The organism is Pantoea ananatis PA13 (assembly GCF_000233595.1).
Classification (GTDB): domain Bacteria; phylum Pseudomonadota; class Gammaproteobacteria; order Enterobacterales; family Enterobacteriaceae; genus Pantoea; species Pantoea ananatis.
Genome location: NC_017554.1, coordinates 1,030,846 through 1,261,531 on the forward strand (window position 1 = coordinate 1,030,846; position 230,686 = coordinate 1,261,531).

Annotated in this window: 203 protein-coding genes, 7 tRNA genes, 3 rRNA genes, 1 other RNA gene, 4 pseudogenes and 1 other annotated feature (2 of these 219 running past the window's edge); of the genes and pseudogenes, 132 read left to right on the plus strand and 86 right to left on the minus strand. The window is 52.8% G+C overall.

Annotated elements, in window-relative coordinates; all coding sequences use genetic code 11:
- The 3 genes in view from cysJ to PAGR_RS04980 are tightly spaced (each overlapping or abutting the next) and all read left to right on the plus strand, a layout consistent with a single transcriptional unit that may run on beyond the window.
- Positions 1–575, plus strand: the end of a protein-coding gene (gene cysJ / locus PAGR_RS04970; protein WP_044042292.1) for an NADPH-dependent assimilatory sulfite reductase flavoprotein subunit. It extends 1,228 nt beyond the left edge of the window; only the last 575 of its 1,803 coding nucleotides appear in the window; its start codon lies off the left edge, out of view; the stop codon is at positions 573–575.
- The gene (gene cysI / locus PAGR_RS04975; RefSeq protein ID WP_014594442.1) at positions 575–2,296 is read left to right on the plus strand and encodes an assimilatory sulfite reductase (NADPH) hemoprotein subunit; all 1,722 of its coding nucleotides are present in this window, start codon (positions 575–577) and stop codon (positions 2,294–2,296) included. Before cysJ ends, cysI begins: the two co-directional genes overlap by 1 nt.
- Complete coding sequence (locus tag PAGR_RS04980) at positions 2,293–3,024, plus strand: phosphoadenylyl-sulfate reductase (RefSeq protein WP_014594441.1); 732 nt, start codon at positions 2,293–2,295, stop codon at positions 3,022–3,024. Before cysI ends, PAGR_RS04980 begins: the two co-directional genes overlap by 4 nt.
- 95 nt (positions 3,025–3,119) lie before the next feature.
- On the opposite strand, the gene PAGR_RS04985 is transcribed toward PAGR_RS04980, so the two are convergent.
- From PAGR_RS04985 to PAGR_RS05010, 6 genes are all read right to left on the minus strand, one after another.
- Positions 3,120–4,391 carry an alanine racemase gene (locus PAGR_RS04985; RefSeq protein ID WP_014605167.1) on the minus strand — a complete coding sequence of 424 codons (1,272 nt, stop codon included), beginning with the start codon at positions 4,389–4,391 and terminating at the stop codon, positions 3,120–3,122.
- A gap of 9 nt (positions 4,392–4,400) precedes the next feature.
- On the minus strand, positions 4,401–5,138 hold the full coding sequence (locus tag PAGR_RS04990) for an amino acid ABC transporter ATP-binding protein (protein WP_013026933.1): 738 nt from the start codon (positions 5,136–5,138) through the stop codon (positions 4,401–4,403).
- Positions 5,135–5,779 (minus strand): amino acid ABC transporter permease, encoded by a 645-nt coding sequence (locus tag PAGR_RS04995; protein WP_013026932.1) that lies wholly within the window; start codon positions 5,777–5,779, stop codon positions 5,135–5,137. Before PAGR_RS04995 ends, PAGR_RS04990 begins: the two co-directional genes overlap by 4 nt.
- On the minus strand, positions 5,776–6,513 hold the full coding sequence (locus tag PAGR_RS05000; RefSeq protein ID WP_014605168.1) for an amino acid ABC transporter permease: 738 nt from the start codon (positions 6,511–6,513) through the stop codon (positions 5,776–5,778). The genes PAGR_RS04995 and PAGR_RS05000 overlap by 4 nt, the downstream gene beginning before the upstream one ends.
- Before the next feature lie 47 nt (positions 6,514–6,560).
- Positions 6,561–7,403, minus strand: coding sequence for an ABC transporter substrate-binding protein (locus PAGR_RS05005; RefSeq protein ID WP_013026930.1), 843 nt, complete (start codon positions 7,401–7,403; stop codon positions 6,561–6,563).
- A 124-nt stretch (positions 7,404–7,527) separates the two neighbouring features.
- Entirely contained in the window at positions 7,528–7,920 is a 393-nt protein-coding gene (locus PAGR_RS05010) for a RidA family protein (protein WP_013026929.1), read from the minus strand.
- A 362-nt stretch (positions 7,921–8,282) separates the two neighbouring features.
- Here PAGR_RS05010 and PAGR_RS05015 point away from each other — a divergent pair, with 362 nt between their 5' ends.
- Positions 8,283–9,035 carry an IclR family transcriptional regulator gene (locus tag PAGR_RS05015; protein ID WP_013026928.1) on the plus strand — a complete coding sequence of 251 codons (753 nt, stop codon included), beginning with the start codon at positions 8,283–8,285 and terminating at the stop codon, positions 9,033–9,035.
- Between the two features lie 67 nt (positions 9,036–9,102).
- On the opposite strand, the gene PAGR_RS05020 is transcribed toward PAGR_RS05015, so the two are convergent.
- Positions 9,103–9,387, minus strand: a complete 285-nt coding sequence (locus PAGR_RS05020; protein ID WP_013026927.1) for a YciI family protein — start codon at positions 9,385–9,387, stop codon at positions 9,103–9,105.
- A 9-nt stretch (positions 9,388–9,396) separates the two neighbouring features.
- Positions 9,397–10,407 carry an aminopeptidase gene (locus PAGR_RS05025; protein ID WP_014605170.1) on the minus strand — a complete coding sequence of 337 codons (1,011 nt, stop codon included), beginning with the start codon at positions 10,405–10,407 and terminating at the stop codon, positions 9,397–9,399.
- Positions 10,408–10,659: 252 nt separating this feature from the next.
- Between PAGR_RS05025 and cysG the strand changes: the two genes are divergently transcribed.
- The 13 genes from cysG (at position 10,660) to rpoS (ending at position 22,129) form a co-directional block, all read left to right on the plus strand.
- Positions 10,660–12,075 (plus strand): siroheme synthase CysG, encoded by a 1,416-nt coding sequence (gene cysG / locus PAGR_RS05030; protein ID WP_013026925.1) that lies wholly within the window; start codon positions 10,660–10,662, stop codon positions 12,073–12,075.
- An 11-nt stretch (positions 12,076–12,086) separates the two neighbouring features.
- Complete coding sequence (gene cysD, locus PAGR_RS05035) at positions 12,087–12,995, plus strand: sulfate adenylyltransferase subunit CysD (RefSeq protein ID WP_006120739.1); 909 nt, start codon at positions 12,087–12,089, stop codon at positions 12,993–12,995.
- 11 nt (positions 12,996–13,006) lie between these two features.
- Positions 13,007–14,434 carry a sulfate adenylyltransferase subunit CysN gene (cysN, locus tag PAGR_RS05040; RefSeq protein ID WP_013026923.1) on the plus strand — a complete coding sequence of 476 codons (1,428 nt, stop codon included), beginning with the start codon at positions 13,007–13,009 and terminating at the stop codon, positions 14,432–14,434.
- Entirely contained in the window at positions 14,434–15,039 is a 606-nt protein-coding gene (cysC, locus tag PAGR_RS05045) for an adenylyl-sulfate kinase (protein WP_014594432.1), read from the plus strand. Before cysN ends, cysC begins: the two co-directional genes overlap by 1 nt.
- 55 nt (positions 15,040–15,094) lie before the next feature.
- Positions 15,095–15,415, plus strand: coding sequence for a DUF3561 family protein (locus PAGR_RS05050; protein ID WP_013026921.1), 321 nt, complete (start codon positions 15,095–15,097; stop codon positions 15,413–15,415).
- Between the two features lie 168 nt (positions 15,416–15,583).
- Complete coding sequence (gene ftsB, locus PAGR_RS05055; protein WP_024471451.1) at positions 15,584–15,901, plus strand: cell division protein FtsB; 318 nt, start codon at positions 15,584–15,586, stop codon at positions 15,899–15,901.
- 3 nt (positions 15,902–15,904) lie between these two features.
- Complete coding sequence (ispD, locus tag PAGR_RS05060; RefSeq protein WP_014605171.1) at positions 15,905–16,621, plus strand: 2-C-methyl-D-erythritol 4-phosphate cytidylyltransferase; 717 nt, start codon at positions 15,905–15,907, stop codon at positions 16,619–16,621.
- A complete protein-coding gene (gene ispF / locus PAGR_RS05065) occupies positions 16,621–17,103 on the plus strand; it encodes a 2-C-methyl-D-erythritol 2,4-cyclodiphosphate synthase (protein ID WP_013026918.1) in 483 nt (160 codons plus the stop codon). Before ispD ends, ispF begins: the two co-directional genes overlap by 1 nt.
- Positions 17,100–18,140, plus strand: a complete 1,041-nt coding sequence (truD, locus tag PAGR_RS05070) for a tRNA pseudouridine(13) synthase TruD (protein ID WP_013026917.1) — start codon at positions 17,100–17,102, stop codon at positions 18,138–18,140. The genes ispF and truD overlap by 4 nt, the downstream gene beginning before the upstream one ends.
- A gap of 282 nt (positions 18,141–18,422) precedes the next feature.
- Positions 18,423–19,184: a 5'/3'-nucleotidase SurE gene (gene surE / locus PAGR_RS05075; protein WP_014594429.1), complete on the plus strand. Its 762-nt coding sequence runs from the start codon at positions 18,423–18,425 to the stop codon at positions 19,182–19,184.
- Positions 19,178–19,804 carry a protein-L-isoaspartate(D-aspartate) O-methyltransferase gene (locus PAGR_RS05080; protein WP_014605172.1) on the plus strand — a complete coding sequence of 209 codons (627 nt, stop codon included), beginning with the start codon at positions 19,178–19,180 and terminating at the stop codon, positions 19,802–19,804. Before surE ends, PAGR_RS05080 begins: the two co-directional genes overlap by 7 nt.
- Positions 19,805–19,969: 165 nt before the next feature.
- The gene (nlpD, locus tag PAGR_RS05085) at positions 19,970–21,085 is read left to right on the plus strand and encodes a murein hydrolase activator NlpD (protein WP_013026914.1); all 1,116 of its coding nucleotides are present in this window, start codon (positions 19,970–19,972) and stop codon (positions 21,083–21,085) included.
- Positions 21,086–21,136: 51 nt separating this feature from the next.
- Positions 21,137–22,129 carry an RNA polymerase sigma factor RpoS gene (rpoS, locus tag PAGR_RS05090; protein WP_013026913.1) on the plus strand — a complete coding sequence of 331 codons (993 nt, stop codon included), beginning with the start codon at positions 21,137–21,139 and terminating at the stop codon, positions 22,127–22,129.
- Between the two features lie 63 nt (positions 22,130–22,192).
- On the opposite strand, the gene PAGR_RS05095 is transcribed toward rpoS, so the two are convergent.
- From PAGR_RS05095 to mutS, 3 genes are all read right to left on the minus strand, one after another.
- Positions 22,193–22,930: a 2-phosphosulfolactate phosphatase gene (locus tag PAGR_RS05095; RefSeq protein WP_014594428.1), complete on the minus strand. Its 738-nt coding sequence runs from the start codon at positions 22,928–22,930 to the stop codon at positions 22,193–22,195.
- 48 nt (positions 22,931–22,978) lie between these two features.
- A complete protein-coding gene (locus PAGR_RS05100) occupies positions 22,979–23,455 on the minus strand; it encodes a helix-turn-helix domain-containing protein (protein WP_014605173.1) in 477 nt (158 codons plus the stop codon).
- A 225-nt stretch (positions 23,456–23,680) separates the two neighbouring features.
- Entirely contained in the window at positions 23,681–26,242 is a 2,562-nt protein-coding gene (gene mutS, locus PAGR_RS05105; RefSeq protein WP_014605174.1) for a DNA mismatch repair protein MutS, read from the minus strand.
- Between the two features lie 341 nt (positions 26,243–26,583).
- Here mutS and mltB point away from each other — a divergent pair, with 341 nt between their 5' ends.
- The 17 genes from mltB (at position 26,584) to luxS (ending at position 39,732) form a co-directional block, all read left to right on the plus strand.
- Positions 26,584–27,666: a lytic murein transglycosylase B gene (gene mltB / locus PAGR_RS05110; protein ID WP_013026909.1), complete on the plus strand. Its 1,083-nt coding sequence runs from the start codon at positions 26,584–26,586 to the stop codon at positions 27,664–27,666.
- Between the two features lie 75 nt (positions 27,667–27,741).
- Positions 27,742–28,077 (plus strand): zinc ribbon domain-containing protein YjdM, encoded by a 336-nt coding sequence (locus PAGR_RS05115; protein WP_014605175.1) that lies wholly within the window; start codon positions 27,742–27,744, stop codon positions 28,075–28,077.
- A 183-nt stretch (positions 28,078–28,260) separates the two neighbouring features.
- Positions 28,261–29,037, plus strand: a complete 777-nt coding sequence (tam, locus tag PAGR_RS05120) for a trans-aconitate 2-methyltransferase (protein ID WP_014594424.1) — start codon at positions 28,261–28,263, stop codon at positions 29,035–29,037.
- 100 nt (positions 29,038–29,137) lie between these two features.
- On the plus strand, positions 29,138–29,632 hold the full coding sequence (gene pncC, locus PAGR_RS05125) for a nicotinamide-nucleotide amidase (RefSeq protein WP_013026906.1): 495 nt from the start codon (positions 29,138–29,140) through the stop codon (positions 29,630–29,632).
- A 95-nt stretch (positions 29,633–29,727) separates the two neighbouring features.
- Positions 29,728–30,798 carry a recombinase RecA gene (recA, locus tag PAGR_RS05130; protein ID WP_014594423.1) on the plus strand — a complete coding sequence of 357 codons (1,071 nt, stop codon included), beginning with the start codon at positions 29,728–29,730 and terminating at the stop codon, positions 30,796–30,798.
- A 113-nt stretch (positions 30,799–30,911) separates the two neighbouring features.
- A complete protein-coding gene (locus PAGR_RS05135) occupies positions 30,912–31,424 on the plus strand; it encodes a regulatory protein RecX (RefSeq protein ID WP_014594422.1) in 513 nt (170 codons plus the stop codon).
- 131 nt (positions 31,425–31,555) lie between these two features.
- Entirely contained in the window at positions 31,556–34,183 is a 2,628-nt protein-coding gene (gene alaS, locus PAGR_RS05140) for an alanine--tRNA ligase (protein ID WP_014605176.1), read from the plus strand.
- Between the two features lie 250 nt (positions 34,184–34,433).
- Complete coding sequence (gene csrA, locus PAGR_RS05145; RefSeq protein ID WP_006120718.1) at positions 34,434–34,619, plus strand: carbon storage regulator CsrA; 186 nt, start codon at positions 34,434–34,436, stop codon at positions 34,617–34,619.
- A 283-nt stretch (positions 34,620–34,902) separates the two neighbouring features.
- Positions 34,903–34,995, plus strand: a tRNA-Ser gene (locus PAGR_RS05150).
- Positions 34,996–35,003: 8 nt separating this feature from the next.
- Positions 35,004–35,080 (plus strand) — tRNA-Arg (locus tag PAGR_RS05155).
- A 134-nt stretch (positions 35,081–35,214) separates the two neighbouring features.
- A tRNA-Arg gene (locus tag PAGR_RS05160) sits at positions 35,215–35,291 on the plus strand.
- A 189-nt stretch (positions 35,292–35,480) separates the two neighbouring features.
- Positions 35,481–35,557: transfer RNA gene (locus PAGR_RS05165), tRNA-Arg, on the plus strand.
- Between the two features lie 187 nt (positions 35,558–35,744).
- A tRNA-Arg gene (locus PAGR_RS05170) sits at positions 35,745–35,821 on the plus strand.
- A gap of 616 nt (positions 35,822–36,437) precedes the next feature.
- Positions 36,438–37,004, plus strand: a complete 567-nt coding sequence (gene yqaB, locus PAGR_RS05175) for a fructose-1-phosphate/6-phosphogluconate phosphatase (protein ID WP_024471530.1) — start codon at positions 36,438–36,440, stop codon at positions 37,002–37,004.
- Positions 37,001–37,429, plus strand: coding sequence for a YqaA family protein (locus PAGR_RS05180; protein ID WP_014605177.1), 429 nt, complete (start codon positions 37,001–37,003; stop codon positions 37,427–37,429). The genes yqaB and PAGR_RS05180 overlap by 4 nt, the downstream gene beginning before the upstream one ends.
- A gap of 31 nt (positions 37,430–37,460) precedes the next feature.
- Complete coding sequence (gene gshA / locus PAGR_RS05185) at positions 37,461–39,065, plus strand: glutamate--cysteine ligase (RefSeq protein ID WP_014605178.1); 1,605 nt, start codon at positions 37,461–37,463, stop codon at positions 39,063–39,065.
- A 151-nt stretch (positions 39,066–39,216) separates the two neighbouring features.
- Complete coding sequence (gene luxS / locus PAGR_RS05190; protein WP_013026899.1) at positions 39,217–39,732, plus strand: S-ribosylhomocysteine lyase; 516 nt, start codon at positions 39,217–39,219, stop codon at positions 39,730–39,732.
- Between the two features lie 181 nt (positions 39,733–39,913).
- On the opposite strand, the gene PAGR_RS05195 is transcribed toward luxS, so the two are convergent.
- Together PAGR_RS05195 and PAGR_RS05200 are read right to left on the minus strand one after the other, a co-directional pair.
- A complete protein-coding gene (locus tag PAGR_RS05195) occupies positions 39,914–41,200 on the minus strand; it encodes an HlyC/CorC family transporter (protein ID WP_013026898.1) in 1,287 nt (428 codons plus the stop codon).
- Positions 41,201–41,217: 17 nt separating this feature from the next.
- Entirely contained in the window at positions 41,218–42,015 is a 798-nt protein-coding gene (locus tag PAGR_RS05200; protein WP_013026897.1) for a cytochrome C assembly family protein, read from the minus strand.
- A 189-nt stretch (positions 42,016–42,204) separates the two neighbouring features.
- Here PAGR_RS05200 and ffh point away from each other — a divergent pair, with 189 nt between their 5' ends.
- The 6 genes from ffh to PAGR_RS05230 all read left to right on the plus strand — a co-directional run bounded on the left by ffh (position 42,205) and on the right by PAGR_RS05230 (position 46,561).
- A complete protein-coding gene (ffh, locus tag PAGR_RS05205) occupies positions 42,205–43,566 on the plus strand; it encodes a signal recognition particle protein (protein WP_013026896.1) in 1,362 nt (453 codons plus the stop codon).
- A 142-nt stretch (positions 43,567–43,708) separates the two neighbouring features.
- A complete protein-coding gene (rpsP, locus tag PAGR_RS05210) occupies positions 43,709–43,957 on the plus strand; it encodes a 30S ribosomal protein S16 (RefSeq protein ID WP_007893313.1) in 249 nt (82 codons plus the stop codon).
- 18 nt (positions 43,958–43,975) lie between these two features.
- Complete coding sequence (gene rimM, locus PAGR_RS05215) at positions 43,976–44,524, plus strand: ribosome maturation factor RimM (RefSeq protein ID WP_014594416.1); 549 nt, start codon at positions 43,976–43,978, stop codon at positions 44,522–44,524.
- 35 nt (positions 44,525–44,559) lie between these two features.
- Positions 44,560–45,321 (plus strand): tRNA (guanosine(37)-N1)-methyltransferase TrmD, encoded by a 762-nt coding sequence (gene trmD / locus PAGR_RS05220; protein WP_014594415.1) that lies wholly within the window; start codon positions 44,560–44,562, stop codon positions 45,319–45,321.
- A gap of 42 nt (positions 45,322–45,363) precedes the next feature.
- Positions 45,364–45,711 carry a 50S ribosomal protein L19 gene (rplS, locus tag PAGR_RS05225; protein WP_013026892.1) on the plus strand — a complete coding sequence of 116 codons (348 nt, stop codon included), beginning with the start codon at positions 45,364–45,366 and terminating at the stop codon, positions 45,709–45,711.
- Positions 45,712–46,006: 295 nt separating this feature from the next.
- Positions 46,007–46,561 carry a hypothetical protein gene (locus PAGR_RS05230; RefSeq protein WP_014605179.1) on the plus strand — a complete coding sequence of 185 codons (555 nt, stop codon included), beginning with the start codon at positions 46,007–46,009 and terminating at the stop codon, positions 46,559–46,561.
- 18 nt (positions 46,562–46,579) lie between these two features.
- Here the strand turns inward: PAGR_RS05230 and PAGR_RS05235 are convergent, their stop codons facing one another.
- Complete coding sequence (locus PAGR_RS05235) at positions 46,580–47,110, minus strand: GNAT family N-acetyltransferase (RefSeq protein WP_014605180.1); 531 nt, start codon at positions 47,108–47,110, stop codon at positions 46,580–46,582.
- Between the two features lie 285 nt (positions 47,111–47,395).
- Between PAGR_RS05235 and PAGR_RS05240 the strand changes: the two genes are divergently transcribed.
- Complete coding sequence (locus tag PAGR_RS05240) at positions 47,396–48,475, plus strand: 3-deoxy-7-phosphoheptulonate synthase (RefSeq protein WP_014605181.1); 1,080 nt, start codon at positions 47,396–47,398, stop codon at positions 48,473–48,475.
- Between the two features lie 6 nt (positions 48,476–48,481).
- The gene (gene tyrA / locus PAGR_RS05245) at positions 48,482–49,603 is read left to right on the plus strand and encodes a bifunctional chorismate mutase/prephenate dehydrogenase (protein ID WP_013026888.1); all 1,122 of its coding nucleotides are present in this window, start codon (positions 48,482–48,484) and stop codon (positions 49,601–49,603) included.
- A 36-nt stretch (positions 49,604–49,639) separates the two neighbouring features.
- Here tyrA and pheA read toward each other — a convergent pair whose 3' ends face one another.
- The 4 genes from pheA to bamD all read right to left on the minus strand — a co-directional run bounded on the left by pheA (position 49,640) and on the right by bamD (position 52,391).
- The gene (pheA, locus tag PAGR_RS05250; protein WP_014605182.1) at positions 49,640–50,803 is read right to left on the minus strand and encodes a bifunctional chorismate mutase/prephenate dehydratase; all 1,164 of its coding nucleotides are present in this window, start codon (positions 50,801–50,803) and stop codon (positions 49,640–49,642) included.
- A gap of 22 nt (positions 50,804–50,825) precedes the next feature.
- Positions 50,826–50,949, minus strand: a sequence feature (Phe leader region).
- Positions 50,901–50,948 carry a hypothetical protein gene (locus PAGR_RS23950; RefSeq protein WP_193372328.1) on the minus strand — a complete coding sequence of 16 codons (48 nt, stop codon included), beginning with the start codon at positions 50,946–50,948 and terminating at the stop codon, positions 50,901–50,903. Its footprint overlaps the feature before it by 48 nt.
- A 100-nt stretch (positions 50,950–51,049) precedes the next feature.
- On the minus strand, positions 51,050–51,382 hold the full coding sequence (gene raiA / locus PAGR_RS05255; protein WP_013026886.1) for a ribosome-associated translation inhibitor RaiA: 333 nt from the start codon (positions 51,380–51,382) through the stop codon (positions 51,050–51,052).
- A gap of 277 nt (positions 51,383–51,659) precedes the next feature.
- Complete coding sequence (gene bamD, locus PAGR_RS05260) at positions 51,660–52,391, minus strand: outer membrane protein assembly factor BamD (protein WP_013026885.1); 732 nt, start codon at positions 52,389–52,391, stop codon at positions 51,660–51,662.
- Positions 52,392–52,520: 129 nt separating this feature from the next.
- On the opposite strand from bamD, the gene rluD reads away from it, so the two are divergent.
- From rluD to rrf, 8 genes are all read left to right on the plus strand, one after another.
- Positions 52,521–53,501, plus strand: a complete 981-nt coding sequence (rluD, locus tag PAGR_RS05265) for a 23S rRNA pseudouridine(1911/1915/1917) synthase RluD (protein WP_013026884.1) — start codon at positions 52,521–52,523, stop codon at positions 53,499–53,501.
- Positions 53,498–54,226, plus strand: coding sequence for a purine nucleoside phosphorylase YfiH (gene yfiH / locus PAGR_RS05270; protein ID WP_014605183.1), 729 nt, complete (start codon positions 53,498–53,500; stop codon positions 54,224–54,226). The genes rluD and yfiH overlap by 4 nt, the downstream gene beginning before the upstream one ends.
- A gap of 125 nt (positions 54,227–54,351) precedes the next feature.
- The gene (gene clpB / locus PAGR_RS05275; RefSeq protein ID WP_014605184.1) at positions 54,352–56,925 is read left to right on the plus strand and encodes an ATP-dependent chaperone ClpB; all 2,574 of its coding nucleotides are present in this window, start codon (positions 54,352–54,354) and stop codon (positions 56,923–56,925) included.
- Positions 56,926–57,404: 479 nt separating this feature from the next.
- Positions 57,405–58,946: ribosomal RNA gene (locus PAGR_RS05280) — 16S ribosomal RNA — on the plus strand.
- A gap of 73 nt (positions 58,947–59,019) precedes the next feature.
- Positions 59,020–59,096, plus strand: a tRNA-Ile gene (locus PAGR_RS05285).
- 148 nt (positions 59,097–59,244) lie between these two features.
- A tRNA-Ala gene (locus PAGR_RS05290) sits at positions 59,245–59,320 on the plus strand.
- A gap of 235 nt (positions 59,321–59,555) precedes the next feature.
- A 23S ribosomal RNA gene (locus PAGR_RS05295) occupies positions 59,556–62,462 on the plus strand.
- Between the two features lie 228 nt (positions 62,463–62,690).
- Positions 62,691–62,806, plus strand: a 5S ribosomal RNA gene (rrf, locus tag PAGR_RS05300).
- The 16S, 23S and 5S rRNA genes sit together here with 2 tRNA genes alongside, the layout of an rRNA operon.
- A 583-nt stretch (positions 62,807–63,389) precedes the next feature.
- On the opposite strand, the gene PAGR_RS05305 is transcribed toward rrf, so the two are convergent.
- A complete protein-coding gene (locus PAGR_RS05305) occupies positions 63,390–63,851 on the minus strand; it encodes an Lrp/AsnC family transcriptional regulator (protein WP_014605185.1) in 462 nt (153 codons plus the stop codon).
- 106 nt (positions 63,852–63,957) lie between these two features.
- Between PAGR_RS05305 and PAGR_RS05310 the strand changes: the two genes are divergently transcribed.
- The gene (locus tag PAGR_RS05310; protein WP_202799413.1) at positions 63,958–65,025 is read left to right on the plus strand and encodes a zinc-dependent alcohol dehydrogenase family protein; all 1,068 of its coding nucleotides are present in this window, start codon (positions 63,958–63,960) and stop codon (positions 65,023–65,025) included.
- Positions 65,026–65,261: 236 nt separating this feature from the next.
- A complete protein-coding gene (locus PAGR_RS05315; RefSeq protein ID WP_049792145.1) occupies positions 65,262–66,557 on the plus strand; it encodes an MFS family transporter in 1,296 nt (431 codons plus the stop codon).
- A gap of 44 nt (positions 66,558–66,601) precedes the next feature.
- Here the strand turns inward: PAGR_RS05315 and pssA are convergent, their stop codons facing one another.
- The 4 genes from pssA to trxC form a co-directional block, all read right to left on the minus strand.
- Positions 66,602–67,957, minus strand: a complete 1,356-nt coding sequence (gene pssA / locus PAGR_RS05320) for a CDP-diacylglycerol--serine O-phosphatidyltransferase (RefSeq protein ID WP_014605188.1) — start codon at positions 67,955–67,957, stop codon at positions 66,602–66,604.
- A gap of 99 nt (positions 67,958–68,056) precedes the next feature.
- A complete protein-coding gene (locus PAGR_RS05325; RefSeq protein ID WP_044042294.1) occupies positions 68,057–70,732 on the minus strand; it encodes a bifunctional acetate--CoA ligase family protein/GNAT family N-acetyltransferase in 2,676 nt (891 codons plus the stop codon).
- A gap of 108 nt (positions 70,733–70,840) precedes the next feature.
- On the minus strand, positions 70,841–71,521 hold the full coding sequence (locus PAGR_RS05330) for a tRNA-uridine aminocarboxypropyltransferase (RefSeq protein WP_014605190.1): 681 nt from the start codon (positions 71,519–71,521) through the stop codon (positions 70,841–70,843).
- Positions 71,522–71,603: 82 nt separating this feature from the next.
- Entirely contained in the window at positions 71,604–72,023 is a 420-nt protein-coding gene (gene trxC / locus PAGR_RS05335) for a thioredoxin TrxC (protein WP_013026875.1), read from the minus strand.
- Between the two features lie 159 nt (positions 72,024–72,182).
- On the opposite strand from trxC, the gene PAGR_RS05340 reads away from it, so the two are divergent.
- A complete protein-coding gene (locus tag PAGR_RS05340; RefSeq protein ID WP_014605191.1) occupies positions 72,183–73,301 on the plus strand; it encodes a tRNA/rRNA methyltransferase in 1,119 nt (372 codons plus the stop codon).
- Positions 73,302–73,384: 83 nt separating this feature from the next.
- Here PAGR_RS05340 and PAGR_RS05345 read toward each other — a convergent pair whose 3' ends face one another.
- Positions 73,385–73,792: a winged helix-turn-helix transcriptional regulator gene (locus PAGR_RS05345; protein ID WP_014605192.1), complete on the minus strand. Its 408-nt coding sequence runs from the start codon at positions 73,790–73,792 to the stop codon at positions 73,385–73,387.
- Between the two features lie 112 nt (positions 73,793–73,904).
- Between PAGR_RS05345 and PAGR_RS05350 the strand changes: the two genes are divergently transcribed.
- The gene (locus PAGR_RS05350; RefSeq protein WP_014605193.1) at positions 73,905–74,957 is read left to right on the plus strand and encodes an NAD(P)-dependent alcohol dehydrogenase; all 1,053 of its coding nucleotides are present in this window, start codon (positions 73,905–73,907) and stop codon (positions 74,955–74,957) included.
- A 51-nt stretch (positions 74,958–75,008) separates the two neighbouring features.
- Here PAGR_RS05350 and emrB read toward each other — a convergent pair whose 3' ends face one another.
- The 12 genes from emrB to PAGR_RS05410 all read right to left on the minus strand — a co-directional run bounded on the left by emrB (position 75,009) and on the right by PAGR_RS05410 (position 88,146).
- A complete protein-coding gene (gene emrB / locus PAGR_RS05355) occupies positions 75,009–76,544 on the minus strand; it encodes a multidrug efflux MFS transporter permease subunit EmrB (protein WP_013026871.1) in 1,536 nt (511 codons plus the stop codon).
- 16 nt (positions 76,545–76,560) lie between these two features.
- A complete protein-coding gene (gene emrA, locus PAGR_RS05360) occupies positions 76,561–77,733 on the minus strand; it encodes a multidrug efflux MFS transporter periplasmic adaptor subunit EmrA (protein WP_013026870.1) in 1,173 nt (390 codons plus the stop codon).
- Positions 77,734–77,881: 148 nt separating this feature from the next.
- A complete protein-coding gene (gene mprA / locus PAGR_RS05365) occupies positions 77,882–78,412 on the minus strand; it encodes a transcriptional repressor MprA (RefSeq protein WP_014594402.1) in 531 nt (176 codons plus the stop codon).
- A 270-nt stretch (positions 78,413–78,682) separates the two neighbouring features.
- Positions 78,683–79,882, minus strand: coding sequence for an MFS transporter (locus PAGR_RS05370; RefSeq protein WP_014605194.1), 1,200 nt, complete (start codon positions 79,880–79,882; stop codon positions 78,683–78,685).
- 146 nt (positions 79,883–80,028) lie between these two features.
- Positions 80,029–81,027: a glycine betaine/L-proline ABC transporter substrate-binding protein ProX gene (proX, locus tag PAGR_RS05375; protein ID WP_014605195.1), complete on the minus strand. Its 999-nt coding sequence runs from the start codon at positions 81,025–81,027 to the stop codon at positions 80,029–80,031.
- Between the two features lie 59 nt (positions 81,028–81,086).
- Positions 81,087–82,238 (minus strand): glycine betaine/L-proline ABC transporter permease ProW, encoded by a 1,152-nt coding sequence (proW, locus tag PAGR_RS05380; protein ID WP_014605196.1) that lies wholly within the window; start codon positions 82,236–82,238, stop codon positions 81,087–81,089.
- Complete coding sequence (proV, locus tag PAGR_RS05385) at positions 82,231–83,430, minus strand: glycine betaine/L-proline ABC transporter ATP-binding protein ProV (protein ID WP_014605197.1); 1,200 nt, start codon at positions 83,428–83,430, stop codon at positions 82,231–82,233. The genes proW and proV overlap by 8 nt, the downstream gene beginning before the upstream one ends.
- Before the next feature lie 368 nt (positions 83,431–83,798).
- Positions 83,799–84,758 carry a class 1b ribonucleoside-diphosphate reductase subunit beta gene (gene nrdF / locus PAGR_RS05390; protein WP_014605198.1) on the minus strand — a complete coding sequence of 320 codons (960 nt, stop codon included), beginning with the start codon at positions 84,756–84,758 and terminating at the stop codon, positions 83,799–83,801.
- Positions 84,759–84,767: 9 nt separating this feature from the next.
- Positions 84,768–86,906: a class 1b ribonucleoside-diphosphate reductase subunit alpha gene (nrdE, locus tag PAGR_RS05395; protein ID WP_014605199.1), complete on the minus strand. Its 2,139-nt coding sequence runs from the start codon at positions 86,904–86,906 to the stop codon at positions 84,768–84,770.
- Positions 86,876–87,289 (minus strand): class Ib ribonucleoside-diphosphate reductase assembly flavoprotein NrdI, encoded by a 414-nt coding sequence (gene nrdI, locus PAGR_RS05400; RefSeq protein ID WP_013026862.1) that lies wholly within the window; start codon positions 87,287–87,289, stop codon positions 86,876–86,878. The genes nrdE and nrdI overlap by 31 nt, the downstream gene beginning before the upstream one ends.
- A gap of 4 nt (positions 87,290–87,293) precedes the next feature.
- Positions 87,294–87,536 (minus strand): redoxin NrdH, encoded by a 243-nt coding sequence (locus tag PAGR_RS05405; RefSeq protein WP_014605200.1) that lies wholly within the window; start codon positions 87,534–87,536, stop codon positions 87,294–87,296.
- A 292-nt stretch (positions 87,537–87,828) separates the two neighbouring features.
- Positions 87,829–88,146 (minus strand): DUF883 family protein, encoded by a 318-nt coding sequence (locus PAGR_RS05410; protein WP_014605201.1) that lies wholly within the window; start codon positions 88,144–88,146, stop codon positions 87,829–87,831.
- 151 nt (positions 88,147–88,297) lie between these two features.
- Between PAGR_RS05410 and PAGR_RS05415 the strand changes: the two genes are divergently transcribed.
- The 4 genes from PAGR_RS05415 to PAGR_RS05430 all read left to right on the plus strand — a co-directional run bounded on the left by PAGR_RS05415 (position 88,298) and on the right by PAGR_RS05430 (position 91,617).
- Entirely contained in the window at positions 88,298–88,633 is a 336-nt protein-coding gene (locus tag PAGR_RS05415) for a DUF2002 family protein (protein ID WP_014605202.1), read from the plus strand.
- A 136-nt stretch (positions 88,634–88,769) separates the two neighbouring features.
- A complete protein-coding gene (mmuP, locus tag PAGR_RS05420) occupies positions 88,770–90,176 on the plus strand; it encodes an S-methylmethionine permease (protein WP_014605203.1) in 1,407 nt (468 codons plus the stop codon).
- The gene (gene mmuM, locus PAGR_RS05425; protein ID WP_014605204.1) at positions 90,166–91,101 is read left to right on the plus strand and encodes a homocysteine S-methyltransferase; all 936 of its coding nucleotides are present in this window, start codon (positions 90,166–90,168) and stop codon (positions 91,099–91,101) included. Before mmuP ends, mmuM begins: the two co-directional genes overlap by 11 nt.
- Before the next feature lie 96 nt (positions 91,102–91,197).
- Positions 91,198–91,617 carry a hypothetical protein gene (locus PAGR_RS05430; RefSeq protein ID WP_014605205.1) on the plus strand — a complete coding sequence of 140 codons (420 nt, stop codon included), beginning with the start codon at positions 91,198–91,200 and terminating at the stop codon, positions 91,615–91,617.
- On the opposite strand, the gene speG is transcribed toward PAGR_RS05430, so the two are convergent.
- The 6 genes from speG to PAGR_RS05460 are packed head-to-tail and all read right to left on the minus strand — an operon-like array spanning position 91,618 to position 97,153.
- Positions 91,618–92,163 (minus strand): spermidine N1-acetyltransferase, encoded by a 546-nt coding sequence (gene speG / locus PAGR_RS05435; protein WP_013026855.1) that lies wholly within the window; start codon positions 92,161–92,163, stop codon positions 91,618–91,620. It lies immediately after the preceding gene.
- 13 nt (positions 92,164–92,176) lie between these two features.
- Positions 92,177–92,860: an ABC transporter ATP-binding protein gene (locus tag PAGR_RS05440; RefSeq protein ID WP_014605206.1), complete on the minus strand. Its 684-nt coding sequence runs from the start codon at positions 92,858–92,860 to the stop codon at positions 92,177–92,179.
- The gene (locus tag PAGR_RS05445; RefSeq protein ID WP_014605207.1) at positions 92,853–93,683 is read right to left on the minus strand and encodes an ABC transporter ATP-binding protein; all 831 of its coding nucleotides are present in this window, start codon (positions 93,681–93,683) and stop codon (positions 92,853–92,855) included. The genes PAGR_RS05440 and PAGR_RS05445 overlap by 8 nt, the downstream gene beginning before the upstream one ends.
- Complete coding sequence (locus tag PAGR_RS05450) at positions 93,673–94,530, minus strand: ABC transporter permease (RefSeq protein WP_013026852.1); 858 nt, start codon at positions 94,528–94,530, stop codon at positions 93,673–93,675. The genes PAGR_RS05445 and PAGR_RS05450 overlap by 11 nt, the downstream gene beginning before the upstream one ends.
- On the minus strand, positions 94,527–95,579 hold the full coding sequence (locus PAGR_RS05455) for an ABC transporter permease (RefSeq protein ID WP_013026851.1): 1,053 nt from the start codon (positions 95,577–95,579) through the stop codon (positions 94,527–94,529). The genes PAGR_RS05450 and PAGR_RS05455 overlap by 4 nt, the downstream gene beginning before the upstream one ends.
- Positions 95,579–97,153 carry an ABC transporter substrate-binding protein gene (locus tag PAGR_RS05460; RefSeq protein WP_014605208.1) on the minus strand — a complete coding sequence of 525 codons (1,575 nt, stop codon included), beginning with the start codon at positions 97,151–97,153 and terminating at the stop codon, positions 95,579–95,581. Before PAGR_RS05460 ends, PAGR_RS05455 begins: the two co-directional genes overlap by 1 nt.
- Positions 97,154–97,801: 648 nt before the next feature.
- Between PAGR_RS05460 and mgtA the strand changes: the two genes are divergently transcribed.
- From mgtA to PAGR_RS05480, 4 genes are all read left to right on the plus strand, one after another.
- Positions 97,802–100,504 carry a magnesium-translocating P-type ATPase gene (gene mgtA / locus PAGR_RS05465; protein ID WP_014605209.1) on the plus strand — a complete coding sequence of 901 codons (2,703 nt, stop codon included), beginning with the start codon at positions 97,802–97,804 and terminating at the stop codon, positions 100,502–100,504.
- Between the two features lie 473 nt (positions 100,505–100,977).
- Positions 100,978–101,763, plus strand: coding sequence for a winged helix-turn-helix domain-containing protein (locus PAGR_RS05470; protein ID WP_014605210.1), 786 nt, complete (start codon positions 100,978–100,980; stop codon positions 101,761–101,763).
- Entirely contained in the window at positions 101,750–102,223 is a 474-nt protein-coding gene (locus tag PAGR_RS05475; RefSeq protein WP_014605211.1) for a hypothetical protein, read from the plus strand. The genes PAGR_RS05470 and PAGR_RS05475 overlap by 14 nt, the downstream gene beginning before the upstream one ends.
- A 292-nt stretch (positions 102,224–102,515) precedes the next feature.
- Entirely contained in the window at positions 102,516–102,770 is a 255-nt protein-coding gene (locus PAGR_RS05480; RefSeq protein ID WP_019106315.1) for a FaeA/PapI family transcriptional regulator, read from the plus strand.
- Between the two features lie 406 nt (positions 102,771–103,176).
- Here PAGR_RS05480 and eitC read toward each other — a convergent pair whose 3' ends face one another.
- From eitC to eitA, 3 genes are read right to left on the minus strand one after another with little or no spacing between them, the layout of a single operon-like run.
- Positions 103,177–103,938, minus strand: coding sequence for a siderophore ABC transporter ATP-binding protein EitC (gene eitC / locus PAGR_RS05485; RefSeq protein WP_014605212.1), 762 nt, complete (start codon positions 103,936–103,938; stop codon positions 103,177–103,179).
- Positions 103,938–104,975 (minus strand): FecCD family ABC transporter permease, encoded by a 1,038-nt coding sequence (locus PAGR_RS05490; RefSeq protein ID WP_013026844.1) that lies wholly within the window; start codon positions 104,973–104,975, stop codon positions 103,938–103,940. Before PAGR_RS05490 ends, eitC begins: the two co-directional genes overlap by 1 nt.
- A complete protein-coding gene (eitA, locus tag PAGR_RS05495) occupies positions 104,975–105,973 on the minus strand; it encodes a siderophore ABC transporter substrate-binding protein EitA (RefSeq protein ID WP_013026843.1) in 999 nt (332 codons plus the stop codon). The genes PAGR_RS05490 and eitA overlap by 1 nt, the downstream gene beginning before the upstream one ends.
- A 561-nt stretch (positions 105,974–106,534) precedes the next feature.
- Between eitA and PAGR_RS05500 the strand changes: the two genes are divergently transcribed.
- Positions 106,535–107,479, plus strand: coding sequence for an ATP-grasp fold amidoligase family protein (locus tag PAGR_RS05500; protein WP_014605213.1), 945 nt, complete (start codon positions 106,535–106,537; stop codon positions 107,477–107,479).
- Here PAGR_RS05500 and PAGR_RS05505 read toward each other — a convergent pair.
- The 3 genes from PAGR_RS05505 to PAGR_RS05515 all read right to left on the minus strand — a co-directional run bounded on the left by PAGR_RS05505 (position 107,476) and on the right by PAGR_RS05515 (position 109,973).
- On the minus strand, positions 107,476–108,543 hold the full coding sequence (locus PAGR_RS05505) for an ATP-binding protein (protein WP_014605214.1): 1,068 nt from the start codon (positions 108,541–108,543) through the stop codon (positions 107,476–107,478). The two genes, PAGR_RS05500 and PAGR_RS05505, sit on opposite strands and share 4 nt — an antisense overlap.
- Positions 108,540–109,238, minus strand: coding sequence for a response regulator (locus PAGR_RS05510; RefSeq protein ID WP_014594389.1), 699 nt, complete (start codon positions 109,236–109,238; stop codon positions 108,540–108,542). The genes PAGR_RS05505 and PAGR_RS05510 overlap by 4 nt, the downstream gene beginning before the upstream one ends.
- 195 nt (positions 109,239–109,433) lie before the next feature.
- A complete protein-coding gene (locus PAGR_RS05515; RefSeq protein ID WP_014605215.1) occupies positions 109,434–109,973 on the minus strand; it encodes a GNAT family N-acetyltransferase in 540 nt (179 codons plus the stop codon).
- 248 nt (positions 109,974–110,221) lie between these two features.
- On the opposite strand from PAGR_RS05515, the gene PAGR_RS05520 reads away from it, so the two are divergent.
- Entirely contained in the window at positions 110,222–110,509 is a 288-nt protein-coding gene (locus tag PAGR_RS05520; RefSeq protein ID WP_041930876.1) for a hypothetical protein, read from the plus strand.
- Between the two features lie 146 nt (positions 110,510–110,655).
- Positions 110,656–113,757, plus strand: a complete 3,102-nt coding sequence (locus PAGR_RS05525; RefSeq protein ID WP_014605216.1) for a multidrug efflux RND transporter permease subunit — start codon at positions 110,656–110,658, stop codon at positions 113,755–113,757.
- A 167-nt stretch (positions 113,758–113,924) separates the two neighbouring features.
- On the opposite strand, the gene PAGR_RS05530 is transcribed toward PAGR_RS05525, so the two are convergent.
- Positions 113,925–114,353, minus strand: coding sequence for a GFA family protein (locus tag PAGR_RS05530; RefSeq protein ID WP_026021031.1), 429 nt, complete (start codon positions 114,351–114,353; stop codon positions 113,925–113,927).
- An 85-nt stretch (positions 114,354–114,438) separates the two neighbouring features.
- Positions 114,439–115,542 carry a porin OmpC gene (ompC, locus tag PAGR_RS05535; RefSeq protein WP_014605218.1) on the minus strand — a complete coding sequence of 368 codons (1,104 nt, stop codon included), beginning with the start codon at positions 115,540–115,542 and terminating at the stop codon, positions 114,439–114,441.
- An 821-nt stretch (positions 115,543–116,363) separates the two neighbouring features.
- Here ompC and PAGR_RS05540 point away from each other — a divergent pair.
- From PAGR_RS05540 to PAGR_RS05560, 5 genes are all read left to right on the plus strand, one after another.
- Complete coding sequence (locus tag PAGR_RS05540) at positions 116,364–117,323, plus strand: hydroxyacid dehydrogenase (RefSeq protein WP_014594384.1); 960 nt, start codon at positions 116,364–116,366, stop codon at positions 117,321–117,323.
- A 1-nt stretch (position 117,324) separates the two neighbouring features.
- Positions 117,325–118,023: an RraA family protein gene (locus PAGR_RS05545; RefSeq protein ID WP_014605219.1), complete on the plus strand. Its 699-nt coding sequence runs from the start codon at positions 117,325–117,327 to the stop codon at positions 118,021–118,023.
- A gap of 75 nt (positions 118,024–118,098) precedes the next feature.
- Positions 118,099–119,493 carry a DASS family sodium-coupled anion symporter gene (locus tag PAGR_RS05550; protein WP_014605220.1) on the plus strand — a complete coding sequence of 465 codons (1,395 nt, stop codon included), beginning with the start codon at positions 118,099–118,101 and terminating at the stop codon, positions 119,491–119,493.
- 13 nt (positions 119,494–119,506) lie between these two features.
- Positions 119,507–120,670: a metallo-dependent hydrolase gene (locus tag PAGR_RS05555; protein ID WP_014605221.1), complete on the plus strand. Its 1,164-nt coding sequence runs from the start codon at positions 119,507–119,509 to the stop codon at positions 120,668–120,670.
- Between the two features lie 143 nt (positions 120,671–120,813).
- A complete protein-coding gene (locus tag PAGR_RS05560) occupies positions 120,814–122,697 on the plus strand; it encodes a sigma-54-dependent Fis family transcriptional regulator (protein WP_044042523.1) in 1,884 nt (627 codons plus the stop codon).
- Here PAGR_RS05560 and PAGR_RS05565 read toward each other — a convergent pair.
- Positions 122,687–123,592 carry a LysR family transcriptional regulator gene (locus PAGR_RS05565; RefSeq protein ID WP_014605223.1) on the minus strand — a complete coding sequence of 302 codons (906 nt, stop codon included), beginning with the start codon at positions 123,590–123,592 and terminating at the stop codon, positions 122,687–122,689. The two genes, PAGR_RS05560 and PAGR_RS05565, sit on opposite strands and share 11 nt — an antisense overlap.
- 97 nt (positions 123,593–123,689) lie before the next feature.
- Between PAGR_RS05565 and PAGR_RS05570 the strand changes: the two genes are divergently transcribed.
- Both PAGR_RS05570 and PAGR_RS05575 read left to right on the plus strand, forming a co-directional pair.
- The gene (locus PAGR_RS05570; protein WP_014605224.1) at positions 123,690–124,289 is read left to right on the plus strand and encodes an NAD(P)H oxidoreductase; all 600 of its coding nucleotides are present in this window, start codon (positions 123,690–123,692) and stop codon (positions 124,287–124,289) included.
- Positions 124,290–124,372: 83 nt separating this feature from the next.
- Complete coding sequence (locus tag PAGR_RS05575; RefSeq protein ID WP_227008697.1) at positions 124,373–125,479, plus strand: right-handed parallel beta-helix repeat-containing protein; 1,107 nt, start codon at positions 124,373–124,375, stop codon at positions 125,477–125,479.
- Between the two features lie 187 nt (positions 125,480–125,666).
- On the opposite strand, the gene PAGR_RS05580 is transcribed toward PAGR_RS05575, so the two are convergent.
- A complete protein-coding gene (locus PAGR_RS05580) occupies positions 125,667–126,065 on the minus strand; it encodes a winged helix-turn-helix transcriptional regulator (RefSeq protein WP_013026830.1) in 399 nt (132 codons plus the stop codon).
- A gap of 102 nt (positions 126,066–126,167) precedes the next feature.
- Here PAGR_RS05580 and PAGR_RS05585 point away from each other — a divergent pair, with 102 nt between their 5' ends.
- Complete coding sequence (locus PAGR_RS05585) at positions 126,168–127,181, plus strand: zinc-dependent alcohol dehydrogenase family protein (RefSeq protein WP_014605226.1); 1,014 nt, start codon at positions 126,168–126,170, stop codon at positions 127,179–127,181.
- A gap of 193 nt (positions 127,182–127,374) precedes the next feature.
- Here PAGR_RS05585 and PAGR_RS05590 read toward each other — a convergent pair whose 3' ends face one another.
- Complete coding sequence (locus PAGR_RS05590) at positions 127,375–128,043, minus strand: ATP-dependent Clp protease proteolytic subunit (RefSeq protein WP_014605227.1); 669 nt, start codon at positions 128,041–128,043, stop codon at positions 127,375–127,377.
- 910 nt (positions 128,044–128,953) lie between these two features.
- Between PAGR_RS05590 and PAGR_RS05595 the strand changes: the two genes are divergently transcribed.
- Positions 128,954–130,294, plus strand: a complete 1,341-nt coding sequence (locus tag PAGR_RS05595; protein ID WP_013026827.1) for an MFS transporter — start codon at positions 128,954–128,956, stop codon at positions 130,292–130,294.
- Positions 130,295–130,416: 122 nt separating this feature from the next.
- Here the strand turns inward: PAGR_RS05595 and PAGR_RS05600 are convergent, their stop codons facing one another.
- From PAGR_RS05600 to PAGR_RS05615, 4 genes are read right to left on the minus strand one after another with little or no spacing between them, the layout of a single operon-like run.
- Positions 130,417–131,769, minus strand: a complete 1,353-nt coding sequence (locus PAGR_RS05600; protein ID WP_014605228.1) for an MFS transporter — start codon at positions 131,767–131,769, stop codon at positions 130,417–130,419.
- A 38-nt stretch (positions 131,770–131,807) separates the two neighbouring features.
- Entirely contained in the window at positions 131,808–132,740 is a 933-nt protein-coding gene (locus tag PAGR_RS05605; protein WP_014605229.1) for an SMP-30/gluconolactonase/LRE family protein, read from the minus strand.
- On the minus strand, positions 132,737–133,675 hold the full coding sequence (locus tag PAGR_RS05610) for a hydroxyacid dehydrogenase (RefSeq protein WP_014605230.1): 939 nt from the start codon (positions 133,673–133,675) through the stop codon (positions 132,737–132,739). The genes PAGR_RS05605 and PAGR_RS05610 overlap by 4 nt, the downstream gene beginning before the upstream one ends.
- Positions 133,675–134,367, minus strand: a complete 693-nt coding sequence (locus tag PAGR_RS05615; protein ID WP_014605231.1) for an RraA family protein — start codon at positions 134,365–134,367, stop codon at positions 133,675–133,677. The genes PAGR_RS05610 and PAGR_RS05615 overlap by 1 nt, the downstream gene beginning before the upstream one ends.
- A 175-nt stretch (positions 134,368–134,542) precedes the next feature.
- Between PAGR_RS05615 and PAGR_RS05620 the strand changes: the two genes are divergently transcribed.
- Positions 134,543–135,259, plus strand: a complete 717-nt coding sequence (locus PAGR_RS05620) for an IclR family transcriptional regulator (protein ID WP_014605232.1) — start codon at positions 134,543–134,545, stop codon at positions 135,257–135,259.
- Positions 135,260–135,379: 120 nt separating this feature from the next.
- On the opposite strand, the gene PAGR_RS05625 is transcribed toward PAGR_RS05620, so the two are convergent.
- From PAGR_RS05625 to PAGR_RS05655, 7 genes are all read right to left on the minus strand, one after another.
- Positions 135,380–136,138 carry an iron ABC transporter ATP-binding protein gene (locus PAGR_RS05625; protein WP_014605233.1) on the minus strand — a complete coding sequence of 253 codons (759 nt, stop codon included), beginning with the start codon at positions 136,136–136,138 and terminating at the stop codon, positions 135,380–135,382.
- Positions 136,135–137,127, minus strand: coding sequence for an iron chelate uptake ABC transporter family permease subunit (locus PAGR_RS05630; protein WP_014605234.1), 993 nt, complete (start codon positions 137,125–137,127; stop codon positions 136,135–136,137). Before PAGR_RS05630 ends, PAGR_RS05625 begins: the two co-directional genes overlap by 4 nt.
- Positions 137,117–138,076 (minus strand): ABC transporter permease, encoded by a 960-nt coding sequence (locus PAGR_RS05635; RefSeq protein ID WP_014605235.1) that lies wholly within the window; start codon positions 138,074–138,076, stop codon positions 137,117–137,119. Before PAGR_RS05635 ends, PAGR_RS05630 begins: the two co-directional genes overlap by 11 nt.
- Positions 138,073–139,017: a siderophore ABC transporter substrate-binding protein gene (locus PAGR_RS05640; RefSeq protein ID WP_013026818.1), complete on the minus strand. Its 945-nt coding sequence runs from the start codon at positions 139,015–139,017 to the stop codon at positions 138,073–138,075. The genes PAGR_RS05635 and PAGR_RS05640 overlap by 4 nt, the downstream gene beginning before the upstream one ends.
- 230 nt (positions 139,018–139,247) lie before the next feature.
- Entirely contained in the window at positions 139,248–141,395 is a 2,148-nt protein-coding gene (locus PAGR_RS05645) for a TonB-dependent receptor domain-containing protein (protein ID WP_227008698.1), read from the minus strand.
- 733 nt (positions 141,396–142,128) lie between these two features.
- A complete protein-coding gene (locus PAGR_RS05650) occupies positions 142,129–143,025 on the minus strand; it encodes an alpha/beta fold hydrolase (protein ID WP_014605236.1) in 897 nt (298 codons plus the stop codon).
- 164 nt (positions 143,026–143,189) lie between these two features.
- Positions 143,190–143,807, minus strand: coding sequence for a TetR/AcrR family transcriptional regulator (locus PAGR_RS05655; RefSeq protein WP_013026815.1), 618 nt, complete (start codon positions 143,805–143,807; stop codon positions 143,190–143,192).
- Positions 143,808–144,307: 500 nt separating this feature from the next.
- Between PAGR_RS05655 and PAGR_RS05660 the strand changes: the two genes are divergently transcribed.
- From PAGR_RS05660 to PAGR_RS05680, 5 genes are all read left to right on the plus strand, one after another.
- A complete protein-coding gene (locus PAGR_RS05660) occupies positions 144,308–144,877 on the plus strand; it encodes an HD domain-containing protein (protein WP_014605237.1) in 570 nt (189 codons plus the stop codon).
- Between the two features lie 34 nt (positions 144,878–144,911).
- Positions 144,912–145,610: an RraA family protein gene (locus PAGR_RS05665; protein WP_014605238.1), complete on the plus strand. Its 699-nt coding sequence runs from the start codon at positions 144,912–144,914 to the stop codon at positions 145,608–145,610.
- Positions 145,611–145,636: 26 nt separating this feature from the next.
- Positions 145,637–147,055 (plus strand): DASS family sodium-coupled anion symporter, encoded by a 1,419-nt coding sequence (locus tag PAGR_RS05670; RefSeq protein ID WP_014605239.1) that lies wholly within the window; start codon positions 145,637–145,639, stop codon positions 147,053–147,055.
- A 23-nt stretch (positions 147,056–147,078) separates the two neighbouring features.
- Positions 147,079–148,110: a hydroxyacid dehydrogenase gene (locus tag PAGR_RS05675; protein WP_014605240.1), complete on the plus strand. Its 1,032-nt coding sequence runs from the start codon at positions 147,079–147,081 to the stop codon at positions 148,108–148,110.
- A 328-nt stretch (positions 148,111–148,438) separates the two neighbouring features.
- Positions 148,439–149,386, plus strand: coding sequence for a LysR family transcriptional regulator (locus PAGR_RS05680; protein ID WP_014605241.1), 948 nt, complete (start codon positions 148,439–148,441; stop codon positions 149,384–149,386).
- A 223-nt stretch (positions 149,387–149,609) separates the two neighbouring features.
- On the opposite strand, the pseudogene PAGR_RS05685 reads toward PAGR_RS05680, so the two are convergent.
- Positions 149,610–150,095: pseudogene (locus tag PAGR_RS05685) on the minus strand (integrase core domain-containing protein); the annotation flags it as partial.
- 27 nt (positions 150,096–150,122) lie between these two features.
- Positions 150,123–150,386 (minus strand): annotated as a pseudogene (locus PAGR_RS05690) (integrase arm-type DNA-binding domain-containing protein); the annotation flags it as partial.
- Between the two features lie 868 nt (positions 150,387–151,254).
- On the opposite strand from PAGR_RS05690, the gene PAGR_RS05695 reads away from it, so the two are divergent.
- From PAGR_RS05695 to PAGR_RS05705, 3 genes are all read left to right on the plus strand, one after another.
- Entirely contained in the window at positions 151,255–152,055 is an 801-nt protein-coding gene (locus PAGR_RS05695) for a DUF3800 domain-containing protein (RefSeq protein WP_014605242.1), read from the plus strand.
- 753 nt (positions 152,056–152,808) lie between these two features.
- The gene (locus PAGR_RS05700; protein ID WP_014605243.1) at positions 152,809–154,446 is read left to right on the plus strand and encodes an RNA-directed DNA polymerase; all 1,638 of its coding nucleotides are present in this window, start codon (positions 152,809–152,811) and stop codon (positions 154,444–154,446) included.
- Positions 154,443–155,198 carry a hypothetical protein gene (locus tag PAGR_RS05705; protein ID WP_014605244.1) on the plus strand — a complete coding sequence of 252 codons (756 nt, stop codon included), beginning with the start codon at positions 154,443–154,445 and terminating at the stop codon, positions 155,196–155,198. The genes PAGR_RS05700 and PAGR_RS05705 overlap by 4 nt, the downstream gene beginning before the upstream one ends.
- A gap of 146 nt (positions 155,199–155,344) precedes the next feature.
- On the opposite strand, the pseudogene PAGR_RS05710 reads toward PAGR_RS05705, so the two are convergent.
- Positions 155,345–156,772 (minus strand): annotated as a pseudogene (locus PAGR_RS05710) (DNA primase family protein); the annotation flags it as partial.
- Between the two features lie 296 nt (positions 156,773–157,068).
- Between PAGR_RS05710 and PAGR_RS24085 the strand changes: the two are divergent.
- Both PAGR_RS24085 and PAGR_RS05720 read left to right on the plus strand, forming a co-directional pair.
- Entirely contained in the window at positions 157,069–157,284 is a 216-nt protein-coding gene (locus PAGR_RS24085) for a hypothetical protein (protein ID WP_237711077.1), read from the plus strand.
- Positions 157,281–157,583 carry an ogr/Delta-like zinc finger family protein gene (locus tag PAGR_RS05720; RefSeq protein WP_014605245.1) on the plus strand — a complete coding sequence of 101 codons (303 nt, stop codon included), beginning with the start codon at positions 157,281–157,283 and terminating at the stop codon, positions 157,581–157,583. Before PAGR_RS24085 ends, PAGR_RS05720 begins: the two co-directional genes overlap by 4 nt.
- Before the next feature lie 196 nt (positions 157,584–157,779).
- On the opposite strand, the gene PAGR_RS05725 is transcribed toward PAGR_RS05720, so the two are convergent.
- The 6 genes and pseudogenes from PAGR_RS05725 to smpB form a co-directional block, all read right to left on the minus strand.
- Entirely contained in the window at positions 157,780–158,676 is an 897-nt protein-coding gene (locus PAGR_RS05725) for a hypothetical protein (RefSeq protein WP_014605246.1), read from the minus strand.
- Positions 158,673–159,755 carry an AAA family ATPase gene (locus tag PAGR_RS05730; RefSeq protein WP_014605247.1) on the minus strand — a complete coding sequence of 361 codons (1,083 nt, stop codon included), beginning with the start codon at positions 159,753–159,755 and terminating at the stop codon, positions 158,673–158,675. Before PAGR_RS05730 ends, PAGR_RS05725 begins: the two co-directional genes overlap by 4 nt.
- Positions 159,748–160,953 carry a DUF262 domain-containing protein gene (locus tag PAGR_RS05735; RefSeq protein WP_237711078.1) on the minus strand — a complete coding sequence of 402 codons (1,206 nt, stop codon included), beginning with the start codon at positions 160,951–160,953 and terminating at the stop codon, positions 159,748–159,750. The genes PAGR_RS05730 and PAGR_RS05735 overlap by 8 nt, the downstream gene beginning before the upstream one ends.
- Positions 160,922–162,158: pseudogene (locus PAGR_RS05740) on the minus strand (integrase domain-containing protein). The gene PAGR_RS05735 and the pseudogene PAGR_RS05740 overlap by 32 nt, the downstream one beginning before the upstream one ends.
- A 201-nt stretch (positions 162,159–162,359) precedes the next feature.
- Positions 162,360–162,722: a transfer-messenger RNA gene (ssrA, locus tag PAGR_RS22980) on the minus strand.
- Between the two features lie 43 nt (positions 162,723–162,765).
- Positions 162,766–163,248, minus strand: a complete 483-nt coding sequence (gene smpB / locus PAGR_RS05745) for an SsrA-binding protein SmpB (RefSeq protein WP_013026784.1) — start codon at positions 163,246–163,248, stop codon at positions 162,766–162,768.
- Between the two features lie 158 nt (positions 163,249–163,406).
- Here smpB and PAGR_RS05750 point away from each other — a divergent pair, with 158 nt between their 5' ends.
- Positions 163,407–163,841, plus strand: a complete 435-nt coding sequence (locus PAGR_RS05750) for a type II toxin-antitoxin system RatA family toxin (protein ID WP_013026783.1) — start codon at positions 163,407–163,409, stop codon at positions 163,839–163,841.
- The gene (locus PAGR_RS05755) at positions 163,834–164,127 is read left to right on the plus strand and encodes an RnfH family protein (RefSeq protein ID WP_013026782.1); all 294 of its coding nucleotides are present in this window, start codon (positions 163,834–163,836) and stop codon (positions 164,125–164,127) included. The genes PAGR_RS05750 and PAGR_RS05755 overlap by 8 nt, the downstream gene beginning before the upstream one ends.
- Before the next feature lie 130 nt (positions 164,128–164,257).
- Here the strand turns inward: PAGR_RS05755 and bamE are convergent, their stop codons facing one another.
- The 3 genes from bamE to nadK all read right to left on the minus strand — a co-directional run bounded on the left by bamE (position 164,258) and on the right by nadK (position 167,419).
- On the minus strand, positions 164,258–164,608 hold the full coding sequence (gene bamE, locus PAGR_RS05760) for an outer membrane protein assembly factor BamE (protein WP_014605250.1): 351 nt from the start codon (positions 164,606–164,608) through the stop codon (positions 164,258–164,260).
- Positions 164,609–164,794: 186 nt separating this feature from the next.
- On the minus strand, positions 164,795–166,456 hold the full coding sequence (gene recN, locus PAGR_RS23620) for a DNA repair protein RecN (RefSeq protein WP_014605251.1): 1,662 nt from the start codon (positions 166,454–166,456) through the stop codon (positions 164,795–164,797).
- A gap of 84 nt (positions 166,457–166,540) precedes the next feature.
- Positions 166,541–167,419 carry an NAD(+) kinase gene (gene nadK / locus PAGR_RS23625; protein WP_014605252.1) on the minus strand — a complete coding sequence of 293 codons (879 nt, stop codon included), beginning with the start codon at positions 167,417–167,419 and terminating at the stop codon, positions 166,541–166,543.
- A gap of 122 nt (positions 167,420–167,541) precedes the next feature.
- On the opposite strand from nadK, the gene grpE reads away from it, so the two are divergent.
- Positions 167,542–168,123: a nucleotide exchange factor GrpE gene (gene grpE / locus PAGR_RS05775; protein WP_014594345.1), complete on the plus strand. Its 582-nt coding sequence runs from the start codon at positions 167,542–167,544 to the stop codon at positions 168,121–168,123.
- Between the two features lie 58 nt (positions 168,124–168,181).
- Here grpE and ung read toward each other — a convergent pair whose 3' ends face one another.
- Positions 168,182–168,862, minus strand: coding sequence for a uracil-DNA glycosylase (gene ung, locus PAGR_RS05780; protein ID WP_014594344.1), 681 nt, complete (start codon positions 168,860–168,862; stop codon positions 168,182–168,184).
- Between the two features lie 256 nt (positions 168,863–169,118).
- Here ung and grcA point away from each other — a divergent pair, with 256 nt between their 5' ends.
- Positions 169,119–169,502, plus strand: coding sequence for an autonomous glycyl radical cofactor GrcA (gene grcA / locus PAGR_RS05785; RefSeq protein ID WP_014605253.1), 384 nt, complete (start codon positions 169,119–169,121; stop codon positions 169,500–169,502).
- Between the two features lie 208 nt (positions 169,503–169,710).
- On the opposite strand, the gene srmB is transcribed toward grcA, so the two are convergent.
- Positions 169,711–171,039: an ATP-dependent RNA helicase SrmB gene (gene srmB, locus PAGR_RS05790; protein WP_014594342.1), complete on the minus strand. Its 1,329-nt coding sequence runs from the start codon at positions 171,037–171,039 to the stop codon at positions 169,711–169,713.
- A 167-nt stretch (positions 171,040–171,206) separates the two neighbouring features.
- Here srmB and trmN point away from each other — a divergent pair, with 167 nt between their 5' ends.
- Positions 171,207–171,959: a tRNA(1)(Val) (adenine(37)-N(6))-methyltransferase TrmN gene (gene trmN / locus PAGR_RS05795; protein ID WP_014605254.1), complete on the plus strand. Its 753-nt coding sequence runs from the start codon at positions 171,207–171,209 to the stop codon at positions 171,957–171,959.
- Here the strand turns inward: trmN and nadB are convergent.
- Positions 171,941–173,602 (minus strand): L-aspartate oxidase, encoded by a 1,662-nt coding sequence (nadB, locus tag PAGR_RS05800; protein WP_014605255.1) that lies wholly within the window; start codon positions 173,600–173,602, stop codon positions 171,941–171,943. The two genes, trmN and nadB, sit on opposite strands and share 19 nt — an antisense overlap.
- 370 nt (positions 173,603–173,972) lie before the next feature.
- Between nadB and rpoE the strand changes: the two genes are divergently transcribed.
- The 11 genes from rpoE to acpS all read left to right on the plus strand — a co-directional run bounded on the left by rpoE (position 173,973) and on the right by acpS (position 183,333).
- Entirely contained in the window at positions 173,973–174,551 is a 579-nt protein-coding gene (gene rpoE / locus PAGR_RS05805) for an RNA polymerase sigma factor RpoE (RefSeq protein ID WP_006120509.1), read from the plus strand.
- Positions 174,552–174,577: 26 nt separating this feature from the next.
- A complete protein-coding gene (gene rseA / locus PAGR_RS05810) occupies positions 174,578–175,231 on the plus strand; it encodes an anti-sigma-E factor RseA (RefSeq protein ID WP_014594339.1) in 654 nt (217 codons plus the stop codon).
- Positions 175,231–176,187 carry a sigma-E factor regulatory protein RseB gene (gene rseB, locus PAGR_RS05815; protein WP_014605256.1) on the plus strand — a complete coding sequence of 319 codons (957 nt, stop codon included), beginning with the start codon at positions 175,231–175,233 and terminating at the stop codon, positions 176,185–176,187. Before rseA ends, rseB begins: the two co-directional genes overlap by 1 nt.
- Positions 176,184–176,648, plus strand: coding sequence for a SoxR-reducing system protein RseC (rseC, locus tag PAGR_RS05820; protein WP_013026770.1), 465 nt, complete (start codon positions 176,184–176,186; stop codon positions 176,646–176,648). The genes rseB and rseC overlap by 4 nt, the downstream gene beginning before the upstream one ends.
- A gap of 219 nt (positions 176,649–176,867) precedes the next feature.
- Positions 176,868–178,667 (plus strand): translation elongation factor 4, encoded by a 1,800-nt coding sequence (gene lepA, locus PAGR_RS05825; RefSeq protein ID WP_013026769.1) that lies wholly within the window; start codon positions 176,868–176,870, stop codon positions 178,665–178,667.
- A gap of 9 nt (positions 178,668–178,676) precedes the next feature.
- Entirely contained in the window at positions 178,677–179,651 is a 975-nt protein-coding gene (lepB, locus tag PAGR_RS05830; RefSeq protein WP_014594337.1) for a signal peptidase I, read from the plus strand.
- 131 nt (positions 179,652–179,782) lie between these two features.
- Positions 179,783–180,463 (plus strand): ribonuclease III, encoded by a 681-nt coding sequence (gene rnc / locus PAGR_RS05835; RefSeq protein ID WP_014594336.1) that lies wholly within the window; start codon positions 179,783–179,785, stop codon positions 180,461–180,463.
- 44 nt (positions 180,464–180,507) lie between these two features.
- The gene (gene era, locus PAGR_RS05840; protein WP_013026766.1) at positions 180,508–181,413 is read left to right on the plus strand and encodes a GTPase Era; all 906 of its coding nucleotides are present in this window, start codon (positions 180,508–180,510) and stop codon (positions 181,411–181,413) included.
- A 4-nt stretch (positions 181,414–181,417) separates the two neighbouring features.
- Positions 181,418–182,155, plus strand: a complete 738-nt coding sequence (gene recO / locus PAGR_RS05845; protein ID WP_013026765.1) for a DNA repair protein RecO — start codon at positions 181,418–181,420, stop codon at positions 182,153–182,155.
- A gap of 66 nt (positions 182,156–182,221) precedes the next feature.
- Complete coding sequence (gene pdxJ, locus PAGR_RS05850; RefSeq protein ID WP_014605257.1) at positions 182,222–182,953, plus strand: pyridoxine 5'-phosphate synthase; 732 nt, start codon at positions 182,222–182,224, stop codon at positions 182,951–182,953.
- Entirely contained in the window at positions 182,953–183,333 is a 381-nt protein-coding gene (gene acpS, locus PAGR_RS05855; RefSeq protein WP_006120525.1) for a holo-ACP synthase, read from the plus strand. Before pdxJ ends, acpS begins: the two co-directional genes overlap by 1 nt.
- Here acpS and PAGR_RS05860 read toward each other — a convergent pair.
- Positions 183,330–183,578 (minus strand): YfhL family 4Fe-4S dicluster ferredoxin, encoded by a 249-nt coding sequence (locus tag PAGR_RS05860; protein WP_014605258.1) that lies wholly within the window; start codon positions 183,576–183,578, stop codon positions 183,330–183,332. The two genes, acpS and PAGR_RS05860, sit on opposite strands and share 4 nt — an antisense overlap.
- Positions 183,579–184,102: 524 nt before the next feature.
- On the opposite strand from PAGR_RS05860, the gene PAGR_RS23630 reads away from it, so the two are divergent.
- Positions 184,103–184,480 (plus strand): hypothetical protein, encoded by a 378-nt coding sequence (locus PAGR_RS23630; RefSeq protein ID WP_014605259.1) that lies wholly within the window; start codon positions 184,103–184,105, stop codon positions 184,478–184,480.
- A gap of 102 nt (positions 184,481–184,582) precedes the next feature.
- Here PAGR_RS23630 and PAGR_RS05870 read toward each other — a convergent pair whose 3' ends face one another.
- On the minus strand, positions 184,583–185,422 hold the full coding sequence (locus PAGR_RS05870) for a MurR/RpiR family transcriptional regulator (RefSeq protein WP_014594334.1): 840 nt from the start codon (positions 185,420–185,422) through the stop codon (positions 184,583–184,585).
- A gap of 155 nt (positions 185,423–185,577) precedes the next feature.
- On the opposite strand from PAGR_RS05870, the gene yfhb reads away from it, so the two are divergent.
- Entirely contained in the window at positions 185,578–186,216 is a 639-nt protein-coding gene (yfhb, locus tag PAGR_RS05875; protein WP_013026761.1) for a phosphatidylglycerophosphatase C, read from the plus strand.
- A gap of 73 nt (positions 186,217–186,289) precedes the next feature.
- Positions 186,290–186,784: a tRNA adenosine(34) deaminase TadA gene (gene tadA / locus PAGR_RS05880; protein WP_014605260.1), complete on the plus strand. Its 495-nt coding sequence runs from the start codon at positions 186,290–186,292 to the stop codon at positions 186,782–186,784.
- Here the strand turns inward: tadA and mltF are convergent.
- Positions 186,781–188,238, minus strand: coding sequence for a membrane-bound lytic murein transglycosylase MltF (gene mltF, locus PAGR_RS05885; protein WP_014605261.1), 1,458 nt, complete (start codon positions 188,236–188,238; stop codon positions 186,781–186,783). The two genes, tadA and mltF, sit on opposite strands and share 4 nt — an antisense overlap.
- A 267-nt stretch (positions 188,239–188,505) precedes the next feature.
- Between mltF and purL the strand changes: the two genes are divergently transcribed.
- The 5 genes from purL to glnB all read left to right on the plus strand — a co-directional run bounded on the left by purL (position 188,506) and on the right by glnB (position 196,828).
- On the plus strand, positions 188,506–192,396 hold the full coding sequence (gene purL / locus PAGR_RS05890; protein ID WP_014605262.1) for a phosphoribosylformylglycinamidine synthase: 3,891 nt from the start codon (positions 188,506–188,508) through the stop codon (positions 192,394–192,396).
- 567 nt (positions 192,397–192,963) lie between these two features.
- Positions 192,964–194,391, plus strand: a complete 1,428-nt coding sequence (locus PAGR_RS05895) for a sensor histidine kinase (RefSeq protein ID WP_014605263.1) — start codon at positions 192,964–192,966, stop codon at positions 194,389–194,391.
- Positions 194,392–194,394: 3 nt separating this feature from the next.
- Positions 194,395–195,066, plus strand: coding sequence for a two-component system QseEF-associated lipoprotein QseG (qseG, locus tag PAGR_RS05900; protein WP_014605264.1), 672 nt, complete (start codon positions 194,395–194,397; stop codon positions 195,064–195,066).
- A complete protein-coding gene (gene glrR, locus PAGR_RS05905) occupies positions 195,066–196,400 on the plus strand; it encodes a two-component system response regulator GlrR (RefSeq protein WP_014594327.1) in 1,335 nt (444 codons plus the stop codon). Before qseG ends, glrR begins: the two co-directional genes overlap by 1 nt.
- 89 nt (positions 196,401–196,489) lie before the next feature.
- Positions 196,490–196,828, plus strand: coding sequence for a nitrogen regulatory protein P-II (gene glnB, locus PAGR_RS05910; RefSeq protein WP_003848647.1), 339 nt, complete (start codon positions 196,490–196,492; stop codon positions 196,826–196,828).
- Positions 196,829–197,033: 205 nt separating this feature from the next.
- Here the strand turns inward: glnB and hmpA are convergent, their stop codons facing one another.
- The gene (gene hmpA / locus PAGR_RS05915; RefSeq protein ID WP_014605265.1) at positions 197,034–198,218 is read right to left on the minus strand and encodes an NO-inducible flavohemoprotein; all 1,185 of its coding nucleotides are present in this window, start codon (positions 198,216–198,218) and stop codon (positions 197,034–197,036) included.
- A gap of 325 nt (positions 198,219–198,543) precedes the next feature.
- On the opposite strand from hmpA, the gene glyA reads away from it, so the two are divergent.
- Together glyA and PAGR_RS05925 are read left to right on the plus strand one after the other, a co-directional pair.
- Positions 198,544–199,797, plus strand: coding sequence for a serine hydroxymethyltransferase (gene glyA, locus PAGR_RS05920; RefSeq protein WP_014605266.1), 1,254 nt, complete (start codon positions 198,544–198,546; stop codon positions 199,795–199,797).
- A 130-nt stretch (positions 199,798–199,927) separates the two neighbouring features.
- Positions 199,928–201,076, plus strand: a complete 1,149-nt coding sequence (locus tag PAGR_RS05925; RefSeq protein WP_014594325.1) for a 3-phenylpropionate MFS transporter — start codon at positions 199,928–199,930, stop codon at positions 201,074–201,076.
- Here PAGR_RS05925 and csiE read toward each other — a convergent pair.
- The gene (gene csiE, locus PAGR_RS05930) at positions 201,058–202,326 is read right to left on the minus strand and encodes a stationary phase inducible protein CsiE (RefSeq protein WP_014605267.1); all 1,269 of its coding nucleotides are present in this window, start codon (positions 202,324–202,326) and stop codon (positions 201,058–201,060) included. The genes PAGR_RS05925 and csiE overlap by 19 nt on opposite strands.
- 155 nt (positions 202,327–202,481) lie before the next feature.
- Between csiE and PAGR_RS05935 the strand changes: the two genes are divergently transcribed.
- The 3 genes from PAGR_RS05935 to PAGR_RS05945 all read left to right on the plus strand — a co-directional run bounded on the left by PAGR_RS05935 (position 202,482) and on the right by PAGR_RS05945 (position 205,288).
- Positions 202,482–203,108 (plus strand): DUF1007 family protein, encoded by a 627-nt coding sequence (locus PAGR_RS05935; RefSeq protein WP_013026749.1) that lies wholly within the window; start codon positions 202,482–202,484, stop codon positions 203,106–203,108.
- Positions 203,099–204,079, plus strand: coding sequence for a nickel/cobalt transporter (locus tag PAGR_RS05940; RefSeq protein WP_013026748.1), 981 nt, complete (start codon positions 203,099–203,101; stop codon positions 204,077–204,079). Before PAGR_RS05935 ends, PAGR_RS05940 begins: the two co-directional genes overlap by 10 nt.
- Positions 204,080–204,274: 195 nt before the next feature.
- The gene (locus tag PAGR_RS05945) at positions 204,275–205,288 is read left to right on the plus strand and encodes a YrzE family protein (protein WP_014605268.1); all 1,014 of its coding nucleotides are present in this window, start codon (positions 204,275–204,277) and stop codon (positions 205,286–205,288) included.
- Positions 205,289–205,335: 47 nt separating this feature from the next.
- Here PAGR_RS05945 and suhB read toward each other — a convergent pair whose 3' ends face one another.
- Entirely contained in the window at positions 205,336–206,139 is an 804-nt protein-coding gene (gene suhB, locus PAGR_RS05950; RefSeq protein ID WP_013026746.1) for an inositol-1-monophosphatase, read from the minus strand.
- Between the two features lie 122 nt (positions 206,140–206,261).
- On the opposite strand from suhB, the gene trmJ reads away from it, so the two are divergent.
- The 5 genes from trmJ to sseB all read left to right on the plus strand — a co-directional run bounded on the left by trmJ (position 206,262) and on the right by sseB (position 211,122).
- Positions 206,262–207,008: a tRNA (cytosine(32)/uridine(32)-2'-O)-methyltransferase TrmJ gene (gene trmJ / locus PAGR_RS05955; protein ID WP_013026745.1), complete on the plus strand. Its 747-nt coding sequence runs from the start codon at positions 206,262–206,264 to the stop codon at positions 207,006–207,008.
- Between the two features lie 136 nt (positions 207,009–207,144).
- Positions 207,145–207,642 carry a Fe-S cluster assembly transcriptional regulator IscR gene (gene iscR / locus PAGR_RS05960; protein ID WP_014594322.1) on the plus strand — a complete coding sequence of 166 codons (498 nt, stop codon included), beginning with the start codon at positions 207,145–207,147 and terminating at the stop codon, positions 207,640–207,642.
- Between the two features lie 89 nt (positions 207,643–207,731).
- The gene (locus PAGR_RS05965; protein ID WP_014605269.1) at positions 207,732–208,892 is read left to right on the plus strand and encodes an IscS subfamily cysteine desulfurase; all 1,161 of its coding nucleotides are present in this window, start codon (positions 207,732–207,734) and stop codon (positions 208,890–208,892) included.
- A 127-nt stretch (positions 208,893–209,019) separates the two neighbouring features.
- Entirely contained in the window at positions 209,020–210,306 is a 1,287-nt protein-coding gene (gene pepB / locus PAGR_RS05970) for an aminopeptidase PepB (protein ID WP_013026742.1), read from the plus strand.
- 51 nt (positions 210,307–210,357) lie between these two features.
- On the plus strand, positions 210,358–211,122 hold the full coding sequence (gene sseB, locus PAGR_RS05975; protein ID WP_013026741.1) for an enhanced serine sensitivity protein SseB: 765 nt from the start codon (positions 210,358–210,360) through the stop codon (positions 211,120–211,122).
- A 33-nt stretch (positions 211,123–211,155) separates the two neighbouring features.
- On the opposite strand, the gene sseA is transcribed toward sseB, so the two are convergent.
- On the minus strand, positions 211,156–211,998 hold the full coding sequence (sseA, locus tag PAGR_RS05980) for a 3-mercaptopyruvate sulfurtransferase (protein ID WP_014605270.1): 843 nt from the start codon (positions 211,996–211,998) through the stop codon (positions 211,156–211,158).
- A gap of 145 nt (positions 211,999–212,143) precedes the next feature.
- Here sseA and PAGR_RS05985 point away from each other — a divergent pair, with 145 nt between their 5' ends.
- The 13 genes from PAGR_RS05985 to PAGR_RS06045 form a co-directional block, all read left to right on the plus strand.
- On the plus strand, positions 212,144–217,042 hold the full coding sequence (locus tag PAGR_RS05985) for an alpha-2-macroglobulin family protein (protein WP_014605271.1): 4,899 nt from the start codon (positions 212,144–212,146) through the stop codon (positions 217,040–217,042).
- 12 nt (positions 217,043–217,054) lie between these two features.
- Complete coding sequence (gene pbpC / locus PAGR_RS05990; RefSeq protein ID WP_014605272.1) at positions 217,055–219,382, plus strand: peptidoglycan glycosyltransferase PbpC; 2,328 nt, start codon at positions 217,055–217,057, stop codon at positions 219,380–219,382.
- A 176-nt stretch (positions 219,383–219,558) separates the two neighbouring features.
- Positions 219,559–219,990, plus strand: a complete 432-nt coding sequence (ndk, locus tag PAGR_RS05995; protein WP_003848684.1) for a nucleoside-diphosphate kinase — start codon at positions 219,559–219,561, stop codon at positions 219,988–219,990.
- 183 nt (positions 219,991–220,173) lie between these two features.
- Entirely contained in the window at positions 220,174–221,343 is a 1,170-nt protein-coding gene (rlmN, locus tag PAGR_RS06000; RefSeq protein ID WP_013026737.1) for a dual-specificity RNA methyltransferase RlmN, read from the plus strand.
- A gap of 81 nt (positions 221,344–221,424) precedes the next feature.
- The gene (gene pilW, locus PAGR_RS06005) at positions 221,425–222,156 is read left to right on the plus strand and encodes a type IV pilus biogenesis/stability protein PilW (protein WP_014605273.1); all 732 of its coding nucleotides are present in this window, start codon (positions 221,425–221,427) and stop codon (positions 222,154–222,156) included.
- Positions 222,146–223,156: a cytoskeleton protein RodZ gene (gene rodZ, locus PAGR_RS06010; protein WP_014605274.1), complete on the plus strand. Its 1,011-nt coding sequence runs from the start codon at positions 222,146–222,148 to the stop codon at positions 223,154–223,156. The genes pilW and rodZ overlap by 11 nt, the downstream gene beginning before the upstream one ends.
- Positions 223,157–223,195: 39 nt before the next feature.
- Complete coding sequence (gene ispG / locus PAGR_RS06015) at positions 223,196–224,317, plus strand: flavodoxin-dependent (E)-4-hydroxy-3-methylbut-2-enyl-diphosphate synthase (RefSeq protein WP_014594315.1); 1,122 nt, start codon at positions 223,196–223,198, stop codon at positions 224,315–224,317.
- Between the two features lie 105 nt (positions 224,318–224,422).
- Positions 224,423–225,697, plus strand: a complete 1,275-nt coding sequence (gene hisS / locus PAGR_RS06020; RefSeq protein ID WP_013026733.1) for a histidine--tRNA ligase — start codon at positions 224,423–224,425, stop codon at positions 225,695–225,697.
- 38 nt (positions 225,698–225,735) lie between these two features.
- Positions 225,736–226,353 (plus strand): YfgM family protein, encoded by a 618-nt coding sequence (locus tag PAGR_RS06025; protein ID WP_014594313.1) that lies wholly within the window; start codon positions 225,736–225,738, stop codon positions 226,351–226,353.
- 19 nt (positions 226,354–226,372) lie between these two features.
- Positions 226,373–227,554, plus strand: coding sequence for an outer membrane protein assembly factor BamB (gene bamB, locus PAGR_RS06030; protein ID WP_013026731.1), 1,182 nt, complete (start codon positions 226,373–226,375; stop codon positions 227,552–227,554).
- A 173-nt stretch (positions 227,555–227,727) separates the two neighbouring features.
- Entirely contained in the window at positions 227,728–229,212 is a 1,485-nt protein-coding gene (gene der / locus PAGR_RS06035; protein WP_013026730.1) for a ribosome biogenesis GTPase Der, read from the plus strand.
- A gap of 71 nt (positions 229,213–229,283) precedes the next feature.
- A complete protein-coding gene (locus PAGR_RS22985) occupies positions 229,284–229,505 on the plus strand; it encodes a zinc ribbon domain-containing protein (RefSeq protein ID WP_014605275.1) in 222 nt (73 codons plus the stop codon).
- Positions 229,506–229,830: 325 nt separating this feature from the next.
- A protein-coding gene (locus PAGR_RS06045; protein ID WP_014605276.1) for a glucose/quinate/shikimate family membrane-bound PQQ-dependent dehydrogenase crosses the window boundary here: on the plus strand, positions 229,831–230,686 show its 5' end (the start). The gene runs 1,586 nt beyond the window's last position; 856 of the gene's 2,442 nt are visible here — the first part of the coding sequence; its start codon is at positions 229,831–229,833; its stop codon lies beyond the right edge, outside the window.

Consider the following 230,686-nt stretch of genomic DNA (forward strand, 5'->3'; position numbering starts at 1 on the left):
GCTTTGATATTGAAGGGCGCCCGCGCGGCGGCGGCGCTTCCACCTGGCTGGCGGATCGCATTGAAGAAGACGGTGAGGTGCGCGTGTTTATCGAACACAACGATAATTTTCGCCTGCCCGCCAACCCGGATGCACCGGTCATTATGATTGGGCCTGGCACCGGTATTGCGCCGTTCCGCGCCTTTATGCAGCAGCGCGAGAACGACGGCGCCAGCGGTAAAAACTGGCTATTCTTTGGCAATCCCCACTTTACTGACGATTTCCTGTATCAAGTGGAATGGCAGAAATACGTGAAAGATGGCCTGTTAACGAATATCGATCTGGCCTGGTCGCGCGATCAGGCCGAGAAAATTTACGTACAAGATAAAATCCGCGCCAAGGGTGCGGAGGTGTGGAGCTGGTTACAGGAAGGCGCGCACCTTTACGTCTGCGGCGACGCCAATCGGATGGCAAAAGACGTTGAGCAGGCATTACTGGATGTGGTGGTCGAACACGGCGCTATGGATCGTGAAACGGCTGACGAATTTTTAAGTGAGCTGCGCATTGAGCGCCGTTATCAGCGAGACGTTTACTAATGACTGAAAAATACCCTGGACCGCTGGTGGTTGAAGGCAAACTCACCGACGCTGAGCGTTTAAAAAAAGAGAGCAACTACCTGCGCGGTACCATCCTTGAGGACCTCGACGAGGGCCTGACCGGTGGTTTCAGCGGCGATAACTTCCTGCTGATCCGTTTTCACGGCATGTACCAGCAGGATGACCGCGATATTCGTGCTGAACGTGCGGAGCAAAAACTTGAGCCTCGCCATGCGATGATGCTGCGCTGTCGTCTGCCGGGCGGGATCATTACGCCCACACAGTGGCTGGCGATTGATAAATTTGCTACCGATAAAACCCTTTACGGCAGCATCCGTTTGACCAACCGTCAGACTTTCCAGTTTCACGGCATTCTGAAGAAGAACGTGAAGCCGACGCACCAGATGCTGCACGAAGTGGGGCTGGATGCGCTGGCGACAGCGAATGACGTTAACCGTAACGTCCTCTGCACCTCAAACCCAGTGGAGTCTGAGTTGCATCAGGAAGCCTATGAGTGGGCCAAAAAGCTGTCGGAGCATCTGCTACCGCAAACCCGCGCTTATGCCGAGATCTGGTGGGATCAGGAAAAAGTGGCGACCACCGACGAAGAGCCGATCCTGGGCCAGACCTACCTGCCGCGTAAGTTTAAAACCACGGTGGTGATTCCGCCGCATAACGATGTTGATCTGCACGCTAACGATCTGAACTTTATCGCGATTGCGGAAAACGGCAAGCTGGTGGGCTTTAACCTGCTGGTGGGCGGCGGCTTGTCTATCGAGCACGGTAATAAAGCCACCTACGCGCGTACCGCCAGCGAATTTGGCTACTTCCCGGTCGATAAGATCCTGGATGTGGCAGCGGCGGTAGTGACGACCCAGCGCGACTGGGGCAACCGTACCGATCGTAAAAACGCCAAAACCAAATACACGCTGGAACGCGTAGGCGTAGAGACGTTCAAGGCGGAAGTCGAGAAGCGCGCCGGTGTCACGTTTGCGCCGACACGTCCTTACGAATTCACCACCCGTGGCGATCGCATTGGCTGGATCAAGGGCATTGATAACAAGTGGCATCTGACGCTGTTCATCGAAAACGGTCGTCTGCTGGATTATCCGGGACGTCCGCTGAAAAGCGGCGTGGCGGAAATCGCCAAAATCCATCAGGGCGATTTCCGTCTGACCGCCAATCAGAACCTGATTGTGGCAGGCGTGCCGGAAAGCCAAAAAGCGCAGATTGAAGCGATTGCCCGCGAACACGGCCTGATGGAAAACGTGACGGCCCAGCGGGAAAACTCGATGGCCTGCGTGGCGTTTCCAACCTGTCCGCTGGCGATGGCGGAGGCTGAACGTTTTCTGCCGTCTTTCGTGACGAAAGTCGAAGAGATCATGCACAGCCATGGCGTAGGCGAAGAGCACATAGTGTTACGCGTTACCGGTTGTCCGAACGGCTGTGGCCGTGCCATGCTGGCAGAAGTGGGCCTGGTGGGGAAAGCGCCGGGCCGTTACAACCTGCATATCGGGGGTAACCGCATCGGAACGCGCATTCCACGTATGTATCGCGAAAATATTACTGAAAGTGAAATTCTCGCCACACTTGATGAGCTGGTAGGTCGCTGGGCGAAAGAGCGCGAGGCCGCAGAAGGCTTTGGTGACTTCGTGATTCGGGCTGGCATTGTTACGCCGGTGTTGGATCCTGCGCGCGACTTCTGGCAGGAGGCAAAATGAGTATCGATCTTGCAGCACTGAATGAGATGTCGAAGGTCCAGCGCGCGATGGCGTTGGCGGCAACCAACGCCCAACTGGAAAAAGCCACGGCTGAAGAGCGTGTAAGCTGGGCACTGGAAAATCTGCCGGGGGCTTACGTGCTCTCGTCCAGCTTTGGCATTCAGGCTGCGGTATCGCTGCATCTGGTGACGCGCGTACAACCGGATATTCCGGTCATCCTCACCGATACCGGTTATCTGTTTCCGGAAACCTACCGCTTTATTGATGAACTGGCTGACCAGCTTAACCTTAACCTGCAGGTGTTCCGGGCGGAAACCTCGCCAGCGTGGCAGGAAGCCCGCTACGGCAAGCTGTGGGAGCAAGGGGTAGAGGGCATTGAACAGTACAACCAGATCAACAAAGTTGAGCCGATGAATCGGGCGCTGGAAACCCTGGGCGCCCAAACCTGGTTTGCGGGCCTGCGACGCGATCAGTCAGGCAGCCGCGCCACATTGCCGGTACTGGGCGTGCAGCGCGGCGTGTTTAAAGTGCTGCCAATTATTGACTGGGATAACCGCCAGATTCATCAGTATCTGCAAACCCACAACCTGAAATACCATCCGCTGTGGGAGGAAGGCTATCTGTCTGTCGGAGATACGCACACCACGCGCAAGTGGGAGCCGGGGATGGCAGAAGAAGAAACGCGTTTCTTTGGCCTGAAACGTGAGTGCGGCCTGCACGAAGGCTAACTGACGCGCTGAGTTCTGGTAACGGGCGATCCTCTGGGGTCGCCCGTTTTGCTATGGCCTCCGTCATCGCCTCAGGGGAAGGATGTCGGCTGCGATCAAAACGCCGTCTCGACGCTGTCCACCACCCGGTATTCATCATCCACTAAGGGTAGATAACGCCATTTATCAAATGCCGTGCACGGATGAGAAATACCGCATCCGACCCAGTCTCCCGGCATCAGCGATTCATCGTCAGGCACGCGTAAATAGGCGTGCTGATCGTTAACCTCACTGATGTGCAGATGCGTGCCGATTCGTGGCGCGGTGCCATCCGGCTGGCGAATCCATAAAGGCACGGGCAAATCCTGATCGAAAGGCACGTCCCGTCTGCCGAAATCCAGCAGGGCCAGACCAGATTCAGGGCGGGAAAGCACGCGCCCCCAGATTTCCAGGGCCGCTTCAAAATGGTGGTCAGCGCCGGGCTGGGAAAAAGGCGCAATACGCGAATAGAGCCCGCTGTCGTGTGCCATATAGGCACCCGAGCGAATCAAAGGCTGAACCGGCAGCGGCAAAACGGCCTGGGTAAAACAGTCTGTCACCACATCAAACCACGCCCCCCCGCCTGCGCTGAGCAGAATCGTCTTGCTGTGGAACAGCTGGCGTTCAGCCAGCATTCTGGCGCAGTCCAGCATAACGTTGCAGTAGTGCTGAATTAACGCCATGCCAGCCGCATCCCGCCCGGCACCCAGCGCGCCTTCATAGCCTGCGACACCCACAAGATGAAGATGGCGACTTTGGGCGATGCGCTCAGCAATCGCCAGTACCTCCTCTTCGGTTCTGCATCCTGTCCTGCCGCCGGGAATCGACACTTCAATCAAGACCGCAATGGCCGTGTCGCCCAGGTTTTGCTCCAGCAGCGTGACGCCCGCCAGGGAGTCAACGTAACAGAGAAAGCCGTGGTCAGGATGCCGACGCTGCCATTCACCAATCCAGCGAATTCCGCCAGGATCGACACATTCGTTTGCCAGAAACACGTTTCGGATACCGAAATGGCGCAGGGCGCGCACCTGAGCAGGTGTTGCTGCGCTGATCCCCCACGCGCCGCCCTGGGTCACGGCCCGGCGTAAGACTGCCGGTGCCATTGAGGTTTTGCCATGTGCTGCCAGCATGACGCCTTTCTCCTGGCAAAACGCTGCTAACTGCCGCAGGTTGTTTTCCAGAGCGGACTGTTTCATTACCATGACGGGCGAAAAGACATCTTTACTACTCAGCACGGCGGTGCCGATCTTAAGGGGAGCATCGCCCTCACCGGCAACCGATTTAAAGCGGGGCGACGGCTGCGCAGTGTCCAGCTTCGCGTCTGCGATCAGCGGAAAATGTAAAGACATGGCGGCTCCTTAGTGCTCAAGCACGCGTGACAGAAACTGTTGCGTGCGCGGATTCTGCGGATGAACAAAAATGTCGTCCGGCTTACCCTGCTCAGCAATCACGCCCTGATCCATAAAAACAACGCGATCGGCTGTTTTCCGGGCAAACCCCATTTCGTGGGTCACCACCACCATTGTCATGCCCTCGCGCGCCAGCCCGCGCATCACTTCCATCACTTCACCCACTAATTCAGGATCGAGAGCGGACGTGGCTTCATCAAAGAACATGATTTTTGGCTGCACCGCCAGGGCGCGCGCAATGGCCACACGTTGTTGCTGTCCCCCGGAGAGCTGAGAAGGGTAGTGATCGGCGCGGTCAGCCAGTCCAACGCGCTCCAGCGCTGCCATCCCGCGCGAATTCGCCTCGGCCACTGACAGCTTCTGCGCTTTTATCAGTGCCAGGGTGACATTGCCGAGGGCGGTTTTATGAGGAAACAGGTTGAACTGCTGAAACACCATGCCCACCTGACCACAAATATCACGATTGCGTTTTGGGTCGTGCAGCGGAACGTCGTTAACCCAAATTTCGCCGCCGTCGGCCTTTTCCAGACCACTCATGATCCGTAGTACGGTACTTTTACCGGAACCGGATGCGCCGATCAGCACCAGCACCTCTCCGGGCGAGACATCAAGGCTGATCTCTTTCAGAACTTGCGTAGCGCCAAATGACTTCGTAATCCGGCTCAGAGTAATGGCTGCATTTTTCATGATAACGAGTTCCTGGTTTGCTGATGCTGGACCCAGCGGGAAAGCGGAAAACAGATAACGAAATAGAGCAGGGCAACCAGACCATAAACCACTACGGGCTGTCCGATGCGATCGACGATGGCCTGGCCCTGATGCATCAGTTCCGACATGCCTATCATGCTGACGATAGAGGTATCTTTAATCAGCGACAGATACTGACCCACCAGCGGCGGCAATACGATGCCGCGAGTTTGCGGCAGAATCACGCTGGTGAAAGTTTGCCGCCTGGAGAGCCCAAGGATCCACGAAACTTCCCACTGTCCTTTCGGCACGGCTTCAATCCCGCCACGAAAAATCTCGGCAATGTAAGCGCCCTGATAAATGCTCAGGCCCAAAATGCCTGCGGCAAACAGGTTGATGTCATACCCGAAATAAGCCACGCCAAAGTAAATAAACATCAGCGTGATAAGCACGGGCGTGCCGCGAAACAGCTCGGTATAGATCACGGCAATTTGCCGGGCGACAGGGATGCGGCTGGTACGCAAAATCGCGGCCAGTAAACCCAGCAACGTGCTGCCCGCAATGGCAGCGACCGACAGCAATAACGTAATCACCAGACCGCGCCACAGGAGCGGCAGACTGCTGAGGATCAATTCGCTCATTGGGCTGGCTCCCGTTTAATCGTATGGGAAAACATTCTTTTCGCCTGCGTCCAGATGGGCCGTTTGACCGAGACAACCAGCGGCGGCATAAACAGTCGGCGTCCCGCGACATTGCCCAGCCAGGAAAACAGGTTACTGAGAAACAGATAGACCAGCGCGACGACGCTGAATGTCTGAATGTAGAGCAGCGTACGCGCATTGATGACCGTTGCGGTTCCCGTCAACTCCGGTAGCGCAATGGCTGACAGCAGTGAGGTGCCCAACAGTAGCTGAATCAGGTTGTTAATAATCGCGGGCCAGACGGCGCGCGCGGCCTGTGGCATGACCACGTTTAAAAATCGCTGGCGACGACTAATGCCAAGAATCCAGGCGGCTTCCAACTGACCTTTGGGGACGGACTGAATACCGGCGCGAAAAACCTCAGCCAGATAGGCACCGACGTTAATCCCCAGCGCCAGTACGCCCGCGGTAAAGGCGCTCATGGTAATGCCCAGCGAGGGAAGCCCGAAAAAGACGATAAAAATCTGCAGCAACACGGGCGTGTTACGAATAAATTCAACGTAGCCGTGGCTCAACCAGCGCAAAGGCGCAAAAGTCGCAGATTTCGCCAGCGCGGCCAGCAGTCCCAGCGCCAGCGCCAGCATAAAAGCCAGCAACGTCACCTGAAGCGTTAACCAGGTCGCGGCGAGAAAGGTATCGGCATATTGCCAGAGTGTCAGCCATTGGTAGCGCATAGAAAGCCTCCTCAGGAGGACACAGGCGTGACCTGTGTCCTCTTCTGTCAGAACTGCGGATTCAGCGGATAGCGAGGCTTACTGCCAAACCATTTTTGGTAGAGCTGAGCGTTCTCACCTGATGCGTTAATTTCAAACAGGAATTCGTTGAGATAGTTCGTCCACACCTGATCGCCTTGCTTGACGCCGAACGCGTTGTATTCCAGCGGAACCAGGGCTTCATTAGTGACTTCCAGTGTTGGGTCGAGTTTGGCCTGATAGGCGAGGAAGTTATTATCTTCAATCATGGCATCTGCCTGACCCTGCTTCACGGCCAGAATTGCTGCCTGAGAGGAATCATATTCCTGGATTTTTACATCGATCCCCATGCTGCGAACTTCGTCGCCGTTGGTCGAGCCTTTGACCGTCGCGATGGTTTTTCCTGCCATGTCGTGGGCCGATTTGATTCCGCTTACTTTGCGAACCAGCATCGCTTCACTGGCCACCACGTAAGGCTGAGTAAAACCAATCTCTTTGGCGCGCTCCAGGTTGCGGGTGAAATTACAGAACACGACATCCACTTTATTGGTTTGCAGATTAGGAATGCGGTTAGCGCTGGTGGTATTCACCATTTCGAGCTTTACCCCCATCGCTTTTGCCAGGGCTTTGGCCAGATCCACATCGTAACCGTCGGGATTACCGGCTTTATCGTAAAAACCGAAGGGCGCAAAGCTCAGGCAGTCACCCACCCGCAACGTGCCACGCTGAAGCACGGTTTGCAGCGTGGATGCCGGTGCGGCACCTGCGGTTTCATTTTTATTGTCCGTTGGCGTACAACCGGCCAGTGCCACCACGGTGAACAGGGCAGGCAGGAACCGGGTGAATACATTTTGCTGGAAAGTGGTATTCATATTTCTGCTCTCAAATAAAAGAGGGATATCACCAACATTATTAAATAATGTGGAGAGACGTTTTTTAATTATCACTTTTATACCGAATGCGTTTATTTCTGGCCGGGGAGATAAGAATCAGCTTTTATTTCCGTTCGGCATTAAAACACGTCATATCGACTTCGACTTTGCAATCCACAACCAGGTCCTGCACGCTGCAAATACGGGCGGGCGGGTTATCATGAAAAAGCTCACTAAACACTTTATTAAATGAGCTGAAGTAACGTGCATCCGTCAGGACAGCCGTCACATGCACCACATCCTGAATCCGATAGCCTGCTTCCTGCATAATGGTCAGACAGTTGTCGAAGGCCAGGCGCGTCTGCTCAATGATGCCGCCTTCAACGACCTCGCCGCCTTTCATTGGCGTCTGCCCTGAGATATACAGCCAGCCGTCGGCTTCTACCGCACGGGCAAAAGGCAGCTTTTGTCCTCCGGTACCGACACCGCCCTCTGTGCCATAGCGCTTGATTGTCATGCTTGTGCCCTTAGAATCATTCCTGTAGCTTGTCTGATATACCGGAATCAAATCTGCAATACCGGATAGGTCGAGATTTGCACAATGTTATTTCTTTTGCAATAGCCTGATCAGGGATTATTTTGATGCTTTACAACTGGCTTCACGAATATTTGCCATTAATGATAAGTTTTTTAAATAAATGGTGATGAAGATCTCTTTTTATCATTATTGAGTGCGCTCTTTTGGTGCCCTGATAAATAGCATGTCGCGAAAAAAAGAAAAGGCGGGATAGCGTGCGCGACCGTAGGTAAAACAAAGTGGGCTGTGTATGATGTATTACATCAACCTTAACGTGACGATCCCGGCAGGAGAATAAGGGTATGCAGGAAGATAAACCCGCCAGAGCACGTGGCGTGGACCGTGTGATCGCGATTTTTCGTCAGTTACACGTTGCCCGCCAGCCCATGGCGATGCGTGAACTGATCGAGGCGACGGGCGCGCCCCGCTCAAGCGTGTATGAACTGGTTAATCTGTTGAGTGAGGCGGGGCTGGTCGAAATTGATTCGGAAGGCAGTATCTATTTTGGCCGTGAAATGCACTATTACGGTGCAGATTATATGGCGCACAATCCCCTGATCCGTCGTGCCCATCAGTTAATGATCGAGATGGTTGCTGAGCATGGTGAAACCGTGCAGCTGTGTATGCTGGAAGGCAATAAATACACGGTGGTGCTGTCAGAGAGCAATGCCCATCCGTTCAAGATAACCTCCGATATCGGCGTTAAAATCCCGATTCCCTGGACAGCCACCGGCCGCTTGCTGCTGAGTAACTGGAGCGATGAGGCGATTTTGGCCCTGATCCCAGAAGAGGATTACCAGCTGGCGAACGGGAAGGTGCTGGATAAGCAGGACTTTCTGGCTGACATTCACCGGGCCGGGCATCTTGGCTACTCGATGACGGAAGGGCTGTCAGAGAGCTTTACCTGCTGTATGGCTGCGCCTATTCGCGCCCGCAACGATCTGGCGGTGGCGGCCATCTGTTTTATGGTAAGCCGGGATACACCAGAAGCGCGGCGTCAGATGCTGCTGAAAACCTTAATTAACGCGGGTCAGAAGCTGTCTGACTTTACCTGAGCCGACGGGCAAGTTGAAAGCAGCGCCGCGTGGGGAAACGAGGCGCCCGGCGCTGTTGGCTCAGGGGCTACAGGTCTTTCAGCCCCGCAAACGCATCGGCTGTGCGCGTCACGTTGACCTTTGTGACCTCATAATGGGCCACGGCGACAAAGGGATCTTCCGCCAGAATCGTATCCAGCCGGGCGCGATCCATGTCTCTTACCATGATCATGCCGCCCGTGCGGGGATCTTTGCGGCCGGCAGCAATAAACTCACCGTTGTCAAAATAGCGATCCAGCCACGTTATATGGGGTGCCAGCAGGGCTTCCACTTCCTCGATGGGTCGAAAATAACTCAGGTAAATGACATACATCGTCTGTCCTCACACTTTGGGGTTGGTTAACTCGCTCAGCAATGGCAGCAGCACTTTAACGCTGTCATGGGTACGAAGACCAATCCGGCCGGGTAGCCAGTGATCTAAAAAATCCAGATTATCGCGATCGGTCTGATGCCAGGTCGTGCCATCCGGGAAATGCCGGGAACGGGTGCGTTGCTGTTCACCATCCTTGCTGCCCAGGTTCCAGTTTCGCGCAGTGACATCAAGCAAAGGGAATCCTGCCGCGTCGAAAGGATTGATGCCCTGAAAATCAGTGCTCTTCATCTGACGACTGACGGCAGAAATGCCATAGCGGCGAGCCAGCAGTAAGGCGCGTTCGCTGGTCTGTTTACGCACGGCGCGCGGCGTGTTGATGCCGCTGTTGAAATAAAGGTGGTCGCCCGTAATCAGGCTGTTGAGATCGATCACCAGCAGCGTATTTTTTTTCTCTTTCTCACTCATGCGTGCCACATAGTCTTCCATGCCGTGCAACTGTGATTCGCTGGCGCTGAGCGCGACAAAGCGCACGCCATAATGGAGCGGTTTATGACTCATCTGCCGGGCCAGTTCCAGCATCACGCCAAGCCCGGATGCATTGTCATCAACGCCTTGCAAACGCAATCCGCCTACGCTGCGCGCGGTTTCACTGCGGGTAAGCGGAATCCAGGTATCCAGGCTGGCGACAACCAGGATTTCCTGGGGCGCACTGCCTTCACGCGCGGCAATAACCGATGTAGCAGTAAGCTTATGCCAGCGCGAGGTGCCGTCATTTTCATGCCAGCTGTAGCCGGTATTAAACTGCCGGGTATTAGTTTCAAAACCGAGTTGGGTAAACTGCTGCTGCAGATAGTCGGCCGCCATCAGTTCAGCCGGGCTTCCGCTCATGCGGCCGGGAAAATAGGTGGCAATATGACGAACCTGTTGCTCAGCAAAGTGCCCGGTCAGGTCGGTCACGGCCTGAGCGCTGAAAATAATGCAGCCGCCAAGCAGTACGGCCAGGCGGAGAAAGGCAGACATGTCGGGTTCCTTGTGGATCATTCCGTAAAAAAGGGCCATATTTTTTTGTGCCTAGTATGAAACTGTGACGGTGATTACACAATTTGAATCGTCCGGAAAGCCTCATAAGATCATTCGCTAAGCACATTTTGTTCTGAGCTTTTGCCGGGCGTTATTCCATTCGGTAACATCTCATTCCAATTCGTAATTTCATCTCAATAAACCTGTGAACGTATAGTCGCGATAACGCTTCGTAACAACACTAGGGTTAACGTGGATTATTTGCCTCTTTTTGCCGATCTCGCAGGTCGACCCGTACTGGTCGTCGGCGGCGGAGATATCGCGGCGCGCAAGATTGAGCTGCTGCGTCGGGCCGGGGCGCGCATTCAAATCGCCTCACGCGAACTCTGCCCCGAGTTACAGGCTTTGCTGGATGAACAGCAGCTTGAATGGCTGGCCACGTCCTTTGAACCCGCTCAGCTCGACAAGGTCTTTCTGGTCATTGCCGCTACCGATGACAATGCGCTGAATGCGCAGGTCTATGACGAAGCGAATGCCCGCCACAAGCTGGTAAACGTGGTAGACGATCAGCCTAAATGCAGCTTTATTTTCCCCTCTATTGTTGATCGCTCGCCACTGGTCGTGGCGATCTCCTCCAGTGGCACCGCGCCGGTGCTGGCCCGCATGCTGCGCGAGAAACTCGAAACGCTGCTGCCATCCCATCTGGGCCAAATGGCCGAGCTGGCGGGTCAGTGGCGTGACAAAGTCAAAGCTCGCTTCAGCCGTATGTCCGATCGCCGTCGTTACTGGGAAAGAATATTTAATGGCCGTTTTGCCAGTCAGATGGCGACGGGCGACGTTACGGCCGCTAAACAGACGCTGGATAGCGAACTGGGCGATCAGCCGCCCCGACAGGGCGAAATTATTCTGGTTGGCGCGGGGCCCGGCGACAGCGGCCTGTTAACCCTGCGCGGACTGCAGGTGATGCAGTTGGCGGACGTGGTGCTCTACGATCATCTCGTCAGCGATGAGGTGCTCGATCTGGTCCGGCGCGATGCCGATCGTATCTGCGTAGGCAAGCGTGCCAGCGCCCATCTCCTGCCGCAGGACGAAATTAACCAGTTGATGGTGCAGCTGGCGCAGAAAGGCAAACGTGTGGTGCGCCTTAAAGGCGGCGATCCCTTTATTTTTGGCCGCGGCGGCGAAGAGTTGCAGGCGGCGCAGCAAGCGGGCATTCCATTCCAGGTCGTGCCTGGCGTAACGGCCGCCGCAGGGGCTACCGCCTATGCCGGCATTCCGCTGACGCACCGTGATTACGCACAAAGCGTGCTGTTTATCACCGGACACTGCCGTCCGGATGGCGATGATATTGACTGGCCATCCCTCGCGCGTGCCCGTCAGACGCTGGCGATCTACATGGGCGCTGTCAAGGCGGCTCACATCAGCCAGCAGCTTATTCTTCATGGGCGCGCCGCCTCAACACCGGTTGCGGTGATTGGGCGCGGTACCCGACCGGATCAACAGGTATTGACCGGCACACTCGAACATCTGGAGACGCTGGCAGCGTCAGCGCCTTCCCCGGCCCTGCTGGTGATTGGGGAAGTGGTTAATTTACACGGGCAACTGGCCTGGTTTCAGCATTCGGCACAGCAGGGGGCTCGCGAGTCCGCCGTTGTCAATCTGGCTTGAGAGGAAAAACGATGGACCAAAAACGACTCACTCATCTGCGCCAACTGGAGGCGGAGAGCATCCATATTATCCGCGAAGTGGCAGCCGAATTCGGCAATCCGGTCATGATGTATTCCATCGGCAAGGATTCCTCAGTCATGCTGCATCTGGCGCGTAAGGCCTTCTACCCAGGCACGTTGCCGTTCCCGTTGCTGCACGTGGACACCGGCTGGAAATTTCGCGAGATGTATGAATTCCGCGACCGCACCGTCAAAGCGATGGGCGCGGAGCTGTTGGTACATCGCAATCCCGAAGGGGTGGCGATGGGGATCAACCCCTTTGTGCACGGCAGCGCCAAGCACACCGACATTATGAAAACCGAAGGCCTGAAGCAGGCGCTGAACAAGTACGGCTTTGATGCGGCCTTCGGCGGCGCCCGTCGGGATGAAGAGAAGTCACGTGCCAAAGAGCGTATTTACTCGTTCCGTGACCGTTTTCACCGCTGGGACCCAAAAAATCAGCGCCCGGAACTGTGGCACAACTACAACGGCCAGATTAACAAAGGTGAGAGCATCCGTGTTTTCCCGCTGTCTAACTGGACCGAGCTGGATATCTGGCAATACATCTTCCTGGAAAACATTGAGATCGTGCCGCTTTATCTGGCCGCGCCGCGTCCCGTACTGGAACGTGATGGCATGTTGATGATGATCGATGACGATCGAATTAACCTCCAGCCAGGTGAAGTGATCAAACAGCGCATGGTTCGTTTCCGTACCCTTGGGTGCTGGCCGTTGACCGGTGCGGTGGAATCTGAAGCGCAAACCTTGCCTGAGATTATTGAAGAGATGCTGGTTTCCACCACCAGCGAGCGTCAGGGCCGTGTGATTGACCGCGATCAGTCCGGTTCGATGGAACTGAAAAAACGTCAGGGTTATTTCTAAGGAGACGCCAGATGAATACCGTAATTGCACAACAGATTGCCGAACAGGGCGGCGTTGAAGCCTGGCTGACCGCACAACAACATAAAAGCCTGCTGCGTTTTCTGACCTGCGGCAGCGTCGATGACGGCAAAAGTACGCTGATTGGCCGCTTGCTGCATGACACGCGTCAGATCTATGAAGATCAGCTGTCTTCATTACAAAGCGACAGCAAACGTCACGGCACCCAGGGCGAGAAACTGGATCTGGCGCTGCTGGTCGATGGTTTACAGGCCGAGCGCGAGCAGGGGATCACCATTGATGTCGCCTATCGCTATTTCTCCACCGAAAAGCGTAAGTTCATCATCGCTGACACGCCAGGCCATGAGCAGTACACCCGCAATATGGCAACGGGCGCATCAACCTGTGACCTGGCGATCCTGCTGATCGACGCCCGCAAAGGCGTACTGGATCAGACGCGTCGCCACAGCTTTATTTCGACGCTGCTGGGCATCAAGCATCTGGTTGTGGCGATAAACAAAATGGATCTGGTGGATTACCAGCAGTCTGTGTTTGAGCAGATCAAGCAGGATTACCTCGATTTTGCCGGCCAGTTGCCTGAAGATCTGGATATTCGCTTTGTGCCGATGTCGGCGCTGGAAGGCGAAAACGTCGCCTCACAGAGCCAGAGCATGCCGTGGTACAGCGGCCCGACGTTACTCGACGTTCTGGAAACCGTGGAGTTAAACGCGGTGGTGGATCACCAGCCGATGCGTTTCCCGGTGCAGTATGTTAATCGTCCCAATCTCGACTTCCGCGGTTATGCCGGTACGCTGGCCTCTGGCGTGGTGAAAGTGGGACAGCGCGTTAAAGTCCTGCCTTCAGGCGTGGAGTCCACCATTGCCCGCATTGTGACCTTTGACGGCGATCTGCAGGAAGCGGGAGCGGGCGAGGCCATTACGCTGGTCCTGAACGACGAAATCGATATCAGCCGTGGCGATCTGTTAGTGGACGCCAGCGCCGAGCTGCGCGCCGTTCAGTCCGCCACCGTCGATGTGGTGTGGATGGCAGAGCAGCCGCTTCAGGCCGGGCAGAGCTACGATGTAAAAATCGCCGGTAAGAAAGCCCGTGGACGAGTGGAAAAGGTCATTCACCAGGTTGAGATTAATTCACTGGAGAAACGGCAGGTGGACAATCTGCCGCTGAACGGGATTGGCCTTGCTGAGTTTACGTTTGATGAGCCGCTGGTGCTTGACAGCTATCAGCAAAATCCCGTAACCGGCGGCATGATCATTATTGACCGTCTGAGTAACGTCACCGTAGGCGCGGGGCTGATTCATGAGCCACTGAACGATCGGCCGCAGCACAACGGCGAGTTCAGCGCGTTCGAACTCGAGCTTAATGCACTGGTCCGTCGCCACTTCCCGCACTGGAATGCGCGCGATCTGCTGGGCGGTCAGTAATGGCCCAACACGATGAAAACGTAGTATGGCATGACCATCCGGTTACGCAGCAGGCACGCGAACAGCAACATGGCCATCAGGGCGTGGTACTGTGGTTTACCGGCCTTTCGGGGTCCGGTAAATCCACCGTTGCGGGGGCGCTGGAGCAGGCGCTACACCGCATCGGTGTCAGCACCTATCTGCTGGACGGCGATAATGTCCGTCACGGGTTGTGTCGCGATCTGGGCTTTAGCGATGAACATCGTAAAGAGAATATCCGCCGTGTAGGCGAGGTAGCCAAACTGATGGTGGATGCCGGTTTGGTCGTCCTTACCGCCTTTATCTCACCGCACCGTGCCGAGCGCCAGATGGTGCGCGATCTGCTGGACAGCGACCGGTTTATCGAGGTTTTTGTCGACACGCCGCTGGCAGTGTGTGAAGCGCGCGATCCTAAAGGGTTGTACAAAAAAGCCCGTGCAGGCGAGTTACAGAATTTCACCGGAATAGACAGCGTTTATGAAGCGCCGGACCAGCCAGAAATCTGGCTTAACGGGGAACAATTGGTTACAAAACTGACGGCCCAATTGTTAGATCTGCTGCGTCAGCGCGATATTATCAGTTCCTGAACAGACAGCGGCAAAGCGCCTTTCGTTTTGCCGCCTTCGCGTTGACAGGATATTTATGCAGAACATTACTCCCATGCTGGCACGCAAAGACCACCGTACACCGGATGAGCCTCGTTCCGTCCTTCCTGGAGGCGTCATTGGCTTTATCTGTTACTGGTGCGCGCTTGCCATACCTTTCCTGTTGTACGGCTCCAGCACGCTGTTTTTCTTCCTCTACACGTGGCCCTTTTTCCTGGCCCTGTTTCCCGTTTCCGTTCTCACAGGGATGGTATTGAATACCTGGCTCCGTGGGCAACTGCTCTGGACCGTTCTGATCTGCGTTGCTGCGGTGGCCTGTCAGTTCTGGTTACTGTTCCTGTTTCTGTCCCGCTGGTAAGGACACTGATGTCCAAACGCAGCAGCAGGTTACAAAAGTTTTCCTGCTTTGCGTCCGATCTTTTCCTCCCTTTTTTGTCTGCATAAACGGCATTGCACGCCATTTTTACTGCCAGTGTGGAGTCCTGGGTAAAGTTATGGGATGATTGGGCCGTTTTTAGGGGGCGGGATGGGAAAACTGACGTTACTGCTGTTGGTGCTGTTGGGTTGGCTGCAATATTCATTGTGGCTGGGTAAGAACGGCATCCATGACTTTACGCGCGTCAACGATGACGTTGCGGTACAAAAGGCGAATAACGCCAAATTGAAAATGCGCAACGATCAACTCTTTGCTGAAATTGACGATCTCAATGGCGGCTCTGAAGCGATTGAGGAACGCGCACGCAGCGAATTAGGCATGATTAAGCCTGGTGAAACCTTCTATCGTCTGGTCCCTGACCAGAACAAACGCAACGCGCAACAAGCCGCGCAAAACCAACAACGATAAAACATGAACAATCGGTCCCACTCTGCGGATGTGATTGCCGTTGTGCCCGCTGCCGGTATCGGCAGCCGCATGCAGGCAACCTGCCCTAAACAGTATCTGACGATTGGTCAGCACACCCTTCTGGAACACAGCATTGCCCGTCTGTTTTCCCATCCAGCCGTCTCGCAGGTTATCGTCGCGTTAAGCCCAGACGATCGGCACTTTGCTGCTTTGCCCCTGGCAGACGATCCGCGCGTGATTTGCGTCATCGGGGGCGATACGCGCGCGGAGTCGGTTCTGGCCGGCCTGCAGGCAGCTCAGGGTGCCAGCTGGGTGCTGGTTCACGATGCGGCACGGCCTTGCCTGCATCCTGACGACCTGGATCGTCTGCTGCAGTTGCGGGAAACCAGCAAAACGGGCGGCATTCTGGCGGCACCCGTGTGTGACACCATGAAACGCGGCGAGCCTGGTCAGGCGGCGATTGCGCACACTGTCGATCGCGACAACCTGTGGCACGCTTTAACCCCGCAATTTTTCCCCCGTGCCTTACTGACGGCCAGCCTGATGCGAGCCTTGAAAGAAGGGGCGACCATTACCGACGAAGCCTCGGCGCTGGAGTACTGCGGTTATCATCCTGAGCTGGTAACAGGCCGTAGCGACAACATCAAAGTTACCCGCCCGGAAGACTTAGCCCTGGCGGCTTTTTATCTCAGTCAGATTCAGTCAAAGGAGAGCACATAATGCGTATCGGTCACGGTTTTGACGTTCACGCCTTCGGTGGAGAAGGTCCGCTGGTGATTGGCGGTGTGCGAATCCCATTTGAGTATGGCTTTATTGCCCATTCCGATGGTGATGTGGCGCTGCATGCGCTCACCGATGCGCTGTTGGGCGCGGTGGCCATGGGCGATATTGGCAAGCTGTTCCCGGACACCGATCCGGCGTTCAAAGGCGCGGACAGCCGCGGGCTGTTGCGTGAAGCATGGCGTCGCATTGAGGCTAAAGGCTACTGCATTGGCAACGTCGATGTCACGCTGATTGCCCAGGCACCTAAAATGCTGCCGCACGTGCCGCAAATGCGCATTAACATTGCCGAAGATCTGGGCTGCCACATGGACCAGGTTAACGTTAAAGCCACCACCACCGAGAAACTCGGTTTTACCGGTCGGGGTGAAGGTATTGCCTGTGAAGCGGTGGCCTTACTGTTGAAAGTAGAACCGGCATGACGCTGCACTACCTGCAGGGTACGCCAAAGGCGACAGGCGTGATTAAAGCGACACCGGAAGATTTCGTGGTCGTGGAAGATTTGGGTTATCAGCCGGATGGCGAGGGTGAGCACGTGCTGGTGCGCATTCGCAAAAGCGGCGCCAATACCCGTTTTGTTGCCGAAGCACTGGCGAAGTTTATGAAGGTCAGCGTACGCGACCTGAGCTATGCGGGCATGAAAGATCGCCACGCGGTCACTGAACAGACGCTTTGCTTTCGCGTCCCCGGCAATTCCATGCCCGTTCTGGCGGGGTTTGCGCTGGACGGCGTTGACATACTTGAGGTGGTGCGCCATAAGCGCAAGCTGCGCATCGGTGCCCTGGCGGGAAATGCATTCCGGCTGGTGATCCGGCAGGTCAGCCATCGTGAGGAAACAGAGGCGCGGCTGGTTAGCATCCGTGATAACGGCGTGCCCAACTATTTTGGCGAACAACGCTTTGGCCGCAACGGCAATAACCTGGTGACGGCAGCAAAGTTAGCGCGGAACGAGATTCAGATACGCGATCGCAGCAAGCGCGGACTGATGCTCTCGGCGGCGCGCAGTGCGCTGTTTAATCAGGTGACCAGCATGCGTTTAGCGCAGCAGGGCGGATTAACCCAGGTTATGAACGGGGATGCACTGCAGCTTACCGGTCGCGGCAGCTGGTTCGTTGCCCAGCCGGAAGAGCTGGCCGAGCTGCAGACGCGTGTTAATCAGCATGCGCTTCGCATTACGGCACCGTTACCGGGGCAGGGCGAGCCCGGCCCTCAGGCGGATGCGCTGGCTTTTGAACAGCAGTGCCTGGCCGATGCCGGTGAGCTGCGCGGTCTGCTTGAGCGTGAGCGCGTGGATGCCGGGCGCCGGGCGATGCTGGTGGTTCCGCGCGACCTGCGCTGGCGCTGGCAGGATGAGGCCACGCTGGAGATGCAATTCTGGCTGCCCGCAGGCAGCTTTGCCACCAGCGTTGTCCGGGAGTTGCTCAACAGCACCGAGTTACTTGATATGCCTGACGAATAAGCCGCGACGTCGCCTGTGTATCAGAACCGGCCTCGTCGCCAAGCTGCCAACGAGCCGCCTAGGCGGCCCGTTGGCATGGCAGTGTGCGTATTTCATTGTTCCAGATGCTTCCACATCGTGGCAACCTTGCTCTTTTCCTGCCCGCTCGTTTGATTTTCGCCTACCACTTCCTCTCGCTCACCGCTAGAATGCAAAAGTCGCTGTCCACTCTTAACTTGTTGCCATGCCTCAAAACAGGTCCATATAACGGCGGCCCGGTTGAACAGAAAAGGTCAGAATTAAATGCGGATATTGCTCAGCAACGATGATGGCATCCACGCGCCTGGTATTCAGACGCTGGCAAAGGCTTTGCGTCAATTTGCCGAGGTGCAGGTTGTGGCACCGGATCGTAATCGCAGTGGTGCCTCTAACTCATTGACGCTGGAAACCCCGTTGCGCACCTTTACCCATGACAATGGGGATATTGCCGTGCAAATGGGGACGCCCACCGATTGCGTTTATTTGGGCGTGAATGCGCTTATGCAGCCCCGGCCAGACATCGTGGTGTCAGGCATTAATGCCGGCCCCAATTTGGGGGATGATGTGATCTATTCCGGTACGGTAGCGGCCGCAATGGAGGGCCGCCATCTGGGATTGCCCGCCGTGGCGGTATCGTTAAATGGCCAGCTGCACTATGACACTGCCGCGGCAGTGACCTGTGCCATTCTTAAAGCGCTGACGCAACAACCGCTGCGCACCGGACGCATCTTAAATATCAACGTGCCCGATTTGCCTCTGGCTGAAATAAAGGGCATTCGCGTCACGCGCTGCGGCAGCCGTCATCCGGCCGATCGGGTGATTGCGCAAACCGACCCTCGTGGTAATCCGCTGTACTGGATTGGCCCGCCCGGTGAAAAACTGGATGCGGGCCCTGAGACTGACTTTGCCGCCGTGGATGAGGGCTATGTGTCAGTGACTGCATTGCACGTCGATCTGACTGCGCATAATGCGCAGGCTGTTCTCAGCACCTGGCTGGCCAACGCTGAGGTACACCTGGCATGGTAAGTCGGCGTATTGAGACATTGCTGTCACAGCTGCGTCAACAGGGCATTAAAGATGAGCACCTGTTAAAAGCCATTGCCGATGTCCCGCGCGAACGCTTTATTGATGAAGCCTTCGAGCACAAAGCCTGGGACAACATGGCGCTGCCCATCGGGTCCGGTCAAACCATCTCGCAGCCCTATATGGTGGCACGCATGACCGCGTTGCTGGCGCTGACAGAGCACGCGCGCGTGCTGGAGATTGGCACCGGTTCCGGCTACCAGACCGCCATCCTCGCCCACCTGGTTGAACACGTTTACTCGGTCGAGCGCATTAAAGGCCTGCAGTGGCAGGCCAAACGGCGCCTGAAACAGCTTGATTTACACAATGTTTCAACCCGACACGGCGATGGCTGGCAGGGTTGGCCGTCTCGTGGCCCTTTTGATGCCATTATCGTTACCGCGGCACCGCCTGAAATTCCGATTGCGCTGATAGCGCAACTGGCGGAAGGCGGCATTATGGTGCTGCCCGTAGGTGAGGAGCAGCAGGTGTTAAAGCGTCTGCGCCGCCGCGGCAATGAGATTACAGAAGAAACCATTGAGCCGGTCCGTTTCGTTCCCTTAGTTCAGGGCGATCTGGCCTGACTGCCTTGTTAGCATTTCTTCATAACTGTTTCATGGAATCAGGTAGTTGATATTGCTACTATCCAGTTCATTCAACGAAAATCCAGCGTTTAACGTGCCGCACAGTGTATTGTGCTGGTGAGACGAGTAAGTCAGTTTTTTAAAGGTTGCCACCACGGGGGATTAATGAGCACGGGAAGCACAATTTTTCAGTTACGCCGTCTGGCGGCGCTTTCACTGGTGAGTTTTTGGCTGGCAGGCTGTAGTTCAGGCGATAATACTCAGGCGCCTATAAGCAATATCGGCGACAGCAACAGCGTTAATGACAACAGTAATATGGCTGGCTCTGGTACTGCGCCAGCCACCGGCGGCGTGCCCTCTGTGCCACCGCAGGGCGGAATGTTAAGCCGTAGTACACCTTTACCGCAGAACAATTCGGGAATCATTAGTGCCAATAATAATAATGTGCAAACTGAAAATGGCCGGATTGTGTACAACAGAAGTTATCAGAATATTCCTAAAGGTAGCTATTCTGGCCAGACCTACACCGTAAAACGTGGGGATACCTTGTTCTATATCGCCTGGATTACGGGCAATGACTTCCGCGATTTAGCGCAGCGCAACAATGTTCAGGCCCCTTACAGCCTGAATGTGGGACAGACGCTACAGGTTGACAACGGCTCGGGTCAGCCCATTACCGGTGGCAACGCCATCACCGCTGCAGATGCAACGCAAAGCGGCGTTGTGAGTGCACCACAAATAAAACAGGCCCCTGTTGCACAGCAGCCTGTTATTACGTATTCTGATGATTCGGGTGAATCGAGTGGCAGCAAATTGTTGCCTTCGAAGGGAGCAAATGTTGCAACGACAACAGCTCCAGCCGTTACCGCACCGCCTACGGTTAGCAGTACAACTAACAGTTCAACCCCTGTGGGAAGCTGGCGTTGGCCAACTGAAGGTAAGATCATCGATAACTTCTCTGCCGCCGAGGGTGGCAACAAAGGCATCGATATCGCAGGTTCGCGCGGACAGCCAATTGTAGCCACTGCTTCAGGAAGGGTGGTTTACGCAGGCAATGCGCTTCGTGGTTACGGTAATTTAATCATCATCAAACACAATGATGATTACCTGAGTGCCTACGCCCATAACGATACAATGCTGGTCCGGGAACAACAGGAAGTTAAGGCTGGGCAAAAGATCGCTACCATGGGTAGCACCGGAACCAGTTCAGTTAGATTACACTTTGAAATTCGTTACAAGGGGAAATCCGTAAACCCGTTGCGTTATTTGCCGCAGCGATAATCCGGCAGAGTCCTCAGGAATCTGCCCTGGAATCACGGGTAGGAGCCACTTATGAGCCAGAATACGCTGAAAGTAAACGAGTTACATGAGAACGCGGAATTCGAAGAGAATGGAGCAGAGATTTTTGATGAGAAGGCACTCGTTGAAAATGAATCTGGCGACAATGATGTAGCAGAAGAGGAGTTGCTGGCGCAGGGTGCGACGCAACGTGTACTTGATGCTACTCAACTCTATCTTGGGGAGATTGGCTATTCTCCATTGCTGACGGCAGAGGAAGAAGTTCTCTTTGCTCGCCGCGCATTACGAGGTGATATTCCTTCTCGTCGCCGCATGATCGAAAGTAACTTACGCCTGGTGGTTAAGATTGCCCGACGTTACAGCAATCGCGGTCTGGCTCTGCTGGACCTGATTGAAGAAGGTAACCTCGGCCTGATCCGCGCCGTTGAAAAGTTTGATCCAGAACGTGGATTCCGCTTCTCAACGTATGCCACCTGGTGGATTCGTCAGACCATTGAACGGGCAATCATGAACCAGACCCGTACAATTCGTTTGCCAATCCATATTGTTAAAGAACTGAACGTTTATCTGCGTACTGCGCGTGAACTTTCTCACAAGCTTGACCATGAGCCGAGTGCGGAAGAAATTGCAGAACAACTGGATAAACCGGTTGATGACGTTAGTCGTATGTTGCGTCTCAACGAACGCATTACCTCAGTTGATACTCCACTGGGAGGGGATTCTGAGAAAGCGCTGCTGGATATTCTGGCCGATGAAAAAGACAACGGCCCAGAAGACACTACGCAAGATGACGATATGAAACAAAGTATCGTTAAATGGTTGTTCGAACTGAACGCTAAGCAGCGCGAAGTGTTGGCTCGTCGTTTCGGCCTGTTGGGCTATGAAGCGGCAACGCTCGAAGATGTTGGCCGTGAAATCGGTTTAACCCGCGAGCGTGTGCGCCAGATTCAGGTTGAAGGTTTGCGCCGTCTGCGTGAAATCCTGCAGGGGCAGGGCCTCAGCATTGAAGCACTGTTCCGCGAATAAGCCGTCACAGAGCACATCAACAGAAAGCGATGGTTAACCCCATCGCTTTTTTTTATCTGCGTTTTATGCCTCTGCCCGCAGGGCAAAATACTCGCCTGACAAAAAACAGGGCCGACGGGCCGCATCTTTTGTCAGGCACAGTGTTACATCCTCCGGAAAACCGCGCTGTATCAGTTCTGTTGCTGACGAACAGTGAAACAGCGCCGTGAAATCCTGCAACTGATGAGCGTGCCAGGCTGCGACAGCGGTCTGTGCTTCCGGTGACAGCGAGTTTCGCTCAAGTGCGGCAATGATCCCCCCGGCAACCACATAGTCCTCAATACAGGGGCGAAGGCTCCCGTCCGGCCAACGCTCGCCGCAAGGGACAATCAAAAGACGTTTAAAGGGGCGGCAGGCCTCGGCGGTGGCAGTGAGGTTTCTCAGACAGCCTGTCAGCACGGGCACGCCCCACTCTCGTGCCCGGAAGCAGGTTGCGGAGCCATTAGGGGAAGGCAGTACCAACCTTTCACCAGGGCGAACGCTGAGCAACGTTCGGGGCGACAGGCTGTAGCCTTCGCCACCGAATCGCCTGTCGCTGTTCGCCGCGACAGCACCGACGGACTGCGCATAATGGACGACAGTCTGATCTTTCCAGGGATAGGGATACACGCGTGCCCCGTTCTCCACGGCAAGACTGACGCAGGTGGAAAAGGACATCACATCCACTATCACAATGGCATCCACATTGCCGGCAAGATGATCCAGTGCGGCGATGCCCCATTCGAGACGAATTGCAAACGCGTCCTGACTGTACCAGTGCATAAGCTGTTCCTGAAGTGTGAGGATAACAGGAAGGCGCAACCCGCTAAGTTACCCCTGCCTGCGCAATAACTTTTGCAGCCGTCTTTGCTGCCAACGGCGGATCGCTTCCTTGAAAATAAACAGGCGTAATGCTCTGACCACGAGTAAGGCTCCCCAAATAGCAGCGACCCAAAGTGACCAGCGCTCATTCGGCGAGGTAAAGTGGTTGAGGACGAACAGCAGTGTGCACACTACCACGGCGCTAAACAGAGAACGGTAAAACCGACTCTCGGCAGCAAGCTGCAGTCGGGCATCTGAAATGTAGCTGTCCAACGCTTCGCCGTTCTCCGCTGATGCCTCGCTGGTCAGGTCGGTGATTTTACACGCAAAGACGGCCGCCAGCGCACTCAACGTTTCCAGACTGGGTGGATCACCGTTTTCAATGCGTTGTACGGTTCGGGTGCTGAGTCCGGCCATTTCGGCCAGTTGCTCCTGTGACCAGGCGCGGGCAAGACGATATTCTCTGAATTTATTCAGGTTACGCATAGTGCAGTCTCCGAAAGAGTAAACAATCGGTAAGCAGCATCCCCGGTTAGCGTCGTCAGGAACACGATCGCAGCACGACAGGCACACGACAGCAGTATGACACCGCTTTAACGGCTGGTCATAGCATAAAGCAGTAACAGAAAAATGCGCCAGCAGAATGGGAAACGCGGGCGCAAGAGAAGGTTGACGCGCAGTCAGTTGCCGCCCAGTCAAGGGCGGCAGTGATCAGACCAGCGATTTAAGGCGATAGATCCAGTCCAGCGCCTGTCGCGGTGTCAGCGTATCGGGATCCAGTGCCTCAAGTGCTTCCACGGCAGGGGAGGTTTCTTCCACCAACAGCGGCAACTGCGAGCCGTCAATGTTTGACGTCGCGGACTGGCTGGAAACCGTTTCGAGCTCTTTCAGCTTATTGCGCGCCCGTTTAATGACCTCTTTGGGCACGCCCGCGAGCGCAGCTACGGCCAGTCCGTAGCTTTTACTGGCAGCCCCGTCTTGCACGCTATGCATGAACGCAATCGTATCGCCGTGTTCAACTGCATCCAGGTGAACGTTAACCACGCCTTCCAGTTTTTCAGGCAGGGTCGTCAGTTCAAAGTAGTGCGTTGCAAACAGGGTCATCGCTTTAATACGGTTAGCCAGATTTTCCGCACAGGCCCAGGCCAGCGATAAACCGTCATACGTCGAGGTGCCGCGGCCGATTTCATCCATCAGGACCAGGCTGTTTTCTGTCGCGTTGTGCAGAATATTGGCCGTCTCGGTCATTTCAACCATAAAGGTCGAACGCCCGGAGGCCAGATCATCTGCCGCGCCCACACGGGTGAAGATACGATCCAGTGGACCAATGACCACCTCTTCGGCAGGAACGAAGCTGCCAATCCAGGCCATCAGGGCGATTAATGCCGCCTGGCGCATGTAGGTACTTTTACCGCCCATATTCGGACCGGTGATGATCAACATGCGGCGTTGTGGGGCCAGAGAGAGCGGGTTCGCGATAAAAGGTTCTTTCAGGACCTGCTCCACTACCGGATGGCGGCCGGCGGTAATTTTAATCCCGGGCTTGTCGTGCAGCGTGGGACGGCAGTAGTTAAGTGTCCAGGCACGTTCTGCGAGGTTACTCAGGACATCCAGTTCGGCCAGCGCCGCCGCACTGAGCTGCAGCGCTTCAAGATGCGGCAACAGCTGGTCAAACAGGCCTTCATACAGGCTTTTCTCCAGCGCCAGCGCTTTGCCCTTAGAGGTAAGGACTTTATCTTCGTACTCTTTCAGCTCTGGAATGATGTAGCGCTCTGCGTTCTTCAACGTCTGACGGCGAACATAGTGGATAGGCACCTGATGGCTCTGGCCACGGCTGACCTGAATGTAGTAGCCGTGAACGCCGTTAAAGCCCACTTTCAGGCTGTCCAGACCGAGCTTTTCGCGTTCGCGAACTTCCAGTCGATCCAGATAATCTGTTGCGCCATCGGCGAGTGCTCGCCACTCATCAAGCTCGGCGTTATAACCGGGCGCAATAACGCCACCATCCCTGATTAATACCGGGGGGGATTCGACAACGGCCTGCTCAAGCAGAGTGCGCAGTTCGCTAAACTCGCCCATCTGTGCACGCAGCGTTTTCAATTGGGCGGATTCGGCGTTTGCCAGCAGATCGTTGAGTTCCGGCAACTGCTGAAAGGCATGGCGCATGCGCGCCAGATCACGCGGGCGCGCCGTTCGCAGCGCCAGTCGGGCCAGAATACGCTCTAAATCACCGACCTGGCGCAGAAAGGGTTGCAGCACATCGCTGAGCGGTTGCAGCTCTGCAATTGATGCCTGTCGTTTCGCGATGATACTACTGTCACGCAGCGGCATATGCAGCCAGCGCTTTAGCATCCGGCTTCCCATTGGCGTGACGGTTTTATCCAGCACGGCGGCCAGCGTGTTCTCTGTTCCGCCCGCAAGATTTTGCGTAATTTCAAGGTTACGGCGCGTGGCCGCATCCATAATGATGCTGTCCTGCTGACGCTCCATGCTAAGAGAGCGGATATGGGGAAGGCTGGTTCGTTGGGTATCTTTCACATACTGCAGCAGACAGCCGGCGGCGCGCAGACCCAGGTGCGCCTGCTCAACACCAAAACCGTTTAAGTCTCGTGTGCCAAACTGCATGTTGAGCTGCTGACGCGCCGTGTCGATTTCAAACTCCCAAAGCGGACGGCGACGTAAACCGCGACGCTGATCGATAAGCGCCATCGCAGCAAAATCTTCCGGATAAAGTAGCTCGGCAGGATTCGTTCGCTGCAGTTCTGCCGCCATCGTTTCCTGATCGGCAGGTTCACTCAGGCGAAAACGGCCTGAGCTGATATCCAGCGTGGCATAACCATAGCCGCGCGCCCCCTGAACAATTGCCGCCAGCAGGTTATCCTGGCGTTCCTGTAACAGGGCTTCATCGCTGATGGTGCCCGGGGTAACAATACGCACGACTTTGCGTTCCACCGGGCCTTTACTCAGCGCAGGGTCGCCAATTTGCTCACAGATGGCGACTGATTCACCGAGTTGTACCAGCCGGGCTAAATAGTTTTCGACGGCGTGATGGGGCACACCGGCCATGGGGATCGGCTCGCCTGCCGAGGCGCCGCGTTTGGTTAAGGAAATGTCTAACAGCTGAGAGGCACGTTTGGCATCGTCATAAAACAGCTCGTAGAAATCGCCCATGCGATAAAACAGCAGGATATCCGGATGCTCAGCCTTGAGGCGTAAATATTGCTGCATCATTGGCGTGTGCGTACTCAAGTCCATGTGCGCTGTTTTGTTCATCTCATTCTTACTCAAGGTTGACTCTTCCTTTTCCCGTCACGGTTTTCGCTGGGTTAAACAAGGGTGATAAGCAGCGACCATCATGCTGCATATGCCGCGCGGAAATAGTACCATTTTACGGCTCCTGCATCATCCGGCTTACCGCAGCGGGTAACGAAGTTAGCAAAGCCGGGTCGCCAACTGAATGATTTTTTTGATGAGAAAGAAAGCAGTAGAGGCATTTCACAAAACAGCCGGTTTGATTGTTAAAAAAAGTGTTTTTTTTACGATCTCGTTTGTATGTATCCGCGTTGAACGATTAACATTAAAATCCCTGGTCTGGCCTGTTATATGGATATCTGATGCGTTTTAAGCTTGCTTACCTTCCGCTTTTTGCCCTGCTTGCCGCCTGTAGCAGTAAGCCACACTCTTCGCAGCCGCCCGCCGAACTGGTTGCGCCTAAAGGCGGCTTTTTGCTGGAGCCGTCTCATGCTGTTCAGCCGATGTTTGGTGACTTCGCCAGCAATCCTGTTGCGGAACAGTTCATCGACAAAATGGTGGCGAAACACGGCTTCGACCGTGAGCAACTGCACGCCATTATTGGCCAGGCTAAGCGGCTGGACTACGTCCTGCGTTTAATGGATCGTCAGGCACCGTCCTATACACCGCCGAGTGGGCCTAACGGTGCCTGGATTCGCTATCGCAATAAATTTATCACACCGGATAACGTGCAAAATGGCGTCGCGTTCTGGAATCAATATCAGGATGCACTGCAGCGTGCGCAGCAGGTCTACGGCGTTCCGCCTGAGATTATTGTTGGCATTATCGGCGTGGAAACGCGCTGGGGCCGCATCATGGGGAAAACCCGCATTCTGGACGCGCTGGCAACGCTCTCATTTGATTACCCGCGCCGTGCTGCTTACTTTAGCGGTGAGCTGGAGACCTTCCTGCTCATGGCGCGTGATGAGAAGGACGATCCACTCGATCTTAAAGGCTCCTTTGCGGGCGCGATGGGCTACGGTCAGTTCATGCCATCGTCCTACAAAGCTTATGCGGTAGATTTTAACGGTGACGGCCATATCAATTTGTGGGATCCCGTCGATGCGATAGGCAGTGTCGCGCACTATTTCCAGCAGAACGGCTGGCGTCCGGGTGAAAATGTTGCCGTGCCAGCCAGTGGTCAGGCACCCATGCTCGAAAACGGTTTCAAAACCCGTTACAACGTCAGCACGCTGGCAGCATCGGGGCTTTCTCCACAAGGTTCGCTGGATGGCCATGACGAGGTCAGCCTGCTCCGTCTGGATCTCGGCACCAGCTACCAGTACTGGTACGGCTTGCCTAACTTCTATGCCATTACCCGCTACAACAACAGCACGCATTACGCGATGACCGTGTGGCAACTGGGAGAGGCGGTCAGCAAGGCGCGTCAGGGATCGCTGTTTTAAAACTACCCTTAGCAACTGTAAGGATATATGATGACGGCCCTTTATTCTGTGCCGTCCTCATTTTCTGGAGCCGTTATGTCTTTACCTGCTTGCCCTGTTTGCCATGCCGATTACACCTGGCAAGATGCTGAAAATCTTAACTGTCCGTCCTGTGGTCATATCTGGACTCAGGCTGAAGGGGATGACAGCGGTCAGGATTTGATCGTTCGTGATGCAAACGGCAATTTACTCGCCGATGGCGACAGCGTCACGGTCGTTAAAGATCTGAAGGTCAAAGGCAGTTCGTCTGTGCTGAAAATAGGCACCCGGGTTAAGAGCATCCGGCTGGTTGAAGGCGATCACAATATTGATTGCAAGATCGACGGATTTGGTCCGATGAAGCTCAAATCTGAGTTTGTGAAAAAGAACTGATTCTGCCGGGCGCCTGCTCGCTGCGCCCGATCTTATTCCTGTCAGCCCGACCGGGCTTTTCCCTTATAAAGACCTCCTGCCCGTTTGCGTGCCGCTGACATATTTTGCTGTTGGTCGGGCACTTTATGTTTATTTATACGTCTCATCTTCTGTGAATCTTTAACCCCTGAAAGGAGACGCAATATGCAAGACTGGGATCCCGCGCTGTATCGTAAATTTGAGGCAGAAAGAACGCGGCCTGCGCATGAATTACTGGCACGAATTGAGGTTGAAGATGTTCGGTTCGTTACCGATCTGGGCTGTGGCCCCGGGAACAGCACCGAACTGCTTTACGATGCCTGGCCGCAGGCGCAGGTGATCGGGCTTGACAGTTCTGCCGCCATGCTCGCGCAGGCGCGGGAACGTTTGCCTCAGTGCCAGTTTATTCAGGCGGATATCGGCAACTGGACAACCGATATCCCGCAGCAGGTCATTTATGCCAACGCGTCGCTGCAATGGCTTGGCGATCATCCCACCCTGTTACCACGGTTAGTCAGTCAACTGGCACCTGCCGGTGCGCTGGCGGTTCAAATGCCCGATAACCTGGAAGAACCTTCGCATCAGTTAATGCGTGAGGTCGCGGCATCCGGCCCCTGGCGCGACAAGATCAGCGCGCAGGCGGCGGAACGCAAAAAATTACCCTCAACTGAACACTATTATGACGTGCTGACAAAGGCAGGCTGCGCGGTTGATATCTGGCGAACCACGTACTATCACGTTATGGACGATGCGCAGGCTATCATCCACTGGTTAAAGGCCACCGGGCTGCGTCCTTTCCTTGCGCCGCTGGACGTCTCTGAGCAGGAACAGTTTCTGGCTGCTTATCATCAGTGTCTTATTACCGGCTATCCCGCCCGTCAGGATGGCAAGGTACTCTTAGCTTTCCCCCGGCTTTTCATGGTGGCGACACGCAACGGCTAAACTGGAGCGTAACGCGCAATTTGTTGACTAAGCGCCCCTGAGTGCTTGAAAAAGCGCAGAGCATGCACCATGTTCACTCAACGGCGACAGGGAGCGAAAAATGAATGACCAGCAGTTGCACGCACTGAGTGCGCAGACAGGTGAGGCGCTTAAACAGCGTAACGCTACCGTAACTTGTGCAGAATCCTGCACGGGCGGCTGGATAGCAAAAGTGTTTACTGACGTGAGCGGAAGCTCTGCCTGGTTCGAACGGGGCTTTGTCACCTACAGTAACGATGCCAAACAAGAACTGGTCGGTGTCAGCGCGGCGTCACTGGCGCAATACGGCGCCGTCAGCGAGGCGGTAGTGCGTGAAATGGCCCTTGGGGCACAGCAGCGGGCGCGCGCCGATTACGCTATTTCCGTTAGCGGTATTGCCGGCCCGGATGGTGGCAGTGAAGACAAACCGGTAGGCACCGTCTGGTTTGGCTTTGCGGCGCCGGGTGGCGTGGTCATGGCTTTTCGTCAGCAGTTTGATGGCGATCGCGATGCCGTGCGCCGTCAGTCAGTTGGCTGGGCACTCCAGACGTTATCCCGTCAATTTCTGCAAAATTAAACTTGATACTGTATGACTATACAGTATAATTACCCGCAACAGAAAGTGCACAGGCACCATGCGTGCGTGTTTACCCGGCATGATTAGGAGTAGAAATGGCAATTGATGAAAACAAACAGAAGGCTTTAGCTGCCGCGCTCGGCCAGATTGAGAAGCAATTTGGTAAAGGCTCCATCATGCGCTTGGGTGAAGACCGCTCAATGGATGTGGAAACCATTTCAACGGGTTCTCTGTCACTGGATATCGCATTAGGTGCGGGTGGTTTACCGATGGGGCGTATCGTTGAGATCTACGGCCCAGAGGCCTCAGGTAAAACGACACTGACACTTCAGGTTATTGCCGCCGCGCAGCGTAAGGGCAAAACCTGTGCCTTTATCGATGCCGAGCACGCACTGGATCCCATCTATGCTAAGAAACTGGGCGTAGATATCGACAATCTGCTGTGTTCACAGCCGGATACCGGTGAGCAGGCCCTGGAAATTTGTGATGCGCTGGCCCGCTCTGGTGCCGTTGACGTCATTATCGTTGACTCCGTAGCTGCACTGACGCCAAAAGCCGAAATCGAAGGTGAAATCGGTGACTCACACATGGGCCTGGCGGCACGTATGATGAGCCAGGCAATGCGTAAGCTGGCGGGTAACCTGAAGCAGTCAAATACGCTGCTGATCTTCATCAACCAGATTCGTATGAAGATTGGTGTGATGTTCGGTAACCCGGAAACCACTACCGGTGGTAACGCGCTGAAGTTCTACGCTTCTGTTCGCCTTGATATTCGCCGTATCGGTGCGATTAAAGAGGGTGACAACGTGGTGGGTAGTGAAACGCGCGTTAAAGTCGTTAAGAACAAAATTGCAGCACCATTTAAACAGGCTGAGTTCCAGATCATGTACGGCGAAGGCATTAACACCTTCGGTGAGCTGGTGGATCTTGGCGTGAAGCACAAGCTGATTGAAAAAGCCGGTGCATGGTACAGCTATAAAGGCGATAAGATCGGTCAGGGCAAGGCAAACGCGGGCAACTTCCTCAAAGAAAATGCCGCGGTGGCCGACGAGCTTGATATCAAACTGCGTGAAATGCTGCTTAACGGTGGCGATCAAAACATCGCGGCGGACGTTGCAGGCAACGACGTTGAGAAGGCGGCGAGCGAAGCCAACGAAGATTATTAAAGCCTGAAGCAGGAGCGGATTTTCCGCTCCTGTTTTACATTAACGCCTCACGTGCCTTTCCTCTGTTCCTGTCTCCCGCCATACTCTCCCTCCGTTCGTAAAAGGTACGCAGTATGTCTGAACAATCTCAGCCACAAGTCATCTCATTTTCACGCCTGCTGGATCGTGCGATGCGCCTGCTGGGCCAGCGTGACCACAGCCGCGAAGAGCTTAAACAAAAGCTCCAGCTGTCCGCTCAGCGTAGCGCGTGGATGAAACAAAAAGATCCTGAAATCATTACGCCCGAGCTAATGGAAAAGGTGCTGAACTGGTGTGGTGAAAACGGCTGGTTAAATGACGAGCGCTTTACCGCACGATTTATTCAGAGCCGAAGCCGCAAGGGATTTGGTTCACAGCGTATCAGGCTGGAGCTGGCACAAAAGGGCATCAGCCGTGATGCGATCGATCTCGCCATGGAAGAAACCGATATTGACTGGTCGGCCTGTGCGGCTGAACTCGCCGAGAAAAAATTTGGTCACCCATTGCCGACAGAATGGAAAGAAAAAGCCAAAGTGCAGCGCTTTTTGCATGCCAAAGGCTTTCTGAGCGAGGATATTCAGCAGGTTTTCAGAAATTTTGATGACTAAAAGTCGATGTGATTTTACTTCCCTCCGAAGAATATTTATCTTACCCCTTTTGGTTCCTTATGCTTGCTGCCGTAACGATGCGGTACGCCTGATAAAGAAGGACCTTTCGTTAGCGTGATTCCAGGATATATATGAGCAAGAGCACTGCTGAGATCCGTCAAGCGTTTCTCGACTTTTTCAATAGTAAGGGACATCAGGTTGTAGCAAGCAGCTCCCTGGTACCAAACAACGATCCGACGTTGCTGTTTACCAACGCCGGAATGAACCAGTTCAAAGATGTGTTTCTGGGTCAGGAAAAGCGTGACTACACGCGAGCAACGACGTCACAACGCTGCGTACGTGCCGGCGGGAAACACAACGATCTTGAAAACGTCGGTTATACCGCACGTCACCACACCTTTTTTGAAATGCTGGGCAATTTCAGCTTTGGCGACTACTTCAAAAAAGAAGCTATTGCGTTTGCCTGGGAACTGCTGACCGGCGAGCAGTGGTTTAAGCTGCCCAAAGAGCGCCTGTGGGTCACCGTCTATGAAACCGATGACGAAGCTTACGATATCTGGGCCAACGATATTGGCGTTCCCCGTGAGCGTATTATCCGTATCGGTGATAACAAGGGCAGCGCCTACGCGTCAGATAACTTCTGGCAGATGGGTGATACCGGGCCTTGCGGTCCCTGCAGCGAAATTTTCTACGATCACGGCGACCATATCTGGGGTGGACCACCGGGCAGCCCTGAAGAGGATGGCGATCGCTATATTGAGATCTGGAACATCGTCTTTATGCAGTTTAACCGTCAGGCGGATGGCACGATGTTGCCATTACCTAAGCCCTCTGTGGATACCGGGATGGGGCTGGAACGTATTACTGCGGTTCTGCAGCATGTTAATTCAAACTATGAAATCGACCTGTTCCAGACGTTGATTGAAGCGGTTGCGAAGGTCACCGGCGCGACCGATCTGAATAATAAATCCCTGCGCGTTATTGCCGATCACATTCGTTCCTGCGCCTTCCTGATTGCCGATGGCGTCATTCCGTCGAATGAAAACCGTGGCTATGTCCTGCGTCGTATCATTCGCCGCGCCGTACGTCACGGCAATATGCTGGGTGCTAAAGACGCATTCTTCTACAAGCTGGTTGCACCACTGATTCAGGTCATGGGCGCGGCAGGCGAAGAGTTACAGCGTCAGCAGGCACAGGTTGAGAACGTTCTGAAAAGTGAAGAAGAGCAGTTTGCTAAAACGCTTGAACGTGGCCTGGCACTTCTGGACGAGGAACTGGCAAAACTGCAAGGTGATACATTGGATGGCGAAACCGTCTTCCGCTTATACGATACCTTCGGATTCCCTGCCGATTTAACGGCTGACGTTTGCCGTGAACGTAACCTCAAAATCGATGAAGCCGGTTTTGAAAAGGCGATGGAACAGCAGCGTCAGCGCGCACGTGAAGCCAGCGGCTTCGGCGCAGACTACAGCAATGTGATTCGTATCGACGCGGCTTCCTCGTTTAAAGGCTATGAGCAGTTGGATCTGACGGCGACCGTCAAGGCGCTGTTCGTGAACGGTGAAGCCGTTGACGCCCTGTCTGCCGGTCAGGACGCGGTGATTGTGCTGGATGAAACGCCATTTTATGGCGAGTCTGGCGGTCAGGTAGGTGACACTGGCGAGCTGAAAGGCAATAACGCGCTGTTTAGCGTACAGGATACGCAAAAATATGGTCAGGCGATTGGTCATATTGGCAAACTCAGCAGCGGACAATTACGCGTTGGCGATCGTCTTGAGGCGGTGGTTGATGAGGCGCGCAGGGCTCGTATTCGTCTGAATCACTCCGCAACGCATCTGTTGCATGCTGCATTGCGTCAGGTTTTAGGTGAACATGTTGCTCAGAAGGGCTCGTTGGTTAACGACAAATATTTGCGTTTTGACTTCTCACATTTTGAGGCCATGAAACCTCAGGAGATTCGTCAGGTCGAAGATATTGTTAACGCACAGATCCGTCGCAATTTGCCTGTTGAAACCCGTGTCATGGATCTTGAGGCGGCGAAAGCCAAAGGCGCGATGGCCCTGTTCGGTGAAAAATACGATCAGCAGGTTCGCGTTCTGACCATGGGGGATTTCTCGGTTGAGCTGTGTGGCGGAACGCACGCTGCGCGAACCGGTGATATCGGCCTGTTCCGCATTCAGGCCGAGTCCGGTACTGCCGCAGGGATTCGCCGTATTGAGGCGATCACAGGCGAGGCGGCTCTGGCACAGGTTTATGCGCAGAGTAGCCAGCTACAGGATATTGCCCAACTGGTGAAAGCCAACAGCAGTAACCTGAATGAAAAAGTGCGCGGGCTGGTTGATCATCTGCGTTCGCTGGAGAAAGAGTTACAGCAGTTACGCGATCAGCAGGCGGCGCAGGAAAGTGCGCAGCTGGGTAATCATGCGGTCGACGTCAAAGGCGTTAAGCTGCTGGTGACTGAGCTCAGCAACACCGATCCGAAAATGCTGAGGACCATGGTGGATGATCTGAAAAACCAGCTGGGCTCGGCGATTATCGTGCTGGCTACGGTAGCAGATGGCAAAGTGTCACTGATTGCTGGCGTAACGAAAGATTTAACCGACCGTGTTAAGGCTGGGGAACTCATCGCCGAACTTGCGCCTAAAGTGGGTGGTAAGGGCGGTGGCAGACCGGACATGGCGCAGGCAGGTGGCAGTGATGCTACTGCACTGAAAGGTGCGCTGGCAGGTGTTGAAGGATGGGTTTCGAGCCGTCTGTAATGAAATAAAATAATTCATCGTAGCAAGCGCCAGAACTGATGTTCCGGCGCTTTTTAATACGATGTTAAATTTGCTAGTGACAAAGTCGGGTTGATGTAGCGTATTTCGGCTAAACTATTTATCAGCAGAATGTATTGGCGCGTTGATGTGCAATGGTGTATTTCTCATAGCCTGTGTACAGCGTTAAGTGATGGATAACGCCGGGAAGCTTTATCAAGCCCGACTCTTTTAATCTTTCAAGGAGCAAAGAATGCTTATTCTAACTCGTCGAGTTGGTGAAACCCTCATGATCGGTGATGAGGTGACTGTAACGGTACTGGGCGTCAAAGGTAACCAGGTCCGCATTGGTGTTAACGCACCAAAAGAAGTGTCTGTGCATCGCGAAGAGATTTATCAGCGCATCCAGGCCGAAAAAACGCAACAAACCAACGTTTGACAGATTCAGCGTCTCGCACCTGTGCGAGACGCTACCCTTTGTTCCCACCGTCTCGCTTTTTCTTTTTCCTCGTTATCTACCCTTTTTGTTAACTTCATCATCTTTGATTGTTGATTATTCACTCTTTTTGCGGTCATTTTGTCCCAATTGCCTGTCATTTGTGCAAACGGAAAAAACCTTCCGAAAAATTGTTTGACTTATAAGTGCGGGAAAGTAATATGTGCGCCACGCAGTGCCGATGAGCAGAAACAAGTTCAGAAGCGCAGTTCGGAAGAACGCGTAAGGTGAGGTGGCCGAGAGGCTGAAGGCGCTCCCCTGCTAAGGGAGTATACGGTCAAAAGCTGTATCGAGGGTTCGAATCCCTCCCTCACCGCCATTTCCGATGCATCCGTAGCTCAGCTGGATAGAGTACTCGGCTACGAACCGAGCGGTCGGAGGTTCGAATCCTCCCGGATGCACCATATCGTTGAATATGGATATGTTGATGTCAGGCGAAGCGCCGCAGAAAACATTGTCGGGACAGAGTTGTAAAGTGAACTAGCAATTCCTTCATGGTGAGTCGTTAGCACCCTGCGTTGTACAAGAATTTCATAATGCATCCGTAGCTCAGCTGGATAGAGTACTCGGCTACGAACCGAGCGGTCGGAGGTTCGAATCCTCCCGGATGCACCATACTTTTCGGTATGGACGTGTATTCCTGGTCTGTAAGGCATAGTCGATTTGTCAGGCAGAGCCAGAGAGGATAACGTTGCTTCAGCAACGGCCCGAAGGGCGAGGCGTCAGCCGAATAATCCTCCCGGATGCACCATTCTTCGTATTATCCCCAGGTTGATTTCTGCCAGTCCATAAAAGATTACCTATGCATCCGTAGCTCAGCTGGATAGAGTACTCGGCTACGAACCGAGCGGTCGGAGGTTCGAATCCTCCCGGATGCACCATATTCTGTAGTGCTCAAGCGAAACCTCTCTGTCATGGTCCGGTGTCATCACAGCGAACACCAGGGAGGATAACGTTGCTTCAGCAACGGCCCGAAGGGCGAGGCGTCAGCCGAGTCATCCTCCCGGATGCACCATTCTTCGTATTACCCTCAGGTTGATTTTTGCCAGTCCATAAAAGCTTTCCTGTGCATCCGTAGCTCAGCTGGATAGAGTACTCGGCTACGAACCGAGCGGTCGGAGGTTCGAATCCTCCCGGATGCACCATATTTTTCGGTATGGACGTGTATTCCTGGTCTGTAAGACATAGTCGATTTTTCAGGCAGAGCCAGGAAGGATAGCGTTGCTTAAGCAACGACCCGAAGGGCGAGGCGTCAGCCGAGCCATCCTTACGCAGGGACTGTCTTGCGAATCTTCTGGCCGAAATCCCCAGCATATGACCTGTGAAGCCATCGTGTTATCAGGCGCAGGACAACACTGTTCGTTCTCTCTGTTTACTCAGACGACCTGAGAACGCCTCACCTGAATGCCCTCAAACCACACCTGTGTCGCGCAAGCTTCGGTTTATGCGGCCTGAACGCGTCCGGGCTTTAAGGCGTGAGCGTAGTCGCGATCTTGTGCCAGAATCACATTGATTGTGGTGATACATTTTCTGCTGAACATTGTTAATCCTTGATAACATTCCTGGCATAGCGCTTACCTTCTGCATCGCTGCTAAAATCACAGGGAATTCGCGACCTTACAGGCTTTCCAACCCGATCACCTTTATCTGAAAACTAAAATAGCTAATGCTTTCAAAGCATTTGCTGTTCATCCCGCCTGGCGACAACCTACGCACATTCAGCTAAAGTAATGGCTCATTTGTTGGAGGTCCTCAGTGACAATCTACGATCAATACGACGCCCTGATTTTCGATATGGACGGTACTATTCTTGATACTGAACCGACACATCGAAAAGCGTGGCGTCAGGTGCTGTCACGCTATGGCCTGGCGTTCGATGAAGCGCGCGTAACGGCGTTCAACGGTGCGCCCTCATGGCAACTGGCGAAGTTCATTATTGAAACCAATAATTCAGATCGCGATCCTTATTTGCTCGCCGCTGAAAAAACAGCAGCGGTAAAAGCGATGCTGCTGGATAACGTGCAGCCGCTTCCGCTCATGGAGGTCGTCAAGGCGTACTATGGTCGCCGCCCTTTGGCTGTGGGTACAGGCAGTGAGCACGCTATGGCTGATGCGCTGCTCAGCCAGTTGGGTGTCAGAGATCTCTTTTCTGCTGTGGTGGGGGCCGACGACGTGCAGCGTCACAAGCCTGAGCCCGATACCTTTCTACGCTGTGCTGCGCTGATGGGCATCGCACCAGAGCGCTGTGTGGTGTTCGAAGACGCTGATTTTGGCGTGCAGGCAGCGAAGGCCGCAGGAATGGCCGTGGTTGATGTTCGCCTGCTGTGAGCGAAACACTGGCTTATGTGTCTTTATTGAGTAGCAGCTTTCTCAGTGCGACGTTACTTCCGGGTAGCTCAGAGGCGCTGTTAGTTGCACTACTGATCGCGAAAAGCGCATCAGTCTATGGGTTGATTTTAGTCGCATCGTTAGGGAATACCTTGGGTGGCTTGACCAACATAATTTTGGGTCGCTTATTGCCGTTAAAACGTCAGGGGCGATGGCATGAGACAGCGATGACGTGGTTGCAACGGCTGGGGCCGGCAGCACTGTTGTTTAGTTGGCTACCGGTTGTAGGCGATCTGCTCTGCGTTCTTGCAGGTTGGTTACGCTTTGGCTGGTTGCCCTCGATACTGTTTCTGGCTATCGGTAAAACGCTGCGTTATATCGTTATTGCGACCGCCACATTACAGGGCATGGAATGGTGGCATTGATTCGTACTGATTCGGGGCTAGGGTTAACACTATGCTGAACAAAAATAAATTATTCACACAGCGGGAGGTTAATGTGATCCCCGACGTATCAAAAGCGTTATCCTGGCTGGAAGCGCATCCTGATGCACTTAAAGGCATTGGCCGTGGCATTGAACGTGAAACGCTGCGTGTGCAGCCAGATGGTCATCTTGCGACGACCGCGCATCCAGATTCACTGGGGTCGGCGCTTAAGCATGACTGGATCACCACCGACTTTGCTGAAACGCTGCTGGAGTTTATTACCCCGGTTGATCACAGCATCGATCACATGCTGGCGTTTTTGCGTGACGTTCATCGTCATGTTGCCCGCGAACTCGGTGAAGAGCGCATGTGGCCTTTCAGCATGCCTTGCCTGATTGAAGATGCGGATAAAATTACGCTGGCACAATACGGCAAATCCAATATCGGTCGTATGAAAACCCTTTACCGTCAGGGATTAAAGAACCGCTATGGTGCGTTGATGCAAACCATCTCCGGTATCCATTACAACTTCTCGCTGCCGTTGTCCTTCTGGCAGGCCTGGGCGGACGTAAAAGATTATGAAAGCGGTAAAGAAACCATATCTGCCGGTTATCTGCGGCTGATCCGCAACTACTATCGTTTTGGCTGGATCATCCCTTATCTGTTTGGCGCATCGCCTGCAATTTGTTCCAGTTTCCTGCAGGGCGGCGAGAGCGCACTGCCGTTTGACACCGATAATAAAGGTACGCTCTGGCTCCCCTATGCCACTTCGCTGCGTCTGAGTGACCTGGGCTATACCAATAAGTCGCAGAGCTCGCTGGGTATTACCTTTAACTCTCTTGAGGGTTATGTCAGCGCCCTGAAAAAAGCGATTAAAACGCCTTCTGAAGACTTCGTGAAGATGGGCACGCGGGATGCAGACGGAAACTGGTTGCAGCTGAACACCAACGTCCTGCAGATTGAGAATGAGCTCTATGCGCCGATTCGTCCCAAGCGCGTTACCCGATCCGGTGAAGCGCCTTCCGATGCCCTGCAACGTGGCGGCATCGAGTACATCGAAGTGCGCTCAATGGACATTAACCCTTTCTCGCCCATCGGGGTGGATGAAAACCAGGTGCGGTTCCTGGATCTGTTCCTGATTTGGTGCACGCTGGCAGATGCGCCAGAGATGAGTTCTGATGAATTGCAGTGCAGTCGGCAGAACTGGAATCGCGTGGTGCTGGAAGGGCGCAAACCCGATCTGAAAATTGCAGTCGGCTGCGGTGAAGCAGAGTATTCACTGGTCGAGGTCGGCAAGACACTGTTTGCTGATTTGCGCCGCGTTGCGGAAGCGCTGGACAGCAATCAAGGCACAACAGAATATCAGCAAGTCTGTGACGAACTGGTAGCATCCTTCGACGATCCTGAGCTAACCTATTCGGCGCGTATTCTTAAAGCCATGAAAGAAAGCGGCGTGACGGGAACGGGCATCGCTCTGGCAGAGCAGTATCAGCAGTTGCTGGTTAACGAGCCACTGGAAGTGCTCAAGCCGGAAGACTTTGCGCGTCAGGCACAGGCGTCCGTTGCCGCGCAGCAGCAGCTTGAAGCGAATGATACGTTAGATTTTGAAACCTATCTGGCTGGCCGGGAAGGGTAGAAAAGAAAAAGGCCACATCAATGTGGCCAAATTAACATCTCTGTTGTCAGGGATGGATGATAACAAATGCGCGTCTTTCATATATTCAGACGCTGGGCGATCGGAAAAGTTTCATCGTTCTCAAAAAATTTTTCAGACCAAGAGGTGACGTATGCCATTACTGGATAGTTTTACTGTAGATCACACCATCATGGCCGCGCCCGCAGTGCGTGTAGCAAAAACCATGAAGACTCCCCATGGCGATACGATTACTGTTTTTGACCTGCGTTTTTGTCGCCCCAATATCGACATTCTGACTGAACGTGGGATCCACACGCTTGAGCATTTGTTTGCGGGCTTTATGCGTAACCATCTCAACGGTAACGGCGTAGAGATTGTTGATATTTCACCTATGGGTTGCCGCACAGGCTTCTACATGAGCCTGATTGGTACACCAGACGAGCAACGTGTGGCACAAGCCTGGAAAGGTGCGATGGAAGACGTGCTGAAGGTGAAAGATCAGAACCAGATTCCAGAGCTGAACGAATATCAGTGTGGCAGCTATAAACTGCATTCTCTGGATGAAGCTCAGCAAATTGCCCGCAACGTGCTGGCGCAGGAGATCGGTGTTAACCACAATGACGATCTGAAACTGCCTGCCGAAAAACTGAAAGAGCTGCACATCTAGTCAGTTAGGTTAGTCCGGACAGTAAAACGCCGCACATGAGCGGCGTTTTTTATAACAGCGCCTGCATGACGACGGCGGGCTTTTCAAAAACCTGCGGGTCAGGCGAAAAAAACCGCCTTGCAATGAACTGCACCCAAAAAGTTGGACACCCAACTGAGTAAGGTGCAGTTTTTTATGAGCATCAGGATCCTACGGATTGCTTGAGCGGTGTCTGTGGTGTGATGCGAACCTGCTTAATCATATTGTCCTGCACATCCAGAATATCAACATCATAGTGATTCACCTGAACGCGCGTGTTCACTGTCGGAATCTCTTCCAGTGCTTCCAGTAACATACCGTTGATGGTACGCGCTTCCTGCTCAGGCAGTTGCCAGTTGAAGGCTTTATTGATCTCACGAATATTCGCGCTACCTTCAATCAGCACGGAGCCATCATTTTGCGGCATCACTTCTTCAGCCAGCGACGGAGACATTGAGGTCGTGAAATCACCCACAATCTCCTCCAGAATGTCCTCTATCGAAATCAGGCCTTTGATATCGCCGTACTCATCCACGACCAGACCGGTCTTTTTCTTGTTGCGCTGAAATTTCACCAACTGAACGTTGAGCGGCGTGCCTTCGGGAATGTAATAGATCTCATCGGCGGCACGCAGCAGCATTTCTTTCGTAAACTCTTTTTTCTCGGTCATCATGCGCCAGGCTTCGCGCACCCGCAGCATCCCTACACAATCATCCAGCGAATCACGGAACAGGACAATGCGGCCGTGCGGTGAATGGCTTAACTGACGGATGACTGATTTCCAGTCATCGTTGATGTTAATACCAACAATCTCGTTACGCGGCACCATAATGTCGTCCACACTGACCTTTTCGAGGTCCAGTACAGATAACAACATATCCTGATTGCGGCGCGACATGTGCGTACGCGATTCGTAAACGATGGTACGCAACTCTTCTTTGCTGAGCGCTGAACTAATCGCACCATCCGCCCGGATGCCCACCAGTCGCATCAGCAGTCGGGTAATGGTGTTAAGCAACCACACCAGGGGCAGCATGATGTATTGCAGCGGACCGAGCAGAAAGCTACTGGGGTAAGCGACTTTTTCTGGATAAAGTGCAGCAACCGTTTTGGGCAGCACTTCTGCAAACACCAGTACAACAAATGTCAGGATACCGGTCGCGATCGCGACACCGGCATCGCCATACAAACGCATCCCTACGATAGTACCAATGGCGGACGCCAGAATATTGACCAGGTTATTACCGATAAGGACCAGGCTGATGAGGCGATCCGGGCGCTTTAACAATTTTTCGACGCGGCGGGCTGCGCGATGGCCATGTTTAGCCTGATGGCGCAGTTTATAACGATTGAGCGTCATCATGCCGGTTTCAGAGCCTGAAAAATAGGCTGAAACCAACACCATAATGATGAGTGTGACAATCAACGTCGTGGTCGAAACATGTTCCACCGCAAAACTTCCTTTTATTAAGAACTGTGAATGAGCAGGTGTTGCAGTACGCGACTGCCAAAGTACGCCATCGTGAGCAGCGCTGCGCCGCCGCAGTTAAACCACACTACGCGGCGACCACGCCAGCCTTCATGATAGTGGCCCCAGAGCAGAACGATGTAGACAAACCAGGCAATAATCGACAGCACGGCCTTATCTACGTTTTCGGCGCTGAACAGGTCATGCATATAAAACAGGCCGGTACACAGCACCAACGTCAGTAACACAACGCCAACCTGGGTGATGTGAAACATTTTACGTTCAATGGTCAGCAGCGGTGGCATGTCCTGAGTGAAAGCCAGTTTTTTGTTCTTAAGCTGGTAATCAATCCACGCAAGCTGCAACGCGTACAACGCCGCGATGATGAGCGTTGCATAGGCAAACAGCGACAGCCCGATATGAATCATAATGCCGGGCGTGGTTTCAAGGTGCGTAATAAACGCATTCGGGACAAAAGTGGCAAAGGCCAGGTTAATTAATGCAAAGCTGTAAACAATCGGCAGCAGTAGCCAGCCACGATTTCGGGAGGCAACAATGGTCATGATTGCACAAATCAGCAGGCTGACCAGAGAGCCGATATTCAACAGGCTGAGATTTTGCCCGCCATCAACGGCAAAGATACGCTGCTGCAGGGCGACAGCGTGCGTGACTAACGCCACACAGGCCGACAGCACAGCTAACCTGCGCCAGCCGCTTTGACGCTTCAACAGGCTGGGGATGATGAGTGCAAGGCTCAGGGAGTAGGCGAACAGCGCCACAATCGCGAAAACGGACATAGTTCCTTTCAGGCATCAGTCAGATAAAGGAAAAGGGCAGTATAGCGCCAGCCGCAGCAGGCTCCAAACGATCTAAGGTGGAATTGAAGAGGAACTGAGGTGGAAGTGAAGAGATCGCCTCGGCTTCGTGTTATAATCCGCCGCATTCTGCCGGTATGGTGCCTCGCGATTTTTTTTAAGTGAGAGACAATGTTTGACAATTTAACCGATCGTTTGTCGCAAACTCTGCGCAATATCAGCGGCCGCGGAAGGCTGACTGAAGACAACATTAAAGATACGCTGCGCGAAGTGCGCATGGCGCTGCTGGAAGCTGACGTTGCGCTGCCGGTGGTGCGTGACTTCATTAATCGCGTCAAAGAGAGCGCGGTAGGCCACGACGTCAACAAAAGCCTGACGCCGGGCCAGGAATTTATCAAAATTGTCCGTAACGAACTGGTTACGGCGATGGGCGCAGAAAACAACGCGCTGGATCTTGCCGCACAGCCGCCGGCCGTTGTGCTGATGGCCGGTCTGCAGGGTGCGGGTAAAACCACCAGTGTCGGTAAGCTGGGTAAATTTCTGCGTGAAAAGCACAAGAAAAAAGTGCTGGTGGTATCTGCTGACGTTTATCGCCCGGCGGCGATCAAACAGCTTGAGACACTGGCACAGCAGGTCGGTGTGGATTTTTGCCCCTCGGATCTGAGCCAGAAGCCCGTTGATATCGTCAACAACGCGCTGCGTGAAGCCAAACTCAAGTTTTATGACGTATTGCTGGTCGATACCGCGGGTCGTCTGCACGTAGACGAAGCGATGATGGACGAGATTAAACAGGTTCACGCCGCAATTAATCCGGTAGAAACCCTGTTTGTCGTGGATGCCATGACCGGTCAGGATGCGGCAAATACCGCCAAAGCCTTTAATGAAGCGCTGCCGCTGACAGGGGTTATTCTGACGAAGGTGGATGGCGATGCACGCGGTGGTGCTGCCCTGTCGATTCGCCATATCACCGGCAAGCCGATCAAATTTATGGGGATGGGCGAGAAGACCGATGCGCTGGAAGCCTTTTATCCTGACCGCATTGCCTCGCGTATTCTTGGCATGGGCGACGTGCTGTCGCTTATTGAAGATATCGAAAGTAAAGTTGACCGCGCGCAAGCGGAAAAACTGGCGAAGAAACTGAAAACCGGCGACGGTTTTGATCTCAATGACTTCCTTGAGCAGTTAAAGCAGATGCGCAACATGGGCGGCATGGCGAGCCTGATGGGCAAGCTGCCGGGCATGGGGCAACTGCCAGACAACGTGAAATCGCAGATGGATGACAAAGTGCTGGTGCGCATGGAAGCCATCATCAATTCGATGACACGCAAAGAGCGTGAAAAACCAGAAATTATCAAAGGTTCGCGCAAGCGCCGCATCGCTACCGGCTCGGGCATGCAGGTGCAGGACGTTAACCGCTTATTAAAGCAGTTCGACGACATGCAGCGGATGATGAAGAAAATGAAGAAGGGCGGAATGGCGAAAATGATGCGCGGCATGAAAGGTATGATGCCGCCAGGTTTCCCAGGACGCTAATGGGTTCCACAAAAAAGCCTGGGATTACTCGGTTTAGGTTGCTTTTTGCGCCAAAATGAGTAAAATTTTCGGGCTTTTTATACAGCACCCGGACCCCGTTCCTCGATGGGGGCCGGGTGTTTTATTAACTGAAGAGGATGTTATGGTAACAATTCGTTTGGCACGTCACGGCGCTAAAAAGCGTCCGTTCTATCAGGTCGTCGTCACTGACAGCCGCAATGCACGCAACGGTCGCTTCATCGAGCGCGTAGGTTTCTTCAACCCGATCGCATCTGGTCAGGCAGAAGGTCTGCGTCTGGATCTGGATCGTATCGAGCACTGGGTTGGCCAGGGCGCAACGCTTTCTGATCGCGTTAACGCGCTGATCAAAGAAGCAAAGAAAGCAGCTTAATCTGTCACGGTGGTGAGCATGAGCAGACAACTTGCCGCACAGGCACCTGTTAACCCGATTGTATTGGGTAAAATGGGTGCGGCATACGGCATTCGCGGCTGGCTCAAAGTGTTTTCCTCCACTGAAGACGCTGAAAGCATCTTTGACTACCAACCCTGGTTTATCCAGCGCGCCGGTAAATGGCAGCAGGTGGAACTGGATGGTTGGAAGCACCACAATCAGGACCTGATCATCAAAGTCAAAGGCATTGACGATCGGGATGCGGCGGCACAGTTGACCAATTGCGAAATTCAGGTCGACTCGACGCAGCTGCCTGCGCTGGATAACGGTGAGTACTACTGGAAAGACCTGATGGGTTGCAAGGTAGTCAACGTTGAAGGCTACGAACTGGGTAAAGTCGTCGATATGATGGAAACCGGTTCGAACGACGTTCTCGTCGTGAAGGCAAACCTGAAAGATGCGTTTGGTGTACAGGAGCGGTTAATTCCGTTTCTTGATGAACAGGTTATCAAGAAAGTCGATCTCTCTACTGGCCTTATTGAAGTAGATTGGGATCCTGGTTTTTGATCTCCGAATCAAACGGTAACGTAACGGCGAAGACAATGTGGATTGGTGTAATTAGCCTGTTTCCAGAAATGTTTCGCGCTATTACCGATTACGGGGTAACTGGCCGGGCAGTAAAAAATGGCCTGCTCAGCGTTCAAAGCTGGAGTCCACGTGACTTCACGCACGACCGGCACCGTACTGTGGACGATCGTCCTTATGGTGGCGGACCGGGAATGCTGATGATGGTACAACCTTTACGGGATGCCATCTCCGCAGCGAAAGCAGCGGCGGGAGAGGGTGCCAGGGTGATATATCTTTCACCTCAGGGCCGCAAACTTGACCAACAGGGCGTTTGCGAACTGGCATCACGAGACAAGCTCATCCTTGTCTGTGGTCGCTATGAAGGGATTGATGAGCGCGTAATCCAGACCGAAATTGATGAAGAATGGTCAATCGGTGATTACGTTCTCAGCGGCGGGGAACTGCCAGCAATGACGATGATTGACGCGGTTGCCCGGTTCATTCCGGGAGTACTCGGCAAACAGGCGTCAGCCGATGAGGATTCGTTCTCTGACGGGTTGCTGGATTGTCCGCACTATACCCGACCTGAAGTGTTAGAAGGGATGGACGTTCCGCCAGTTTTGCTGTCGGGCAACCATGCCGATATTCGCCAGTGGCGCCTGAAACAGTCGCTAGGCCGTACCTGGCTAAGAAGACCTGAACTTCTGGAAAACCTGGCTCTGACTGAAGAGCAAGCAAGGTTGCTTAAGGCGTTCCAACAGGAACACCAGCAACAAAACGATGATGCGGGAGAGTGATCTTCCCTGACTATCAGTTTACCCAGGATAAGAGATTTAATTATGAGCAACATTATTAAGCAAATTGAACAAGAGCAGATGAAACAGGACGTACCTTCCTTCCGTCCGGGTGATACCGTGGAAGTGAAAGTATGGGTCGTTGAAGGTTCTAAAAAACGTCTGCAGGCATTCGAGGGCGTGGTTATCGCTATTCGTAACCGCGGTCTGCACTCTGCATTCACTGTTCGCAAAATTTCTAACGGCGAAGGCGTTGAGCGTGTCTTCCAGACTCACTCTCCGGTAATTGACAGCATCGCTGTTAAACGTCGTGGCGCTGTGCGTAAAGCCAAACTGTACTACCTGCGTGAGCGTACTGGTAAGTCTGCTCGTATCAAAGAGCGTCTTAACTAAGGTATCGCTAACGCGACATCTAAAAGTTAATAGCAAACAAGGGGTTGGCAATGTGCCAGCCCCTTTTTTATGCCAGTGCCTACAAAATGCCTACGCCGAATGTTTGCCGTCATCTGCAGGCAAAGTGTGCCAGACCAAAGCGCTGTCTCACATAAAGGAAAACCTGTCGGAACAGAACAGGTATCTTTGCGATGCTGTGCATGCCAACCACCGGGATGCTGCGTAACGCAATCTGCTCGTCATCGGACACAACCGATTATTCTCTTATTCAATCTCATTGCCCTAAGGACAGGTTTTGAAAGACGTCGTTTTTTTAGTTTCCGGCTTTATATTTTCGCTCGCCTCATTCTATTCAGCCCGATATGCACTGGAAGGCAACAAGCATAAGTGGCTTTGCCGCTGCCTGACCGCAGTCTGGGTAAGCATGGGATTCGTGTTGTTTCCCCTTTTTCTTGCGCTGGGGTTGTATGGTCCGGCCCTTATCTTTGTGGCGGCTAACGTGATCCTTGTTTGGGCAGGCCGCGAACACAAAAAAGAACTGGCATGTAAGAACAAAACGTCCACGGCGGTGACGGCGCATGTGCCCCTGGTCGAGGTTGATATGCCCTGGCTGAGTCTAAAAGAGATCGGCTTCAGCTATTTTGACTACGAGGGTAAGGTGGCTTACCGGCGCGTGGATGTGGAGTCCTGCGATGGGATGTTTATCAAAGGCTATTGTCATTTCCACAGAGAGATGCGCGCATTCGAACTGGTACGGATCGAATCCGGCATTATCATTCTGCGTAATACCGGGAAAACCATGGACGTTAACAGCTGGCTTGTCGCTTATGTTGAGGCCTACGACCGCTGAGTACGATCTCATGCCTTTTCATGAGGGGCGCTGGAAATGATAGATCGCCGCGTTGACCGGCCCGCTGTCTAAAACAATTAAACCATAACGGTAATCGATAAAGCGCCCGCCACTCTTTTCCGCTACACGTCTGCTGGCGAAGTTATTCTCCACCGCCAGCAGTTCTATTGTCTGTACATCCGGGCGCGCAAAGCCAAATTCCAGTAACAGCTTTACCGCTTGCGTGGCAACGCCCTGACATTGCGCGTCACTGCGAACCCAGTACCCCAAAGCGCAAAACTCTCCCGGTTTTTTAGCAAAGCGAAAGCCTGCACTACCTAACAGGCGGTTCTGGGCATCCACGATGGCAAATTCTTCCGCTTCTTTAAGTGCGCGTTGTAAGTGTGTAAAGCGAATCCAGCTTTCGGCTTCATCCGGCTGATAATCCGGATGCGCCCAACTCATCCAGGGCAATAACGTATCCAAAGAGTCATTAACGGCTACGGTGAAGGCCTCAATATCGCTTAGATCAAAAGGACGCAGGCGAATGGCTGCAGTGGTCTGGGGCATGTTTTCGTCCTTGTCAGTTAACGTATCAATATTAACAGGGGGATTTCGGTGGTGGAACAGATGCTATGTATATTTATGTTTACACAATGACAGCCTGACTGATTGTGTTTTTATTTTTTTAATTCATTGATATTAAATATATTTTATTGATATTTTCAGGTGTTTTATTTTTGATGGTAAATAAAGTGTACATAAGGGATTGTCGAGTGTACTCATTATGATACAGTTTCATCTCTCCTCCATGAGGATCCCGTGACCGCATAAATGAGTGTAAAGGACAGGACGATGCAAAAAGACGCGTTAAACAATGTTCATATCGCCAATGAGCAGGTGTTGATTACTCCCGAAGAGCTTAAAACGAAATTCCCGTTGAGCAATGCGCAGCAGGCGCAAATCGCCGCCTCGCGCCAGACGATTGCGGATATCATTGCAGGCCGTGATTCCCGCCTGTTAGTGGTTTGTGGCCCATGCTCAATTCACGATACAGAAGCGGCTCTGGATTATGCGCGTCGTCTGCAAAGCCTCTCTGAGCAGGTGAAAGATCGACTGTACCTTGTTATGCGCGTCTACTTTGAGAAACCCCGCACGACCGTTGGCTGGAAGGGGTTAATTAACGATCCTTACATGGATAACTCATTTGATATGGAAGCGGGTTTGCACATTGCCCGTGAGTTGCTGGTGAATCTTGTCGATATGGGCTTGCCGTTAGCGACGGAAGCGCTGGATCCAAACAGCCCGCAATATTTGGGCGATCTTTTTAGCTGGTCGGCGATTGGCGCACGCACGACGGAATCACAAACCCACCGTGAAATGGCTTCAGGCCTGTCAATGCCGGTGGGCTTTAAAAACGGTACCGACGGCAGCCTGGGTACGGCGATAAATGCCATGCGCGCGGCGGCAATGCCTCATCGGTTTGTGGGTATCAATCAGTCAGGCCAGGTTTGCCTGTTGCAAACACAGGGAAATCCTGACGGGCACGTTATTTTACGCGGCGGCAAAGCACCAAACTACAGTCCGGAAGACGTGGCACAATGTGAAACGGCCATGCTTAAAGCGGGACTCCGCCCGGCCTTAATGATAGATTGCAGCCACGGTAACTCTGATAAAGACTACCGCCGTCAGCCTGGCGTCGCGCAATCGGCCATCGATCAGATCAAGAAAGGCAACCGTTCGATTATTGGCCTGATGCTGGAAAGCCACATTAGCGAAGGCAATCAGTCTTCCGAGCAGCCGCGCAGTGAGATGAAGTACGGCGTCTCTGTTACCGATGCCTGCATCAACTGGAACGTCACCGAGGCGTTACTGCGCGAAATGCATGATGAGCTAAACGAGGTTCTGTCGGCGCGTCTTTCACACGAGGTGTAGTGGGCAATGGTGGCTGAATTAACTGCATTACGCGAACAAATTGATACGGTAGATAAAGCACTGCTGGATCTACTGGCAAAACGTTTGGAACTGGTAGCGGAAGTCGGCGAAGTTAAAAGCCGCCATGGTTTGCCAATCTATGTTCCGGAGCGGGAAGCTTCTATGCTGGCGTCCCGTCGCAAAGAGGCAGAAGCGCTGGGCGTGTCTGGCGATCTGATTGAAGACGTATTGCGCCGCGTCATGCGAGAATCCTATACCAGCGAAAATGATAAAGGGTTTAAAACCCTGCGTCCCGAGTTACGTCCGGTGGTGATCGTCGGCGGTAATGGCCAGATGGGACGCCTGTTTAATAAAATGCTGACGCTGTCGGGCTACCAGGTAAAAACGCTGGATAAAGATGACTGGGATCGGGCGGAAACGCTGTTCAGCGATGCCGGTATGGTGATCATCAGCGTGCCTATCCATCTGACCGAGCAGGTGATTCAACAACTCCCTGCGCTGCCGGATGACTGTATCCTGGTGGATCTGGCGTCCGTCAAGAATCGCCCCCTACAGGCGATGCTGGCGGCGCATCAGGGACCGGTACTCGGTCTGCATCCTATGTTCGGGCCGGACAGCGGCAGTCTTGCCAAGCAGGTTGTGGTCTGGTGCGATGGGCGGCAGCCGGAAGCTTATCAATGGTTTCTGGAGCAGATACAGGTCTGGGGAGCGCGCCTGCATCGCATTGGGGCAGAAGAACACGACCAGAACATGGCATTTATCCAGGCGCTGCGCCATTTCGCGACTTTTGCTTATGGCCTTCACCTCGCTGAAGAGAATGTCAATCTTGATCAGCTCCTGGCTTTGTCCTCGCCCATTTACCGGCTTGAGCTGGCAATGGTGGGGCGCCTGTTTGCACAGGATCCGCAGCTGTATGCGGATATCATTATGTCATCTGAAAATAACCTGAACCTTATCAAACGTTATTATCAGCGCTTTGGTGAAGCCATTGCCCTGCTGGAACAAGGTGATAAAAACGCCTTTATTGCCAGCTTCAACCGGGTAGAAGAGTGGTTTGGCGATCACGCCAAACGCTTTTTGGTTGAGAGCCGAAGCCTGCTGCGCTCGGCGAACGACAGCCGGCCATAAGCTAAAAAGGCATCCAGTTGGATGCCTTTTTACTGATTACTTGTCGGGTTCAACAGGAATGATATTTTCGCTGGGGTAGCAGCCAAGTACTTTTAACGAACGCGTCATTGCCCTCAGCTCTTCTAATGCCTGCTGCATCTTTTCAGACTGCAGATTGCCCTGCACATCCAGATAAAACATCTCTTCCCACGGGTTACCGTTGATAGGCCGTGATTCCAGTTTGCTCATAATCAGGTTGTGCTGGCGCAAGACCAACAGTGCGTCAACCAGTGCACCCGCCTGCTGGCCGGTTGCCATGATCAGCGTTGTTTTCGCCGAAATCTGATCGGATACTTCGATGGGCTTACGGGCCAGGACAATAAAGCGTGTGTGATTCTGCTGTTGGTTGGCCAGATTACGCTCCAGCACCTGTAACTGATACAGCTCGCCACCGGCTTCGCTACCGATCGCCGCGACATTAGGTGAGTTGAGCGCGGCCACTTTCTCCATGGCAGCGGCGGTGCTTTCGGTGTAGACAATCTTCCAGTGCGGGAAGCGGTTAATGAAGTGGCTGGTCTGCTGAAAAGGCTGCGGATGGCTGTAGACCGTTTCAATCTGTTCCAGGTCGCTCTGGCTACTGACCAACATGCAGTGCTCAATCGGAAGCGTCAGTTCCCCTACGATAGAGAGGTTGGTCTGTTGCAGCAGGTCGTACACATCGTTGATTGAACCGGAGCTGGTATTCTCGATCGGTAAGACGGCGTAATCCGCCGCGTTATTCTCCACCTGTTTGATAATGTCATGAAATTTCAGGCAACCGCATTCAACCATGTTACTGAAATGACGCGCGGCATACTGACGGGCAGCCAGATGAGAGTAAGAGCCTTTCGGGCCTAAGAAGGCGATGCGGGCCGCATGAGCATGCGTATGGTTGAGGTTTTTTTGCAGCAAGGCCTGCTGAGTCAGAACCGAATCTTCAATCACTAACTGAAACAGGCGGGTAATGTAGTGCGCATCCAACTGATGTTTTTTACCCAGTACGATGAGGTGCTCAATCAGTGCGCGTTCACGTTCGACGTCGCGGACAGGGCGGTGCGTTGCCAGCTTCGCCTTTGCAACCTCCACGGCCAGCAAACGCCGTTCAGCGAGTAACGTCAGTAGTTTTTCATCAACGGCGCTGATTTTATCACGCAGTGCCAGAAGCGGATTGTCCGGGGTCATAAGGCTCACCTGTAAGCTATCCAATAAAAAAGCCTCCCGGTTGGGAGGCTTTGTTGTTCGTCTTCGCTTTCTTTTTACACGACGAATGGCCTCCCAGTCAGGGGAAGGTAAAAAAGAAAGCGAAGAAAAACGACAGTGTTTTCATGACAGGTTCCAAAAATAAGCTGTTCTGAGAGTAACCGCACAGATGAAAAGCTGTCAACAAAAAACGCGCCCGTAGGCGCGTCAGGAAGGTGAGGACAAAACTTACTCTTCGGCGGCGGGGGTAAAGTCTTTAACGCTGGTGGCCGCGCGGCGCGCTTCAGATTTGTGCTGCACTTTATTAAGTTGGCGCTCGAGTTTTCCTATCAGGTCGTTGATAGCAGTGTACATATCGTCATGTTTGGCACTGGCGACCAGTGTACCGTTTGGCGTATTAATCGTGGCGTCTGCCACAAACTCTTTGGATTCTTTCGACAGAACGATATGCGGGTTAATCAGGTCGGTTTGCCACTTTTCTAGCTTGGCGAGACGGTCTTCGACGTGTTCACGGATGGCTGGAGTAATTTCCATTTGCTTACTGGTAATATTCACGATCATTATGCTTACCTCTCTGTGATTGCCGTCTGAATGGATCCAGCATAGCGCGATATCTCTGTAGATGTGTGATTTTGATCACAAAAAAATGTCACTTTTTGTCAACTACAGCAAATTGTGAGAAAGGGCGAGAATGTGGCCGAAAAGCCTTGAAGCTAACGCCTTATCAAGGCATTCTTGATAAGTTAGCTCAACAGGTAAATCAACATTTTGCCTGTTTTATGCACATAAAAAAGCAGCCTCCAGGGCTGCTTTTTTTGTGGCTCAACGCGCGAACGTCTCAGTCGTTGTTTGCTGCGATAATTTTTGCGACTTTATCCGCCTCGGCGTTCAGTTGCAACTGGCGATAGGCGTTTTCCATCAGCGGTAACGCATCGTGCGTCGCCTGCGTGTCCGGATAATCGCGCATCATCCCTTCAACACGGTTAACAACCGCGACATAGGCCCCACGCTTGGTATAGAATTGCGCCACTGAAAGCTCATATTTTGACAAACGGTCTTTCAGATAGACCTGACGTTTATAGGCATCGGCTGCATATTGGCTGTTTGGATAGCTGCGCAGCAGCTGTGCAAAGTCGCGGAATGCATCACGAGCATGGGTAGGATCGCGATCGGAACGGTCGATGCCGAAAAAGCCCTGCAATGCCGAATCATCCAGCGCCATATCCGTCAGCCCTTTCATATAGATGACGTAATCGATATTAGGATGCGTAGGATTTAAACGCATAAAGCGGCTGATGGCAGCCTGCGCCATCGGCAGATCGGCATTTTTATAGTACGCGTAGATCAAATCCAACTGAACCTGCTGCGAATAGGGACCGAATGGGTAACGATTATCCAGCGCTTCCAGTTGCTTAATCGCCGCTTTAAAGTTACCGTCCTGCAGCTTTTGTTGCGCTGTAGCATAGATTTCAGAAGGCGGGTTGTCCGGTACCGCGTCATTTGAGCCGGAACAACCAACAAGTGCCAGGCTCAGTGTGGCTGCAGCCACCAGATATTTCATACGCGTCATGACGAAGTGATTATCCTCAAAATGTTATGGCGGAAGCTGTCCGTATAGCTCCCGGTAATGACCAGGTACGATAGCACATTATATTAAACGGCATCGCCGTAAAACCCAACGTTAACGAAGAAGCTGTATATGGCACAACAAGTTCAACTCACCGCAACGGTATCCGAGTCACAACTCGGACAACGTTTAGATCAAACTTTGGCGGAATTGTTCCCTGATTATTCACGTTCCCGCATAAAAGAGTGGATCCTTAACCAGCGCGTCAGTGTCAACGGCACTGTGACTGATAAGCCGAAAGAAAAAGTGCTCGGCGGCGAGCGCGTGACCATCGATGCTGAGATCGAAGAAGAGCAGCGCTGGGAACCCCAAAATATCCCGCTGGATATCGTCTACGAAGATGAAGATATCATTGTCATCAATAAACCACGTGACTTTGTGGTGCATCCGGGCGCGGGCAATCCTGATGGCACCGTACTCAATGCGCTGCTGCATCACTATCCCGCCATTGCCGATGTGCCGCGCGCGGGCATCGTTCATCGCCTGGACAAAGATACAACCGGGCTGATGGTCGTGGCGAAAACCGTCCCGGCGCAAACGCACCTTGTCGACGCCCTTCAGCGCCGTGAAATTACACGTGAATATGAAGCGGTCGCCATCGGTACGATGACTGCTGGCGGCACGGTCGATGAACCGATTAGCCGTCACTCAACTAAACGTACGCATATGTCCGTGCATCCCATGGGGAAACCGGCTGTCACTCACTATCGCATCATGGAGCATTTCCGTGCTCATACGCGGTTGCGTCTGCGCCTGGAAACCGGCCGTACGCACCAGATCCGTGTGCATATGTCGCACATTAATCATCCTCTGGTGGGCGACCCGCTTTACGGTGGCCGTCCGCGTCCGCCAAAAGGCGCATCGGAAGACTTTATTACCACGCTGCGCGGGTTTGATCGCCAGGCGCTGCATGCGACGATGCTCCGGCTTTACCATCCTATCTCTGGGATTGAGATGGAATTCCATGCCGCGATACCTCAGGACATGATTGATCTGATTGATGCGCTGAAAGCGGATACAGAGATGTTCAAGGATCAGCTGGACTGGCTATGAGCCTGATTATTCCACAATGGCCGGCACCCGATCGGGTGCGTGCCGTCTCAACGTTACGGCAGGGCGGCGTGAGCGAGGGGAACTGGCGTTCGCTTAATCTCGGCAGCCATGTCGGTGACAAGCTGCATCATGTGGCAGCCAACCGTGAGCGGCTGATAGCGCTTGCGGCGTTGCCCGCGATGCCGCAGTGGCTGGAGCAGGTTCATTCAACCGACGTTGCCTGCCTGCGCGCAGGGGGAACCGCGCCGCTACAGGCAGATGCTTGTATCACACGGGAAACGGGCGTGGTATGTGCAATCATGACGGCTGACTGCCTGCCTGTGCTGTTTTGTTCGGATGACGGCCGTGAAGTTGCTGCGGCTCATGCAGGATGGCGCGGGCTGTGTGGCGGCGTACTGGAAAATACCCTGGCACAGTTTCAGGCTGCGCCCGGCAATATTCACGCCTGGCTCGGGCCGGCCATTGGTCCTGATGCGTTCGAAGTCGGTGCAGAAGTGCGTCGCGCGTTTATGGATCACGATCCTGAGGCAGCTGCCGCTTTTCGTCCGGCGGGGGAAAAATTCTACGCGGATATCTGGCTACTGGCCCGTCAGCGGCTCCATGCTGCAGGCGTGAAATCAGTGAGTGCGGATTCACGTTGTACCTTTAGCGAGCAGGACGATTTCTTCTCCTATCGTCGGGATGGCATCACCGGCCGTATGGCAACTTTAATTTGGCTGTTATAGTCTTAGCCCGTAAGACGATCCAGACAGCGCGTTTTTTAGTCCTGTTTCAGGTCATTAACCTTGAATATTTGAGGAATGACCTCATTTTAATCTCCAGTAGCATTTGACCTGTAATGGGAGGAATTATGCGTCTGGATCGTCTTACTAATAAATTTCAACTCGCTCTGTCCGACGCGCAGTCTTTGGCTTTAGGACAGGATAACCAGTTTATTGAACCCTTGCACCTGATGAGCGCGTTGCTCAAGCAGGAAGGGAGTTCCGTTGCGCCCCTGTTGTCCTCAGCCGGTACTGACGTAGCATCGTTACGTACGCAAATTGATCAGGCTATTGACCGTTTGCCGCAGGTAGAAGGCAGCGGCGGAGATGTGCAGCCATCATCCGACCTGATCCGAGTGCTTAACCTGTGCGATAAGCTGGCACAGAAGCGTAACGACAACTTTATCTCATCAGAATTATTTGTTTTGGCAGCCTTGGATTCACGTGGCTCGCTGGCGGACATATTGAAATCTGCAGGCGTCACCAACGAAAAGCTCACCAAAGCGATTGAACAACTTCGTGGAGGCGACAACGTGAACGATCAGGGTGCTGAAGATCAGCGTCAGGCTTTAAAGAAATATACGATCGATCTCACCGAGCGCGCCGAGAAAGGCAAGCTCGATCCGGTGATTGGGCGTGATGAAGAGATTCGCCGTACCATTCAGGTACTGCAACGTCGTACTAAAAACAACCCCGTGTTGATTGGTGAGCCCGGCGTAGGTAAAACCGCCATCGTCGAAGGGCTGGCGCAGCGCATTATCAATGGTGAAGTGCCGGAAGGGCTGAAAGGCCGCCGTGTGCTGGCACTGGATATGGGCGCGCTGGTGGCAGGGGCTAAATACCGTGGTGAATTCGAAGAGCGTCTAAAAGGCGTGCTCAGCGACCTGTCCAAGCAGGAAGGCAACGTCATTCTGTTTATTGATGAGCTGCATACTATGGTGGGCGCGGGTAAAGCAGATGGGGCAATGGACGCCGGCAATATGCTGAAGCCTGCGCTGGCGCGCGGCGAGTTACACTGTGTCGGCGCTACCACGCTGGACGAATATCGCCAGTATATCGAGAAAGACGCAGCGCTGGAGCGCCGTTTCCAGAAAGTGTTTGTGGCAGAGCCCAGCGTTGAAGATACCATCGCGATTTTGCGGGGTTTGAAAGAGCGTTATGAGTTGCACCATCATGTGCAGATCACTGACCCGGCTATCGTCGCGGCAGCAACGCTTTCTCATCGCTACATAGCCGATCGCCAGTTGCCAGATAAGGCGATTGACCTGATTGATGAGGCGGCATCCAGTATCCGTATGCAGATTGACTCCAAGCCGGAAGCGCTGGATCGTCTGGAGCGCCGTATTATTCAGCTGAAGCTGGAACAGCAGGCGTTAAAGAAAGAATCTGATGATGCCAGCGTCAAACGTCTGGATATGCTGGAAGCCGAGCTAAACCAGAAAGAGCGTGAATATGCCGAGCTGGAAGAAGAGTGGAAAGCGGAAAAGGCCTCGTTGACCGGCACGCAGAATATCAAAGCGGAGCTGGAGCAGGCGCGCCTTACCCTTGAGCAGGCACGTCGCTCAGGCGATCTGGCACAGATGTCTGAACTGCAGTACGGCAAGATCCCGGCGCTGGAGAAACAGCTGGCTTCCGCTACACAGTCTGAAGGCAAGACGATGAAGCTGCTGCGTAACCGCGTAACGGACGTTGAGATTGCCGATGTTCTGGCGCGCTGGACCGGTATTCCGGTCGCCCGGATGATGGAAGGGGAGCGCGACAAACTTCTGCGCATGGAGCAGGAACTGCATTCACGAGTCATCGGACAGGATGAAGCGGTTGAAGCGGTTTCCAATGCCATTCGCCGTAGCCGCGCAGGTCTGGCCGATCCTAATCGTCCTGTCGGGTCGTTCCTGTTCCTGGGCCCAACAGGTGTGGGTAAAACGGAACTGTGTAAATCACTGGCTAACTTCCTGTTCGACAGTGACGATGCGATGGTTCGTATCGACATGTCAGAATTTATGGAAAAACATTCTGTGTCGCGGCTGGTGGGCGCACCTCCGGGTTATGTCGGCTATGAAGAGGGCGGCTATCTGACTGAAGCGGTTCGCCGTCGTCCTTATTCTGTGATCCTGTTGGATGAAATCGAGAAGGCGCATCCCGATGTCTTCAATATTTTGCTGCAGGTTCTGGATGATGGCCGGTTGACGGACGGACAAGGGCGCACCGTTGATTTCCGCAATACGGTCGTGATCATGACCTCTAACCTGGGCTCAGATTTAATTCAGGAACGTTTCGGCAATCTGAATTATCCCGAGATGAAAAATCTGGTGATGGGCGTAGTGGGTCAACATTTCCGTCCAGAGTTCGTGAACCGTATTGACGAGGTAGTGGTGTTCCATCCGCTGGGTGAAAAACACATTGCGTCTATTGCACAGATTCAACTGCAGCGGCTGTACAAACGTCTGGAAGACCGAGGCTATCAGCTGCATATCTCTGATGCGGCGATCAAACTGTTGGGCGAAAACGGTTATGACCCGGTTTACGGTGCGCGTCCACTGAAACGCGCAATCCAGCAGCAGATAGAAAACCCACTGGCACAGCAGATTCTTTCTGGTGAGCTGGTCCCGGGCAAAGTGATTGAGATGGACGTAAAAGACGACGTCATTACTGCCCACCAGTAAAGGCATATTTATTAAAAACGGGCGTTACGCCCGTTTTTTGTACGCGGAATCTGTGGTTTTTGCTTTTTTTAAAGCGTATTGCCTGGAAAGTAATCACTCGAAAGATTTATTTGAATTAGCGCTTGTCAGCCTAAAATATTTGCCTATAATGCGCCTCCACTGACACGGCACAACGGCTTACGTAACGCGGTGTTCAGCAGGAGGCTCCCAGGAGTTTCCGCCGGAGAAAAACTTCTGAAAAAGAGGTTGACTCTGAAGGAGGAAAGCGTAATATACGCCACCTCGCGACAGACGGTTAACCCGCTGTTCGCACTGCTCTTTAACAATTTATCAGACAATCTGTGTGGGCACTCGCAGGATTGATATCAGCGTCTCCGGACGTAAAAAATATCAAAGCCTCACGAGTGAACACATAATGAAATTCATTATGACGTTTTACAGATGAGCACCGCTGAACTTGTTTCAGCAAATCAAACTTTAAATTGAAGAGTTTGATCATGGCTCAGATTGAACGCTGGCGGCAGGCCTAACACATGCAAGTCGGACGGTAGCACAGAGGAGCTTGCTCCTCGGGTGACGAGTGGCGGACGGGTGAGTAATGTCTGGGGATCTGCCCGATAGAGGGGGATAACCACTGGAAACGGTGGCTAATACCGCATAACGTCGCAAGACCAAAGAGGGGGACCTTCGGGCCTCTCACTATCGGATGAACCCAGATGGGATTAGCTAGTAGGCGGGGTAACGGCCCACCTAGGCGACGATCCCTAGCTGGTCTGAGAGGATGACCAGCCACACTGGAACTGAGACACGGTCCAGACTCCTACGGGAGGCAGCAGTGGGGAATATTGCACAATGGGCGCAAGCCTGATGCAGCCATGCCGCGTGTATGAAGAAGGCCTTCGGGTTGTAAAGTACTTTCAGCGGGGAGGAAGGCGATGTGGTTAATAACCGCGTCGATTGACGTTACCCGCAGAAGAAGCACCGGCTAACTCCGTGCCAGCAGCCGCGGTAATACGGAGGGTGCAAGCGTTAATCGGAATTACTGGGCGTAAAGCGCACGCAGGCGGTCTGTTAAGTCAGATGTGAAATCCCCGGGCTTAACCTGGGAACTGCATTTGAAACTGGCAGGCTTGAGTCTCGTAGAGGGGGGTAGAATTCCAGGTGTAGCGGTGAAATGCGTAGAGATCTGGAGGAATACCGGTGGCGAAGGCGGCCCCCTGGACGAAGACTGACGCTCAGGTGCGAAAGCGTGGGGAGCAAACAGGATTAGATACCCTGGTAGTCCACGCCGTAAACGATGTCGACTTGGAGGTTGTTCCCTTGAGGAGTGGCTTCCGGAGCTAACGCGTTAAGTCGACCGCCTGGGGAGTACGGCCGCAAGGTTAAAACTCAAATGAATTGACGGGGGCCCGCACAAGCGGTGGAGCATGTGGTTTAATTCGATGCAACGCGAAGAACCTTACCTACTCTTGACATCCACGGAATTTGGCAGAGATGCCTTAGTGCCTTCGGGAACCGTGAGACAGGTGCTGCATGGCTGTCGTCAGCTCGTGTTGTGAAATGTTGGGTTAAGTCCCGCAACGAGCGCAACCCTTATCCTTTGTTGCCAGCGATTCGGTCGGGAACTCAAAGGAGACTGCCGGTGATAAACCGGAGGAAGGTGGGGATGACGTCAAGTCATCATGGCCCTTACGAGTAGGGCTACACACGTGCTACAATGGCGCATACAAAGAGAAGCGACCTCGCGAGAGCAAGCGGACCTCATAAAGTGCGTCGTAGTCCGGATCGGAGTCTGCAACTCGACTCCGTGAAGTCGGAATCGCTAGTAATCGTGGATCAGAATGCCACGGTGAATACGTTCCCGGGCCTTGTACACACCGCCCGTCACACCATGGGAGTGGGTTGCAAAAGAAGTAGGTAGCTTAACCTTCGGGAGGGCGCTTACCACTTTGTGATTCATGACTGGGGTGAAGTCGTAACAAGGTAACCGTAGGGGAACCTGCGGTTGGATCACCTCCTTACCTGAAGATACTTTCCCGCGAAGTGCTCACACAGATTGTCTGATAGAAAGTCACGAGCAGAAAAAACCTCTACAGGCTTGTAGCTCAGGTGGTTAGAGCGCACCCCTGATAAGGGTGAGGTCGGTGGTTCAAGTCCACTCAGGCCTACCAAATTTCTTCTTATGCTGCGTTATGCGCGCGGTCGTTTACAGACGTAAACGTCCCTTCCGCATGCCTTGCCTGAGACGAAATGGCATCCTTCTTGATGAAGGATGTTTACTCGGTTGAGTGGTAGTAGTGGTCTCTGCAGTAACTGTATGGGGCTATAGCTCAGCTGGGAGAGCGCCTGCCTTGCACGCAGGAGGTCAGCGGTTCGATCCCGCTTAGCTCCACCATACTCACTACTGTATTTTTTCTGAAAATACTTCAGAGCGTACCGGCAACGGTGTGCTGCGAAGTATTCTGCTCTTTAACAATCCGGAACAAGCTGAAAATTTGAAACGACGCATTGTCGTGTTCCTCCGTAATAAGGAACACAGTACAACGCGTTCGAGTCTCTCAAAAGCTTACAGCTTACAAGCTAACTGTGAAGCCGTTACGGTAAAACAGATAAACGCCTGTGGGTTGTGAGGTTAAGCGACTAAGCGTACACGGTGGATGCCCTGGCAGTCAGAGGCGATGAAGGGCGTGCTAATCTGCGATAAGCGCCGGTAAGGTGATATGAACCGCTACAACCGGCGATACCCGAATGGGGAAACCCAGTGTGTTCCGACACACTATCATGCAGTGAATACATAGCTGTATGAGGCGAACCGGGGGAACTGAAACATCTAAGTACCCCGAGGAAAAGAAATCAACCGAGATTCCCCCAGTAGCGGCGAGCGAACGGGGAGGAGCCCAGAACCATCACCAGCTTGTGCATCAGTGGAAGCGTCTGGAAAGTCGCAGGGTACAGGGTGATACTCCCGTACACAAAGGTGCACAGGCTGTGAGTTCGATGAGTAAGGCGGGACACGTGGTATCCTGTCTGAATATGGGGGGACCATCCTCCAAGGCTAAATACTCCTGACTGACCGATAGTGAACCAGTACCGTGAGGGAAAGGCGAAAAGAACCCCGGCGAGGGGAGTGAAACAGAACCTGAAACCGTGTACGTACAAGCAGTGGGAGCCTTCTTTATGGGGGTGACTGCGTACCTTTTGTATAATGGGTCAGCGACTTATATTCTGTAGCAAGGTTAACCGTATAGGGGAGCCGCAGGGAAACCGAGTCTTAACTGGGCGTTAAGTTGCAGGGTATAGACCCGAAACCCGGTGATCTAGCCATGGGCAGGTTGAAGGTTGGGTAACACTAACTGGAGGACCGAACCGACTAATGTTGAAAAATTAGCGGATGACCTGTGGCTGGGGGTGAAAGGCCAATCAAACCGGGAGATAGCTGGTTCTCCCCGAAAGCTATTTAGGTAGCGCCTCGTGAACTCATCTCCGGGGGTAGAGCACTGTTTCGGCTAGGGGGCCATCCCGGCTTACCAACCCGATGCAAACTGCGAATACCGGAGAATGTTATCACGGGAGACACACGGCGGGTGCTAACGTCCGTCGTGAAGAGGGAAACAACCCAGACCGCCAGCTAAGGTCCCAAAGTCATGGTTAAGTGGGAAACGATGTGGGAAGGCCCAGACAGCCAGGATGTTGGCTTAGAAGCAGCCATCATTTAAAGAAAGCGTAATAGCTCACTGGTCGAGTCGGCCTGCGCGGAAGATGTAACGGGGCTAAACCATGCACCGAAGCTGCGGCAGCGACACTATGTGTTGTTGGGTAGGGGAGCGTTCTGTAAGCCGTCGAAGGTGTGCTGTGAGGCATGCTGGAGGTATCAGAAGTGCGAATGCTGACATAAGTAACGATAAACAAGGTGAAAAACCTTGTCGCCGGAAGACCAAGGGTTCCTGTTCAACGTTAATCGGAGCAGGGTGAGTCGACCCCTAAGGCGAGGCCGAAAGGCGTAGTCGATGGGAAACAGGTTAATATTCCTGTACTTGGTGTTACTGCGAAGGGGGGACGGAGAAGGCTATATCAGCCGGGCGACGGTTGTCCCGGTTTAAGCGTGTAGGTGTGTGTTCCAGGCAAATCCGGTTCACTTTACACTGAGGCGTGACGACGAGGCACTACGGTGCTGAAGTGATAAATGCCCTGCTTCCAGGAAAAGCCTCTAAGCATCAGGTAACACAAAATCGTACCCCAAACCGACACAGGTGGTCAGGTAGAGAATACCAAGGCGCTTGAGAGAACTCGGGTGAAGGAACTAGGCAAAATGGTGCTGTAACTTCGGGAGAAGGCACGCTGGCGCGTAGGTGAAGGGACTTGCTCCCGGAGCTGAAGCCAGTCGAAGATACCAGCTGGCTGCAACTGTTTATTAAAAACACAGCACTGTGCAAACACGAAAGTGGACGTATACGGTGTGACGCCTGCCCGGTGCCGGAAGGTTAATTGATGGGGTTATCCGCAAGGAGAAGCTCTTGATCGAAGCCCCGGTAAACGGCGGCCGTAACTATAACGGTCCTAAGGTAGCGAAATTCCTTGTCGGGTAAGTTCCGACCTGCACGAATGGCGTAATGATGGCCAGGCTGTCTCCACCCGAGACTCAGTGAAATTGAAATCGCTGTGAAGATGCAGTGTACCCGCGGCAAGACGGAAAGACCCCGTGAACCTTTACTACAGCTTGACACTGAACACTGAGCCTTGATGTGTAGGATAGGTGGGAGGCTTTGAAGCGTGGACGCCAGTCTGCGTGGAGCCGGCCTTGAAATACCACCCTTTAATGTTTGGTGTTCTAACGTAGGCCCGTAATCCGGGCTGCGGACAGTGTCTGGTGGGTAGTTTGACTGGGGCGGTCTCCTCCCAAAGCGTAACGGAGGAGCACGAAGGTTGGCTAATCCTGGTCGGACATCAGGAGGTTAGTGCAATGGCATAAGCCAGCTTGACTGCGAGAGTGACGGCTCGAGCAGGTGCGAAAGCAGGTCATAGTGATCCGGTGGTTCTGAATGGAAGGGCCATCGCTCAACGGATAAAAGGTACTCCGGGGATAACAGGCTGATACCGCCCAAGAGTTCATATCGACGGCGGTGTTTGGCACCTCGATGTCGGCTCATCACATCCTGGGGCTGAAGTAGGTCCCAAGGGTACGGCTGTTCGCCGTTTAAAGTGGTACGCGAGCTGGGTTTAGAACGTCGTGAGACAGTTCGGTCCCTATCTGCCGTGGGCGCTGGAGAATTGAGGGGGGTTGCTCCTAGTACGAGAGGACCGGAGTGAACGCACCGCTGGTGTCCGGGTTGTCACGCCAGTGGCACTGCCCGGTAGCTAAGTGCGGAAAAGATAAGTGCTGAAAGCATCTAAGCACGAAACTTGCCCCGAGATGAGTTCTCCCTGAGCCTTTAAGGCTCCTGAAGGGACGTTGAAGACGACGACGTTGATAGGCCGGGTGTGTAAGCGCAGCGATGCGTTGAGCTTACCGGTACTAATGACCCGTGAGGCTTAACCTTACAACGCCAGAGGCGTTTTGGTTGAGAGACGATTGAATTTTCAGCATTGTTTACCGGATAAAGAATTTAGTTCTGTTCTGCGGACGTGAGTCCGAAGGATTTTGCGCTGAGTGCAAGGCGGCAACCGAGACGGGGTGAAGGAGCATACTGAGGTATGTGACTGAGCGGCGCGAGGGAAGCCAACGCGGCAGCAGCGTGAAAGACGCAGGACGGAGCACAAAGAATTTGCCTGGCGGCTTTAGCGCGGTGGTCCCACCTGACCCCATGCCGAACTCAGAAGTGAAACGCCGTAGCGCCGATGGTAGTGTGGGGTCTCCCCATGCGAGAGTAGGGAACTGCCAGGCATCAAATTGAACGACCTGCACGTAACTTCGGGCAGTTCACTACTCAGTAGAGTAGGACAAAAGCGAACGCTTTTGAACGCTGCGAGGCAGCGGCCCGAAGGGTGAATCACAGCGTGATTCATAAACTGCCAGGCATCAAACAAGTAAAGAAGCCCTGAACTGACGTTCAGGGCTTTTTTACGTGCGTAACCGGTGAAAAGCGGGTCGTCAGGCCGGCTGTCCTACACGGCCGGGACCGCGCGAGCGCCTTCCGCGTCATTAAAACCGCCGGATCGGGATAAAATGGCGCGTGAGAAAGCCGAATGGCATGCCGCGCCCGGCGTCATATACCTGCACCCCCTGCCCAAAGACGACGAACCGCCTGATCATCGTGATACAACAAACGCCATCGCTACAAAAGCCGCGAGTACCTGACCGCAATCCACCGCATTCCTTCTCTGTTTGAGATCCAGCACAATGCAATAGCTGTTTTTTTAACCGACATCATTAATCAGGCAACAAGGAATTTACCGACTACCCAGCTATGAAGGGTAGAACGAGTGAAAAGCAACTTTGCATTGCATCCTGCAAAATCGTGACACCGTTAAACCGGTAGCGGATGCGTTTTCTTTACTTCTCTGAGTGAAATCGAAGAATTAATACTCAGTATCCCCGGTAATTTACGCAGTTCCTTTTCGATAAAAAGACTGTAATGGTCTAAGTCGCGCGCCACGACCTGTAAAAGGAAATCAGCTTCACCGGTAATGTTGTGGCAGGAAAGCACATAGGGATTGGCATTGATCCTGTCTTCAAAATCCCGCGTTGCCGCTTCACTGTGCTGGCTACAGACCAGACGGACAAATGCCATCACGCCAAAGCCCACTTTTCTGCGGTTAACCACCGCCTGATAACCCTCAATAAACGCCTCATCCTCAAGCCGTTTCAGACGTCGCCATGCAGAAGCCGGGCTAACATCCAAATCCTGTGAAAGTTTAAGACTCGATACCCTGCCATCCTGCTGCAGGTAACGTAGCAGCGCCAGATCTTTCTTATCAAGAAGACTCACTGAAATATCCACTCAACCATCGCATATTTGATGAAGGATAATTTCATAAATAATTATCCACCTGCAACAGATGAAAAGTAATTTCCGGATCGAAAGGTATAATTTTATGAACGCCTACGATGAGGGTTTACTGATGAAAGCAGTGATATACGAGTCATTTCTGTCGCCGCCGATGCTGCAAACGGTCCCGGACCCTACTCCCGAGCCGCACGGCGTTGTGATTCGGGTCAAAGCCACCGGTGTTTGCCGAAGTGACTGGCACGGCTGGGTCGGGCACGATCCCGATATTCCTCTGCCTCATGTGCCGGGACACGAATTCGCAGGCACAATTGAAGCCGTTGGCAACGCGGTGACTAAATGGCGGCCGGGCGATAATGTCACGGTACCCTTCGTATCGGGGTGCGGCTTTTGTCACGAATGTCATACCGGTAATCAGCAGGTCTGTGACCATCAGTTCCAGCCTGGCTTCACGCACTGGGGATCGTTCGCCGAATACGTAGCGATACAGCAGGCCGACTTAAACCTTATCGCACTGCCGGACACGCTGAACTTCACTACCGCAGCCAGTCTCGGGTGCCGTTTTATTACCTCGTTCAGGGCAGTGGTCGATCAGGGAAGAACGTCGGCAGGACAGTGGCTTGCCGTGCACGGCTGTGGCGGTGTGGGACTTTCCGCCATCATGATCGCGAATGCGCTCGGGGCAAACGTGGTGGCGGTGGATATTTCGGATGAAAAGCTGCAGCTGGCCCGTGATTTGGGTGCAGTTGCCGTAGTAAATGGCGCTCGCGTGCACAATGTGGCGGAAGCGATCAGAGAAATCACCCAAGGCGGAGCACATGTGTCACTGGATGCGCTGGGTCATACTGTGACCTGCGTGAACTCCATTCATTCCTTAAGAAAAAGAGGCAGGCACATCCAGATAGGCCTGATGGCGGGCGAACACAGTGCCCCCCCCATTCCAATGGCCAGCGTTATTGCTAACGAACTGGAGATTATTGGCAGTCACGGCATGCAGGCTCATCGTTACGGCGACATGATGAACATGATCGCCACCGGTAAACTCTGTCCTCAAAAGCTCATTGGCCGTACCATCAGCCTCGAGCAATCCATAGAAGCGTTAATCAATATGGATAAGTTTGAATCACGGGGCGTCACGGTAGTCACGACGTTCTGATGCACTAAAACACCGGCCTGTCTGCACTGCTCGTACACATGTTGTAGAGAAAGGTCGGTCGTTTTTGATATCCGTAGCGGGCTGGCGCGGTGGTCTGACACTTTCAGTTGTTACAGCAAATTAACAACATAAGTCACATTTTGTCATCCAGAACCAACACCTCTTTCCGTTTTATTCCCGTCCATGCTTTACTCAACGCTTTAACGCTGCTTATCAGCATGGAGCCGAGGCATAGCATGTCAGATGTGATCAAAAATCCACAATCGCAGTTGCTCGACAGAAAAAAACGTATCTGGGCCATAGTAGGTGCATCCTCAGGTAATCTCGTCGAATGGTTCGACTTTTATGTGTACTCGTTTTTCTCACTCTACTTTGCCCATATCTTCTTTCCGCAAGGGGATACGACAACCCAGTTACTCCAGACGGCAGGCGTGTTTGCCGCAGGCTTTTTAATGAGGCCGATTGGCGGATGGTTATTTGGCTATATTGGTGACCGCCACGGGCGAAAAAAATCCATGCTGATTTCTGTCTGTATGATGTGTTTCGGATCGCTGGTCATCGCCTGTCTGCCGGGTTACAACAGCATTGGGATAGCCGCGCCAGCCCTGCTGTTACTGGCTCGTATGTTCCAGGGGCTGTCGGTGGGCGGGGAGTACGGCACAAGTGCAACCTATATGAGTGAAGTGGCCCTGGAAGGGCGCAAAGGCTTTTATGCCTCCTTTCAATACGTCACCTTAATTGGTGGGCAGTTAGCCGCTGTGCTGACGGTGGTGGTGCTGCAGTTCATCTTAACCGATCAGGAGCTACGCACATGGGGCTGGCGCATCCCGTTCTTTTTAGGCGCTGCGCTGGCCGTGGTGGCGTTATGGCTGCGCCGCTCTCTGGACGAAACCTCCGATAAACAGAGCCGTGAGCATCGGGATGCCGGTAGCGTCATTGGCCTGTTACGTAATCACACCAAACCCTTCCTGATGGTGCTGGGCTTTACGGCGGGCGGTTCGTTGAGCTTTTACACCTTTACAACCTACATGCAAAAGTATCTGGTAAATACCTCTGGTATGGATGCGAAAACCGCCAGTGCATTGATGACTGGTGTGCTCTTCGTCTATATGCTGCTGCAGCCCGTTATTGGCGGTTTGTCGGATAAAATAGGCCGACGCACGTCCATGATGATTTTCGGTGCCGGTGCAGCAATCTGTACCGTACCCATCCTTACCCTGCTGCAAAACGTACAGGGTCCGGGCATGGCATTTGTTCTGATTATGCTGGCACTGCTTATTACCAGCTTTTACACCTCGATCAGTGGGATTCTGAAAGCTGAGATGTTTCCGCCGCAGGTGCGAGCCCTGGGCGTCGGGCTGTCTTATGCGGTGGCGAATGCGATCTTCGGTGGGTCTGCAGAGTACGTGGCGTTACTGATGAAGCACAAAGGGATGGAAACCACCTTCTTCTGGTACGTGTCTGCGATGGGCGCGCTGGCGTTTCTGGTTTCGCTGCTGCTCCACCGGCATGGGAAAGGAATTAAGCTGTAGCAGAGGAAAGGAGTGCCGCAGGCAGGCTGCGGCATTCTGAGGATTTACAGTATGCGGCTGATGAGGCGGTCAATACGAATACGGCGTAGACGGCGAATCAGCTTACGCACTTTCGCCGGGTAGTCAGCGATGCTCTCCAGCTCGCGAAAGTGTCCAACGACCGTGGTATGTTGACGGATAAGCATCAGCTCATGCTGTCGTTGTTCGGCCAACTGCTGATGCGGATCGTGGATCAGTACCGCATTCTCGAGATCCAGCCGCCAGGCGCGGGGATTAAGATTGTTGCCTGTAATGAGCTGCCACTCATCGTCGACCCACATTCCTTTCAGGTGATAGCTGTTTTCACCGTCTTTCCATAAACGTACGGTCAGCTGCCCGTTGCTAACGTAGTACTGCAGCCGGCTTAAAAAGCGACGCAGGTTAATTTCGTAGAGGTAGGGCAGTGCACCGATGATCTTAAATGGCTGATCGGGTGCGATATAGAAGTCATTCGCTGTTTTATCACCCACGATGATCTCAACGTCACGACCCTGACGTAGCAGGCCAATGATATTGCGCACCAGCAGCGCAGGCAGGTTGAAATAGGGCGTGCAGATGGTGAGCTTCTTTTCAGCGCAGGGCATCAAATGGAAAATGGTCTTGTTCAGCAGGCTACGCTTGCCCAGGCCGACCAGTGGCGTCACAGTGAGTTCATCGTTGCCGGCGTTGCCTTCAAACTGATAGTTGAACCCGCGCAGGTCCTGACGAAACTGACGCGTTTCATTTTTAATTTCCGGACTGGAAGGACGCTCAGCATAGTCCAGGCGATTGACGGCCTCGGCGTCTTTTAAATGGTGGTTGATCCATTCGAACATGGTATCGGCCAGCGCGGGATTACGAATGAGCTGGTAGCGATCGTAGCGGTATTTATCGTGCTGATGCAGGTAAACGTCATTCAGGCTGGCCCCGCTGTAGAGCAGCGTATCATCAATGATGAAGCCTTTCAGATGCAGTACCCCGAGTGCCTCGCGAGTATTAACCGGAATGCCGTAGACAGGAATGACGTGATCGGGATGCTGTTGGGCCATCTCACAATACCAGTCGGCATTAGTCACGCCTCGTGCAGCACCAATGCGACCACGTTGGGCACGGTGCCAGTCGACTAAAATACTGATGTCGAGCTGTGGGCGAGCGAGTTTCGCAGCATACAGTGCATTCATGACGGCGCGGCCCGCATCGTCATTTTCCAGATAGAGTGCGACGATACAAATGCGCGATTGCGCTGACGCAATCTTTTCCAAAAGCGTCTCACGAAATTCGGCGGGCGAATAAAGCGTCGACACATCCGCAACAGATTGTGACAGTTTAGGCAGCTGTGCGAGGTGTTGTTGGTGTTTATTGCGTTTAAATTTAGACAACATCACAGTGCACTTCTTCTCGGTTCATTGTATGGCCTTTTGCCACCAAATCAGGGTCATAACGCTAAATAATAACATCAACCACGACGAACTGGGCGATTTTTACTTTTCTCTACACGGCAAACTGACATTATCCTGTAACAAAAGCTTAAGACTGACGATGCCATCGTCCATTTGGACATCCACGTCAAAGTTGAGTTTTTTCGCCAGCGTCACCATGCCGCGGTTGCCGGGCATGGTAATGCCGTTCAGTTGTTGCAGGCCATGCGCGCGGGTGTAACGGATCATTTTTTCCAGTAAACGTCTTCCCATCCCCAGCCCTTTAAGATCGGAGCGCACCAGTACCGAAAACTCGGCATCAACGTTGTCTGCATCCGAAATCGCGCGGGTTACACCAATGATCTCCGGCTGCCCCTGATGCTGCCGAACGGCGACAATCGCCATCTCCCGGTCGTAGTCAATCTGCGTCATATTGGCCAAATCGTCATGGGTGAATTCATTAATTTCGCTAAAGTAGCGGTAGTAGAGATCTTCTTTCGTCACCTGGCTGATAAAGTCACGCAGCAGCGGTTCATCTTCCGGCAGGATAGGGCGGAATAAGCAGTGCTGGCCGTCCTTCAACTCGACCTGTTCTTCCAGGTGCTGAGGATAGGGTCGGATGGCCAGACGCGTTTCGTTATCACCGTCAAAAGGCGCAAGCGTCAGCGTAACGTCCAGTAAGGTGAAATCGCTACCTGCCGCCAGCAGTGGATGAATATCCAGCCGTTGTATTTCCGGGCAATCTACCACCAGGTTAGAGACCTGCACCAGCAGTTGGCTCAGGCCAGCTACATCAAGCGGAATCAAGGCACTTCGGCTGCGGACCTTGCCGCTTTTTATTGCCTGGATCACCAGATAGCGCGCCAGGGTCATATTCAGCGGCGGCAAAGCAACCGCAGCCTGTTTCTCTGCCTGCCACTCTACACCGCCTTCACCCAGCATGATGATAGGGCCAAACAGCGCATCCTGCTCCACCACAATCCGCAGCTCCTGGGCACCAGCCCGGTTCGCCATGCTCTGCACCACCAGTCCTTCAATACGCGCGTGCGGCAGCGTCTGCCTGACCCGGTCAATAATCGCGTCCGCCGCGCGTTTAACTTCGGCGGCGTTACGCAGGTAGAGCATTACGCCCTGCACTTCGGACTTATGCGCCACATCGGGCGAACGGAGCTTCAGCGCGACCGGATAGCCGGTTTGTTCAGCAATCGTGACGGCGTCCTCACTGTCTTTTGCTATCCAGGTGGGTAACGTCGCGAGGCCGTAAGCTTTAAGAACGGGCTGCACTTCGTGCGTATCCAGCGACAGGATGCCCTTATCCAGCGCCTGAGACAGCAACTGGTGGGCCTGAGCGCTGTCCTGGGTCAGGTTTACCGGCAGGGCGGGGGTTTCCCGCAACAATTTCTGGTTACGCCGGTATTCAACCTGATGCATAAAGGCGGTGACGGTGCCCTCCGGCGTTCGCCAGGTGGGAATGCCGGCCTGAGTAAAAGCACGGCGCGCTGCCTGAGAGGAGAATTCGCCGCACCAGTTGGTCAACAGCGTGAGCTGTTTTCCGCGCGGATGCTGATGAATAAGCTGAATGATTTTCTCTGCGGTTTCGGTCGCCGGGGCAACAGCGCTGGGGGCATGAATAATCATCAGGGCATCTAAATCATGGCTGTCGAGCAGGACGGCCAGGCAGGCCAGATAGCGTTCCGGCGTTGCATCGTCCTTTAAATCGACCGGATTGCCGTGCCCGACGCCCTCCGGCAGAACGGCACTAAGCTGCTCTATCGTTTGCTCGCCCAGCGTGGCGAGCTTACCGTTGCGGGCATAGAGTTCATCTAACGCCAGCGCGGCGGGAGCCGCGCCATTGCTGATAATCATCAGCCGGTGCCCGCGTGGTGGACGCATATGGCTCAGGGACTCAACTGCGGTGAACAGCTCGTGCGTATCCTGCACCCGTAACAAGCCCGCACGCTGGATCGCCGCATCCCAGGCGGCATCGAGACCGCTGTGCGTACCAAGCAGCGCCTGTGCCTGGCGACTGCGGCCGCTTTTGATAATCAAAATAGGTTTGTTACGGGATGCGCTACGGGAGGCCGAGACAAACCGTCGGGCATCGCTAAGGTGTTCAAGATAAAGCAGAATCGCGCTGGTTTTGCCGTCACGGGCCAGAAAATCCAGCAGATCGTCCACGTCGGTATCCAGGCTGTCGCCTAAGGCGATAAACCATGAAAACCCCAGGTTACGTTGCTGCGCCCAGTCAAGAATGGTGTTGGAGACGGCTGATGACTGCGATATGAACGCAATACGGCCTTTGGCGATGGGAACAGGAGAAAAGCTGGCGTTAAGCCCCTGCCACGGGGCCAGCAATCCCAGACTGTTTGGGCCTAACAATCGGATCTGCCAGCGGCTGGCGCAGGCTTTTAACTCGGCGAGCTGACTGGCGGGGGCGGAGAGGATGATGCAGGCTTTACAGCCTTTCTCGCCGAGCTCTTGTAACAGCCCCAGATTTCTTTTGTGATGGGTACAGATCACCGCCAGGTCGGGGGCGAAGGGCAAACTGTGAATATCAGGCCAGGCCAGCACGCCGCTAACGGCTTTATATTTTGGCGTCACCGGCAACACCGGGCCGCTAAAGCCGCCCGCCAGCAGATTACGCATCATAAAATAGCCTGCCCGTCCCGGCTTGACCGAGGCGCCGATTACCGCAATTGATTTTGGTCTTAACAGCGCTTCCAGTCCACGTTGACTCATCACCTTCTCCATTCGTCGGCATTTAGGGGAGTGTAAACGCTTTTGGGCTTTTTTACCGTCGGGCAGATCCCAGCCTGAATAATGACAAGCGGCCTGCCAGGGCGAGTGTTACTTCTCCTGGTCGGGATGATGCGGCTTACCGGCAAGATAGGCCTGACGGAACTGCTCAAAGTGCAGGGTCAATGCCTCGCCAGCCGCACGGTCGCCGGCCTGGTGCAGCAGCGCCGCGGCAATCTCTGCGGTGCAGTGCTGACCTTCGCCATGCGCTTCGCGCAGCCTGTAGCGGGACGGCGCGGTGACGTTGAGCGAGATCACCGGAAAGCGGTCAAGCCAGGGGCTTTTACGAAACATCTTGCGGGCTTCATTCCAGGTACCATCCAGCATGATAAACAGCGGCGGTTTACCTGACAGCGGCGGCGAATGCACAATCTGGCGACCTTCATCGGCGTAAGATGCAGGGAAAACCACCAGGGGCTGATAAGCCTCACTGGCCACGGCCTGCAGCAGTAAAGGATCGGGCTCGGTGCGTGACCAGCCAAAGGCCTGGGTATCTGGCAAGACGTCGGCGATCAACCGGCCCGTATTACTTGGCTTCATCGGTTCGGTATCAAACATCACCAGACAAAAGCGACTGCGGGCAGACTGCACACGAATGCTGGCGCACAGACAGTGTTTTTCCGGCAACAGACATCCCTGGCAACGAAGCACACGGTTCCCACGCGCCAGAAAGGGACGTGTGGCGCGGGCCAGACGTTGGGCACGTAAACGCAAAACGGCATTTTCAGACATGATTATTCAGGACAGGAAAAAGCGTAGTGTAATCGAAGCGTCGGACAAAGGGAAAAGGCCAGCACGGGCTGGCCTTTTGCGCTTACAGGGATTCGTCGAGCCACTCGTTGAAGGGCGCTTTCGGCATGGCCCCGTTTAGCATGTCCACCATCTCACCTTTCTTAAAGACCATAATGGTGGGAATGCTGCGAATGCGGAAGCGACTGCTCAGCGCCGGTTCGGCCTCCGTATTCACTTTAATGAAGCGCACCTTGCCGCTGCGCTCCTGTGCGACGTCTTTAAACACCGGGGCAAAATTAACGCAGGGGCCGCACCATGGCGCCCAAAAGTCCACCACGACCGGCAGATCGTCCTGCAGATAGCTGTCCAGCGTGGCGGCGGTGGCGTTGATGACCTCGCCAGAGAACAGGCTTTCGCCGCAACGACCACATTTGGCACCATCGGCAAGCCGTTCTTCGGGAACGCGATTGGTTGCCTGACAAGACGTGCATACCGTATTCATATAAACCTCTGATAATGAACTAGAGCACTTTGCTCAATATTGTCCATTATGAAAGGGTGGTAAGATCGTCTCAATGTGGATTGCTCTATAGGTACAATAGTTGATAGCTAAGCGCAGTCACATCAGGTAATCTTCGCGCTCTCAATGCAGGAGGAAGAAATGAACGACGAATTTAAAGGCAAAAGTGGTAAGGTCAAAGTCATGTATGTGCGTGGCGAAGATGAGCAAAGCGCGCGCGCGCCGAATCCTCGTACAGGCAAAGGTGGCCGTCCTGCTGCTCGCCGTGAAGACAATCGTCGTTCATCCGGCCCGCGCACTGAGCGTAGTGAAGAAGGCGGTCGCGGTACAGGCCGTCGCAGCGATAGCGTGCCACGCCGCAGTGACAGCGCACCGCGCCGCAACGATCGCGGCAGCGACAATCGTGATGCTTACGGTAGCAGTGATTCCCCATGGCGTACCGTCTCCCGCGCGCCGGTCGTGGAAGACAACAAACCGGAAAACCCAGGGATCAGCGGTAAAGGCGTGGTTGACGTTGAGCAGATTCGTCGCCAGCGTCTGGAAGAAACCCGCGTTTACGGTGAAAACGCCTGTCAGGCGCTGTTCCAGAGCCGTCCTGAATGCATCGTTCGCGCCTGGTTTGTGCAAAGCGTGACGCCACGTTTCCGCGATGCGCTGCGCTGGCTGGCGGCTAACCGCAAAGCCTACCACGTGGTCGATGACGCAGAGATCACCAAAGCTTCCGGTACTGAACACCACGGCGGCGTCTGCTTCCTGATCAAGAAACGCATGGGCATGGACGTAGCAGAATGGCTTAACAAGGCCGAAAGCAAAGACTGTGTACTGGCGCTTGAAGATGTCAGCAATCCCCATAACCTTGGCGCGATCATGCGCAGCTGCGCGCACTTTGGTGTGAAAGGTCTGCTGGTTAACGATGCCTCGCTGCTGGAATCCGGTGCAGCGGTTCGCACGGCGGAAGGCGGCGCTGAACACGTTCAGGCTATCAGCGGCGCAACCTTTAATGAAGGCCTCGAAGCCTTCCGCAAAGCGGGTTACACCATCGTGACGACCTCGAGCCATCAGGGCACATCCCTGTCTGACGCGGTGCTACCGGCCAAAATGGTACTGGTGCTGGGTCAGGAGCGTGAAGGCTTGTCTGACAGCACGTTCCAGCAGGGCGATATGAGCGTGTCGATTGGCGGCACCGGCAACGTGGAAAGTCTGAACGTCTCCGTCGCTACCGGCGTTCTGCTGGCCGAATGGTGGCGTCAGAACGCCTGATGTTAGCTGATGTATGGTGCCGTGAAACGTGCCATACAGGTTCAGTGTTCCCGGCGGGGCGTGAAAGATGCTCCGCCAGCCCGTTACCCCGCCTTACCATCCCCGGAGTCGGACGTAGCCTGATCAACATGTTCGTCCATCTCATCAAGCGCCCGTTGATTATCCAGCCCCCATTGATACAGCTGCTCTACCGGTTCCGCGAAGGTCTGGCCCAGCGCCGTTAACGCATAGTCGACTTTGGGTGGGATCACGTCGTAAACATGGCGGGTGATCAATCCGCGCTGCTCCAGCTCCTTCAGCGTCTGAAACAACATCTTTTTTGATATCCCCTGCAAACTTCGCTGCAACTCGCCCGTGCGTGCGCGGCCTCCCGGCCAGTGATACAGCGCATGCAGCACCATCGGATTCCACTTGGCAGAAAAAAGATCCATGAGTCGGCGCGGCGGTGAATCCACATAAAAAACCAGTTTACCCTCTACCCAGGCAGGCATCGTCTTCTCCCTCCTTTATGGTCACCAAATGGTAACTACTATCAATAATGGCACTATTTAAGTAGAGTTTGCCGCCCTCCGTTATCAAAAGCCAGTCACTATGAGAGGCACCATGAAAATTAATGCACTGATCGCGCACGATGCGACCCAGCCCCTTACCGCCGGCCAGATCGCGCTGCGTCCGCTTCAACCGCAGGATGTCCGGATAGAAATCCTTTACTGTGGCGTTTGCCACTCAGATTTGCATATGGCACGCAACGAATGGGCGGTAAGCCATTATCCCCTGGTGCCAGGACACGAAATCGTTGGACGGGTGAGCGAAACCGGTAGCGCTGCCACCCGATTTACGCCGGGTGATATTGTTGGCGTGGGCGTGATGGTGGATTCCTGCCGCACCTGTCATTTCTGTCAGCAGCAGGAAGAACAATATTGTGAAGCCGGTTTCACTGCGACCTATAACGGTACGGATAAATACACCGGTGAATCTACCCGAGGCGGCTATGCTGAGCACGTGGTGGTCGATCAGGACTTCGTGGTTTCGGTGCCACAGCACCTGCCGTTGGCCGGTGTTGCGCCGTTGCTGTGCGCGGGCGTCACTGTCTGGTCACCGCTGCGCCATTTTAACGTGAAAACGGGCGATAAGGTTGGCGTGATTGGCCTGGGTGGGTTAGGCCACATGGCGGTGAAGCTGGCGAGTGCGCTGGGAGCTGAGGTGACGCTTTTCACCACGTCGGCTGACAAAGCCGCGGATGCCCGCCGTCTCGGTGCCCGTCATGTGGTGGTATCACGCGATGCTCAGGCTATGCAGGCCAGCCAGAACGCGCTGGATCTTATCGTTGACTGCGCGGCGGCCCCGCACGATCTTGACCCTTATCTGGCGACGCTCAAAACCAATGGCCGCCTGGTGCTGGTGGGCATTCCCGACAGTCCGCACGCTTCACCGAACGTGACGCCAATGGTGTTCCGTCGTTTAAGCATCAGCGGCTCGTCCATCGGCAGCATTAAAGAAACCCAGGAGATGCTGGATTTCTGCGGCGACAACAACATCACCGCAGACATTGAGATGATTCGTGGAGAGCAGGTCGAAGAAGCCTTTACGCGAATGCTAAAAGGTGACGTGAAATACCGGTTCGTGATGGATATGAAAGCGACGCGCTGGGCGTAAAAACGGGTTCTGGCGGGCGTGACTTCCACGCCAGAACCCCATCGCGTTCGTCTAGTGCGCGCCACCACCACCGCCACCGGCGGTAAAGGGCGGACGGGCAAACCAGATCAGCACCAACAGCACCAGAAAGACGCCCGCCGACGCCCAAAAAATCTCGTTGGCGGAAATGATCAATCCCTGATTGGTGATCTGCTGAGCGATGTACGCTGAGGCCTGCTGATGCGTCATGCCCATCCCCTCAAGCTGACTGTACATCTGCTGCGCATTAACGTTATAAGGCGTCACCGATTCGCTGAGATTACTGTGGTGCATTGCCTCACGATCCGTCCACATCGTGGTGGTGATCGACGTCCCTATCGAACCCGCCAGCGTACGCACGAAGTTCGACAAACTGGATGCCGCCGCCATCCGGTCGGGTGTCAAACCCGACAGCGTAATTGTGGTAAGTGGCATAAAGAAGCAGGCGACCGCGAAGCCCTGAATAAACTGTGGCCAGGCCGACGCGCCAAAGTCCATGCCCGGTTCAAACGTGTAAGCGCGCCAGTAGAAACAAATGGCATACATGATGAAACTGAAGGTGACCAGTTTCCGCATATCAAGCTTATGGGAGAACCGACCAATGATGGGCGACAGGATAACCGGGATAATCCCGACCGGCGCTGAGGCCAGCCCTGCCCAGGTCGCGGTATAACCGTAGACCTCCTGCAGCAACTGCGGCAAGAGAACGATCGACCCAAAATAGAGCATGTAGGCAAGGCTAATGGATAAGCAGCCTATGGTGAAGTTGCGCGATTTAAACAGCGACAGATCGACTATCGGGTGATCGTCTGTCAGCTCCCAAATCAACAGCATCACCAGCGCCAGCACCGCGACAATCGTCAGCACAATAATTTCTGTTGAGCTAAACCAGTCCAGCTCTTTACCGCGATCCAGCATCACCTGCAACGAGCCAACCCCGACCACCAGCAGCACCAGGCCAACGGTATCAATGGGGCGGATCTGGGTAGCGGTTTCACGACCACGCAGGGTTTGCAGCGTGAGCATGATGACCACAACACCAATCGGCACGTTGATAAAGAAGATCCAGCCCCAGTGATAGTTATCACTGATCCAGCCGCCGAGAATGGGGCCACATATGGGGGCCACAATCACCGTCATCGCCCAGAGTGACAGGGCGATACTGCGTTTTGCAGGCGGATAATTATTCAGCAGCAGGCTTTGCGACAGCGGGATCAACGGACCTGCAACGATCCCCTGAATTATCCTGAAGAAAATCAGCATTTCCAGGCTTTCGGACATGCCGCAGGCCCAGGAAGCCAGCGCAAACAGGATGGTCGACCAGGTAAAGAGTTTGACTTCACCGATGCGTTTGGCCAGCCAACCCGTTATCGGAATCGAGATGGCGTTTGCCACCCCGAAAGACGTGATGACCCAGGTCCCCTGGGAGTTTGAGGCCCCCAGGTTACCCGCAATGGTCGGTATAGCAACGTTCGCAATGGTGGAATCCAGAACCTGCATGAACGTCGCCAGGGAGAGCGCAATGGTCATTAAGACCAGCGGCATCCCTTTAAGCGGTGCTTGTGCCATTACAGCCTCCGGGTGATCATCCGGCGTTCGCGTGGACGATATCGGTAATCAGCTTATCAACCGGTGCAAGGTCAATGGCCAGGGCGTTGCTGCTGTAGGCAGCCTGCTGACGAACGCTGGTAGCCAGTGCGCTGCCGTCTTTATTATCGGTATCAATTTCTACCAATGTTGACAGCCCGATACGCAGAGGATGTTTAGCCACTTCGTCCTGATTCAACTCAATACGGACCGGCAGACGTTGAACCACTTTGATCCAGTTACCGGTGGCGTTTTGCGCCGGCAGCAGGGAGAACGCGCTTCCGGTTCCCATGTCCAGACCGACAACTTTACCGTGGTAAACCACATCGTCACCGTAGATGTCCGCCACAACGGTTGCCGGTTGGCCGATACGCACGCCAGCCAGTTGGGTCTCTTTGAAGTTAGCGTCTACCCACAAGTCGGTTGCAGGCACCACCGCCATCAGCGGCGTACTGGTATTGATTTGCGAGCCAACCTGCACGCTGCGGCGCGAGACATAGCCATCCATTGGGCTGCGAATGTCAGTACGTTGAAGTGCCAGCCAGGCATCACGCAGCTGTGCCGCACTCTGCTTCACGGCAGGCTGGTTTTCCAGAGAGGTATTCAGGATCATCGCCTGGTTCGCGTTATACTGCTGAACCGCCACATCCAGCTCCGCTTTCGCTGAAGCCACGGCATCGCGTGCATGTTGCAGCTCTTCACGCCCAATCAGGTTAGAGGCGCCCAGCGGCTCGCGGCGTTTCAGGTCGGCCTGCGCCTGATCTAACGCGGTCTGACGGAGCGCAATGGTGGCCTGATACTGTTTCGCGTTGATCATCTCCTGATGTACCTGGCGCACGCTGGTCGCCAGCCCGGTCTGGGCTTTTTCAAACGCCTGCTGTGCGTCGGTTTTATCCAGCGATACCAGCACATCCCCTTTTTTGACAAAATCGGTATCATCAAACCAGACTTTATTGACGCTGCCTGAGACCTGGGCCATCACCTGCACCTGGTTACCGGCAACGTAAGCATCGTCCGTTTCCTGATAGTGGCGTAGCACCAGGTACCAGTAAACGCCCCACGCAATGCCAAGCAGTACGACGACCAGCGCCAGTAATAGCAGCGCGCCTTTGCGCTTTTTCTTCTTGTTATTTACTGGCTGATGCGGGCTTTGCGCCTCTGATGCACTCATTTATTTCTCCACGTTTTCCACTTAATCGGCGGGTTAAACTCCGTTTTCACCATCGCCCGAGCCAAAAAAGCCAGCGACTAAGCGCTGGCCGGATAAAAGAGGGTTAAAATAACGATTTCGTCAGGTGATTGTGTCGCAGATCTTGCTATTACCGCGACAGGGAAGCAGTTAGTTTATCTTCTTCCATCTTATCCAGACGGGTAAGCAGCTTGCGGGTGATGTTTTCCAACTGTGACTTCTCATCACCGGTCAGTGAAGACCACAGGTATTGCAGGCTCTGATGTTGAGGCGGCAGCACCTGCTGCAGAAATGCATTACCTTTGTCGGTCAGATGCAGATGCAGGCAGCGGCGATCCTGCGCGCTTTCACGACGTTCAATCCAGCCCCGTTTTTCCAGCTCATCGGCAATGCGCGTGGCATTAGTCCGTGAGGAACCCAGGGCGGTGCTCAGCTCAGAAGGCTGAATGCTCTGGTCTTCCTGCGCATCCAGCGTCAGTAACGCCATAAACAGGGTTTCATTAATGCCCTGTTCTTTAAGCATTTTGTTGCGATTGTCCAGCAATTTACCCTGCATATGCATGCAAAGGCGCGTCAGGAGAATTTCCTGGAAGGGGAAATCCGTGTGACGATTGGCACGGATATTTAACATTTGCTCAATGGGCGTAAACGAACTTTCCATCAGAAAAAACCTCACTAATTTCAACTTTTATAATCACCACGGTGGCAGCGTCATTGCTGAGTCTTCTGGCCTTAACAGGTCATCCTCAGGCTGTCGCACTGTGGTAGTTCAAGATCTGTCCTTGACCCCAGGGTAAAGGTTTTGCGCATCGATTTCATACGCGTTGGTCGTACAGTGAAACGGTACGACATCAAATGATTGCAAAAGAAAAAATAACTGGCGTGAATAACTTTGGGCCAACGATAGCAAACTCACACTCCGCTGAACAGGCTAAATCACACTATTCTGGCTATTCGTTTGTTCCTGGCGATGATTCCGCCACCAGATCAGTAAATTCAGGCAAGTCAGTGTCGCACCGGCCGCGCAGACGCCATACCAGCCCGCGAAATGGTAGGCATTGGCCGACAGCAATGAGCCTAGCGCACCGCCAATAAAGTAGCTGGTCATATAACCGGCATTCAGTCGGTTTCGTGCCTCAGGCTGGCGTGCGTATATCACGCTTTGATTGGTGATGTGCACGGCCTGAACCGCCAGATCCAGCACTAAGATGCCGACAATCAGCGCCACAAGCTGCTGCGCGCCCCAGGCAATGGCCGCCCAGGACAGCAACATCAGCAGCAAGCCTGCGCTGGTGGTGAGTTTGGCATGACCTCTGTCCGCCAGCGAGCCAGCTTTCCTGGCTGCCAGTGCCCCGGCGGCGCCGACCAGTCCCAGTAACCCGATTTCTCCTTCCGAGAAACCGTAAGGCGTGGCAGAGAGCAGAAATGCCATTGATGTCCACAGGATGCTGAAATTCGCAAAGGTAAGACAGCCGGTAACGGAACGGGTGCGCAGCACAGGATCGGCGGCATACAGCCGAAATAGGGAAATCAGCAATTGCGGATAATTCAATGAAACAGAAGGTGTGATGCGCGGCAGCGTGCGCCACAGCGCAATCGCCATCAGCAGCATAAATACGCTGGCGACCCAGTATACGGTTTGCCAGCCACCTAACTGCGCCAGGCCGCCCGCAACGGTTCGCGCCAGCAGGATGCCCAGCAGCAAGCCGCTCATGACCGTGCCGGTAACGTTGCCCCGCTTTTCCGGCTCTGCCAGCGTCGCGGCCAGCGGCACCAGAATCTGGGCCGCCACCGAAAAGAGTCCGGTGATCACCGTGCCTAACAGCAGAAAGGGAAATGAGGAGGAGAGAGCAATGATCACCATGCCCGCCGCCGCCAGCACCATCATGCCCACTATCAGGTCGCGCCGTTCCAGCATATCGCCAAGCGGGACCAGCAACAGCAGCCCACAGGCATAGCCAAGCTGTGCGCTGGTCACAATGAACCCCGCGAGCGCCACCGACAGGTCAAAGTGTTGGGCAATGGTATGAAGCAGTGGCTGAATATAATAATTGCTGGCAACACAGAGGCCAGTGGCAACGGACATCAGTCCCACCAGTGCAGACGTTAAACCAGGGCGAGATGTTGTCATAGGGAGGCAGAGGTAAATATTAATAAAGTGGCGTTAATAATAACCTAAAAAATTATTTGAGAGCTATGTTTATGTCATGCGCCTGTTAATCAGTCATAACGGAAAAAGGGCAGACAGGTGTCCGCCCTTCGTCTGCCTGCCGAGCCTTATTGAGTCGCGGCGCGCGCGTCGTTAATCCACTTATCAAACTGGGCCTGATGGCCCTTGATCCAACCGTCTACGTGGCGATTGATATCCTCTTCAGAATTTTGCCCTGCGTGCATGGCGGCATTTTCCGCATTGATATCACCAATCGGCAGTGTCATCTCAGCAAACAGTTTCGCGGCGGCGGGATTTTTTTCCGCCCAGGCTTTGTTGGCCACTATGTGCATCGTGTTGACCGGGAAGCCATAGTTCGCGCCGTTAGCCAGTTTGGTATCCACGCCTTTCTGTTCGCCCGGCAATGAAGAGAATGGCACCTGCAGCCAGACCACGTCGCGGCCCGGTTTAAGCACATCACTCAGCCAGTAAGGCGTCCAGGTGTAGTAAAGGACAGGTTTTCCCTGTTTAAAGCGCGCCAGAGTATCCGCGATCATCGCCGAATAGTTGCCCATGTTGGCGGTGACGGTGTTGCTCAGGCCATAAGCTGTGTTTTGGTGGTTAATGACCGCCTCGCAGCCCCAGCCAGGCGTACAGCCGGTCATATCCGCTTTGCCATCGCCATTGCTGTCGAAAAGCCTGGCAATCTTGGGATCTTTCAACTGGGCGATATTGGTGATGTGATACTTTTCAGCCGTTTTTTTATCGATGAGATAGCCCTGAGCCGCGCCGGAAACATAGGTTCCCTCGCGATAAAACACCTGGCTCCCGCCTGCGGCTTTATACATATCGTCATGCAGTGGCCGCCAGTTGGTTGCCAGGAAGGTCGCATCACCCGAGGCGATGGTGGTATAGGCGACGTTGTAATCCACTTCGCTCGGTTTCTCAACGGTATAGCCCAGCTTCTCCAGGCCCCGGCTCACGAGCAGCGTCTGAAAAGTCTCTTCGGCAATCGTACTTTGTACCGGTTTCACCGTGATGCCTTTACCCGGCAGATCGGCCGCGAAAGCGTGAGAAGCAGAGAAAGTGGCCAGAATGGCAACGGCAGCAGGGAGCGTCTTGCGCATGATTATTCCTCGTTTTTATTGTCGCGATAACGGCGGCAGTTGACTGCCGCACTCAAGATTCAGGATTGACGGAAAGGACGTGTCAGCAGGCCAATAGGGCCGGTGTGATACCAGTGGCGACGGCCACGGCTGCGTTTGTCACGCGCCACCGACTGCGTCAGGCGGTCAAGGATAATGGCCAGAATCACGATGCCGACGCCGCCCACGGAGGCCAGGCCCATGTCCAGACGACCAATGCCGCGCAGCACCATCTGGCCCAGTCCACCCACGGCAATCATGGAGGCAATCACCACCATCGACAGGGCGAGCATCAGCGTCTGATTCACACCCGCCATGATGGTGGGCATGGCCAGCGGCAGCTGAACCTTAAACAGCAGCTGGCGCGGACTGGCGCCAAAGGACTCACTGGCTTCGATCAGGTCGGCAGGAACCTGTTTAATTCCCAGGATGGTCAGCCTGACAATGGGCGGCAGGGCAAAAATGATGGTGACGACGACGCCCGGGACATTCCCGATACCAAACAGCATAACAATCGGCACCAGGTAAACGAAGGCCGGTGTGGTCTGCATGGCGTCCAGCAGCGGACGCACAATACGTGCCGCACGTTCACTGCGCGCCAGCCAGATGCCCATAGGCAGGCCAATGATGATGCAAAACAGCAGGGCGGTGAGCACCAGCGCCAGCGTAATCATCGCCTGCGACCAGGCACCAATGGCGCCAATGGCGATCAGCGAAATCAGCGTGGCAATGCCCATCGCCGGGCTGGCGATTTGCCAGGCGATTAACGCAAACAGCGCGATAGCCACCGGCGCGGGCATGCCCAGCAGCAGCTGTTGAAACGCGCTGAGGATATAATCCACCGGTACGCGAATGCTTTGAAAGACCGGACGGAAATGATTCACGACCCAGTCGATCCCTTCGGTGACCCAGTGATCCAGCGGAATCCAGGTTTTATGGAACGGATCCATAATAGTGAAATGGTCCGCCTGGGGTGCAGGCGCGTTGTTCAACCAGTCTGTGCTGCCGCTGGAGCCTGCCGCGGCACCGCCGTCCGGCGTGCCCCACGCATCTGCACCGCCGGTGGCGGCATGATGGCCGCTGTCGGCGGCACCGCTCTGATCTGCGGCACCCGACCAGGGATCGCTCGCCGGGGCGCTCTGCGTATCGGTGGTCGTGGGGTTATCCCATGGGGTTGCTGTGTCTTTACTCATTGCTGGCTCCTTCACGATCTAAAGCACGTAGCAGCGTGCTTTTCGATATCACACCGACGTATTGATTTTCTTCTCCCACCACCGGAACGGCACAGGGAGCCTGCGCCACGTGTGAGAGCAGTTCGTTTAACGAGGTCGTGGCAGGAACCGCCGCTGGCGCGTCGAGCAGGGCGCTTTCCAGCCCTTGCCCTGCCGCCAGGGCCGCCTTGAGAGAATCGGTTGACACTACGCCGATGAATTTCTGTTTCTCCAGCACGTAGCCGTAATCACGATCTTCTTCCTGCAGCAGTTTTATGGCCGAGCGCGGGCCTAATCCGGTCGCTTTGCGAATGAGCGCGCCAGCATTTCGGCGCGCAATATCGTTAGCGCTAAAGACGTGACTGATATCGACGCCGCGGAAGAACGTGCGGACATAATCATTGGCGGGATTATTCAGGATTTCATCGGGTGAGCCGACCTGAATGACTTCGCCATTTTGCATAATGGCAATACGATCGCCAATGCGCATGGCTTCGTCCAGGTCGTGTGAAATAAATACGATAGTGCGCTGATGTCTGGCCTGTAATTTCACCAGCTCATCCTGCATTTCGGTACGAATTAAGGGATCGAGTGCAGAAAAGGCTTCATCCATTAATAAAATATCGGGATTAATGGCTAAAGCGCGTGCCAGACCTACACGCTGACGCATGCCGCCTGATAGCTCATCAGGATAGGCGTGGGCGTAATTCTCCAGCCCAACCTGACGTAATGCCTCAAGGGCTTTTTCCTGACGTTCTGCTAAGGGGATGCCGGCTAATTCCATGCCAAAAGCGGCATTATTTACAACGTCAAGATGCGGCATTAAGGCGAATGACTGAAATACCATGCTGATCTTATTTCGGCGAACCTCACGCAGTTCGCTGTCCGATATTTTTGCAATATCGACACCGTCAATAATCACCTGGCCGCGCGTCGGCTCTATCAGACGATTGAGAAGGCGAACCATGGTGGATTTCCCTGAACCGGATAACCCCATGATGACGAAGATCTCGCCTTCTTCAATGGCCAGACTGGCATTTTTGACACCGAGCGATAAGCCTGTTTTTTCGAGGATTTCCTCTTTACCACAGCCCTTATCAATATATTTAAATGCCCTCTGTGGATTATCACCAAATACCTTATAAAGATTTTTTACTTCTAATTTTATTGTCATCCGTAATTAATGCCCTGATTAAATTATTTTAATGTAAAATGACGTACCCTGGTTCAATTTAAGCAGGCTATAACCTGACATACTCAGATTATCTGTCAACCCTGGTGTGAAATATTCATGGCTTGAAATCACGCCTTATCGCGATAATTTCCAGTCATCACAAGGGATGCGGGGAGATGAATTTTTTATGATTTATTTTGAAAAACGACAGTAATTAGACCGTGCAGCGCTGAGATATTGGCAGAATGACGAGCGGAAGGGAGGGAATGAATAAGAAATAATGACGCTGATTTAAGGGAAATAACAGCTTATTAATCAGCGCCAGTAATCATGACCGCCTGTGACCTGTTATGACGGCACAGACAACCTTAGAAACTCCAGTCTTCGTCTTCCGTTTCGACCGCTTTGCCCATCACGTATGAGGAGCCCGAACCCGAAAAGAAGTCGTGATTTTCATCCGCGTTTGGAGATAACGCCGACAGAATTGCCGGGTTAACCTGAGTTAATTCTGCCGGGAACAGCGCTTCATAGCCAAGATTCATCAAGGCCTTGTTGGCGTTGTAGTGCAGGAAGGTTTTCACTTCTTCCGCCCAGCCGACATCGCCATAGAGCGCTTCTGTATAAACAACCTCGTTTTCATACAGCGCCAGCAGCAGATCGATGGCGAACTGCTGCAATGCTTCGCGGCGGCCTTCATCAACCTGCTCAAGGGCTTTTTGGTACTTGTAGCCAATATAGTAGCCGTGAACGGCCTCATCGCGGATGATGAGCCGAATCAGATCGGCGGTATTGGTCAGTTTGCCACGGCTTGACCAGTACATCGGCAGCCAGAATCCTGAATAGAACAGGAACGACTCCAGAAAGACGCTGGCGATTTTTTTCTTTAACGGATCGTCAGCGCGGTAATGAGTAAGAATGATCTCGGCTTTATTTTGCAGCGCCTGATTCTCTTCGCTCCACTGATAAGCGGCATCCACATCGCTGGTATGACACAACGTCGAAAAAATCGAGCTGTATGAGCGGGCATGTACCGCCTCCATAAAGCTGATATTCGACAAGACGGCCTCCTCATGCGGCGTCAGCGCATCGGGCATTAAGCCCGGTGCACCCAGCACGTTCTGGATAGTGTCCAGCAGCGTCAGGCCGGTGAATACGCGGATGGTCAACTGCTGATGCTGTTTATCCAGCGTCTGCCAGGCCGGCAGATCGTTGGACAAGGGGACTTTTTCCGGCAACCAGAAGTTGCTGGTCAGACGGTTCCAGACTTCAAGATCTTTCTCATCCTGAATACGGTTCCAGTTAATGGCTTGAATTTGTCTGAGTTGCATAATGGGTTCTCACAGTGCGCAGGAGACGCAGCCCTGAATTTCAGTGCCTTGCAGGGCCATCTGGCGCAGTCGAATGTAGTAAAGCGTTTTAATCCCTTTCTTCCAGGCGTAAATCTGCGCTTTATTAATGTCGCGCGTGGTCACGTCATCCCGGAAAAACAGGGTTAATGACAGGCCCTGATCCACATGTCGGGTCGCCTCTGCGTAGGTATCAATAATGGCTTCCGGCCCAATCTGGTAAGCGTCCTGATAGAGTTCCAGATTGTCGTTGGTCATGAAGGGGGCCGGATAGTAAACGCGACCGGTTTTGCCCTCTTTGCGGATCTCTATTCGCGACACAATCGGATGAATACTGGACGTGGCGTGGTTGATATAGGAGATCGATCCGGTAGGCGGTATCGCCTGCAGGTTTTGATTATACAGCCCCGAGGCCATCACCGATTCACGCAGTGCCAGCCAGTCGTTGTGACAGGGCAAGCTGATGCCCGCATCGGCAAACAGGGCGGCGATGCGGGCGGTTCGCGGCTGCCAGTCGCTTTGCAGATATTTGTCAAAATACGCGCCGGTGGCATAGGTTGAGGCGCTAAAACCGTCGAAAGTCTGCTGGCGCTCTTTTGCCAGCTGATTCGAGGCACGCAGTGCATAATAAGTCACGCAGTAGAAATAGAGATTGGTGAAATCCAGCGCCTCGGGTGATCCGTAAGCAATGCCTTCACGGGCCAGGTAACCATGCAGGTTCATCTGACCCAGACCGATAGCATGCGAGCGGCGATTGCCTTCCGCAACGGAGGGAACCGAGCCAATGTCACTCATATCTGACACCGCAGTCAGCGCCCGAATTGCCGTTTCTACCGTGTGGGCCAGATCGCCAGAATCCATCGCATGGGCAATATTCAGCGATCCAAGGTTACAGGAGATATCTTTGCCCATGCGGCGGTAGCTGAGATCCTCGTTGAATTCGCTGGCGCTGTTCACCTGCAAAATCTCTGAGCAGAGGTTGCTCATATTGATGCGACCGGCAATCGGGTTACCCCGGTTTACGCTGTCCTCATACATGATGTAGGGATAGCCTGATTCAAACTGGATTTCCGCCAGCGTCTGAAAGAAATCGCGCGGCTGAATATAGGTTTTACGGATTCTGTCGTCCGCCAGCATCTCCGCGTATTTCTCGCTGATGCTAATATCGCCAAACGCCTGACCGTAGATTCTTTCAACATCGTAGGGCGAGAACAGCGCCATCGGCTGATTCTCTTTGGCAAGCTGGAAGGTGATATCCGGAATGACCACGCCCAGCGACAGCGTTTTAATGCGGATTTTTTCATCGGCGTTTTCGCGCTTGGTATCCAGGAAGCGCAAAATATCCGGATGGTGAGCATTCAGCCAGACTGCGCCGGCTCCCTGACGCGCGCCGAGCTGGTTAGCATAAGAAAACGCATCCTCCAGCATTTTCATCACCGGAATAACGCCGGAAGACTGGTTTTCAATGCGCTTGATCGGCGCGCCGGACTCACGCAGGTTCGACAGCAGAAACGCCACGCCGCCGCCGCGTTTAGACAGCTGGAGCGCAGAGTTCACGGCCCGGCCAATCGACTCCATGTTGTCTTCAATGCGCAGCAGGAAGCAGGAAACCAGTTCGCCGCGCTGTTGCTTGCCGCTGTTCAGAAACGTCGGCGTGGCGGGCTGAAAACGCCCACTCAGGATGGCTTCCAGCACCGAGCGCGCCAGGGTTTCATCGCCCTGTGCCAGCGTCAGCGCCACCATACAGGCACGCTGCTCGAAGGTTTCCAGGTAACGCTTGCCATCAAAACTTTTCAGGGTGTAGCTGGTGTAGTACTTCCACGCACCCAAAAAGGTCTTGAACGCAAAGCCCCATGCATCGGCTTCGTCGTGCAGCCCGCAGACAAAGTTAAAATCATACTGATTAAGTACGGAAGCTTCGTAGTAGCCTTCGGCGACCAGATAGCGCAGGCGCTCTGCGATGCTGGCAAAGTGCTGGGTGTTGGGCTGCACGTGCTGAATAACAAACTGACGTGCGGCCTGCTGATCCTTGTCAAACTGGATACGGCCGTCAGCGTCATACAGGTTCAGCATGGCGTTCAGCGCATGGTAATCCAGCGCTACGTCGTTGAGGGTATCTGTCGTTGCCAAAATTGGGTTACTCCCGCTTTCACATTGGCGATATCGTCGGGGGTTCCCATCAGTTCAAACCGATACAGGTAGGGAACCTGACATTTCTTAGCAATGATGTCGCCAGCCAGGCAGTAACCTTCGCCAAAATTACGGTTACCGGCGGCGATAACGCCGCGTAAGCCGTTGCGGTTGGCGTCATCATTGAGAAACTGAATAACCTGTCTGGGCACCGCACCGCGGTGGCTGCCGCCGCCATAGCTGGGCACGACCAGAATATAGGGCTGGTCAATGTGCAGCTGTTGCTTCGCGTCAATCGGTATGCGGCACGCGGGCAGGCCCAGACGGAGAATAAACCGATGGGTGTTTTCCGACTGGCTGGAAAAATAGACCAGTGGAAACATGCGGCTATCCGCCCATCGCCACGGACTGAGACAGGCCAGCTATCTTGTCAGGGCGGAACCCACTCCAGTGATCGTCACGCGTCATGACGACCGGTACCTGGCGGTAACCCAAGGCCTTGAGGTTATCGATGGCCTCCGGTTGCGTATCCAGGTTGATGAGGTGGTAGTCGATGCCCTGACGATCCAGTGCATTTTTCGTGGCATTACACTGGACACAGTTGTTTTTAGTGTAAATAATAATGCGCATGATTCGTATTCCTCTTTCATTGCGGTGCCGCTGCGGATAACGAAGTTTTTTTCCATGAATCAGGCTTCGTCCTTGCAAACATCTTGTGGTGTGACAATGAAATGAATACTAGATGTAGCGTTAATTGCGGTCAAGCGTACTATATATGGGGTTAATGGCCCCGGATGCGGCAAGCCAGTGGCGACGCGCCCTGCCACGCGAAAAAATATTTTGTAAAGCCAGTTGCGCAAAAAACAGGCATAAAAAAAGCCCCGCTCATTGAGCGAGGCTGATGATAACGGCAGGGCAGGGACTAGCGGCGGGACACTAACAGCGCGCCCAGCACAATCCCGACCGCAGCGCCGATGCCGACACCGTACCAGGGTTTATCATGCACATAGGCATCAACCTGATAGCCGGCATCGCGGGCGGCCTGCGAAACACGATTGCCGCCACCGTTTAATTTCGCACGGGTTTGCTTCAGCAGCGCTTCCGCCTGGCTGCGGGCTGAATTAACCTCATCCTTCGCTTCGCTGCCGTAAGATTTCAGCAACGCTTCAAGTGAATCAGCCAGCTCGTTCACATCCTGATTGATATCAATGTCATCGTTTTTTTGCGTTCGATTAAACATTTTTGGCTCCCTTGTCATTAACACGTAATACTCAGTGTAGACCACGTTTGACTTAACGAGGCGCGGGATGGCCCTTTAGGGAAAATTCCGAATGCCCGTGCAGCCACGCTGATGTAAGGTTGCGTGGCTTTTGAAGAGGAGAGGATCAAGCATGTATTTACGACCAGATGAGGTAGCGCGCGTACTGGAAAAAGTAGGCTTTGAAGTCGATGAGATTACACCACGCGCTTATGGCTACCGTCGTGGCGACAACTATGTTTATGTTAACCGCGAAGCGCGTATGGGGCGCACGGCGCTGATCATTCACCCAACGTTGAAAGAAAAAAGTCAGCCTTTTGCCGAACCGGCGTCAGAAATGAAAACCTGTGATCACTACACGCAGTTCCCTCTCTACCTGGCGGGTGATTCGCAGGAACATTATGGTATTCCACACGGTTTCAGTTCCCGCATGGCGCTTGAACGCTATATACAGAGCGTGTTCGGCTAGCGCATCCCGCCCCGTTAACGCGGGGCAACGATCCCTTCCCGTCGATGCCTGACCGTTTCGCCCGTTGCATTTCGGCGCCGTAATGCGTATAAATCTGCTGCATATAGATGTTTAGACGTCCATACGGATGGGATATATGAGCGAGCAGACGACTTCTTCGCAGGATCAATTTAAGCGAACCATGAAAGTTCGCCACCTGGTGATGCTATCGCTGGGCGGCGTCATCGGTACCGGCCTGTTTTTTAATACCGGCTACATTATTTCCACCACCGGGGCCGCAGGCACGCTGCTGGCTTATCTGATTGGTGCGCTGGTGGTATGGCTTGTGATGGCCTGCCTGGGTGAGCTGTCGGTCGCCATGCCTGAAACGGGGGCATTTCACGTCTATGCCGCTCGCTATCTGAGCCCGGCCACGGGCTATACCGTCGCCTGGCTGTACTGGCTGACCTGGACCGTCGCGTTGGGCTCCAGCCTGACGGCGGCAGGGTTCTGCATGCAGTACTGGTTTCCACACGTGCCGGTCTGGCTATGGTGCCTGGTCTTCTGCATCGCCATCTATCTGCTCAACGTGATTTCCACCCGTTTCTTTGCCGAAGGGGAATTCTGGTTTTCCATCATCAAAGTCATCACGATTGTCGCCTTTATCGTCCTGGGCGGCGCGGCCATGTTTGGCTTTATCCCGATGAAAGACGGCACACCCGCGCCGGGTTTGAGCAATATCACCGCACACGGCTGGCTACCTAATGGTGTATTACCGATTCTGATGACGATGGTCGCGGTGAACTTTGCCTTTTCCGGCACCGAGCTAATTGGCATTGCCGCAGGCGAAACCGAAAACCCGCAAAAAGTCGTGCCGCTGGCCATTCGCACTACCGTCGCGCGCCTGATCCTGTTCTTTGTCGGCACCGTTTTCGTGCTGGCCGCCTTAATTCCAATGGACCAGGCCGGCATCGTTAAAAGTCCCTTTGTGCTGGTATTTGAGAAGATCGGCATTCCCTGGGCGGCAGATATCATTAACTTTGTGATACTCACGGCCATCCTGTCTGCGGCGAACTCGGGTCTGTATGCCTCAGGCCGCATGCTGTGGTCGCTGGCCAATGAGAACACGCTGCCGCGCGCCTTCGCCCGGGTCAACAAACGCGGGGTACCTCTGCTGGCGATAACGGTCAGTATGATCGGCGGCCTGTTGGCGCTGTTCTCCAGCGTGGTCGCGCCGGATACCGTATTTGTGGCGCTGTCTGCTATCTCTGGCTTTGCCGTGGTGGCCGTGTGGTTGAGCATCTGCGCGTCGCACTACGTTTTTCGTCGTCGTCATGTGCAACAGGGTAAATCGCTGCAGGAACTGGTTTATCGCGCGCCGCTGTATCCGCTCACTCCCATCCTGGGCTTCCTGCTTTGCCTGCTGGCCTGTGTGGGGCTGGCTTTCGATCCCTCGCAGCGTATTGCCCTGTGGTGCGGAATTCCGTTTGTGCTGTTTTGCTATGGCGCTTACCATGTCACGCACAAAAAAACACAGGCTAAGGAGGCCAGGGATGTCGCATAATCCTGTTTCGCGCGCATTACAACAGTCTGCACCGCTAATTCTTGACGGCGCGCTGGCGACCGAGCTTGAGGCACGTGGTTGCGATCTGGCGGATGCGTTATGGTCCGCTAAAGTGCTGGTGGAGAACCCTGAGCTGATTTACCAGGTGCACTACGACTATTTTGCTGCCGGCGCGCGCTGCGCCATTACTGCCAGCTATCAGGCAACGCCGCAGGGCTTTGCGGCGCGGGGCCTCAACGAAACGCAGTCTCTGGCGCTGATCGCGCAAAGCGTCGAACTGGCTAAACGTGCCCGCGCAGATTATCTGGCGACGCAGGCCGAAGCAAAGATCCTGCTGGTGGCGGGATCGGTCGGACCTTACGGCGCGTTTCTGGCCGATGGATCGGAATACCGGGGGGATTACGCGCTGCCAGAGGCTGAAATGATGGCGTTCCATCGCCCACGGATCAACGCATTACTGACGGCGGGCGTGGATGTACTGGCCTGCGAAACGCTGCCCTCCTTTGCAGAAGCCCAGGCGCTGGTTGCCCTGTTAGGCGAATTCCCTGACAGCCGCGCCTGGTTCTCGTTCACGCTGCGTGATGCCGAACACATCAGCGACGGTACGCCGCTGCGTGAGGTGGCGGCTTACCTCAATGCGCAACCGCAGGTGGTGGCATTAGGAATCAACTGTATTGCGCTGGAAAGCGTTACGCCGGCCCTGCAGCAGCTCCAGCGCCTGACGGACAAACCGCTGGTGGTCTATCCCAACTCGGGCGAGCAGTACGACGCCAGCAGCAAAACCTGGCACTCTGCGCCCTCTGGCTGCACCTTGCATGACAAGTTTAGCGAGTGGCAGCAGGCCGGTGCCCGGCTCATTGGCGGCTGCTGCCGCACCTCCCCCAAAGACATCGCGGCTATTGCCCGGCATTGTCAACCGCAATAAAGCGGCAGAATCGGGCGATGATAGCCCGATTGAGACAGATGAAAAGGTGGGAAGGGCGGTTTACACTGTGCTTCCTGACTTTTATCGGATCCTTCCATGAAACAGCACATTCTGGCGCTTGCCGCCGCGATGCTTCTGAGCGGCTGCGCCACCATTGTTGGCACTGAAACTCAATCGGTTCTGATCGATTCACAGCCGCCGGGCGCGCGTTTTACCGTGCAGGATGAAAACGGCCGCCCGGTTGCGGAAGGATACACGCCGAAAACCGTCATCCTGGAGAAATCCAACCACCGCTACTTTGGCAAAAAACACTATCTGCTGATGCTGGAAAGTCCGGGCTATGTGCCAGTAACGGTGCCAATTGAGGCCCGCGCCAACCTCTGGTATCTGCTGGGAAATATTCCCCTGCTGGGTTTACCCGGTTGGTTACTGGTGGATCCGTTCTATGGCGGCATGTACAACCTCGAGCCAGAGCATCCCAACCCTTACATGAATCCGGTCGGCGCGCGCGGCTGATTACTGGGCAGTGGGTTTGACCATGCTGCCCTGGGTTTTATGCCGTTCCAGATACTGATGCTGGAAAATGCACATACGGATCGTATTGCGGTACTCGCCATTGATAAAGAATTCGTGTTTTAGCACGCCTTCGATCTCAAAACCGAGTTTGCTGTAGATATGGATCGCTTTCTCATTTTCCTGATCGACAATCAGGTACAGCTTGTACAGGTTGAGGACTGAGAAACCGTAATCCATCGCCAGGCGGGCGGCCTGGGTTGCCAGGCCTTTGCCCTGATGGGTCGGATCGATGATGATCTGAAACTCAGCACGCCGATGGACATGGTTAATTTCGACCAGTTCCACCATTCCCGCTTTTTGCCCCTCATGTTCCACCACGAAACGTCGCTCGGTCTGATCGTGAATGTGTTTGTCGTAGAGATCGGACAGCTCAACAAAAGCCTCATACGGCTCTTCGAACCAGTAGCGCATGACGCTGGCATTGTTATCAAGCTGGTGCACAAAGTGCAGATCTTCTCTTTCCAGCGGGCGGAGTCTGATGGTCATTATCTTTCCTTACTTAGGCTGGAGCGGCAATGTGCTCAACGATCCGCCCCTGCGCCATGCGTACGGCACGGTCACACATATGGTCAATCACGTCAGGATCATGACTCACCAGAACCATGGTCAGGCCATCCTGACGCTTGAGATCGTTAAGCAGATTGAGGATTTCAGCCTGTATTGACATATCCAGTGCTGATGTCGGCTCATCCAGCAGCAGTATTTTGGGCTGCAGCAACAGAGCGCGAACAATCGCCACGCGCTGACGCTGGCCGCCGGACAGCTGATGAGGATAACGATCGGCTAACGACGGGTCCAGCCCGACATGGCGAAATCTGTCATCAATACGATCGTCAATGTTATCCTGCTTAAGCAGCCTGAGCGGCTCAGCCAGCGTGCGGCGCAAACGGTGGCGCGGATGCAGGGAAGCATATGGGTCTTGAAACACCATTTGCACGTCCTGGCGCAGCGCACCGGTAAAGGTTTTGCCTGGCTGCACCGGATGCCCGGCCAGCTGCATCTCGCCCTGCCAGTGGGGATTCAGTCCAGCCATAACCCACAGCAGCGACGATTTACCACAGCCGGACGGGCCGACCAGGCCAAAGCACTCACTGGCGTTCACCTGAAGATTCACGTCGTGCACCACCGTGCGGAGATCGTAACCCTGCTTGTGTGACACACTGAGGTTATTCAAATTAATCATTGTGGTTGGCCTCCAGCGCCGCGCGGTCCAGAACCGGCAGCGGTTGTCCATGTGTTGCTTTACTGGGACGGCATGACCACAGCGTACGGGTGTAGGGATGCGTGGCCTGAGGCAGATCGGCGGCCGGCAGCGTATCCAGCACCCGGCCTTTGTACATCACCATAACCCGCTCGCAGTGTTCCGAAACCTGTTGCAGGTCGTGGCTAATCAGCAACAGGCCCATGTTGCGTGACTCAACCAGTTGGCGGATCAGCGACAGCACCTGATCGCGCATGGCGTGATCCAGCGCGGAGGTCGGCTCATCCGCAATCAAAAAAGCCGGATCGGTAATCAGGGCGATCGCCAGCATCACGCGCTGGCCCATGCCGCCCGAAAGCTGATGCGGATAGAACTGCATCAGGGCTTGCGGATCGGGCAGGCCCACCGCGTCCAGCATATCGCAGACTTTTTCTTTACGTTCCGCCCGACTCAGGCGGCGATGCAGAATCAGCGGTTCTTCAACCTGCCAGCCGATTGTCCGCGCCGGGTTCAGCGCATACTTGGGATCCTGCATCACCATGGCCACGCGATCGCCACGAAGCTTACTCCAGCTGCGTTCGTTCAGGGTCAGGGCATTTTCACCGGCGACCTGGAGCTGGGTAGCCTGCAGATGCAGTGACGGCGACAGCAGTCCCATCAGGGTTCGTGCAGTAAGGGATTTGCCGGAGCCGGATTCGCCGACCAGCGCCACGCGCTCACGCCCGATAGAAAAGCTAATGTTATCGACCAGCGTCGCGTCGTCGCTGCGGATGCTGAGCGACTCTACCAGAATGTTATTTTGCATGTCGGGTATCCAGTCGGTCACGCAGGCCATCGCCTGTCAGGTTAAAGGCCAGGCTGGCAAACAGAATGGCCGCGCCGGGTGCAGCAGCGACCCACCACTGGTCAAATATGACCTTACTGCCTTCTGCCACCATTGAACCCCACTCGGCGGTCGGCGGTTGCACGCCCATGCCAAGGAAGCCCAGTCCGGCGGCCGCCAGAATAATCCCACCCAGGCTGAGTGCGGCGCGCACCACCGCGGTGGGCAGGCACAGCGGCAGAATATGGCCGAACATCAGGCGAAAACCGGTAATCCCCTGCATTCGGGCCGCCGCCAGATAGTCGCTGCGGCGCAGCGCCAGGGTTTCGGCTCGTGCCTGGCGGGCAAACGGAGGCCAACTGGTCAGCGCCAGAGCCAGCGCGCCGTTCATCAGTCCCGGTCCCATCATTGCGACCAGCGCCAGCGCAATCACCAGGTTAGGCAGCGACAGAAAAATATCCGTAATGCGCATTAATACGCGCTCGGTCCAGCCGCCCGCGTAACCCGCGGTGATCCCCACCAACAGGCCAACCGGAATGGTCAGAACCAGGATCAGCGAGACCAGCAGCAGCGTAGGGCGCGCGCCATAAATCACCCGGGAGAGTAAATCGCGACCAAATCCATCGGTGCCGAACCAGTGTGCAGCCGAAGGCGGCAGCAACCGGCTGGCGATGGTTTGCAGATTCGGATCGTAAGGGGCAATAAGCGGGGCCAGCACTGCCATCAGAATCACAATCGTCACCAGCGTCAATCCAATGGTTAACGAGGTGATGCGGCGACGGCGGCGACGGGGTCGCACCGTTTCAAGTTCAGTGAGTTGTTGCGTCATCGTGTTCTCGGGTCGGTTAACCAGGTGAGGGCATCCGCCAGCGCGTTAATCAGGATAAAGCAGCCGCCGATCAGTAAGGTGGCACCTAAAATCGCCGGCACATCGCCAGAGAAAAGCGCATTGGTCATGTAGCGCCCCACGCCGGGCCAGGCAAATACGGTTTCCGTCAGGACCGAGCCTTCCAGCAAGGTCGCGTAAGAGAGCGCAATCACGGTAATCAGGGTGCCGAGCACGTTAGGGAAAATATGGCGCAACAGAATGCGCCCCCGTCCCGCGCCTTTGGCTCGTGCCAGCACCACATACTCTTTGCTGCTCTCTTCCAGCAGCGCCGCGCGCAGCAGGCGGGTGATGCCTGCCATCGCCAGCAGGCCCAGGATCACCACCGGTAACCATAAGTGCGCCACCGCATTCCAGAATATTTCCCGGTCACCCGACAGCCAGCTGTCAATCAGCACGAAGCCGGTTTTCGGCTCCAGCGTATAGGCCCAGATATCATCCAGCCGCCCCGGTCCGGCAGACCAGTGCAGAACCGCATAAAACAGCAACAGGCCCAGCAGGCCCAGCCAGAAAACCGGCACAGAGTAGCCCAGCAGGGAGATAAAGCGGGCGACGTTATCAATCCAGCTGCCGGGTTTCCACGCGGCAATCAGTGCCAGTGAAACGCCAAAGATGACGGCAAAAATCATCGCGCAGGTCGCCAGCTCGATAGTGGCCGGAAACGTCTGAAGCAGGTCGCTGCTCACCGGCTGGTTGGTCAGGCGGGATACGCCGAGATCGCCGCGCAGCAGGTGTTCAATGTAGTGCCAGAACTGCATCAGTACCGGCTGATCTAATCCCAGATCGTGACGCACCTGCGCATAGGTCGCTTCGCTGGCATGATCGCCAGCGATTTGCTGTACCGGATCGATAGGGGACAGATGCGACAGCATAAAGGTGAACGCCAGCAAACCCAGCAGGGTGATCGCCAGCGACAGCAAGCCTGATGAAAGGCGGCCAACGCGCCGCCAGACATGCCGGGCGGGCCCGGCAGAAGAGGCAGACTGTGCCATTACTTCGTTACCTGCGAGTAGTAAACCATGTCCGGGTTGATGCCCTGAACATAGCCCTTGAGGTTATCGCGCAGGGCGATGAGGTTTTTCGCCTGCAGGCCAATCACATAAGGCGAGCTTTTCAGCACTTCACGCTGCATGGCCTGATACAGCTCAACGCGTTTTTTCGGATCGCTTTCAGCCGTTGCCGCCAGCACCTGTTTGTTCAGCTCCGGAATGTGCCAGTCGGAACGGTAAGCAATCGTCTTGCTGCCATCTTCCGGGTTATAGGCAAATGACGCGGCGTTGGTGTTCGGATCAAAGTAGTCTGCGCCCCAGGCGTTGATCGTGCCTTCGTAATTATGCGCTTTGACGCGGGTCGAGACTTCAGAACTCAGTCCCGGTAACACTTCCACTTTCACGCCGCCCTTGGCAAAGCTGCCCTGCAGGGCCTGAGCGATATCCAGGTAGGGAGGCTGATTGCTGGTAGACAGGGTGAAGCTGACGTTAGTCAGGCCGGCCTTTTTCAGAATCGTTTTGGCTTTTTCAGGATCGTAACTGTAGGGGTTGTCGTTTAATGCACCCAGAAAACCTTTCGGCAGAAACGTCTGGTGCACATCGAACTGGCCTTTCAGCAGCTGTCCGGCAATGCCCTTGTAGTCAAACAGGTAGCGCGCGGCTTCCCAGAAGGCCGGATTTTTTAAGGCGGCGTTGTTTTTGTTGCCGATGTTGAACTGAATGTAATACAGCGAGGCCATCGGAATGGCTTCGGTTTTCACACCGCTTTTGCCCTGCAGCGAGGCGATCTGATCGGCCCCCAGGTTACGGGCGATGTCTGCATCACCTTGCTCAAGCAGCAGACGGCGGGCCGCGGGTTCCGGCACGTTCTTGATCAGAATATTTTTGATCTTTGGCGCCCCGGCTGGAGAGGTCGGATTGGCGGTCAGGATCACGGCCTGGTGAATCACGACCTTGCGAATCTGATACGGGCCGCTACCGGCGGAGTGCGTAGCCAGCCAGCCGTTCCCCAAATCGCCTTTTTCGGCGTGCGCGCTAACGGTTTTTTCATCGACGATGGAGGACACTGGTGCTGACAGCAGGCTCAGCACATAGGCCGGGCTGACGTCGGCCGTCCAACTGATTTGCACATGGTCGTCATCGACCTTTTTCAGGAAGCTATCCACATTATCTTTATTCCAGCCGAGCTGGGTAAGAATAAAGGAGGGATCCAGATTCAGTTTCACGACGCGACCCAGCGAGAAGATCACATCTTCCGGACGCAGTGGATTGCCGCTGGAGAATTTAGCGTCTTTACGCAGCGCAAATGTCAGGCTGCGATTGTCACTGCCTGGCTGCCAGGACGTTGCCAGCGTGGGTTTTAAATCAATTGGGTTCTGCGGGTCGGACTGGACCAGCCGCTGATAAATATTGGTGAACGCCTGTACGCTGGTGAGTTCAAATCCCTTCGCCGGATCGAAGCTGTCGGCATCATCGGTCGACTGCACCACGACTAACGTATCTTTTGGTGTGGCAGCATTGACGCTAAAGGCGGTGGCCAGTGACAAGGCCAGTAGTGATGGAATTATTTTTTTCATGGAAAATCCTTGCCTGAGAAAGTAACGCGAGTGTACGAAAGGGCTCATGCAAAGAATAGTCCATTATCGGCTAATGATATGCAAAAAAGTTATAACAAATGCAGCCCGGTTATAAGACGCAAACAAAATGGCTGTGCGAAACAGAAACGGTTAATAAACGAGATGGCGATTGAACGGTTATTTTCCTTTACCCGAAGGACCCGGCGTTTATACTACGTGAAAATATTTGCAGGAGTCATACATTGGACAGTCACCCTAAACGCGATTTAACTCCGGCAAGCTAACTGCATTTCGCTGCTTGCCACACGGCGGGCAGCAATCCCTTCTTTAGATCACGATTGCTCTCCTTGAAATTAACGCTGTAGTTACCGCGAGAGCACGCTATGTTGATGTATATTCTGGCACTTTTTCCTCCGCCTCGACAGGCGTAGCTGCGGGCTGCGCACCCTTTCACTTTCAGCTTTCTTTTGCTTTGCGTTTATTTCGCAAGGCCCGATATCTGTCGGCCTGATATTACGGCCGCAGGGTGGGGAAAATAACTTTTTCCAAGAGACGGGCTGATTCAATAAACCGGTAATCACCGGAAAACCAGGCATGCATTATTTGGCATGCAGGATATCTGTTGCTTTAAATCAGGGAGATGTCGACATGAGCGACATGAAACTCGAACAAGCCGCGATGGCTTACCATGCGCATCGTGCAGCAAAAAAATCAAACACCCCTTATGCCATTGAACGTGAAGCACGTTATCGCACCGATGTGACGCTGACGAATCTGCACAGCAGCTTTGAGGGGCTGACCCATGCGGAAGCCAGCGCACGGCTCAATGACTATGGTCGTAATGAAGTCATGCATGAGAAGGCGCCCTCTGCGTTTATCCAGCTGATTACGGCATTCAATAATCCGTTTATTTATGTGCTGATGGTTCTGGCACTGGTGAGCTTTATAACGGATTACTGGCTGCCGTTGCGGGCTGGTCAGGAAACCGATCTCTCGGGCGTGACGATTATTCTTACCATGGTGACGCTGAGCGGGCTGCTGCGTTTCTGGCAGGAGTTTCGCACCAATCGTGCCGCTCAGGCGCTGAAATCTCTGGTGCGCACTCAGGTGACCGTGCTGCGTCGGGAAGAGGGCTGTGCAATCTCCCGGCGCTACGATATCGATATGCGCGAACTGGTGCCGGGGGATGTCATTTTACTGAGCGCGGGCGATCTGGTGCCTGCCGATGTGCGCCTGCTGACCTCACGCGATCTGTTCATCAGTCAGGCGATCCTGACCGGGGAATCCCTGCCGGTAGAAAAAAACGATCTCAGCGCAGGCGTGGAGATTGAAGAGCAACCCGGTCGCAGCGTGCTTGAGCTGAAAAACAGCTGCCTGATGGGGACCAATGTTGCCAGCGGCACGGCCAGAGCATTAGTGGTCGCCACCGGCAGCGAGACCTGGTTTGGTTCGCTAGCGGCCTCTCTGTCCGGCCGCCGTCCACAGACATCGTTTGACCGCGGCGTGAACAGCGTTTCCAGACTCCTCATCCGTTTTATGTTGGTGATGGTGCCGATTGTCTTACTGCTAAATGGCTTTACCAAGGGCGACTGGATGGATGCCATGCTGTTCGCGCTGGCCGTTGCGGTGGGCCTGACACCGGAAATGCTGCCCATGATTGTCAGCGCCAATCTGGCAAAAGGCGCCATTGCGATGTCGCGCCGCAAAGTGATTGTTAAACGCCTGAACGCCATTCAGAACCTCGGAGCAATGGATGTGCTCTGTACTGATAAAACCGGCACGCTGACACAGGACAATATTTTGCTGTCGGCGCATCTCAACGCTAACGATGAAGAGGATGCCCGCGTCCTGCTGCTGGCATGGCTTAACAGCAGCAGCCAGAGCGGTGCGAAAAATTTAATGGATCGCGCCGTGCTGAAGTTTGGTGAGCAAACGCTGTCTAAAGCGCAGTGCAGCCAGTTTCAGAAAGTGGATGAGCTTCCTTTCGACTTCGTTCGTCGTCGTGTCTCGGTCATCGTGGAGGATTTGCAAAGCCACCGCCCGTTGCTCATCTGCAAAGGCGCTGTAGAAGAAATGCTGGCGGCGGCGACCACGCTACGTCAGGGCGATACCACTCTTCCACTGTGCGAGCAAAAGCGCGCAGAGCTGCTCGCGCTGACACGGCATTATAACCAGCAGGGTTTTCGTGTGTTGCTGGTGGCCACGCGTGAGCACGGGATATCGGTGCCGCTCAGCCGTGAAGATGAGTGCGAATTAACGATTGAAGGCCTGCTGACATTCCTTGATCCGCCTAAAGAGAGCGCGGGTAAGGCGATACAGGCACTGAAAGACAGCGGAATTCGCGTAAAAGTGCTGACCGGCGATAATCCCCTTGTGACGATGCGCGTCTGTCAGGAAATCGGGCTGGCTTCAGAAGCCATGCTGACCGGTAATGAAATCGAGGCCATGAGTGACGACGAGCTGCGCCGGGACGTCGAGCGCTGCATGATCTTCACCAAACTTACGCCTCAACAGAAGTCACGCGTGCTTAAACTGCTGCAACAGAATGGACATACCGTTGGCTTTCTTGGCGATGGCATTAATGATGCACCCGCGCTGCGCGAGGCGGATGTCGGCATTTCGGTCGACAGCGCGACGGATATCGCCAAAGAGTCGTCCGACATTATTTTGCTGGAAAAAGACTTAGCGGTACTGGGCGAAGGCGTACTGAAAGGGCGTGAGACCTTTGGCAATATCATCAAGTACCTGAACATGACGGCCAGTTCGAATTTCGGCAACGTGTTTTCCGTGCTGATAGCGAGTGCGTTTATTCCTTTTCTGCCCATGCTCTCTGTACAGCTACTGATTCAGAACCTGATGTATGACGTCTCTCAGTTGGCGTTGCCCTGGGATAAAATGGATCGCGAGTTTCTGCGCAAACCGCGTAAATGGGATGCGGGTAACATCAAACGTTTTATGCTGTGGATGGGGCCAACCTCTTCCATTTTCGATGTCACAACCTTTGCGCTGATGTGGTATGTGTTTGGCGCCAATCACGCCGGTGCGCAGTCGCTGTTCCAGTCCGGCTGGTTTGTTGAAGGTTTGCTGTCCCAGACGCTGGTGGTGCACATGTTACGGACGCAGAAAATCCCCTTTGTTCAGAGCTGTGCCCGGTTACCAGTGCTGCTGACCACGCTGGGTATTTCCGCCGCCGGTATTCTGCTGCCGTTCTCGTCGCTTGGCGCAATGGTCGGGTTAGTGCCCCTGCCATGGCACTATTTCCCCTGGCTGGTGCTGACGCTATTCAGCTACTGCCTGGTCGCGCAGGGAATGAAAATGTTTTATATCAAACGTTTCGGCCGCTGGTATTAATCCGCCTGCAGGAATAAACCGATAACGTCATAAACGACAGGTGGATGCCGAAACCGCGTTGGCAACGCATCCACCTGCCCGCCTTACTCTCCCCGCATTGCTGCCGATCGCACACTTTGTTTTGGATCAATCCGTCGAAAGTGATGCCATAAATGTAAGCAAGCTATTGGTCATTCCCTCTCTCCCGCCAGATTTCTCTGATACAATTTGCACATTATTCACCGCGTCAGCGTCGGGGGATCTTGAGGTGAGCCGGTATGGGGCAGGCCGCGTTCACTGCCGCGGGTGCAGGTTGTTAACCACCTGAACCTGCGATCGCCTCGACGAGGGCCAGGTCCTGCCGAAGCGGATTCCGCATTCACCGTTTGTGTGCCTTCGCGAGCCATTGCGCTTTTGTCCCATGCCGATAAGGGTTTATTGCCACGCATGTGTTGCTTATTGATTAAACACGCAGTTTGTTGCCGGAGAACGGGATGCAACAAACGGAGTACGTGATTGACGATTTGGTGCGGTTTATACCGGCTCAGGGCCTGCTATGCCTGGTGGATTCCAGCGAGACCAGCGTGCCGCTATCGCCTGCCTGCAACCATTTACTGGAAATGTTCCTGAAAAGCGCCGGCGTCGTGCTGGCCCGCGAGCAGATCCTGGATAACTTCTGGCAAGAGACGGGCGCAACGCCTTCTTCCAACAGCCTCAATGCCTACGTTTCCGCCATTCGACGCGGGCTGTCTTCACTGGGCATAGAGCAGGAGGCGATTACCACGGTGTACAAGGTGGGCTTCGTTTTCAATCCCGCCATTCGCATCCAAAAATTGGCCCTCCAGCCCCCAAATCCCGGGGGCGAACCGGCGTCCACTTCCACTTCCACATCCGTTACGCGACGCAGCCCGCGCGCCTACTGGCTGTCTGGCGGTTTTATCTTGCTGTTACTCGGCGTGCTTCTTCTTCCGCTGCTTCTGAAAGAGAAAAGCATCACGCCCGTCAGCGTCGCCCGGCTTGACGGCTGTGACGTCTTTTATCTTCCCGTTCACCCCGGTGAATCGACCTTTCCTGCTGAACGCGTGTGGCACAAGCTGATTGCAGACAGCGGAATGGCGTGTCAGAAGGGCGGTCGGTATATGTTTTATGTGGACAGAAATGTCACGGCAGGCCACAGCGGCAACGTCTATGTCTCCTACTGCGTGAGAACGAAAGACGAAAAAATAGCGTGCTCAAATTATACCGAGCTGGGATGGAGGCCAGATAATGATAAACCCTAAACGACGCCTCGCCTTATTGCTGTGCCTCATCATTGCCCTGGCGGGCGTGGTCATTTATGCCAGCTATTATTACGTGCGATCGCACAGTGACATGTTTGAATTTACCTGCGCGGCTAATTTAAAGCAGCGCGATGCCGCCACTGACTTTCATCTGGACGCCAGTTTTGTGCTGACGCTGCGTTATTCTGGCGACGCAATGGTCTCCGTTGATGGCATCGTACATAAAAATGGCAAGGATTACGTATTAAGGCGTAATGCCGAATTCCACTATTCACCTTATATTCAGTCTCTGTATAAACTCAATCATTTCACCCTTCATCCGGGTCTGCGGGATAATGTTCCTGACAGCGTATTGAATACCAACTTCTCCTATCTTTATATCAGCAAAATAACCGGTATGAACGATGCCGTACTTATCGGTAGCCGTGTATTGCCACTGATTGTCTGTCACACCCGCTAACGGATTGACCGGACGGGCACGAGCTTGCCTGCTGCTCGCCTGTCCTCATTCTTCTTGCCTCACCGCTGCCTTTGTCTGGTTTATTATTTTGTGTTTATTTATAAATTCAGAATATTAAATCTAAAAATAAGCGTGGATAAGTGTTTGTGGTTGCCTGAGGGCGGTAATTGTTAAATTGCATCGTCGGTTAAGATTGCGGTCGGTTGTGGCAGAGAGCCGTCGCCGATACGCGCTTATACAAGCGTTTGATTTCGAAAATGAAGTCGGATTTTTACCTTACGGGGAGCCAGCGATGAAAAATTTAGCTTATAAAATTCAGTGTGAGGCGAAATGGAATCAGCTTCAGGAAACGGAAAAAAAACCAAAAATGAAAGATGTGATGATGTGCCTGATAAAGCGCCAGGCGGAAGGAATCATGACTCGTGATGTCGCGGATGAATGCGATATGTCTATTTATGCTGCGCGAAACTGGTTATTGAAACTGGAAAACAGTGGTTTATTAAAAAAAGAACCCGGGCGTAAATCCTGCAAGTGGTTCATCCTCTGAGTTTTAATTATCTTATTTCTGTCGTGATAACAGGCCCAGCCCTGAACGCTACGCTTTTTTTAAGGGACAACACATTATCAGCATGGCAACGGCGTGCATGAAAGGAAAAAGCGCCAGCTTAGTATGGCCTGGGGAAAGGGGAGCAGCGCAGCAGCAAGCTGGCTGCCCATGATGAGATTTCGGCCAGCACGGCAAAAACGCCCTCGTCTCAAGCGCGCCGTAGCACGCGACAAGTCTGGCAGCCCGACAAGCAGCCCGTCCTTGCACAGAAAGCGGCCTGAAGGGGCACGACCGAATAAAAGCTGAGAGTAAACACAAACCGGCAGGCAGAACAGGCGATCACAAACGGCTGGCCGGGCGCAGCGGAAACGGTGACATCGCGTTAAACATTTAACGCAGCACTGAATCAGGCATAGTAATGAATATGCTTCTTGCCATGGACGGGCGACGTCTCGATTTTCGTCCTGACCTTGAACACGTCCCACAGAAGCGACTCTGTGAGTATCTCATCAGGCGTTCCCTGCGCAATCAGTTCGCCCTCCAGCATCACAATCAGCCGGTCACAAAACAGCGCCGCATGATTCAGATCGTGAATGGCGACAATGCTGGTGACCGGAAGCTCGCTAATGAGTTTCATCAGCTGGATCTGATGGTGAATATCCAGGTGGTTAGTGGGCTCATCAAGCAGAATTTCATTGGGCGCCTGGGCTAATGCTCTGGCGATGTGTACGCGCTGGCGTTCACCGCCGGACAGGCTCTGCCAGCCCTGATCGCAGCGTGAGCACATATCCACTCGCGTCAGCGCGGCTTCCACTATCTCATCATCGTGATGTGTCCAGCTGGAAAAAGGGGAGTGATGCGGAATCCTTCCAAGCTTTACGACATCACGTACGGTCATATTGGCGCTGGTTAACGCATGTTGCTCAACAAAAGCCACACGGCGGGCAAGCTGCTTTCTGGCAATCAGGGACAGATCCTTGCCATCCAGCATCACTTTGCCCGTGTGTTGCTTACGCAGACCGGCCAGCAGGCGCAGCAGCGACGATTTACCGGATCCGTTGGGCCCCAGTAAGCCTACGGTTTCGCCCGACGAGACCGCCAGGGACACATCGTTAACGATGACTTTTTTTCCTACCCGCCAGGTAAGGTTTTCCGCGCTGATGCTCATTATTGCGTCCTGGAGCGATAAATAATAATTGCAAAGAAAGGCACGCCAACCAGCGCGGTCACGACGCCAACCGGCAGGCTCTGCGGCGCAATCAACATACGTGAAGCAATATCCGCCAGGACCATCAGAATCGCGCCGGCGATGGCACAGGCAATCAGTAAGCGGCTGTGTAGCGGGCCGAAAAAGAAGCGCATCACGTGGGGAACGACCAGGCCGACAAAACCGATCGAGCCAGCCATACTGACAATCGTGGCGGTCATCAGGGCGGTTGCCGTGAACAGCACCAGACGCACCACGCCGACCGGAATCCCCAGCGAGGCGGCGGCGTCGTCACCAAAGGTAAATGCGTCCAGCGCGCGGGAATAGTACAGGCAGACCGCTAAACCGATGACCACTATCACCAAAACCAGCTGAAACTCAGGCCAGCGCACGCCGCTAAAGCTACCCAACAACCAGAACATCACGTCACGCGCCTGTTGGGCATTGGCTGAAGTACTGATGGTATAGGCGGTAATCGCATTGAAAAGCTGCGACGCTGCCACGCCCGCCAGAATGGTACGCTCTGTGCCACCGCGTGCGCCATTGGTGAGTAGTGCAACAAAGGCAAAGGCGGCAAAGGCGCCGGTAAAGGCGCCCAGCGACAGGGAAATCGCACCGGCCCCGACGCCCGAGACCACGATCAATACCGCACCCGTCGATGCGCCGGCAGAAACGCCCAGTACGTAAGGTTCGGCAAGGGCATTTTTCAACAGGCTTTGCAGTACAGCACCGCAAATGGCCAGACCGGCACCGCTCAGCGCCGCAACCAGCGCACGGCTTAAACGAAAGTCCCAGATAACGCTTTCGTGAATACGGTTCACGGGCACATCCGTCATACCCAGTTTATTGGTCACGGTGTACACCACGGATTTCAACGGTATCGATAATTCGCCTACGCTGACGCCGAGCGCGATAACCATAAACAGCACGACGATGGCGATGATTGCGACAGCAATAAAACCCATGCCACGTCGTGCCTGAACAACCCCTTCACGCATTAATTCAGGCCCATCTTACGTAACTGTTCGCCAACCTGTTCTGCCCCGTAAAGGGTACGAATCGTCGGGTTCATTGCCTGACCGTCCATCACCACGATATGGCCTTTCTTCACCGCATCCAGCTGGCTGACCGCCGGATCGCTTTTCAGAAACTTAATCTTTTCTTCGGCGTTATCCAGTTTCCAGCGATTACGGTCAAGGCTGGTCACAACGATCACATCCGGATTGGTGGCAATAATGCTTTCCCAGCTCACGGTGGGCCATTCAGTTTCAGTGGTGATCGCATTATGGCCGCCTAACACATTGGCAATAAAACCGGATGCGCCGTTCTTACCGCCGACGTAAGCGTCGGCAGAGGGCGAGGAGCTGGAGAACCAAAACAGGAATGAGAGATCTTTCTTACCTTTCGGGAAGGCTTTTCTCAGGGCGCTTTCGCGTGCTTTAAAGTCGTTGATCACCTGCTGGCCGCGATCTTCTACGTTAAAGATTTTGGCAAAATCGGCGATCTCTTGATAAACGTAGGACATATTCCACAGCGTGGCACGGCTACCGTAGATATCGCCGGTGTTCTGTTTTGTGGCACACATGCCCGGAGACAGATAGGTGTTGATGCCCACTGACTCAAAGTCTTCACGTTTGGCGACCTTGCTGTTCGGCCCCATCAGCAGCTGGATCTGTGCCGCAACAAAATCGGGGTTCTTCGCCAGAATGGATTCCAGCGTTGGGATCTCGACGGTCAGTACCGGCACTTTGGCATTTTGTTCCGCTAACTGCGGTAAGACTTTGGTCGGCCAGAATGCGCTGGCCACCATTTTGTCCTGCAGTCCCAGCAGCAGCAGAATTTCAGCGGTATTCTGCCCAAGCGCCACCACGCGTTCAGGTGCCTTGGTGAATGTTTCTTTCTGACCACAGTTTTCAATCGTCAGAGGATAGGTGGTTGCCCAGGCGGAACTCGTTGTCAGGAAAATAAAACTTAACAGGCTAAGCATTTTTTTCATTAGTATCTGTCCATTAATAAATGAGACTGCGTGCTTTTAACATTCTGGCGCGGCGGATTTTATCAGACCTAAAATGTAAATAGAAATCATTATTATATGAGTTGGCTTTTAGCTGAAATATATAAAAATTACTTGAGTGAAAGAAATCAACGTGCCAGCCTGGTCATTATTAAAATAAATAACACTGAGCTAAAACAGATGAGTAAACCCTTCATTACAATTAGAGGAGTAATAGTTAATGTAATGATAGATGAAATAATATTAACCATGAGAAGAGGGTGAAGTACGGCAATGCGCGGTTTAGCGTTCCTGACTGACTGACTGACTGACTGACTGACTGACTGACTGACTGACTGACTGACTGACTGACTGACTGACTGACTGACTGACTAGGTTGCGAGCGCGTTACGCGGGAAGACGTCTGCGTTGCCCCGGCGCGGCGCGTCTGCAGCGCCAGCGACGTTTTCGGCAAGGGCTGGCGGCTCCATCTCTGCTCCATCATTCACACAAACTCCAGCAATCTATTCTGCTTATCATCCTGCCACTTTCGGGGAGGATAAGATGAAGACGCTGAACTATATCGCTAAATATGTTGAATATAACCTCAAAATCGTCAGGTGTTTTTTAATTAGCGACGTACTTTTCCATACGCAACGACTGCGCCCGTTGTTAAACAGAGAGCCGGATCTGATTCATCCTGTCACGTTGAATGAAAAAATGTGCTACAGGCTGCTCTATGACAGGAAGCCGCTTTATACGCTGCTGGCAGATAAGCTCGCTGTCCGTCACTACGTTTCCAGCCGCACGGATGAAGTCACGGTCGCGCCCTTAATTAAGACCTATAAAAGCACCAAAGAGATTGATTTTGCCGCGTTGCCCGATACCTTCGTTTTAAAGTGCAATCACGACAGTGGCAGCACGATAATCTGCAAAGACAAAACGGCGTTCGATAGTCAGTCTGCTTTATTAACGCTGGATTTAGCCCTGAAAAAGAACATGTATTACTGCACGCGAGAGTGGCAATACAAAGACATTACGCCCACCATTCTGTGTGAAGAATATATTGAACTGTTTGAGGGAAGGGACAGAAGCACTACGCCCGAAATGTTGCGTATTCACTGCTTCGATGGCAATGCGAGCATTATCGAAGCCGACTTTACTGATGAACAGGGCAGGGAGTACGTGAATGTGTACAACAGAAAATGGGAACTGCAGCCCTTCCAGATAGCCTATCCCCATCATCCTTTTTTTATACCGGAACCGGCGCTGTTTTATCGCGCCCTCTCTGCTGCGCAGGCGTTGGCAAAAGATATCGACTATTGCCGGGTCGATTTAATGCTAAAGGACGACAGCCTGTACTTCAGCGAGATCACGCTTACGCCACAGCGCGGTAAGCTCAAAATCATTCCCCAGGAATGGGACGCGATACTTGGCGCGATGTGGCAACAGCAGGCGTACCATAAAACCTTCCGCCTGCCTTCAAGCCCAGAGGTGGACTTGCGCTAGTCAGCGTCAGGCCAGCGCAGTAAAAAAAGGGAGCCGCCCTGGGATGATGTGCGGTAACGAATATCGCCCCCATGAGCCTGCATAATCGCCTTCGCGACGGATAAACCCAGCCCACATCCCGCCGGGTTTATCGCACGACCTGCGGCGCCGCGTTGAAACGGCTCAAACATATGACGCTGGAAATCGTCGGGCACGCCCGGCCCCGTATCTTCCACCTCAATAAAAAACAGGTTGTCCCGATGTCCGCTTCGGACCCTGACGATGCCCGGCGTGGCGTAATTAAGCGCGTTATCAAATAAAATGGTCAGGCACTGAATAATGCGCAGCGGATCACACCGCGTAACGGCATTATTTTGCTCAATGATGAGGTTAAATCCCTGCTCCTGAAACGGGTGACCAAACGATGCGCCAACGTTTTCCAGCACGTCGCTCATTGCCACGGCTTTCACATCCAGCGTAAAGGATCCGCCCTCTGCCGCTCCCACGACGCGCAAATCGTCGATAAGCCGTGATAATCCTTCTGTCTGCCGCAGCAGGCTTTTGAACAACGGCGGATCGGGTTCAAACACCTCTTCAACCAGCCCCTGCAGCCTGCCGCGTAAAATCGTGACCGGCGTTCTGAGTTCATGGGCGATCGCTGCATTCCAGGACTTTCTTTGGTTGTCCAGCGTCTGCAGCTTTTCCGCCATTTCGTTAAAGTCCCTGACTAACGTATTCACCTCCCCCAAGCTGCTCTGACTGTTTGCGGCGCGGGCGCTCAAATCGCCCTGAGAAATCCGGCGCAAACTGGTGGCAACGGAACTCAGGGGATTCAGTATCTTGGCGGAGAGTTTGAAAGCAAACAGTAAGGCAATCAGGAAGCTGATTATCGAGCTGATAGCGATCCAGACCCAGTCAAAGACCGTCATGCTTTCACTGTTGCTGGCGGACAAACCGCCGGGGAAGTTTTCAATAATGAAGCTGTAAAACAGATAGGAACCGACCACGGCCACAATAATGATGGTGAACGTCAGGGACAGCATAAACAGAAGAATTTGCCGACTGAGCGCTTTATCTTTATTCACTTCTGTTCACCCAGCCGATAGCCTATCCCACGAATGCTTTCCGGTACGCCGTTTAAGCCACAGCCTTCAAATTTTTTACGCAACTTACTCATGTGGCTGTCTACGGTTCTGTCGAGCGTGTCGCTTTCGGGCAGGCAGGCATTGAGCAGCTCTTCACGGCTGAAGACCTTACGGGGATATTTTGCCATGTGCGTCAGAAGCTTGAATTCTGTGGTGGTCAGCACCGGCGTAAACGTCTGTCCACCGCTATGGATCTCCACACAGAACTCATCGGTGTAGATGGTCATAAAGCGGGTTCTGATCAGGGATTGAGGGACAGCCTGATTTTTTGCTCTGCGCAGCACGGCCTCAATACGGGCGACCACTTCCGAAGGATTAAAGGGTTTAACGATATAGTCATCGGCACCCAGGCGAAGCCCCATCAGCTTATCAATATCCTGATCCAGCGCGGTCACCATGATCACCGGCGTGTTGCTTTCTTTACGCAACGTTGAAAGCACATTCCAGCCATCGATTAGCGGCAACTGGATATCCAGCAGCACCAGGTCAGGCTGTAAGGTTTTAATTAAGGCCAGAGCGCTTTCCCCCTCTGCCGCATGTACCGCTTTCATTCCGGCGCGTTTGATATAACTCATTAATATATCAGAGATTTCAAAGTCATCCTCTGCCACAAGGATTAGATTGTCGTTGCTCATAACGCCCTCAAAATTAAAAACACCTGTTGCGGATGATGGGGCAGCACAGCCGGAGGAGAAGCGCGTCCTTTCATCAGGAACATTACGCCTGTCATGACAGGCAGACCAGCAAAAGCACTGCGCACAGCATGAAACCCGCAATCAAACCTTAGCCAAAAGCAACGTCACGCGGCGACAGAAAGCATGGAACGCCGATTAGCTGATGCACCACTCTCTTTGCAGGATGGCGTAAACCTGCGTATTTTCATAAATCGCGATGCCATTGTGATCCGTGAATGACACATGCTCTTTAAAGCATCCTTCCAGCCGCATCCCCAAACGCTGACATAATCGCTGCGAACCCGCGTTGTCATCGGCGACATAGGCATAAATCCGCCTGACATTTTTTATCCGAAATAAATAATTAAACAGGCAGATTGCGGCTTCCTGAGCATAGCCATGGCCTTGATAGGCAGGATTCAGATACCATCCCACGTTCCGGGTACGGGCATCCGGTTCTTCGTCATCACAGGCAAAAAGATGACCGATTAAGTTGCCTGTCTGTTGCAGACACAGGGCAAACTGCGTGGCGTCAATGCTCCTTTTCCGCGCCTCCTTGACGGCGGCCTCAAGATCGGCCAGTTTCTCATCGAAAAAGCAGGCCGGATAAGGCGCGGATAAATAATTTAACAGGCCCTGAGCATCCTGTTGCAAAAAACGCCTGATGAAGAGGCGTTCACTTTCAGCTATTTTCATCTCAAACCCTTTCCCGGGATAAAATAAAGGAGAATACCTTGTAATTTTGTGTCCAGATAATCTCTGTCCCTGTCAAAGTTCAGCATATATTATGTCCTGCGCTTTTAAATTGTCTATCGAATATATTGCGCTGTGTGCGACGTTTTTTTATTTTTACCGATCCATACTCTCTCCATAAACTTTACATAATAGGTCATTGTCAGGCGGGTACACTCCGGAATAATGCGCATTATTGGAGAGTATTCGTGATGACGCCGCGTAATTTAGTGAGGTCCGGTTTTTGCTTTTTATTTTTGCTGCTGTTCACCACCGGTTTGCATCCTTCCGGCGTCACACCGCTACAGCAAGCGTTAAGCGTTAAGGGGAGAAGCGTGATCGCGACGATGTATCGGCCTGTGAAAAAGATTAATCGCCATGAGCGAAACGCCCAGACGCCGTTCTGGGAGGCGGTCACCACCAATGCGCTGGCCTGCCGGGGCGGGCGCGTGACCCGGCTCCTGTATAAGGCCGCGCTGCGCCGACTAAAGGAGGCGTAATGCACACAGCAAACAAGCCAGTTACCACCACGATGAATTGACAGACTGGCGTCTCACTCTAAAAAGCACGCACACGTGTGTGGCTTACAGCGTAACAGGTGACGGTTTTCTGCCCTCATCTTTTTTATATTCAGTCAGGGTAAATCATGCCTCAGTTTTTTATTAATCGACCGGTATTTGCCTGGGTTATTGCCGTTTTTATTATTTTGTTTGGCCTGCTCTCCATTCCAAAATTACCCGTAGCGCTTTATCCCTCGGTGGCACCGCCGACGATCAGCATCACCGCCTCATATCCGGGATCAACGCCGGAAACCATGAACAACAGCGTGGTGGCGCTGATTGAGCGTGAGCTTTCATCGGCAAAGCACGTGCTGTATTACGAATCGTCCAGCGATACCAGCGGTATGGCATCCATTACGGTGACTTTTGCGCCCGGCACCGATCCTGAGCTGGCTCAGGTTGATGTGCAAAACCGTATCAAAGTGATTGAGCCGCGCCTGCCCCAGGCCGTGCGGCAGAATGGCCTGAGCGTTGAGGCCTCGGGCGCTAACTTTTTGATGATCGTCGGGCTGACGTCTAAAGATGGCAAACTCACTGAAGCCGATCTGAGCGACTACTTTTCACGCAATATCACGGAAGAGCTTCGTCGTATTGAAGGCGTGGGCCGCGTGCAGCTGTTTGGCGCAGAGAAAGCGATGCGGGTCTGGGTCGATCCGGTCAAGCTTAGCCAGTATCGCCTGACCGTCAGCGATATCAGTCGGGCAATCAACACGGAAAATACCCAGATCGCGCCCGGACGGACCGGTGACGCACCGGCGGTTGCTGGCCAGCAGGTCAGCTATCCGCTACTGGTCAAAGGCCAGCTTGGTTCACCCCAGGAATTCGCTAGTATTACCCTGCGCGCCAATCCGGATGGATCTCGCGTGGTGCTGAGCGACGTGGCGCGGGTTGAGCTCGGATCGCAAACCTACAGTTTTGCCACCCGTGAAAACGGACGCGTCTCTACCGCGGCAGCGATTCAGCTTTCGCCAGGCGCCAATGCGGTTAAAACCGCAGAGCGGATCAAACTCCGTCTGAACGAGCTGCGTCAGGCTATGCCAGAGGGAATGGCTTACAGCATTCCGTTTGATACGACGCCCTTCGTGAAGATCTCGATTGAGAAGGTCATTCATACCTTTATCGAAGCCATGATACTGGTCTTCCTTGTGATGTATCTGTTCTTACAGAATGTTCGCTATACCTTTATCCCGGCGATTGTTGCGCCGATTGCGCTGCTGGGCACCTTTACCGTGATGCTGCTGGCGGGATTCTCGGTCAACGTATTAACCATGTTCGGTATGGTGCTGGCGATTGGAATCATCGTTGACGATGCGATAGTGGTGGTGGAAAACGTCGAACGAATCATGACGGAAGAGGGGCTGGGCCCGAAAGCGGCAACGCAAAAGGCGATGAAGGAGATTACCGGTGCGGTCATCGGGATTACGCTGGTCCTCAGCGCGGTCTTTATCCCGATGGCGATGGCCAGTGGTTCCGTTGGGGCGATATACCGGCAGTTTACGCTCTCAATGGCGGTTTCTATCCTGATCTCCGCCTTCCTGGCGCTCAGCCTGACGCCGGCGCTGTGTGCCACGCTGTTAAAACCTGTTGATCGGCATGCTCATCATAAAAAGGGCTTCTTTGGCTGGTTCAACCATAAGTTTGCAGCAATGACTTACCTTTACGGCCAGGGCGTAAGCCGTTTATTAAAACGGGTAGGCGGTGCGTTAGCGGTTTATGCGGCGCTGTGCCTGCTGTTCTTTCTGGCGATAAAAAACCTGCCGTCTTCGTTTCTGCCGGAGGAGGATCAGGGCTACTTTATGACCTCCATTCAGCTCCCCTCGGACGCGACCAGCGAACGCACGCTGAACGTGGTAAAAGCTTTTGAACAGCAGGTGCTTTCAAGCCCGGCGATGCAGTCAACTATCGCGATAATGGGGTTCAGCTTTGCGGGTTCCGGGCCTAACTCCGCCATGGCTTTCACCACCTTAAAAGGATGGGAAGATCGTCAGGGGGCCACCGCCTTTTCTGAAGCCGCGCGCGCGCAGAAAGTGATGTCAGCGAATCCTGAAGCGGAAACCTTTAATCTGATCCCCCCGGCTATTGACGAGCTGGGGAACTCATCGGGCTTTACGTTGCGCCTGCAGGATCGCGGCGGCAAAGGCTATGCGGCGCTGAAGAAGGCGGAGGAGCAGTTACTGGCGCTTGCGGCGAAAAGTTCTGTCGTCCGGGATGTGTACGTTGACGGCTTACCCGATGGGCAGATGATCCGGCTTAATATCGATCGACAAAAAGCCTTTGCGATGGGCGTGGCTTTTGATGAGATCAGCCAGACGCTTTCCGGCGCGATAGGTTCGCTTTACGTCAATGATTTTCCCAACAGCGATCGTATGCAGCAGGTCATCATTCAGGCCGATGCGAAATATCGTATGCAACCCGAGGATATTCTCAGGTTATACGTGCGCAATGCGTCCGGCGGAATGGCACCGCTCGCTGAGTTTGTTGATGCGGAGTGGGAAACCTCCCCGTTGCAGCTGGTTCGTTATCAGGGTTATCAGTCAATCAAGATAACCGGCAATCCCGCACACGGCTATTCAAGTGGCGATGCGCTGAACGAGATGAGCCGGCTGGCGAAACAACTGCCAGAAGGCTTTGCAATAGCGTGGACCGGTGGCTCGTTACAGGAGCAGCAATCGGCCTCTGAAGCGCCTATGCTGATGGTGCTGTCCATGCTGGTGGTGTTCCTGGTGCTGGCGGCGCTTTATGAAAGCTGGTCAGTGCCGGTCTCCGTTATGCTGGTCGTGCCGCTTGGCCTGTTGGGCGCGGTCATTGCCGTCAGCCTGATGGATATGCAGAACGACGTATTCTTCAAAGTTGGCATGATTACGATTATTGGACTGTCGGCAAAAAATGCCATTCTGATTGTCGAATTTGCTAAACAGATGCACGAAGGCGGCAAAGGGCTGGTTGAGGCAACGCTGGAAGCCTCGCGGATGCGTTTACGCCCGATCCTGATGACGTCGCTGGCCTTTACCCTGGGCGTGGTACCTTTGATACTGGCTAGCGGAGCAAGTGCCAGAACGCAGCAGGCGATCGGCAGTGGCGTATTTGGTGGGATGATCAGCGGCACGCTGCTGGCCATATTCTTTGTACCCCTGTTCTATTTTTCAGTGATGAAGGCGGTCGAAAAACTAAAACCGAAGCAGCGCTAAGCGCCTCTGAATCAGGCCGGGCGAGGGCAACATAGCCATTCGTCCGCTTGTCGGGTCAGATAGCGTATTAGGTCGTTAAGATGGCGTGATGATCTTTACTGCTGTGACGTGACGTGACGTGACTGCGCCGCTGGCGTCAGTGCATGAGGGATGGCTGAGGAAACCGATTAGCGGTGCGGCATTCTGGCTTCGAACGCTTTGCCACTAAAGCGGGCATATTGCCCTGTAAGGCGCCAGAAGGCAGGCTGAGTCTCGGTGTAGATTTCAGCGGCCAGCACCAGACGGCGCTGCACATCTTCAGTCAGGTCAAGCTGTGTCCAGGGAATAAAGTAGCGTTGGCTGTCAGTCAACAACAACCACATTGGAGAACCACAGCCGGGGCAAAAATAGCGTTTACCCTGTAAAGACGAGGTGAAACATGAGGGCGAGGCTGACTGCCTGAGTAATGCTGGCGCACTGGCCGCTTCCATGTACATGGCAATCCCGCCTGACCATTTTTGACACAACGTGCAATGACAGGCATGCACGTTCAGTTCATCGATCTCGACGGCGAACTGACACTCACCACAAAGGCAACGCCCGGTAAATGTTGTCAAAACCATCCTTGTACCCCAGAGCGGTAAATATGCGGGTGATAAAAAAGCCAGCTCTGAGAGCTGGCTTAACACGAGTGCGTCGGAATTAGAATTGATAAACCAGGCCGACGGCCAGAATATTGTCAGTTGAAATGCCCGCTGCCTGAGTGAAGTCGGTTTCATCCAGCAGGTTGATTTTATAATCGATGATGGCTGACATATTTTTGTTGAAGTAATAGGCCGCACCTAAATCAACATATTTCACTAAATCCCGGTCGCCAAAGCCTTCAAGATCTTTCCCTTTTGATTGCAGATACGCGATGCTGGGGCGCAGACCAAAGTCGAACTGATACTGCGCAACGACTTCGAAATTCTGTGCTTTGTTGGCGAAACCTGGGTTGCCATTACCAACGCGTGTGGCATTGTAGGTTTGGGTATATTGTGCCGCCAGATAAACGGCATTGGCATCGTATTTCAGCGCGGCTGAATACGTTTCGGCATTATCACCCTCACCCAATGCCAGACCGTTCTGGTCCAGTGTGCGTTTGGAATGAGAATAGGCCACACCGGCATTTATGCCCAGAGGAGAGGCATAGGTCACTGCTGCACCGTAGCCGTCGCCGTTTTGCTTCGCAGCATTACGGTTATTATTCGTCACACTGTTGCCTTCACCATCAGCACCGCCGTTTCTGCCTTGATACTGTAAGGCAAAGTTAAGTCCGGATACCAGGCCAAAGAAGTCGGTATTACGGTAGGTCGCCAGGCCATTGGCACGCTGTTGCATAAAATTATCGGAGCCATAGGTGTCGCCGCCAAACTCCGGCAACACGTCGGTCCAGGAGGTAACATCGTAAACCACGCCGTAGTTACGGCCGTAGTTGAACGAACCATAGTCACCGTATTTGAGCCCCGCGAAGCCTAAGCGCGTCCATGACTGGCTCTCAGATTTTTCATCGCGGTTCGCCTGCATGTTGTATTCCCACTGACCAAATCCGGTCAGTTGGTCGGTGATCTGCGTTTCCCCTTTTACACCGAGGCGAGCATATGAATTGTCACCACGCTCACCTTTATCACTGGTGAAATAGTGCAATCCCTGCATTTTACCGTAGAGATCTAATTTATTACCGTCTTTGTTATAGATTTCTGCAGCATTTGTTACACCTGCTGCTAACAATGTAGTTACTGCCACTGCAACTAATTTAAGTTTCATGAGAGAAATCCTGTAGTTTTATTTTATATTAACCAGAGCCACTGATGGATGAGGCGCGCTTAAATGGCTCACTATTTTTAAATGACAATGCGGTATGAATTCAATGATAAGTTTCCTGCCATTTCGATTTATTTGTGTTTGTATGATCTGCGTCTAAATAGAAGGTCTGATGTGTTTTTTGTTTGTCTTGATATTATTGTTTTTATATTGTCGTTGTTGCTATTTTTTTAATATTCCGTTGTTTTTTATGGGTTATTTGTTTTGTTCTTATTATGACTTTTTTGTTAATTGTTTTTCTGGCATTCTCTGTTTTTTATAACTTCATTAATAAAAGAATAAAGATGAGGGAAGTGTTTTTACGTAATTAAAGTTTTTTCATTTATTGACACTGAAGGTGAGATCTTACCCTGAGAGACGGATTAATAATGTACAGCGTTTATTTGCGCTTTGTTAAAATAGTGTTTAATAAGAACGAGGTGTTTGAAAAAGTGGATATGTTTATCACAAGTATTTGTTAACCGTGTTTATCTTCCCGGATCTACGTCCTCAGCAAAACTGTTGAGTTTCTCAACATCCATTCACCGTTAACTGCCTCACATCTTCACTTTCAGAATGAAATGGTTAATCAATCTCTCTTTTCTTTTTGAAAAGCTCCCATTTTTTATTCGTGATAATTATCACTCTTATGCGACCACATGTCTGGGGCATTGAGGCTATGAAATATCATAAAATCAAATGATTATATTTTTTGATTGTTATTCTTTCGGTGTTGGCACGCACGCTGCAATACATTCTGCGTATTCAACACAGGAGAAGTTTACATGGCATATAAAATTTTGCTCCCTCAGGAAATAATGGCAGAAGGGCGCGCTTATTTAGAAAGTCGCGGTTATGAGCTGATTACCGGTTCAGGTATGGAAGAAGACGACATTATTCGTGATATTCCTGACTGCGACGGCATTATTGTGCGGCTATCAAAAATGTCTGACCGCGTTTTTGAGGCAGCAAAGAAACTGAAAGTCGTCGCCCGGCACGGCGCGGGCTACGACACTGTTGACCTTGAGTCGGCCAAACGTCATGGCGTTGTTGTTCTGAACGCGCCCGTTGCTAACAGCATGTCCGTAGCAGAACTGGCTATTTTCTACATGTTGCACTGCTCGCGTAACTTCAGGCTGGTTGAAGAGAAGATGCTGGAGGATTACTACTGGGCTAAATTGCGCACGCCAAAGGTCGAACTGGACGGTAAAACGCTTGGTTTAGTGGGCGTCGGTAATATTGGCTCGCGCGTCGCGCTCAAAGCGCTGCACGGTTTCAACATGAAAGTCATTGCTTACGATCCCTATAAAACCCAGGCGGAAATGCCAGAAGGCGTGGAGCGTACCGAGGACTTTGACCGCATTTTTCAGGAAAGTGACTTTGTCTCTCTGCATTGTCCAACCACCTCGGAAACCCAGGATTTCGTCGGCGAAAAGCAATTTGCCATGATGAAGCCCACTGCATATTTCATTAATACCGCTCGCGGCAAGCTTGTGGATGAAAAAGCGCTGTATCACGCGCTCGCTAACCATCTTATCGCCGGTGCCGGCCTGGACGTCTTAAAGAAAGAACCCTTCGACCCGAACGATCCTGTTTTCTCACTCAGTAATGTCGTGATTGGTCCGCATATTGGTGCCGCCACAAAAGAAGCCACTGACAGAGCTTCACTGCATACCGCAATCGGTATTGATGAGGTTTTGTCTGGTAAAAAACCCACCTGGCCCGTTCCTGGCTTTGGAGAATAAGATGACTATTGGCAATCGTATTTATTTAAAACGTCCTGAAGGCAACCCTGAATTACTCAAAGCGTACGCGCAACTGCCCGCTGCGAATATTGCGGACACCATGAATCGTATTGCCGTACTGGGCAACGGTATTCAGCGTATTTCTTCACCACAAAAACCGGTCATGGCGGGTTATGCCATTACCGTTAAAGCCCGGGCTGGCGACAACCTGATGCTTCACGCAGCACTGGATATGGCCACGGAAAACGACGTCATCGTGGTATCCAACGAAGGCGACCGTTCTCGGGCGTTGATGGGCGAAATCATGGTGGCTTACGCCCATCACTGCAAGAAAATCGCCGGTATCGTTCTGGATGGGCCCATCCGCGATATTGATGCCTTATCGGTACTGGACTTTCCTCTGTTTGCCACGGGGTCAAACCCGGCTGGCCCGTTTAAAGAAGGCCCCGGCGAGGTCAATACGCCGATTGCCGTTGGCGGGGTTGCGGTATCGCCCGGCGATCTCATTGTCGGTGATGCGGATGGCGTGATTGTTGTTCCCTTGGGTGATGCGGAAGCCTTGCTTGAAAAAGCAAAAGCCTATTCAAAATTTGACGCGAGCAAAGTCGAGGCGGCCAAAAACGGAACCGCAAACCGCGCCTGGGTCAGAAAAACACTGGATGAGAAGCGCGTTGAGTTCATTGACGACGTATTTCGTTAGTCTGCCTGGCTAACATCGACTAGCTCAAGCCACGGAAGCCATGCTTCCGTGGTGATAAAGCAAAGGTAATAAAATATGTTCTATTTAAAACTTTTCCCGATCGTATTCTTTCCGGTTTTATTTTGGATAATACCGAATCCTGAAGAGATTTCCGCCACGACCTGGCATATGGTCGGCATTTATCTGGCGATGCTGTGCGGACTGGTATTTCGGCCTTTCACTGATGCGATTATTATGCTGATCATTTTGGGCATCGCATCGATCTTCATCGATCCGCATATTCTTTTCGCGGGTTACGGCACCTCAATGGTCTGGTTTATTATCAGTGCCTTTATTATTTGTAAGGCATTTGTCATTACCGGGCTCGGTAAGCGTATCGCTTACGTTCTGTTAAAACGCTACGGTAAAAATACGCTGACGCTGGGTTATCTGATGATGGTAACGGATACGGTGCTGGCCCCGGCAACCGGATCGAATATGTCGCGTTCTGGCGGTATCGTTTATCCCATTTTCAGAAATATAGCTGAGGCACTGGGATCGAAACCAGACGAGGGTAGCCGCCGGATCGGCGCCTATCTCACTATCCTGATGTATGTGGTGTCGATGGGGACGTCGAGCCTGTTTTTAACCGGTATGGCAACCAACGCCATTACTGTTTCACTGGCTAACGAAATTATGAAGGTTAATCTGGACTGGATGACCTGGTTTAAGGCTGCCATCATTCCTGCCGGATTTATCCTGCTGCTGTGTCCTTGGCTCCTTTACAAAGTCTATGCGCCAGAACTGAAAAAGATCGATAACGTTAATGAGATTGCTGAGCAGGGGCTGCGTGAACTGGGGCCGGTCAAACGTGAAGAGAAGCTGCTGATCGTCTTCTTCATCATGGGCGTTTTGGGATGGATGACGGGATCAATTACCGGTATTCCTTTTATCCCGGTCGGATTTGCCTTTCTCGCCTGTCTGTTGTTATTTAAAGTCCTTAGTTGGGAACATGTCGTCAGCGAGAAAGCGGCCTGGCAGACATTTGTCTGGTACGGTGCGTTTTACGGATGCGCCGTTGCGCTGTCAAAAGGGGGATTCTATGTCTTCCTGGTCGGCGTCATTAAAAACTACCTTGACCTGTCTCATCTCAGCGAATTTAGCGCAATCGGCGTGCTGATCTTTATCAGTCTTGCTGTGCGTTACTTCTTTGTGTCCAACAGCGCATTTGTTGTCTCCTTCTATCCCGTGCTGTTCACCCTCGGTATGACCACCCAGGCAGAACCGATGTATGTTGCCTTGTCTCTGGCATTCTCGGCGGGTTACGGCGCACTTCTGACGCACTACGGTAACGGCGCTGGCGTATTTACCTTCTCCAGTGGCTACGTGCCGCAAAAAACCTTCTGGCTGTTGGGCACCATGATGGTGCTGATTAACGTCATCGTTTATTTCCTGATTGGTCTCCCTTACTGGAAATTGATAGGTATTTAACCGGAGGATAAAGATGAAACTGGATTTGCTTATCAGAAATGGCCTGACGGTGGACAGTGACAAACAAGATTACCTCAGGCGGGATATTGGCATCATCGGCAACCGTATTGTTGACCTTGAAAACGTTGACAGCACCGAGGCGGAAACGGTGATTGATGCAGCGGGTTGCCTTGTTCTCCCCGGATTGATCGACTTTCATGCGCATGTTTTCCACGGCGGGACGGCGATAGGCGTTAACCCGGATGTGGTTTGTTTACCCAACGGCGTAACCAGCGTTGTCGATGCCGGCAGTAGTGGCTGGGTAAACTATACGTTGTTCCGTAACAGCGTGATTAATACGGCTACCGTGAAGATAAAAAGTTATCTTAATGTGGTCAATGTTGGCTTGTCTACGCTGGGTGGCGGGCCAACGGGATACCTGGAAAACACCAATCCGGCCAACTATAACCTGCCACGAATCAGGCAGGTATTAAGCGAAAATAAAGAGAATATTCTTGGGCTGAAACTGCGTTACAGCCAGGATATTGCCAAAGGCAAGTCGTACAGCAGCGATCCGTTTTTAACCACGGTTGCGCTGGCGCGTGAGCTGGAGACGTCACTCTGTGTGCATGTCACCGATTCCTTTCTGCCGGCGAATGAGCTCATTCAGCATTTCAACGCGGATGATATCTATGCGCACTGTTTCCACGGCACAGGCCATACCATTCTCAACGGTCGGGGCGAGGTGTACCCGTCTGTTCTGGCGGCACAGCAAAGAGGCGTAGTCTTTGACTGTTCAAATGGTGTGGCGCATTTCGATTTTAACGTTGCCCGCAACGCGATGGATCAGGGGTTCTACCCGGATATCATTAGCACCGACTTAACGCAGCGCAACAGTCTGCGTACCGATAAGGTCTACAGTCTGCTACATGTCATGTCTAAATATCTCAATATGGGCATGTCTTTGTTTGAGGTTATCAGGGCGGTCACGAGCACGCCGGCACGACTCATGAAAATGCAAGGGCAGATAGGTACGCTGGAGCCGAAGGCATTTGCCGATATTTCGGTGGTAAAACTGCGCAATGAAAAAATTGTTTTCGAAGATACTCAGGGAGCCAGACTGCAAGGCGAACGCTATATTGATAACTGCGTCACGATCAGTAATGGTCAGATCTGCTACCGGCGCCTGCATGGCTAATTTTTAACTACCTCGCCTCTCAAGCCTTGTGACCTGAATATAACAAGGCTTTTTTTACTCAAGCTGGAATGACGCCTGTCAATATCTCATTCATCGTTATCCTTATACTCGATGAAATAGCGAGCGACAAAAGCGAACCTTCAATGAAGTCTAATGAAATCGTCATTTTCTCCGTTTCAAAAACCATTACCCAACGCATTTTAAATGTTCTTATTGAAAAGCAGCTTGAACTGCCAGTGTACGAAACGGGCTATTCAGAAGTATTAGATAAAGCGAATGAAATGATTCGGTCTGGAACGAAAATCATTATTAGTCGTGGCGGGACTGCCGCGCTTCTTCGCAGCAATGTGACCATTCCAGTGATCGAGATAGCGCATGATTTTCATGGCATTTATCGTATTCTTAAGCAGGCGAAAAATAAATCGCAAAAAATTGCTGCGGTAGGTTTTCCCCAATTTTGTAACGCGCTCAAGCATTACCAAAACATGACCAATGAAAATCTAAAAATCTGTCAGGTCTATAATCACTATGACATCGAAAGTGTTGTAAAAAATCTTGCAGAAAATAACTACAAAGTCGTTATAGGCGGTCTGACAGTTGCAGAGATGGCGAAGAAATATGACCTCAATGTTGTGATGGGGGACACGGATAATAATTCAATTGAGCAAGCCATCAACGAGGCCTTCAGTTTGCTGAAATATATCCATCAGGAAAGTCTGAAGTTGGATATGAGCTATTCCGCGATGAATCAGTCTCGTGAAGGCATTATGTGCATTGACCAAATGGGGGAGGTGGTGAGCATTAACAACAGAGGGAAAACCCTTTTTCAGTGTCATGCTGGCGATAAAATTTACCGCAAAGACGCTTTCAAAGAGGTTTATCGCTCAATTATCGATGAGTCAGACGTAAAGGAAATGATCGTAGAACTCGACGGTGATTTTATCTGTACCTCAATAAAGCATTACACCAAGCGCCAGGATGGCTATTCCATCGTTACCGGGTTTATTCAGGGGAAGAGCCAGTGGCGAAACAGTGCAGACAAAAAGATAAAACAGCAAGGCTTTTATACTCGCTACGCTTTTGATGACATTATTGGTCATTCAGCCAGCATTAACATCGCGATTGATAAAGCCAAGCTGTGCGCGCGTCATGATGCCCCCATTCATATTTTGGGTGATACCGGCACCGGCAAAGAACTCTTTGCGCAGAGTATTCATCATCACAGCATCCGAAAACATGGCCCCTTTATCGCAATCAACTGTGCTGCCATTCCTGAAAACCTCCTGGAAAGCGAGCTGTTTGGCTATGCTGAGGGGGCATTTACTCATGCGCGGAAAGGTGGCAAGCCCGGCGTGTTCGAAATGGCGATGAAGGGAACGGTTTTTATTGATGAGATCAGCGAAGCGCCGCTCAATGTGCAGGTTAAATTACTGCGTGTCCTGCAGGAAAAGCAGTTTGTCCGTCTGGGGGGAGAGGCGCTCATTGCGGCAGACTTTCGGCTGATTACCGCCAGCAATAAAGATCTGCATGTTTTGGTTCAGTCGGGCGTTTTTCGCCAGGATCTTTACTACCGAATCAATATCCTGGAACTCAGGCTGCCTGCACTGGCTGAGCGCGAAGGGGATATTGAATTACTGGCGCGGCATTTACTGCATCAGCAGGGAAAAGAGATCGCGTTTACTCCGGATGCGCTGGATGTCTTAAGGCGGCACCGCTGGCCGGGTAACATCCGCGAATTACAGTCGGTTATCTACAGGCTGGCCGTGTTTCACGATCGCGATGTTGTGGACAAAGACGAACTGCTCAGGGCCGTGCAGGTTGCCGATGATTTTGGCTCTGCCAGCCAGCAATCCCTGCTTTGCGAGCCTGCGGAGAGCGAAACCCATTTGCTTAAAAAGCAGGAAAAACACCTCATCACGCGTATCATCACCCAAACTCAAGGGGATAAGGTCAGGGCGGCAGCCATCCTTGGCATCAGCCCGACCACCCTGTGGCGTAAGTTGAAAGAGTACGATCTTAACGGCTAACCGCGGCTGGCGAAGCGGCTTTGATGTGGTCAATAAATGCCCTTAACGCCGATGACATATAGTGGCGATTAGGATAGTAAAACTGCAGGCTGGGCTGCTCTGGTAACCACGCTTCCAGTACCGGAACCAGACGGCCAGCTGCCAGTTCATCTTTTACCTGTTCGTGATAGAGGTAGCCCAGTCCGGCACCGCACAGCACAGCATCACGTTGAGCGTCCATATCGTCCAGCAGGATATTACCGGCCGGAAGTATCTCAAGCCTGCCTTCCGGGCCGCTGAATTCCCATTGATAAATGCGACCGCTGCCGTGACGGAACATCACGCACTGATGATTCATGATGTCACGCGGGTGTTCAGGCGGTGCATGGCGGGCGAAATAGTCCGGGGTTGCCACCACAACCAACCTGATTTTGGGCCCAACGGGAAGCGCGATCATATCTTTTTCAAGCCTGCTGCTGAGGCGAATACCCGCGTCAAATCCCTCTTTCACGATATCGACCAGCCGGTCTTCCGTTGTGATTTCCACACGGATATCCGGATAAAGCCGACTGAATGTTGCCACCAGTGGGATTAACACCATGCGCGAGGCAAGACGCGATGAGTTAATTTTTAGCGAGCCCATGGGCGTCTGACGAAAACAGTTAGCCTCATCGAGTATCACATTGATTTCATCAAAGGCCGGGCGCAAACGCTCATACAGATTTGCTCCGGCTTCTGTCAGGGCAACGCTACGCGTTGTGCGATTGAACAGCCGGATTTTCAGCCGCTGCTCAAGTTGCTTTATTGCGTGGCTGACCGCCGAGGGCGACAGGCCAAGCTCGTCACCGGCCGCGCGAAAACTTTTGTGGCGTGAAACCGCGATAAAGGTCGCAAAGTCATAGACGTTCAGTTTCATTGGTGAAAATCTCTCATTAACCCATCTCAAATCATACGTTTCACACACTAATGTGGCGAGCGTAATGTGAATGCCTCAACACAAGATGAGGTGAAAGATGAAATCAACAAACCTGTATATCGTCTGGTCACATCCCCGTGCCGATTCACTCACCGCACAGATGGTGGAAAGCCTGCGCCACCGGGCGGAGCAGCGGGGCGCACATGTTAAGACGCTGGATCTCTACCGCAGTGGCTTTGATCCGGCGATGCGGGAAGAGGACGAACCCGAGTGGGAAAATCCGGCTAAGCGCTACTCACCGGAGGTGCATCGTCTGTTCAGTGAGCTTGACGATCGTGATGCGATCATTTTTGTCTTTCCGCTGTGGTGGTACAGCTATCCCGCCATGCTCAAAGGCTATCTGGAACGCGTATGGAACTACGGTCTGGCCTACGGTGAAAACAGCGCGTTAAAAGATAAAAAAGTACGCTGGCTGGTGCTGGTCGGCGGTTCTAAGCAAACCTTTATTAAATATGGCTGGGAGAAAAACATCACGGATTACATGATGGGCGTTACGGGCTATCTGGCGATCGGTGACGTGGAGGTTCATTTCCTCTATAACACCTTGGGTGTTGAGGAGACGATTGATGACAGCCACTCGCATTATGAGCAACTGTTTGCACAAGCGCAGGCGGTCGTAGACAGCACCATTGAATAAAGCATGGCAGGGCGATCGCTGCCCTGCAAAACGGCGTACATGACAGCCTGGCCTGTATCGGGCGTCGACAGGAGATGACCAAAATGAAAATAGCCATAGCGTGCCTGTTACTGATATCCGGCTCTGCCATTAGCGCGGTGGGCAGTTGCGATGTCATTGGAGGTGGGGCGCAGTATCAGGATCGTCTTACGCCGGATAACGTCGCCCACTATGTTACTGTCCGCACTTTCGATGCGTTGAAACAGGCTGTCGACAGCAATCATCCCTTCATCTATGTTCCGGGTGATGTCACCATCACGGTGCCGAATCAGCCACAGGCATTGCGCATTAAAGCCGGGCAGACGCTTTTTAGCAATCGTGGTGAAAAAGGCAGTCGGGGCGCTTTATTACAAACGCCATGGCTCAATGACGGACTTAATCAATATCCTGTGTATGTTGTTGAGGCTAAAGCAAGGATAACCGGGCTGCGTATTGAAGGCCCCTCTGGACAACCGGACACGCCGAATAAAACGATTGGCATCCAGTTTTTACCCGGCACCGATCATATTGATATCGACAACAATGAGATTTATCACTGGCCGTGGGCCGGGATTAGCGTAAAAACGTCCGTCGACAATAAAATTCATCACAACGTTATCCACGATAATATCCGTACCCAACTGGGCTACGGTGTGGTGGTACAAAATGGCCATGCCCAGGCCGATATCTACTGCAATACCTTCAACGCTAATCGTCATGCTATTGCAGGAAAAGGCGATGACGGTGAGGGCTATCACGCTTATAACAACCTTGTGCTCAATGGCGGAGCACGGGGCGCTTACCATCAGTTTGATATGCACAAGGGCGCGCAGGGCCACGGCGGGAAAAACATCATCATAAACAATAATCTGTTTGATTATGGCCGCTACGGGACGTCAAACCGAGGCAGTGTTTATATTCGAGGTGTACCGACCGACGGGCCGGTTAGCGTTAACGACAATCTGTTTACCCAGCCCTGGACGGTAGGCTTGCAAACCGCTGTGGGTGGTGTGCCTGGCTCAATCCCGCCGGTTGAGGAGATTAAACGCTACAATCGTTTCAGTGTGGCGGCACATTACAGCAAAGATGCGGCCGGATTTTGTGTTGTCTCCGTGGCAGAGCACAGGATGCCGGTGAACTGTGAGTCGGTTGCTTCTGTGCTTGAGAAATAAGCAATGGCGAGACAGCACAGAAAACCGGTCATCGGTTGCTGCGGGCCACCTTGTGATGTGGCAGATGGAAACGTACTGAACGACTGAACCTCACCACCTGCGTTTCAGGTTCCTCCCCATGATATCCTGCGGAGGAACCTGTCCAGGATCAGTCATAACAGGTTTTGGGGGCACCGCGCACGGCCATTCATTGTGCTTCAGCCTCGGACGTTTCCGGCACAACGGCGGGGTTTTTTTTGCCTAATAAGGCCAGCGCGTGTTGCTCTCCCCACTGCTTTAACAGCCCAAGCAAGGGCGCAAGCGAAGCGCCTTCTTCGGTCATGCTGTACTCCACCTTCGGCGGAACTTCAGCATACACTTCGCGATGAATTAACCCGACGTTTTCCAGTTCCCGAAGTTGTCGCGTGAGTACCCGCGGCGTGATATCACCCAGCCGTCTTCTTAGCGCATTAAACCGCAGCGTTTCGTTTTGCAGGTGGTAAAGAATCATCCCTTTACCCTTGCCGCCAATCAGTTCCAGCGTGGCTTCAACCGGGCAGGCCACCGCATCGTAATTTTCATATCTTGGGGTTTTTACAGTATCCAAAATGTACCTATATCACCTAAATGACCGTATTTAATAAAATGCACATATGGTCTATGTTTAGCAACTGCTGATTAAGACATCCCTCTTTTAACGGAGAAAAGCATGAAAGCACTTACCCTTAAAGCACCAGGCGGACTCAACAATATCCATGTGTCGGACATCGCCGATCCGGGCCAGCCGGGCAAAGGTGAGATTCGGGTCGCTATCAAAGCCGGCTCCCTGAATTTTCACGATCTGATTGTCGCTACCGGGCAGTTTCCAACCGAAGACGGCCGCATCCTGCTGTCTGATGGCGCAGGCGTGGTAGAAGCCGTCGGCGAAGGCGTTAAGGATTTCCGCGTGGGCGACAGCGTTGTGTCAACCTTCTTCCCCGTCTGGCTGTCCGGCAAACCTTCCGCAGAAGTGGGAGGCTTTGCCCATACGCCGGGCGACGGCATTGATGGCATGGCCAGCGCATACGTGGTGCGTTCTGAGAATGCCTTTACCCATGCCCCGAAAGGCTGGACGCACTGCGAGTCGGCCACGATCACCACATCTGGCCTGACAGCCTGGCGCGCCCTGATCACTGAAGGCAAACTGCAGGCCAACGACACGGTGCTGGTGCAGGGCACGGGCGGCGTGTCCATGGCTGCCCTGCAGATTGCTAAAGCGATGGGCGCGAAAGTGATCGCCACATCCTCATCAGATGAAAAGCTTAAGCACGTTAAAGCGTTGGGTGCCGATGAAACCATCAACTACCGCACCACTCCGAACTGGGGCGATAGCGTCCTCGCACTGACCAACGGCGTGGGCGTGGATCATGTTGTTGAGGTGGGCGGCCCGGCGACGCTGGGCGAGTCACTGAAAGCGGTCAAAATCGGTGGTCACATCACCCAAATCGGTATCATTTCCGGCGATGAAGCAACGCTCTCCATTCTGTCTGTTCTGGCGAAGCAGGTCACCATTAAAGGCGTGATCGTTGCCAGTCGTCAGGACCAGATTGACTACGTGAAGGCGCTGGAAAGCATGAACCAGAAGCCGGTTATTGACCGGACGTTTAAATATGACGATATTGCCGAGGCCTTCGCCTGGCAGCAGAGCGGCTCGCATCTGGGCAAAATCTGTGTTGAGTGGTGACAGATAGATAAAGTGGGCATGTAAGCCTTGTCATAAGAGGCGAAAACCTGCTTGTCGTCGGTCAAAAAAGGGTGCATACGCTGTGCACCCTTTTCAACAAAACCCCCTGCACAGCACGGGTAAGTGAGCGGTGTTATCATCCAACGGCTCGAACCTCGTCTGACTTGCAGGCTCTGCCCCTCTTCATCATCCTTTAGTCATTATCATGAATATAATACGCGGCATCAGCAGTCTGAAAATCGGTCATTTCGCCTGTGGCGATGCCCGTGGCTAATGCCTGCTTGTTGTCCAGCAGCTTATGGTTATCTTCACTGTAGGTGATCTTTTCAATCTGCTCGTCAGTGAGGTGGGTGCAGGACTGATAAATCGTTTTTATCACGTTCCGGTATCTGCTGGTAAATTCGGTTTTCTCGTCCAGCATATTTTCACTGACATTGCTACGCGGCGCGTTTCCAACGGTTGGCGCATGCAGTAAGAAAATGCTGTCACCCATAACCTGCCTCTTTTGTGCGCCGCAGTAGATCATCGTCGCCGAGGACTCGACGGAGGAGGCGTTCACGGTCGTAACGGGAATGGGGGAGTTTTTAACGACCTGATAACCAATTTTCCCGGCATCAATGTCACCACCGGGGCTGCTGATATAGAGCAGCACCTGCGTGGCTGATTTATAATTCTGACCGATCTCATCGAGCACGGATGAAAGCGACATCACCTTATTAAGCGTGACCACGCCGGTAAAAAACACCTTTACGGATTTAACCGTATTTGGCGGGCGTTTGCCGTCAACGACTCTGTTGATAGCAGCCAAAGAGGGTGCACTGATCGTAATAAGCAGGGCCGCTATCAAAGCGTTATATTTCATTGTTGAATCATCCCTCCGTTTTTTTTCATTTCTTATCAGCCACAGGGGTTTTATGCAATGCCGATTGGTTATTTGCAGGGCTTTGTTACCCTTTAATATATTTCACATTATTATTTATCAGGCATTTTTAATCGTTAGGGTGCGAATTTTTTTCCTCGCGATAGTAATAGCGTGAATCTCGGAATACCTGATGTTTAACACTGTTTTGAATATCGCGAAACCTGTTATCAGTGAACACCTGCGCCTCTGAACGGAGTGCTGTCACCTGAAAGCAAATGGCGGCGCATGGAGGATAATCCAGCTGTCGGGTGATTGCCGGATGACCGTGAATGCGTTGACCAGGCACGTTCGACGCGTGCACTGAAGGCGCTCTCAACACAAAACGCTGTCAGTGTCGGTCAGGTCATCGATTCGCGCCTTATCCTGGGTGTATTTTCGCCTGTCTGCGCTCGCGTGCAGTGAAAACATGAAGAGACCTTCGCGCGACATCACGTTTTTAGTGGCGGTGTATTAAGGCGCAAAATGAAACTGATAAGATGCCTTTTTTAAATTGTTACTGCTGCGGCAGGCAAAACCTGATTTCCTGGCCTCTTTCTCGTCGGCAGCCGACGCTGCCACATTATCCATCAGGCGACTCTGCCGAACGCCAGCCTTGCCGGTCTCTGCTGATATTTTGACTGTCGCATTTCTCCAACATCGCTCCCGTTTCAACGCGTAAAAACTCCTCCAGCGTCACATATCGCCGCTTATGCTGATACCTTTTTGTGACAAATAACACAACCTCATAACATTTACCTGCGGCGGAAAAAGTTTGACTAGATAATGAGTGTACTTTGTACACCACGGTTTTACAGAGTAAAACAAGAGATATATCCAGGCGTAAAACCATGACAATTCTGCGAGGAACACCATGTCTGACAAGATGCCGAATGGCGCATTAACCTCCGATATCGAACAGCAGACCGTAAAACGCGTGATAAGACGGATTCTCCCCTTCCTGATCGTCTGCTATCTGATCGCTATCATTGACCGCGGCAACATCGGGATGGCGGCGTTGCAAATGAACGAGGATCTCGGCCTGTCCAAAGCGGTATTTGGTCTGGCAAGCAGTCTGTTTTTTGTCGGCTATTTTCTGTTCGAAGTGCCCAGCAACTTAGCGATGCAAAAGATTGGCGCAAAGATTTGGATATCTCGCATTATGGTGACGTGGGGCATCGTGTCCGTCTGCACCGCCTTTGTTTCAAGCGCTGAAATGCTCTATTTCCTGCGCTTCTTGCTGGGTGCTGCCGAGGCGGGGTTTTTTCCCGGCGTTATCCTGTATTTGACCTACTGGATCCCCGGTAAGTACCGCGCCCGCGTCATCGCGACGTTTATGGTGGCCATTCCGGCGGCAAACTTCATTGGTTCACCGATCTCGGGCGCAATACTCTCACTGGATGGCTGGTTCGGGTTACGCGGCTGGCACTGGCTGTTTATTTTAGAAGGCATTCCAGCCGTGCTTTTAGGCGTCGCCGCCTTTTTCCTGTTAAGCAATCGCCCTGAAAATGCGACCTGGTTAACCGAAGATCAGCGCAACTGGCTCAGCACCACTCTGGCTGAAGAGAACGCAAAACGTAAAGTGATTGGTCATATTTCGTTGTGGCAGCTTCTGCGTCACAAACATATCTGGGTGATGGCGCTGATTTACGCAGGGGCTTCGGCTGCCGGGTCCACGCTCAGCGTCTGGTCGCCGCAGTTGCTTAAGTCGTTTGGACTCGACAACTTCACCACCGGGCTGGTCAACGCGATTCCTTATGGCCTGGCGTCGGTGTTGATGATTGTCTGGGGACGTAGCTCTGACCGGACGGGCGAACGCCGCTGGCATACCGCGTTAACGCTTTTCCTGATCGCGGGTGGGCTGCTCTCTGCCTTCCTTACGCAGTCGCTGGCGGGAAGCGTGGTGATTCTGTCGCTGGTTCTGATTGGTGCTTATTCCATGAAAGGCCCGTTCTGGGCGCTGGCGTCCGGCTGGATGTCTTCTACCACCGCAGCGGCGGGCTTAGCGGCTATCGGCGCAATGGCGAATCTGATTGGTGGTGGCCTGATGGTCAACGTCTACGGCATTATCAATGAGCAAACCGGCAGCCATGCGCTGGCGATGGTGCCACTGGCGGTACTCTGCGCGGCGGGCGGTATCGCGGTGCTGATCATGGGCCGCAAAAGCGCCGCAAAAATCGAGGTTGATCAGAGCCTGTCACCGGCAAGCAAATAGTGGGTTCAACCTGAAAAACCAGTAAAGCGCCTGCGGGCGCTTTTTTTGTAGCCGATGACATGGCGGAATAAGGCTTAACAGGAAAAGGTAAAGGCGCCGGAGCGCCTCAGGGGAGGGGATGACTATGCTTTGCGGTAAGGATCTTTGATTAACGCTACGGTAAACGCGCCAATCAGCAACACGGCGGAAACTGCCAGCAGCGCCCACATAAAACCCCCGCTTGTCTGACGCACATAGCCAATAAGCGAAGGCCCGACAAATCCCCCCAGATTGCCGACAGAAACAATCATGGCTAATCCGCCTGCGGCCGCGCTTCCTGTGAGAAAACCCGAAGGCAGTGCCCAGAATGACGCCTGAAAAGCCAGAATGCCGCTGACGGTAAAACACAGCGCAAGCATCTTCACCACCGGCTCATTCACGACGGCGCTGCAGGCCAGCGCGATGGCGGCGATAACCAACGCAGCGCTGATCCAGCGAATGCGGTGGCCGGAGGCATTGGCTCGCTGCGCCCAGAACAGCATGCTGAAGGCACCACAAATATAAGGTAGCGCGGTCAGAAAACCCGTGGCGGTATGGCTCACGCCAATCTGCTTGATGATCTGCGGCATCCACAGGCCCACGCCAATAGAACCGACAATGCCGCAAAAATTAATGAAAGCCAGCAGGTAAAGCAGGGGATTGCGCAGCGCGTCACGCAGGCTGGCACCGTGCGCCCTTTCAATTTGCTGCTGCTCGTTTGCCAGTCGTCGGCTCAGCAACGTTTTTTCCGCCTCGCTCAGCCAGTTGGCCTTTGCCGGGCGATCGTTGAGGAAGAACAGGCACAGGACGCCGAGGATAACGGCCGGAAACCCTTCCAGCAGCAGCAACCATTGCCAGTTACGAATGTGCTCATGCTCGGTGATTTGCATCAACATGCCGGATAAGGGCGCCCCGATGATATTCGCCACGGGGATCCCGACTAAAAATGCCGCCGTGATTTTTGCGCGCCAGCTTCCGGGAAACCAGTAGGTGAAGAACAGATAAATACCCGGTGTAAAGCCTGCTTCAGCCACGCCCAGGCAAAAACGGGCAAAGGCAAAGCTGACCGGCCCGGTAACGAAGGCGGTCGCCATGGAGATGATGCCCCATGAGATCATGATGCGGGCGATCCAGATACGAGCCCCCACTTTTTGCATGATCAGGTTACTGGGCACCTCAAACAGAAAATAGCCGATGAAAAACATCCCGGCACCAAACCCGAACTGCTCAGCCGTGATGCCCAGATCGGTGTTCATGCCCAGTGCGGCGAAGCTGACATTGGTGCGATCCAGATAACTGACCACGTAGCAGATGAAAATAAAAGGCAGGATACGGCGGAACGCTTTAGCCGCCGCCCGTTCGCTTTGTTCAAAATCCGTTTGATTCATGTCTTCATGGGATGCAGACACGGCTGCTGGCTCAACAGGTGAGCCAGTGCTTACAGAATGCAGATTCATGGTTGCCTCCGCTGCGTTCAGAAAACGCAGTGTTGTTCTCAGAGAAAATCGGTGGACAGGAAGGGCAGTGGATGGCCTGGTGTTTTCATTGAACAGGTAAGAATGCTGCCGCTGACCGATTCGGTAATAAACAGCTGCTGTAAATTTTCGCCACCAAAACAGAGATTGGTGGTGGAGCGTCCGGCGGGACTGGTGAGAATTTCTGCGGGCTCAGCCAGATCGTTCAGCAGCCAGACGCGGCCCAGGCCAGGGTTGGCAATCAGCAGCTCGCCGTGCGCGTTCATGGCTAATCCATCGGGACCGCTGGGGCCGTGCGAGGTAAAATACTGACCGACCTTGCTGACTGAACCATCGCGCTGAAGCGGCACGCGCCAGATCGCATTGCCACGCGTCATTGCGACATACAGCACTTTTTCGTCTGGCGACAGCACCAGTCCGTTTGGGCTTGGGCAGTTATCCAGCAGAATATCCAGCCTTCCCTCCTGGCTGAGCCGATAAACCCGTCCTGTGGGATCGTGCAGCCCGGTTTGCCCCTGATCGGTGAAATAGAGGTTCCCCCGGCTGTCGGGCGTTAAATCGTTCACGCCGCGAAAACTCTCGCTGTTACGGCGCGACAGCCATGGCGTGATTTTTTGCGTTTTGAGACAGAGCTTCATTAACCCGTGACGATAATCCGTAATCAGAAGCGTCTCCGGACCGACAAGTTTCATGCCGTTGGGTTCGCCATCGTATTGCACGACGATGTCCCAGTTGCCTGCCATATCAACGCGGAATATCCGGCCATAGGGAATGTCGGTCAGGTAAAGACAGCCCGAAGGATGCCAGACCGGCCCTTCAAGAAAAGAGTCGGTAAGCTGGCCGCCGCGATTCGCGGTGGCCCAGGCATTGTGACGGTCAGGTGCGCGGAAGCGGTCGGGCAACCGGGTAAAAACCGATGTCTGCCTGACCTCCGGTGTGGTCAGGCACATCATACGGTGGCTTCCTTTTGCGCTAATACTTTAAGCAGATTGGTTACGGAGGCCGTGCCCATTTTCACGTAAGAATTATCACTCACGCCGCCGATATGCGGCGTAATGATGACGTTTTCCACCTTCTGCCAGATGTGCGGCGCAGTCAGCGGCTCAACGGTAAAGCTGTCCAGCGCCGCGCCGCTGAGTCTGCCGCTGTTAAGAGCACGAATCAGGGCATCATCATCAATCAGTCCACCGCGCGCGGTATTCACCAGCACGGCGCCGGGTTTGAACTGTGCCAGGGCCTGGTCATTGATCATCTTGCTGTTTTGCGCAGTAAGAGGACAGTGCAGTGACACAATATCTGCGCGCGCATACAGCGTGGCTAAATCGTCCACCTGCTCACAGCCTGCGGGCAGCGTTTTCGCCCAGGGATCGTAAGCTATCACCTGCATGCCAAATACCCGACCAATGTCCGCCACCCGGCCGCCAATCGCGCCCAGGCCAACCAGTCCAAGCGTCCGGCCTTCAAGTTCAAGCGACTTGTGGGTGGATTTATCCCAGTGGCCGTCACGCATCCGGCGATCCAGCGGGATCAGGGATTTGGTGCAGGCCAGAATCATCGCCCAGGTATGTTCTGCCACCGCTGCTGCATTGGCACCGGGCGCAGACTGGACGCTGATGTTTCGTTCGGCCGCCGCCGTTTGATCGATAACGTCAATGCCGCTGCCATGCTTGGAGATCACCCGCAGGGCAGGCGCTGCATCCATGATGCGGGCGTTAATTTTTCCATAGCGCACCACAATCCCGACCGGATTGTGCTGCTCACAAAGCGCAACCAGATCGTCTTCTGACGGCTTAGTGCCCGCAAAGACCACCTCATAATCCTCCAGCATCGCGAGCGCGGCGGGAGCGATGTCTGCGCCGGTAATGATGACTGTGTCCTTTTTACGCATCACAGTTCCTCCCCTTCCGCTAACATGCCCGCTGCACGCAGGGCACCGTTCAACCAGCCCGGCCTTTTGTCTCCCGCTTTGATCGCCGCAATACGGCGGGTTTCCATATCCAGTTTTTTCGCCGCGAGCTCCAATACCACTTCTACTTCATCGCGTGGCACCACCACCACGCCATCGATATCACCCACCACCAGATCGCCCGCGTTAATCGTGGCGCCGGCAACAGAAACCGGGTAATTCACGCGACCAGGAATGAACTTCGTCGGGCCACAGGGATTGAGCCCGGCCGAGAAAACGGGATAGGTATGCGTGCTCAGTGCGTCCGCATCCCTGACCGCACCATCGATGATAATCCCGGCAATGCCGGATGCTTCGGCCTGGGTTGCCATGATTTCGCCTAACAGCGCGCAGCTGATATCGCCCTTGCCATCCACGACGATGACATCGCCGGGTTTGGCCACCGCCAGCGCAGCATGGATCGCCAGGTTATCACCCGGGCGCACTTCCACTGTTACCGCCGGCCCGGCCACTTTCATATGTGTGCCCAGCGGTTTGATACGGCCATGCAGCGTGCCGCGTCTGCCCGCGACATCCGCAATAATCGCGGCCTGAAATTCAGCGGCACGTCTGACATAATCACTGCTGACTCGCGTAACGTCTCGGTTGATCATCGGTTTTTCGTTCGCGGACATGGGTCACCTCACAGGTTGTTTGTTTTACAGAGTAAAACTGTGTTGTACATAATGAAATAACTATATCGGTGACACTGACCACGGCGCCAGTGTTGCGAGCTTGTTTGTGATGTAAACAAGATGTGACTCACAGTTTCGGGTACACTCGGTGCCAGCAAAAATCAGGAGAAGCGAAATGGGAAACGAAGGCGTTAATGCGGTAGAGAAGGCGCTGGCCTTGCTGGATTGTTTTAAGCCAGGCGAAGAAAGCCTGTCCCTGACGACGCTGTCGCAGCTTTCGGGCTACCACAAAACCACCGTTTATCGACTGATGAATTCGCTGGAACGTATGAGTTACGTGGTCAGAAGGGATAACGGCATTTACACCCTGGGGCCAAGGCTGCTTTATCTGGGCAAGCTCTATGAACAGTCGTTTCATCTGGCCAGCGTGGTTCAGCCCGAACTGCAAACGCTGGCCTCAGCCACAAAGGAAAGTGCCAGCTGGTATGTGATTGATAGCGGCCAGCGTCTTTGTGTCTTTCGTGCCGAATCCTCAGATGGCTTACGGCATACGCGACTGCCGGGCTCGCTGTATCCGCTGGACAACTCCGCAATTGGTCAGGTGCTGCGTCACTGGGGGATGGGCGAAACCTTGTTTGATGACGCAGCGGATTTACCGCTCTATACCTCGGGCGCGCGCGATCCCCATACTGCCGCCTTTGCCATCCCGGTGTTTGGCGAAGGGGATAAGTTAGCCGCAGCCCTGGCGTTAACCGGCCCATCGTCACGGTTAACGCTGGATCGCAAAGAGGCGGGATTGGGAGAACTGATGCGAGAGTCCGCAGCCAGACTTTCCGCTCAACTCGGCGCGAGAAAAGCGTTCTGTGATGTTGTTTACGCACACAACGCGTAAAAAACCTGTTGCTGAACGCGTGCATGAATACAGCCACAGGCTCTATATGCGCGCGTTGGCCCGCAGGTTGACTGAAAGCGCCGATGGCATAACCATCGGCGTTTTGCCCGGGGCGCAAGGTTAACGGTAGTAGACCGCAATGTGCTGTCCCGCCACGGTTTCAACCACGACAGGTATTTCAAAAAGGCGCTCAATAAGATCGGGTTTCATCATATCAGCCGGCGAGCCGCAGAAAAAAACCGCACCGTTCTTCATGGCGATAATATGGTCTGAATACGTCGAGGCGAAGTTAATATCATGGATAACCAGGATGATGGATTTTCCCAGCTCGTCAGCGGCGCGCCGTAGCTGCTTCATCATGGTCACGCTGTGTTTCATATCCAGATTATTCAGCGGCTCATCCAGCAGCACGTATTTTGTATTTTGACACAGCACCATCGCGACAAAAGCGCGCTGTCGCTGGCCTCCCGAGAGTTCATCAAGATAACGTTCAGCAAGCGGGAGCAAATCCAGAAAATACAGTGCCTGATGGATATGATGCTTATCGTTTTCCGTGATGCGCCCTTTGGAATAGGGATAGCGACCGAAACTCACCAGATCGTACACCGAGAGCCGGCTGGTGACCTGATTTTCCTGCCGCAGTACCGACATAATTCGCGCCAGCTTCTCGCTGTGCGCTTCATTGACGATGAGCGAATCGATTCTGACCTCACCGCTGTCGGGCTTCAACAGTCGGCTAATCACCGACAGCAAGGTTGATTTGCCTGCCCCATTGGGCCCGATGATTGAGGTAATGCCCGATGAGGGCAGGGTTTCGTTGATGTTTTTAAGGACAGATAACGGGCCGTATGCCTTATTCACATTCACAACTTCAATCACGTCGCCACCTTTTTCAGAATCAGGTAAATAAACAGTCCACCGCCTAAAAATTCAATAATGACGGACAGCGTGCCCGCCATGTTAAACACCTGCTCCAGGATTAACTGTCCGACCGTCAGCATGATGATGCCAATCAGCACCGTACCCGGAAGCAGGTAGCGATGACGCCACGATCCCACCACGGGCCAGGCAAGGTTGACCACCAATAGCCCCAGAAATGTCATCGGCCCGACCAGCGCAGTTGAAATTGCCACCAGGAGCGAAACCAACAGCAACAGACCGGTGACATAACGCTGAAAAGGGACACCAAGTGCCGTCGCGCTATTGCGCCCTAACGCAATAACGTCCAGGCGGTGCCGTATGCGCCAGACGATAATCGTGATTGCAGCAATCAGCACGGCCGAAAGGGCCAGCACCGCCGGGTCAGTATGGGTAAAAGTGGCAAACATCCGGCTTTGCAGCACGGCGAATTCGCCAGGGGAGAGTAAACGTTGCATCAGACCCGAAAGGCTGCGAAAGAGGGTGCCAAACACCAGGCCCGTTAACAGTACCCGGTGAAGATCCAGCCCACTGCGGTTAAATAGCCAGCGATAGAGCAGCGTGGCAAAGATCATCAACAGTGCCGTTTCGCCAAGAAACGGCACCATACTTCCTACCTGGCTCAGTTGCGAAAGCTGAACAAAAAATACCAGCAGGGTTTGGATAAACACAAAAAGCGACTCAAGGCCCATGACCGAGGGCGACAAAATGCGATTTTGCGTGATGGTTTGAAAAAGCAACGTACTGATGCCGGATGCAAAGGCGACCAGCACGATGGTGAATAAAATCTGCCCCCGATGTTTTAATACGTAGCTGATGTTTCCCTGCAGATGCAAGGTCATAAAGACAAAGGAAACAATGACCGCAAGCAGGGCTAACAGGCTGATTCGCCAGACGGGCGAGGAGACGTTTTTCAGGGCGCGGGACAGCGGTGACAGATCAGTTGCCATAGCGCCTTCCTCTGATAATCAGCACCAGAAAAACCGCCGCGCCCAGTACGCCGAGTAAGGCACTGACCGGGACTTCAAAGGGATAAATAATCAGCCGCCCCAGGATATCGCAGCTTAAAACCAGTATGGCACCTGTCATCGCGACCCAGGGCACGGTGCGGCGCAGGTTATCGCCGAAAATCATGCTGACAATATTCGGCACAACCAACCCGAGGAAAGGCAGAACACCGACGACAACGATCACCACGCCGCTGACAATGGCGATCATCGCCATCCCCGTTAACTGGATCTGGCGATAGTTCAGCCCGACGTTAACCGAGAAGTCCTGGCCCAGACCGGCCACCGTGAAGCGATCGGCAATCAAGGCCGCCAGCAGGGTAATCAGTCCGACAATCCAGATCAGCTCATAGCGGCCCTGCATTACACTGGAAAAGTCACCGGATTCCCAACTGCCCAGCGACTGCAGGATATCAAACTGCATCCCCAAAAATGTCGTTACCGAGCTGAAAACGGCGCCCAGCATGATGCCAGCCAGCGGCACAATAAACGCGCTTTTCTGCCGGATACGCTGAATGAGCAGCATAAACAGTACCGTACCGGCCAGCGCAAACAGGGAAGCGATGCACATTTTGACGATAACGGGCGCCGCCGGATACCAGACCATCACCAGCAGAAGCCCCAGGCTTGCGGATTGCGTGGTGCCCACGACTGAAGGCTCAACAAAGCGGTTCTGCGTCAGCATCTGCATGATCTGGCCCGCCACGCTCATCGCGCTACCGGCAAGCACCAGCGCGACGGTACGTGGAAAGCGGCTGACAAACAGAATTTCCCGCATCTCGGTATCGTGCCACAGGTCGATTAATGACATGCGGGTTACGCCCGTGACTAAGCTCAGCATAACCAGCGCAGACAGCAGCCCCAGGCCCATGAGATAAGCCCCGTATTTCATTCAGGCTGCTCTCTGGCAGCGAGCAGTTGCTGTTTGATCTGGCTCATCATGAGGCTGTAGCTCTGGATCCCGCCGGCAATATACAGCGAGGCGGAATCCAGCCAGATAATCTGCTGCTTTTTCCATGCGGTGGTGCGGCGCACCAGCGGATTATCCAGAACCTGACGGGCCGAGAGGCCTTCTTTACTGCCGATGGCGCTGTCACGGTCCAGAACGAACAGCCAGTCGGGATTCGCCTGCATGATCAACTCGGGTGAAATGGCATTGCCATGTTTGCTGGCGTTGGGCAGAGAGAGTGCAGGCTTGAACTGCAGCACATCAAAAACAAAACCAAAGCGGGAGTGCGGCGTATAGGCGCTGAGTTTGCCGCCGTTAACCATTAACATCATGGCGCTTCCCGACCGGGCGGCGAGGGGGCGAAGGTCTGCAATCTGCGCGTTAAATGCGGTTAAAACGGCTGTTGCCTGCGCCTGTTTGCCAAAGATCTCCCCCAGTTGCGTCGTGCGTTGCGTCAGGCTTTGCATGAAATCATGCGGGTCAATATCCAGAGAAACGGTGGGCGCGATACCGCTGAGTTTATTGTAGGCCGCCAGGGCTCTGCCACCGGCAAAGATCGCCTCCGGTGCGGCGGCGCTTAAGGCTTCATAGGCGGGCTCAAACAGCGTTCCGGCATTGAAATAGCCCTGACCATTATATTTAGCCAGATGCGCCGGATAGGTGAAGCCGGCTTGCGGGACGCCCGCCGGTGTAATGCCTAATGCATCGGCAATATCCAGCGTGGACGGATTGAGGATCACCACGCGTTGAGGGTGCTGCGGCAGCGTCGTGGTTCCCTGCAGATGCGCTACCCTGACCGTTGGTGCTTCACCAGCAGATGCCGGAGGCAAAACCGTCAGTACCCAGGCCAGGGGCAATAAAATCGACAGAAACGGGAAACGCATGTGTTCTCCTTGCGCGTGGTTAGGGTCCGTATAAGGTCATGGGTTTTGGTTTATACGCAGTTCTGATTACCTGCTTTACGCGCCTGTATCACGCAGCGGTCGCAATGCATAAAACGTGATGCCGGGCCAGTTACTGTTCAGGCTGCTCTCTGTCCATCCCACGCTCGCTCAGATAAATCATCCTGTGACGGCACCATTGACGGGGCGGCGTGAAAGCATCAGTGGGGCGATCAGAATGACGCCGTTATTGAGGCATACATCGTGCGGCCGGGAACCGCGTAGTTGTTGCCTGAAACCCCGCTTGAGGATGGATGGTCAGAGACAGGGTTTTTATCAAAAAGATTGTCCAGCCCGGCATTAAACTTAAGGTTTTTCGTTGCCCGGTACTGGCCAGACAGGCCATAAATCATGTAGGCATTGCGGATGCGTGCCGTCGCGGTATTGCCTCTCGCCGCCTGGTCTGCGCTGCTGTTCAGCCCCAGCATCTTTCCGTAGTATTTTGCGGTAAATGAAAGGCTGATGTCGTCATTGACCTGCCAGTCAAGGGAGGACCACGTGGCGAGCGTTGGCGTTGTCACGAGCATCACGCCCAGAGAATCTTCGGCTTTGAGCATTCGCGTGAACGTATTACTCAGCGACAGGCGCTTCATCCAGGGGCCCATTTCTTCTGAAATCAGGGGAAGGGTCACATTGCCTTCCAGGCCCTGAGTTCGCGCCGTATCAAGATTGACGCGTTCAAGCCAGTAGCGGCCTGAGGTATCACCGGGTAAATAGCCAACAGGCGCAGAGGCGATTTTGTCTTTGAAGCGGCTGTCGAAGAACGTCAGCCCCGCGCTCCATCCTTCATAATCGAAGATCGCGCCCACTTCCCAGTTTTGTGACGTTTCAGGCTTGAGTTTATCGCTGCCCATCGTGTAACAGCCGCCGCCGTGGTAATCGGCATAGCCGTTACATCCAGCGCCTTTTGAGGATTCAATAAAGCCTTTACTGGCCTGGCGCACGCTGGGTGCTTTAAAACCTTCTGAATATCCCCCTTTTAACGTCAGCGTATCCGTGGCCTGCCAAACCAGATAGGCGCGTGGCGTTGTCCTGTTACCGTAATCGGTATTATCTTTGCGCAGGCCCAGCGTCAGTGAAACAGTATCCAGCAGGTCGATTTGATCTTCGACAAACAGGCCGGTACTTTTGGCCTGAGCGTGATGTTTGCCATAGCTGCTGGAGGCGTCCGCCACCACGCCAACAGAGCGAGGGTTGTTCAGCTCTTCTTTTTTCCACTGTGCGCCGACAGTCAGGTTATGTGGTAAACCGAATTCAAATGGCAGGTTAATATCGCCTTCAACAATGCGTTCTTGATTCCACAGCGCCACATCCTGACTGCCCGTCACCGTACCGCCAGAAATCACCGGAATATCGGTTACCCAGTTTTTAAATTTATTTTGATAAACGTTCAGCTTTGCCGTGCCGAAATCAAAAATACCGCGATAATCGAGCGCATAATTTTCACGTTCAAGTTTATCCACACCGCGCAGCGCAATTTCACTGCCATCCATGGATTCACCGGGAATACCTCGCTCGGTTCCCTGCTGAGTGGAAACGGCGATGCGCTGATGAGGGGTGATATCCCAGCCGAGTTCTGCGCCGTAATTTTCATTTTTGCGGCCTTCCTGGCCGCTTCCCCAACGCAACGTGTCGGTTTCGCTTTTATCCGCTTCGCGCTTGTTCCACGAACCGTTAACACGCAAATCAAATCCCTGGCCCAGCGGACCACCAATGCTGCCTGTCCAGGTCTGGGTATTGCCCCGGTTGCCATCCTGCGGCCGTCGGGTGCCTGCCGTTAATGCGCCGTGCCAGGTATCGCTATTTTTCTTTGTGATAATATTCACGACTCCGCCCATTGCATCCGAACCATAGAGCGCGGACATGGGCCCTCTGACCACTTCAATGCGTTCAATCGCATCAACGGGGATCCAGTTAATATCGTCGAAATAGTTTTGCTGGGTGCTTTTAATACCGTTACTTGAGCCGATGCGTTTGCCGTCAACCAATAACAGCGTATAAGCCGCGGGCATACCGCGCAGTTGAATACCGGAACTGACGTCTGTGCCAATGGCTTTGGTCACGCCTGCGACACGTTCAAGAATATCGGCCAGGTCCGTGGCGGATTTACCAATGTCTCTTTCCAGCTGTTCTGCCGTGATAACAGAGATTGATGCAGGGGCATCTTTCAGTCGCTGTTCAATCGCCGATGCCGTTACCACCATGACATCTTCACTGTCTTCATTCCTGTCAGACTCAGCCAGAGCGGGGGAGATCATGCCAACAGCGGGAACCAATAAACTCGTGGTAATATGGCGAGTGATTTTTTTCAACGGCATCATAACGATTAATCCTTTAACGATTGTCATCCAGTTGATATATCCCTGAGCGAAAGAAATCATAATTCCATATGCAAATGGGAATCAACTCAATAATCATTATCAATTGCCGGAAAAATAAATCCGTCATGAAACTGAGTGGTTTTTTTAACGAATTAAATTGCCAGCAAGCGTCGTAAGAATACCAGGGTGCCACAAATGCGCCTGAACTAACTGATTAAGATTGCAAGGTTTTGGGATTGTATTTGGCTAAATTTAAATTTTCATTAACGCTGGTTTGAATAATGAGTTGTCTATAAATAACGCTTAAATATTAGATATTCTCTTCTTTGTCTCAGAAGACATATACAGGCAATTAACAATTTCGGGCTTGGTTATTAACTTTCAATAAGCGTTTTATTTATATTTTAACGATGATCAGGCCGGAGTTGCGGTGCAGGTAACGCGTAATCTGAGGGAAACTGGAAAATCAGGCGAATCTTTTATTCAGAATAATGATGAATATCGTATTCAGAGGCGGTGGGAATATTGCAGTGGATTGCGGGCGCATCCGCTAAACGTGTTCCGGGGATGCTCAATCCTCAGACACGTTTTTGACGTCAACGCGCCTTTGACACTCCGCGGCTCTCAGAGGAAAGGGACGCGGCGTTCGGATAGCGCATTCACCTTTATTGTCCACACCGAACGGCCAGCAAAGCTGTGCCGATGGTTTTGTTATCCATGGACAGAGACTGGTCTAATGCCTGTACTGGCCAAAAAACGCGGCCAGGGCGTTGGCAGTGGCTTCGGGCTGTTCCTCCGGCTGAAAGTGCCCGCAATTGGCGATGTGCTGGCCGTGTATATCATCGCCATAGGCTTTCAGCGTCGCCGCCATATCTGCAATCGAGCCTTGATCGGCGGACAGCCCCAGTACCGGCATGACCAGTCGCCCCTGCCTGACCAGCTCCGCATTTTGCGCGGCCGACTGAGACAGCGCTCTGTAAAACGCCAGCCCCGCGCGTAAGCCCCCCGGCGTTTTAAGCAAGCGCTCATATTCGCTCAGTTCAGTCTCGCCATAACAGCTGTGGTTAGCGGCTTTCTCGCGAAAAAACCATTCCAGATAAATGCGCTCACGGCCTGCCAGCAAGGCTTCAGGAAGATCCGCTACGGCATGAAAGGCAAAGTGCCATGTTTTCCAGGATTTGTCAGAAGCCGACGGCAGTTTATCCGGTAACGATATGCCCGGAATACCGGCATCCATCAACGTCAGCGCCCGTATTTCCTCGCCATATAACATCGCATAGGTAAAGGCTACCCAGGCACCGACGTCGTGTGCGGCAAGAAAGTACGATCCTAAACCGAGTGAATCGATAAAGGCATGCAGCCGCGTGGCAACCGTTTGAGTGTCGTAGCCGGAAAGCGGCTTATCGGTGTCGCCTTGGCCCGGCAAATCAACGGCGATAATTCGGTATTGATCAGCCAGAGGCAGCATGACATGTCGCCATGCAAACCAGCTTTCGGGAAAGCCGGCCAGCAACACCAGCGGAAAGCCATCCTCACGACCGCCCGTGACATAGTGAAAGCGCAGACCTTGTATCCGGGAAAAATGGTGACTAAAACCATCGGGTGCAGCAGGGAGCATGAGAGCAGACATAGGGTTTTCCTAAAGTAAAAGTACACTACCGGCTTACAGCCGCCATGGCGCGGTGTAATCATCCGCCGCTTAAAATGGTGAACCAGGTGCATGGATCAAATGAGTCATGAAGACCGCTGCAACGGCAATATTGCCCCGGCGAGTGCGGCTTCAACAATCATGCGTTACGCCAGAACCTTCAACGCCTGAGCCACAAAACGCTCAGCATCGTCGGTGAGGGTTGAGGCTTTACCGATGACGCGCATTCCCTGAAGCAACGCCAGAATCACCTCGGCAGCGGCGGTTTCGTTGGTTGTCGCGGCAATGGAACCATCCTGTTTTCCGCTTTTGATCAATTCCGCAATGTTGCTGCGTCGCTTTGCCAGCTGTTTTTCGAGGCTGGTGGCTGCAGCGCCGAGCTGGTCGACGTTAGTGACACCTGCCACCACCATGCAGCCCAGCTTGCCTTCTTTCCCCTGACTGAGCTCAACGTAATCCCGCAGCAGTTCGGCAAGCTTGTCTTTGCTGGTCGTGGCCTTTTCCAGCCGGGTTTTTATCTGTTCCTCCCGGAGAAACACATACCGCTCAAGCGCCCTAGCAAAAACGCCCTGTTTGTCTTTATAAGCCTTGTAAACGCTACCGGTACTGAGGTTTGTCGCTGCGGTGATGTCGCTGATGCTGACGTCACTAAAACCACGATCGCGAAATAGCCTGATGGCCCCATCCAGAAATTGCGCTTCGTTAAAAGCACGCGGTCGGCCCGCAGAGGATTGCGCACTGCCGGTATGGGAAGGGGATTTCATAGCTAATCTCCAATTAGGAAATGATCGTTTCCTTTTTAGAGCATGGAGGGGGAGGCTGTCAAGGGGAGGAAGAGGGAGGGGGTGACACTGTAGATTCTGATCTCGGGTTCAGGCACAAAGCAGAAGAGACTTGATGAGTGTTAAGACTTAATCAGGCATGCAGCAGATCTATAGTGTCAATCTAGAGCCATCACCAAATTTCACGTATCAAATGTTATTCACGCCAACTTTATTAAAGTTACTTTATTTACAATTATATTGATGAATGCTTTTTTTGTGATGTGACGCTCATATGCGAAGTGTTTTAATTGACTATTTATGTATATCCACTTCATGCCTCAAGATATTATAAGGAAATGCGTTGATATTTTAGTGGCGCACCAACAACATTTTGTTGTCAATAATAAATAAATTGTTGTTTCCATTTTTTGGTTTCAAACAATATAGTACATATGAACACGATATGGCTTATTAAATAACGTTGACTCGTGAGGGGTAAAATGAGCGAGATATACATTGAAAAAATTAAAGAATACTTCCCGCAACTCTCAGAAGTGAAAGATAAAACACTTGTAGATGCTACATGCAAAATATGGATCGAGGCATTAAATAATAGTACCTGGAAAAATATAGAGGAAGCGCAATTTGCGACCAGAGCACCAAAAGTTGGTTTGATTAAGCATACAGAGAGTGTTACGGAAAATGTTCTGGTCATAGCCAGGAACATGATAAGAAAATTTGGTTATGACATAAATACAGATACTTTAATTATTTCAGCAGTTTTACATGATGTATGTAAATTGGAAGAAATGGAAATGGATGTTGGTGGACCTGGAACTAGTAAAAAAAGTCTAACAGGTAAACTCTATCAACATGGGTTTTTGAGTGGATATTATTGCCATAAATACGGACTACCTGAAGAGATTACTGCATTAGTTGTTGCACATTCAGGGCAGTCGAGAGTTATCCCACAAGGTAAAGAGGGGATGATTTTATTCTATGCAGACATGATGGATGCAGATGTCCACTTTGTTCATGTTGGAACAGAACTTTGTCTCCATGGGAAATAATACCTAAATTAATAGAATTAATAAGGAACATACTATGTCAGTAGGTAATAGAGTTTTTACAAAAAGAACACTGCCAGATCCAGAAGTGGTTAAAGCATTCAGTAAAATAGCAGCGGCAAATGTGGCGGATTGCATGGGGCGATTGTGTGGAATGAACCCACAAATAAAACTTATGTCGAATCCGTCCGGTAGAATTATGTGTGGTGTTGCATTAACAGTTAAAGCCAGATCCGGCGATAATATGATGCTTCATAAAGCCATGAATATTTCACAACCAGGCGATGTAATTGTTATCTCTAACGAGGAGGAACGAAGTAGGGCTGTTATGGGTGAAATAATGTTTAATTATTTGCAAGGCTTCAAAAAAATAGAAGGGATTGTAATTGATGGCCCGGTCAGAGATATCGATGTCCTTTCAAAAGGAACATTACCTCTTTATGCAACTGGAACAACTCCATCTGGCCCATATAAAGAAGGACCTGGGGAAGTTAATGTTCCTGTTTCATGTGGTGGTATTATTGTAAATCCAGGAGATATCATTCTTGGAGACAGAGATGGCGTAATTGTAATACCCAAAGGTGACGCTCATTCTATTCTGGAAAAAGCGATAGTATTATCTGAAAAAGATAAAAATAAAGCAGCAAACTCTGCAGCGGGTACTGTCAATCGACAATGGGTAGACGATTTATTGGAAAAAAAAGATGTAGAGATAATTGAAAAGCCATATGAATAATAATATTAAAGCAGGAAAGGCGAAATATGAAGTACAAAATAGCAAAGCTTATTCCAGTTGTAATTTTCCCTGTACTAATCTGGATACTTCCGTCCCCTAATGGACTGGATATTGAGACATGGCATATGGTTGGTTTGTGCCTTTCTCTAATGTGTGGATTAATCATAAAACCTTTTTCCGAACCAATTATTAGCCTGATTATCGTAGGTATTGGATCATTTTTTTTAAAAGATCCCAATTTGCTTTTTCAAGGTTGGGGGAATCAGAGCGTTTGGTTTTTGCTGGCCGTGCTACTAGCTTGTAGTTCATTCAGAAAAAATGGTCTGGGTAAACGTATGGCATACATTTTACTATCCAAGTTTGGGAATACCTCCTTTGGACGTTCCTCACTTGGTTTGGGATATGTTATGCTGCTCTGTGATTTGATATTAAGTCCAGCAACGGGATCTAATACATCCCGATCCGCAATTGTTTTCCCGATATTTCGAGGGATTGCGGAATCTCTCGGTTCTCATCCAGACAAGGACCCCAAAAAGTTAGGGGCTTACCTTGAGTTATTAGAGCATGTAATTGCAATGTCAACAGCGGCACTTTTTTTAACCGGGATGGCATCCAATGCAGTGATCGCATCGACTGTAAATCAACTGGTAGGTATAGAGTTATCATGGGGTTTATGGTTTAAAGCAGCGCTAGTCCCGGGGTTACTTATTCTTTTTTTAAGCCCTCTTGTTGTCTATAAGTTATTTCCACCAGAAATACGTGATTTAGGCAATATAAAACCAATCGTTACGCAAAAGCTTGCTGAAATGGGTCCCATGAAACGAGACGAAAAGATCATGTTAGTTCTTTTTATCTTAGCTATTTTGGGATGGAGCATAGGCTATAAAATCGGAATGGGTTTATATATCGTTGCCTTTATCTGGTTAGCCCTGCAGTTGATTTTTGGGTTATTAGATTGGAATGACCTAATGGCTGAAAAAGGGGCCTGGAACATGTTCCTCTGGTATGGTGCATTTTTCAGTATAACCGTTGCTCTGAATCAAGGTGGATTCTATACATGGCTTGCGTCACAATTTCAGTACTACATTGATCTATCTGTGATAAGCGGCTCCCTTGTTTTAGTCATACTGGTATTACTTAGTTTAGTAGTTAAGTATTTTTTCGTTTCGAACGCTGCTTATATTGTATCAATTTACCCGGTCATTCTTACCTTAGCAAAAGCAACTCAGGTAGATATGATGGCTTTGTCATTGATGCTAGCTCTCTTGGGTGCATACGGCGCTTTGCTTTGTAACTACGGAAACGGTGCAAGTATTTATTTATTTGGAAACGGCTATGTTAGCCAAAAAGATTGGTATACAAAAGGCACGATAGTACTTGCCCTTATTGTTGCAGTGCTCTTTGCTGTCGGTCTACCATATTGGAATTTGATTGGTATATTGTAATATATTAATAATGAGGTTTTAACATGGGTTGGAAAATTCTGTTACCACAAGAGTTGAAACAAGATGGCCGTCATCTGCTTGAAAGTCAAGGGCATACGTTAATTGATGGTCGAGGCTTTGAAACAGAGGATGTAATTGCAGATATGAAGTTACATCGGCCTGATGCGATTATTGTTCGTGTGACAAAAATGTCTCGTGAAGTATTTGAGGCGGCAGCGCCAAATTTAAAGGTTCTTGTCCGACATGGCGCTGGATTTGATGCTGTGGATCTAGATGCTGCTAGCGACTTTGGGGTCAAATGTTTGTATGCGCCAGTAGCTAATAGTACATCAGTTGCTGAAACAGCGTTGATGCTAATGCTATACATGAGCCGTAATGTGACCACTCTTCGTACAATGTTGCCAGTAGATTACTATGCGGCAAAATTAAAAACTCATATGACAACATTAAACGGAAAAACAGTAGGGATCATTGGATGTGGGAATATTGGAAGCCGCACAGCCAAACGGTGCCTTGCTATGGAAATGAACGTTCTGTGCTATGATCCATATAAGCCTGCTAAAGATTTCCCTGATGGTGTCGAGGTTGTAAGAGATCTCGACAGAATTTTTATAGAAAGTGACTATATATCACTTCATGCACCGAATACATCTGTGACTCATAAGATGATCAACAAAGAAAAGTTAGCCATGATGAAATCGAGCGCTTTTCTGATCAATACAGCTCGAGGTGGATTGGTAAATGAAAATGATCTCTTAGAAGCATGTAAAAATGGCGTGATCGCTGGAGCTGGACTGGATGTAATTGCTAATGAGCCAATGCTGCCGAATAACCCATTGTATAAACTGAATAATATTTTAATCACTCCTCATATTGGTGGAAATACTGTTGAAGCTGCAATTCGTGCTTCTTACATGGCTGCTATGGGCGTTGCCGAGATGTATGAGGGTAAGGTTCCAACATGGCCAATACCATTAATTGATTATAATAACGCTGTGACTTACATAGATACAAAAGAAAGTAATAAAACTCCTGTTGGAATGTTTGATTATTAATTGTATTCATATCTGATGTGATCGACCACAGTGCATTATCAGTGGTCGATTTTTATACTTCAGAGATTATGCCTTAATTAAAGTAACCAGCGCTATTTTAGAAATGGAAAATAGTTGTAACACCTATTTCTATAAGTTATTATTGAATCATATGTTCATGAGCTGGTTAATTCAACGAATCTAATTTTCTTATTATTATACAATCGCTGTCTATTTTTATCAAAAAAAATAACAATTCATTGCATATCTTAACGATTTAACATGCAGTGATTACGATAAACAAGCGAGTAATTATTGGTGGTTATTATATAGTTATATTGAGGTTGTTATGAATTTCATTAGTTTGAGCTATTTTGTCGAGTTGGCAAAAAATTTAAACTTTACCAAAACTGCCCAAAAACTCTCCACCTCACAGCAAAATCTCAGCATACATATTAAAAAATTAGAAGATTATTACGGCACAGATCTATTTCATCGAAAACCGCAGCTTAAATTAACTCAGGCGGGAATAGTGCTTTATGACTCTTCAATAAAAATACTCATGGAAAGTAATAATGTATCATCTCGAATAAATGATATAAAACAGAATAATATAGGTACATTAAATATTGGCGTGACTCCATATAGAGGTAGTTATTGGCTCCCCATGCTTTTACCGGAATTTTTTATAAAATGGCCTAATGTTACAATAAATATTACAACTGAAACATCAGCCAGAATGGAGCAAATGGTTATCTCCGGAGAGCTTGACTTTTTTGTAGGCATAAAAAAAGGAAGTGATTCATTATTAGAGGCAATTCCATTGATGAACGACAGACTATATCTGGCAGTCACCAGAAAACTGCTTGTTGAATATTTTGGAAGGGATGCAGATAATGTTATTTTAGAATGTAAAAATGGTACTACGCTTGATAAATTCAAAAATTTTCCATTTATTTTACTTAAATCAAATTATCGTCTTCATGAAATTGTAAATGTATGCTTTCAAGAGGCTGGGTTTAAACCAAGAAAAATATTAGAGGTTGATTCAATAGAACTTATGCTTTCTTTATTTGATTATGATCTTGGCGTTTTTTTTCTGACTGAAATAAGAGTGCCAACCTTACAAGAGAGATATCCAGATAATGTTTTTTTACCTGTCCTTTTACGAGATGGTTATGTTTTTAGCCCATTGAATATCATCTATCATAAAAAAAGTTTTTTATCAAAGTATGCGCATGACTTTATCTCCCGGACAACAGCATTGTTTGGGGCTTCCCAATCTATTTCACAATAAATCGTTGGCCTGCTTTCTGATTGAGCAATACTCATAATTTCAGGAATACCTTTGCCATAGTTATCGGTCCCCCCTCAGTATCCCCAAGTATAACTTGATGCAGATTGAAGTTGATTGACTTCAGGACACAAAAAAGCTTGCTTAATCTTGACCCGCTATCTCTGGACAGTTTTGTATATTTAGTTATCCATGTCCGCTGCCGCTGGTATTCCCTCGGGGTGTTTTATCCCAGCGCGCTGTGCGGGTGGTTTTCATTGTGATGTGAGAACGCTACTGCAAGATTTCGCAGTGCTGTTCTCACATCCAGTTTGGGCATGAACGCGTTATAATCTTCCTTCATCGTCTTCACGAACCGCTTGGCCATGCCATTGCTCTGTGGGCTGCTCACTGCTGTTGTGCAGGGATCCAGATTCAATCCTCTGGCGAACCTCCGCGTTTCATGCGTGGTATACGCTGAACCGTTATAGGTCAGCCACTGCACTGCTGTTTCCGGTAACCTTTCGCAGAAGCGCTTTTCTAGCGACCTCAGCATCACATTCTGAACGGTAGAACTGTCGTAGCCTTCGGTGCTTGCTGCCCAGTCTATGGCCTTTCTGTCGCAGCAGTACAGCGCGAACGTGATCCGTAGTTTTTCACCATCGTAGCAACCTAACTCGAAGGAGTCTGAACACCAACGCATATCGCTTTCTACTACCGCGATTTTTCCCTTTGGATTCACGCTTCGGACGTTCTCCTACGGATCGATTTGTTTCGCCAGGAGAGCGCGAGACTGTGTCCGGTAGTTTCTGGCATCGGCAAGGGTGACTGACGGGTAGTGGCCTATGCTCTTCTTCGCACGTTTCTGGGTGACAGGGCGGATGTAACGAAACTGCCAGATTTTACTGCCGCTGGATTTGATGAGTAGCTCAAGGCCATCGCCATCATTGAGCACTTAGTCCGCTTCCCTGGGTTTGGCAGATTCGATTTCCTTAACGGAGAGAGGTTTGGCTTGTCTTGCAATTGCCGGGTTTACATAGTTTTAGGCACCTCACAAACAATAAAGCGTTATGAGGTGCCTAAAAGTTCAGATTTAATTGGTTTGCTTAAGACTGTCCCAGGACAAATTGCAGGTACAAAAAAGCCTACAGGGCTTGCGCCGTGCGGGCTCTTAGGACTTCATCGGATGACGCTTGTAATCTTCGATGGGCTGGCGGAGTCTGAATAGACTACGCAAGCTCATGTAAAAAAAGATTTTTATCCAGTTCAACTTTGCTTCATGTACCTAAACGTGTACCAATTATAGGATCTCATACCCCGGAGCAACTGCGCGAGGGTACCGAATGCTCGGCGCTAAATACAAAATAAGATGATTTTAGGGAAAAGTGTTCACACTGTTCACTTTTGATTTTTGTTCATTAGATTCATGGTTTTAGGTAATGAATGGTTTGATGTAAATTGTACACAAGTGTTCATTTAGCGCGATCACCTTAAATTGAAGTTCTTAAGACGCCACAGGGGAATATCATTAGGCGCTGAACAGTAAATGTTGGCTTTATGCCAAACCCAAAGAGTCCTGTCTTTAGATTGTGTTAATCGATGTGATGTAAGTCAATTGAGCTGATTGAAGCTCTGCAAGCTGAAGCTGCAGCCAGTCCGCTGATGCCAATTGTTATGTTTTCACCTCCACCAATAAGGCTGGTTATGTGTGATTAGCCAGGGAATGTCTTTTACGCCCATGGGGCAGTCTATAAGTTGTTGATAGGTGGAAACAGCAGAAGATAAGACCAATCGAAGTGAGGCTGCTAGCTTAATATTAAAGTGATCTTTATCAATGGCTTATGTATGTGGTTAAATAACCACCTTAGGATGAATCCGATGCGAGCTTATCGATGATTGATGGTGATCACCCCGGCAAATTAATTTGGCATGTTGCATGTGACGAATCAGGCATTGACGGCCAAAGGTTCTACGGCTTTGGCAGCCTATGGATGAAGTATCAGCGACGTGGGGACTTTGCTCGCATAGTTAGGAATTTGCGCGATAAGCATGGATTCTATGAAGAAATTAAGTGGCAAAAAGCCCATTCCAAGCGATATGCCGAATTTTACATTGAACTTATTGATTTATTTTTCAAGGTTCCATGGTTAGCGTTTCACTGTATCGTAATTGAAAAATCTATGGTGAATAAGAAATATCATAATGGCGATTATGATATTGCTAGAAGGAAACACTTCACGAAGCTGCTAACTACAAAAATAAGCAGCGTAATATCTGCTCACCCCGAGAGAGAAAGTTATTTCAGGATCGAGGTTGACCCCATAGCCTCTCGTTACAAGAAGGCTGATGAAGAATTTAACATAATTGCTAACAACATACTCAAAAATAAATTTGGCAGACCTGAAATTATTGCTAGCGTCGTGACTAAGGACTCTAAGTCATCTGAGAACATTCAAATAGCAGATTTCTTTCTTGGATCAGTTATGTGTGCTTATCAGGGGAAAGCCTCCTCTGAGGCAAAAATTGCAATTTCAAATAAAGTTGCTTCATACCTTGGCTGGGAAAATTTGCAAAACGATACATGGCATACTGAGAGAAAGTTTAACATCTGGTATTTTTATGACCCAACGAAAGGTCCAAGAGATATAGACACAAAATCAGTTCGATTGAGATATCCACTACCAAAAAAATAGAGGAGCCGACCTCACAGCCGGCGTGGTTGGAGTACCAGACCAATTATCGAGTCGAAGTTACCAACTTGGCGGTTTACTTTTGGGAGCCGCCTCTTTATTCCCAAAACTTGGTATAAAGATCATACATCCTTTTCACAGATCGTCAATCAACCTGATAGTAAAACTGTAAAATGACGAGCATCATACTTATTTTTTTCTGCTTTATATGATGTAGTACCAAGATACTTAGCCGCTGTACAATGGATGAGGTTATAGGAAGGGTGAGATCAGCTCTTTGGCTTGAGATTTTCCTTGCTGACTCACAAAAAACGCTATTGGTAAAGTCCGTAGGTCGTGCATAGTGGCATCTGCTACGCACACAAGTCGAATGCGTGTCTGAAACGGACGTAGCGGAAGTCACGGTTGGCTTATTAACCAGAAGTAGGACGGTTAGTTGGTGATAGGAGTGAGTTATCGAAAGCTATTTTTCGCCTTCACTGATAACGTTAATTATTCAGTGTGTACTCTGTAATTTACTGTTGCATCACTCTATCAGCTTCTATACTTAAATTTTGGATAATCAAATTGAGAGAGTTGTGAAATAAAATGCATTGTGAGTTATTATGCTTGAAATAACCAATTTTTCTGAAAGCTTAATGAGTTTTAATCAAGGTTGGAAGTTATTATTTTAAGTGTAAATGATTATTTCATATTGGTTAATGTTTTCATAAGTTGATTTTTAAATGGGTGTTACTTAATAATTTGGTGGTAATGATGAATGCAGTGAAACTTGAACACTTTATAAGAGCTATCGAAGATGTTGGCGCTCATGGCGACAACGATATGTTGCCTTTTGATATCGATACAGTTTTTATTTCAGATTCTAAGGATCAGGTGGCAAATATGGCCTTTGACTTCTTTCAAAGGCTTGAAAAAGATGGAAAAACAAACACAAAAAATATTTTGAATGGAATCCAAGTTTATTCGGAAAGATTACTTTCACCAACTGGTGCAAGCGGCTTTAGGATTTCAACTAAGATACATCCATTTTGGAATATATATCTTAATGGGCTGGCAATATCTATTGCAGAAATAAATGAATCAAAAAGAAGTCCAAGTGCTCACTCATATCGTTATTTGGAAATAGGTGAAAATATATTTGATAGAGATAAATCATGGAGAGCATATAAAGAAGCGACAATTAATGATGCGTCATTGGACAATGACGGGGCTATCGTTATCCAAACAGACATATCAAGCTTTTACGAGCACATATATCATCATCGTATCGAGAATTGTATTAATGATTTATTTGGTGAGGGTTCAACAGTTGCAACTCAAATTGATAGGTTGCTAAGTCAGTTATCAGCTGGTCGATCATTTGGCTTGCCGGTCGGTGGGCAGTGCTCAAGAATTTTAGCTGAGTTACTAATGACCTCGGTTGACCAACTTTTGACGTCATCAAAACTCAAGTGGCATAGGTATGTAGATGATTTTACTATAATTGCCAGCAATCAGGCTGAAGCGTATCGTGCTATTTCAATTTTGTCCAATGCTTTGGCAGATTATGGATTGTCATTAAACAGAACTAAAACAACAATTCTAAAAGCTCAACATTATAAAAACTTTGTTCATACACAATTGTTTGTTGATGATGATAAATCTAGTAAGCTTAAAAAAATTGACTTGCATTTTGATCGTTACTCAGATAATCCCGTTTCAGATTATAATGAACTGGTTGAAACTGTCGAAAAACTAAATGTACAAGCCTTACTTGATTTAGAAATTCATAAAAGCCAACCAGACACTTTCTTGGTGAATCAAATAAGTAGAACGTTGAAGCTCCATGAGCCTGCTCTAGCATTACAATTATGTGTAACATTACTCTCTTCAGAAAACCTACATTCCTTTAGAAGTTCTTTTTCTACAATTATTAAAGGTGTGATCTCTGTTAGAAATGATAAGCGATATTGTTCTATCTATCAGAAGCTTGATAAGATGATAGATGATGTTATTCTCCACTCTGAACATTTACTGCTACCTGAAGCTAACTGTTTGCATTTTTTACGTTCACTAAGAATGGTTAGAACAAATGATCGAGCAGCTTATGTTCATGGTTTGTTAAATAATAGCTCATCTGAAACAATTAAAAGAGCTTGTCTTGACTGTGTCAGGAATTGGAAAGATAGACCATCATTCATTTCAGAGAGAAATAAATGGGCAAGGTTGTCACCGGAAGTGCAAAGAATGCTTTGGCTCACATCCTATAAATTTGGCGATGATGGCAAACATTTTAGGGAACAAGTTAAAAAAGCGACACCTAATTTATGGTCATTAGGAGTTGAACAAAAAGGAAAAGCATCATTCTGTGACATGTTTATTAACTGGTGCCTAAGTGGAGATAATAAATGAGATTTCTAAGATTACCCGTCAAGGATCCTCGAACTGTAGCGCGAGATATTCCCGGTATCTGTGATTTGCTATTTCCACAATTATTACCGGCAATAGTTGCACATCTTAATCGCGAAGCACAACCTGTGCCGGGTTGTACGATTATTGATGAAAGTATGTTGGTAGGAATAGATATAAATGCAGCTATGTTATTTGAAGTTGCCTATGTAAGAGCAGAGCAAATTCTTTTAGAAAAAAATGAAGATTGGAAAGAGTGTTTGTCTATCGCCTTAGCTCGGCAATCAAGGTACTTTGATGCGATTTTACCCGTTAATTTATCAAGTATTGAGATTAAAATAGCTAACCAAACTGCTAATAATTTAATAAGGTCATTAAAAGGTTTGAGCGAAAAATGGGGGGGTGGCAATGTAGTTAGATCTCCTATTATTCCTGGGTTTCAATGGATAGCAGAAGGTCAAGGAGACTTCTCAATTGGCCAACGGCTGATAGAAGTAAAATGCACAAATAAAAACTTTTCATCTTCTGATTACCGGCAGATTTTAATTTATTGGTTGTTGAGTTTCTCATCCTCAATAGAAGGGGGCACAGATGAATGGAAGACAGGTATACTTTTGAATCCTAGGGCAAACAAATATATTGAAATCGACTTCAATGAACTAGTTAGAATAGTAGCTGCTGGTAGAACTAAATTAGAGTTATTGGAACTATTTTCATCAATTGTGGGTGATTATGCATACAAATTAGGAGAGTAAATTCTTCTAAGTGAATTGTCACAGTTTTGCCTGTCATCTTTAAGGCCGTATGAGATGACCAATATTAGCTCTTGAGCTTAGCTGACATTAGTGAATGTATTAAATATTAAAACCGGCTCAAAGCCGGTTTATGTGTAATGATGTTATCAGACGCTACATGCGGGCAACCAATCTGCTTCGCTGTCTTCATGTAGCGTGAGATTAGTTTGTATGCCGTTATTAGTTCTGCGCTTGAGCAGTACCCGCTCATATTCTTTCAGCGTCTGCGGCACAGCCTGGCCAAAAGCCGTCAGGCTGAGCGGGTGCTGATGTCCTCGCGATTCCATAAACGACAGATATGCATGATAGAGATAGCGCTTCGGGTTTATCGGGCGAATATTGGTATTGCCGATGAACAGCCCGTTCGGCGTGCTCAGTGGCATCAGATAGCCGCAGAAATCGACCAGCGGATCGGCCTGTCGCTTTATCTCAAGCGCTTCACCGGACGTCTGTTGTGCCTGTAGCAGCGCGCGGGCTTCGTTAGGTGATGAGAAGCGCTGCATCAGATGACGAACGATGACGGCCAACTCGGTGCTGATTTTATCCAGTAGCTGTGGATCGCGCTCTTTCGCCGGTATCACTTCCGGGAAGGTGAGTATTACCCGACGACGCGACACGCCACCGCTGCGATCGCTGAAACGCATCGGGTTATTGTTCACCGCCAGAATTACCGCCGGGATGTGGGTTGAGTAGGGATCGCGATATTTGGGATCGATGGCTACTGCATCACCGCCGGTAATCGCCTTGATGCCTGCGCCATCGCCGCTCCATTTCTCCTGATCGGGCAGAATAATCAGCGAGAATCCCACCACGCTGGCGCGTTCCCGCGATGATTCCAGCGTATCAATGGTGGCTGACGTAGTGTTATCGCGGCCAGCGAGCAGCGTAGCAATCGAAGCTAAAACACTTTTCCCACTTCCACCTAGACCAGTTATTTCCAGGAACATCTGCCAGTCATAGCGATTTGCCAGTACCATAAATAACGCCGCGAGGATGCGCTCCTGCTTATCGTGATTGTGTGCGGCCGCCCGCGTTAACCAGCGGTAAAAGTTAGGCGCGTGATCTGCGAGGTTTTCGCCGGGACGTGGCGCGGAGTAATCCACGCTCTTGACCGTGCGCAGCCAGTTCTCGCGGCGGTGCGGGCTGAACATACCGTTGGTCGTATCAAATACCCCGTTACGAAAACCAATCAGGCGGCGCGCCGGTTCGCCCATCTGCGGCACCATTAGTTTGAGCGTATCGAGCACGCTGCCGATTCCGGCCGCTGAAAATGGTGCGCGAACCTTCTGAAACAGCGCAGCGATTTCGCGGCGCAACGTCTGTACCGGCATCACCTGCCACGCGCCGTTCTCGTAGCGGCAGATTTCCTCTCCAACGGGCGGCACGGCCAGCGCCTCTCAGTAATGGGCGACCAGCAACTCGGCTTTCTGGCTGGCGCTCATGGCCTTCAGGTCAGCCTCGCTGACGGATTCAAACGGGCTGAGTGGCTGCGGCTGGGTGAAAGTGGTGAGCTGTGCCTGCGTGGCGATATCACCGACGAGCTGCGCGCCGAACATTCTCAGCACATCGCCAGCCGGGAACTGGCTGATGAATTCTGCGGGCTGCTCAAAGAGCTGGCACTGGATAGGCAGGAGGCGATGCTGAAATGCTGCGGCAGTGGTAAAGAGTATGTCGAATCGCACCGGGAGGCATTTACCGGGTTCGCGGATGCGCACTGGCAGTCAGCCCTGCGAACGTAAGTCCGTCGCTGCTGTGGGCCATTAAGCTGCGTCTCCGTCGTGAAGAGCTTTCCCCGACGTTTGCCGGAGACAACCGAGATAGTATTAAGGACGTGGCTTATCTAGTCGGTGAAGCGCTTACTCAAGCGGCTGCGGCCTTGCCGGACAACGTGCTGAAAGAGGCACCGCTACTGGAGAATATCGGCCTGCACCGCCCGGCCATGACGGGTATTGATATGGAGCTTTATGCGAGCCCTATGCGCCGTCAGAAGCTGGCTGAGTCAATTCAGGCACAGCGTGCAATACTTGAGGAGGGCAGCCAGAAATGATGCATTGTCCTTACTGCAAAAGTGCGGCGCACACCAAATCAGGCCGCTATATGTCCGAACAGGTGAAAGAGCGTTATCACCAGTGCACTAACCTGGACTGCTCTTGTACTTTCAAGACGAATGAAAGCATCACAAAGGTGATCACCGCACCGCCACAGCCGGAAAAAGTACCGGAAGCGCCACCTGAACCGGCTAGGGAGCGGCAGACATTGGGCCGATACGGTTCTGCATTCCGCCAGATTCATTTATCCCCGCAAAGCCGCTGCCCGAACAGCGGCTTTTTTGTGCCTGTCCTTTGACCCTTTTTCTGGCCAGCCGCTTTGTAAAAAGTAATGCATTCATAGCGTGCATGGATTTGCATGAAAAAACATGCACCGCTTTTCCTCGTTCAGCTCATACCGGGCGCGGCCCGGCCCGCATCATGTACCTGCATGAAAAGCGATGCATAAAGCGGGCAGGCGTAGCGGGGATAGCATTGCGCGTTGGAAGTAAATGTCACGTTGACAAATGTTCGCACACGATTCCGATAATTAATTTTCCTTCTGTAATTTCTGAGACTGACGCGGGCAAGTTATTTCCAATGTGAAAATGAATTCTACCCTTATTCCATGTTATTTTAGTATGCATTTCAAACCCAAGATTCATATCTTCTATTGTTCGAATTCTTTCTCTGATTGCACTAGGGTTACTTCTTGTGTTACTACTTTCGCCAGAAAGATCAACGCCGTGGGAACTTGCTGTGCGATTAAAAGAGTCTCTATCTTCTAGATAATGATTGCGAGCGTGGTCATTTAAATAAGACAAATGTTCAATGATTGTTTTAAGATGTTCTCTGTGTGAAACGCCTAGCTTGGAGAAATCTTTTGCGTCAGGAAGGAAATATAACAATGGGAATAAATCATCGAGATGGATAGAAAGCTCGGGATAAGGAATCATTTCATGGAGCGATTGAAGTCTATAGTATTTTTCTATATTGTTTTTTTCATTAACTACCATCATTGACTCTGGCTTCCACCAGTCGGTAACGATATCTTCATTAAAAATTAACCCACCGAAATCATATTCTTTTAATATCTTTAATGCATCTGATTCGATGTTTTTATTATCACTTGTAATATCTATCATTTCCATCGAGTTTAACATAACAGATAAGCGTAATAATGCATCTCTAGATATAGGATTCCTAGCTAAATCGCCAAAAATCACATCACAAAGCTGTTGGTCGGAGCATTGTTTTTCATAAATTTCAGAGCAGCAAAGAATAAAGGAATTTGATTTTTCATTTATATTTTCTACCAAATCAGCAATATTTTCTAAATGTCCAATGGAGTTTGGGATTACACTGAGTGCATTAATCAACCAACGTTCATCAAGTATAAATATGGCATTCATTTTTTATCTCGTTTGGCTAATTTTGATAAATTTATCGATGTTTGGTCAAAAAATCCTATTGGCCAAGAACTTAGCTTTCCATCCTCACTAATTTTAATTACCTCACTAACAGATTGCATTCCTTTTTCTCTTGTAAGGTAATGAATAGAACAGTCTTGCGCGGAAAGTGCGTTATACTGTTTGACTGCTAATCGAACACCATCAACAAAATGATCGCTATGAGTTTCGACGATAACTTGAACACCACATGCTGAGGCTAAGGCAATCAATTTCCCAAGAGCTGTTTGCCCTTTAGGATGTAAATGTGCTTCTGGATTTTCAATGATAAGTAGTTTATTAGGGCAGCTGTGCCATTTTTTTAATTTGGAATTTTTAAATTCATCAAGCGGTGGCATAGAAGTCATTGTTAAAGCTGACAAAACAATTGGTAATGAATAACTAATGCCAAAACCTGTATTGGTTGCACGGAAAGTATTTACTTCAAGATGAGAGATGTCATGGTTTTTGTTAACTTCAAAGTTTAAGTCAACTCCTGGTGAAATTTCACTCATCCAATATGATACTTGGTGTTTTAGCGTATTACCAATTGAACTCTCATGTCTGATTAATTCAGGGATGATTACATTTTCAAATTTTAAGAAATAATCAACGAAATACTCACCCTTTGAACCGATAGTAATGTTACTAATGTCATTATTCATTGTTGGTAAAATTACACTAGGGCCATGCCTATCGGCGCTTATATAATCATAAGAAATAGGTTCTATATTACAGTCGCAAAAGGTAGTGTCTTCTTCTAATTTGACATTCAAAACCCCACCTGAATCATTATTCGATTCCTTCAAGGTAATATCAATTTTGGAATGCAGTGAAGATAGCTTTGATTTTAACTCTGAAAAATCACCATGCCCTAGAATATATGGAGATAAATTGTCTTTGCATAACAAGCACATTCTAATGGCTTGGATGATAGAGCTTTTTCCAGAGTTATTAAGTCCAGTTAAAATTGTTAATTTATTCAACGAAATAGTCGAGTCTATAAAAGACTTGAATGATTTAATATTGATGAAATCAAGCATTTTTAATCTCCCTGATCAATTTTAATATCTGCTCTCTGCGGTGTTTTGCACCTTGCATACTTGAGCCATGTCTACTAATTGAATTGATGAAATCATCGTCCTGCATTATTTCAGAGTATCTTTTAATAAGTGAATCTTTTTTTGTATTCAACGTATTATATGTATTTTCTTTCATTTTTGATAATACGCAAAGCCATAATTCAAATAGTGATTTATTTATTGGTGTTTTTCTTGCGTCATTAGGTAATGATTTCCTAAAGGCATGCTCACCAAACAAACTATAAGCTCGTGATAAACCAGTTCTAAATAACTTAACAATCTCAGCATCATCTGGGATTGCTACATCCTTGAATGGTATATCAATTTCACCATTTATAGCTCTCATAGTGTTTGAAAGAAAATCATCCATATCGCCTTTGTAAGTGGCGTAGTTTAGTAAATAAAATGATAAAAATCTTAGGATTAACTCTCTGCCAGCCATTCTATTATCTTTAACGGTGTTATTAATTACATTGCTATATACATTATCTTCAACTAATATTTTTAATAAATCACTAGCTCTCCCTTGATAAAGAGCATGCCTTATTTCTTGGTTTGATAGTCTCATTCCACCAGTATTTATCCTCTTGAAAATATTCCTTTTTACTTTTTCTGGTGTCTCGGGATTTATTACTATAAATGAAAGCTCAGTTTCTAAAATATTATTGACGACCTTAACATTAGATGCTTGCTTTTCTAGATTAAAAAAATCAAAACCATCATAAATCTCTGACCAAAACTCAAGCCCTTTGAGCTTAAAGCCTTTACCATCATTATCGTCACCTAGAACATAATTTTTAATAGTAGTTAGCCTCTGGAGACCATCTACAACCTCCCATATTCCATTTTTATCTTCAGAAACATAGAACATTGGTAAAGGTATTTTAAGCATCATGGACTCAATGAGCTGACTTTTCCTTTTTATATCCCATACATACTCTCGTTGAAAGTCGGGGGCTAATTTAATAGTCTTATTTTTTATTCTTCTAAGAACAGTATCTAAAGCGACAATTTTAGATGTTATTGAAATGGAGTCAGTATCAAAAGGTTCTTTTTCATAAGATTCATTCGAGATATCTTCATCTTCTATTTCAACTCCAGATAAAATCCCTTCTTCCGCTAATTCTTCATTCTGATCTAATATTAGGGTTGCCATCATTTACCTCTAACGGGTTGATAATAAATTGATTATAAACTAAATTTGACCACCAAGTCACTAACTCCTGACGGAGTACAAGATAAGTGGAACGGTTATAGGCGCTACGCACTTCATTTTTATCTGAATGCGCCAGAGCTGCTTCAATTACATCGGCCTTAAATCCAGCTTCATTCATTGCTGTACTCGCAATTGAACGCAAGCCATGTGCAACTAACTTACCACCATATCCAATGCGTTTTAAAGCAGCATTAGCCGTCTGGCTATTCATTGGTTGCTGTGGATCATTTCTGCTTGGAAAAACATACTCTCGGTGAGCGCTAATAGCCTTCATTACTTCCAAAATATCTAAAGCCTGAGGTGATAAAGGAACAATGTGCTCCCGCTTAGCCTTCATACGCACTGCTGGAATAGTCCAGAGCTTAGTATCTAGATCGATTTCTTGCCACCGAGTACCGGAAGCCTCAGAAGGGCGAACAAGTGTCAAGAGTTGCCATTCAATCAAGCAGCGAGTCGAAACAGAAAGATTCGACATAATTAGAGAACGCATTAGCTTTGGCAATTCTTCAGGTCGAAATGTTGGCATATTTTGCTTTTTGGGTTTCTCAAAAGCCATCCCAACGCCAGAAGCAGGATTTGCATCAATCAAACCGGTGTTAACCGCATAAATCATGATCTCGTTAATGCGCTGAACCAAACGGGGGATTGTCTCAAGCGCGCCGCGAGGTTTAATCGGCTCCAATGCTTTAACAATCGTTCTAGCCTTAAGCGTTTGAACAGGAATCTCACCAATAGAAAGGAAGATGTCTTTCTCCAACGATCGCCAAATATCCTTCGCATAATTCACGGTAACGCTTTTTCTCTTAAGTTGAAACCACCTTCCGGCAACAACCAAAAAAATACTATCCAGCTCGATTTGGCGTTGTTCCGATACTTCCTCTTGCTGCTTCTGCGGGTCGATCCCTTGCGCAAGCAGCGACAGATATTTGTCACGCATTTGGCGTGCCACAGCGAGCGTTAGGGCAGCGTAAGAGCCTAAGCTGAGATTTGTACGGCTACTACTTGTAGGACGTTGATAGCGAAAACGCCACAGCTTCTTATCGGATGTTTTGACGAGCAGGTAAAGGTCCATCCCCATCATGCAGCGTGAAGTCTTTCTCTTGAGTTTTGGCTTTGAGGATTTCGTTATTGGTAAGGTGGCGTGTGATCCGCGCCCTGAATGGTTTCCGTCCATAATTGGTACACGTTTTTGGCCCACCTTCTAGCGTGAACCAATTCGTATACCAATTATCTCTGGATTCAGGCGGATCGTCTCGGAAGGTTACAGGCACAAAAAAGCCCGCAAGGCTTTCACCGTGCGGGCTTTCAGGACTTCAGCGGACAATTCTGGTATCGCCGCGAAAGAATTTTGGTGGAGCTGGCGGGAGTTGAACCCGCGTCCGAAATTACTACACCGTCGGCACTACATGCTTAGTACAGTCTTTACATTCGCCGGTCAGCTGCGGACAGACACGCCACTAACAGACTAGCCTGATTCAGTTTAACGCTTCAACCCCAGGCAAGGCATCCACGCGATCTCTTTTGGGTTTGACCTCTCTTGATCCCCGTCCTAAGAGCGGAGGCTAGGGAGAGAGGGCTCTAAGCAGGTTATTAAGCTGCTAGTGCGTAGTTTTCGTCGTTTGCGACTATTTTTTTGCGGCTTTTTACGAGGCCAACCGCCCCTCGGCATGCTCCTAAGGCTTCACAATCCCGTCGAATCCAGAATCAGCCCCAGAACTTCAAATACTAGCAAAAAAGCGTATCGAAATCCAGTGTTTAACGATTGGCGTTCTTCATGATACGCGCTTTATCCATTTGCCATTCGCGATCTTTGATGTCATTGCGCTTGTCGTGCTCTTTCTTACCGCGAGCAACGCCAATCTTTAGCTTACACCAGGCGTTTTTCCAGTAGAGCGACAGCGCCACAACGGTATAGCCTTCGCGGTTCACACGGCCGTAAAGTGAGTCCAGCTCACGCTGCTTCAACAGCAGTTTACGGCTGCGGGTAGGATCGCAGACCACATGCGATGAAGCCACCGCAAGTGGTTGAAAAGTGGAACCGAACAGATAAGCTTCACCATCACGCAGCAGAATGTAGCTGTCACTGATGTTGGCTTTACCTGCACGGAGTGATTTAACTTCCCATCCCTGTAGCGACAGGCCGGCTTCGAACTCTTCTTCAATGAAGTATTCGTGGCGGGCGCGCTTGTTCATGGCAATGGTGGCAGAACCGGGTTTGTGTGCTTTTTTCTTTGTCATAATGCCGCGTATTTTACATCACTTGGTCGGTTATCGCATCCCCAGTCCAGCGGGGCAGCAGGAAACAGGGTATTCTAGCACACCATGGCAATGAGGAATTTTTGTTTAATCGCTGAAAATGCTATTATTTAGCGGTTTTGTGACGAACAGGAACCATTATGGCTCAGATTAGTCGTTCGGCGCTTGTCCCCTTTAGCGCCGGACAAATGTACCAACTTGTAAATGATGTGGATGCGTACCCGCAATTCCTGCCGGGCTGCACCGGAAGCCGCGTACTGGATGCCTCAGAGAATCAAATGACGGCTTCAGTCGATGTGTCGAAAGCGGGCATCAGCAAAACATTTACCACCCGAAATACGCTGACCGACAACCAGAGCATTCATATGCAACTGGTCGATGGGCCGTTCCGTAAGCTCACCGGCGGCTGGCGCTTTGTCGATCTCGGGGATGATGCTTGTAAGGTCGAGCTGAGCCTGGAGTTTGAGTTCACCAACATGCTGGTCGAAATGGCATTTGGTCGAATCTTCAAAGAGCTGGCCAACAGCATGGTGCAGGCCTTTACCCAGCGCGCCAAAGAGGTTTACAGTGCCTGATATCTCTGTCGAGGTGGTGTACGCCCTGCCTGAAAAACAGTATCAGCATTACGTAAAACTGGAAGAGGGCAGCACGGTTGAACAGGCTATCCGCAAATCAGGCTTGCTGGAACTGCGGCCTGAAATCGATCTCGCCAGCAACAAGGTGGGGATTTACAGCCATCCGGTAAAACTGAGCGATACCGTGCAGGAAGGCGACCGGGTTGAAATTTATCGTCCGCTGATTGCCGACCCGAAAGAGCTTCGTCGTCAACGAGCAGAGCGCGCGGCAAGCAGTAAAAAATAATCTCTCGGTTCAATTTCTGAGCATGAAAAAGGCGCTGATTAGCGCCTTTTTACGTTCTGTCTTTTACGTTCGCTCTTACTGCGTTCGATGGTGCTAGGTCGCTTGTCGGTAACGACCCTGGCGTCCTGGATTAATTATCCTGTGAAGAAGACAGCGCGGGCTTGTTATCGATGTTGGTCAGTACGCCGCTACGGTCAAAGGTCAGGGTCAGCGTTTGCTGTTTCACCTTCTCGTGGCCTGGCTCCTCACGGAAGACGTAGTACCAGACATTGCTGCCAAAGGGATCTTTCATCATTGGGGTGCCCAGCGTATAGGCAACCTGCTGCTGAGTCATACCGGTGTGAATCTTGGCAACATCGTTAGCAACCAGATAGTTGCCCTGATTGATATCGGGGCGATAAACAACGCGCTCTAAAGTGGAACATCCGGCGGTCATCATTAACATTACCACTGCCGCGGCAGTCAGCGTTTTACAGCGCATCTATACATTCCTTTTCCGGGGCGAAACACCTTTTACAGGCTGTTCTTCTGCCATCAAATTCTGAACTCTGCCTGCGGCAGGCTTTATCATTCAGGCGACATTAGCTGTCGATGATAATAAACCTTTTCGCTATTGGAAACCTCTACAGAGCATGCATATGACCACGCTGTGGTAAAAAAGTGCATATCAGGCCGCTAAAAGTTCTTTCGCGTTAGCCAGTGTGTTGCGGGTGACCTCGCTGCCGCCCAGTAACCGCGCCAGTTCCTGCAGGCGTGCGCGCTTATCCAGAGGCTGCATATGCGTTTCTGTCATTTCGCCATCGGTTTCCTTGCTGACAAAGAAATGCTGATGGCCACAACCCGCAACCTGCGGCAGGTGGGTTACGCACATCACCTGGGTAGATTCGCCCAGCTGACGCAACATTTTACCCACTACTGCAGCCGTCGGACCGCTAATCCCCACGTCAACTTCGTCGAAAATCATCGCCGGCGTTTCCATTTTCTTCGCGGTGATAACCTGAATCGCTAGCGCGATACGCGACAGCTCACCACCCGAGGCGACTTTCCCCAGCGGCTGCAACGGCTGTCCGGGGTTGGTCGTTACCTGAAAATCAATGCGGCTGGCGCCGTCGGCGGTCAGTTGCTCCGGGTTGAAGATCAACTCAATGGCAAAGCGACCGTGCGGCATCGAAAGCAGATGCATGCTCTGAGTAATCAACTGCTGTAGCTCGTTGGCATAACGGGTGCGTTGCGCATGCAGTTGCTCCGCGCACGCCAGGGCAGCCTTGTAGTGTTCGGTTACCAACGTCTGCAGGCTTTCCTGATCGCTTTCCTGCTGTGACAGCAGTTCCGCTTCATCGAGTAGTTGCTGGTGCACGGCGGGCAGGCCCTCTGGTGCCACATGGTGCTTGCGGGCCAGGGCGATTTGCCGGGAGATACGCTGTTCCAGCTCATAGAGGCGGTTCGGATCCAGATCCAGACTGTCGCAGTAGTGACGCAGTTCGTCACTGGCTTCGCTCAGCTGAATGGCGGCTTCTTCCAGCAGGTTATAAACGCCGCTGACCTTGTCATCCATCGCAGTGAGTTCAGACAGCATCTGACGCGCGCTGTACAGCATGCTGTTCAGATTGGTGTCGTCACTGTCGGCTAACAGCTGCAGCGCCTGCTGGCTGGTTGACAGCAGTTGACCGCTGTTCGCCAGGCGTTTGTACTCTTCGTCAATCTGCTCAAATTCCCCTGCTACCGGCGCAAACTCGTTCAGCTCTTTGAGCTGATACTGCAACAGCTCACGGCGGGATTCCCGCTCCTGCGCCTGTTGCTGATGCTGCGCCAGCGTGCGGCAGCTCTGGTGCCATGTCTGATAGGATGCCCGCATCTGAACGAGCAGGTCGTCATGACCGGCGTAGGCATCCAGCAGGTGCTTTTGATGATCGGGTTTGAGCAGCAGCTGATGGGCATGCTGGCCGTGGATTTGGATCAGCAACTGGCCCAGATCGCGTAACTGCGAGAGAGGAACAGCCGTACCGTTGATAAAGCCGCGTGAGCGACCATCGGCGCTGATGACGCGACGCAGCAGGCACTCATTGCCGTCATCGAGATGATTATCGCTCAGCCAGCGCTGGGCAGAAGGCGACGCTTTAATTTGAAAGCGCGCACACAGGTCAGCACGGCTGGCCCCCTGACGCACCATGTCCGCATCGGCGCGACCGCCGAGGCACAACCCAAGCGCATCGATAGCAATAGACTTACCTGCACCGGTCTCACCAGTGATGGCGGTCATACCGCGTTGGAAATCAATGTCGAGCTCACGAACGATAGCGAAATTGCTGATGGTCAGTTGTGCCAGCATAGCGTCACCTGTATGAATAAACACATATGGTTTTTCATACAGTATAAACTGGTTTTTTATCCAGTAAAGAGGGCGCGCTCATTTTCAGAACAATTTTTTTGACCAGCCCAGTTTTGAACTCAGTGTATTGAAATAACTGTAATTTTTAGGATGGATAAGGTTGAGATGATTTTCGCTACGGCGAATCAACACATCTTCTCCTTCCTGGATAGGCAGCGCAATCTGGCTGTCACAGCTGATCTCAAGGTCGTTACGCCGTGCCGAGAAACGCAGCCGAATCGTACTGCTGCTGTTGATCACCAGCGGGCGCGCAGACAAGGTGTGCGGGAACATGGGCACAATGGTAATGGCGTCCAGAGAGGGCGTTAAAATCGGGCCGCCCGCTGAAAGCGAATAGGCGGTGGAACCGGTAGGCGTGGAAATAATCAGGCCATCGGAACGCTGCGAGAAGGCAAAGACTTCGTCGATGTACACTTCAAACTCGATCATGTGCGCGACTTTGCCCGGATGCAGCACCACTTCATTGATGGCGCTGCCAATACGCGGGGAGCAATCCGTCTTGCAGACCTGCGCTTCCAGCAGAAAGCGGCTTTCGACAAAATAGTTGCCGTTCAGCACTTCATCGAGCTGGTGATGGGCGTTATCGGGGTCAAGATCGGTTAAAAACCCTAAATTACCGCGGTTAATGCCAATCACTTTTATGTCATAACGCGCCAGTACTCTGGCTGCACCTAACATATTGCCGTCGCCGCCCACCACGACGGCCAGATCGGCCTGTTGGCCAATCTCAGCCAGTGTACCGGTCTGAACATTCCCCAGCGACAGTTCCTGTGCAATCTGCTGTTCAACGATAACGGGATAGCCTTTGGCAGTCAGCCAGCGACACAGCATCTCATGTGTGGTGAGCGCGGTAGGATGGCGTGGATGGCCCACAATACCAATGCAGTTAAAGTGTTTGTTCATCGAGTGGGTGTTCCTCATAAGCCAAATCGGCACGATGATGTGACGTGTTCCCTTGAATCCGTCAAACCAATCCCCATAATAAGCCAACCAGCGACGTGAATGTGCAAAACGCGGAGAAATTCATGAGTAGTAAAGAACAGAACACCCCAAACGAGCAAGTCTCAGACGAAATTCAACAGGATCAACACCAACCTCAGGACGCGGAGACAGCAGTAGAGGTGGATCCGCGTGATGAGCGCATCGCTCAGCTTGAAGCTGAGTTAGCCCAGTTGCAGACGGGCGTGCGTGATGCGCAGCTGCGTGCGCAGGCAGAAATTGAAAACGTTCGCCGCCGCACCGAGATGGATATTGAAAAAGCGCACAAGTTTGCGCTGGAGAAGTTTGCCAATGAGCTGCTTCCGGTGATCGATAGCCTGGAACGTGCACTGGAACTGGCCAACAAAGAAGACGAGAAGTCTGCCTCTATGGTTGAAGGCATTGAGCTTACGCTGAAATCCCTGCTGGGCGCGGTGCGTAAATTCGGTGTTGAAGTGGTCGGCGAAACCGGTGTGCCCTTTAATCCTGAAGTGCACCAGGCGATGTCGATGATGGAGTCTGAGGATTTCGAGCCTAACCACGTCATGATGGTCATGCAACGCGGTTATACGCTTAACGGCCGCCTGCTGCGTCCGGCCATGGTTGCCGTGGCGAAAGCGAAAGCCTGATTACTGTCTTACCCTGCAAACGGCCGCGCACTGACGCGGCCGTTTGTGTTTATGGCGTTTACTCAGGTAATACCGGCGTCCAGTTAATCGGCGTTTTACCGGCATCGCGTAGCAGCGCATTGGTTTGGGAAAAATGCTGGCAGCCAAAGAAGCCACGATGCGCGGAAAGCGGGGAAGGGTGCGGCGCCTGCAGCACGTGATGGCGCTGGCGATCGATAATGCTGCCTTTCTTCTGGGCGTGCGAGCCCCACAGCAGAAAGATCACGCCTTCACGCTGTTCGTTGATAGCTTTAATCACCGTATCGGTAAAGGTTTCCCATCCCAGTCGGGCGTGAGAGTGCGCTTTACCGGCTTCAACGGTCAGTACGGTGTTCAGTAACATCACGCCCTGTTCCGCCCAGCTTGCCAGATAACCATGGCTGGGCCGCTCAAACCCCGGAATGTCCTGCTGCAGCTCTTTGTACATGTTCTGCAGTGACGGCGGCGTCTGCACGCCCGGTAGCACAGAGAAAGCCAGCCCGTGTGCCTGGTTCGGGCCGTGATAAGGGTCCTGCCCCAGAATCACGACGTTAACGTCACCTAATTCGGTTAAGCGAAACGCGTTAAACACATCTTTCTGAGGCGGATAAACCGTTACGCCTGCGGCCCGCTGATTCGCGACATGCTTCAGGGTTTCGATGAAGTAGGGTTTTTCTTTCTCTTCGGCCAGCACGTCGTGCCAGGTCAGCTTTTCAGCCATGATCAACTCCCTTGTATTTCGAACCCTAAGCTTAGCGGTTCAGTCTTCAGACATGAAGCCCAAAAATTTTTGAAGAATTAAACAAAATTTTCCTAAGGCGGGTTTTTAAAATCAAAAGCTTATCAGGGTGGCGATAAAACGCCCGGCGGTAATTGATGCAGGTCAAAACTATGGCAGACATCGGGTGGTATACCAACAGCTCAAATTGACTGAGTCACGGTGTAGACGAAGGTCGCACCTTGCAGGAGAGATTGAAATGATCACAGGTATTCAGATTACCCAATCGAGTAATCCGGCGTTAATTAACTCTTTCTGGCTGCTGGACGAAGAAAAAGCCGAAGCGCGCTGCCTCTGTGCCGTTGCAGGCTATCAGGAGGATCAGATTGTGAAGATTGGGGAGTTAGGCGACGTGGCTTACCGCGACGTGCCGGTTGAGGTGAAACCTCAGGTTCGCGTAGAGGGCGGTCAGCATCTCAACGTCAATGTATTGCGCCGCGAAACGCTGGAAGATGCCGTGAAACATCCCGAAAAGTATCCCCAGCTGACGATCCGTGTTTCAGGCTATGCCGTGCGCTTTAACTCACTGACCGCGGAACAGCAGCGCGATGTGATTGCCCGTACCTTTACTGAAAGTTTGTAACGGATCGGGCGCTGAAATAAAACGCAGCGCCTGTCTGCAAAATTTATCAATGTTAACAATATGATAAATTTGATTGGGTAAGCGCGCGTTTGGGCTGGCAGGCCAGCGTGGGCTGTTCGATGCTAAAATCACGCTAAACGCGTATTTACAGGCCTTTAAAAAACAAAAATCGCCTCAATAGAGGCGATTTTTTTAAGTCCGTGCTGATTTATTCCGCACTCTCGCTGCCCGGCGTACTGCCGCTCGGCTTACGACGCTTACCCACGTTTTTGAGGTCACGGTGACGCTTTTTAACCCGCGGTTTCTCTTCTTCTTTCGCTTTTTTCTCTGCACGCTTGGCAAGCGCCTTTTTCGACGGTTTTCCCGTCGTTTTCGCCGATGGCGCGCGCGTAACAGGACGCAGCTCGTCAATCACCCGGGCTTTAATCGGTTCATCAACGTAGCGGCTGACTTTACCCAGCAGCAGATGGTCGTGTGCTTCAACCAGCGAAATCGCGATACCTTTACGACCGGCCCGGCCAGTACGGCCAATGCGGTGCAGATAGGTGTCAGCGGTGCGCGGCATATCGAAGTTGATGACGTGGCTGACATCGTCGACGTCAATGCCGCGTGCGGCAATATCGGTCGCCACCAGCACATTGACGCGGCCCTCGACCAGGCGTTTAATCGCCTCATTGCGTTTAGCCTGCACCATTTCACCTTCGAGGTAGCTGGTGCGGATACCGGCATCATGCAGCCAGCTGACCAGCTCATGCAGACGTTCGCGCTTGCGCACAAACACAATTGAACGGGTCACTTCCGGCTGCTTTAACAGATGAACCAGCAGCTTTGTCTTGTGCTCAAGATCGTCGGCGCGGTGATACCACTGCTGAATCTTCTTACGCTCGCGACGGCTGGGATCGGCTTCCAGTTCAACCGGTTCATTCAGCAGGCGCTCGGCGAAATCCTTGATATGCTCGCCTTCCAGCGTGGCAGAAAACAGCATCGTCTGTTTGCGCCAGCGCGTTTCGCCCGCGATGGTTTCAATATCCTGAGCAAAGCCCATGTCCAGCATGCGGTCGGCTTCATCCAGGATCAGCGTTTCTACAGCGCGGCAGTCAAAGTTTTCTTCTTTAATGTATTGCAGCAGACGACCAGTGGTGGCAACCACGACATCCTGATTTTCGCTAAACACTTCAGCGTGGTTCATGAAGGCCACGCCGCCAGTGATGGTGGCGATATCCAGATGCGTGTGTTTCGCCAGTTCCCGTGCCTGGTCGGCAACCTGCATGGCCAGCTCACGGGTTGGCGTTAAAATTAAAATACGCGGCGGGCCAGACTTCTTGCGCGGAAAATCGAGCAGGTGCTGCAACACCGGTAATAAATATGCGGCGGTTTTCCCGGTCCCGGTAGGTGCCGAACCCAGAACGTCGCGGCCCTCCAGCGCGGGGGGAATGGCAGCAGCCTGAATTGCTGTCGGGCGCGTATAGCCTTTCTCCTGCAGCGCTTCAAGCAGGCTTTCGTCGAGTTCAAGTTCGGAAAATGTGGTTACGGTCATGTTCTACCTCAGTTTGGGGCGCTGATTATAGACAGATCGAACATAATCTTCATCTGTTTATCGGTATTGACTGCGCCAGATTACGTCAACGGCGTGAATTCCCCAACCCACCACGTTACACTTACGCCTTGCCGTACGGCAGGATAAAAGGTGAATGGTCGCTGAGTATGATGCAGGACAAGCCGCAGGCGCGGCCACAATTAAAAAAGAATGGTTTTACCTTCAAGCAGTTTTTTGTTGCACATGACCGCTGTGCGATGAAGGTCGGCACAGATGGTATTTTGCTGGGCGCATGGGCACCGGTCGCCGGGGTGAAGCGGATCCTCGATATCGGCACCGGTTCGGGCCTGATAGCCCTGATGCTGGCCCAGCGTACTCCGTCGAATGTCGACGTGGATGCCGTAGAGTTAGATCCGGACGCCGCACAGCAGGCGCATGAAAACATCCAGCAGTCGCCGTGGGCAGCGCGAATGCAGGTTCATCAGCAGGATATCGCCCAGTGGGCTGAAAACTGCGAAGCGCGTTACTCGCTTATCGTCAGTAATCCTCCTTACTTTGATCCCGGTGTAGCCTGCGCAACCCCGGCAAGAGACAGCGCACGTGCCACTGGTTCATTAGATCATCAGACGTTATTGCGCTGTGCGGCCGCGCTGATCGAAGAAGAGGGGTTTTTCTGTGTGGTCTTACCCGAAGCGACAGGGCAGCAGGTTATCGCGCTGGCACAGGCTGACGGCTGGCACTTACGCTTTCGTTTTGATGTAGCAGAGTACGCACATCGTCCCCCGCATCGGGTTCTGCTGGGATTTTCTCCCAGCCCCGGCGAAACCCTGTTTGAGCGGTTGGCTATTCGCGATGCAGACAGGCAGTACTCAGACGCCTGGCAAAGCCTGACGCGTGACTTCTATTTGTTTATGTCCTGACCCGGTTGCAGCACGGTAGGCTGGGCCTCAGGGAGCAAATCCGGATAGTCGCGGATAAAATGCAGCCCGCGGCTCTCTTTTCTCTGTAGTGCACAGCGCACCATCAGCTCAGCCACCTGCACCAGGTTACGCAGCTCCAGCAGGTTATTGGACAGGCGGAAATGATGGTAATACTCGTCTATCTCCTGTTGCAGCAGGGTAATGCGGCGCAGTGCCCGCTCCAGCCGTTTGGTGGTGCGGACAATGCCCACGTAATCCCACATAAACAGCCGCAGCTCATGCCAGTTATGCTGAATTACCACCCGTTCATCGGCGTCATCCACCTGGCTGTCGTCCCAGGCCGGCAGGTTATCAACGGCTTCGACCTCCGGTAAAACACGCAGCAGATCCTCTGCTGCCGACCAGCCATATACAAGGCATTCGAGCAGCGAGTTGGAGGCCATGCGATTGGCACCGTGCAGGCCGGTGTAGCTGACTTCACCGATGGCATACAGGCCGTTGATATCGGTGCGGCCCTGCGCGTTGACCATGACGCCACCGCAGGTGTAGTGCGCGGCAGGCACCACCGGGATCCTGTCTTTGGTCAGATCGAAACCAAAGGTCAGCAGTTTTTCGTAGATCATCGGGAAGTGTGAACGCACAAAGGCTTCAGGCTGATGGCTGATATCCAGATACATACAGTCAACGCCAAGGCGTTTCATCTCGTGATCGATGGCGCGGGCGACAATATCGCGCGGCGCCAGTTCAGCACGCGCATCGAAGTCGGGCATAAAACGCGAGCCATCGGGCCGCACCAGCCAGGCTCCTTCGCCGCGCAGCGCTTCAGTGAGCAGAAAGTTTTGTGCCTGGGGATGAAACAGGCAGGTCGGATGAAACTGGTTAAACTCCAGATTAGCCACGCGACATCCCGCCCGCCAGGCCATCGCAATGCCATCACCAGAGGCGATATCGGGGTTGGTCGTGTACTGATACACTTTGGCCGCGCCGCCCGTCGCCAGCACCACGGCACGTGCGCGGCAGGTCTCAACCCGTTCACGATTACGGTTCCAAATCCAGGCGCCGGTCACCCGGCGCGGGCCCGGCAGGCCGAGCTTATCCGAAAGAATCAGATCCACCGCGTTGGTGCGCTCGAGAATGCGGATATTGGGATGATGCAACGCTTTGCCTACCAGCGTGGTTTCCACTTCGCGACCCGTCGCATCCGCGCTGTGCAGGATACGGCGGTGGCTGTGGCCGCCTTCACGCGTCAGGTGATAGCGCATCTCGCCTGCAGCCTGCGGATCGGTATCAAATGCCACGCCGTTATCAATCAGCCATTGCACGCAGTGCCGCGCATTGCTGGCCACAAAGGAGACGGCGGCCCGATCGCATAAACCTGCCCCCGCGATCAGCGTGTCTTCCACATGTGAATCAATGCTGTCGGTTTCGTCAAAAACCGCCGCAATCCCGCCTTGCGCATACAGCGTCGAGCCTTCATTGACCTGCGCTTTGCTTAATACGGTGACCTGATAATGCTCTGCCAGACGCAATGCCAGCGACAATCCTGCTGCACCGCTGCCGACGATAAGGACATCACACTGATAATCAGAGGAAGAGAAAGTTGTCATAGTGTTTAATTTACTAAACAAGAATGGACCGAGCATAAGCGTTTGGACGTTTTTTGTGAAGTATTTTGAACACAAACGCGGCGATATGCGTGTCTGAAAATTAATTCATTAGTGATATCAAGAGGTTAATGTTTTGCAGGTTTAAATCGGGTTTTTATACCAAACTTAATCGATTACAAGGATTTAAAGATGAAAAAGCTGTTGTCATAGGTTACTCTGCCTGCGATTTGCGCGCGTTACACTGAACGAAAATGAACAAACTGTGTGATTTTGCCGCAAAGTGGCTTAAAAGAGGCCGAGAGTGAACTTTTTGCCACGCAATGACTCAAAGCGCATGCTTGCTCAATAGCGGTGTGCTGGCAGTTCCTTAACGCATAAGAAAGTATTTGGGGAGACATTACCTCGGATGAGCGAGCAGTTAGCGGACCAGGTTCTTGTTGAACGGGTTCAGAAGGGGGATCAAAAGGCGTTTAACTTACTGGTAATCCGTTACCAGCATAAAGTGGCGAGCCTGGTCTCACGATATGTCCCTTCAGGCGATGTGCCTGATGTCGTTCAGGAATCATTTATCAAGGCTTATCGTGCGCTGGACTCGTTCCGGGGCGATAGCGCGTTTTACACCTGGCTGTATCGTATAGCAGTGAATACAGCAAAAAATTATTTGGTCGCTCAGGGGCGTCGTCCGCCTTCCAGTGATGTTGATGCAATTGATGCTGAAAACTTCGAAAGTGCGGGCGCATTGAAAGAAATTTCGAACCCTGAGAACTTAATGTTGTCAGATGAACTGAAACAAATCGTCTTTCGTACCATCGAGGCGCTTCCTGAGGACTTGCGAATGGCAATTACCCTCAGGGAACTTGACGGTCTGAGCTATGAAGAGATCGCCGTCATTATGGATTGCCCGGTGGGCACGGTCAGGTCCCGTATCTTCCGTGCACGTGAGGCCATTGATAATAAAGTTCAACCGCTTATCCAACGTCAGTGATAACGGCTACTGGAAGGGTATTAGGCATGCAGAAAGAAAAACTTTCCGCTTTAATGGATGGTGAGGCTTTAGACAGTGAGCTGTTTTCAGCGCTGTCCAAAGACGCAGAATTACAAAAAAGCTGGGAACGCTACCATCTTATCCGCGATACCATGCGCGGTGACGTGGGCGAGCACCTGCATTTTGACATTGCTGCACGCGTCGCTGCTGCGATTGAAAAAGAGCCTCAGCGCAACGTCACAACCTTGATCCCCGAAGCACAGCCCGAACCTTCTCGCTGGGAAAAAATGCCGTTCTGGCATAAAGCTCGCCCGTGGGCGGCACAGATTACCCAGGTTGGTGTCGCCGCCTGTGTTTCCCTGGCTGTTATCGTTGGCGTTCAGCACTATAACCAACCGGGTAGCGGCAGCGTCGAAAGTTCTGATTCGCCGGTCTTCAACACCTTACCTGTCATGGGTAAAGCCTCTCCCGTGAGCCTTGGCGTGCCATCGGATGCCTTTGGCAACGGTAATGCGACTCAGCAGGTGCAGGATCAACGTCGTCGCGTGAATGCCATGCTGCAGGACTATGAACTCCAGCGTCGCCTGCATGCGGATCAACTGCAGTTCGAAACCAATGCGCCTAAACAAGCGCAGGCCAATGTCCCTGGTAATCAGTCATTAGGAATGCAGCAGCAGTAATGAAGCCGCTATGGTATGCCGTCAGCCTTCTGGCAGGCAGCCTGTTGTGGTCATCTGCCGCCCCAGCGCAGGTTTCTGCGTCTGGGGCGTTATTGCAGCAGATGGAGCAGGCAAGCCAGACCCTCAACTACGAATTCGCCTACATTAACGTTTCCCGCCTTGGCATGGAATCTCTGCGCTATCGTCATGCGGTTATCGACGATCGCGTTTATGCGCAGGTGCTGCAGATGGACGGTCCGCGTCGTGAAGTGATTCAACGTGGCAACGACATCAGCTATTTTGAACCTGGCATTGAGCCTTTCTCGCTACCGGGCAACCACATTGTGGATGCGCTACCGTCCATTATTTACGCCGATTTTAGCAAGCTGGATACCGCCTACGATTTTATCACCGTGGGCCGTTCACGCATTGCCGACCAGATGTGCGACGTAGTGCGCATCGTTTCACGCGATGGCACGCGCTACAGCTACGTTGTCTGGCTGGACGTGGATACCAAGCTGCCGCTCCGGGTCGATTTGCTTGACCGGGATGGTGAAACGATGGAGCAGTTTCGCGTTATCAGCTTCGCGGTGGACGATGGCGTTCGCAATCTGATGCAGGGGCTGGAGAAAGCGAATTTGCCGCCGTCGCTGTCGTTAACTAAAACCGATAACGTTTCGTTAGACTGGCAGCCCGCCTGGCTCCCCGCCGGCATGACGCTGGTCTCGCAAAGCCGTCGCACCATTCCCGCGTTAAATAAATCGGTTGAATCACGGCTCTACAGCGATGGCCTGTTTAGCTTTGCGGTCAATGTCACTCCGGCAGATAAAAACAGCACCGCACAGACATTGCGCACGGGACGTCGTACGGTGCAAACCGTAATACGCGATAATAACGAAATTACGGTCGTCGGCGAACTACCGCCCGTGACGGCCAAACGTATCGCAGACAGCGTCGAATTCGAGGCAAAAAAATGATGAGAGAATGGGCCACTGTGGTGGCATGGCAGGATGGCATCGCCACGCTGCACACTGAAGCTAAAACGTCCTGCAACAGCTGTCAGGCACGTAAAGGCTGCGGTAGCCATATGCTGAATAAGCTGGGGCCAAAGAACGCGCACGTGATGCAGATCGCCAGCAGCAAGCCGTTGACGCCGGGTCAGCGTGTTGAACTCGGTATCAAAGAGAGCAGCCTGCTGGGTTCCGCGCTGCTGGTTTATATGACGCCTCTGTTTGGCCTGTTCCTGTTTGCCGGCCTGTTTCAGGCGCTGTTTGGTAGCGATCTCGCTGCGGCTTGCGGCGCGCTGTTAGGCGGCGTGGGAGGCTTCATCGTGGCCAAAGGTATTTCGATGAAATTTGGCGATCGCGAGGCATTCCAGCCCGTTATTTTGAACATCGCTTTGCCGCCGGATGCACTGCGCGTTGAAAGCGAAGCCTGATCCTCACTCAAGCCGCACTTGCTGCGGCTTCTGTCATTATGGCGCCTCGCCAAAAACTGTTTCGCTTCCACAACGTTCCATTCTTTTATGCGCGGCCTTAACAGTGTAATATGCGTCGTCATTAATGAGGCTGACAGGATTGTGGGTTAAGAGCGATCTTCCTGAATGTGTCTGTGCTCAGGTTTCTAACTGATTCTCTACGTGAAGATATTCCTATAAATGAAGCACATAAGAAATTTCTCCATCATCGCCCATATTGACCACGGTAAATCCACGCTCTCTGACCGCTTAATTCAGATTTGCGGGGGATTAACCGATCGCGAGATGGCCGCGCAGGTTCTTGACTCAATGGACCTGGAGCGTGAACGTGGCATTACTATTAAGGCGCAGAGCGTAACGCTCGATTACAAAGCAAAAGACGGCGAAACTTACCAGCTCAATTTCATCGACACGCCGGGACACGTTGACTTCTCGTATGAGGTTTCCCGCTCACTGGCCGCCTGTGAAGGCGCACTGCTGGTGGTTGATGCCGGACAGGGCGTTGAAGCACAAACCCTGGCCAACTGCTACACCGCGATTGAGATGGATCTGGAAGTAGTGCCGGTGCTGAATAAGATCGATTTGCCAGCCGCCGATCCCGATCGTGCCGCGCAGGAAATCGAAGACATCGTAGGCATTGACGCGACCGACGCCGTGCGTTGTTCAGCCAAAACTGGCGTGGGCGTACCTGAAGTGCTGGAGCGTTTAGTTCGCGACATCCCGGCACCAGAGGGCGACCCGGACGCCCCTTTGCAGGCGCTGATTATTGACTCCTGGTTTGATAACTACCTCGGCGTTGTATCGCTGGTGCGCGTAAAAAACGGCACTATGCGTAAAGGCGACAAAATCAAGGTGCTGAGCACCGGGCAGGTCTACAATGCTGACCGTCTGGGTATCTTCACGCCGAAGCAGGTTGACCGTACCGAGCTGAACTGCGGTGAAGTCGGCTGGCTGGTGTGCGCCATCAAAGACATTCTTGGCGCACCCGTGGGCGATACGCTGACCACGGCACGCAACCCTGCGGATAAAGCCTTACCCGGCTTTAAAAAAGTGAAGCCGCAGGTTTATGCCGGTCTGTTCCCCATCAGTTCTGATGATTACGAAGCGTTCCGTGATGCGCTGGGCAAGCTGAGCCTGAACGATGCCTCGCTGTTCTACGAGCCAGAAAGCTCAACGGCGCTGGGCTTTGGTTTCCGCTGTGGCTTCCTTGGGCTGCTGCACATGGAGATCATTCAGGAACGTCTGGAACGCGAATACGATCTGGATCTGATTACGACCGCGCCGACGGTGGTGTACGAAGTGGAAACCACAAGCGGTGAAGTCGTCTACGTGGACAGCCCTTCGAAGCTGCCACCGCTTAATAATATTGAAGAGCTGCGCGAACCGATTGCCGAGTGTCATATGCTGCTGCCGCAGGAATACCTGGGCAACGTCATCACGCTGTGCATCGAGAAACGTGGCGTTCAGACCAACATGGTTTACCACGGCAACCAGGTGGCGCTGACCTATGAGATTCCGATGGCGGAAGTGGTTCTCGACTTCTTTGACCGTCTGAAATCAACGTCTCGGGGTTATGCCTCACTGGACTACAATTTTAAACGTTTTCAGGCCTCTGACATGGTGCGCGTTGACGTTCTGATTAACTCAGAACGTGTTGATGCGCTGGCGCTGATTACCCACCGTGAAAACGCACCTTACCGTGGACGTGATCTGGTTGAGAAAATGAAAGAACTCATCCCACGTCAGCAGTTTGATATTGCGATTCAGGCGGCAATTGGCAACCACATTATCGCTCGCTCAACCGTTAAACAGCTACGTAAGAACGTACTCGCCAAGTGTTACGGCGGTGACGTCAGTCGTAAGAAAAAGCTGTTGCAGAAGCAGAAAGATGGTAAGAAGCGAATGAAGCAGGTCGGTAACGTTGAGCTGCCGCAGGAAGCATTCCTCGCCATTCTGCATGTCGGAAAAGACAGCAAATAAGGATCTCAAATGGCTAATATGTTCGCCCTGATACTGGCGATAGCGACGTTGATTACCGGCATTCTTTGGGTGATCGATCGTATTAAGTGGGCACCAAAGCGCCGTGCGTTGCAGGCAGCGGCGCAGGCGCAGGCGGGCGGAACACTCGACAGCAAAGCGCTGGCGAAGATGGCCCCTAAGCCGGGCTGGATTGAAACCGCCGCATCGGTGTTTCCGGTGCTGGCCGTGGTGTTCTTTGTGCGCTCGTTTGTGTATGAGCCATTCCAGATCCCGTCCGGTTCCATGATGCCAACCCTGCTGATTGGTGACTTTATTCTGGTTGAAAAGTTTGCGTATGGCATTAAAGATCCCATTACGCAAACGACGCTGATCCCTACCGGGCATCCAAAACGGGGCGATATCGCGGTGTTTAAATACCCGAAAGATCCCAGCCTGGATTACATCAAGCGCGTGATCGGCCTGCCTGGCGATCGGGTGACCTACGATCCGTACAGTAAAACGCTGACCATCAATCCGGCCTGCGATAACGGCAAGCCTTGTAGCAAAGCGCTGCCCGTCACCTATAGCAATATTGAACCCAGCAAATTTGTTCAAACGTTTAGCGGGTTTGATGGTAACGAAGCGGGTAACGGTTTCTATCAGCTGCCGCTGAATGACACCATGCGGGGGGGATTACGTCTGGCCACGCGCAAAGAAACCCTGGGCGACGTGACGCATGACATCCTGTTGGTGACAGAAGCACAAAGCCAGGCGAGCATGTACTATCAGCAGCCCGGCCAGCCGCAGGCCAGTTGGGTCGTGCCGCAGGGGCAATATTTCATGATGGGTGATAACCGCGATAACAGCGCCGACAGCCGCTACTGGGGCTTTGTTCCCGAGCGTAACCTGGTGGGTAAAGCGGTCGCCATCTGGATGAGTTTCGAAAAACAAGAAGGTCAGTGGCCAACCGGCGTACGACTCAGTCGTATCGGTGGTATCCACTAACCATAGCCTGACAGTCAGGTGAAAAGGGTGGCCCTCCAGGTGGGGGGCCACTGCACACCAAACAGAATGAGTTGGTTCTCCAGCCCTGTTTGGTATGCAGAGTGACAGACGCAAAACAGAACTGGAATCGCATGAACCCCATCTTGATTAACAAGCTTCAGCGCAAACTGGGCTACACTTTTACACATTCTGAACTTTTACAGCAGGCCCTGACCCATCGAAGCGCCAGCAGTAAACATAACGAACGTCTTGAGTTTTTAGGCGATTCCATTCTCAGCTATGTGATTGCTAACGCGCTCTATCACCGTTTTCCACGCGTGGATGAAGGGGATATGAGCCGTATGCGTGCTACCCTGGTCAGGGGAAATACGCTGGCAGAGATGGCGCGCGAGTTTGATTTGGGAGAATGCCTGCGTTTAGGCCCCGGTGAATTAAAAAGCGGGGGCTTTCGCCGTGAGTCCATTCTGGCGGACACCGTCGAAGCGCTGATTGGCGGCGTTTTCCTCGACAGTGATATTCAGACGGTGGAAAAACTGATCCTCGACTGGTATCAGACGCGCCTGGACGAAATCAGTCCGGGTGACAAACAAAAAGATCCCAAAACGCGCCTGCAGGAGTATCTGCAAGGCCGGCATCTGCCACTACCCAGTTACTTAGTCGTGCAGGTACGTGGCGAAGCCCACGATCAGGAATTCACCATTCACTGTCAGGTGAGTGGCATGGCAGAACCGGTGGTGGGCGTAGGCTCCAGCCGCCGTAAAGCCGAACAAGCAGCCGCCGAACAGGCGCTGATTAAACTTGGTCTGGAATAGTATTATCCCGGCGCTTTAACCGGCGCTAAAACCTCAGGATTCGAATGAGCGAAAACGTTACATACAGCGGCTTTGTCGCGATAGTTGGCCGACCCAACGTCGGTAAATCCACCTTACTGAACCAGCTACTGGGGCAGAAGGTTTCGATTACGTCGCGTAAGCCGCAAACCACTCGTCACCGCATTATGGGTATCCATACTGAAGGCGCCTACCAGGCGATCTATGTGGATACGCCAGGCCTGCACATGGAAGAGAAACGGGCGATTAACCGCCTGATGAACCGTGCTGCCAGCAGTTCTATCGGTGACGTTGAACTCATCATCTTTGTGGTGGACGGCACGCGCTGGACGCCGGATGACGAAATGGTATTAAACAAGCTGCGCGATGGCAAAGTGCCCGTGCTGCTGGCGATCAATAAAGTCGACAATATTCAGGACAAAAGTATTCTGCTGCCGCACCTGCAGTTCCTGAGCCAGCAGATGAACTTTATTGATATCGTGCCGATTTCAGCAGAAACCGGCAAAAATGTGGATACCATCGCCGCCATTGCCCGTAAGCATCTGCCGGAATCTGACCATCACTTCCCGGAAGATTACATTACCGATCGTTCGCAGCGCTTTATGGCCTCAGAAATCATCCGTGAAAAGCTGATGCGTTTTCTGGGGGCTGAACTGCCTTACTCGGTCACGGTTGAAATCGAACAGTTCGTGTCGAATGCGCGCGGCGGTTATGACATCAACGGTCTGATTTTGGTCGAGCGTGAAGGGCAGAAGAAAATGGTGATTGGCAACAAAGGCGCCAAAATCAAAACCATCGGTATCGAAGCCCGTAAAGACATGGAAGAGATGTTCGATGCGAAAGTGCATCTCGAACTGTGGGTCAAAGTTAAATCCGGCTGGGCGGACGACGAACGTGCGCTGCGCAGCCTGGGTTACACAGACGATCTCTGATTAAATGGAAGGCTGGCAACGCGCCTTTGTGCTGCATAGTCGTCCTTTCAGCGAGACCAGCCTGCTGCTTGATCTGTTTAGTGAAAGTGAAGGCCGCGTACGTGTTCTGGCAAAAGGGGCACGTTCACGGCGTTCCCAACTGAAAGGCACCTTACAGCCTTTCACGCCTTTACTGGTGCGCTGGAGCGGGCGTGGGGAAGTCAAAACCCTGCGCAACGCTGAAGCGGTCTCCCTGGCATTACCTCTCAGTGGCATCACGCTATACTGCGGCCTGTACGTTAACGAGCTTTTATCTCGGGTACTGGAACAGCACATTCCTTTCTCTGAACTGTTTTTCGACTACCTGCAATGCATTCAGATGCTGGCGGCAGGCGAAGGATCACCAGAGCCTGCGCTGCGCCGTTTTGAGCTGGCGCTGCTGGGGCATTTGGGTTACGGCGTAGACTTCCTGCACTGTGCGGGCAGCGGTGAACCGGTCAGCGAAGCCATGACCTACAGCTACCGTGAAGAGAAAGGCTTTATTGCCAGCCTGGTGCTGAACCAGCGTAGCTTCACCGGGCGTGAACTGCAGGCGCTGTTTACCCGTGAATTCCCGGATGCAGAAACCCTGCGCGCAGCCAAACGTTTCACGCGTATGGCCCTCAAACCCTACCTGGGCGGTAAGCCGCTAAAAAGCCAGGAGCTTTTTCGCCAGTTTACCCCGAAAAAAAAGCCCACTATTTCTGACGAGACAGAGCACTGACCGTAGCCTGGCCTTATCTCTGCGCGGTACACTCAACGCAATGACCATAATGAACCGAGGATTGTCATGGCTGAGTTACTGTTAGGCGTGAATATCGACCATATCGCTACCGTTCGCAATGCGCGTGGAACCCATTATCCCGATCCGGTACAGGCGGCGTTTATCGCCGAACAGGCGGGTGCAGACGGCATTACCGTGCACCTGCGCGAAGATCGTCGCCACATTACCGACAGGGATGTGCGCATCCTGCGCGATACCATTGAAACGCGCATGAATCTCGAAATGGCCGTGACCGAGGAGATGCTGGCTATCGCCTGTGAAATCAAACCGCATTTCTGCTGCCTGGTGCCGGAAAAGCGCGAGGAAGTCACCACCGAAGGCGGACTGGACGTCGCGGGCCAGCAGGAGAAGCTGAACGCCGCGGTGAAACAGCTCAGCGAAGCGGGCATTCTGGTGTCCCTGTTTATCGATCCCGATCACCGCCAAATCGAGGCGGCGGTGACCAGCGGCGCGCCCTATATTGAAATTCATACCGGTGCCTATGCTGAAGCGCCTGAAGGCCCAGCGCGCGACGCTGAGCTGGCACGTATCCGTCAGGCCGCCACCTTTGCTGCCAGCCGTGGGCTAAAAGTTAACGCCGGTCATGGGCTGACTTACCACAACGTACTGCCAATCGCCGCCCTGCCGGAAATGCATGAGCTGAATATCGGTCATGCGATTATTGGACGTGCCGTGATGAGTGGTCTGCCTGAGGCGGTGAAAGCCATGAAAGCACTGCTGCGAGAAGCGCGTCGCTAATGGCTATCCTGGGACTGGGCAGCGATATCGTCGAAATAGAACGCATTGCCGATGTGATTTCACGTTCAGGCGATCGTCTTGCGCGGCGTGTCCTGAGCGAGGCCGAGTGGCAGCAATATCAACAGCACCGTCAGCCGGTTCGTTTCCTGGCCAAACGTTTTGCGGTTAAAGAGGCGGCGGCAAAAGCCTTTGGTACCGGCATTCGGGGCGGGCTGGCTTTTAACCAGTTCGAAGTTTATAACGACGCGCTGGGTAAACCGCTGCTGCGTTTCTTCGATCATGCCGCCGAGGTGGCGCAACGTCTTGGCGTGCAGCATGTGCATGTCACGCTGGCAGATGAGCGTCACTATGCCTGCGCAACGGTGATCATCGAAAGTTAACCGTGCAGCTGCATAAACTTATCCCACAGCGCATCGCGTGATTCGATGTGCTGTGGATCAATGACGATCGTGTTATCAATCGGGCAAACGCGCTGACAGGTTGGAAGATCGTAATGACCCACGCACTCCGTGCAGCGGCTCACATCAATTTCATAGATTGCCTCACCCATCGCAATCGCCTGGTTCGGGCATTCAGGTTCGCACATATCGCAGTTAATGCATCGTTCGGTAATCAGTAGAGACATCGCGGTATCTTAATCGATAAATAATTTTTGTCGTTTATGCGTTGCCTGGCAAAGACGGCGATCGAGACAGCCTGCCATGACACTTTCATTTCCCGACATACCTTACAATATTGCCTTTTTAAGCTAGCAGACTGTGTCAATGACCTGCAAACTGGATTCGGCTGTGATAAACGTGGCGAACAGTATCATATTCTGCCTTAAGCAAAAATGACGGCGAGGGGCTAAAGTGACAAATGCTGCTACAGCATTGCATAACTCAATGTTTATAAATTTCTTTTTTTGTGGATGAAGTTCAGAGCTGAATTTTATGATGAATGATGGCTTTCTTTGAGCAGCAACCTGAGTGGTTAAAGAGAGAGAAGGCGTTAAAAGTGCCTCACGTCATCCCGTCCACCATTTGTAAGGATTTAGCAGGGAAAATGTTCAATAGAAATATTTTGTCATAGAAAATGCGAAGAACAGATGCGGGCTTAGGATTTTTCCGATAATATCTATTCATCAACAATATCGATGGATTGTGTCAGGTGAAAAAAAGAATTCTTTTGATTGTGGGCGTAGCTGTTCTTGCCGCAACAACCGCTTACGGAAGCCTGTCAGCGGGCGGATCTCGACCAGATTTCGTTGCGTCGGCAGAAAATAAAACGAATAATTTCCTGCAATACACCTATGGAAAGGGAAAATGTAAAGCGACACCTGGCTCGACTATTAGCTGGGACATGGAATGTAAGTATGAGGGTGGAAAGAAAGTCGTAAAATTCGCGCTTTATTCCGCAGATCACGCTCCGCATTCTTATGCTGACACCTTCTATCTGGTTGCTAAAAACAAGGCTGCTGTGGATTCTGCCAGCACCGGTATGAGCCAGTACCTGCCTATTTCGACGCAAGATACCAGCGGTAGCTAATCCGTTCATACCGGTTAACAGTTAAAGTTCTCTGAGAAGCCAGCGCGAATGCTGGCTTCTTTCGTTATGTTCTCGGCAAAATATCTGCGTTGAGCTTTCTGGCTAGATCAGTTTCTTAACCAGAGCTTCGCTGTGACGAATATGGCTGGATGCTCGCTCAGGATCGTTCTGCACCAGGGCCATAAACAGCAGGTCCGTCAACGCCAGCTGCGCGGTGGTAGATGAGATGGCGGCGCTGCGCGTGCTCTGCTCTTCTGCCACGGTGTACAGGCAATGGGTGGCGCACTGCTGCAGTGTGTTAGGCGTAAAGCCGGTAAAGGCCAGCACATCCGCCCCTACGCGAACGGCTTCCTGAGCGGCAAGGTTGATTTCACGTCTTTCGCCGGTGTAGGAGATCGCCAGCAGCACATCGCCAGATGACATAGCCTGAACACTGGCCAGCAGCGCGTGCATATCCTGTTCCGCCACCGCATTGATACCAATTTTCATCAGCTTCCATGAAAAATCCTTTGCCACCAGGCCGGACGCGCCAATGCCGACCAGCAAAATGCGGCGTGCGCGCTTGAGCAACTGCAGGACGGCGTTTAATTTCTCTTCACTGTTGATATCCAGCGTGGCGCGAATCGCAGAGAGCTTCTCCGTGAGTAATTTTTCACCCACGGCTTTGAGCGGATCGTCGCTCAGGATCTGGTTGTGCACGGTGATGGCATCTTTATCCGCCAGCGACTCACTCAGCGCCAGCTTAAGAGCCGGAAAGCCTTTGTATCCCAGTTTTTGTGCGAATTTAACCACGCTCGACTGGCTGACCCCGGATTCTTCCGCCAGCTTTTGTGAACTCAGATGCCGTGCCCGATCCGGTTGTGACAGTAAAAAATCCGCCAGCCGACGCTCGTTCAGCGCCAGAGAGGGATAAAGCTGGCGAATGCGCAGCAATGAACTCATGCTCAATCCTTATGATTTAGCGGATGTTCCGCATGGAATAAATGATTCTATGCGCATTGTAGTCACTGGAATAAAAAATTACAGCCATCGCCTCGTTGGACGAAGATGACTACAATAGAGGCTGTTGATGCCAATTAGGTAAAAAGGAGTGTTGTTTGACCAACGATATACAACGTCGCGTGGTGTTTTTCGACCTTGATGGCACATTGCACCAACAGGACATGTTTGGCACCTTCATGCGCTATCTGCTGCGCCGCAAGCCGCTTAATCTGCTGCTGGTGGTGCCGTTGCTGCCGGTTGTGGGCGCGGGTTTATTGTTTAAGGGACGCGCCGCGCGCTGGCCGATGAGTTTGCTGCTGTGGTCGATCACCTTTGGCCGCTCTGAAGCCACACTGCTGCGGCTGGAAGCCGAATTCGCGCAATGGTTTCGACAACGCGTTAAAGCATTTCCCGTGGTGCAGAAACGACTCAGTGAATACCTTAGTAGCGATGATGCCGATGTCTGGCTGATTACGGGCTCACCGCAGTCGCTGGTGGAGCAGGTCTATTACGACTCCGCATTTCTACCGCGGGTGAAGCTCATCGCCAGCCAGATGCAGCCCGGTTTAGGCGGACGCATATTGAAAATGCGCTGTCTCGGCCATGAAAAAGTGGTGCAGCTTGAAGAGCAAATCGGCACGCCCTTACAGCTGTATAGCGGTTACAGCGACAGCAAACAGGATAACCCGCTGCTGTTCTTCTGCCAGCATCGCTGGCGCGTCACCCCGGGTGGCGAATTACAACAGCTGGAATAACCGCTGTCACGCTTCGGTTTTACGGATTCGATGGTTATAATGCGCCGCTTTTTTGCTGCCGGGAGTGGTCTGCGTGACTCAAGAACAAGATGAATACTGGATGCGCCGGGCGCTTACGCTGGCGCAGCGCGCATGGGAGCAGGGCGAAGTGCCGGTGGGTGCGGTGCTGGTTCAGGGCGATCGGGTGATAGGCGAGGGCTGGAACCGGCCTATCGGGCAGCACGATCCCACCGCCCATGCGGAGATCATGGCCTTACGTCAGGGCGGGAAAGTGCTGGAGAATTATCGCCTGCTCAATACCACGCTTTACGTCACGCTGGAGCCCTGCATTATGTGTGCGGGCGCGATGGTGCACAGTCGCATTGGCCGTCTGGTTTATGGCGCGCACGATGTAAAAACCGGCGCAGCCGGCTCACTGATTGATATTCTGGGACATCCGGGAATGAATCATCAGGTGGCGCTGCATCAGGGAGTGCTGGAAGAGGAGTGCGCGGCAATGCTGAGCGACTTTTTCCGCATGCGCCGCCAGCAACAAAAAGCGCTGCGTCAGGCGCAGCGCGAAAGTTAATTCATTGCCACCTCAGGCGTGACGGCAGGATAACCTTTGCCCAGCTCTGCCTCCAGGGCCGCCTGTTGGGCAATGCGTTTTTCCTGCTCCTGCAAATAACCCACCAGGCTAATTTCATATTTGCGGATATTCTCCACGTAATTATAGGCTTCCTGCCCGCGTGCATAGCCATAGGTGGTTTGTGAGTAGTAGCGCTTCTGGCTCAACATGGGTAGCCGCAGTTTAACATCTGCCCAGCTGTCGGGATTTCCACCCTGTTTAGCCGTGAGCTTACGCACATCCAGCATATGCGCATAGCCCATGTTATAGGCCGCCAGGGCAAACCAGATACGCTCATCTTCCGGAATCGTTTGTGGCACCTTTTCCATCATGTTTTGCAGATACTCGCTGCCGCCACGGATGCTCTGCTCAGGATCGGTACGGTCACCTACGTCAACGCTGTCAGCGGTATTCCGCGTTAACATCATCATGCCGCGGACGCCGGTAGGCGACGTCGCCTGCGGATTCCAGTGCGACTCCTGATAGGAGATCGCCGCCAGCAGCCGCCAGTCGATATTTTTGGCGTACTTTTCAAACAGGGGTTTTATATCGGGCAGCACGTTGTCAATGGAGCGCAGGAAGGTGCGGGTATCCACGTAGTCGAAGGTGCCGACGTGACCGAGATATTTCTCTTCAAGTCTTGCCATCGCCCCTTCTTCTCCCATGCTGTTAAAGAAATCCAGCATGGCGGCGTTCAGGCTGTCATCGCTTTCGTGCGGTAAATACCACGTTACCGGTTCTTCATCGGTGACGTCGAAAGCCACAGCCAGTTGGGGATGAATGCGCTGAAGCAGGGCAATCGTCACGGAATCGCCAATCGTATAATCCAGCTTGCCTTCCGCCACGGCTTCCAGCAGGGCTTTCGGACTTTGATCGGTCGAAATGGCCCAGTCGAGATCGGGATAGTGATTCGCCCGGGCGTTTTTAAGCGTCGACAGATAAGCCGATCCAGAGGCAACAACCAGCCGCCCCTTTAAGTCACCCAGGTTTTTTGGCCGCGGTTTGTCCACGCGATAGACCAGCTGCTGCGAAACGCTGTAGTAGCCCGGACCGATCTGATAACGCGACAAACGCTCATCGTTATAAATCAGACCTGCCGCCAGCAGATCCGCTTTGCCGTCGTCGAGCGCATCGAACAGATCGCTGAGGTTGGCGCGCACCGTTATATCAAGCTTAACGCCCAGATAATCGGCAAAACGCTTCGCCAGCTCGTAGTCCATCCCGGCCGGTGCTTTATTCACGGTGTAGTAAGTCAACGGCGAGTTTACGGTACTGACGCGTAGCACTCCCCGTGATTTAATCTGTGAAATCGTATCTTGTCCTCCCCCGTACCAGGGAATAGACGGCCACAGTGCCAGAGCCAGCAGCACGGTAAGCAGACCGATAACCAGATAATTAAATTTTAGGCGTTTCAAATAGTTATCTCTCGATGGCTCCAAGGCCTCTGTCTTTTAAGGCAGTATTGATCTTGTTTTAACTCCCAGAGCGAGGGGCATTTTGCGCAACAAACACCGGCAGAGCAACTTATAAAGCAATTTTTGCGCAAATTTCAGGCAAATCTTGATGGCCATAAATTTTGCGCAAACGGTTTCGTCGCGGAGTGGGTTTCTTTATAATACGCCCCGTTTTCCCCTGTTGCGCCCAATGAAGCGTCGCCCGGCGCTTCGAAGACGAGAGATCTTATGATGGAAATTCTGCGTGGTTCGCCCGCCCTGTCGGCATTTCGTGTAAACAAATTGCTGGCCCGCTTTCAGGACGCTCATCTGCCGGTGAGTGATATTTACGCTGAGTACGTCCATTTTGCCGATGTCAGCGCGCCGCTGAGTGAGGATGAAAAATCCCGTCTGCAGCGCCTGCTCAAGTACGGTCCTTCTCTCGCTGAACATGCGCCACAAGGGCGTTTAATTCTGGTCACGCCACGTCCTGGTACGATATCGCCGTGGTCATCAAAAGCCACAGACATTGCTCATAACTGCGATCTGTCGCAGGTGCGTCGTCTGGAACGAGGCATGGCCTTTTATGTCCAGGCACCTCAGCTTTCTGAAAGCCAATGGCAAACGCTCTCCGCACTGTTGCACGACCGCATGATGGAGACGGTTTACAGCGATTTCAGCGAGGCTGAGCAGCTGTTTGCTCACCACGAACCTCAGCCGGTCAAAAGCGTTGATGTGCTGGGTGAGGGCCGTCAGGCGCTGGTTCAGGCCAATATGACGCTCGGCCTGGCGCTGGCCGACGACGAAATTGACTACCTGCTGGCGGCCTTTACCCGGCTGGGACGCAATCCGAACGACATTGAACTTTATATGTTTGCCCAGGCGAACTCTGAGCACTGTCGCCACAAAATCTTTAACGCTGACTGGATCATCGACGGCGAAAAACAGCCTAAATCACTGTTTAAAATGATTAAGAACACCTTCGAGCAAACGCCGGATTATGTTCTGTCAGCCTATAAAGATAACGCGGCGGTAATGGAAGGCTCGGAGGTCGGTCGCTTCTTCGCGGACGCAGAAAAGGGTGAGTACGCCTATCACCAGGAAGCCGCACACATTCTGATGAAGGTTGAAACGCACAACCACCCAACCGCGATTTCGCCCTGGCCTGGCGCGGCAACCGGCTCCGGCGGTGAAATTCGTGATGAAGGCGCGACGGGGCGCGGTGCCAAGCCGAAAGCTGGCCTGGTCGGGTTCTCGGTGTCGAACCTGCGCATCCCCGGCTTCGAACAGCCCTGGGAGGAGGATTTTGGCAAGCCCGCACGCATCGTCAGCGCGCTGGATATTATGACCGAAGGCCCACTGGGCGGCGCAGCCTTTAACAACGAATTTGGTCGTCCGGCCTTAAACGGCTACTTCCGGACCTATGAAGAGCAGGTTAACAGCCACAACGGGACTGAACTGCGCGGCTACCACAAGCCCATTATGCTGGCTGGCGGCATCGGAAACATTCGTGCGGACCACGTTCAGAAAGGTGAAATCACCGTCGGGGCCAAACTGGTCGTGCTGGGCGGGCCGGCGATGAATATCGGCCTGGGCGGTGGTGCGGCATCATCCATGGCATCAGGCCAGTCCGATGCGGATCTCGACTTTGCATCGGTGCAGCGTGACAACCCTGAAATGGAGCGTCGCTGCCAGGAAGTGATTGACCGTTGCTGGCAACGGGGCGATGACAACCCGATTCTGTTTATCCACGATGTGGGCGCGGGCGGCCTGTCCAACGCCATGCCGGAACTGGTCAGCGACGGTGGACGCGGCGGTCGCTTCAACCTGCGCGACATCCTGAGTGATGAACCGGGAATGAGCCCGCTTGAAGTCTGGTGTAACGAATCACAAGAGCGCTATGTGATGGCCGTGGCCCCTGAAAAGCTGGCCGAGTTTGCTGCCATTTGTCAGCGCGAACGTGCGCCGTATGCGGTGATTGGTGAAGCCACCGAAGAGCAGCACCTGACCCTGAACGACAGCCACTTTGATAACAGCCCGATTGATATGCCGCTGGACGTCCTGCTGGGCAAAACCCCGAAAATGACGCGCGATGTGGTGAAACTGCAGGCGAAGGGCGATGCCCTGCAGCGCGAGGGCATTACGCTGACGGACGCGGTAAATCGCGTGCTGCACTTGCCAACCGTAGCGGAAAAAACCTTCCTGATCACAATCGGCGATCGCAGCGTAACCGGTATGGTGGCGCGCGATCAGATGGTTGGCCCCTGGCAGATCCCGGTTGCCAACTGCGCCGTTACGACGGCCAGCCTCGACAGCTACCATGGCGAAGCCTTCGCGCTGGGCGAGCGTGCGCCTGTCGCACTGCTGGACTTCGCCGCCTCGGCCCGTCTGGCGGTTGGTGAAGCACTGACTAACCTGGCGGCGACGCCGGTCGGTTCGTTGAAGCGGGTGAAACTCTCGGCTAACTGGATGTCTGCAGCAGGCCATCCGGGGGAAGATGCGGGCCTGTATGAAGCCGTAAAAGCCGTTGGCGAGACGCTGTGCCCGGCGCTTGGGATCACTATCCCGGTGGGTAAAGACTCTATGTCGATGAAAACCCGCTGGCAGGAAGGCACCGAACAGCGCGAAATGACCTCGCCGCTGTCGCTGGTGATCACGGCTTTTGCAAGGGTAGAAGACGTACGTCGCAATGTGACGCCACAGCTGGTCGCCGATCGGGACAACCTGCTGCTGTTAATCGACCTTGGCAACGGCGCTAACACCTTAGGCGCGACGGCGTTGGCTCAGGTTTATCGTCAACTGGGCGACAAGCCTGCTGATGTCCGTGATGCAACGCAGCTGGCTGGCTTCTTTAATGCCATCCAGGCCCTGGTCAGCCAGCAAAAACTGCTGGCTTACCATGACCGCTCAGACGGCGGCCTGCTGGTTACCCTGGCGGAAATGGCTTTCACCGGTCACTGTGGCATCGAAGTCGATATCGCGGCGCTGGGCAGCGATGCACTGGCTGCGCTGTTCACCGAAGAGCTGGGGGCGGTGATTCAAATCAACGCGGCGGATCGCGAAGCCGTGGAGCAGATTCTTGCTGAACATGGCCTGGCGCACTGCAGCCATGTGCTGGGCAGCGCACAGTCGGGCGATCGATTTGTGATTCGCTCAGGCGACAGCGCGGTTTACAGCGAAAGCCGCACCACCTTGCGGACCTGGTGGGCAGAAACCACCTGGCAGATGCAGCGTCTGCGTGATAATCCGGCCTGCGCCGATCAGGAACATCAGGCAAAGCAGGATGACGCCGATCCCGGACTGAACGTTAGCCTGACCTTTAAGCCAGACGAAGACGTTGCGGCACCGATGATTGCAACGGGTGCGCGTCCACGCGTTGCCGTGCTGCGCGAGCAGGGCGTTAACTCGCATGTGGAAATGGCGGCCGCCTTTGATCGGGCAGGTTTTACGGCGGTTGACGTGCATATGAGTGACCTGCTGGTGGGCCGGATCGATCTGGAACCTTTCCAGGCGCTGGTGGCCTGTGGCGGTTTCTCCTACGGTGACGTATTGGGCGCGGGTGAAGGTTGGGCGAAATCCATTCTGTTTAACCCGCGCGTACGCGATCAGTTCGAGTCGTTCTTCCATCGCCCACAAACGCTGGCGCTGGGCGTGTGTAACGGCTGCCAGATGATGTCTAACCTGCGTGAATTGATTCCGGGTAGTGAGCTGTGGCCGCGCTTTGTCCGTAACCAGTCGGAACGTTTTGAAGCACGCTTCAGCCTGGTTGAAGTGGCTGCCAGCCCGTCGTTACTGTTGGATGGCATGGCCGGTTCCCGTATGCCGATCGCCGTATCGCACGGCGAGGGCTTCGTGGAGGTGCGCGATGGCGCGCACCTTGCCGCACTGGAATCGAAAGGGCTGGTGGCGCTGCGTTATGTCGATAACACAGGCAAGGTGACGGAAGCCTATCCGGCAAACCCGAATGGCTCGCCAAACGGTATTACTGCGGTGACCAATGAAAGTGGACGCGTCACAATTATGATGCCGCATCCAGAGCGTGTGTTCCGCACGGTCAGCAACTCATGGCACCCGGCTGAATGGGGCGAAGACAGCCCCTGGATGCGCATTTTCCGCAATGCACGGAAACAATTGGGTTAAGAACGGCGAAAAAAGACCGGGAGGCCTGAGTGCCTCCCTTTTTTATTCCCCACTTGTTGGCAAAAGGAGACATACGTCACCTTTTGTTGTCGCCGATTGGTGACATCTATCTTTATGATTTCTATAGATTGAAAGGGAAAAGCAAAATTGTGTTGGTATCTGGCGACACTTTTAGCGGACCAGACAGTCTGAAATGAGCGAAGTCAGCTGAATGGTTTTTTCAAAATATTGATTACAAAGGTATTTTAAAAACTGGCATGAACCTTGCTATACTATGCCTGTTGCTCATTCATCTGTTTATGATTGCCACCCCACAGCGGGCAGAGCTCATAAAATCCGAATGACGCACCAAACGGAGCCTGTCGTCCACCCAACCGATAATCGTATGTTCTGCATCGTTATCAAGCATCGGACGCAACGTTGAGTTAGGCTCCACCCATTCTCGCGTACTGCTATGGCGGTGCGTCAACGGCAGGCCATCGCGCCTGCCGTTTTCTTTTCTGCCTCTTCCTTCTCTGGGCTGACTCCGCTAGCATCCGGTAAGCGTATCTTTAAGGAAGCCGTCGCGTGAAAAAATGGCGTTTATTTCCCGGGTCCCTGCGCCAGTTGGTGCTGATGGCCTTTTTGCTGGTGCTCCTGCCGCTGTTGGTGCTGGCCTGGCAGGCCTGGGAAAGTCTCTCAGCGTTAAGTAATCAGGCTGCCGACACTAACCGAAATACCTTTACTGACGTCAGGCGCAGCGAGGCGATGGCCCGCACCGCTATCGAGCTGGAACGGAGTTATCGCCAGTACTGTGTGCTGGGTGATACGTCTCTGGCAAAGCTCTATCAGACGCAGCGTATCCGCTATGGTCAGATGCTCAGTTCCCATGCCGACAGCCTGCCCGATTTACCGGCGTTTAAAACGTTGCAGGCCATTTTGCCGCAGCTGGAAACCATGCAGTGCGATAATGGTAATCCTGTGACCGGTGCGTCACAGGCGCTGGAAAAATTTTCAGCGACAAACGTGCAACTGGTGCAGGATACGCGAGAAGTGGTGTTTGCACGTGGTCTGCAACTGCAACGTGAAATAGCCGACCGTGGTCAGTTTTTTGGCTGGCAGGCGCTTATCCTGTTTATTATCAGCCTGACGTTAACCCTGCTGTTTACCCGCATGATCATCGGCCCGGTAAAAAGCGTAGAGCGGATGATTAACCGACTTGGCGAAGGACGCGAACTGGGCAGCAGCATGGTGTTTCGCGGTCCGCGCGAGTTACGCTCTTTGGGGCAACGTATTATCTGGTTAAGTGAACGCCTGGCCTGGCTGGAAACCCAGCGACATGAATTTTTACGTCATCTTTCACACGAACTTAAAACGCCGCTTGCCAGCCTGCGTGAAGGTACAGAGCTGCTGGCTGATGAGGTTGCGGGCATACTGAATCCTGAACAGAAAGAAATCGTTTCAATACTGGATAACAGCAGTCGCCACCTGCAACGCCTTATCGAACAGCTACTTGATTACAACCGCAAACTGGCTGATGGCCCGATTACCCTGGAAACGGTAGATCTGAATGACATCGTGTATGACGTTGTTAATGCGCATGCACTCTCAGCCCGAACCAAGCTTATGCATGTCAATATCGATCTGAAAGCCACAGATTGCCTGGCAGAACCTATGCTATTGATGAGCGTGATTGACAACCTCTACTCTAACGCCGTGAACTATGGCAATGAATCCGGTAACATTTGGCTGCACAGCCAGCGGCAGGGCGATCGAATAATCATCGATGTCGCTAACAGCGGTACGCCCATTCCCGAAAATGAGCAGGAGATGATTTTTGAACCTTTTTTCCAGGGCAGTCATCAGCGTAAAGGGCCGGTCAAAGGCAGCGGACTGGGGTTAAGCATCGCAAAGGATTGTCTGCGCCGCATGCACGGTAGCCTGCAACTGGTTACCCGTGACGACGCTGATGTTTGTTTTCGCATCGAACTGAACACCACAGCCGGGAAAGTCTGAAGCATGAAATTTTTCGCCGCCCTCATGATAAGCGCACTGAGCAGCATGATGCTCAGTGGGTGTGCCTCATCCCCGGTCACCACAACAGCCCAGCCCGCTTCGGGCAGCGTTGTGGTGCCCGAAGCACGGCTGGTCGACTATCTCACTATGCGCTGCGTCGATATCTGGCGTATTGAGAATAGCGCCGCCATGATGAATCCCCTTTACTGGATGCGCAGTATAGACTGTGCCGAACGACTTTCTCCCGCTGAAGCACGAGCGGAGGCCCACCGCTGGCCGGTGGACAGCTGGTCGCGCGCCTTTAAGCAGGGGGTATTAATGGCAAACGGCAATGTGACGCCACTGGAACGCCGCGACTATATCAACGTGCTTGATGGCTACAGCGAGCAGTTCCCCCCCAATATGCGTGCGTTAATTCAGCTCTGGCGCAGTAATCAGGTCGCCCAGCTTGAACTCAGCGCCATGCGGTCACGCTACGCCCATTTGCAACAGAGCAGCGATGCCCAGTCAGATTCGCTGCGTCAACAACAGATAAAACTGCGTCAGCAGCTCAGTGATACCCAGCGCAAACTCGAGCGGCTAACCGATATTGAGCGCCAGCTTTCGTCGCGCAAAACCTCTGATATGCCTGACGGCAGTCACGGAACGGCACTGCCACAAGAGGAAGATCAGTAATGGTGAAACAAGCGGCCCACCTGCTTTTAGTGGATGATGATCCCAGCCTGCTCAAACTGTTAGGTATGCGCCTGACCAGTGAGGGATATCAGGTGACGACCGCGGCCAGTGGGCCCGATGCGCTTCGGCTGTTGCAGAAAGAGAAGATCGAGCTGGTCATCAGCGATCTGCGCATGGATGAAATGGACGGCCTGGCATTATTTGCTGAAATTCAAAAGCGTCACGCGGGTTTACCGGTCATCATTTTAACGGCGCATGGTTCAATTCCGGAAGCCGTAGCGGCAACGCAGCAGGGCGTGTTCAGCTTCCTGACTAAGCCCGTGGATCGCGATGCACTGTATAAGGCGATAGACGAAGCCCTGGCGCAGCGAGCGCCAGTCAGCGACGACCGCTGGCGTGAAGCCATAGTGACCCGTAGTCCGCAGATGCTGCGCTTACTTGAACAGGCACACATGGTTGCCCAGTCAGACGTCAGCGTGCTGATTAACGGGCAAAGCGGCACGGGTAAAGAAGTCCTGGCACAGGCTATCCATGCCGCCAGCCCGCGCGCGCAAAAGCCGTTTGTGGCCATTAACTGCGGTGCCTTACCTGAGCAGCTTCTGGAATCAGAGTTGTTTGGTCACGCCAAAGGCGCCTTTACCGGCGCGGTCAGCGCGCGTGACGGCCTGTTTAAAGCCGCAGAAGGCGGCACGCTGTTTCTGGACGAAATTGGCGATATGCCGCCTGCACTGCAGGTGAAGTTACTGCGCGTGCTGCAGGAGCGTAAAGTCCGGCCGCTGGGCAGCAATAATGATATCGATATTGATGTCCGGATTATCTCGGCCACGCACCGGGATCTGCCGAAAGCGATGGAAAAGAATGCGTTTCGCGAAGATCTCTTTTACCGCCTGAACGTGGTGAACCTGAAAATCCCCGCGCTGCATCAACGTACCGAAGATATCCCACTGCTGGCTAACCATTTGCTGCGTCAAACGGCAGAACGGCATAAGCCGCAGATCCGCAGCTTCTCCGTCGATGCGATGAAGCGGCTGATGTCTGCCAGCTGGCCAGGTAACGTGCGTCAGTTGGTTAACGTTATTGAGCAGTGTGTCGCGCTCAGCTCCTCGCCCGTTATCAGCGATGCGCTGGTAGAGCAGGCGCTGAGTGGCGAAAACAGCGCGCTACCGACCTTTGTTGAAGCACGGAATCAGTTCGAACTTAACTATCTGCGCAAGCTGTTACAGATGACCAAAGGGAATGTCACCAACGCCGCGCGTCTGGCTGGACGTAACCGTACCGAATTCTATAAGCTGCTGTCACGGCATGAACTGGACGCCAGCGACTTTAAAGAGTAATTTTTTGCCCCCATAGTCTGCGGCGCTGCCAGCGACATTTATACTTTAATAACCCTCTAACCATGGAGGGCTCGAGGAAAGGATCTGACATGAAAAAGATCGATGCAATTATTAAACCCTTCAAGCTCGATGACGTGCGTGAGGCACTTGCTGAAGTCGGCATTACCGGCATGACCGTGAGCGAAGTAAAAGGATTTGGTCGCCAGAAAGGCCATACGGAACTCTACCGTGGCGCAGAGTACATGGTGGACTTCCTGCCCAAAGTGAAAATCGAAATGGTTGTCGGAGATGATATCGTTGATACCTGCGTCGAAACCATCATGCGCACCGCACAAACCGGAAAAATCGGCGACGGTAAAATCTTTGTTTTCGATGTTGCCCGCGTAGTGCGCATCCGTACTGGCGAAGAAGACGAAGAAGCGATTTAATTCACTTTAGATGCAAAATCTTTAGCTGAAATCCCGGCGATGTTGGAAAAGTTTCATTCGTCGAGATCTCGCCCCGTCCTGATATAAGGGAGGGGCGAAAAGCTGTCTGTTTCACCACAAAGTGTTACCCCGCCCGCGTTAACGCAGCACTGCACACCGAACGGCTGGCGCCACTGCTTCAAGGGCGCCGTTCGCAGTCGCCGATTCATATCTCTTTATGTGGACCGAACCGCTCATAGTGAATTCTGTCCGCCGTAATGCCGACCGCATGCAACTGCTTAACGATAAATTGCATAAAGCCAAGTGGCCCGCAGAGATAAAAGTGGGTATTCACATCCCGCAGCCGCGCTGACAGGGTCGCCAAATCCATCATACCTTGCGCATCGTAGCGGCCTGCATCGGGTTCGTCCGGCTCGCGATACCAGATGTGCTGTGCAAAATCAGGAAGCAGGGCACCGGTGGTGGTCACTTCGTCTGCGAAGGCATGCTGTTTGCCATTTTCGGCGGCGTGAAGCCAGTTGACGGGCGCCAGATGCCGCTGTGCAGCCAGCGCGTGGAGCATTGCCAGCATTGGGGTTTGTCCAACGCCGGCGGAAATGAGCGTGACCGGCGTTGTCGGGCTAACCTGCAGGAAAAAATCGCCGTGCGGGGCGGCCAACTGCACTTCACTGCCGACTTCTGCATGCTGATGTAGCCAGCCGGACAGGATTCCCTGCGGCGCCTGTTTCACCGCAATACGGTACATTTTCTCGTTGCTCCCTGTGGTTAGTGAGTACTGACGAATTTGATGATATTCACAACCTGCGGGCTGCAAGTGAAGCGTCAGATACTGACCGGGTTTAAAGGGGGCAACCGGACCCCCGTCCACAGGCGTAAAAGTAAAGCTTTTAATCACGGCACTCTGCTGCTCAATCGCGCTGATGCGAAACGGCCGCGTCCCGCGCCATCCGCCTTTTTGCTGCTCCGATGCCTGATAAATCGCTTCTTCGCGCTGGATAAACACATCCGCCAGTACACCGTAAGCACGTCCCCATGCTGCCAGCACGTCATCACCGGGATTCAACAGGGTTTTGATGGTAGCAAGTAAATGCTCACCCACAATTGCATACTGCGCGGGCTGAATATTCAGGCTGGTATGTTTTTGCGCAATTTTTTCAACGGCCGGCAGTATCGCTGTCAGGTTTTCGAGGTTTGCGCCGTAGGCACATATCGCATTGAACAGGGCTTCACGCTGCCCGCCGTTACGTTGATTATTCATGTTAAAGACATTTTTTAGTTCAGGATGCTGAGCAAGCATGCGGTCATAGAAATGAGCAGTCAGATCGGGGCCGCAGGCGGCAAGGGCGGGAAGGGATGATTTCACGGTAGCAATAGTCTGAGCATCAAGCATGGCAACACCTCATTTAAAGTTGCATTTTAAATGCATCTTATGATCATTTCTTTCATGCTGTAAATCTCATGCTGGGTTTTACTGGCAGCAACTGGCCGGTTTTCGCGACAAAAGCGCAAAAAATCTTTTACAGAGTGAAAAAATGATATTGGCGGGCAATCGTTGCAAAAAAGGGATAAAAAGGCATGGCGTCTCGGTAGCCAAACGTTTGCGTAAAAAGAGGGAATTCACCCTACCTTACCCCGATAAAACGGTTTACACTGTCTGCCTTCGCCCTCAGGGGGCGTAAATTGCCGATTTAAAGATAGCCAGTCAGGAGATGCGGATGTTAAAGCGTGAAATGAACATTGCCGATTATGATGCCGAGTTGTGGCAGGCGATGGAGCAAGAGAAAGTGCGTCAGGAAGAGCACATTGAACTGATTGCTTCTGAAAACTACACCAGCCCGCGTGTTATGCAGGCGCAAGGTTCTCAGCTCACTAACAAATATGCCGAAGGCTATCCGGGCAAGCGCTACTACGGTGGCTGCGAATACGTAGACATTGTTGAACAACTGGCTATCGACCGTGCTAAAGCCCTGTTTGGCGCTGACTATGCGAACGTGCAGCCTCATTCTGGTTCTCAGGCTAACTTTGCCGTTTTCACCGCGCTGCTGCAGCCAGGCGATACCATTCTGGGCATGAACCTGGCACACGGCGGTCACCTGACACACGGTTCACCGGTTAACCTGTCGGGCAAACTGTACAACGTTGTGCCTTACGGCATCGACGAAACCGGTAAAATTGACTATACCGAGCTGGCCGAGCTGGCACAGACTCATAAGCCTAAAATGATCATCGGCGGTTTCTCGGCGTATTCCGGGATTTGCGACTGGGCTAAAATGCGTGAAATCGCTGACAGCGTTGGCGCATGGCTGTTTGTGGATATGGCGCACGTTGCCGGTCTGATTGCTGCGGATGTTTACCCTAACCCGGTTCCACATGCACATATCGTGACCTCCACGACGCACAAAACCCTGGCTGGTCCGCGCGGCGGTATCATCCTGGCGCAGGGCGGCGATGAAGATCTGTACAAAAAGCTTAACTCAGCCGTCTTCCCTGGTGGACAGGGCGGCCCGCTGATGCACGTGATCGCCGGTAAAGCCGTGGCCTTCAAAGAAGCCATGGAGCCTGAGTTTAAAGCCTACCAGCAGCAGGTCGCCAAAAACGCTAAGGCAATGGTAGAAGTGCTGATCGCGCGTGGCTATAACATCGTATCAGGCGGCACCTATAACCACCTGTTCCTGATCGATCTCGTCAGCAAAAACATGACCGGTAAAGAAGCCGATGCCGCACTGGGCCGCGCGAATATCACCGTAAACAAAAACAGCGTGCCAAACGATCCGAAAAGCCCGTTTGTCACCTCTGGTGTTCGAATTGGTACGCCTGCCGTTACGCGCCGTGGCTTTAAAGAAGCAGACGTACGCGAACTGGCCGGTTGGATCGCGGATGTGTTAGACAACATCAACGATGAAGCCACCATTGAGCGTACCAAGCAGAAAGTACTGGATATCTGTGCGCGCCTGCCGGTTTACGCATAATCCTTTCTGTTGAAAACACAGTCTGACAAGAGGATGGCCATGGCCATCCTTTTTTATTGCCTGCATAACCCGGCTCTGACAAAGTAACGACCACATATCATTGCCTGGACGCATCATTGCTGGAGGGAACATGGCAATCGGCTCCGCCAAGTGGCTTGGACTAAGCTACTTCACCTACTTTTTCTGCTACGGCATTTATCTTCCTTTCTGGGGCGTCTGGCTCAAAGGTGTGGGCCTGAATGCTGAACAAATTGGCCTGCTATTGGGGTGCGGCATGGTGGCGCGCTTTGTGGGCAGTTTATTCATCGCCTCTCAGGTTAAAAATCCCGGACAATTGATTACGGCATTACGCCTGCTGGCCCTGCTGACCTGCTTTATTGCGGCGGGCTATTGGGTTGGGCAGCAGTGGATGTGGCTGCTGTTAGTCATGACCGGTTTTAACCTGTTTTTCTCGCCGCTGGTTCCTTTAAGCGATGCACTGGCCGCCACCTGGACGCAGCAGATTGGCCTTGCCTACGGGCCCGTTCGCTTGTGGGGTTCGCTGGCGTTTGTGATTAGCTCAGCCCTGACCGGTATGCTGGTGAGCGCCTTCTCTTCGCAGGCGATCTTAATGCTGCTGTCGGTTGGGTTGGTCAGTATGCTGGCAGGAATGCTGCTTACCCCGCGTACCCATCCCCAGGGCAGCGAAAGGCAGGGCAGAGTCGGTGGAGGCTGGCAGGCCTGGCGCGATCTGATAAAGGAAAACGCGGTCTGGCGCTTTATGGTGTGCGTGACGTTATTACAGGGCGCGCATGCGGCTTATTATGGTTTCAGCGCCATCTGGTGGCAGGAGAGCGGTTATTCTGCATCGGTAGTGGGTTATCTGTGGTCGCTGGGCGTGGTAGCGGAAATCGTGGTGTTTGCCTTAAGCCATCGACTGTTTCACCGCTGGCGCGCACGGGATCTGCTGTTGCTGTCAGGCATCTGTGCGCTGGTTCGCTGGGGACTGCTCGGCGCCAGCACCGCGTTGCCGCTGCTGATTGTGGGGCAACTACTCCACTGCGGTAGCTTTACGGTATGTCATCTGGCCGCAATGCGCTTTATCGCTTCACGGCAGGGGGCGGATGTGATCCGTTTGCAGTCGCTCTATTCGGCGCTGGCAATGGGCGGCGGAATTGCCGTCATGACCATGATTTGCGGCGTACTCTTTACTCACCTGCACGGTCATCTCTTCTGGGTGATGGCGCTGGTGGCACTGCCCGCACTGTTCCTGCGGCCGCGTCAGGATTCCAGCAAATAGCGAATGCGCTGCTGATGGTATTCAGTCAGCGGCAGTTCGGCGTGGATAAGTGGGGGAGAGAAAAGGGGCAGCGAGGTGACATAAGGCGAAATAATGACATCGACTTCGCGCGGTGCGCCGTCGCGCTGGAAATCTTCAACGCGCTGATAGGTGATGTTAACAGGCAGCAAGGTGATCTCGCGGATTTGCTGCTCGACATCCTGTTCCAGTTCGGGATCGTCACCGGTGAGCAGCAGCACCTGTTTTTCCTGCAATGCGCTGCTTTGCATCAGCCACGCACCCAAAATCACCGTCACCAGGCTGACCTCTTCCGGCGCGAACTGAACCTGAAATGTCTGCTCGAAAGCGTCCAGTGCCTGCTGTGTGGTGCGCAGCAGGCGCGGATAAAGCCTGGTTACGTCTTGTGCCACACTGTCATCAATAGCCATTGTAAAGTAGGTGCGATCCAGCGCCTGTGCCAGGTGGGTATATAACTGCTGCTGGAGTTCGGTGCGGTCATGAAAAGTGGTGCCGGCGACGTGCTCAAAATCATCAATGAGCCGCTGTGTGGCGCGCATCAGTCGCTGCTCGCTGGGATGGTCGACACGGTTGGCGTCCGGAAAATGGATCAGGCTAAATAACAGCGTCCAGAAATCCGTTTCGCTGGCGTCCGGCGTCAGATGACAGCGCTTTTGCCAGTGATGAATAACATCTTTTGCGGCCTGACGTTCTGCTTTCGCTGACAGCCATGCCTGCTGCTGCGCCGTAAAGATCGCAGGCTGGCGCTGGCACAGGCCGTATTTCATAAATATTTGTAAAAAGAGTTGATCGCGCGTGCTGAACGGGCGATTAAGGCACAGGCTGCAGTGCTGGATCAGCGCCTGTAAATTGGTTTCATCGTACAGCGCTTTTTCAATTTTCATCTGCTTCAGACGCAGGCGTAAGGGCGCGGCAAAATGCTCGCAGACAAAGGCCTGCGACAGTCGCAGGCTGCGTCGCAAATTATGGATTAAGCAAATGCGTCGATCCAGCTCTGTACCATGAATGCGCAGGCTGCCATCCACCATCTGATGGAGTTCCAGTCGATGATAGCGCTGTATCTCATCACCCACTTCCGCGATGTCCTGTCTCGCGGTGGCGATGTCCACTCCGTTTAGCAGGCTTAATCTTTTAAGCGTCAGTGCGGGAGCGGGCAGAAACAGCAGTAACAACAGATGACAGCGACGCTGTGAACCGGTGAAGAGTGGTGCTGAAGATGTAGCAGAACTCATCAATCATTATTCCAGCAGGCTATTTTTAGCTAAGAATAGTCAACCTCATGAACCCTTGAACGGTTTACCCGTTTTTTTGTTCAGAGGTTTAAGGCGGGTCACAAAATTTTGTTACTTAAGAAACCTTTTCATCAGGAACGTTACTTTATAACATTATGAGACGCATGTTTTTTGCACTATTTACCCTGGTCAGTTCGTCAGCGCTGGCACATCCACACAGCTTTATTGATATGAAAACCGAGCTGGTCACGAAGGACGATCGTTTTACCGGCCTGAAAATGACGTGGACCATGGATGAGATTACCTCCGCCGACCTGCTGTATGACGCGAGCGATGCCAAACCGGGAACGGTGGTATGGAAGAAACTGGCGGCGGGTGTGATGGCGAACGTGCTCGGGCAACATTACTTTTCCGAAATCTGGCATAACAAGCAGCGGGTGAAGTTCTTGAATTTACCAACGGAATACAATCTGTCGCGCAGCGGCAATAAGGCGGTACTGGAATTTGTTCTGCCACTGGCCGAGCCGCCTTTACTCAAAAATGAACGCTTTGAGATTTTAACCTTCGATCCGACCTACTTCGTGGATATGTTCTACGACAAACCTGAGGCGTTAACTGTACCGCAAGCTTTACAGTCACGCTGTGCATTCACCTTACATACGCCCAAACCGGATGACTCTTTGAAACAGTATGCGCTCTCGCTCGACAAGGCAGATGCGCCGCCTGAGGATATGGATCTGGGAAGGCAGTTTGCACAAACGGTAATACTGACATGTCACTGACGCTCACGACCCAAGCCAAAAAACGGCTGTGGCCGCTGGCACTGTTTACGGCAGGGTTGGTTACTCTGGGCGCGGCCATCTGGCTGCACTGGCCCCAGATACTTCTGCAAAGCGTGCTCTGGCAAAAAGTGCTGCATCGCCAGATGACTCAGCTCCTGCAGCAGGTTGCCGAGCAGCCTCATCATGCCGGACTGTCGTTACTGGCATTCAGCCTGATCTATGGTGTCCTGCATGCCTTAGGGCCAGGTCACGGTAAAGTCGTGATCACGACCTTTCTGGCAACGCATCCGGCAAAACTAAAAACCAGCATGAAACTCACGCTACTGGCCTCGTTGCTACAGGGCTCAGTGGCTATCATCCTGGTCACGCTGATGCTGGTGGTGCTGAAAACCTCATCGCGGCAGCTGCACCTCAGCAGTTTCTGGCTGGAGAAGAGCAGTTATGTGTTGGTTATTGCCCTGGGTATCTGGATAGGCTACCGGGCGATAAAGGCGCTTTGGCTGCTGTTGCGTCCTCAGCCGACAATGAGGATTCATGCGCTGCGCCCTCATCATCAGCATGATGAACACTGTGGCTGTGGCCATGCGCATTTGCCCAGCGCACAGCAAATGGCGGGCGCCGTTAATGGCAAAACGCAGCTGTTGGTGGTGATCTCCATGGGGCTGCGTCCCTGCTCAGGCGCGATCATGATGCTGCTGTTTTCTAAAGTGATTGGCGTGTATCTGTGGGGCGTCCTTTCTGCCGCCGTTATGGCGGTGGGGACCGCCCTGACCATTTCTGCCATTGGCTTACTGGTGCAGCGTTCCCGCGCGCTGGCGCAGCGTCTTGGCGCGGACAGCCAGGTGGGTAAAGGTGCGCGCAGCCTGTTGCCTGTGCTGGCGTTAGTGGGCAGCCTGACGTTGATTGTTGTGGGCTGTGCGCTCTGGCAGTCTGCTCAGCCTGGTTTTACCGGCGGTATCCGACCCTTTTAATTTCTGCGGCGGCGGAAGATATTCCCCGCTGCCGGGATCCTCGCATTTTCGCTTCGCAACTATTTTTATTTTCTCTTGCACGTTGAGTGGTGAAAATAGTTTTCACTGACTACGCTGTTTATAGTTATTGCGAACCCCTGTCTGGGAATGAAAAAAACGACACTCACCTGCTATGTGTTGCGAGGGAAATATCTCATGGCTGATACCCGTATTAATAATGGCTACAACGATCCGCTCGTCACCGGAGCGGCAGGCTTACCCCTTAAACGCATTTCCTGGAGTGCCGTTTTTGCCGGTGTAATTTGTGCTTTGATTATTCACATATTATTAACCTTGCTGGGTACGGCAATTGGTGCTACCACCATTGACCCTTTGCAGGAAGATAATCCATTTAAACATCTGGGAACGGGTGCCCTGGTCTGGACGGCCATTGAAATGCTGATCGCTATTGCCGCCGGTAGCTACGTCGCCGGTCGCCTGGCGCAGCGTGAAGGCGCACTGCACGGCTTGCTGATGTTTGGTATTAGTACCGTCTTAACTATTTATCTGGCCGTGAGCCTCGCCAGTAGCGTATTAGGCGGCGCCATGAATATTCTTGGTACGGGTTTCCAGGCAGTAGGAAGTGGTATTTCAGCCGCTGCGCCATCGGTTACGCAAATGGCTAAAGAGAAACTGCAGCAAAACAATATTAATTTAGACAATATGCAGCAAGAACTGGAAACGACGCTGCGTCAAACGGGTAAGCCTGAATTACAACCGGAAAATCTGAAGCAGGATGCGAATAATGAAGCGCAGAATGCCGAAAATCAGGCAAATAACACGGCTAATCATCCACAAACGGCAGACACAGATTTAGCAAACTGGTTTAAAGGCGTTATTGCTCGTCATTCAGATACTTTACAGGCCGCCGATCGTGATGCTTTAAAAAATATTATTAAAGCGCGGACCGGAAAAAGCGATCAGGAAGCTGAACAGATCGTCAATCAGGCAGAACAAAGCTATCAACAGGCTATGCAGAAATATCAGGAACTGAAAAAACAGGCAGAGCAGAAAGCGCGTGAAGCCGGCGAGCAGGCGGCGAAAGCAACCGCGAAAGCCAGCTGGTATGCTTTCTTTATCCTGATTATTGAAGCGGTACTGGCAGGCGTGATGGGAATGGTAGGACGTCGTACTCAGCCACGTCAGGTGTTAACGCACGAACGTCGTTAATCCCAAGGCAATAAGAAAGGCGGCACGTTATCGTGCCGCCTTTTCTGTTAGCGCTTCAGCGCTTCGCTCAGCTCTTCGCGCATCGCCGATAACAGCGATTTCACCACGCGAGGGTTACCGGCAACGATGTTGCCTGAATGCAGGTAGCCGTGGTTGCCGGTGAAGTCAGTGACCAGTCCGCCCGCTTCGCGCACCAGCAGTTCACCCGCCGCGAAATCCCACGGTTTCAAACCAATTTCAAAGTAGCCATCAACGCGGCCTGCGGCGACGTACGCCAGATCCAGCGCAGCGGAGCCGGTGCGACGGAAATCGGCACACTGCGTAAACAGCTTGGTCATGATGTTCATATAAGCTGGGGCGTGCTGTTTGAGCTTGAAGGGGAAACCGGTGGCAAGAATGGTGCCATCCAGATCGCGAGCGATACTGCCGCGCAGGCGGTAACCATTCAGCTGCGTGCCCTGTCCGCGTACGGCGCTGAACAGTTCATTACGCATAGGATCGTAAACGACAGCCACTTCTGTACGGCCTTTAATACGAACGGCAATAGAAACAGAGAAGTGGGGCAGGCGTTTAATAAAGTTGGTGGTACCATCCAGCGGATCGATTACCCATTGAATATCCTGATCTTCGCCCTCAAGCTCACCGCTTTCTTCAGTGATGATGGTATGTTTTGGGTAAGATTTACGAATGACTTCGATAATCAGGCGTTCTGCGTCGCGGTCAACATTCGTTACGAAGTCGTTGCTGCCTTTCTGGCTGGCCTCGACAGCGTCCGGGGTTTCATAATTCTTGGCAATTAAATTTCCGGCCTTGCGCGCTGCGCGCACGGCAATGTTGAGCATTGGATGCATCGGTATCTCTCGCTGGATGTTAAAGAACGGGGAAAACGGCGCGGAGTATAGCAGGGTGTTCGGTAAATGTCCTGCTTTATGTTAGAGTACGCGTCATCATTTTCTGACCGATCCCAACTCTTATGCTGCAAAATATTCGTATCGTGCTGGTGGAAACTTCTCATACCGGCAACATGGGCTCCGTAGCGCGCGCCATGAAAACCATGGGGTTAACTAACCTCTATCTGGTGAATCCGCTGGTGAAGCCAGACTCTCAGGCTATCTCTCTGGCAGCGGGTGCCAGTGATGTTATCGGTGAGGCAAAGATTGTAGACTCCCTGGATGAAGCCATTGCCGGGTGCAGCCTGGTGGTCGGCACCAGCGCCCGCTCGCGATCTCTGCCGTGGCCGATGCTGGACGCCCGGGAATGCGGCGTGAAAAGTATTGAAGAAGGGCAGCAGGCGCCTGTCGCGCTGGTGTTTGGCCGTGAACGCGTCGGACTGACAAACGACGAATTGCAAAAGTGTCACTACCACGTGGCCATTCAGGCGAATCCGGAATACAGCTCGCTGAATCTCGCGATGGCCGTGCAGATCATTGCTTATGAAGTGCGTATGGCCTGGCTTCAGGCGCAAGAGAACCAAACCCCAAAACCGCAGTACGACGCTTCCCCTTATCCGCTGGTGGATGATCTGGAACGCTTCTATCAGCACATGGAAAACATGATGCTGGAAAGCGGGTTTATCCGTGAAGCCAACCCGGGCCAGGTCATGAGCAAACTGCGTCGTCTGTATACGCGCGCCCGTCCTGAACGCGATGAGCTCAATATTTTGCGCGGTATGCTCTCGTCTTTCGAGAAGCGAAAAGGAACCAGAACGGACGGCGAATAATAGTTGAGTAAATTACCAGGTTAAATACTTGAGTAATTTACTTGGTTAAATAGTTGACCAAATTACTCAGGAATGTCAGACTTGCTGCCATCTTCGCTAATCCTCCGATAACCGGACGCTATTGAGGTTGTATGCTATGAGACTGACATCCAAAGGACGTTATGCTGTTACCGCCATGCTGGACGTTGCCCTTCACTCTCACCAGGGCCCGGTTCCACTGGCAGATATCTCTGAACGCCAGGGCATTTCGCTCTCCTATCTGGAGCAGTTATTCTCGCGTTTACGCAAGCATGGCCTGGTAGCAAGCGTCCGCGGGCCGGGCGGCGGTTATCTGCTAGGTAAAGAAGCCAATGCGATTGCGGTGGGAGAAGTGATCACGGCGGTAGATGAGTCCGTGGACGCCACCAAGTGTCAGGGCAAAGAGGGCTGCCAGGGCGGCGAACGCTGCCTGACTCACGTCCTGTGGCGCGATCTGAGTGTGCGCATTAGTGAGTTCCTGAACAACATTACGCTGGCTGAGCTGGTGAATAATCAGGAAATCCTGGACGTGGCCGACCGTCAGAACGCCAATGACAACCGCCGTTTCCAGAACTCCCGTTCTCAGGAAATCAACGTGAACCTTCGCGCCTCGTAATCCTCCTCTTCTCCGGCCCTTACTGCTAACGCGGTAGGGGCTGAATCTGCTATAAATACGTATGATTTTCTATACGGAGCTGTAGCGCAATGAAATTACCGATTTACCTGGATTACGCCGCTACCACGCCGGCCGATCCGCGTGTGGCCAGCAAAATGATGCAATTCCTGACGCTGGATGGCACGTTTGGTAACCCGGCCTCCCGTTCACACCGTTTTGGCTGGCAGGCCGAAGAAGCGGTAGACGTTGCGCGTAATCAGGTGGCAGAGCTGGTGAATGCTGACCCGCGTGAAATCGTGTTTACCTCCGGTGCCACCGAATCCGACAACCTCGCCATTAAAGGCGTAGCCCACTTTAATCAGGCGCGCGGCAAGCACATCGTTACCAGCGTAACCGAACATAAAGCGGTGATTGATACCTGCCTGCAACTTGAACGTGAAGGCTTCGAGATCACCTGGCTGACGCCCGCCGCGAATGGTCTGATCGCGATTGAGGATTTGCGTGCTGCACTGCGCGATGACACCGTTCTGGTGTCGATCATGCACGTGAACAATGAAATTGGCGTGATTCAGGATATCGCCGCGATGGGCGCGCTCTGTCGCGAACGTGGCATCCTGTTCCATGTTGATGCCACACAGAGCGTAGGTAAGCTCTCTGTCGATCTGAGTGAACTCCCTGTCGATCTGATGTCCTTTTCCGCCCATAAAGTGTATGGCCCCAAAGGGATCGGCGCGCTGTATGTGCGCCGTAAGCCGCGCGTTCAGATCGATGCACAAATCCATGGTGGCGGCCATGAACGCAATATGCGCTCGGGCACCTTACCTGTGCACCAGATCGTGGGGATGGGTGAAGCCTATCGCATTGCCCGTGAAGTCCGCGAAGAAGAGATGGCCCGCTTGTCTGCCCTTCGGGATCGGCTGTGGCAGGGGCTGCGCCAGACCGGCGGCGTCAGCGTAAATGGCGATTTGCAGCACAGCTGTCCCAACATTCTCAACGTAAGTTTCACTGACGTTGAAGGTGAGTCATTGATCATGGCGTTAAAAGATCTTGCGCTGTCGTCTGGATCGGCCTGTACTTCTGCCAGTCTTGAACCCTCCTATGTCCTGCGTGCGCTTGGCCTGAACGAAGAGCTGGCACACAGCTCGCTTCGCTTCTCGCTGGGCCGTTTTACCACGGAAGACGAGATCGATTATGCCATCGCGCTGGTGCAGAAGTCCGTTACGCGCCTGCGTGAACTCATGAAGTCATGATGCATTTGCCAGCCGAGGCTGACAAACTGTGCGCCGACAACATCTGCGGCGTGCAGCGTAACATCTGAATGAAAAAGCCGTCTTAAAACAGGCTGGATGAAACGAATAACGAATACGGAGCCCTACAATGAATACACAACCGATGAATATTACGCTCAGCAGCCAGCCCGCCGATGCGCGCTGGGGCGAAAAAGCGCTGTTAAGCAGCAATGATAACGGCATGACCCTGCACCTGCGTGAAGCGGATGCCTTGATGACCATTCAACGAGCCGCCCGTAAACTGGATGGCCAGGGCATTCGTCATGTGTCACTGGCTGGCGAAGGCTGGCACCTTGAGCAGTGCTGGGCATTCTGGCAGGGTTATCGCGGGCCTAAGGGCAAAAACCAGGTGGACTGGCCGCAACTGGGTGAACACGAGCAGGCGGAGTTCGATCGCCGCCGCAAAATTGTTGGCTGGGTGCGCGACACCATTAATTTACCAGCCGACGATCTGGGCCCGGAAACGCTGGCGCACAGCGCCATTGACTTACTCAGTGAGCTGGGTGGTGAGGCCGTCAGCTATCGCATCACCAAAGGCGACGACCTACGCGAACAAGGCTACATGGGGCTGCACACCGTGGGGCGCGGCTCTAACCGCCCGCCGGTCTTTCTGGCGCTGGATTTCAACCCAACCGGAGACAGCGAGGCGCCTGTTTACGCCTGTCTGGTGGGCAAAGGCATTACCTTTGATACCGGCGGCTACAGCCTGAAACCGAGCGCTGGCATGGACTCAATGAAGTCGGACATGGGCGGTGCGGCCACCGTCACCGGTGCGCTGGCGCTGGCGATCGCGCGCGGGCTGAATAAGCGGGTCAAACTTTACCTCTGCTGCGCGGATAACATGGTCAGCAGCAATGCCTTCAAACTGGGCGACATCATTCGCTACCGCAACGGCAAGTCGGTAGAGGTGATGAACACCGACGCTGAAGGCCGCCTGGTACTGGCTGATGGCCTGATTGATGCCAGCGAGCAGAACCCGACGCTTCTGATCGATGCGGCAACCCTGACCGGTGCCGCGAAGACGGCGGTCGGCAATGATTATCACGCGCTGTTTACCTTTGACGATGGCCTGGCGCAGTCGGTGATGGGCAGCGCAGTCAGCGAAAACGAACCTTTCTGGCGTTTGCCGCTGGCGGAATTCCATCGCAACCATCTGCCATCGAACTTTGCCGATCTTAATAACATTGCCAGTCCGGCGCATTCGGCAGGTGCCAGCAGCGCTGCCGCGTTCCTGTCGTACTTCGTCAGCCACTATCAGCAGGGCTGGTTACATATTGACTGCTCAGCGACCTATCGCAAAAGCGCGGTCGATCAGTGGGCTGCCGGGGCAACCGGTCTGGGTGTCCGTACCCTCGCCAACCTGTTACTGAAATAAGCGCAATCCAGCGGTGACCTGGTCACCGCTTTCTCAAGGTAGAAGTAAACTATGAACCGTCTTGAAGAGGTACTGAAGCTGGCCGCGACCGAGCCTGCGCACCGGCCTGAATTTTTCCAGCTGTTGCTGGAAGCTGACGTCTGGGTGCCCGGCGAAAGCACCAGCCAGCAACTGGATGCCAGTACGCCGGTGGATCTCCAGCACTGGGAAAAAGAGGATGGCAGCAGCGTCATTCCGTTTTTTACCTCCGAACAGGCGATGAGCGAAGCCGTTGAGAGCGAACAGGCGTATTTACGTTTACCCGTGCGCACCCTGTTTGACATGACGCGTGGCGAAACCCTGTTTTTGAACCCAAAACTGCCGACGGGAAAAGAGTTCTCCGCGGCGGAAATCAGCCATCTGCTGGGCGAAGAGGGCAGTGCACTCACTCAGCAAAGCGTGCTGGAAGGCGGGCAGTCACTGCTGCTGTCGGAAGTGGCAGAACCGCCTGCCCAGATGATTGACTCTCTGACCCAACTGCTCAGCAAATATAAGCAGGTGAAACGCGCCTTTGTTGCCAGCATTCGTGAACGCGCGGATGAGGAACCTAACCTGCTGATTGGGATTGAAGCGGACAGCGATATTGAGGCCATTATTCAGGCCGCTGGCAGCGTCGCCAGCGACACGTTACTGGATGACGCACCCATTGATATCTGCGAGGTCACGGCAGACGATCGCGGCATCAGCCACTTCTTTACCGCCCACATCACGCCCTTTTATGAACGTCGCTGGGGGAGTTTCCTGCGCGAGTTCAAAGGCGGTCAGCGTATTATCTGACAACGCGCGCGGCCTCACCGGCCGCGCGTCTTCTTATTTCGCAATCGGCAAATCGTCCCGGCTTCCCCATTCGCCCCAGGAACCGTCATAGAGCGTAGCCTCCCGAACGCCCAGCGACGTCAGCGCCAGAATCAACACGACCGCCGTAACGCCTGAGCCACAGGTGGCGACAACGGGTTGCGTCAGGTCCACGCCCGCCTGGGCAAACAGGGCGCGCAGTTCGGACTCTGGCTTCAGTTGTCCCTGTTCAACCAACAGGTTCCACGGCAGATTCAGACTGTTGGGGATGTGCCCACGATGTAAGCCGGGGCGCGGCTCATCTACCTCGGCATTGAAGCGGTTAGCCGCTCGGGCATCCACAATCTGTGCGCCGCCTTCATGGCTAATCAACAGCACGTCAGTCAGGCGTTTCACCAGCCCGTCATCGAACTCAGCCTCGAATTCGCCCTCAGGCAGGCTCACTTCCCCCTCCGCCAGCGCAAAGCCTGCGGCTTTCCAGCCCTGCAAACCGCCAGCCAGAATGGAAACCTGGGCGACGCCGAAAGCGCGCAGCATCCACCAGGCGCGCGGGGCAGAAAACAGGTTGCCCTCATCATAAACAATCAGATGTTTATCACTGTTGACGCCAAGCTCGCGCATGGTCACGGCAAAGCTTTCAGCGCGCGGGAGCATATGCGGATAGGGGCTGGTGTGATCGGAAAGTGCTTCAATATTAAAGAAAGGTGCCTGGGGCAAATGACCCGCCAGGTATTCAGCCTGGATATTGCGAACCGCATCCATGCCTGGCGGCAGCATACGTGCGTCCAGTACCTGCAGCGTTTCATCGTTGTAGTGTTCTTGTAACCAGTCGGCGGACACAAACAGTGGCGTCGTCATAACAACCTCATCTCAGCAATCTGTCATGCCAGTGTCGGGTAATGTGCACACCATCTCAAGAGAAGCGTTGATTAAATGCGAGCGTTAATGTGAAATTGCCCAGCGTTATATAACAATTCCCCTGGGGCCCGGTGAAGGATTTACCATGAAAAAACGCATTAACCGGCTGCTGTTCAGCATGCTGATCGGTGGTTCGCTGCTGTCTGTCGCCACCTTACCTGTTTTTCCTGTCAGTGCAGAAACCCCTGCAGCCAGCGCGCAGGCCAGCAAACCACTCACCATTATCGATCTCTCTGAATTACAGCTTGATGGCGCGGCGGCGCTGGTTTTAACCTTTAATCAGCCGCTGGATGACAAGCAGGATCTGGCGCAAAAGGTCAGGTTGATCGACGATAAACACGGCAAAGTCGATGGTGGTTGGGAGCTTTCCAGCAATCGTAAAGCCCTGCGTTTTCGCCATCCTGAACCCTCTCGTCACTTCACCGTGACCGTCGATTCGGGCTTGCGCGCCGCCAGCGGTGAGACGCTGACAACGGCCTACAGCAAAAAAATCACTACCCGCGACATTGAGCCGATGGTGGGCTTTGCCAGCCGAGGCTCCCTGTTGCCGTTGCGTATCGCGCAGGGGCTGCCGGTACTGGCGTTGAACGTAGACCAGGTGGATGTGGATTTTTTCCGAATCAAAAATGCGGGCCTGGCGGAATTCCTTTCCCAGTGGAATTACGGTAACAACCTCTCTACCTGGCAATCTCAGGAGCTGCTGAAAACCAGCCAACTGGTGTATACCGGCCGCTTTGAACTCAACCCGGCCCGTAACACGCGGGAAAAACTGCAGTTGCCGCTGAAAGACATTAAGCCGCTTCAGCAGCCAGGGGTTTATCTGGCGGTTATGAAGCAGGCGGGCAATTATCACTACAGCATGCCTGCGACGCTGTTTACCCTGAGCGATATCGGCCTGTCGCTGCACCGCTTTCCCACCCAGTTTGAACTCTTCGCACAGAGTCTGGAAAACGGCGCACCGCTTTCCGGCGTCAGTATCAGGCTGTTGAATGATAAAGGCCAGGTGCTGCAAAACGGCACCAGCGACAGCAGCGGTCATTTGCGCCTTAATGCAGACGAAAAAGGCAAGTTCCTGCTGGCCATGAAGGGCGAACAAACTTCGCTGATCGACCTGGCGCGTCCTGCTCTGGATTTAGCAGAATTCCCCGTAGCGGGGCCCGAAGGCTATGACAAACAGCTCTTCGTCTTCGGCCCACGAGATATTTATCGGCCTGGCGAAACGGTGATCGTCAATGCGCTGCTGCGCGATGCGGACGGCAAGCCTTTACCTGCCCAACCGGTTAAGGCTGAGCTGGTACAGCCCGACGGCGAGGTCGTGCGCACGGTGGTCTGGCAGCCGCAGGACGGTTTCTATCAGCAGCGGTTTGCTTTACCGGCTTCGGCGATGACCGGCGGCTGGATGCTGCGGCTGAATACCGGTGATAACCAGCTGCGGCAGTGGCATTTCCGCGTTGAGGATTTTCTGCCTGAGCGCATGGCATTAACGCTGAAAAACGATGAACAACCCCAGCCTGCGGATGCCGATATTACGTTCGACATTGAGGGGCGCTATCTGTATGGCGCGCCTGCAGCAGGGAATCAGCTGCAGGGACAGCTCTATCTGCGTCCGGCCCGTGAGGCGGTTGCTGCGCTGCCGGGCTACCAGTTTGGTGACATCACCGAACAGGGCCTGAAGCGCAGTCTGGACGATGTCGATCTTAAGCTTGACGCCAACGGCAAGGCGCAACTGACCGTGGATAATCAGTGGGATCAACTTCACTCACCGCTGAACCTGATACTGCAGGCCAGCCTGCTGGAAACCGGCGGTCGTCCGGTCACCCGACGTGCTACTCAGGCCATCTGGCCGGCGGACGCGTTGCCCGGTATCCGTCCGCTGTTTGGCAATAAGGCGATCTACGATTACCGCAGTGACAGCTATCACGATGAGCCGACCGTGCCGGAAAACAGCCTGGCAGAATTCGATATTGTTTATGCCAACAGTCAGGGCGCTAAGCTGGCGGCAGATAAGCTTGACGTACGCTTAATTCGTGAACGGCGTGACTACTACTGGAGCTTCTCTGACAGTGAAGGCTGGCAGTCACGTTACGATGCCAAAGACCTGCAGGAAGATGAGCAATCTGTCAGCATTCCCGCTGACGGCAGCACCAAGGTCAGCTTCCCGGTTGAGTGGGGCAGCTACCGGCTTGAGGTCCAGTCGGGTGAAAAAATCATCAGCAGCGTGCGTTTTCAGGCGGGCTATGACTGGCAGGATAATACCAATGGTACAGGCGCGCTGCGTCCGGACCAGGTCAAACTGAAGCTGGATAAAGCGGCATACCAACCGGGTGAAACCGTCCATTTGCAGGTCGAATCGCCCACGGCCGGAAAAGGCTATCTGATGGTGGAATCCAGCAGCGGGACGCTCTGGTGGCAACCCTTAACGGTGCCGCAGGGTGGAACCCAGGTGGACGTGCCGATCGCGGCCAACTGGCAGCGCCACGATCTCTATTTCAGTGCCATCGTGGTGCGGGAAGGGGACAAAACCAGTGGTGCCACGCCGAAACGGGCGGTCGGACTGTTACATCTGCCGATGGCGACCGAGGCGCGACGTTTAACGCTGACGCTGGACGCACCCGATAAGGTTCGTCCTGAGCAGAACCTGACGGTGAACGTTCAGGCCAGCCGTGAAGGCGGCCCGCTGCCTGACAAGGTGCACGTCCTGCTGTCAGCGGTAGACAGCGGTGTGTTAAGCGTGACGGATTATAAAACGCCCGATCCCTGGACGGCTTTTTTCGGTCGCAAGCGTTATAACGTCGATCAGTACGATGTGTTTGGTCAACTGATTGAAAGCGGTGGACGGCTGGCTGCTCTGCGCTTTGGCGGAGACGGTGAAGACGAATCCATGACGCGCGGCGGTAAAAAACCGGTCACCCACGTCAATATCGTGGCGCAGCAGTTGCAGGCCGTTACGCTGGATAAAAACGGCAAGGGTGCCATTACGCTGCCCATTCCGGCCTTTAACGGCGAGTTGCGCTTAATGACGCAGGTCTGGAGCGATGACAGCTTTGGCGCTGCCGAACGTAAGCTGGTGGTGGCTGCCCCGCTGGTCAGCGAACTGGCCACGCCGCGTTTTCTGGCCAGCGGCGACAGCGCTTCACTGGCGCTGGATATCACCAATCTGACGGACCTGCCGCAAACGCTGAAGGTCGATTTGACTGCCCAAGGTCTGATAGCGCTGTCGGGCGCGGCCACACAAAATGTGACGCTGGCAAAAGGCGAAAGGACCACCCTGCAGGTGCCCGTGACGGCGAAAACCGGGTTTGGTGACGGCGAAGTGCAGGTGCAGATTTCAGGGCTGAACCTGCCCGTTGAGACGGTGCGGCCCAGCCAGCAGACGTGGAAGATTGGCGTCAGGCCGCCTTATCCTGCGCAAACCCTCAATTTTGCCGCTGTGATTGACCACGATCGCCCCTGGCAGGTCACGGCGGCGGCATTTGCGGGTCTGGATGCAGAAACCCTGAGTGGACAACTGACCCTGAGTAATCGTCCGCCTTTAAATATCGCCAGCTACATCAGTGCGCTTTATGCCTATCCCTATGGCTGTCTGGAGCAGACCACCAGCGGTCTCTGGCCGTCGCTCTATACCAGTCAGGCGCAGCTCAGCGCTATGGGGATAAAAACCAGCAGTGATGACGTTCGTCGGGCCGCCGTTGACACCGGCATCGCCCGTCTGGCCGGGATGCAGCGTGCTGACGGCAGCTTTGGGTTGTGGAGTAAGCAGAGTGAAGAGGAGTTCTGGCTCACACCTTACGTTACTGACTTTTTACTGCGCGCCAGCGAAGCGGGCTATGCCTTGCCCCCTGACGTGATTGATCGGGCTAACGCTCGGCTGCTGCGTTATTTACAGGATCCTTCACAAATCACCGCCGGTGGCAGTGCCGACACCGATGCATTGCGTTTCAGCGTTCAGGCTTATGCCGGCCTGGTGCTGGCGCGTCAGCAGCGTGCGCCACTGGGCGCGTTGCGTGCGCTTTACGAAAAGCGTGACAAGGCCAAATCGGGGCTGGCGCTGATGCAGTTGGGTGTCGCGCTGAAGCTGATGGGGGATGGACAGCGTTCGCCGCTGGCTGTGATGCAGGGCGCCACGCTGTCACGACCTGAAAGCAGCTGGTTTGGCGACTACGGCAGTACGGTGCGCGATGAGGGGATGATGATCGCCCTGTTAGCGGAATATCAGCTGCAGCCGGAACTGCAAAACAGCCTGCTGCTCTCTTTGTCGAAAGAGCTGAACGGCAAGCGCTGGCTCTCTACCCAGGAGAACAATGCGCTTTACCTGGCGGCGCGCACGCTGCAAACCGCACAGGGTAAGGATTGGCAGGCGATATTACAGGGTGATCAACCGCCCGTAAGCAGCAGTGGGCCTGTGAATAAAGGGCTGGATAGTCAACAGCTGGCGCAAGGCGTTGACGTGAGCAATCCCGGCACGGCACCGCTGTATGGCAGCCTGAACGTGGTGGGTTATCCGCTGACGCCGCCGAATCCGGTCAGCCATATGCTGTCTGTTAAGCGAGAGTACTTCACCCTGGACGGTAAACCGGCGGATCTCAATAATCTTCGCAGCGGTGAATTGCTGGTGGTCCGTCTTACCGTGGCCGCGAAACGCCGCATCAGCGATGCGCTGGTCGTGGATCTGTTACCGGCCGGACTGGAGCTGGAAAACCAGAATCTGGCAGACAGCAGTGCCAGCCTGGGTGACAGTGCGGATGCGTTAAAAGAGAGCATGATGGATATGCAGCAGGCCAACATCCGGCATATTGAGTTCCGTGACGATCGCTTCGTTGCCGCGCTGGCAGTGGATACGTATCGTCCTGCAACCCTGATGTATCTGGCGCGCGCAGTGACGCCGGGCAGCTACCATATGCCGCCACCGCAGGTGGAATCGATGTACGTACCTGAGTGGCGGGCGATTGGTGCGACGCCGCAACAGCTGCATGTACAACAGTAGCCGGGCCGGGTTGTGATCAAAAACAGGCACATCAAAAAGCGGTGGGTAGCCCTGCCGCTTTTTATTCTGGCCTTGCTGCTTATCCCGCTGATTCTGGATCGGTTATTCCCCTTGCCCCTTAAAGAGGTTCAGCCCGCACGTGTGGTGGTCGCCGAGGACGGCACACCCCTGTGGCGCTTCGCTGACGACCAGGGCATCTGGCGCTATCCGGTCACTCCCGCTGACGTGTCGCCGACGTACATACAGGCGTTGCTGACCTATGAAGATCGCTGGTTCTGGTACCATCCCGGGATTAATCCGCTCGCCCTGCTTCGCGCGGCCTGGCAGGACCTGCGTCATGGCAGCGTCATTTCGGGTGGCAGCACTTTAACCATGCAGGTGGCCAGAATCATCGACCCACAGCCGCGAACGCTGCGGGGCAAGCTGATTCAGGCTTGGCGTGCTCTGCAACTGGAGTGGCATCTCTCTAAATACGATATCTTAACGCTTTATCTTAATCGTGCGCCCTTTGGCGGGACGCTGGAAGGGATTGGAGCGGCAAGCTGGAGCTGGCTGGGTAAAGCGCCGTCACAGATGACAAGGGGCGAGGCGGCGCTAATGGCCGTATTGCCACAGGCACCCAGTCGTCTGCGGCCCGATCGCTGGCCAGAGCGGGCTGAAGCGGCACGTAATAAGGTGCTGGATCGGCTGGCGCAGTATCATGTCTGGTCGCCCCGACGGGTCGCTGAAATCCGCCAGGAACCGGTCTGGCTCCCGCCGCGCCAGATGCCGCAGATGGCGCCGTTACTGGCGCGGCGACTGTTATCGATGACTACGCACGATAAAATCGTCTCTACGCTGGATCCGTCGCTGCAGCGCGAGCTGGAAAGCATGGCGCTGAATGTGAAAAACCAGCTTCCTCCGCGCACCTCACTGGCGATACTGGTGGTGGATCACACCACTATGGCGGTGCGGGGCTACGTCGGTTCCGCCGATTTCGGCGACGACAGCCGTTTTGGTCATGTGGATATGATTGCCAGCGTTCGCTCGCCGGGATCGGTCCTGAAACCCTTTGTCTATGGCATGGCGCTGGACGAGGGGCTCATCCATGCCGAGTCTTTACTGCAGGATGTTCCACGTCGTTTTGGCGATTACCGTCCGGGTAACTTCGATACCGGTTTTCATGGCCCGGTCAGCGCCAGCGAGGCGCTGGTGCGATCACTCAATCTGCCCGCCGTGCAGCTGCTGGAGGCGCTGGGCCCAAAAAATGTGGCCGCACGCCTGCGCAATGTGGGGCTAAATCTACGTTTCCCACCGGGTGCAGAGCCTAACCTGTCGTTGATTCTCGGCGGCACCGGAGCGCGCATGGATGATATCGTGGCGGCCTATAGCGCCTTTGCCCGACATGGCAACGCCGGTCAGCTGCGCTGGATGGCAGACCAGCCCTTACAGGAACGCCCACTGCTTTCGCCCGGTGCGGCCTGGATTATCCGCCGTATTCTGGGCGGTGAGGCTCAGCCTGCGGGTAATGGCAGCGCGCCTGCGGTGGTACCGCTGGCATGGAAGACCGGCACCAGCTACGGCTACCGTGACGCCTGGGCCGTGGGAATCAATCCGCGTTATCTGATTGGCGTTTGGGTCGGACGACCCGATGCAACGCCGGTTGCGGGGCAGTTTGGTTTCGCGTCTGCGGTTCCCGTCATGAATCAGGTTAACAACGTACTGATGAACCGCCTGGCCGGGCGGGCAATCCCCACCGATCCGCGACCGGCGTCGGTCAGCGTGGCAGGCATCTGCTGGCCCGGCGGGCAGCCGCTGCCCGAGGGAGACGAAAACTGCCGACAACGGCGGCAGAGTTGGGTGCTGAACGACACGCTGCCGCCGACCTTGCTGGCGCCGGGGCAGGAAAGCCTGAGCGGATTGCACCTGCGTTACTGGCAGAACGAACAGGGCTTACGGGTTGCGGCGGATTGCCCGCGAGCCATCAGCCATGAACGTCTGGTGTGGCCTTTGCCGCTGGAAGCCTGGCTGCCGCCGCAGGAGCGTCGGGCGCAGCGCTTACCGGCGGTTGATCCCCGGTGTCCGCCCTTGCAGCAGGGCAGTAGCGCGCCGCTGATTGTGACTGGCGTTATTGACGGGCAGCGCGTTCAGCCGCTGCCGGGCAATACTACGCTGGTGATACCGGTCGCGGTGCAGGGCGGTCAGGGCGTTCAGCGCTGGTGGTTTTTAAACGGCGAGCCGCTCGAAACGCAAAGTCAGAACGGCACCCTGTCGCTACCTCTTGATCGGGCTGGGGACTATCAGCTGGTGGTCATGGATGAGGCCGGTCAGCTGGCCTCTGTCGTTTTTACCCGTGGCTGAGTGTTTTTTGCGCTAAATCAGAGTTGAAAAGTATTAGCCCCGACTCAGATCAAGATTTTTCAATAAATTATGGGTTCGGTGATAGGCAACGTCACACTCAACCCCTATAATCGGCGCCGTTTCTTAGCCGGGGCGCGCGCCCTCGGTTTCTTCAGAACGTCAAGACAGAGGTCATCATGGCAATCGAACGTACTTTTTCTATCATCAAGCCAAACGCCGTCGCTAAAAACGTGATCGGTGCCATCTACAACCGTTTTGAAAGCGCAGGCTTCAAAATCGTTGGCGCAAAAATGCTGCAGCTGAGCAAAGAGCAGGCTGAAGGTTTTTACGCAGAGCACCAGGGCAAGCCGTTCTTCGACGGTCTGGTTGAATTCATGACGTCTGGTCCGGTTGTGGTTTCTGTACTGGAAGGTGAAAATGCCGTTCAGCGTCACCGTGACCTGATGGGTGCAACTAACCCTGCTAACGCGCTGGCTGGCACACTGCGTGCAGACTACGCTGACAGCTTCACCGAGAACGCAACCCACGGTTCAGATTCTGCCGAATCAGCCGCTCGTGAAATTGCCTATTTCTTCGGCGAAAACGAAATCTGCCCGCGCACCCGTTAATTGCTTAACGACTGACGCGTACAGGGCTTTACAAAAATCTGCTGAACACGGGCAACTCTAGCCTGTTATCAGGCAGCAGATGTTGTACAATATTGCGCCTTCATTGAGCCAGCTTAGTGAAGGCGCAATTTTTTTCTTTTCCCAACAGCGCCATAACGTGTAACAACGAGGCCAGAGAACATTATGTCCGAACAGATTGTGACGTCCGCGTCCACCTCGCCTATTTCCGTCTCACCCAAAAGCCAAAAAATCAACCTGCTGGATCTGAACCGTCAGCAAATGCGTGAGTTTTTTGTCTCGCTCGGTGAAAAACCCTTCCGTGCCGATCAGGTGATGAAGTGGATTTACCACTACTGCTGCGATGATTTCGAGCAGATGACCGACATTAACAAGAAGCTGCGTAACCGGTTAATGGAACTCACCGAAATTCGCGCCCCGGAAGTGGCTGAAGAGATGCGCTCAACGGATGGCACCATTAAATGGGCTATTCGCGTCGGCGATCAGCTGGTTGAAACGGTGTATATCCCGGAAGGGGATCGCGCCACCTTATGTGTCTCCTCTCAGGTGGGTTGCGCGCTGGAATGTAAATTCTGCTCGACGGCGCAGCAGGGCTTTAACCGCAATCTGCGCGTGTCAGAAATTATTGGTCAGGTCTGGCGTGCCGCAAAAATCGTCGGTGCGGCCAAAGTGACCGGTCAGCGTCCTATCACCAACGTGGTGATGATGGGCATGGGTGAACCGTTGCTCAACCTGAATAATGTGGTTCCGGCCATGGAAATTATGCTGGATGACTTCGGTTTTGGTTTGTCGAAACGCCGTGTCACCCTGTCGACCTCGGGCGTTGTGCCTGCCCTGGACAAGCTGGGCGACATGATCGACGTTGCGTTGGCGATTTCGCTGCATGCGCCAAACGACAAACTGCGTGACGACATCGTACCCATTAACAAGAAATACAATATTGAAACCTTCCTGGCGGCGGTTAAACGCTATATTGGTAAGTCCAATGCGAACCAGGGACGCGTCACGATCGAATACGTGTTGCTGGATCATGTCAACGACAGCACCGATGACGCGCATGAACTGGCGGCATTGCTGAAAGAAACGCCGTGTAAGATCAACCTGATTCCATGGAACCCCTTCCCCGGGGCACCTTATGGTCGCAGCTCGAACAGCCGCATTGACCGCTTCTCCAAGGTGTTAATGGATTACGGCTTTACCACTATCGTGCGTAAAACCCGTGGTGATGATATTGATGCCGCCTGCGGCCAGTTGGCCGGGGAAGTGATTGACCGTACGAAACGCACCCTGCGTAAGAAAATGGCGGGCGAAGCCATATCTGTGAAGGCGCTCTGAAAGGCTGACTAACAGGGTTTTCCATTCCGTCTCTGCGTGGCAGGCTGCTGCCAGCCACAGCGATAACAGGATGGAAAGGCGATGGGCAAAGGGATATGCACGGCATTACTGGCCGTTTTTGTTGTAAGCGGTTGTGTCCGTTCGCCGACCCAACCGGGGGCAGCGGAGCTTCGTTTGCAACTGGGTATGCACTACCTCGCGGTAGAGGATTATCCTGCTGCGCGCCGTAATCTCTTACGGGCGCAGGCGGCCGCTCCCCAGGATTACCGCGTACCCCTGGCATTGGCCCGGCTGGCTCAGCGGCAGGGGCACACTGCCGCAGCGCATTATCATTTTCAGCACGCGCAGCGAATTGCGCCACATAATGGTTACATCCCTAACAATTACGGTGCGTTTCTTTGCGCTTTAGGGCAGTATGATGAAGCGCATCAACAGTTTATCCGGGCGAAGGGTGCGCAGGAAGGAGACGCCCGTATCGATGCGTATGAACTGTCGGGGTATTGTTATCTGCGGGCAGGAAACAGAGAAGCAGCGCGTGCTGCTTTGTCGTATGCGCTCGATGCGGACCAGAGTAAAGGAGCGTCGCTACTAGCCGAAGCTGAAAGCGCGGTCGAAAATGACCAGTGGGCTAACGTAGCGCTATTATTAGAGCTTTACCAGCCGCTGCCGGAGACGGCACGCAGCCTGGCGTTACACATACGTTTCGCCGCGCAACAGGGAAATGCCGCAGACGTTTCACGTTATGGCGACCAGTTAGCGCGACGTTTTCCGCAATCGATACAGTACCAGCGTTATTTAGCTAATGAATACTGAAGCCACTCAAGAAAATTCTGCAGTTCATTCCACAGGTACACGCCTGCGTCTGGCCCGTGAACAAATGGGACTTACGCAGCAACATGTTGCTGAACGCCTGTGCCTGAAACTTACTACCGTACGTGATATTGAAGAAGACAAATCACCTGCGGATTTAGCCTCTACCTTCCTGCGCGGTTACATCCGTTCTTATGCGCGTCTGGTGCACATTCCTGAAGAGGAACTGCTGCCGATGATGGAAAAGCAGACGCCGGTTCGTGCCGCAAAAATTGAGCCGATGCAAAGCTTTTCCCTGGGCAAACGGCGTAAGAAACGCGACGGCTGGCTGATGATTTTTACCTGGCTGGTGGTCTTTGTCGTCATCGGCCTGACAGGCGCCTGGTGGTGGCAGAACCATAAAGCCTCACAGGATGAGCTGGTGTCGATGGCCGATCAAAACGGCAGTAACAGCGACAGCAGCCAGTCTATCCCCCTGGGACAGACGAACGGCGCATCAACCGATAACAGCACCAGCGTGCCGTTGAGCAATAATGCCGCCAGCACACCGGCGAACGCCGATGAATCCACCGGCACGGCCCCTGCTGAAAACAGTAACAGCAGTAACAGCACTGCCGCGGCTGCCCAGCAGGAAGAGAATAACGCCGTTGTTTCGCCTTCTCAGGCACCGACTTCGACCAGCCCCGCACCGGCCAGCACCAATACGGCGCAGCAGATGCCAGTGGGCGCGGCGGCGGTTAGCGAACCGGCGGCGGATCCGAATGCCGTGGTGATGACCTTTACCGGCGACTGCTGGCTGGAAGTCAGCGATGCAACGGGTAAGAAACTGTTTAGCGGTATCCAGCGCAGCGGTGGCAAGCTGAGCCTGTCAGGCACGGCTCCCTATCGTCTGAAAATTGGCGCGCCATCCGTGGTTCAGGTGCAATATCAGAATAAACCCGTTGATTTAAGTCGCTTTATCCGTAATAACCAGGTTGCTCGCCTGACGTTGGGTGCGCAATAACAGCGTATCGCGTGTACCGGGCAATTGTGGAGAAGAAATATGCATAACCAAGCACCCATTATCCGTCGTAAGTCTAAACGTATTTACGTCGGCCAGGTGCCCATTGGCGACGGTGCGCCAATCGCCGTTCAGTCGATGACCAACACCCGCACGACTGACGTAGCCGCGACGGTCAATCAGATCAAAGCCCTTGAGCGCGTAGGCGTCGATATCGTCCGCGTCTCGGTGCCCACCATGGATGCCGCCGAAGCGTTTAAGCTGATTAAGCAGCAGGTGAACGTCCCCCTGGTGGCTGATATCCACTTTGACTACCGTATTGCGCTTAAAGTCGCGGAGTATGGAGTGGACTGCCTGCGTATCAATCCGGGTAATATCGGTAATAACGAGCGTATTCGTGCGGTGGTTGACTGCGCCCGCGATAACAATATCCCCATTCGTATCGGTGTTAACGCCGGATCGCTGGAAAAAGATCTGCAGGAAAAATACGGTGAGCCTACACCGCAGGCCCTGCTGGAATCGGCGATGCGCCATGTCGATCATCTGGATCGTCTTAACTTCGATCAGTTTAAAGTCAGCGTGAAAGCCTCTGATGTTTTTCTGGCGGTTGAATCCTATCGTCTGCTGGCAAAGCAGATCGAGCAGCCGCTGCATCTTGGTATTACCGAAGCGGGCGGTGCACGTGCCGGTGCGGTGAAGTCGGCGATTGGTCTGGGGCTGTTACTGGCCGAAGGCATTGGCGACACGCTGCGTATTTCTCTGGCAGCCGATCCGGTTGAAGAGGTAAAGGTTGGCTTTGATATCCTGAAGTCGCTGCGCATCCGCTCTCGCGGGATCAACTTCATCGCCTGTCCGACCTGTTCACGTCAGGAGTTTGACGTCATTGGCACGGTAAACGCGCTGGAGCAGCGACTGGAAGACATTATTACGCCGATGGACGTCTCCATCATCGGTTGCGTGGTGAATGGGCCTGGCGAAGCCACCGTTTCTACGCTTGGCGTGACCGGCAGTAATAAGAAAAGCGGCTTCTATGAAGATGGCGTGCGCCAGCGCGAACGTCTGGACAATGACGATATGATCGATCAACTGGAAGCGCGCATTCGTGCCAAAGCGGCCATGCTGGATGAAACCCGTCGTATTGACGTGCAGCAACTGGAAAAATAATCCGTTGCGTGTACGGCGTGCATGACTTTTTTAGCTGAACCTGTGCGGTTTCATCCTCATGAGGTATGATGCCGGACAGGTTTTTTTGCATTAAGAGATTTTAACGTGGCGAAGAATATTCAAGCGATTCGCGGGATGAACGATTTCCTGCCTGCGGATACGGCCATCTGGCAACGGGTTGAAGATGTACTGAAGTCAGTGCTGGCGAGTTATGGTTACAGCGAAATTCGCTTACCCATCGTAGAGCAGACTCCTCTTTTCAAACGCGCAATTGGTGAAGTCACCGATGTGGTTGAAAAAGAGATGTATACCTTTGACGATCGCAATGGCGAAAGCCTGACGCTTCGTCCGGAAGGCACGGCGGGCTGCGTGCGCGCAGGTATCGAACACGGTCTGCTTTATAACCAGGAACAGCGCCTGTGGTACATGGGGCCGATGTTCCGCTACGAGCGTCCTCAGAAAGGACGTTATCGCCAGTTTCATCAGATAGGCGTTGAAGTCTTTGGTCTGCAGGGGCCGGACATTGATGCCGAACTGATCATGCTGAACGCACGCTGGTGGAAAGCGTTAGGCATCGCCGACCATGTTCGTCTGGAACTGAACTCCATTGGTTCGCCTGAAGCCCGTGCCAACTATCGCGATGCGCTGGTGGCGTTTCTGGAACAGCATAAAGAGGCGCTAGATGAAGACTGTAAGCGCCGTATGTACAGTAACCCGATGCGCGTACTCGACAGTAAAAATCCTGATATTCAGACGCTGCTGAACGATGCGCCTCAGTTGGGCGATTATCTGGATGTGGAGTCACGCGAGCATTTTGACGGGCTGCGCGCGCTGTTAGACGACGCGGGTATTGCTTACACGGTGAATCAGCGGCTGGTGCGTGGGCTGGATTATTACAACCGCACGGTGATTGAATGGGTTACCGACAGCCTGGGCTCCCAGGGGACCGTTTGCGGTGGCGGTCGTTATGATGGGCTGGTAGAACAGTTGGGTGGCCGTGCCACACCGGGTGTCGGCTTCGCAATGGGAATGGAACGCCTGGTGTTGTTAGTGCAGGCGGTGAATCCGGAATTTGAACCCGCGCGCAATGTCGATGTCTATGTTATCGCTTCAGGTCAGGGCGTTCAGTCAGCGGCGATGCAGCTGGCAGAAAAACTGCGCGATCACCTGCCTGAAATGAAACTGATGACCAACTTTGGCGGCGGTAACTTCAAGAAGCAGTTCGCCCGTGCGGATAAATGGGGAGCCCGCGTTGCCCTGGTGCTGGGCGAAGATGAACAGAAGGCCGGTCAGGTCGTGATTAAAGACCTGCGCAATGGCGAACAGCAAACGCTGGCGCAGGCGGACGCGGCTGCTGCACTGCGCACGCTGTTGCAGTAAGCGTGTCAAAGCACAACCATTGAAAGGAGAAGGATTGCGTGGAAGTTTATAGCAATGAGAACGAACAGGTTGATGCGCTGCGTCGCTTTTTCGCCAACAACGGTAAAGCCTTAGCCGTAGGCGTGGTTATCGGGATTGCTGCACTGGGCGGCTGGCGCTACTGGTCCAGCCATCAGCAGGATTCCGCGAAAACCGTATCGGCAGAATACCAAAAAGTCACCCGTGCGATGCAGGCCGGTAAGCCAGAAACCCTGGAAGCCGTCAACACGTTCGCCAGCGAAAACAGCAATACTTACGGTGCCCTGGCGGCCCTGGATCTGGCTAAGCAGTATGTCGACAGCAATCAGCTGGACAAAGCCGCTACCTTGCTGCAAAACGGATTGAAAGATACTAAAGATGCCAACCTGCAGGCGGTTATCAACCTGCGCCTGGCACGCATTCAACTGCAACAGAATCAGGCTGATGCGGCACTTAAAACCCTTGACAGTGTGAAGGGTGATGGCTGGACAGCCATTGTCGCTGATATCCGCGGCGAAGCGCTGCTCAGCAAGGGCGATAAGCAGGGCGCGCGCGATGCATGGAGCAAAGGCGTAGAATCTGACGCGTCTCCTGCACTGAAGCAAATGATGCAGATGAAGATGAATAACTTAAGCTAAGCCAGTCAAGAGAGAGCGCATGGAATTACGTAAATACCTGCTGCCGGGGCTGATCTCAGTCACCTTGCTCAGCGGTTGCTCGCTGTTCAGCGGCGAAGAAGATGTAGTGAAAATGGCCCCATTGCCGAAGGTGGAAAACCAGTTTACGCCTCAGACGGTATGGAGTACCGGCGTGGGTGATGGTATCGGTGATTTTTACTCCAACCTGCACCCCACCTGGCAAGACGGCACCGTTTATGCTGCTGACCGCTTTGGTATCGTAAAAGCGCTCGACGCGGCCGATGGTAAAGAAAAATGGAAAGTCGATCTCTCTGAGAAAACCGGCTTCTTCTCGAAAAACCGTTCTGCCATGCTGTCCGGCGGCATCACCGTGAGCGGCGATCGCCTCTATATTGGCAGCGAACGCGGGCAGGTCTATGCACTGAACACCAGCGATGGTGCCATTGCCTGGCAGGCGAAAGCAGCGGGTGAAGCCCTGTCGCGTCCTGTGGTCAGCGATGGTCTGGTATTGATTCATACCAGTAACGGCATGTTGCAGGGCCTGGATCAGGCCACGGGAGCGGTGAAGTGGACCGTCAACCTGGATATGCCTGCGCTGTCACTGCGCGGAGAATCTGCGCCGTCTGTGGCCTTTGGTGGCGCCATTGTGGGCGGCGATAACGGCCGTGTCAGTGCCGTTATCCTGAACCAGGGCCAGTTGATTTGGCAGCAGCGTATTTCACAGCCCAGCGGCGCAACGGAAATTGATCGCCTGAGCGATGTGGATACCACGCCGGTCATTGTCAACGGCGTGGTCTATGCGCTGGCTTACAATGGCAACCTGACCGCACTGGATTTACGCTCAGGTCAGATTTTATGGAAACGTGAAATCGGCGGCGTTAAAGATCTGATTGTCGATGCGGGTCGCATCTACCTGGTCGATCAGGACGATCGTGTGATTGCGCTGAATGCGGATGGCGGTGTCGCTATCTGGCGTCAAAGCGAGCTGCTGCATCGTAATCTGACTTCACCGGTTCTCTATAACGGCTACCTTGTGGTCGGCGACAGCGAAGGTTACCTGCACTGGATGAACACCACCGATGGTCGTTTTGTTGCCCAGCAAAAGCTGGACAGCTCAGGCTTCCAGACTGAGCCAGTCGTCGCCAGCGACAAGCTGCTGATTCAGTCAAAAGACGGTGAAGTTTACGCCATTACTCGCTAACGGGTAAGTTGTCAGGCAGGGTGGTTCCCTTGCACAACGGCTCCTGATTTCATCAGGGGCCGTTTCGTTTTTAGTCAGGCATGGTATCCTTAGCGCCTTAAGCCTGAACTGAGCGGCTAAAGCCGTTATAATCACGCCATTCGGGCGATTTAATACATTATTGAGGCATTGTTATGGTACCTGTGGTCGCGCTGGTTGGGCGTCCCAATGTGGGAAAATCTACGCTATTTAACCGTTTAACCCGCACACGAGATGCGCTGGTAGCGGATTTTCCTGGACTGACTCGCGATCGCAAATATGGTCGCGCCGAAGTGGAAGGGCGCGAATTTATTGTTATCGATACCGGCGGTATTGATGGCACCGAAGACGGTGTTGAAACGCGCATGGCGGAGCAGTCGCTGCTGGCGATCGAAGAAGCCGATGTTGTGCTGTTTATGGTCGACGCTCGCGCAGGCATGATGGCCGCCGATCAGCAAATTGCAAAGCATCTCCGCTCTCGTCAAAAAGCAACGTTTCTGGTGGCGAATAAAACCGACGGACTGGATCCGGATCAGGCGGTGGTGGATTTCTATTCTCTGGGCCTGGGTGAAATTCACGCTATCGCGGCCTCGCACGGTCGTGGCGTAACCAGCCTGCTGGAAACGGCGCTGCTGCCGTGGATGGAAAAGGTCGATCCGGTTGAGGTCACCGAAGAAGATGAAAACGAAGCTTACTGGGCAGCCTTAGCTGCAGAAGAAAACGGTGAGGAAGAGGAAGAAGAAGACGATTTCGATCCCACAACCTTACCGATTAAGCTGGCGATTGTTGGCCGTCCTAACGTAGGTAAGTCTACGTTGACTAACCGTATCCTCGGTGAAGATCGCGTGGTCGTTTACGACATGCCGGGCACCACCCGTGACAGTATCTACATTCCGATGGAACGTGACGGTCGCGAGTATGTGCTGATCGATACGGCGGGCGTACGTAAGCGCGGTAAAATTACGGATACGGTAGAGAAATTCTCAGTCATTAAAACGTTGCAGGCGATCGAAGATGCCAACGTCGTCATGCTGGTGATTGACGCCCGCGCCGGCATTTCCGATCAGGATCTGTCGCTGCTGGGCTTTATTCTCAACAGTGGACGCTCCCTGGTTATCGTCGTGAATAAATGGGATGGCCTGTCGCAGGAAGTGCGTGACGAAGTCAAAGAGACGCTGGATTTCCGCCTGGGCTTTATCGATTTCGCACGCGTGCACTTTATTTCTGCGTTGCACGGCAGCGGCGTAGGCAACCTGTTTGAGTCCGTTACGGAAGCCTACGACTGCTCTACAAAACGTGTCAATACCTCCCTCCTGACGCGCATCATGAATATGGCGGCGGAAGACCATCAGCCACCGCTGGTTCGCGGTCGTCGCGTTAAACTGAAATATGCCCATGCGGGCGGTTACAACCCTCCGATTGTGGTGATCCACGGTAATCAGGTTAAAGACCTGCCGGATTCCTACAAACGTTATTTGATGAACTATTTCCGCCGTTCACTTAACGTGATGGGAACGCCCATCCGCATTCAGTTTAAAGAGGGTGAAAACCCTTACGAAGGCAAACGCAATCTGCTGACGCCGACGCAACAGCGCAAGCGTAAGCGTCTGATGGCGCATATGAAGAAGAATAAGCGTTAATTGATCGAGGGCCAGGTGGCCCTCTTTTTTTTGCCCTAAGATTGCGTTTATTTGCATAGTCGGATGAAAATATGCGCGCAACGTGTGAAAAATGTTATCAACCCCTGGCCCCTGACGAGATCGATCTTATTTGCACCGGGTGCGGTGTTCGTTATCGCTACCAGCCTGTCTGCCCCGACTGCCATCAGCCCCTTGAGCAACTCAAAAGTTGCGGCGCGACCGACTATTTTTGTCATCATAGTCACGGCTTAATTTCCAGACGTCGTCTCACTTACAGGATTTTTCCTGTCTGACGCCTGGCCACTTCAACCTGCAACACATGAAGATCCCAACGCTGCGAACCGTAACGGCGTAAAAATTTGTAGCGAAAATGCTATTGCTTCGTAACAAACCCGTTTAAACCTTCACGGGATAACGTACCAGGTGGTACAATTTTGCCGCGTCATGACGGGGGCGCCCCGTGCGGGCTGTCTCCGGAACACATCATTCATTTCATGAACGCGGGTCCGCTTTAATTGGAATAAAACAACGCTGCTTCTTTTACCTGCAACGTGACCGGCGATGAGCCGGGTCGCGCACAGGGCTGGAGCGGTTTTGTTTATCAGGAGAGTAAGTGTTATGGCTGAAACATCATCTCGATCCGGTAAAGGGTTGAGAATATGGTCCGTGCTGCTCGGGCTGGTGCTACTGGCAACCGGCCTGTTCTTTGCGGTTGGCGGGGGACAACTCGCGACGCTTGGCGGCAGTTGGTATTTTCTGGTTGCAGGCATCGTTACGGTGCTGTCAGCCATTCAGTTTTTCCGTGCGAAATCCTCCGCGGTTGTCCTGTTCCTGCTGGTGTTTGTAGGAACGTTAATCTGGGCCGTCATTGACGCCGGACTGCAATTCTGGCCTCTGGTTTCCCGCCTGATGGTGCCTGCAGGTCTGATGATTCTGGCGTTCATCACCTGGCCTGCGCTGCGCAAGCGCGAAAACAAGCCTTCGCTGGCAAAAGTGTCGTATGCCTTTTCTGCCGTGATTGCCGTAGGCATGGTCGCTACCTTAGTTCAGATGTTTCAGCCCCATCCTACCGTTGCCTCAACCGGTCAGGAACTGCCGCTGATTCCGGTAGATAAGTCAAAGCAACAGCAAAACTGGGATCACTACGGGAATACCGCAGGGGGAAGCCGCTTTGTTGCGCTGGACCAGATTACTCGCGATAACGTGAAAGATCTGCAGGTCGCCTGGACTTATCACACCGGTGATATCCCTGAAAGCCCAACCGGCAATGGCGCTGAAGATCAGCAAACGCCGCTGCAGGTGGGAAATACCGTTTATCTTTGCACCCCGCACAACAACGTGATCGCGGTGGAAGCCGACAGCGGTAAGCAGATTTGGAAGCGTGAGATCAATGCTCAGGCAGAAGTCTGGCCGCGCTGCCGTGGTCTGGCCTATTTTGATGCGACCAAACCGCTTACCCAGCCGACCCAACCGG

What these genes read in the sequence shown, in the direction of transcription:
- der (WP_013026730.1), top strand. Translation starts at nt 227,728, where the DNA reads ATGGTACCTGTGGTCGCGCTGGTTGGGCGTCCCAATGTGGGAAAATCT.
- ispF (WP_013026918.1), top strand. Translation starts at nt 16,621, where the DNA reads ATGCGTATCGGTCACGGTTTTGACGTTCACGCCTTCGGTGGAGAAGGT.
- PAGR_RS05615 (WP_014605231.1), bottom strand. Translation starts at nt 134,367, where the DNA reads ATGTCCGCGAACGAAAAACCGATGATCAACCGAGACGTTACGCGAGTC.
- PAGR_RS05370 (WP_014605194.1), bottom strand. Translation starts at nt 79,882, where the DNA reads ATGACAACATCTCGCCCTGGTTTAACGTCTGCACTGGTGGGACTGATG.
- PAGR_RS05025 (WP_014605170.1), bottom strand. Translation starts at nt 10,407, where the DNA reads ATGTCTGCCTTTCTCCGCCTGGCCGTACTGCTTGGCGGCTGCATTATT.
- rpsP (WP_007893313.1), top strand. Translation starts at nt 43,709, where the DNA reads ATGGTAACAATTCGTTTGGCACGTCACGGCGCTAAAAAGCGTCCGTTC.
- PAGR_RS05605 (WP_014605229.1), bottom strand. Translation starts at nt 132,740, where the DNA reads ATGATGTGCCTGACCACACCGGAGGTCAGGCAGACATCGGTTTTTACC.
- PAGR_RS04995 (WP_013026932.1), bottom strand. Translation starts at nt 5,779, where the DNA reads ATGAGCGAATTGATCCTCAGCAGTCTGCCGCTCCTGTGGCGCGGTCTG.
- cysI (WP_014594442.1), top strand. Translation starts at nt 575, where the DNA reads ATGACTGAAAAATACCCTGGACCGCTGGTGGTTGAAGGCAAACTCACC.
- ispD (WP_014605171.1), top strand. Translation starts at nt 15,905, where the DNA reads ATGAACAATCGGTCCCACTCTGCGGATGTGATTGCCGTTGTGCCCGCT.
- csiE (WP_014605267.1), bottom strand. Translation starts at nt 202,326, where the DNA reads ATGAGTTCTGCTACATCTTCAGCACCACTCTTCACCGGTTCACAGCGT.
- srmB (WP_014594342.1), bottom strand. Translation starts at nt 171,039, where the DNA reads ATGACCGTAACCACATTTTCCGAACTTGAACTCGACGAAAGCCTGCTT.
- PAGR_RS05480 (WP_019106315.1), top strand. Translation starts at nt 102,516, where the DNA reads ATGAAAAATTTAGCTTATAAAATTCAGTGTGAGGCGAAATGGAATCAG.
- PAGR_RS05050 (WP_013026921.1), top strand. Translation starts at nt 15,095, where the DNA reads ATGCAGAACATTACTCCCATGCTGGCACGCAAAGACCACCGTACACCG.
- PAGR_RS05455 (WP_013026851.1), bottom strand. Translation starts at nt 95,579, where the DNA reads ATGGCACAGTCTGCCTCTTCTGCCGGGCCCGCCCGGCATGTCTGGCGG.
- glyA (WP_014605266.1), top strand. Translation starts at nt 198,544, where the DNA reads ATGTTAAAGCGTGAAATGAACATTGCCGATTATGATGCCGAGTTGTGG.
- PAGR_RS05585 (WP_014605226.1), top strand. Translation starts at nt 126,168, where the DNA reads ATGAAAGCACTTACCCTTAAAGCACCAGGCGGACTCAACAATATCCAT.
- surE (WP_014594429.1), top strand. Translation starts at nt 18,423, where the DNA reads ATGCGGATATTGCTCAGCAACGATGATGGCATCCACGCGCCTGGTATT.
- eitC (WP_014605212.1), bottom strand. Translation starts at nt 103,938, where the DNA reads ATGAGCATCAGCGCGGAAAACCTTACCTGGCGGGTAGGAAAAAAAGTC.
- PAGR_RS05870 (WP_014594334.1), bottom strand. Translation starts at nt 185,422, where the DNA reads ATGAGTTCATTGCTGCGCATTCGCCAGCTTTATCCCTCTCTGGCGCTG.
- rlmN (WP_013026737.1), top strand. Translation starts at nt 220,174, where the DNA reads ATGTCCGAACAGATTGTGACGTCCGCGTCCACCTCGCCTATTTCCGTC.
- PAGR_RS05650 (WP_014605236.1), bottom strand. Translation starts at nt 143,025, where the DNA reads ATGTCTGCTCTCATGCTCCCTGCTGCACCCGATGGTTTTAGTCACCAT.
- PAGR_RS05590 (WP_014605227.1), bottom strand. Translation starts at nt 128,043, where the DNA reads ATGAAATATAACGCTTTGATAGCGGCCCTGCTTATTACGATCAGTGCA.
- emrA (WP_013026870.1), bottom strand. Translation starts at nt 77,733, where the DNA reads ATGAGTGCATCAGAGGCGCAAAGCCCGCATCAGCCAGTAAATAACAAG.
- PAGR_RS05005 (WP_013026930.1), bottom strand. Translation starts at nt 7,403, where the DNA reads ATGAATACCACTTTCCAGCAAAATGTATTCACCCGGTTCCTGCCTGCC.
- PAGR_RS05330 (WP_014605190.1), bottom strand. Translation starts at nt 71,521, where the DNA reads ATGTCTGAAAATGCCGTTTTGCGTTTACGTGCCCAACGTCTGGCCCGC.
- cysN (WP_013026923.1), top strand. Translation starts at nt 13,007, where the DNA reads ATGAATACCGTAATTGCACAACAGATTGCCGAACAGGGCGGCGTTGAA.
- PAGR_RS05095 (WP_014594428.1), bottom strand. Translation starts at nt 22,930, where the DNA reads ATGCACTGGTACAGTCAGGACGCGTTTGCAATTCGTCTCGAATGGGGC.
- PAGR_RS05510 (WP_014594389.1), bottom strand. Translation starts at nt 109,238, where the DNA reads ATGAGCAACGACAATCTAATCCTTGTGGCAGAGGATGACTTTGAAATC.
- nadB (WP_014605255.1), bottom strand. Translation starts at nt 173,602, where the DNA reads ATGCTCGGTCCATTCTTGTTTAGTAAATTAAACACTATGACAACTTTC.
- PAGR_RS05860 (WP_014605258.1), bottom strand. Translation starts at nt 183,578, where the DNA reads ATGTCTCTACTGATTACCGAACGATGCATTAACTGCGATATGTGCGAA.
- PAGR_RS05595 (WP_013026827.1), top strand. Translation starts at nt 128,954, where the DNA reads ATGTCTGACAAGATGCCGAATGGCGCATTAACCTCCGATATCGAACAG.
- acpS (WP_006120525.1), top strand. Translation starts at nt 182,953, where the DNA reads ATGGCTATCCTGGGACTGGGCAGCGATATCGTCGAAATAGAACGCATT.
- PAGR_RS05345 (WP_014605192.1), bottom strand. Translation starts at nt 73,792, where the DNA reads ATGCCTGCCTGGGTAGAGGGTAAACTGGTTTTTTATGTGGATTCACCG.
- mltB (WP_013026909.1), top strand. Translation starts at nt 26,584, where the DNA reads ATGCGTTTTAAGCTTGCTTACCTTCCGCTTTTTGCCCTGCTTGCCGCC.
- ndk (WP_003848684.1), top strand. Translation starts at nt 219,559, where the DNA reads ATGGCAATCGAACGTACTTTTTCTATCATCAAGCCAAACGCCGTCGCT.
- rluD (WP_013026884.1), top strand. Translation starts at nt 52,521, where the DNA reads ATGGCACAACAAGTTCAACTCACCGCAACGGTATCCGAGTCACAACTC.
- PAGR_RS05645 (WP_227008698.1), bottom strand. Translation starts at nt 141,395, where the DNA reads ATGATGCCGTTGAAAAAAATCACTCGCCATATTACCACGAGTTTATTG.
- nrdI (WP_013026862.1), bottom strand. Translation starts at nt 87,289, where the DNA reads ATGTTTCCACTGGTCTATTTTTCCAGCCAGTCGGAAAACACCCATCGG.
- alaS (WP_014605176.1), top strand. Translation starts at nt 31,556, where the DNA reads ATGAGCAAGAGCACTGCTGAGATCCGTCAAGCGTTTCTCGACTTTTTC.
- PAGR_RS05635 (WP_014605235.1), bottom strand. Translation starts at nt 138,076, where the DNA reads ATGAAATACGGGGCTTATCTCATGGGCCTGGGGCTGCTGTCTGCGCTG.
- PAGR_RS05560 (WP_044042523.1), top strand. Translation starts at nt 120,814, where the DNA reads ATGAAGTCTAATGAAATCGTCATTTTCTCCGTTTCAAAAACCATTACC.
- PAGR_RS05520 (WP_041930876.1), top strand. Translation starts at nt 110,222, where the DNA reads ATGACGCCGCGTAATTTAGTGAGGTCCGGTTTTTGCTTTTTATTTTTG.
- clpB (WP_014605184.1), top strand. Translation starts at nt 54,352, where the DNA reads ATGCGTCTGGATCGTCTTACTAATAAATTTCAACTCGCTCTGTCCGAC.
- gshA (WP_014605178.1), top strand. Translation starts at nt 37,461, where the DNA reads ATGCTGAACAAAAATAAATTATTCACACAGCGGGAGGTTAATGTGATC.
- PAGR_RS05545 (WP_014605219.1), top strand. Translation starts at nt 117,325, where the DNA reads ATGACTATTGGCAATCGTATTTATTTAAAACGTCCTGAAGGCAACCCT.
- PAGR_RS05440 (WP_014605206.1), bottom strand. Translation starts at nt 92,860, where the DNA reads ATGATTAATTTGAATAACCTCAGTGTGTCACACAAGCAGGGTTACGAT.
- PAGR_RS05655 (WP_013026815.1), bottom strand. Translation starts at nt 143,807, where the DNA reads ATGAAATCCCCTTCCCATACCGGCAGTGCGCAATCCTCTGCGGGCCGA.
- proX (WP_014605195.1), bottom strand. Translation starts at nt 81,027, where the DNA reads ATGCGCAAGACGCTCCCTGCTGCCGTTGCCATTCTGGCCACTTTCTCT.
- mmuP (WP_014605203.1), top strand. Translation starts at nt 88,770, where the DNA reads ATGAGCGAGCAGACGACTTCTTCGCAGGATCAATTTAAGCGAACCATG.
- csrA (WP_006120718.1), top strand. Translation starts at nt 34,434, where the DNA reads ATGCTTATTCTAACTCGTCGAGTTGGTGAAACCCTCATGATCGGTGAT.
- yfiH (WP_014605183.1), top strand. Translation starts at nt 53,498, where the DNA reads ATGAGCCTGATTATTCCACAATGGCCGGCACCCGATCGGGTGCGTGCC.
- PAGR_RS05450 (WP_013026852.1), bottom strand. Translation starts at nt 94,530, where the DNA reads ATGACGCAACAACTCACTGAACTTGAAACGGTGCGACCCCGTCGCCGC.
- tam (WP_014594424.1), top strand. Translation starts at nt 28,261, where the DNA reads ATGCAAGACTGGGATCCCGCGCTGTATCGTAAATTTGAGGCAGAAAGA.
- recO (WP_013026765.1), top strand. Translation starts at nt 181,418, where the DNA reads ATGGAAGGCTGGCAACGCGCCTTTGTGCTGCATAGTCGTCCTTTCAGC.
- PAGR_RS05500 (WP_014605213.1), top strand. Translation starts at nt 106,535, where the DNA reads ATGAAGACGCTGAACTATATCGCTAAATATGTTGAATATAACCTCAAA.
- PAGR_RS05700 (WP_014605243.1), top strand. Translation starts at nt 152,809, where the DNA reads ATGAATGCAGTGAAACTTGAACACTTTATAAGAGCTATCGAAGATGTT.
- pheA (WP_014605182.1), bottom strand. Translation starts at nt 50,803, where the DNA reads ATGACCCCGGACAATCCGCTTCTGGCACTGCGTGATAAAATCAGCGCC.
- grcA (WP_014605253.1), top strand. Translation starts at nt 169,119, where the DNA reads ATGATCACAGGTATTCAGATTACCCAATCGAGTAATCCGGCGTTAATT.
- suhB (WP_013026746.1), bottom strand. Translation starts at nt 206,139, where the DNA reads ATGCATCCAATGCTCAACATTGCCGTGCGCGCAGCGCGCAAGGCCGGA.
- PAGR_RS05965 (WP_014605269.1), top strand. Translation starts at nt 207,732, where the DNA reads ATGAAATTACCGATTTACCTGGATTACGCCGCTACCACGCCGGCCGAT.
- PAGR_RS05000 (WP_014605168.1), bottom strand. Translation starts at nt 6,513, where the DNA reads ATGCGCTACCAATGGCTGACACTCTGGCAATATGCCGATACCTTTCTC.
- PAGR_RS05240 (WP_014605181.1), top strand. Translation starts at nt 47,396, where the DNA reads ATGCAAAAAGACGCGTTAAACAATGTTCATATCGCCAATGAGCAGGTG.
- era (WP_013026766.1), top strand. Translation starts at nt 180,508, where the DNA reads ATGAGCGAAAACGTTACATACAGCGGCTTTGTCGCGATAGTTGGCCGA.
- mutS (WP_014605174.1), bottom strand. Translation starts at nt 26,242, where the DNA reads ATGAACAAAACAGCGCACATGGACTTGAGTACGCACACGCCAATGATG.
- PAGR_RS05525 (WP_014605216.1), top strand. Translation starts at nt 110,656, where the DNA reads ATGCCTCAGTTTTTTATTAATCGACCGGTATTTGCCTGGGTTATTGCC.
- trxC (WP_013026875.1), bottom strand. Translation starts at nt 72,023, where the DNA reads ATGAATACGGTATGCACGTCTTGTCAGGCAACCAATCGCGTTCCCGAA.
- PAGR_RS05490 (WP_013026844.1), bottom strand. Translation starts at nt 104,975, where the DNA reads ATGCGTGAAGGGGTTGTTCAGGCACGACGTGGCATGGGTTTTATTGCT.
- PAGR_RS05695 (WP_014605242.1), top strand. Translation starts at nt 151,255, where the DNA reads ATGATTGATGGTGATCACCCCGGCAAATTAATTTGGCATGTTGCATGT.
- PAGR_RS05445 (WP_014605207.1), bottom strand. Translation starts at nt 93,683, where the DNA reads ATGCAAAATAACATTCTGGTAGAGTCGCTCAGCATCCGCAGCGACGAC.
- cysC (WP_014594432.1), top strand. Translation starts at nt 14,434, where the DNA reads ATGGCCCAACACGATGAAAACGTAGTATGGCATGACCATCCGGTTACG.
- PAGR_RS05315 (WP_049792145.1), top strand. Translation starts at nt 65,262, where the DNA reads ATGTCAGATGTGATCAAAAATCCACAATCGCAGTTGCTCGACAGAAAA.
- PAGR_RS05945 (WP_014605268.1), top strand. Translation starts at nt 204,275, where the DNA reads ATGGCTGATACCCGTATTAATAATGGCTACAACGATCCGCTCGTCACC.
- raiA (WP_013026886.1), bottom strand. Translation starts at nt 51,382, where the DNA reads ATGATCGTGAATATTACCAGTAAGCAAATGGAAATTACTCCAGCCATC.
- rodZ (WP_014605274.1), top strand. Translation starts at nt 222,146, where the DNA reads ATGAATACTGAAGCCACTCAAGAAAATTCTGCAGTTCATTCCACAGGT.
- sseA (WP_014605270.1), bottom strand. Translation starts at nt 211,998, where the DNA reads ATGACGACGCCACTGTTTGTGTCCGCCGACTGGTTACAAGAACACTAC.
- PAGR_RS05985 (WP_014605271.1), top strand. Translation starts at nt 212,144, where the DNA reads ATGAAAAAACGCATTAACCGGCTGCTGTTCAGCATGCTGATCGGTGGT.
- PAGR_RS05665 (WP_014605238.1), top strand. Translation starts at nt 144,912, where the DNA reads ATGTCAGTAGGTAATAGAGTTTTTACAAAAAGAACACTGCCAGATCCA.
- PAGR_RS05670 (WP_014605239.1), top strand. Translation starts at nt 145,637, where the DNA reads ATGAAGTACAAAATAGCAAAGCTTATTCCAGTTGTAATTTTCCCTGTA.
- ispG (WP_014594315.1), top strand. Translation starts at nt 223,196, where the DNA reads ATGCATAACCAAGCACCCATTATCCGTCGTAAGTCTAAACGTATTTAC.
- bamB (WP_013026731.1), top strand. Translation starts at nt 226,373, where the DNA reads ATGGAATTACGTAAATACCTGCTGCCGGGGCTGATCTCAGTCACCTTG.
- rpoE (WP_006120509.1), top strand. Translation starts at nt 173,973, where the DNA reads ATGAGCGAGCAGTTAGCGGACCAGGTTCTTGTTGAACGGGTTCAGAAG.
- bamE (WP_014605250.1), bottom strand. Translation starts at nt 164,608, where the DNA reads ATGCGCTGTAAAACGCTGACTGCCGCGGCAGTGGTAATGTTAATGATG.
- rseB (WP_014605256.1), top strand. Translation starts at nt 175,231, where the DNA reads ATGAAGCCGCTATGGTATGCCGTCAGCCTTCTGGCAGGCAGCCTGTTG.
- lepA (WP_013026769.1), top strand. Translation starts at nt 176,868, where the DNA reads ATGAAGCACATAAGAAATTTCTCCATCATCGCCCATATTGACCACGGT.
- PAGR_RS05135 (WP_014594422.1), top strand. Translation starts at nt 30,912, where the DNA reads ATGTCTGAACAATCTCAGCCACAAGTCATCTCATTTTCACGCCTGCTG.
- pssA (WP_014605188.1), bottom strand. Translation starts at nt 67,957, where the DNA reads ATGTTGTCTAAATTTAAACGCAATAAACACCAACAACACCTCGCACAG.
- mmuM (WP_014605204.1), top strand. Translation starts at nt 90,166, where the DNA reads ATGTCGCATAATCCTGTTTCGCGCGCATTACAACAGTCTGCACCGCTA.
- PAGR_RS05080 (WP_014605172.1), top strand. Translation starts at nt 19,178, where the DNA reads ATGGTAAGTCGGCGTATTGAGACATTGCTGTCACAGCTGCGTCAACAG.
- grpE (WP_014594345.1), top strand. Translation starts at nt 167,542, where the DNA reads ATGAGTAGTAAAGAACAGAACACCCCAAACGAGCAAGTCTCAGACGAA.
- PAGR_RS05925 (WP_014594325.1), top strand. Translation starts at nt 199,928, where the DNA reads ATGGCAATCGGCTCCGCCAAGTGGCTTGGACTAAGCTACTTCACCTAC.
- PAGR_RS05015 (WP_013026928.1), top strand. Translation starts at nt 8,283, where the DNA reads ATGCAGGAAGATAAACCCGCCAGAGCACGTGGCGTGGACCGTGTGATC.
- PAGR_RS04990 (WP_013026933.1), bottom strand. Translation starts at nt 5,138, where the DNA reads ATGAAAAATGCAGCCATTACTCTGAGCCGGATTACGAAGTCATTTGGC.
- PAGR_RS05470 (WP_014605210.1), top strand. Translation starts at nt 100,978, where the DNA reads ATGCAACAAACGGAGTACGTGATTGACGATTTGGTGCGGTTTATACCG.
- PAGR_RS05405 (WP_014605200.1), bottom strand. Translation starts at nt 87,536, where the DNA reads ATGCGCATTATTATTTACACTAAAAACAACTGTGTCCAGTGTAATGCC.
- PAGR_RS05565 (WP_014605223.1), bottom strand. Translation starts at nt 123,592, where the DNA reads ATGAAACTGAACGTCTATGACTTTGCGACCTTTATCGCGGTTTCACGC.
- PAGR_RS05235 (WP_014605180.1), bottom strand. Translation starts at nt 47,110, where the DNA reads ATGCCCCAGACCACTGCAGCCATTCGCCTGCGTCCTTTTGATCTAAGC.
- PAGR_RS05310 (WP_202799413.1), top strand. Translation starts at nt 63,958, where the DNA reads ATGAACGCCTACGATGAGGGTTTACTGATGAAAGCAGTGATATACGAG.
- PAGR_RS05570 (WP_014605224.1), top strand. Translation starts at nt 123,690, where the DNA reads ATGAAATCAACAAACCTGTATATCGTCTGGTCACATCCCCGTGCCGAT.
- sseB (WP_013026741.1), top strand. Translation starts at nt 210,358, where the DNA reads ATGAACCGTCTTGAAGAGGTACTGAAGCTGGCCGCGACCGAGCCTGCG.
- PAGR_RS05575 (WP_227008697.1), top strand. Translation starts at nt 124,373, where the DNA reads ATGAAAATAGCCATAGCGTGCCTGTTACTGATATCCGGCTCTGCCATT.
- recN (WP_014605251.1), bottom strand. Translation starts at nt 166,456, where the DNA reads ATGCTGGCACAACTGACCATCAGCAATTTCGCTATCGTTCGTGAGCTC.
- PAGR_RS05735 (WP_237711078.1), bottom strand. Translation starts at nt 160,953, where the DNA reads ATGATGGCAACCCTAATATTAGATCAGAATGAAGAATTAGCGGAAGAA.
- PAGR_RS05750 (WP_013026783.1), top strand. Translation starts at nt 163,407, where the DNA reads ATGGCTCAGATTAGTCGTTCGGCGCTTGTCCCCTTTAGCGCCGGACAA.
- PAGR_RS05475 (WP_014605211.1), top strand. Translation starts at nt 101,750, where the DNA reads ATGATAAACCCTAAACGACGCCTCGCCTTATTGCTGTGCCTCATCATT.
- pdxJ (WP_014605257.1), top strand. Translation starts at nt 182,222, where the DNA reads ATGGCTGAGTTACTGTTAGGCGTGAATATCGACCATATCGCTACCGTT.
- emrB (WP_013026871.1), bottom strand. Translation starts at nt 76,544, where the DNA reads ATGGCACAAGCACCGCTTAAAGGGATGCCGCTGGTCTTAATGACCATT.
- PAGR_RS05200 (WP_013026897.1), bottom strand. Translation starts at nt 42,015, where the DNA reads ATGTCCGTTTTCGCGATTGTGGCGCTGTTCGCCTACTCCCTGAGCCTT.
- cysD (WP_006120739.1), top strand. Translation starts at nt 12,087, where the DNA reads ATGGACCAAAAACGACTCACTCATCTGCGCCAACTGGAGGCGGAGAGC.
- trmN (WP_014605254.1), top strand. Translation starts at nt 171,207, where the DNA reads ATGATGCAGGACAAGCCGCAGGCGCGGCCACAATTAAAAAAGAATGGT.
- PAGR_RS05325 (WP_044042294.1), bottom strand. Translation starts at nt 70,732, where the DNA reads ATGAGTCAACGTGGACTGGAAGCGCTGTTAAGACCAAAATCAATTGCG.
- PAGR_RS05705 (WP_014605244.1), top strand. Translation starts at nt 154,443, where the DNA reads ATGAGATTTCTAAGATTACCCGTCAAGGATCCTCGAACTGTAGCGCGA.
- glrR (WP_014594327.1), top strand. Translation starts at nt 195,066, where the DNA reads ATGGTGAAACAAGCGGCCCACCTGCTTTTAGTGGATGATGATCCCAGC.
- PAGR_RS05940 (WP_013026748.1), top strand. Translation starts at nt 203,099, where the DNA reads ATGTCACTGACGCTCACGACCCAAGCCAAAAAACGGCTGTGGCCGCTG.
- PAGR_RS05720 (WP_014605245.1), top strand. Translation starts at nt 157,281, where the DNA reads ATGATGCATTGTCCTTACTGCAAAAGTGCGGCGCACACCAAATCAGGC.
- PAGR_RS05415 (WP_014605202.1), top strand. Translation starts at nt 88,298, where the DNA reads ATGTATTTACGACCAGATGAGGTAGCGCGCGTACTGGAAAAAGTAGGC.
- PAGR_RS22985 (WP_014605275.1), top strand. Translation starts at nt 229,284, where the DNA reads ATGCGCGCAACGTGTGAAAAATGTTATCAACCCCTGGCCCCTGACGAG.
- rseA (WP_014594339.1), top strand. Translation starts at nt 174,578, where the DNA reads ATGCAGAAAGAAAAACTTTCCGCTTTAATGGATGGTGAGGCTTTAGAC.
- tyrA (WP_013026888.1), top strand. Translation starts at nt 48,482, where the DNA reads ATGGTGGCTGAATTAACTGCATTACGCGAACAAATTGATACGGTAGAT.
- PAGR_RS05600 (WP_014605228.1), bottom strand. Translation starts at nt 131,769, where the DNA reads ATGAATCTGCATTCTGTAAGCACTGGCTCACCTGTTGAGCCAGCAGCC.
- PAGR_RS05350 (WP_014605193.1), top strand. Translation starts at nt 73,905, where the DNA reads ATGAAAATTAATGCACTGATCGCGCACGATGCGACCCAGCCCCTTACC.
- PAGR_RS05730 (WP_014605247.1), bottom strand. Translation starts at nt 159,755, where the DNA reads ATGCTTGATTTCATCAATATTAAATCATTCAAGTCTTTTATAGACTCG.
- PAGR_RS05340 (WP_014605191.1), top strand. Translation starts at nt 72,183, where the DNA reads ATGAACGACGAATTTAAAGGCAAAAGTGGTAAGGTCAAAGTCATGTAT.
- purL (WP_014605262.1), top strand. Translation starts at nt 188,506, where the DNA reads ATGATGGAAATTCTGCGTGGTTCGCCCGCCCTGTCGGCATTTCGTGTA.
- PAGR_RS05725 (WP_014605246.1), bottom strand. Translation starts at nt 158,676, where the DNA reads ATGAATGCCATATTTATACTTGATGAACGTTGGTTGATTAATGCACTC.
- PAGR_RS05620 (WP_014605232.1), top strand. Translation starts at nt 134,543, where the DNA reads ATGGGAAACGAAGGCGTTAATGCGGTAGAGAAGGCGCTGGCCTTGCTG.
- PAGR_RS04980 (WP_014594441.1), top strand. Translation starts at nt 2,293, where the DNA reads ATGAGTATCGATCTTGCAGCACTGAATGAGATGTCGAAGGTCCAGCGC.
- PAGR_RS05935 (WP_013026749.1), top strand. Translation starts at nt 202,482, where the DNA reads ATGAGACGCATGTTTTTTGCACTATTTACCCTGGTCAGTTCGTCAGCG.
- PAGR_RS05550 (WP_014605220.1), top strand. Translation starts at nt 118,099, where the DNA reads ATGTTCTATTTAAAACTTTTCCCGATCGTATTCTTTCCGGTTTTATTT.
- nadK (WP_014605252.1), bottom strand. Translation starts at nt 167,419, where the DNA reads ATGAACAAACACTTTAACTGCATTGGTATTGTGGGCCATCCACGCCAT.
- nrdF (WP_014605198.1), bottom strand. Translation starts at nt 84,758, where the DNA reads ATGCAACTCAGACAAATTCAAGCCATTAACTGGAACCGTATTCAGGAT.
- rnc (WP_014594336.1), top strand. Translation starts at nt 179,783, where the DNA reads ATGAACCCCATCTTGATTAACAAGCTTCAGCGCAAACTGGGCTACACT.
- PAGR_RS05610 (WP_014605230.1), bottom strand. Translation starts at nt 133,675, where the DNA reads ATGCGTAAAAAGGACACAGTCATCATTACCGGCGCAGACATCGCTCCC.
- PAGR_RS04985 (WP_014605167.1), bottom strand. Translation starts at nt 4,391, where the DNA reads ATGTCTTTACATTTTCCGCTGATCGCAGACGCGAAGCTGGACACTGCG.
- ftsB (WP_024471451.1), top strand. Translation starts at nt 15,584, where the DNA reads ATGGGAAAACTGACGTTACTGCTGTTGGTGCTGTTGGGTTGGCTGCAA.
- PAGR_RS05660 (WP_014605237.1), top strand. Translation starts at nt 144,308, where the DNA reads ATGAGCGAGATATACATTGAAAAAATTAAAGAATACTTCCCGCAACTC.
- mgtA (WP_014605209.1), top strand. Translation starts at nt 97,802, where the DNA reads ATGAGCGACATGAAACTCGAACAAGCCGCGATGGCTTACCATGCGCAT.
- PAGR_RS05020 (WP_013026927.1), bottom strand. Translation starts at nt 9,387, where the DNA reads ATGTATGTCATTTACCTGAGTTATTTTCGACCCATCGAGGAAGTGGAA.
- qseG (WP_014605264.1), top strand. Translation starts at nt 194,395, where the DNA reads ATGAAATTTTTCGCCGCCCTCATGATAAGCGCACTGAGCAGCATGATG.
- lepB (WP_014594337.1), top strand. Translation starts at nt 178,677, where the DNA reads ATGGCTAATATGTTCGCCCTGATACTGGCGATAGCGACGTTGATTACC.
- PAGR_RS05555 (WP_014605221.1), top strand. Translation starts at nt 119,507, where the DNA reads ATGAAACTGGATTTGCTTATCAGAAATGGCCTGACGGTGGACAGTGAC.
- PAGR_RS05010 (WP_013026929.1), bottom strand. Translation starts at nt 7,920, where the DNA reads ATGACAATCAAGCGCTATGGCACAGAGGGCGGTGTCGGTACCGGAGGA.
- luxS (WP_013026899.1), top strand. Translation starts at nt 39,217, where the DNA reads ATGCCATTACTGGATAGTTTTACTGTAGATCACACCATCATGGCCGCG.
- proV (WP_014605197.1), bottom strand. Translation starts at nt 83,430, where the DNA reads ATGACAATAAAATTAGAAGTAAAAAATCTTTATAAGGTATTTGGTGAT.
- PAGR_RS05430 (WP_014605205.1), top strand. Translation starts at nt 91,198, where the DNA reads ATGAAACAGCACATTCTGGCGCTTGCCGCCGCGATGCTTCTGAGCGGC.
- recA (WP_014594423.1), top strand. Translation starts at nt 29,728, where the DNA reads ATGGCAATTGATGAAAACAAACAGAAGGCTTTAGCTGCCGCGCTCGGC.
- rimM (WP_014594416.1), top strand. Translation starts at nt 43,976, where the DNA reads ATGAGCAGACAACTTGCCGCACAGGCACCTGTTAACCCGATTGTATTG.
- ung (WP_014594344.1), bottom strand. Translation starts at nt 168,862, where the DNA reads ATGGCTGAAAAGCTGACCTGGCACGACGTGCTGGCCGAAGAGAAAGAA.
- PAGR_RS05100 (WP_014605173.1), bottom strand. Translation starts at nt 23,455, where the DNA reads ATGCGTAACCTGAATAAATTCAGAGAATATCGTCTTGCCCGCGCCTGG.
- bamD (WP_013026885.1), bottom strand. Translation starts at nt 52,391, where the DNA reads ATGACGCGTATGAAATATCTGGTGGCTGCAGCCACACTGAGCCTGGCA.
- PAGR_RS05460 (WP_014605208.1), bottom strand. Translation starts at nt 97,153, where the DNA reads ATGAAAAAAATAATTCCATCACTACTGGCCTTGTCACTGGCCACCGCC.
- mprA (WP_014594402.1), bottom strand. Translation starts at nt 78,412, where the DNA reads ATGGAAAGTTCGTTTACGCCCATTGAGCAAATGTTAAATATCCGTGCC.
- pilW (WP_014605273.1), top strand. Translation starts at nt 221,425, where the DNA reads ATGGGCAAAGGGATATGCACGGCATTACTGGCCGTTTTTGTTGTAAGC.
- nlpD (WP_013026914.1), top strand. Translation starts at nt 19,970, where the DNA reads ATGAGCACGGGAAGCACAATTTTTCAGTTACGCCGTCTGGCGGCGCTT.
- PAGR_RS05680 (WP_014605241.1), top strand. Translation starts at nt 148,439, where the DNA reads ATGAATTTCATTAGTTTGAGCTATTTTGTCGAGTTGGCAAAAAATTTA.
- PAGR_RS05640 (WP_013026818.1), bottom strand. Translation starts at nt 139,017, where the DNA reads ATGCGTTTCCCGTTTCTGTCGATTTTATTGCCCCTGGCCTGGGTACTG.
- pncC (WP_013026906.1), top strand. Translation starts at nt 29,138, where the DNA reads ATGAATGACCAGCAGTTGCACGCACTGAGTGCGCAGACAGGTGAGGCG.
- rpoS (WP_013026913.1), top strand. Translation starts at nt 21,137, where the DNA reads ATGAGCCAGAATACGCTGAAAGTAAACGAGTTACATGAGAACGCGGAA.
- PAGR_RS05515 (WP_014605215.1), bottom strand. Translation starts at nt 109,973, where the DNA reads ATGAAAATAGCTGAAAGTGAACGCCTCTTCATCAGGCGTTTTTTGCAA.
- rplS (WP_013026892.1), top strand. Translation starts at nt 45,364, where the DNA reads ATGAGCAACATTATTAAGCAAATTGAACAAGAGCAGATGAAACAGGAC.
- speG (WP_013026855.1), bottom strand. Translation starts at nt 92,163, where the DNA reads ATGACCATCAGACTCCGCCCGCTGGAAAGAGAAGATCTGCACTTTGTG.
- ffh (WP_013026896.1), top strand. Translation starts at nt 42,205, where the DNA reads ATGTTTGACAATTTAACCGATCGTTTGTCGCAAACTCTGCGCAATATC.
- trmJ (WP_013026745.1), top strand. Translation starts at nt 206,262, where the DNA reads ATGCTGCAAAATATTCGTATCGTGCTGGTGGAAACTTCTCATACCGGC.
- rseC (WP_013026770.1), top strand. Translation starts at nt 176,184, where the DNA reads ATGATGAGAGAATGGGCCACTGTGGTGGCATGGCAGGATGGCATCGCC.
- hmpA (WP_014605265.1), bottom strand. Translation starts at nt 198,218, where the DNA reads ATGCTTGATGCTCAGACTATTGCTACCGTGAAATCATCCCTTCCCGCC.
- ompC (WP_014605218.1), bottom strand. Translation starts at nt 115,542, where the DNA reads ATGAAACTTAAATTAGTTGCAGTGGCAGTAACTACATTGTTAGCAGCA.
- truD (WP_013026917.1), top strand. Translation starts at nt 17,100, where the DNA reads ATGACGCTGCACTACCTGCAGGGTACGCCAAAGGCGACAGGCGTGATT.
- PAGR_RS05410 (WP_014605201.1), bottom strand. Translation starts at nt 88,146, where the DNA reads ATGTTTAATCGAACGCAAAAAAACGATGACATTGATATCAATCAGGAT.
- glnB (WP_003848647.1), top strand. Translation starts at nt 196,490, where the DNA reads ATGAAAAAGATCGATGCAATTATTAAACCCTTCAAGCTCGATGACGTG.
- trmD (WP_014594415.1), top strand. Translation starts at nt 44,560, where the DNA reads ATGTGGATTGGTGTAATTAGCCTGTTTCCAGAAATGTTTCGCGCTATT.
- PAGR_RS05115 (WP_014605175.1), top strand. Translation starts at nt 27,742, where the DNA reads ATGTCTTTACCTGCTTGCCCTGTTTGCCATGCCGATTACACCTGGCAA.
- PAGR_RS05540 (WP_014594384.1), top strand. Translation starts at nt 116,364, where the DNA reads ATGGCATATAAAATTTTGCTCCCTCAGGAAATAATGGCAGAAGGGCGC.
- PAGR_RS05675 (WP_014605240.1), top strand. Translation starts at nt 147,079, where the DNA reads ATGGGTTGGAAAATTCTGTTACCACAAGAGTTGAAACAAGATGGCCGT.
- eitA (WP_013026843.1), bottom strand. Translation starts at nt 105,973, where the DNA reads ATGAAAAAAATGCTTAGCCTGTTAAGTTTTATTTTCCTGACAACGAGT.
- smpB (WP_013026784.1), bottom strand. Translation starts at nt 163,248, where the DNA reads ATGACAAAGAAAAAAGCACACAAACCCGGTTCTGCCACCATTGCCATG.
- proW (WP_014605196.1), bottom strand. Translation starts at nt 82,238, where the DNA reads ATGAGTAAAGACACAGCAACCCCATGGGATAACCCCACGACCACCGAT.
- iscR (WP_014594322.1), top strand. Translation starts at nt 207,145, where the DNA reads ATGAGACTGACATCCAAAGGACGTTATGCTGTTACCGCCATGCTGGAC.
- pepB (WP_013026742.1), top strand. Translation starts at nt 209,020, where the DNA reads ATGAATACACAACCGATGAATATTACGCTCAGCAGCCAGCCCGCCGAT.
- PAGR_RS05630 (WP_014605234.1), bottom strand. Translation starts at nt 137,127, where the DNA reads ATGGCAACTGATCTGTCACCGCTGTCCCGCGCCCTGAAAAACGTCTCC.